The organism is Pantoea sp. C8B4, assembly GCF_051336905.1.
GTDB classification, from domain to species: Bacteria; Pseudomonadota; Gammaproteobacteria; order Enterobacterales; family Enterobacteriaceae; genus Pantoea; species Pantoea rwandensis_B.
This window is the reverse complement of the sequence record NZ_JBGMNK010000008.1, coordinates 56187-223445: the sequence shown is the minus strand read 5'-3', so window position 1 is coordinate 223445 and position 167259 is coordinate 56187. Positions and strand designations below refer to the sequence as shown.

144 protein-coding genes (1 of these 144 cut by a window edge) are annotated in these 167259 nt (G+C 54.1%); 81 read left to right on the top strand and 63 right to left on the bottom strand.

The window, feature by feature from the left end; all coding sequences use genetic code 11:
* Positions 1-168 precede the first annotated feature (168 nt).
* Both hutU and hutH read right to left on the bottom strand, forming a co-directional pair.
* Positions 169-1854 carry a urocanate hydratase gene (gene hutU, locus ACCW76_RS12575; RefSeq protein WP_436338688.1) on the bottom strand — a complete coding sequence of 562 codons (1686 nt, stop codon included), beginning with the start codon at positions 1852-1854 and terminating at the stop codon, positions 169-171.
* Positions 1855-1864: 10 nt separating this feature from the next.
* Complete coding sequence (gene hutH / locus ACCW76_RS12570; RefSeq protein WP_045816944.1) at positions 1865-3418, bottom strand: histidine ammonia-lyase; 1554 nt, start codon at positions 3416-3418, stop codon at positions 1865-1867.
* 319 nt (positions 3419-3737) lie between these two features.
* Here hutH and hutC point away from each other — a divergent pair, with 319 nt between their 5' ends.
* The gene (hutC, locus tag ACCW76_RS12565) at positions 3738-4493 is read left to right on the top strand and encodes a histidine utilization repressor (RefSeq protein ID WP_034820947.1); all 756 of its coding nucleotides are present in this window, start codon (positions 3738-3740) and stop codon (positions 4491-4493) included.
* Here hutC and ACCW76_RS12560 read toward each other — a convergent pair.
* Both ACCW76_RS12560 and ACCW76_RS12555 read right to left on the bottom strand, forming a co-directional pair.
* Positions 4477-5016 carry a HutD/Ves family protein gene (locus ACCW76_RS12560; protein WP_436338683.1) on the bottom strand — a complete coding sequence of 180 codons (540 nt, stop codon included), beginning with the start codon at positions 5014-5016 and terminating at the stop codon, positions 4477-4479. The two genes, hutC and ACCW76_RS12560, sit on opposite strands and share 17 nt — an antisense overlap.
* Positions 5013-6368 carry a formimidoylglutamate deiminase gene (locus tag ACCW76_RS12555; RefSeq protein WP_436338682.1) on the bottom strand — a complete coding sequence of 452 codons (1356 nt, stop codon included), beginning with the start codon at positions 6366-6368 and terminating at the stop codon, positions 5013-5015. Before ACCW76_RS12555 ends, ACCW76_RS12560 begins: the two co-directional genes overlap by 4 nt.
* A gap of 85 nt (positions 6369-6453) precedes the next feature.
* Here ACCW76_RS12555 and hutI point away from each other — a divergent pair, with 85 nt between their 5' ends.
* Positions 6454-7671: an imidazolonepropionase gene (gene hutI / locus ACCW76_RS12550; protein WP_436338681.1), complete on the top strand. Its 1218-nt coding sequence runs from the start codon at positions 6454-6456 to the stop codon at positions 7669-7671.
* The gene (gene hutG / locus ACCW76_RS12545; RefSeq protein WP_436338680.1) at positions 7668-8459 is read left to right on the top strand and encodes an N-formylglutamate deformylase; all 792 of its coding nucleotides are present in this window, start codon (positions 7668-7670) and stop codon (positions 8457-8459) included. Before hutI ends, hutG begins: the two co-directional genes overlap by 4 nt.
* Here the strand turns inward: hutG and ACCW76_RS12540 are convergent.
* Positions 8456-8584 (bottom strand): hypothetical protein, encoded by a 129-nt coding sequence (locus ACCW76_RS12540; RefSeq protein WP_436338679.1) that lies wholly within the window; start codon positions 8582-8584, stop codon positions 8456-8458. The two genes, hutG and ACCW76_RS12540, sit on opposite strands and share 4 nt — an antisense overlap.
* Before the next feature lie 306 nt (positions 8585-8890).
* On the opposite strand from ACCW76_RS12540, the gene ACCW76_RS12535 reads away from it, so the two are divergent.
* From ACCW76_RS12535 to ACCW76_RS12515, 5 genes are read left to right on the top strand one after another with little or no spacing between them, the layout of a single operon-like run.
* Positions 8891-9742 (top strand): transporter substrate-binding domain-containing protein, encoded by an 852-nt coding sequence (locus ACCW76_RS12535; RefSeq protein ID WP_038647969.1) that lies wholly within the window; start codon positions 8891-8893, stop codon positions 9740-9742.
* Between the two features lie 12 nt (positions 9743-9754).
* Positions 9755-10474: an ABC transporter permease gene (locus ACCW76_RS12530; RefSeq protein ID WP_034820926.1), complete on the top strand. Its 720-nt coding sequence runs from the start codon at positions 9755-9757 to the stop codon at positions 10472-10474.
* 11 nt (positions 10475-10485) lie between these two features.
* Positions 10486-11214 (top strand): ABC transporter permease, encoded by a 729-nt coding sequence (locus ACCW76_RS12525; protein ID WP_436338678.1) that lies wholly within the window; start codon positions 10486-10488, stop codon positions 11212-11214.
* 1 nt (position 11215) lies between these two features.
* On the top strand, positions 11216-12016 hold the full coding sequence (locus ACCW76_RS12520; protein WP_034820922.1) for an ABC transporter ATP-binding protein: 801 nt from the start codon (positions 11216-11218) through the stop codon (positions 12014-12016).
* Positions 12013-13497 (top strand): HAL/PAL/TAL family ammonia-lyase, encoded by a 1485-nt coding sequence (locus ACCW76_RS12515; protein ID WP_436338677.1) that lies wholly within the window; start codon positions 12013-12015, stop codon positions 13495-13497. Before ACCW76_RS12520 ends, ACCW76_RS12515 begins: the two co-directional genes overlap by 4 nt.
* An 843-nt stretch (positions 13498-14340) precedes the next feature.
* Here the strand turns inward: ACCW76_RS12515 and ACCW76_RS12510 are convergent.
* Positions 14341-14970 carry a flavin reductase family protein gene (locus ACCW76_RS12510; protein ID WP_038647961.1) on the bottom strand — a complete coding sequence of 210 codons (630 nt, stop codon included), beginning with the start codon at positions 14968-14970 and terminating at the stop codon, positions 14341-14343.
* 229 nt (positions 14971-15199) lie between these two features.
* Between ACCW76_RS12510 and rlmF the strand changes: the two genes are divergently transcribed.
* Positions 15200-16126, top strand: a complete 927-nt coding sequence (gene rlmF / locus ACCW76_RS12505) for a 23S rRNA (adenine(1618)-N(6))-methyltransferase RlmF (protein ID WP_436338676.1) — start codon at positions 15200-15202, stop codon at positions 16124-16126.
* Between the two features lie 257 nt (positions 16127-16383).
* Here the strand turns inward: rlmF and ybiO are convergent, their stop codons facing one another.
* From ybiO to rhtA, 6 genes are all read right to left on the bottom strand, one after another.
* Positions 16384-18618 carry a mechanosensitive channel protein gene (ybiO, locus tag ACCW76_RS12500; RefSeq protein ID WP_436338687.1) on the bottom strand — a complete coding sequence of 745 codons (2235 nt, stop codon included), beginning with the start codon at positions 18616-18618 and terminating at the stop codon, positions 16384-16386.
* Positions 18619-18780: 162 nt separating this feature from the next.
* On the bottom strand, positions 18781-19503 hold the full coding sequence (gene glnQ / locus ACCW76_RS12495) for a glutamine ABC transporter ATP-binding protein GlnQ (RefSeq protein WP_038647952.1): 723 nt from the start codon (positions 19501-19503) through the stop codon (positions 18781-18783).
* Positions 19500-20159 carry a glutamine ABC transporter permease GlnP gene (gene glnP, locus ACCW76_RS12490; RefSeq protein ID WP_038647949.1) on the bottom strand — a complete coding sequence of 220 codons (660 nt, stop codon included), beginning with the start codon at positions 20157-20159 and terminating at the stop codon, positions 19500-19502. Before glnP ends, glnQ begins: the two co-directional genes overlap by 4 nt.
* Before the next feature lie 86 nt (positions 20160-20245).
* A complete protein-coding gene (gene glnH, locus ACCW76_RS12485; protein ID WP_034820906.1) occupies positions 20246-20992 on the bottom strand; it encodes a glutamine ABC transporter substrate-binding protein GlnH in 747 nt (248 codons plus the stop codon).
* Positions 20993-21312: 320 nt separating this feature from the next.
* Positions 21313-21816 (bottom strand): DNA starvation/stationary phase protection protein Dps, encoded by a 504-nt coding sequence (gene dps, locus ACCW76_RS12480; protein ID WP_436338686.1) that lies wholly within the window; start codon positions 21814-21816, stop codon positions 21313-21315.
* Between the two features lie 294 nt (positions 21817-22110).
* Entirely contained in the window at positions 22111-23019 is a 909-nt protein-coding gene (rhtA, locus tag ACCW76_RS12475) for a threonine/homoserine exporter RhtA (RefSeq protein WP_436338675.1), read from the bottom strand.
* A gap of 379 nt (positions 23020-23398) precedes the next feature.
* Here rhtA and ompX point away from each other — a divergent pair, with 379 nt between their 5' ends.
* Positions 23399-23911 carry an outer membrane protein OmpX gene (gene ompX, locus ACCW76_RS12470; RefSeq protein ID WP_034820897.1) on the top strand — a complete coding sequence of 171 codons (513 nt, stop codon included), beginning with the start codon at positions 23399-23401 and terminating at the stop codon, positions 23909-23911.
* A gap of 59 nt (positions 23912-23970) precedes the next feature.
* On the opposite strand, the gene ACCW76_RS12465 is transcribed toward ompX, so the two are convergent.
* The 4 genes from ACCW76_RS12465 to ACCW76_RS12450 form a co-directional block, all read right to left on the bottom strand.
* Positions 23971-25239 (bottom strand): c-type cytochrome, encoded by a 1269-nt coding sequence (locus ACCW76_RS12465; RefSeq protein WP_436338685.1) that lies wholly within the window; start codon positions 25237-25239, stop codon positions 23971-23973.
* An 11-nt stretch (positions 25240-25250) separates the two neighbouring features.
* Entirely contained in the window at positions 25251-27029 is a 1779-nt protein-coding gene (locus tag ACCW76_RS12460) for a GMC family oxidoreductase (protein WP_436338674.1), read from the bottom strand.
* Entirely contained in the window at positions 27029-27757 is a 729-nt protein-coding gene (locus ACCW76_RS12455) for a gluconate 2-dehydrogenase subunit 3 family protein (protein WP_045834178.1), read from the bottom strand. Before ACCW76_RS12455 ends, ACCW76_RS12460 begins: the two co-directional genes overlap by 1 nt.
* Before the next feature lie 305 nt (positions 27758-28062).
* The gene (locus ACCW76_RS12450; RefSeq protein WP_045814029.1) at positions 28063-28257 is read right to left on the bottom strand and encodes a hypothetical protein; all 195 of its coding nucleotides are present in this window, start codon (positions 28255-28257) and stop codon (positions 28063-28065) included.
* 265 nt (positions 28258-28522) lie between these two features.
* Between ACCW76_RS12450 and mntR the strand changes: the two genes are divergently transcribed.
* The 8 genes from mntR to ACCW76_RS12410 all read left to right on the top strand — a co-directional run bounded on the left by mntR (position 28523) and on the right by ACCW76_RS12410 (position 38875).
* Positions 28523-28981 (top strand): manganese-binding transcriptional regulator MntR, encoded by a 459-nt coding sequence (mntR, locus tag ACCW76_RS12445; protein ID WP_045814028.1) that lies wholly within the window; start codon positions 28523-28525, stop codon positions 28979-28981.
* Between the two features lie 21 nt (positions 28982-29002).
* Positions 29003-30112: an SLC13 family permease gene (locus ACCW76_RS12440; RefSeq protein ID WP_436338673.1), complete on the top strand. Its 1110-nt coding sequence runs from the start codon at positions 29003-29005 to the stop codon at positions 30110-30112.
* 187 nt (positions 30113-30299) lie between these two features.
* Complete coding sequence (locus ACCW76_RS12435) at positions 30300-31430, top strand: HlyD family secretion protein (protein ID WP_436338672.1); 1131 nt, start codon at positions 30300-30302, stop codon at positions 31428-31430.
* Entirely contained in the window at positions 31427-32995 is a 1569-nt protein-coding gene (locus ACCW76_RS12430) for a DHA2 family efflux MFS transporter permease subunit (RefSeq protein ID WP_038647927.1), read from the top strand. Before ACCW76_RS12435 ends, ACCW76_RS12430 begins: the two co-directional genes overlap by 4 nt.
* Position 32996: 1 nt before the next feature.
* Entirely contained in the window at positions 32997-34514 is a 1518-nt protein-coding gene (locus ACCW76_RS12425) for an efflux transporter outer membrane subunit (protein WP_436338671.1), read from the top strand.
* 268 nt (positions 34515-34782) lie between these two features.
* Complete coding sequence (locus ACCW76_RS12420; protein WP_045834175.1) at positions 34783-36264, top strand: sugar porter family MFS transporter; 1482 nt, start codon at positions 34783-34785, stop codon at positions 36262-36264.
* Positions 36265-36695: 431 nt separating this feature from the next.
* Entirely contained in the window at positions 36696-37097 is a 402-nt protein-coding gene (locus tag ACCW76_RS12415; RefSeq protein ID WP_034820857.1) for an H-NS family histone-like protein, read from the top strand.
* A 185-nt stretch (positions 37098-37282) separates the two neighbouring features.
* Complete coding sequence (locus ACCW76_RS12410; protein WP_436338670.1) at positions 37283-38875, top strand: ABC-F family ATPase; 1593 nt, start codon at positions 37283-37285, stop codon at positions 38873-38875.
* A gap of 940 nt (positions 38876-39815) precedes the next feature.
* On the opposite strand, the gene ACCW76_RS12405 is transcribed toward ACCW76_RS12410, so the two are convergent.
* The 4 genes from ACCW76_RS12405 to ACCW76_RS12390 are packed head-to-tail and all read right to left on the bottom strand — an operon-like array spanning position 39816 to position 44192.
* Positions 39816-41255, bottom strand: coding sequence for an NAD-dependent succinate-semialdehyde dehydrogenase (locus ACCW76_RS12405; protein ID WP_436338669.1), 1440 nt, complete (start codon positions 41253-41255; stop codon positions 39816-39818).
* A complete protein-coding gene (locus ACCW76_RS12400) occupies positions 41252-42301 on the bottom strand; it encodes an aldo/keto reductase (protein ID WP_045814021.1) in 1050 nt (349 codons plus the stop codon). The genes ACCW76_RS12405 and ACCW76_RS12400 overlap by 4 nt, the downstream gene beginning before the upstream one ends.
* A 13-nt stretch (positions 42302-42314) precedes the next feature.
* A complete protein-coding gene (fae, locus tag ACCW76_RS12395; protein WP_045814020.1) occupies positions 42315-42815 on the bottom strand; it encodes a formaldehyde-activating enzyme in 501 nt (166 codons plus the stop codon).
* 12 nt (positions 42816-42827) lie between these two features.
* Positions 42828-44192: an MFS transporter gene (locus ACCW76_RS12390; protein WP_436338668.1), complete on the bottom strand. Its 1365-nt coding sequence runs from the start codon at positions 44190-44192 to the stop codon at positions 42828-42830.
* Between the two features lie 221 nt (positions 44193-44413).
* On the opposite strand from ACCW76_RS12390, the gene ACCW76_RS12385 reads away from it, so the two are divergent.
* The gene (locus ACCW76_RS12385; RefSeq protein WP_436338667.1) at positions 44414-45331 is read left to right on the top strand and encodes a LysR substrate-binding domain-containing protein; all 918 of its coding nucleotides are present in this window, start codon (positions 44414-44416) and stop codon (positions 45329-45331) included.
* An 18-nt stretch (positions 45332-45349) separates the two neighbouring features.
* The gene (locus ACCW76_RS12380; RefSeq protein WP_045814037.1) at positions 45350-45922 is read left to right on the top strand and encodes a glycerol-3-phosphate responsive antiterminator; all 573 of its coding nucleotides are present in this window, start codon (positions 45350-45352) and stop codon (positions 45920-45922) included.
* On the opposite strand, the gene ACCW76_RS12375 is transcribed toward ACCW76_RS12380, so the two are convergent.
* Both ACCW76_RS12375 and ACCW76_RS12370 read right to left on the bottom strand, forming a co-directional pair.
* Positions 45919-47364, bottom strand: a complete 1446-nt coding sequence (locus tag ACCW76_RS12375; RefSeq protein WP_436338666.1) for an FGGY-family carbohydrate kinase — start codon at positions 47362-47364, stop codon at positions 45919-45921. The genes ACCW76_RS12380 and ACCW76_RS12375 overlap by 4 nt on opposite strands.
* Before the next feature lies 1 nt (position 47365).
* Positions 47366-48643, bottom strand: a complete 1278-nt coding sequence (locus tag ACCW76_RS12370; protein ID WP_436338665.1) for an MFS transporter — start codon at positions 48641-48643, stop codon at positions 47366-47368.
* 391 nt (positions 48644-49034) lie between these two features.
* Here ACCW76_RS12370 and ACCW76_RS12365 point away from each other — a divergent pair, with 391 nt between their 5' ends.
* A complete protein-coding gene (locus ACCW76_RS12365; protein WP_155287943.1) occupies positions 49035-49820 on the top strand; it encodes an SDR family oxidoreductase in 786 nt (261 codons plus the stop codon).
* Positions 49821-49850: 30 nt separating this feature from the next.
* Positions 49851-51302, top strand: a complete 1452-nt coding sequence (locus ACCW76_RS12360) for an FAD-binding oxidoreductase (protein ID WP_436338664.1) — start codon at positions 49851-49853, stop codon at positions 51300-51302.
* A gap of 32 nt (positions 51303-51334) precedes the next feature.
* Here the strand turns inward: ACCW76_RS12360 and moeB are convergent, their stop codons facing one another.
* Positions 51335-52090 carry a molybdopterin-synthase adenylyltransferase MoeB gene (moeB, locus tag ACCW76_RS12355; protein ID WP_436338663.1) on the bottom strand — a complete coding sequence of 252 codons (756 nt, stop codon included), beginning with the start codon at positions 52088-52090 and terminating at the stop codon, positions 51335-51337.
* Positions 52090-53325 carry a molybdopterin molybdotransferase MoeA gene (gene moeA / locus ACCW76_RS12350; protein ID WP_436338662.1) on the bottom strand — a complete coding sequence of 412 codons (1236 nt, stop codon included), beginning with the start codon at positions 53323-53325 and terminating at the stop codon, positions 52090-52092. Before moeA ends, moeB begins: the two co-directional genes overlap by 1 nt.
* Positions 53326-53553: 228 nt before the next feature.
* Between moeA and ACCW76_RS12345 the strand changes: the two genes are divergently transcribed.
* The 5 genes from ACCW76_RS12345 to gsiD all read left to right on the top strand — a co-directional run bounded on the left by ACCW76_RS12345 (position 53554) and on the right by gsiD (position 59871).
* Positions 53554-54519, top strand: coding sequence for an isoaspartyl peptidase/L-asparaginase family protein (locus tag ACCW76_RS12345; RefSeq protein ID WP_038647915.1), 966 nt, complete (start codon positions 53554-53556; stop codon positions 54517-54519).
* A 9-nt stretch (positions 54520-54528) separates the two neighbouring features.
* Positions 54529-56385: a glutathione ABC transporter ATP-binding protein GsiA gene (gene gsiA / locus ACCW76_RS12340; protein WP_436338661.1), complete on the top strand. Its 1857-nt coding sequence runs from the start codon at positions 54529-54531 to the stop codon at positions 56383-56385.
* Between the two features lie 64 nt (positions 56386-56449).
* Positions 56450-57985 (top strand): glutathione ABC transporter substrate-binding protein GsiB, encoded by a 1536-nt coding sequence (gsiB, locus tag ACCW76_RS12335; RefSeq protein ID WP_436338660.1) that lies wholly within the window; start codon positions 56450-56452, stop codon positions 57983-57985.
* 49 nt (positions 57986-58034) lie between these two features.
* Positions 58035-58955 carry a glutathione ABC transporter permease GsiC gene (gsiC, locus tag ACCW76_RS12330; RefSeq protein WP_436338659.1) on the top strand — a complete coding sequence of 307 codons (921 nt, stop codon included), beginning with the start codon at positions 58035-58037 and terminating at the stop codon, positions 58953-58955.
* A gap of 10 nt (positions 58956-58965) precedes the next feature.
* A complete protein-coding gene (gsiD, locus tag ACCW76_RS12325; protein WP_038647910.1) occupies positions 58966-59871 on the top strand; it encodes a glutathione ABC transporter permease GsiD in 906 nt (301 codons plus the stop codon).
* Between the two features lie 355 nt (positions 59872-60226).
* On the opposite strand, the gene ACCW76_RS12320 is transcribed toward gsiD, so the two are convergent.
* The gene (locus ACCW76_RS12320; protein WP_436338658.1) at positions 60227-61894 is read right to left on the bottom strand and encodes a methyl-accepting chemotaxis protein; all 1668 of its coding nucleotides are present in this window, start codon (positions 61892-61894) and stop codon (positions 60227-60229) included.
* Between the two features lie 114 nt (positions 61895-62008).
* Here ACCW76_RS12320 and ACCW76_RS12315 point away from each other — a divergent pair, with 114 nt between their 5' ends.
* A complete protein-coding gene (locus ACCW76_RS12315) occupies positions 62009-62458 on the top strand; it encodes a DUF4385 domain-containing protein (protein WP_200537181.1) in 450 nt (149 codons plus the stop codon).
* Here the strand turns inward: ACCW76_RS12315 and rimO are convergent.
* Complete coding sequence (gene rimO / locus ACCW76_RS12310; protein ID WP_038647904.1) at positions 62455-63780, bottom strand: 30S ribosomal protein S12 methylthiotransferase RimO; 1326 nt, start codon at positions 63778-63780, stop codon at positions 62455-62457. The genes ACCW76_RS12315 and rimO overlap by 4 nt on opposite strands.
* Before the next feature lie 109 nt (positions 63781-63889).
* On the bottom strand, positions 63890-64312 hold the full coding sequence (locus ACCW76_RS12305; protein WP_436338657.1) for a lysozyme inhibitor LprI family protein: 423 nt from the start codon (positions 64310-64312) through the stop codon (positions 63890-63892).
* Between the two features lie 227 nt (positions 64313-64539).
* Here ACCW76_RS12305 and ACCW76_RS12300 point away from each other — a divergent pair, with 227 nt between their 5' ends.
* The 3 genes from ACCW76_RS12300 to ACCW76_RS12290 all read left to right on the top strand — a co-directional run bounded on the left by ACCW76_RS12300 (position 64540) and on the right by ACCW76_RS12290 (position 67189).
* Positions 64540-65175 (top strand): carbonic anhydrase, encoded by a 636-nt coding sequence (locus ACCW76_RS12300; protein ID WP_034820773.1) that lies wholly within the window; start codon positions 64540-64542, stop codon positions 65173-65175.
* A gap of 118 nt (positions 65176-65293) precedes the next feature.
* A complete protein-coding gene (locus ACCW76_RS12295; protein ID WP_436338656.1) occupies positions 65294-65950 on the top strand; it encodes a DUF3313 domain-containing protein in 657 nt (218 codons plus the stop codon).
* A 105-nt stretch (positions 65951-66055) separates the two neighbouring features.
* A complete protein-coding gene (locus tag ACCW76_RS12290) occupies positions 66056-67189 on the top strand; it encodes a PQQ-dependent sugar dehydrogenase (protein ID WP_436338655.1) in 1134 nt (377 codons plus the stop codon).
* 1 nt (position 67190) lies between these two features.
* On the opposite strand, the gene ACCW76_RS12285 is transcribed toward ACCW76_RS12290, so the two are convergent.
* Positions 67191-67847, bottom strand: coding sequence for an HAD family hydrolase (locus tag ACCW76_RS12285; RefSeq protein ID WP_436338654.1), 657 nt, complete (start codon positions 67845-67847; stop codon positions 67191-67193).
* Between the two features lie 276 nt (positions 67848-68123).
* On the opposite strand from ACCW76_RS12285, the gene ACCW76_RS12280 reads away from it, so the two are divergent.
* Positions 68124-69329 (top strand): serine hydrolase, encoded by a 1206-nt coding sequence (locus ACCW76_RS12280; protein WP_436338653.1) that lies wholly within the window; start codon positions 68124-68126, stop codon positions 69327-69329.
* A 37-nt stretch (positions 69330-69366) separates the two neighbouring features.
* Here ACCW76_RS12280 and ybjG read toward each other — a convergent pair whose 3' ends face one another.
* The 3 genes from ybjG to ACCW76_RS12265 form a co-directional block, all read right to left on the bottom strand.
* Positions 69367-69972, bottom strand: coding sequence for an undecaprenyl-diphosphate phosphatase (gene ybjG / locus ACCW76_RS12275; protein WP_160868976.1), 606 nt, complete (start codon positions 69970-69972; stop codon positions 69367-69369).
* Positions 69953-70714, bottom strand: coding sequence for a phosphatase PAP2 family protein (locus ACCW76_RS12270; RefSeq protein ID WP_436338652.1), 762 nt, complete (start codon positions 70712-70714; stop codon positions 69953-69955). Before ACCW76_RS12270 ends, ybjG begins: the two co-directional genes overlap by 20 nt.
* Before the next feature lie 202 nt (positions 70715-70916).
* Positions 70917-72605: an aspartate:alanine antiporter gene (locus tag ACCW76_RS12265; RefSeq protein ID WP_038647892.1), complete on the bottom strand. Its 1689-nt coding sequence runs from the start codon at positions 72603-72605 to the stop codon at positions 70917-70919.
* Between the two features lie 255 nt (positions 72606-72860).
* On the opposite strand from ACCW76_RS12265, the gene ybjM reads away from it, so the two are divergent.
* Positions 72861-73232, top strand: a complete 372-nt coding sequence (ybjM, locus tag ACCW76_RS12260; protein WP_045814001.1) for an inner membrane protein YbjM — start codon at positions 72861-72863, stop codon at positions 73230-73232.
* A gap of 33 nt (positions 73233-73265) precedes the next feature.
* Here ybjM and ACCW76_RS12255 read toward each other — a convergent pair whose 3' ends face one another.
* Positions 73266-73529: a GrxA family glutaredoxin gene (locus ACCW76_RS12255; protein WP_034820748.1), complete on the bottom strand. Its 264-nt coding sequence runs from the start codon at positions 73527-73529 to the stop codon at positions 73266-73268.
* Between the two features lie 261 nt (positions 73530-73790).
* Between ACCW76_RS12255 and ACCW76_RS12250 the strand changes: the two genes are divergently transcribed.
* The 10 genes from ACCW76_RS12250 to rlmC all read left to right on the top strand — a co-directional run bounded on the left by ACCW76_RS12250 (position 73791) and on the right by rlmC (position 82655).
* On the top strand, positions 73791-74042 hold the full coding sequence (locus ACCW76_RS12250; protein ID WP_436338651.1) for a DUF1418 family protein: 252 nt from the start codon (positions 73791-73793) through the stop codon (positions 74040-74042).
* Positions 74043-74054: 12 nt separating this feature from the next.
* Complete coding sequence (nfsA, locus tag ACCW76_RS12245; protein ID WP_038647886.1) at positions 74055-74777, top strand: oxygen-insensitive NADPH nitroreductase; 723 nt, start codon at positions 74055-74057, stop codon at positions 74775-74777.
* Positions 74778-74794: 17 nt separating this feature from the next.
* The gene (rimK, locus tag ACCW76_RS12240; RefSeq protein WP_038647884.1) at positions 74795-75697 is read left to right on the top strand and encodes a 30S ribosomal protein S6--L-glutamate ligase; all 903 of its coding nucleotides are present in this window, start codon (positions 74795-74797) and stop codon (positions 75695-75697) included.
* 86 nt (positions 75698-75783) lie between these two features.
* Positions 75784-76263 (top strand): YbjN domain-containing protein, encoded by a 480-nt coding sequence (locus ACCW76_RS12235; protein ID WP_038647881.1) that lies wholly within the window; start codon positions 75784-75786, stop codon positions 76261-76263.
* A 373-nt stretch (positions 76264-76636) separates the two neighbouring features.
* On the top strand, positions 76637-77746 hold the full coding sequence (gene potF, locus ACCW76_RS12230; protein WP_436338650.1) for a spermidine/putrescine ABC transporter substrate-binding protein PotF: 1110 nt from the start codon (positions 76637-76639) through the stop codon (positions 77744-77746).
* A 119-nt stretch (positions 77747-77865) separates the two neighbouring features.
* A complete protein-coding gene (gene potG, locus ACCW76_RS12225; RefSeq protein ID WP_156102820.1) occupies positions 77866-78999 on the top strand; it encodes a putrescine ABC transporter ATP-binding subunit PotG in 1134 nt (377 codons plus the stop codon).
* A 9-nt stretch (positions 79000-79008) separates the two neighbouring features.
* Positions 79009-79965, top strand: a complete 957-nt coding sequence (gene potH / locus ACCW76_RS12220) for a putrescine ABC transporter permease PotH (protein ID WP_034820712.1) — start codon at positions 79009-79011, stop codon at positions 79963-79965.
* On the top strand, positions 79962-80807 hold the full coding sequence (gene potI, locus ACCW76_RS12215) for a putrescine ABC transporter permease PotI (RefSeq protein ID WP_038647875.1): 846 nt from the start codon (positions 79962-79964) through the stop codon (positions 80805-80807). The genes potH and potI overlap by 4 nt, the downstream gene beginning before the upstream one ends.
* A gap of 198 nt (positions 80808-81005) precedes the next feature.
* The gene (locus ACCW76_RS12210) at positions 81006-81470 is read left to right on the top strand and encodes a YbjO family protein (protein WP_038647873.1); all 465 of its coding nucleotides are present in this window, start codon (positions 81006-81008) and stop codon (positions 81468-81470) included.
* Between the two features lie 48 nt (positions 81471-81518).
* Positions 81519-82655 carry a 23S rRNA (uracil(747)-C(5))-methyltransferase RlmC gene (gene rlmC, locus ACCW76_RS12205; protein ID WP_436338649.1) on the top strand — a complete coding sequence of 379 codons (1137 nt, stop codon included), beginning with the start codon at positions 81519-81521 and terminating at the stop codon, positions 82653-82655.
* A 63-nt stretch (positions 82656-82718) separates the two neighbouring features.
* On the opposite strand, the gene artJ (ACCW76_RS12200) is transcribed toward rlmC, so the two are convergent.
* The 6 genes from artJ (ACCW76_RS12200) to ACCW76_RS12175 form a co-directional block, all read right to left on the bottom strand.
* Positions 82719-83450 (bottom strand): arginine ABC transporter substrate-binding protein, encoded by a 732-nt coding sequence (artJ, locus tag ACCW76_RS12200; RefSeq protein WP_436338648.1) that lies wholly within the window; start codon positions 83448-83450, stop codon positions 82719-82721.
* 188 nt (positions 83451-83638) lie between these two features.
* On the bottom strand, positions 83639-84307 hold the full coding sequence (gene artM / locus ACCW76_RS12195) for an arginine ABC transporter permease ArtM (RefSeq protein ID WP_038647867.1): 669 nt from the start codon (positions 84305-84307) through the stop codon (positions 83639-83641).
* Between the two features lie 3 nt (positions 84308-84310).
* Complete coding sequence (gene artQ / locus ACCW76_RS12190) at positions 84311-85024, bottom strand: arginine ABC transporter permease ArtQ (RefSeq protein ID WP_038647865.1); 714 nt, start codon at positions 85022-85024, stop codon at positions 84311-84313.
* Between the two features lie 6 nt (positions 85025-85030).
* A complete protein-coding gene (artJ, locus tag ACCW76_RS12185; protein ID WP_034820697.1) occupies positions 85031-85762 on the bottom strand; it encodes an arginine ABC transporter substrate-binding protein in 732 nt (243 codons plus the stop codon).
* 15 nt (positions 85763-85777) lie between these two features.
* Positions 85778-86506, bottom strand: coding sequence for an arginine ABC transporter ATP-binding protein ArtP (gene artP / locus ACCW76_RS12180; RefSeq protein WP_045834084.1), 729 nt, complete (start codon positions 86504-86506; stop codon positions 85778-85780).
* Between the two features lie 239 nt (positions 86507-86745).
* Complete coding sequence (locus ACCW76_RS12175) at positions 86746-87285, bottom strand: lipoprotein (protein WP_200537190.1); 540 nt, start codon at positions 87283-87285, stop codon at positions 86746-86748.
* A 97-nt stretch (positions 87286-87382) separates the two neighbouring features.
* On the opposite strand from ACCW76_RS12175, the gene ACCW76_RS12170 reads away from it, so the two are divergent.
* Both ACCW76_RS12170 and ACCW76_RS12165 read left to right on the top strand, forming a co-directional pair.
* Positions 87383-87703: a heavy metal-binding domain-containing protein gene (locus ACCW76_RS12170; protein ID WP_038647859.1), complete on the top strand. Its 321-nt coding sequence runs from the start codon at positions 87383-87385 to the stop codon at positions 87701-87703.
* Positions 87703-88527: an N-acetylmuramoyl-L-alanine amidase gene (locus tag ACCW76_RS12165; RefSeq protein WP_436338647.1), complete on the top strand. Its 825-nt coding sequence runs from the start codon at positions 87703-87705 to the stop codon at positions 88525-88527. Before ACCW76_RS12170 ends, ACCW76_RS12165 begins: the two co-directional genes overlap by 1 nt.
* 163 nt (positions 88528-88690) lie before the next feature.
* Here the strand turns inward: ACCW76_RS12165 and ltaE are convergent, their stop codons facing one another.
* The 3 genes from ltaE to ACCW76_RS12150 form a co-directional block, all read right to left on the bottom strand.
* On the bottom strand, positions 88691-89689 hold the full coding sequence (gene ltaE / locus ACCW76_RS12160; protein ID WP_038647855.1) for a low-specificity L-threonine aldolase: 999 nt from the start codon (positions 89687-89689) through the stop codon (positions 88691-88693).
* A gap of 69 nt (positions 89690-89758) precedes the next feature.
* Complete coding sequence (gene poxB / locus ACCW76_RS12155; RefSeq protein ID WP_436338646.1) at positions 89759-91480, bottom strand: ubiquinone-dependent pyruvate dehydrogenase; 1722 nt, start codon at positions 91478-91480, stop codon at positions 89759-89761.
* A gap of 110 nt (positions 91481-91590) precedes the next feature.
* The gene (locus ACCW76_RS12150; protein WP_436338645.1) at positions 91591-92487 is read right to left on the bottom strand and encodes a lysine exporter LysO family protein; all 897 of its coding nucleotides are present in this window, start codon (positions 92485-92487) and stop codon (positions 91591-91593) included.
* A gap of 135 nt (positions 92488-92622) precedes the next feature.
* On the opposite strand from ACCW76_RS12150, the gene ACCW76_RS12145 reads away from it, so the two are divergent.
* The gene (locus ACCW76_RS12145; RefSeq protein WP_045816283.1) at positions 92623-94263 is read left to right on the top strand and encodes an ATP-dependent nuclease; all 1641 of its coding nucleotides are present in this window, start codon (positions 92623-92625) and stop codon (positions 94261-94263) included.
* Between the two features lie 89 nt (positions 94264-94352).
* Here ACCW76_RS12145 and cspD read toward each other — a convergent pair whose 3' ends face one another.
* Positions 94353-94574, bottom strand: coding sequence for a cold shock-like protein CspD (gene cspD / locus ACCW76_RS12140; RefSeq protein ID WP_038647847.1), 222 nt, complete (start codon positions 94572-94574; stop codon positions 94353-94355).
* Between the two features lie 322 nt (positions 94575-94896).
* On the opposite strand from cspD, the gene clpS reads away from it, so the two are divergent.
* Positions 94897-95217, top strand: coding sequence for an ATP-dependent Clp protease adapter ClpS (gene clpS, locus ACCW76_RS12135; protein ID WP_034820663.1), 321 nt, complete (start codon positions 94897-94899; stop codon positions 95215-95217).
* Between the two features lie 55 nt (positions 95218-95272).
* A complete protein-coding gene (gene clpA / locus ACCW76_RS12130; protein ID WP_034820660.1) occupies positions 95273-97552 on the top strand; it encodes an ATP-dependent Clp protease ATP-binding subunit ClpA in 2280 nt (759 codons plus the stop codon).
* Between the two features lie 95 nt (positions 97553-97647).
* Here the strand turns inward: clpA and infA are convergent, their stop codons facing one another.
* The 5 genes from infA to trxB form a co-directional block, all read right to left on the bottom strand.
* Positions 97648-97866, bottom strand: a complete 219-nt coding sequence (infA, locus tag ACCW76_RS12125; protein ID WP_002211347.1) for a translation initiation factor IF-1 — start codon at positions 97864-97866, stop codon at positions 97648-97650.
* A gap of 349 nt (positions 97867-98215) precedes the next feature.
* Positions 98216-98908, bottom strand: a complete 693-nt coding sequence (aat, locus tag ACCW76_RS12120; RefSeq protein ID WP_034820657.1) for a leucyl/phenylalanyl-tRNA--protein transferase — start codon at positions 98906-98908, stop codon at positions 98216-98218.
* Between the two features lie 33 nt (positions 98909-98941).
* Complete coding sequence (gene cydC, locus ACCW76_RS12115; RefSeq protein WP_436338644.1) at positions 98942-100672, bottom strand: heme ABC transporter ATP-binding protein/permease CydC; 1731 nt, start codon at positions 100670-100672, stop codon at positions 98942-98944.
* On the bottom strand, positions 100672-102441 hold the full coding sequence (cydD, locus tag ACCW76_RS12110) for a heme ABC transporter permease/ATP-binding protein CydD (protein WP_436338643.1): 1770 nt from the start codon (positions 102439-102441) through the stop codon (positions 100672-100674). Before cydD ends, cydC begins: the two co-directional genes overlap by 1 nt.
* A gap of 146 nt (positions 102442-102587) precedes the next feature.
* On the bottom strand, positions 102588-103553 hold the full coding sequence (gene trxB, locus ACCW76_RS12105) for a thioredoxin-disulfide reductase (RefSeq protein WP_045834092.1): 966 nt from the start codon (positions 103551-103553) through the stop codon (positions 102588-102590).
* Between the two features lie 521 nt (positions 103554-104074).
* On the opposite strand from trxB, the gene lrp reads away from it, so the two are divergent.
* The 5 genes from lrp to serS all read left to right on the top strand — a co-directional run bounded on the left by lrp (position 104075) and on the right by serS (position 111644).
* Positions 104075-104569, top strand: coding sequence for a leucine-responsive transcriptional regulator Lrp (gene lrp, locus ACCW76_RS12100; RefSeq protein WP_006118610.1), 495 nt, complete (start codon positions 104075-104077; stop codon positions 104567-104569).
* Positions 104570-104688: 119 nt separating this feature from the next.
* On the top strand, positions 104689-108114 hold the full coding sequence (locus ACCW76_RS12095) for a DNA translocase FtsK 4TM domain-containing protein (RefSeq protein ID WP_436338642.1): 3426 nt from the start codon (positions 104689-104691) through the stop codon (positions 108112-108114).
* 175 nt (positions 108115-108289) lie between these two features.
* Positions 108290-108901: an outer membrane lipoprotein chaperone LolA gene (gene lolA, locus ACCW76_RS12090; protein WP_034820613.1), complete on the top strand. Its 612-nt coding sequence runs from the start codon at positions 108290-108292 to the stop codon at positions 108899-108901.
* Positions 108902-108908: 7 nt separating this feature from the next.
* Positions 108909-110255 (top strand): replication-associated recombination protein A, encoded by a 1347-nt coding sequence (locus ACCW76_RS12085; RefSeq protein ID WP_436338641.1) that lies wholly within the window; start codon positions 108909-108911, stop codon positions 110253-110255.
* Positions 110256-110351: 96 nt separating this feature from the next.
* Entirely contained in the window at positions 110352-111644 is a 1293-nt protein-coding gene (gene serS / locus ACCW76_RS12080; protein WP_034820608.1) for a serine--tRNA ligase, read from the top strand.
* 137 nt (positions 111645-111781) lie between these two features.
* Here the strand turns inward: serS and ACCW76_RS12075 are convergent, their stop codons facing one another.
* Positions 111782-112009, bottom strand: a complete 228-nt coding sequence (locus tag ACCW76_RS12075; protein ID WP_436338689.1) for a hypothetical protein — start codon at positions 112007-112009, stop codon at positions 111782-111784.
* On the opposite strand from ACCW76_RS12075, the gene ACCW76_RS12070 reads away from it, so the two are divergent.
* Positions 111957-113108, top strand: coding sequence for an MFS transporter (locus tag ACCW76_RS12070; protein WP_436338640.1), 1152 nt, complete (start codon positions 111957-111959; stop codon positions 113106-113108). The two genes, ACCW76_RS12075 and ACCW76_RS12070, sit on opposite strands and share 53 nt — an antisense overlap.
* 48 nt (positions 113109-113156) lie before the next feature.
* Here the strand turns inward: ACCW76_RS12070 and pflA are convergent, their stop codons facing one another.
* From pflA to ycaO, 4 genes are all read right to left on the bottom strand, one after another.
* Positions 113157-113897, bottom strand: coding sequence for a pyruvate formate lyase 1-activating protein (gene pflA, locus ACCW76_RS12065; protein ID WP_038647833.1), 741 nt, complete (start codon positions 113895-113897; stop codon positions 113157-113159).
* A 159-nt stretch (positions 113898-114056) separates the two neighbouring features.
* Entirely contained in the window at positions 114057-116339 is a 2283-nt protein-coding gene (gene pflB / locus ACCW76_RS12060) for a formate C-acetyltransferase (protein ID WP_038647831.1), read from the bottom strand.
* A 67-nt stretch (positions 116340-116406) separates the two neighbouring features.
* Positions 116407-117267, bottom strand: coding sequence for a formate transporter FocA (gene focA, locus ACCW76_RS12055; RefSeq protein WP_038647829.1), 861 nt, complete (start codon positions 117265-117267; stop codon positions 116407-116409).
* Positions 117268-117622: 355 nt separating this feature from the next.
* Positions 117623-119383 (bottom strand): 30S ribosomal protein S12 methylthiotransferase accessory factor YcaO, encoded by a 1761-nt coding sequence (gene ycaO / locus ACCW76_RS12050; protein ID WP_200680488.1) that lies wholly within the window; start codon positions 119381-119383, stop codon positions 117623-117625.
* Positions 119384-119696: 313 nt separating this feature from the next.
* Here ycaO and serC point away from each other — a divergent pair, with 313 nt between their 5' ends.
* The 12 genes from serC (at position 119697) to ACCW76_RS11990 (ending at position 133704) form a co-directional block, all read left to right on the top strand.
* Positions 119697-120782 carry a 3-phosphoserine/phosphohydroxythreonine transaminase gene (gene serC, locus ACCW76_RS12045; RefSeq protein ID WP_045816273.1) on the top strand — a complete coding sequence of 362 codons (1086 nt, stop codon included), beginning with the start codon at positions 119697-119699 and terminating at the stop codon, positions 120780-120782.
* A gap of 81 nt (positions 120783-120863) precedes the next feature.
* Positions 120864-122150: a 3-phosphoshikimate 1-carboxyvinyltransferase gene (gene aroA, locus ACCW76_RS12040; RefSeq protein ID WP_045816272.1), complete on the top strand. Its 1287-nt coding sequence runs from the start codon at positions 120864-120866 to the stop codon at positions 122148-122150.
* A 197-nt stretch (positions 122151-122347) separates the two neighbouring features.
* Complete coding sequence (cmk, locus tag ACCW76_RS12035) at positions 122348-123028, top strand: (d)CMP kinase (protein ID WP_436338639.1); 681 nt, start codon at positions 122348-122350, stop codon at positions 123026-123028.
* A 122-nt stretch (positions 123029-123150) separates the two neighbouring features.
* Positions 123151-124824: a 30S ribosomal protein S1 gene (rpsA, locus tag ACCW76_RS12030; RefSeq protein ID WP_034820570.1), complete on the top strand. Its 1674-nt coding sequence runs from the start codon at positions 123151-123153 to the stop codon at positions 124822-124824.
* An 86-nt stretch (positions 124825-124910) separates the two neighbouring features.
* Positions 124911-125195 carry an integration host factor subunit beta gene (gene ihfB / locus ACCW76_RS12025; RefSeq protein ID WP_003849360.1) on the top strand — a complete coding sequence of 95 codons (285 nt, stop codon included), beginning with the start codon at positions 124911-124913 and terminating at the stop codon, positions 125193-125195.
* Between the two features lie 201 nt (positions 125196-125396).
* Positions 125397-127655 carry a DNA internalization-related competence protein ComEC/Rec2 gene (locus ACCW76_RS12020; RefSeq protein WP_436338638.1) on the top strand — a complete coding sequence of 753 codons (2259 nt, stop codon included), beginning with the start codon at positions 125397-125399 and terminating at the stop codon, positions 127653-127655.
* 34 nt (positions 127656-127689) lie between these two features.
* Positions 127690-129438: a lipid A ABC transporter ATP-binding protein/permease MsbA gene (gene msbA / locus ACCW76_RS12015; RefSeq protein WP_045816269.1), complete on the top strand. Its 1749-nt coding sequence runs from the start codon at positions 127690-127692 to the stop codon at positions 129436-129438.
* Positions 129435-130436 carry a tetraacyldisaccharide 4'-kinase gene (lpxK, locus tag ACCW76_RS12010; RefSeq protein ID WP_436338637.1) on the top strand — a complete coding sequence of 334 codons (1002 nt, stop codon included), beginning with the start codon at positions 129435-129437 and terminating at the stop codon, positions 130434-130436. Before msbA ends, lpxK begins: the two co-directional genes overlap by 4 nt.
* 23 nt (positions 130437-130459) lie before the next feature.
* A complete protein-coding gene (locus tag ACCW76_RS12005) occupies positions 130460-131677 on the top strand; it encodes a winged helix-turn-helix domain-containing protein (RefSeq protein WP_436338636.1) in 1218 nt (405 codons plus the stop codon).
* A 94-nt stretch (positions 131678-131771) separates the two neighbouring features.
* A complete protein-coding gene (locus ACCW76_RS12000; protein ID WP_436338635.1) occupies positions 131772-131954 on the top strand; it encodes a Trm112 family protein in 183 nt (60 codons plus the stop codon).
* Complete coding sequence (gene kdsB, locus ACCW76_RS11995) at positions 131951-132700, top strand: 3-deoxy-manno-octulosonate cytidylyltransferase (RefSeq protein WP_038647807.1); 750 nt, start codon at positions 131951-131953, stop codon at positions 132698-132700. Before ACCW76_RS12000 ends, kdsB begins: the two co-directional genes overlap by 4 nt.
* A gap of 110 nt (positions 132701-132810) precedes the next feature.
* Positions 132811-133704, top strand: a complete 894-nt coding sequence (locus tag ACCW76_RS11990) for a YcbJ family phosphotransferase (RefSeq protein WP_038647805.1) — start codon at positions 132811-132813, stop codon at positions 133702-133704.
* Here ACCW76_RS11990 and elyC read toward each other — a convergent pair.
* Positions 133684-134469 carry an envelope biogenesis factor ElyC gene (gene elyC, locus ACCW76_RS11985; protein WP_436338634.1) on the bottom strand — a complete coding sequence of 262 codons (786 nt, stop codon included), beginning with the start codon at positions 134467-134469 and terminating at the stop codon, positions 133684-133686. The genes ACCW76_RS11990 and elyC overlap by 21 nt on opposite strands.
* Positions 134470-134593: 124 nt before the next feature.
* On the opposite strand from elyC, the gene cmoM reads away from it, so the two are divergent.
* The 7 genes from cmoM (at position 134594) to ACCW76_RS11950 (ending at position 145256) form a co-directional block, all read left to right on the top strand.
* The gene (gene cmoM / locus ACCW76_RS11980; protein ID WP_436338633.1) at positions 134594-135367 is read left to right on the top strand and encodes a tRNA uridine 5-oxyacetic acid(34) methyltransferase CmoM; all 774 of its coding nucleotides are present in this window, start codon (positions 134594-134596) and stop codon (positions 135365-135367) included.
* An 11-nt stretch (positions 135368-135378) separates the two neighbouring features.
* Positions 135379-136701, top strand: coding sequence for a chromosome partition protein MukF (gene mukF / locus ACCW76_RS11975; RefSeq protein WP_034820534.1), 1323 nt, complete (start codon positions 135379-135381; stop codon positions 136699-136701).
* Positions 136682-137416, top strand: a complete 735-nt coding sequence (mukE, locus tag ACCW76_RS11970; protein ID WP_034820531.1) for a chromosome partition protein MukE — start codon at positions 136682-136684, stop codon at positions 137414-137416. The genes mukF and mukE overlap by 20 nt, the downstream gene beginning before the upstream one ends.
* The gene (mukB, locus tag ACCW76_RS11965) at positions 137413-141879 is read left to right on the top strand and encodes a chromosome partition protein MukB (protein WP_436338632.1); all 4467 of its coding nucleotides are present in this window, start codon (positions 137413-137415) and stop codon (positions 141877-141879) included. The genes mukE and mukB overlap by 4 nt, the downstream gene beginning before the upstream one ends.
* Positions 141880-142059: 180 nt before the next feature.
* Positions 142060-143850 carry a L,D-transpeptidase gene (ldtD, locus tag ACCW76_RS11960; protein ID WP_436338631.1) on the top strand — a complete coding sequence of 597 codons (1791 nt, stop codon included), beginning with the start codon at positions 142060-142062 and terminating at the stop codon, positions 143848-143850.
* A gap of 188 nt (positions 143851-144038) precedes the next feature.
* Entirely contained in the window at positions 144039-144590 is a 552-nt protein-coding gene (locus ACCW76_RS11955) for a YcbK family protein (protein ID WP_039328994.1), read from the top strand.
* Positions 144591-144626: 36 nt separating this feature from the next.
* A complete protein-coding gene (locus tag ACCW76_RS11950; RefSeq protein ID WP_038647793.1) occupies positions 144627-145256 on the top strand; it encodes an MBL fold metallo-hydrolase in 630 nt (209 codons plus the stop codon).
* A gap of 42 nt (positions 145257-145298) precedes the next feature.
* On the opposite strand, the gene ACCW76_RS11945 is transcribed toward ACCW76_RS11950, so the two are convergent.
* The 4 genes from ACCW76_RS11945 to pncB form a co-directional block, all read right to left on the bottom strand.
* Entirely contained in the window at positions 145299-146489 is a 1191-nt protein-coding gene (locus ACCW76_RS11945) for an amino acid aminotransferase (RefSeq protein WP_034820516.1), read from the bottom strand.
* Positions 146490-146687: 198 nt separating this feature from the next.
* Positions 146688-147797, bottom strand: a complete 1110-nt coding sequence (ompC, locus tag ACCW76_RS11940; protein WP_436338630.1) for a porin OmpC — start codon at positions 147795-147797, stop codon at positions 146688-146690.
* A gap of 300 nt (positions 147798-148097) precedes the next feature.
* Positions 148098-149498 (bottom strand): asparagine--tRNA ligase, encoded by a 1401-nt coding sequence (asnS, locus tag ACCW76_RS11935; protein WP_038647788.1) that lies wholly within the window; start codon positions 149496-149498, stop codon positions 148098-148100.
* Positions 149499-149647: 149 nt separating this feature from the next.
* A complete protein-coding gene (gene pncB / locus ACCW76_RS11930; RefSeq protein ID WP_045816299.1) occupies positions 149648-150853 on the bottom strand; it encodes a nicotinate phosphoribosyltransferase in 1206 nt (401 codons plus the stop codon).
* A gap of 244 nt (positions 150854-151097) precedes the next feature.
* Here pncB and pepN point away from each other — a divergent pair, with 244 nt between their 5' ends.
* Both pepN and ACCW76_RS11920 read left to right on the top strand, forming a co-directional pair.
* Complete coding sequence (gene pepN, locus ACCW76_RS11925) at positions 151098-153713, top strand: aminopeptidase N (protein ID WP_436338629.1); 2616 nt, start codon at positions 151098-151100, stop codon at positions 153711-153713.
* Between the two features lie 24 nt (positions 153714-153737).
* On the top strand, positions 153738-153878 hold the full coding sequence (locus tag ACCW76_RS11920; protein ID WP_436338628.1) for a hypothetical protein: 141 nt from the start codon (positions 153738-153740) through the stop codon (positions 153876-153878).
* A 2-nt stretch (positions 153879-153880) separates the two neighbouring features.
* On the opposite strand, the gene ssuB is transcribed toward ACCW76_RS11920, so the two are convergent.
* Genes ssuB through ssuE form a run of 5 tightly spaced genes read right to left on the bottom strand, consistent with a single transcriptional unit; the run spans position 153881 to position 158140 of the window.
* On the bottom strand, positions 153881-154666 hold the full coding sequence (ssuB, locus tag ACCW76_RS11915) for an aliphatic sulfonates ABC transporter ATP-binding protein (protein WP_436338627.1): 786 nt from the start codon (positions 154664-154666) through the stop codon (positions 153881-153883).
* Positions 154663-155451, bottom strand: coding sequence for an aliphatic sulfonate ABC transporter permease SsuC (gene ssuC / locus ACCW76_RS11910; protein WP_034820490.1), 789 nt, complete (start codon positions 155449-155451; stop codon positions 154663-154665). The genes ssuB and ssuC overlap by 4 nt, the downstream gene beginning before the upstream one ends.
* 10 nt (positions 155452-155461) lie before the next feature.
* Complete coding sequence (ssuD, locus tag ACCW76_RS11905) at positions 155462-156607, bottom strand: FMNH2-dependent alkanesulfonate monooxygenase (protein WP_436338626.1); 1146 nt, start codon at positions 156605-156607, stop codon at positions 155462-155464.
* An 11-nt stretch (positions 156608-156618) separates the two neighbouring features.
* Complete coding sequence (locus ACCW76_RS11900) at positions 156619-157578, bottom strand: sulfonate ABC transporter substrate-binding protein (RefSeq protein WP_436338625.1); 960 nt, start codon at positions 157576-157578, stop codon at positions 156619-156621.
* A gap of 10 nt (positions 157579-157588) precedes the next feature.
* Positions 157589-158140: an NADPH-dependent FMN reductase gene (gene ssuE / locus ACCW76_RS11895; RefSeq protein WP_045816257.1), complete on the bottom strand. Its 552-nt coding sequence runs from the start codon at positions 158138-158140 to the stop codon at positions 157589-157591.
* Positions 158141-158884: 744 nt separating this feature from the next.
* On the opposite strand from ssuE, the gene ACCW76_RS11890 reads away from it, so the two are divergent.
* From ACCW76_RS11890 to ACCW76_RS11870, 5 genes are all read left to right on the top strand, one after another.
* Positions 158885-159691, top strand: coding sequence for a hypothetical protein (locus ACCW76_RS11890; RefSeq protein WP_436338624.1), 807 nt, complete (start codon positions 158885-158887; stop codon positions 159689-159691).
* Positions 159692-159786: 95 nt separating this feature from the next.
* Positions 159787-161304 carry a lipopolysaccharide biosynthesis protein gene (locus ACCW76_RS11885; protein WP_436338623.1) on the top strand — a complete coding sequence of 506 codons (1518 nt, stop codon included), beginning with the start codon at positions 159787-159789 and terminating at the stop codon, positions 161302-161304.
* Between the two features lie 2 nt (positions 161305-161306).
* Positions 161307-162308 carry a glycosyltransferase family 2 protein gene (locus ACCW76_RS11880; RefSeq protein ID WP_436338622.1) on the top strand — a complete coding sequence of 334 codons (1002 nt, stop codon included), beginning with the start codon at positions 161307-161309 and terminating at the stop codon, positions 162306-162308.
* A gap of 117 nt (positions 162309-162425) precedes the next feature.
* The gene (gene pyrD / locus ACCW76_RS11875) at positions 162426-163436 is read left to right on the top strand and encodes a quinone-dependent dihydroorotate dehydrogenase (protein WP_436338621.1); all 1011 of its coding nucleotides are present in this window, start codon (positions 162426-162428) and stop codon (positions 163434-163436) included.
* Positions 163437-163707: 271 nt separating this feature from the next.
* On the top strand, positions 163708-164250 hold the full coding sequence (locus ACCW76_RS11870) for a cell division protein ZapC (protein WP_436338620.1): 543 nt from the start codon (positions 163708-163710) through the stop codon (positions 164248-164250).
* Between the two features lie 4 nt (positions 164251-164254).
* On the opposite strand, the gene ACCW76_RS11865 is transcribed toward ACCW76_RS11870, so the two are convergent.
* The gene (locus ACCW76_RS11865) at positions 164255-165364 is read right to left on the bottom strand and encodes a YcbX family protein (RefSeq protein ID WP_436338619.1); all 1110 of its coding nucleotides are present in this window, start codon (positions 165362-165364) and stop codon (positions 164255-164257) included.
* Positions 165365-165461: 97 nt separating this feature from the next.
* Between ACCW76_RS11865 and rlmKL the strand changes: the two genes are divergently transcribed.
* Positions 165462-167259, top strand: the 5' portion of a protein-coding gene (rlmKL, locus tag ACCW76_RS11860; protein WP_436338618.1) for a bifunctional 23S rRNA (guanine(2069)-N(7))-methyltransferase RlmK/23S rRNA (guanine(2445)-N(2))-methyltransferase RlmL. It continues 320 nt past the right edge of the window; only the first 1798 of its 2118 coding nucleotides appear in the window; it begins with the start codon at positions 165462-165464; its stop codon lies beyond the right edge, outside the window.

Here is a 167259-nt window from a genome sequence, read left to right as displayed (position 1 = left end):
AGAGTAGAGAGTAGAGAGTAGAGAGTAGAGAGTAGAGAGTAGAGAGTAGAGAGTAGAGAGTAGAGAGTAGAGAGTAGAGAGTAGCGAGTAGCGAGAAAGTTTGGCGGCTGAACTAAAAGGAAAGAAAAAAGCCGCCCGGTGAAGGGCGACTTCAGTTATCACGACAAATTACTTCTGCATCGGCAGATTCAAGCCATGCTCTTTCGCGCAGCTCTGCGCCAGTTCATAGCCCGCGTCCGCGTGACGCATCACGCCCGTCGCCGGATCGTTCCACAGCACGCGGCCGAGACGCGCATCCGCTTCGGCGGTGCCGTCGCAGACAATCACCACGCCGGAGTGCTGGGAGAAGCCCATGCCAACGCCGCCACCGTGATGCAGGCTCACCCAGGTCGCGCCGCCTGCGGTGTTCAGCAGGGCATTCAGCAGCGGCCAGTCAGATACCGCATCCGAACCGTCTTTCATCGCTTCGGTTTCACGGTTGGGTGACGCCACGGAACCACAGTCGAGGTGGTCACGGCCGATGACGATAGGCGCTTTCAGCTCACCGTTGCGCACCATTTCGTTGAATGCCAGCGCGGCTTTATGGCGCTCGCCCAGACCCAACCAGCAGATGCGCGCTGGTAGCCCCTGGAAGGCAATACGTTCCTGCGCCATGTCGAGCCAGCGATGCAGGTTCTTGTGCTCCGGGAACAGCTCTTTCAGCTTGGCGTCAGTTTTGTAGATGTCTTCCGGATCGCCTGACAGCGCCACCCAGCGGAAGGGACCTTTGCCTTCACAGAACAGTGGGCGAATATAGGCGGGCACGAAGCCTGGGAAATCAAAGGCGTTTTTCACCCCTTCATCCAGCGCCACCTGACGAATGTTGTTACCGTAATCCACGGTCGGCACGCCCATATGATGGAAGTCGAGCATCGCCTGCACATGCACCGCCATCGACGCACGTGCCGCTTTCTCAACAGCTTTAGGATTGCTGACGCGCTCGGCCTGCCAGCGATCCAGATCCCAACCCACTGGCAGATAGCCATTGATTGGATCGTGTGCGGAAGTCTGATCGGTGACGATATCCGGTTTCATGCCGCCCGCTTTGGCACGCTTCACCAACTCCGGCACGATTTCGGCGGCGTTGCCCAGCAGACCAACAGAAATCGCCTGTTTAGCTTTGGTGGCTTTCTCAATCAGATCCAGTGCTTCGTCTAAGGTATAAGCTTTGTGGTCGACGTAACGGGTGCGCAGACGGAAATCGATACGTGATTCCTGGCACTCAATGGCTAACACGCTGGCACCGGCCAGTACGCCAGCCAGCGGTTGCGCGCCGCCCATGCCGCCCAGGCCTGCTGTCAGGATCCAGCGGCCGCTCAAATCGCTGTCATAATGCTGGCGACCCGCTTCGGCGAAGGTTTCAAAGGTGCCCTGCACGATGCCTTGCGCACCAATGTAGATCCAGGAACCGGCGGTCATCTGGCCGTACATCATCAGGCCAGCTTTATCCAGTTCGTGGAAATGATCCCAGTTAGCCCAGTGCGGCACCAGGTTGGAGTTAGCCAGCAAGACGCGTGGTGCATCGGCATGGGTACGGAACACACCCACCGGTTTGCCTGACTGGATCAGCAAGGTTTCTTCGGGCTGTAACGCACGCAGTGAACGCAGAATCTGCTCAAAGCACTCCCAGTTGCGTGCCGCTTTACCGATACCGCCGTATACCACCAGATCTTCCGGGCGCTCAGCCACATCAGGATCGAGGTTGTTCTGGATCATGCGGTAAGCCGCTTCAATCAACCAGTTCGCACAATGCAGTTCATTACCGCGCGGCGCACGGATTTCGCGGGCAATAGCCTGAGATAAAGTTTCGCTCATCATCAATTCCTTAAAGGGAAGGTGAACGCTGGCTTGGCAGCAGCGCAGTAAGGGATTCAGGCCAGGCGTGACGGCTGGCCCACAGGCGCATGGATTCAATATCCGGCGCCATTAAACGGTCTTGATCGAGGAAGGCGACGTGTTCGCGGATGCGCCCTATCTCTTGTTCCAGTGCAGTCGAGCTTTGCAATGGGCGGTGGAAGTCGATGCCCTGTGCCGCAGCCATGGCTTCAATGCCGACCACGGCAGCGGTGTTGAAACACATATCACCGAGGCGACGCGCGGCGTAGGTGGCCATCGATACGTGATCTTCCTGGTTAGCAGAAGTCGGCAGGCTATCTACACTGCCCGGATGCGCCAGCGATTTGTTTTCAGAAGCCAGTGCGGCAGCGGTGACCTGAGCAATCATAAAGCCAGAGTTCACTCCACCATCGCGCACCAGGAATGGCGGCAGGCCAGAGAGACCGGTATCCAGCAACAGTGCCATACGGCGCTCGGAAATCGCTCCAATTTCGGCAATCGCCAGCGCGATAATATCGGCGGCAAACGCCACCGGTTCAGCGTGGAAGTTACCGCCTGAAATCACATCACCACTTTCACTGAACACCAGCGGATTATCGGAGGCCGCATTGGCTTCAATTTGCAGTACGCGCGACGCATGGCTGAGATTGTCTAAGCACGCGCCCATGACCTGCGGTACGCAGCGAATTGAGTAGGGATCCTGCACGCGACCACAATTCGTATGTGAACTGAGGATTTCACTGCCTTCCAATAAGGAAGAAACCGCAGCGGCCACCGCGATTTGCCCGTGCTGACCACGCGCCTGATGAATACGCGCATCGAAAGGTTTTACTGAGCCTTTGATCGCTTCCAGCGACAATGCACCCGCCATCAGGCCTGCGGCAAACAGGTTTTCGGCTTCAAACAAGCCGCGCAGTGCCAGCGCGTTAGAGACCTGAGTGCCATTCAGCAAAGCCAAACCTTCTTTCGGTCCCAGCACAATCGGCTGCAGGCCAACGCGTGCCAGCCCTTCCGTAGCAGGAATCAGTTCTCCGTCGACGCGCACCTGGCCTTCGCCCAGCAACATCAAAGACAGATGGGCCAGCGGGGCCAAATCGCCCGATGCACCTACCGAACCTTTTTCCGGGATACACGGCATGACACCGGCATTAAACAGCGCCAGCAGGGCTTCAATTAACTGGATACGCACGCCGGAGTGACCGCGTGCCAGGCTGATGATTTTGGTGGCGACCACTAAGCGCGTAACGTTATCGGGCAGTAAGTTACCCAACCCCACGCTGTGCGACAGCACCAGATTGCGCTGCAACTCTGCCAGACGTTCAGAAGGAATCTGTGTCTGGGCCAGTTTGCCGAAGCCGGTATTGATGCCGTACACCACTTTGCCTGATGCCACGATGGCATCGACGGTTTCATTCGCGCGATCGATGGCCGCACGGGCGTCATCCGCTAACGTGAGCGTCACCTTGCTTTGATAAATCGCCCGCAAGGTCGCGAGGTCCACTTCACCGGGAACGAGGCGAATTTCCTGAACCGAACCTGACATAGTCTACTCCTGTCTATACAAGTGATCGGGTGCTACCTGCACGCCCTGAGTTGACGATCTGGCAAGGGGTAGCACCATTGAATGAGCTGAGTGAAGCATAAGTGTCTAATCTTGTCTATACAAGTAGCAAGGGCTGTGCCAGATTGATTGGATTCTGTGAAATGCGCCGCAATGCGGAATGTGTCATTCAGCCGCAGTGGCATTGCACCGAAACAGGGAGAACGCTGCACTGTTGACGCGCTGTCTGCACAATTGGATGTATATACATTTACGTGCTGAGACAGTAAACTTTGGGCATTATTCGGAAAAGGAACAGGATATGGCGGAGCAAACGGCAATAGCGCAGCTGGCCGCAGCGATGGGCGATGAGCCAGCACCGATTTATCAGCGCGTGAAACAGGCGATCGTCAGCCAGATCCGTGAAGGTCACTGGAAAGCGAATCAGCGCGTACCGTCCGAAAGTGAGCTGGTTAACGAACTGGGCGTGAGCCGCATGACCATTAACCGTGCGCTGCGTGAACTCACCAGCGAAGGTTTTTTGGTGCGCATGCAAGGCGTCGGCACCTTTGTCGCGGAGATGAAGGGCTACACCGCGATGCTGGAAGTGCATAACATCGCCGATGAGATTGCTCAGCGCGGTCATCGCCACAGCTGCAAAATTTTGTCGATTGGGCAGATGAAGGCCGATCCAGAACAAGCCGCTGTGTTGGGCTTGTCCACCGGACAGACGCTGTATCATTCGTTGATTGTGCATTACGAAAACGATATGCCGGTGCAACTGGAAGATCGTCTGGTTAACCCGCTGGTGGCGCCGGATTACCTCAGTCAGGATTATCATCAACTGACGCCGTACACCTATTTGATGCGCGTGGCGCCGCTGACTGCCGGTGAACATATTGTGGAAGCGGTCCTGCCCGATCTGCGCCAGCGTAAACATCTGGCGCTGGATGAGCATGAGCCTTGCTTGCTGATTCGTCGTCAGACCTGGAGCGACAACAAGATTGTGACTTACGCGCGCCTGCTCTATCCAGGCTCGCGCTATAAGTTACTGGGTCGTTTCAGAGGACACGGCTAAGCGCCACAAACAGCAGGCTGGCATCCGAGGTTCGCGGTGCCAGCTGCGTCTCTTCATCCAGCCACCACATCCCCTGATTAACCGTGACGCTTTCGCCGTCCGCACTCTGCCATTCACCCGATAGCACCCACGCGACACCGTGTTCGCTGGCAACAGCGTGTTGCACAACTTCCACCTGAGCCTGCCAACTGTCACGGCGGGTCATGATATTGAAATCCTGACAGCTGCCACTGATCTGCGCGTCGATCGACCATTCACCGGGAAATGCCCACGGCTGATGCGGCAACAACGCGTGCTCGACGCTATCACTGCGAAGTACCACGCTGTCGCCATTCAGCAGCGTAATCACGCGATCGATACCGGGGAACGGCGAGAAAGGTCCGTCGGCATCGATGGTGGCAATACTGGCGCGCCAGCCAAACTCTGCCTCACCGGGTGGAAAGCTGACGATTTCACGTGTTTCGCCGCCGCCGTTGCGCCAGCGGCTCACGGACAACTGGCTGTAGTCAAAGCGTGTTCTCATTGCAGCGCCCTCATCGCCTCGGCAAAGCGTGCAGCAGCAGCTTCTTCTGCCTGATGATGGCCCTCGCTGATGACCTGATTACCGGCGACAAACACATCGCGGATCTGGCTTTGGCTACCGCCAAACAGCCAGCGGTTAAGAAGTGACGCTGAACTCACGCTGCCCAGGAAGGCATCGTTTTCCAGCACCAGCCAGTCGGCGCGTTTACCCACGGCCAGTTCACCTGTGTTGATCGCGCACGCTTGCGCACCGCCTTGTGCCGCCTGCTGCCACAGCAGATCGCCCACAGAAGGCTGGTGGGGCAGGGTGATACGATTGCGACGGCGATCGCGCAGGCGCTGACCGTACTCCAGCCAGCGCAGTTCTTCCAGCGCACTGAGCGACACATGGCTGTCCGAGCCAATGCCCCAGCGCCCACGGCGTGCGATGTATTCCACCGCCGGGAAGATGCCGTCGCCAAGATTGGCTTCGGTGGTCGGACAGAGACCGGCAATCGCACCGCTGGCGGCCATGCGTTGGATTTCGCTGTCGTCCAGATGGGTGGCATGAATCAGGCACCAGCGCTGATCCACCTCGAAGCGATTGTAGAGCCAGGCCACTGGACGTTCACCGCTCCACGCCAGACTGTCATTCACCTCTTTTTCCTGCTCCGCCACATGGATATGCACCGGCACATCAGCAGCGCTGGCGGCCAGCACTTCACGCATCTGGGTTTCATTTACCGCGCGCAGCGAGTGGAAACAGATGCCATGATTAAGCAGCGGTTTATTGGCGCTCCATTGCGCTGCGCGTTGCTGTTGTTGCAGATAAGCATCGGTCTGCTGGATGAAACGGCGCTGGCCATCGCTGGCGGGTTGCGATCCAAATCCGCTGTAGCTGTAAAGCACCGGCAGCAACGTCTGACCAATGCCAGCGGTCTCGGCGGCGGCCATCAGGTTGAGCAGCATCGCGTCATCGGCATAGGGTTTGCCCTGCGCATCGTGATGCAAGTAGTGGAATTCCGCCACCTGGCTGTAGCCGCCTTTTAGCATGTCGATGTAGAGATGGGTGGCGATATCGCCGACCTGCTCCGGCGACAGGCGCTGCACCATGCGATACATCAGATCGCGCCACGTCCAGAAACTGTCCTGCGGATCGCCTGCCACTTCTGCCAGCCCGGCCATGGCACGCTGGAAGGCGTGTGAGTGCAGGTTGGCGATGGCAGGAATAACCGGGCCAGCAAGGCGAGTGGCGCTGCCTGGCGTGCTGCTGGGGGTGAGTGAAGCGATCTGTCCGGATGCGTCAGTGGTAATCAATACGTCTTCATGCCAGCCGTCGGCCAGCAGCGCGCGTGGGGCAAAAAAAACGGCCATGGTTGATCCTTAAGGGCGGAAAGTTGTATATACATATACATACTTTGAGACGCACTGTAAATCGTCAGACGTGAAGGGGAGTGGGATGGCAGAAGCGAAGCAGATCGACAGCCTGTGGCTGGGGGCCGATATCGTCACCATGCGAGACGGGCACTATAACCTGATTGCCGACGGTGCGCTGGCGGTGGATAACGGTGAGCTGATTTGGGTAGGGCCGCGCAGCGAACTGCCAAATTTTGCTCCGCGTTCGCAGCAGCAATTTGACGGTGGCATCATCACGCCGGGTCTGGTCGATTGCCATACGCATCTGGTGTTTGGCGGCGACCGTAGCCAGGAGTTTGAGCAACGTCTGAACGGCGTCAGCTATGCTGAGATTGCGGCGCAGGGCGGTGGTATTCTCTCCACGGTGCGTGCTACGCGCGCGGCATCGCAGCAGGAGTTGGTGGCAAGCGCGCGCTGGCGTCTGGATCGATTGCTGGCAGAAGGCGTCACTACAGTGGAGATTAAATCGGGTTATGGCCTCGATGAAACCAGCGAGCTGACCATGCTGCGCGCCATCCGCGAGCTGGCAGAAACAGTCCCCGCCGATGTGCTGGCGACCTGTCTGGCCGCGCACGGTTTCCCACCGGAATTTAAGGAAAATCCACAGGGCTGGATCGATATCATCTGTAATCGCTTGCTACCGCAGGTGAAGGCGGAAGGTCTGGCGGATGCGGTCGATGCCTTCTGCGAACATCTGGCCTTCTCCCCTGAGCAGGTCAGCGCGGTGTTTGATAAAGCCAAAGCGCTGGGGATGCCGGTTAAATTGCACGCCGAGCAGCTTTCTGCGCTGGGCGGCGCCACGCTGGCGGCTGAATACGGCGCCTTGTCAGCCGATCATCTCGAATACGCCACCGAAGCCGATGCGCAAGCGATGGCGCAAAACGGCACCGTTGCGGTGTTGCTGCCGGGCGCGTTCTATCTGCTGCGCGAGACGCAACGCCCGCCGGTGGATCTGTTCCGCAAACACGGCGTGCCAATGGCGCTGGCCAGCGATGCCAATCCCGGTACTTCCCCGGCGTTGTCGCTGCGTCTGATGCTCAATATGGGCTGCACGCTATTTGGGATGACGCCGGAAGAAGCGCTGGCGGGTGTGACCCTGTGGGGGGCGAAAGCGCTGGGATTACAGCATTCGCACGGTTCGCTGGAGGTCGGCAAGGTGGCGAACTTTGTACACTGGCCGCTGGCGCGTCCGGCAGAACTGGTTTACTGGTTGGGCGGCGAGTTGCCGTGCCAGGTTATCTATCGTGGAGAAGCGCAATGACACCTTTTCATTTCACCGCCGGTAAGCTGCCGCTGCTGGTCAGTATCCCGCATGCGGGTACTCAGTTAACGCCTGAAGTGGACGCCGGATTAAGCGACGCGGCACGCGGCCTGCCGGATACCGACTGGCACATTCCGCTGCTGTACGATTTTGTGCGTGATCTGGGGGCCAGCCTGCTGATTGGCCATTACTCCCGTTTTGTCATCGACCTGAATCGTCCGGCGGATAATCAGCCGCTGTATACCACCGCGACGACAGGGCTGTACCCAGAGACGTTATTTGATGGTACGCCGACCTTCGCCGAGGGGAAAACGCCCAGTGCCGCCGCGCGTCAGGGTTATCTCGATAATATCTGGCAGCCGTATCATCAGCAGATCCAGCAAGAGCTGGCGCGACTGAAAGCGGAACACGGTTATGCGCTGCTGTTTGACGCCCACTCCATTGCCTCAGTGATTCCGCGCTTGTTTGATGGTCAGTTGCCGGATATCAATATTGGCACCAACAGCGGTGAGAGTTGCTCTGGCGCGGTGATCGAAGCGATCAAGGATGTCTGTGCCGCGCAAAGCGATTACAGCTGGGTCGTCAACGGACGTTTCAAAGGCGGCTATATCACGCGTGCCTACGGTCAGCCGCAGCAGGGCGTACAGGCCGTACAGCTCGAACTGGCGCAGCTGAATTATATGGATGAAACCCCGCCGTTTGCCTGGCAGCAGGATCGTGCCGCGCAGCTGCAGAAAGTGTTAAAACCAATGATGCAGGCGTTTTTACAGGCCGGAAAGCCGCGTTAATCGCCTGAGTGGTATGGCAAGACGTCATGCTTGCCAGGGCTAAATTGCATCAGGCTGCCACCTTTGAAAGGTGGCAGTTTTTGATGGGTGTTGAAGTGCAAACTCATGCCACGCGCCATACCCATCTCACTTCCATTTAAACCCTGACATCCCCATAACAGTGCAATCGCGCCCCAAAAATGTGCACCTATACGTCCACACCGTGACCATTCCCTGATTCCATCGCTTCTGCCGATCTGGCACACCGCTTGCTAGGTTGTATGTACAAGTAAAGACCACGTGGTAATTATCACTTTTTATTCTGGCTGGCTCACAAAAAGCTTATGCCGACAATGATCTGCCGCAAGCTAACTTGTATATACATGAAATGTCATCTGCGCTGTATCAGCCAACAGAGACAGCCAATTCGATTAATGACCAGGAGAAGCCGCATGACGCACCGCGCCCCGATTCGCCGTTTTTGCCTCACGACCCTGTTTGCCAGCCTGATGATCAGCGGGATGGCTGTGCAGGCGAAAGAGTGGAAATCGATCACCATCGCTACCGAAGGCAGTTATGAACCCTGGAACCTGACGCTGCCGGGCGGCAAGTTAGGTGGCTTTGAACCTGAACTGATGGAAGACCTGTGTAAGCGCATGGGCATCCAGTGCAAGCTGGTGGTGCAAAACTGGGATGGCATGATCGCCGGACTGAATGCTGGCAAATATGACGTGATCATGGATGCGATTGTCATTACGCCGGACCGCAAAAAAGTGGTCAATTTCACCGTGCCTTACGCGTCCACGCCGGCCACCTTTATCACCACCAAAGACAGCCCGCTGATGCCTGCCGATCACAACATCATCAAGCTGCATGATGATGAGAAGGAGATCAATACGGCGATTGCCCCTCTGAAAGCTGCGTTAAAAGGCAAAACCATTGGCATCGCGTCCGGCACGGTTTACACGCCATTTATTGATAAGTACTTCAAAGATGTCGCCGACGTGCGTGAATACACTTCCTCAGCAGATGCGATTCTCGATCTTCAGGCGGGGCGTATTGATGCGGTATTCGACGATGTGACCTTCGCCCAATCGATGCTGGCGCGCAAAGAGAACAGCAACCTGACCTTCAGTGGCCCGCAGTTGGGTGGCCCGATCTGGGGTGAGGGCGAGGCGATGGGCGTGCGCATGGCTGACAACGATCTGAAGGCCAAACTCGACGAGGCCATTAAAGGCGCACTGGCCGATGGCACCGTGAAAAAGCTAAGTGAGAAGTGGTTTAAAACTGACGTAACCCCGTAAGTGAGGTGAAAGATGATGAGCCTGCTGAGTTTTGGTGCTGATGGCTGGGGCCGCCTGATTTTGGGGGCTGCCTTCACCACGCTGCTGTTGTCGCTGGCGGCGCTGATGATTGGCGCAGTGGTCGGTTCTGGCGTGGCGGCAGCGAAACTGTCGCCACAGCGCTGGGTTCGCTGGTTGGGTGAAGCCTATTCCACGGTGTTTCGCGGCATCCCGGAACTGCTGGTGATCTACCTGTTCTATTTTGGCGGATCGGGCCTGATTACCCTCGTTGGGCAGATGTTCGGTGCGGATGGCTTTATCGAAGCGCCACCGTTCCTTATTGGTGCACTGGCAATCGGGCTCATCTCGGGATCCTATCAAGGTGAAGTGTATCGTGCGGCACGTCTGGCACTGGCCAAAGGCGAAGTGGAAGCCGCGGTGGCGATTGGCATGCCGCGCTGGCGCATCGCACAGCGCATTTTGCTGCCGCAGATTGTGCGCTATGCGCTGCCGGGCATGTCGAATGTCTGGCAGATGAGCCTGAAAGATTCGGCGCTGGTGTCGGTGACAGGCATCGTTGAGCTGATGCGTGCCAGCCAGGTGGCGGCGGGATCCACGCGCGATTACTTCACTTTCTATCTGATTGGCGGTGGCTGCTATCTGGTGCTGACGCTGCTGTCTAATCATGCATTCCGTCGGGCAGAATCCCGCCTCGGACGCGCATGGCAAAGTCGCACTGCGGCACAGCACTAAGGAGCAGCAGTATGATTGACTTCGCCTTTCTGACTGACACTTTCCTCAAGCTAAGCGCAGCGTTGCCGGTAACGCTGGGGCTGTTTATCAGTGCATTTCTCTGTGGTGGCATTCTCGCCATCGGGATTCTGTCACTGCGCATGAGTCGCTGGCGGGTGCTGAGCGGCTTTGCGCGCGGCTACATTCTGGTGTTTCGCGGCTCACCGCTGCTGATTCAACTGTTCTTGATCTATTACGGATTGGGCCAGTTTGGGGTGATCCGCCATAGCTTTGTCTGGCCATTCCTGCGCGAGCCGTTTACCTGCGCCGTGCTGGCACTGTCGCTGTGTACGGCGGCTTATACTGCGGAGATCTTACGTGGTGCTTTGCTGGCGGTGCCGCCCGGCCAGGCTGAAGCCGGGCTGGCCTGCGGCATGTCGCGCTGGCTGCTACTGCGTCGTATCATCGCGCCCATCATGCTGCGTTATGCTCTGCCGGCTTATTCCACCGAAGCGATTTTGCTGGTGAAGTCCACGGCGCTGGCCAGTCTGGTCACCGTATGGGATGTCACTGGTGTGGCGCAGCAGATCATTCAGCGTACCTATCGCACCATGGAAGTGTTTATCTGCGCCGCCGCCATTTATCTGATCCTGAACTTCATTATCGTCCAGCTTTACGCGTTGTTAGAACGCCGTTTAACCCCGGTGCATCGCGTTGAAAAAAAGCCGTTACCCGTCGTTAAACCGCTTGCCGGAGAGTGATATGCAATCCACGTCCCCCGTAACCTTAAGCGCCACCGATATTCATAAATCCTTTGGCGCGATGGAAGTACTGAAAGGCATTTCGCTGCAGGCGCACCAAGGCGATGTCATCTCGATTCTCGGTGCCAGCGGCTCGGGTAAAAGTACCTTATTGCGCTGCATCAATCTGCTGGAAACGCCGGATGCTGGCGTGGTGAGCGTCGGTGGTGAAACGATTGAGATGAAGCGCCATGCGCGTGGCCATCAGCTGGCGGCCAACCCAAAACAGATTGAGCGTTTGCGCTCGCGTCTGGGCATGGTGTTCCAGAGTTTTAACCTGTGGTCGCATATGACGGTGCTACAAAACGTGATTGAAGGGCCGCACTATGTTCTGAAGCGCGATAAGAAAAGCTGCATTGCCCAGGCGGAGCAGTTGCTGGATCGCGTTGGCCTGTTGAATCGCAAAGATTTCTACCCGGCGCAGCTTTCCGGCGGCCAGCAGCAGCGAGTGGCGATTGCCCGTGCACTGGCGATGGATCCGGAAGTGATGCTGTTTGATGAGCCAACTTCGGCGCTCGATCCGGAGTTGGTGGGCGAAGTATTGAAAGTGATGCGCAGCCTGGCAGAAGAGGGGCGCACCATGCTGGTGGTGACCCACGAAATGGGCTTTGCGCGTAACGTTTCCAACCGCGTGGTGTTTATGCATCAGGGGACCATTGATTGTCAGGGGACGCCGGAAGAGATGTTTGGCGCACAGGGCTCGCAGCGCTTTAAGCAGTTTATCTCCAGCCATCAGAGCCATCACACGGAGCAACCAGCATGACGTTAGTGTGGGGCGATGAAACGCTGTCCTGGCAGGATGTGGTGCAGGTGGCGCGGCACAATGCCGAACTGACGTTAAGCGCCAGTGCCTGGCAGCGTATTGCTCAGGGGCGTGAGATCGTCGAGCAGATTGTGGCCAGCGGTCATATCGCTTATGGCATCAATACCGGGTTGGGTGCGCTGTGCAATATCACTTTGCCGGAGGAACAACTGAGCCAGCTGTCGCGCAATACGCTGTTGAGTCACGCTTGTGGCGTGGGCCCACTGCTGGCGCGCGAACAGGTGCGCGCCATCCTGTGTGCGGCGATTGCGAACTACAGCCACGGTAAATCGGGCGTGTCGGTGGCGCTGGTGCAGCATTTGCTGGCGCTGCTGAATCATCAGATTACGCCGCAGGTGCCGTCGCAAGGTTCTGTGGGTTACCTCAGCCATATGGCGCATATTGGGCTCGCGCTGATTGGCGTGGGCGATGTTGAGTATCAGCAACAGATCGTGCCTGCCGGGCAAGCGCTGACGCAGGCCGGGTTAACACCTTATCGACCCGGTGCCAAAGAGGGGTTGAGCCTGGTGAACGGTACGCCGTGCATGACCGGTTTGTCTTGCCTGGCACTGGATGATGCGGCGCGGCTGTTGGATTGGGCTGACGTGACCGGCGCGATGAGTTTTGAGGCGCTGCGTGGCCAGTTAGTGGCATTTGATGCAGAAGTGATTGCGCTGAAAGCCAGTCCTGGCATGCAGGTGAGTGGCCTGCGTTTGCGTCAGTTGCTGAGCGACAGCCCGCTGCTGGCAAAAAGCGTGGGCGTGCGCACGCAGGATGCGTTGAGTTTACGCTCGATGCCGCAAGTGCACGGTGCCAGCCGCGATCAGTTTGATCACGCCGCGCGACAGGTGAATACCGAGTTGAATGCCTGTACCGATAATCCTTTGGTATTGGGTACCGTGGATAATTGGCGTGTGGTGTCGCAGGCCAATCCGCATGGTGAATCGGTGGCGATGGCGGCTGATGTGTTGGCCATTGCCATGGCGGAGGTTGGCAGTATTGCTGAGCGGCGCCTGGATCGTTTAGTGAATCCGCTGGTCAGTGGTTTACCGGCGTTTCTGGTGGCGCAGCCGGGCGTGAATTCCGGCATGATGATTGCCCAGTATGTGGCGGCATCGTTGTGCGCGGAGAACCGCCAGCTGGCGCAACCGGCGGTGCTGGATAATTACGTGACCTCGGGTTTGCAGGAGGATCATCTTAGCCTGGGTACCGGGGCCGCGCTTAAGTTGCTGAAGCTGGTAGGGAACGTATGGCAGATTCTGGCGATTGAGTATTTGCTGGCAGCGCAGGCGCTGGATTTTCATGGCGAGGCGGAGTTGGCGGAAGGTACGAAACAGGCGTTGCGCCGTTTGCGGGCAGTGGTGGCGAACTGGCAGGAAGACCGCTGGCTGGCACCGGAAATTGCCCGGGCGGTTGAGGTGATGAAGAACGGTGTGGGCTGAGTGTTCTTAAGCGATGCTTAACTGCTTAACTGCTTAACTGCTGAACTGCTGAACTGCTGGGTGCGTGTGGGGGCGGGCCGCAGCATCTCTGCTGCCGCCGGGCAGTCCTCGCGCCGCTGACGCGGTGCCCTCGGCTTCCACGTCGTGCCGACGGACCGTTCGGGGATCGACCATCCCTGGTCGGCCCCGAACTGATCCACGCATCCCTGCGTGGATCTCCTGGCCCAACGTAAAAGCCTCAGCGCTGCGGATAGCCCTTGCAGCATCGAAGGTGCTACGGCCACTAACACTTATGCTGTTTTAACAACGCGTATTGAAGTTTATGAGCTGGCTTGTGAGCCGATGTGAGTTCTTATCGGCTGAAGTTTATGAGTCGGCTGATGCTCTTATTAGCATCACAAATTCAAGTTTATGAACAGAAATACGCCTGATGACAAAACGCACTGAAGCTTATGGGAAGGGAAGTGTCTTTAAACAAAAACGCACTGAAATTCATGGAAATGAGAGTGCCTTTAAACAAAACGCACGAAAGTTTATGAGCTGGCTGGGGGCGCAAGGGGGCAGGCAATCCGCAGCGCCGAGCAGAGTGATTCTGCCAGGATAGCCCGCAGGACGCGGGCGAAAGGCGGGGCGGCACAGGGATGTGCCATCCCCCGCCGTTCCGTGAGGCAGAAGAACGAAGTGAGGGCACCGCGTCAGCGGCGCGAGGACGCCAGCCCCCTTGCGCCCCCAGCCAGCGTTAACTCGGTTGTAAGCCAACCCGCATTTCAGCCTGCAATCCAAACCTGTGTTTCAAACTGCTTTTAAATCATTAGTCCAACCGTAACCGGCAACCCACAAAATTTACCCCCGACGCGCATCCGGGCGCACCAAATCAAACCGCAAATCCTCGCTGATGCCGTAATACGCCGATGGGCCACCGGCTCGCAGAATAGGTTGCGCCTTTGCGGTCTGGTAGATGCCATCTTCCAGCAGCGTCTCATCAATATGGATCGCCACCACTTCACCCAACACCAGCCAACTCTCCAGTTCAGTGCCTTGCACATCCTGCAGACGAATCAGCTGGGTCAGGCGGCACTCAAAATTAACCGGGCTCTCTGCCACCATGCTGACGTTGACGTGCGAGGCAGCGATTGGTGTCAATCCTGCGAGTGCGAACTCATCTTGTTCAGGCGGTACTGAAGCAGAGCTTTCATTCATCGCTTCGGCGAGCGGACGAGTGGCCAGATTCCAGACAAACTCTTTGCTCTCACTGATATTGCGTACGCTGTCTTTCCAGCCGCTGCTGGCAAAACCGATGATGGGGGGATGATAGTTAAAACAGTTGAAGAAACTGTAGGGTGCCAGGTTGCGCTGGCCACTGGCGCTCAGCGAACTCACCCAGCCGATGGGGCGGGGACCAACAATAGCGTTCAGCGGATCGTGTGGTAAACCATGCCCGCTTCGTGGCTGATAAGTGTAACGTTGTCGCATTAGCGCTCCTGGCTTGTCTGATAAACTTCGCACCACAACGGTATCATGGCATCCCAATCACGGTTATCGGGAAAGGGATGACTTTAATGCCCGTCTGGTGGTAGCACGAATTATTTGGGACTCAATTTGGGGATATTAGGTTTAAATGCAATACAGATAATCGTGTAAGCGGATTGTGCGATGCCGCCATCCAGCGTATCTTACGCCCGCGCTACTTTCCGGAGAATCTATGAACAAGCCAACCGCCACCTCGCCATTCCATCCCCGTAATCGCCATCAGGGCCGTTATGATTTTGCTGCTCTGACCGCCGCCCATCCGCCGCTGGCGGTGAAAGTGCGTCCAAATGGCTACGGCGAGCTGTCGGTAGATTTTGCCGATCCCGCAGCGGTGATGCTGCTCAATCAGGCGCTGATCAAACTGTTTTATAACCTGAACTGGCAGTTACCGGAAGGCTACCTGACACCCCCCGTACCAGGTCGTGCTGACTATGTGCATGCGCTGGCTGATTTGCTGGCCAGTGACAACGGCGGCATAGTGCCACGCGATGTCGATATTATGGATATCGGTTGCGGTGCCAACCTCATCTATCCGTTAATCGGACACGCGGAATACGGTTGGCGTTTCACCGGTACGGATATCACGGCTGAAGCAATTACCGCTGCTAACCAGATTGTCGCCAGCAATCCCGGCTTACAACGCGGTGTGCGCCTGCGTCGTCAGAAAGACGATTCCGCCATTTTCGCCGGTGTGGTGCACAAAAATGAGCGCTACCATGCGGTGCTGTGTAACCCACCGTTCCATGCGTCGGCACAGGAAGCGGCGATGGTGGGTCAGCGTAAAACGCGTAATCTGGGCTTAGGTAAAAATGCACCGCTCAACTTTGGTGGTCAGCACAAGGAACTGTGGTGCGAGGGCGGAGAACGTCAGTTCGTGGGTAAGATGATCGACGAGAGTGTGGCTTACGCGGATCGTATTGTCTGGTTTACCTCACTGGTTTCGCGCAAAGAGAACCTGCCTGCGCTGCGCGATCAGTTGCGCGATCTCGATGTTGAGGAAGTGCGAATCATTGAGATGGCACAGGGGCAGAAACAGAGCCGCTTTATCGCCTGGACTTTCCTGCCGCCCGCTGCGCGCACTAAACGCCTCGTGCGCTGATTCAACGGGCGCGGAGGCCGTATTTCTCTGGGTGTAAAACATGGAGGCGGGTTCTGGCCCGCCCATTTGATCACTTGCGCTAAGCCGTACCGCCTTGTGTTTGCAGTCCACATTGAAATGAGCCCTGGTAATGTCCCACTTCAGTTCTCGCGCTGAATTTAGCGATCGCCATCGGCACCGGTTAGACGGCAGGTGCGAGTTCCGGCCCCGTCATGCAGACGCGGAATCTGACAACCAGGTGCCGTCCCTGTGTGATGCTACGATGGATTGGGCGGCGGCAGTGCTGCCAGCGTAGCCGCCGAAGCCACGTCGTTACCCGTCTGCATCACTTCCACCGTCTGATGCGGCGTTCTAATCCCTGCGGCATCAAAATGCTTCTTCACCTTATCATCCAGCGCAAAACGCACTGTCCACTGCTTCAGCGGTTGGGTGGTGAATGAGACGCGCACGGTAAAGGATTGATTGGTCAAGCCTACCAGCCCGGAAAAACTCGGTTCGCCAATCACCATGCCGCGAATATCCGGATTCTCCAGCAACGCTTTCACCGCGGCCTGCAAGGTCGCATTCACGCGCTCGGTGTCTTCACTGCGGTCTACATCATAGTTGGCGACAAACGAGCCAATACCGCGCACAAAGTTGGCGAAAGTGGTAATCGAAGACCAGGGAATGATGTGATAGGCACCGGTATCCTGACGCACGCCGACGGAACGAATCGACATGCGCTCCACCGTGCCGGTAATTGGGCCAATGGTCACCAGATCGCCGGTATTCATGCCATTCTCAAACTGAATAAAGATACCGGTGATAATATCCTTCACCAGCGTTTGCGAACCGAATGACACTGCCAGCCCCAGCGCACCGGCACCCGCCAGCAGCGGGGCGATGTTAACGCCCACTTCTGACAGCAGAATCATAATGGTGATGGTGCTGATCACCACCGCCAGCGCGTTACGGAATAGCGTCAGTAAGGTGCGCGTACGTGCGCTGGGCATCGGCCTTCCGTGTGAATCCGAAGCCAGACGGCTTTCGATCAGGCTAGCCAGCAGTGTCCAGCCGATGGCGGAAAGCAGTAAAATCATCACGATACGAATCAGCACATCCACCATTTTCTGCCCGGCTCCCAGCGTGAGCCAGTGCCAGAGATCAAACAGATTCCAGGCATTAAGCAGCAGCAATAGCGTGGCGAACACGGTGATCACGCGCGCCAGTTTCAGCAGTGCTTTCACCCAGTCATTGACGCGTTTCTGCAGCTCAGGATAGTTGCGACGCAAATCCGGCGACAGCGTCAGCGTTTTGCCAATCCAGCGCGTCAGCATGCCAGAAACCAGTGCAGCGATAACAATAATCGCCATGCTGCGCACCGTGGCCGACATCATAAACTTCAGGCTGTCACCCGGATTGAAGATCGAGAACAGGAACAGCGCGATAAAGTAGGCGCTCGCCAGCCAATGCCACACCATGCCGAAGGCGCGGATAAACAAGGCAAAGAAGCTCATACTGCGATCGGCCAAACGCGATAATTCATCGTGGATGTTGCGTCGATTGCGGAAAATCAGCCACAGCGCCCAGCCGGTCATAATGCACATGATCAGCACATTCACCAATGCAGCGATTTGCATATTGACCTGATTGCCGACAATCGGCACCACCACCAGCAAGCCATAACCGATGATGCCGCTGAGCCAACTGAGACGCGTATTCCAGTAAGCGGCACGCACATCGGAAAGATGAAAGAAGCGCAGCGTGGGGAAGCGTGGGCAGAATATTAATCGCAACACCGCTTTGAAAAACTCAATCAACGCGAAGGCATTGAGGAATAGCCCCTGCTGATAGGCAATGGTGCGGTTGTTGTTGTGGTAGTTATCACTGATGATTTGACCCACAAACAGCGTCAGCGCCAGGAGCACTAAGTCGAGCAGAAAGGCGACGACGATGGTGGCAGGAAGATGCAGCCACTTGGTACGCTCCAGATTATGATTGCGCCCCCAGCGGCCCATGCGCTGCCACACGGGATACATCAACAGCCGCGTGAACCAGTAAAAAGCAAAAACGGCAGCGGCGAGCCCGGCGAAATATTTGAGTGCATTGAAGAAGGTTTGCTGATTAAAGGATTTGTGCGGCGCGTTAACGATGTTGTCGTGCAAACGGACAAACTGCGAGGCGACGGCGCCCCCGTATTCGCGTGTGACGTTGGTGACGCTCTCCAGCACCGTGGGATCTTCCTGCTCAGCCTGCGGTGGTGCCAGGACGGGTTGTTCATTGTTGGCTTTACTGGTGGCGGCCTGACGCAGCTGATCGATCAATTCCTGACGCGAATCGTTATTCTCCAGAATATTCGCCAGCGCGGCATAAGCGGCTTTTTTATCTTCCAGCGTTGGCTCTGCTTCAGCGGTGGTGTTGGCAGCGGGCGTTGACGTTTGTTGAGCGGCGACGGCGGCCTGCGGCAGATTGACCGCGTTTGCGGTGGGAACGAGGAACAGACAGAGCAGCATCCATATGGTAAGGCACCATGATGGGCGGGCAAACGACATGACCTTCTCCTTGAGCAACGCGCAACGGCACAAGAGAAAAAGTATAGTCAGTGATGGAAGGTGAAGATTCTGAAAGGAAAATTCTTTACGGAAGAAGAGGCGGCTTTACAGCCGCCTCGTCATTTATGATACGTGCTGCAGGAACTCACGCAGACGATCGCTCGGTGGGTTGGTGATCAACTCATCCGGATTGCCATCTTCAGCGATGGTGCCTTTATCAATGAAGATCAGACGCGAAGCCACTTTCTGAGCGAAGCCCACTTCGTGCGTCACAATCACCATCGTCATGCCTTCTTCAGCCAGATCCTGCATCACCTTGAGCACTTCATGGCGCAGTTCTGGATCGAGTGCAGAGGTTGGCTCATCAAACAGCATCATTTTCGGCTTCACCGCCAGTGCACGGGCGATGGCGACACGCTGCTGCTGACCACCAGACAGTTCAGCTGGGAAGTGGTGCGCACGCTCGGCGAGGCCCACTTTACCTAACAGTTCACGTGCCAGTTTCTGTGCGTCGTCCTTCTTCGCACCGCGCACACGAATTGGGCCGAAAGCCACGTTGTCCAGCGCACTCATCTGTGGGAACAGATGGAACTGCTGGAACACCATACCGGCTTCCTGGCGAATCAGACGCTCATCGACTTTAGGATCGTTAACTTTCATGCCATCAACAATCAGGTCACCGGTAGTGATCTCTTCAAGCTTGTTGATGCAGCGCAGCAGGGTCGATTTACCTGAGCCAGATGGCCCGATAATCACCACCACTTCACCCTGATTGATCTTCAGGTTAATGTCGTGCAGGACTTTGGTCTGGCCGAAGTTTTTAGAGACGTTTTTAAATTCAATCACAGGATTTTCACCTTCTTCTCAATACGGCGCAGTACAAAGCTCAACACCAACGTAATAACCAGATAGATAATCGCAACGGCACTCCAGATCTCCAGCGCGCGGAAGTTTCCGGCGATGATTTCCTGACCCTGACGGGTCAGTTCCGCCACGCCGATCACGATAAACAGCGAGGTATCTTTGATACTCACGATCCACTGGTTACCGAGCGGTGGCAGCATACGACGCAGTGCCAGCGGCATGATGACGTAACGCAGGGTTTCACGGCGGGAAAGACCCAGCGCCAGACCTGCTTCACGGAAGCCTTTGTTGATCGACAGCACGGCACCACGCGTGATTTCCGCGATATAGGCACCGGAGTTAATCATGATGGTGACCACGGCAGCGGTAAACGGATCGATACGCAGGTCCGGGAAGGCCATCGGCAAGGCGAAGTAAATAAACATTACCTGCACCACGATTGGCGTACCGCGAATCAGCTCGATGAACACCAGCGCGATGTTATTGGCGATCCATCCACCGTACGCGCGTGCGAAGCCGGCGACTAAACCAATGATTAACCCGCCAATTAAGCCGAGAACGGAAATTATCAGGGTCATTTTGGCGCCTTCGATCAAAATCGGCAGGGCTGGCCAAATGACGCTCCAGTCAAACTCCATGGTGTAACTCCAAAATCTGTTGCAATGGAAATGTAAAAAGCAGGGAGACGAAGCTCCCTGCTGGAAAAAATCGGCTTAAGCCGGAATTATTTTGGCTCGCTGCCGAACCATTTTTTATAAATTGTATTGTACGTGCCGTTGTCGCGCAGGGTTTTCAGCGCGCCATTAATCTGATTACGCAGCTCATCACTGCCTTTTGGCAGGGCGATGCCATACTGCTGAGCTTCGATAGACTCGCCAACCGCTTTGAAGCGACCTTTACCGGCGGTGTGGATGAAGTACAGGATGTTTGGCGTGTCGTGCAGCACGGCGTCAGCACGGTTGGTGCCCAACTCCATGTAAGCGTTATCGATGTTCGGGAACTGACGCAGATCTTTAGACTTGATGTGCGCTTTTGCGTAATCAACAGAACCGGTACCGCTCTTCACCGCAACCACTTTGCCGTTCAGATCGTCGATGCCTTTGATGTTGTTTTCGTTCTCACGCACCATCACCAACAGACCACTTTTGTAGTAGCCGTCAGAGAAGTCGATGGCTTTTTTGCGCTCGTCGGTAATGGTGATACCGGCCAGAGCCACGTCAACGTTTTTGGTTTGCAGTGCTGGGATGATACCGCTGAAATCCATTGGCTTCAGGGTGTAATCCAGCTTCAGTTCTTTGGCGATAGCGGCCCACAGGTCGATATCGAAACCAACATAGTCGTTGCCCTGTTTGAATTCAAAAGGAACGAATGCGGTGTCGGTCGCAACGACCAGTTTCTTATCTGCTGCAGTGGAAGAAAGCGAGAAGGCCAGCGCCAGCGCGGCCACGGAGACTTTAATCAAAGACTTCATCATTATTTTCCTTATTACCCTTCAGACCTGATGGCCTGATGTACGGCTATTCATATGAAAAAATTATGCCAACTTTTCATTTTGGTCGAAATCAGCAGGATGCAGGGCCTGGCTGAAGCGATTTTGCTGTAGTCGAAAAGTCTGCACCAATATGGCTCACCAAAATAGTGCATCGTGCTGTTGTGGTGCAGGCACAGTGTGCACCAAGGGCTTAGCAAGGGAAAGGCAGGATTAAGATTTTGTTAACGACGTCAAAAAAAGCACCAAAATGTTACAGATATAAAAAAAGGCGGGATAACCCGCCTTCGCTGTAACATGCATTACTCGATGTTCGATTCGATAAACCACAGGAATTTATCCAAATCACGCGATGCCGCCGTGAAAATATCAGCGCTATCTTCATCACTCACTTCGCTGATGGCCTTACGGGTGTCGTTCGCGACAATAGCGTAACGATCGGCCAGCGCCTTCAGGTGATCCTGAACGGTATGAATGTTGAGCGGATAGCTCTTCAAAGGCGTCTTATCGTTAACGATCTGGGTGGTCCCCAGAGCTACGCCGCCGAGCTGTACAACACGCTCTGCAATGGTGTCCTGATGATCGGTAATGGCAGTACGGAAGCCATCTAACATTTCGTGTACTGCAATAAAATTGGCGCCACGCATGTTCCAGTGCGCCTGTTTGGTGATCAGTGACAGGTCAATGTATTCCACTACCAGACGGTTGAGCACCTCGATGGTCGCTTTCTTATCGCTATCAGCAACATCGTTACGGGTGTAAATGAGATCAGACGATTTAGTTTTAACCAGTTTTGCGGTACTCATCATTATTGTCCTCTAATTGATGGTTGTCCTAATCAAGCACGGGAATAAGTATAGCAGCAGTTTTCAGCTGTGCCGGATTGTTTAAACCGATGACAGGAATAGATAAACCTTTATGTTGCGCGGGATTTAAGCGGTTTATTTATTTGTCTTTTATAACAGTGAGTTATCTGATGTGTTAATTATTTTTCAACGATGTTGCAAAATAATAACAAAGTTTGAGGCAGAGAAGAAAAAAAGAGAATGAGAATGCTTATATATTCAGCCTGCAGTTTTACAGGCTGAATAGGGCGTTATTTATTGCGGGTTATTAATATCCACTTCGTTTATTTTGGCTCTCTTTTGTTTCATGGTGAGTGTCGAACCCGCCGAAGCGGCAATAATGGCCAGCAGCGCAATCCACTGTTTCAGTGACAGCAATTCACCGAGGAACAACATCCCTGAAAGTGCGGCCATCGCGGGTTCCAGGCTCATCAGCGTGCCAAAGATGCGAGCCGGCAAGCGGGTTAAGGCCATCATCTCCAGCGAATAAGGAATGGCACTGGAGAGCAGGGCGATAATCAGCGCCAGTGGCAGTATTTCCCAGTGCCAGATGCCGGGCGCAGCAAAAGTTAACCCGAGGGGGACGAAGATCACTGAGGCGATCAACGATCCCATGGCAACCGTCGCTGGACCATGTTCCTCACCGGCGCGTTGCCCCGCCAGAATATAGACCGCCCAACAGGCACCAGCTCCCACGGCTAATAGCGCACCCAGCGGATCGATATGGCTGATGCCATCACCAATCGGCAGTAGAAACCACAAACCGGTAACCGCCAGCAGTACCCACAGGAAATCGAGGGGACGTCGCGCACCGGCCAGCGCCAGGGTTAAGGGACCCAGAAATTCCAGGCCAACCGCCACGCCAAGCGGCACGGTGCGGATCGATAGATAGAAGAGATAGTTCATACAACCTAGCGCCAGACCGTACATCAAGAGCGGTTTACGCTGTGCGCGGGTAAAACGTAAACGCCACGGCTTAAAGATGACGCACAAAATCAGGGTGCCCAACCCGAGACGCAATGCGGTGATGCCCGGAGCCCCTACGGTAGGAAACAGTGATTTTGCCAGGGAAGCACCGCCCTGAAGCGAGAGCATGGCAATCAGTAGCACGGCAATCGGAAACAAAACCGGGGCCATTTTGGCGTTCGTCTGAGGCGTAGACATCCTGTAATTCAATCCTGTAGTGATTAACAACACAGCAACAAAACGCCAGTGTAAAGGAATCTTAAGGAAATAAGGAGGTGTGTAAGAGGGAAAATAAATGCTGCGACAGCCTGGGAAATAACCGTTTTCCGGGCCATTTAAGTAAAGAAATGTCAGGTTAGTTTAGGAATATCCTTAAAGGCATTATTTGCAGCCCGAAATATTATTGCAGGAAGATGACGCTTTTTATAAGTAAAATGAATGACATAGGAAACTTCATTAACTTTCTGTTACACCAAACAATCTGTTAGACAACAAATAGCGGGCAGAGTTTCTTGCTAATTTTTGTTATATTTTCAGCGTTGTCAGGAGAGAAGTATATTCACATTTGAGGTGGTTTATGAAAAAAATTGCATGTCTTTCAGCACTGGCTTGTGTACTGGCAGTTTCAGCAGGTTCAGCCATGGCGCAGAGCACCGTTTCTGCTGGTTACGCGCAGAGCGATTATCAGGGCGTTGCTAACAAAGCAAACGGCTTCAACCTGAAATACCGTTACGAAGATGGTACTAACCCACTGGGTTGGATCGGTTCTTTCACCTACACCGAGAAAGACCGCACTGACGCTGGCGTTTACAACAAAGGCCAGTACTACGGCATCACCGGTGGTCCTGCTTACCGTCTGAACGACTGGGCAAGCATCTACGGCGTGGTCGGTATCGGTTACGGTAAATACCAGGCAAATGACGCTGCTGCACAGTCTAAATCTGACACCAGCGATTACGGTTTCTCCTACGGCGCAGGCATGCAGTTCAACCCAATCCAGAACGTTGCTGTTGACGTGGGTTACGAGCAGAGCCGTATCCGTAGCGTAGACGTAGGCACCTGGATTGCTGGCGTAGGCTACAGCTTCTAAGTTTTTGCTTAGACCAGAGTTGCACAAGAAACGGCCCATTATGGGCCGTTTTTTTATGCCTATTTTTGCGGGGCAGGAGGCAGGGTCGCGCGGATCTTTTTCACCTGATCGGCCGTTACCGGTGCCGCTTTATTACCCCATCCATTGCGAATGAAGTTAGCGACATCAGCGACCTGCTGATCATCCAGGCGCCAGGCGAAATCTGGCATGGTGAAACCGGTCGGTGCCTGTTGCGTAATCGCACGCTGACCGCCTTTCAGAATGACACTGATCACTGATGACGGGTCTTCACTCAACAAGGCCGGATTGTGCGCCAGCGCCGGGAAGGTACTGGCATAGCCTTTACCGTCCGTACGATGGCAGGCAGCGCAGTTATCCACGTAAACCTGCGCGCCTGGCTGGCTGACATCCCCTTTGAACAGCGCTTGCGACGTCGCATCGCTGGCCTGTGGTGCAACGGTGTTATCCGCAGCCGGTAAAGACTTCAGATAGACGGCAATCGCATTCAGATCTTCATCACTGAGGTACTGAGTACTGTGTGCAATCACATCCGTCATCGAACCAAAGGCAGCGCCTTGCTTATTCGCGCCGGTTTTCAGGAAGAGGGCGATATCTTGTTCGGACCAGCTGCCTAAACCCGCTGCCGGGCTGGCGGTAAGGTCTGGCGCATGCCAGCCTTCCAGTGTGCCGCCGGTCAGATAGCCTTTGCTGTTCTGATCCATGGCTTTCTCCTGGAAGCCGATGCCACGAGGAGTGTGGCATGAGCCACAGTGGCCGAGCCCCTGCACCAGATAAGCACCGCGTTGCCACTGTGCCGATTGACCGGCAACCGGAGCGTAAGTGCTGTCATCGGCAAAGGTCCAGCGCCAGAACGCCAGCGGCCAACGCATGCTGAGCGGCCACGGGATATCACTTTTGTGATTCTCCTGGCTCACCGGCTTCACACCCTGCATAAAGTAGTCATACAACGCGTGCATATCACTGTCGCTGATTTTGGCATATGACGGGTATGGCATAGCCGGATAGAGCGAACTGCCATCTTTGGCGACACCCCCGCGTACCGCTTTGACGAAGTCGTCGTAGCTGTAGTCACCAATACCGTGTGTTTTATCTGGCGTAATGTTGGTGGAATAAATGGCGCCGATCGGCGTGCTCATTTTGAGCCCACCGGCGAAAGGTTTCCCACCTGCTGCGGTATGGCATGCGGCGCAATCGCCCGCTTTGGCCAGATACTCGCCTTGCTTAACCGATGCATCAGTCGCGGCCGATGCGGCGTGGCTGATCAGCGCGCCGCTGAGAGCGAAAAAGAGTGCGGAAAATTTCACTATAACGCTCCTTATCAGGCCTGAACCAGCGGACCAGGGTTAGCAAGATAGCGGTTGCGAATCTCATCCGCCGCGAATAATGCGGTGGCACAGACAATCCCGGTGGGGTTGTACGCCAGGTTTTGCGGGAAGCAGCATGCGCCCGTCACGAACACGTTCGGTACATCCCAGCTTTGCAGGAACTTGTTCACCACGCTGGTACGCGGATCGTCGCCCATCACAGCACCACCTGTGGTGTGCGTTGATTGGTAAGGGCGGACATCGTAATGGCTGTTGAGCGTTTTGAAGCCCACTTCATAGTGCTTAGGATTCATCACCTTGACGATCTCCTCGGCCTTATCTTTGATGAAGTTGGTCATCTTCAGCTCGTTCTGCTGCCAGTCGAACGTCATACGCAGCAGTGGTTGGCCGTAGATATCACGGTACGTGGGATCAAGGTCGAGATAGCACTGCTTATACGGCATCACGGAACCGGACGAGCCGACGTTCATGTTGTGCAGATAATTATCTTTGATGGCCTGTTTCCAGCCGGAGCCCCAGCGCGGCGCATCTTTAGGGATACCCATCTGCTGGATGGGACGTCCACCGGAGAAGGCTGCCGAAATGGTGGCACCGCCAACAAAGCCGACTTTGCTGTGATCGAAGTTTTCTGCATTGAAATCATCGATAACGGTAGAGGTTGCACCGGTTGCCGCAAACGGATTGAACCAGTTGTCGTTGTCATAAAACAGCTTGATGCCGCCGGTCATCTGGTAGGCATAGTTTCTGCCCACCACGCCGTCGCCGGTTTGAGGATCATATGGCTTACCGATTTTTGATAGCAGCAGTAAGCGCACATTGTGCAGCTGGAAGGCGCTGAGGATGACCAGGTCAGCCGGTTGCTCGACTTCGTTACCTTGCGCATCGATATAGGTTACGCCGGTGGCTTTTTTGCCGCTGCTGTCGGTATTAACGCGAATCACGTGTGCCTGAGTGCGTAACTCAAAGTTACTAAACGGTTTCAGAGCAGGGATAACACAGCTTTGCGGTGAACCTTTGGAATAGTTGAAGCAACCGAAGCGTTCGCAATAACCACAGTAGTTACACACGCCAAGTTGCACGTTGTAAGGGTTGGTCCAGGGTTCGGTGGTGTTGGCTGCAGGGCACTCAAAGGGGTGATAGCCCAGTTGTTTTGCGGCCTTAGAGAATAACTCGCCGGCATACAGCGTTTTTAACGGTTTGGTGGGATAGCCATTTTTACGTGGAGACTCGAACGGGTTACCCCCTTCGATTTTCTCACCGTTGAGATTACCGACCTGACCCGCTGCACCGCAAATTTTCTCAAACTTATCGAAGTAGGGTTCCATCTCGTCATAAGTGAATGGGTAATCCTGCACCGTCATGTCTTTCGGGATGAAATCAGCCCCGTATTTTTCGATGACCGTGCTGCGCATTTTCAAGTCAGCTTCCAGCGGACGCCACAGCTGACCGTTCCAGTGCGTACCGGCACCACCCACGCCATCACCGGGCAGGAAGGAACCGAAGCGACGATATGGCAGCGCGGTTTCCTGCGTGGTATGGCGAACCGTCACAGTCTCTTTCGAGGCGTTTTGGAACAGTTTTAAACGAATGCCGTAAGTCAGTTCATCGGCAATACGTGGATAAGAGAAGTCGGGGTAGGTATCGCGATTTTCGCCGCGCTCCAGTGCCACTATATTCAAACCAGAACTGGCCAGTTCCATCGCCATGAGCGAACCGGTCCAGCCGAACCCAACGATGACCACATCGACGGGCGCTTTTTTTACTGCCGCCATTACACGCTCCTTTTACTGGAAATGCTGACTGGGCCAAGAGGGTAGGGTTTATTAGGCTGCTGTACGGTATCGACGAAATCCGCACGTGCACCGGGAAAACCAATCATTTTCCACGAGGCCAGCGTTTGGTTGCCGCCGTGAATCGGATCGGCGAGATAACCCTCTTTGGCGTTCTCCAGCAGTTGCTCGAAAAACAGCTTGCCGTGAATGGCATCGTTATGCAGTTTGTCGGCTTCCAGCGCGTGCAAAACCTCTTCCTGTTGCGCCGTTTCCAGTTGATAAAAATCTTTTTGGTACTGCTGCTGACAATGCTGGTCAGCTAAGGCGATGCCTAATCGATAAGTATCGCGTGGCACCAGATGGGATTGGTAACCCATTTCCGGAATCGAATCGGCGAACGGACCTTGCATGTACCACAAGCGACCATAGCCGTAGGGCAATTCCATCTGCTTATCGATAAACACCTGTACACCTTCACTGACGGCGCCAGGGCCGTTGGCATCGGCAGGGATCAGGCGATCCAGCGCGGCGAGCAGAAATTTCCACTCTTTATCGTTGAAGTAAGCGGGAACATAGTCGGATAACACGCCTTGCGGCTTGTCGGCAGCGGGGGAGGAGAGTGACACCACACCGGTACTGGCTGCGGCGGCGAGGGGAATGAGCGAGAGCGATTTTTGTAAAAATCGTCTCCTGCCCGATGGTTGCTCTTCAGGCTTTTTAAGTGACATTGCTAATCTTCCTTACGAAAAACCCACCCTGGGTTGATTTTGTTATAAGTATGTAATTTTTTGTTATTAGAAGATTAATCAGACGTCACAACAGGTTGCAAGCTAAATGTTAGCAGCCTAATCGTTTAGATGTCGTTGAAGGTAAAGTTATGTCAGTGCCTGAAGCGATTCAGCCACAGTGAGCGCAGGGATCGGGAATTCGTTCAATAACAATAGAAAGAGTGGGACTAAAAAGGTAACAAAATGTGAGATCGTGCAAAGGATCCGTCAGAGAAACGGATCCTGTGAAGGAATTTATGGATGAATCAGCCGCGCCAGATGAGATTAGGGCAAGGGCGCTCGGTCAACTGTTTGCCGGTCAGCTTTTCAATCAGCATCAGACGCAGGGCAAAGGGCGAGCGTTTAAACAGGCACAGCAGCGATTTCAGCTCAAAAGCCGGTTTGCTCTGCTCAACCTGGAAGCATTTGCCACAGTCGAGGCAGTTTTTCATGGTGGTCATGTTCACCTCCCGAATGAATAACGACGTAACAGTAAGCATAAACCTGCGATAAACAGCAGGAAAAGGAGTAGCAGCAGATAGGGTGCGTTCATCATTGCCTCCTAAATAAGCTATTCGCTTACATTACGAACAAAGATAGCACTGGCTATACTCTTTAGCCAACACTATTTAGGAAAAATTTGTGCTTATTTGTGCCTGGTTTACAATGAGCGCAGTCAGGCCCGCACCGCAGGTAAAGTGCGGCAGATAATAAAGAGGAAGCTGAATGAGTCGTCGTGCAAAGAGCGCCACCAATACGCCCCAGGGGCCGCTTAAAGATATAGAGGAGCATGTCGAAGGATTTCGCCAGGTGCGCGAAGCGCATCGACGTGAACTTATTGATGACTACGTAGAGTTAATCTCTGATTTGATTCGTGAATTTGGTGAAGCCCGCCAGGTCGATATGGCCGCGCGCCTCGGCGTTTCACAACCCACCGTGGCAAAGATGTTGAAGCGTTTAGGCACAACTGGTCTGGTGGAACAGGTTCCCTATCGCGGCGTTTTTCTGACGGCTGAAGGTGAAAAGCTGGCTGAAGCGAGCCGTGTGCGCCACCACATTGTGGAAACCTTCTTGCTGGCTTTAGGTATTAGCCCGGAAACTGCCCGCCGGGATTCTGAAGGTCTGGAACATCACGTCAGTGATGAAACCCTCGCCGTCTTCCAGAAGTTTTACGAGAGCCGCTAACCTACAAGGCCTTCCGCCATCATGCCCATCGTGCTGCGTTCCTTAATGCGTGATCGTATTTTGCATTTGCTGTTGCTGTTGGGTGTGATTTTATTGCCGCTGGCGGAGTATCGTTGGTCGCAATTGCCTGCCGCCGTTGACTGGCACACTATCATGACGCTCACCGGGCTATTGATGTTGACCAAAGGGCTGGAAAACAGCGGCTATTTTGATGTGCTCGGCGCACGTCTGGTACAGCGCTTTCAACATGAGCGCACGCTGGCGCTGTTTATGGTCTGTGCCGCAGCGCTGCTTTCCACCTTTCTCACCAACGATGTGGCACTTTTTATTCTGGTGCCGCTGACGCTGACGTTGCGCAAATTCTCACGTCTGCCGATTTCCCGACTGATCATTTTTGAAGCGCTGGCGGTGAATGCCGGATCGCTGTTGACGCCGGTGGGCAATCCGCAAAATATTCTGTTATGGAGCCACGGTACGCTCAGCGTGCCGGGATTTATCCTGCAGATGTCACCGCTGGCTGCGGTATTAATGATCAGCCTGATGGCGCTCACCTGGTGGAGTTTTCCCAAACGAACCATCCAGAAGCATGCGCAAAGCGAAGCGCATCAATGGCAAAAACCGTTGTTTATCATCAGCGTGCTGCTCTATCTGGTGTTTATTGTCGCTTTAGAGCTGAAAATGACCGGATGGGCACTGTTATTGGTGGCAGGCTGCTTCCTGATCATGGCGCGCAGCGTATTGATCAGTATTGACTGGAGCTTGTTACTGGTATTTGTCGCGATGTTCATCGATGTGTTTTTACTGATGCATCTTCCCCTGCTGCAACCGTATTTCGCCGCGATAGGTCATTTAAGCGAAGGGGGGTTATATTTGCTGGCGATCGGTCTTTCACAGGTCATCAGTAATGTGCCGGCAACCATTCTTTTGCTGCAAAAAGTGCCGCCCACCGAGGCGCTCGCCTGGGCCGTCAACATTGGCGGGTTTGGCTTGCTGCCGGGTTCATTGGCTAACCTGATTGCGCTGCGTATGGCGCAGGACAGCAAAGTCTGGTGGCGTTTTCACCTGTTTTCTCTGCCCATGCTGGCGTGGTCGATGCTGTGTGGCTGGTTCCTGTTACGCTGGCTACATTAAGCCTGCCATTTTGTTCTGCGCGATGAGCTGACGCGCTGATTATTCAGCGCGTTATCGCACTCAGTGGCAGAAAATGCGTTGATTGTTGGCTTGTGTAAAGTTGTACTGGCATTTGTCAATTTTCGATCTAAGGTTAAGTTGACCGTTTTTGCCCGTGGATCGGGATCACAGCCAGCGATGATAACCTATGAGTGATAACCAAAATCAGCCGCCCGCTCGCGAGCAGCAGGATGCACAGCACGCTTCAGACTCCAGTCTAGAAAACAACGAACCGCAACGTAAACGCCCCGGCAAAAAGCCCCTGATCATTCTTGCCATCGTGGTCGTGATCATGCTGCTGGTGGGACTGTGGTTCTGGTTTACCACGCGCAATATTGAAACCACGGATGATGCCTTTACCGAAGGCGATGCGGTGACTATTGCGCCGAAAGCAGCGGGTTATGTGGTGAAGCTGCTGGTGAGAGACAACCAGCGGGTGAAGCAGGGCGATTTGCTGGTGGAGATCGATCCGCGCGATACCAGTGCCCAACGCGATCAGGCCAAAGCCCAACTCGGTCTGGCGAAGGCGCAACTGCATCAGGCACAGGCGCAATTAGCGCTGTCTCGCGTGCAGTATCCTGCGCAGCGCGATCAGGCGTTAGCCGATCAAGCAAAAGCTCAGGCCAATCTTTTGAATGCGCAGGCGGATTATCGTCGTCAGCGCGGCGTAGATCCTCGCGCGACTTCCCAACGTAACATCGATACTGCGGCCGCGCAGTTGCGCTCCGCTGAAGCACAAATGCAAAGTGCTAAAGCACAGGTCGAAGTGGCTTCACAGGTGCAATTGCAGATTCGTCAGCAGGAAACCAATGTGGAGGCGCGCCAGCAGCAGGTTGAGCAGGCGCAGGCACAGCTCAACACCGCCGAACTGAATCTCTCTTATACCCAAGTGCGCGCCCCCTACGATGGCTTTGTCACCAAGCGTAACGTGCAGGTCGGCACACTGGTACAGGCCGGCACGGCGCTGTTTTCACTGGTGTCGCCGGATATCTGGATCAATGCCAACTTCAAAGAGTCACAGCTGGCACGAATGAATCCCGGTGACAAAGTGGATATCAGTATCGATGCCTGGCCTGATATGAAGCTGGAAGGGCACGTTGATAGCGTGCAGATGGGCTCCGGCTCGCGCTTCTCCACCTTCCCGGCCGAAAATGCCACCGGTAACTATGTGAAAATTGTTCAGCGCGTGCCGGTGAAAATCGTTATCGATAAAGGGTTGGATCCGAATCATCCGCTGCCGCTGGGCCTGTCGGTTGAGCCGAAGGTCACTGTCGAATGAGTGCGAGCGAAAGCTGGCGTCCGGCCAGCAATCCCTGGCTGGTCGCCATCACGGTGACGCTGGCGGTGTTTATGGAAATCCTCGACACCACCATCGTTAACGTGGCGCTGCCGCACATTGCCGGCTCACTCTCTTCCAGTTACGACGAATCCACCTGGGTGCTGACTTCCTATTTGGTAGCCAACGGCATTGTGTTGCCCATTTCCGCCTTCTTTAGCCGCTTGTTTGGGCGTAAACAGTTCTTCCTGATCTGTATTGTCATGTTCACCATCTGCTCGTTCCTGTGCGGTATCGCCACCGAGCTATGGCAAATCATTCTGTTCCGCGTGTTGCAGGGCTTTTTCGGCGGCGGTTTGCAGCCGGTGCAGCAATCGGTGCTCCTCGATTACTTTAAAGCGGAAGATCGTGGCAAAGCTTTTGGTCTCTCGTCGATTGCGATTATCGTTGCGCCAGTGATCGGCCCCACACTCGGCGGCTGGATCACCGATAACTACAGCTGGCGCTGGGTGTTCTTCATTAACATCCCGGTCGGAATTTTAACGGTGCTGGCGATCTATCAGCTGCTGGAAGATCCGCCGTGGGAGCGTAAATGGGCGAAGGGCAAGCTGAAGATCGATTACATCGGCATCAGCTTGATCACCCTTGGACTCGGCTGTTTGCAGGTGTTCCTCGACCGTGGCGAAGATGAAGACTGGTTTGCCTCGCACTTTATTCGCCTGTTTTGCATGCTGGCGGTGATCGGCATTGTCGGCGCTGTCTATTGGTTGCTGTATGCACGTAAACCAGTGGTAGATATCACGGTCATGAAAGATCGTAACTTCTGGGTGGCCGGTTTGCTGATGGCAGGCATGGCGATGATTCTGTATGGCAGTTCGGTGGTACTTCCACAGCTGGCGCAGCAGGATCTGGGCTATACCGCGACCTGGTCTGGGCTGGTACTCTCGCCTGGTGCGATATTGATCGTCCTGACTATTCCGCTGGTGCTGAAGCTGATGCCGATTGTGCAAACACGCTACATCATTGCTTTCGGCTTTACCTGTCTCGCCAGCGCCTTCTTTTATTCCACGACCTTAACGCCGAACGTTGATTTTACCACCCTGGTATTAATGCGCAGTGCGCAATCGATAGGGCTGGGTTTTCTGTTTGTGCCGCTGACTACCATTGCTTTTATTACGGTGCCGCAACGGCTCAATGCGGATGCATCGGCATTGTTTACCATGTTCCGTAATGTGGCGGGATCGATCGGGATTTCACTGGCAACGGCAGGGATTACCGAACGTATGCAGACGCGCTCAGCGAATATGGTGCATAACATGACGCCGCTTAATGAGCCGTTCAACCTGACTTTGCAGCATTGGGCGCAGGCGATTCGCGACTTTACCAGCGCCGTCGGTGATCCACTGACGCTGGCGACCGGTCAGCTGTACAAAGAGATGATTGCGCAGGCGCGTATCCTTGCGTATATCGACGTATTTATGGGTCTGAGTATTGTGGCCTTGCTGTTGATTCCATTTTGTTGGTTGCTTTCGCCGATCAAGAGCGAAGGCAGTGCAGGAGCACACTAAAATGATCACCTCTTCGCGCTTGAGTTTGCTGGCGCTCTCTCTGCTTCTGGCGGGTTGCGCTGTGGGTCCTGATTATCAGCCTCCCCATGCACAGGCACCGGGCAGCTATCGCGATTTACCGTCGCAGGAAGCCTCAAAGCCGCAATCGGCGGCCACCAACCCGCTATGGTGGAAAAGCTTCAATGACCCACAGCTGGATAGCCTGATCGAACGCGCCATCGCAGGTAACTTAACTTTGCAGCAATCGGTGCTGCGCATTGCCGGTGCACGTGAGCAACTGGCACAGGCGCGCGGAGGGCTTTTTCCGTCACTCAATGGTTCAGCCAAAGTGACTCGTCAGCAGTTGGGTTTAAAAGGCTTACTTAAGTCCAACGGGGTTTACGATCAGGTGGACAGTGACGTTGCCAGCCAGCTGAATGGCCTCGATCACTCTGTCACGCTGTACCAGGGTAGCTTTGACGCCAGCTGGGAGCTGGATCTGTGGGGCAAAGTGCGGCGTCAGATGGAAGCCGCAGATGCGCAGCAGCAGGCCGCCATCGAACAGCGCAATGATGCGCTCGTGTCGCTCGAAGCGGAAGTGGCGCGCGCCTATCTGCAACTGCGCGGCGCGCAAGCGGTGCTCAACACGCTGCAGCAGCAAATCGATGTGGCGCAGCAAACCTGGGAACTGACGCAAAGCCAGCAGCGTAACGGCATGGCACCGCTCACCGATGTGGAAAACGCGCGTGCACAGCTGGCCTCGTTGAATGCGCAATTGCCAGGTTATCAATCGCAGGAGCGGCAGGCCATGAATGGCTTAGCGGTTTTGCTGGGCAAAACGCCGGGCGCACTGGATAACGAGTTGATGAGCAGTAAAGCGTTACCCGCGCTGCCGAAAATGGTGGCGGTGGGGATCCCATCCACGCTGGCGCGACGACGTCCGGATATTCGGCAAGCGGAAGCCAATCTGCATGCGCAGACCGCCAACATCGGCGTGTCGGTGGCGGATCTGTTCCCAAGCCTGTCACTGACGGGTCAACTCGGGGTTCGCAACACCGATGCCAGCTATCTGGATGACTGGAGCAGCCATTTCTACAGCATTGGACCCTCGCTCTCCATTCCGATTTTCCAGGGCGGGCGTTTGGTCTCCAGTGTGAAACTGGCGCGCGCGCAGCAGGCCAATGCGGCGCTGGAATATCGCCAGACGGTGCTGACCGCCTTGCAGGATGTCGAGAATGCCCTGGTCAGCTATCGCGCCGATCAGCAGCAGGTGACAGCTTTGGATGAAACCACTGGCGCATTGCAGAGAGCATTTGATCTCGCCAGTGATAGCTACAAGCAGGGGATTTCCACCTTCCTGGATGTGTTGGACGCACAGCGCCAGTTAGCGCAGGCAGAAGCACAATCGACACAGGCACGAATGCAAAGTGCACTGGATTTAGTCGCGTTGTACAAAGCGCTGGGCGGCGGCTGGGAACCTTATCAGAACGTTAATCTGCCTGAATATTCTGTGTTTGGCCCTGCCACCACGGTGCCTTAATCGTAAAAAGGGGCAGTCTGTGGGTTGCCCCAGCATCAGGCATCCCACTCCGCCCATTTTGGAACGAAAATTTTCGTTTTGGATTAAATGCAAATTTCCCTCTGATCACTCTTCACTGATTTACACGCAGCAAAGCCCCTTTTTGTGATCTGCTCCGCATGTAAATGCGGTGTTTATGATCTGTCGCGCAAAATTTAAATTTCATAATTATTCCTGTTGGTTGAAATAAACTATTTTTAAATCTTCTCTCACTGTTAAGGAGTGGATTATGCCGCGGGAAAACTACCTTACCCCCAACAAAGCATCAGGGCCGAACAGCAGCACGCGCACTGAACCCTTTGTGAAGGTGATAGCAATGATTGCCACCTTAGGGGGGTTGCTGTTCGGCTATGACACCGGTGTGATTTCTGGCGCACTGTTATTTATGGGTAACGATCTCCATCTGACACCCTTTACCACGGGGTTGGTCACCAGCAGCCTGCTGTTTGGCGCGGCTTTTGGTGCCCTGGCGTCAGGCCACTTTGCCGCCGCGGCCGGGCGGAGAAAAATCATTCTGGTGCTGGCGGTGATTTTCGCCATTGGCGCAATCGGCACCGCGTTAGCACCTGACGTTGAATGGATGATTTTCTTCCGCCTGGTATTGGGTGTAGCGGTGGGAGGTGCGTCAGCAACGGTTCCGGTGTACATCGCGGAGATGGCGCCCGCCAACAAACGTGGCCAGTTAGTGACCATGCAAGAACTGATGATCGTCTCCGGGCAGATGTTGGCTTACATCTCCAACGCCGGATTTAACGCGGTATGGGGCGGTGATACCACCTGGCGCTGGATGCTGGCGGTCGCGACGGTGCCTGCCGTGCTGCTGTGGTTTGGCATGCTGTTTATGCCCGACTCACCGCGTTGGTATGCGATGAAAGGGCGGTTGGCGGAAGCGCGTCAGGTGCTGGAACGCACGCGAGCTAAACAAGATGTTGAGTGGGAACTCACGGAAATAGAAGAGACCTTAGCTGAAGAGCAACATGAAACGCGCCCACGCCTGCGTGAACTTCGCCAACCCTGGCTGTTTAAATTATTTTTGATTGGCGTGGGGATTGCGGTCATACAGCAGTTAACCGGGGTGAATACCATCATGTATTACGCTCCGACCATGTTAAAAGCCGTGGGCATGAGCGATAACGCAGCATTAATTGCCACCATCGCCAATGGCGTTATTTCGGTATTAATGACTTTCGTTGGTATCTGGCTGCTGGGGCGCATTGGGCGTCGTACCATGACGATGTTGGGACAGTTTGGCTGTACCGCCTGTCTGGTGTTTATTGGTGCCGTCAGTTATTTCATGCCGGAGACGGTAAATGGTCAACCTGATGTACTGCGCAGTTATATGGTGCTGCTGGGAATGCTGATGTTTTTGAGCTTCCAGCAAGGAGCACTCTCACCCGTGACCTGGTTGCTATTGTCTGAAATTTTCCCTACACGTCTGCGTGGGATATTTATGGGCGGCGCCGTGTTTGCTATGTGGATCGCTAATTTCCTTATCTCGCTGATGTTCCCGATCCTGTTGGCATCGGTGGGTTTATCGGGAGCGTTCTTTATTTTTGCGCTAGTCGGAATAGGGGGAGCCATTTTTGTGGTTCGCTATGTACCAGAAACACGAAATCGTTCGCTGGAACAGATCGAGCATTATTTGCACGACTGGCTGTCAAATGAAGAACCGCAACCGCAGTTGACGCACGCTGTGAAGAAAAGCTCGTAACCTGAGGTGACGTTTTATGAGGGTAAAAGCCGGTGCATGCGCTGGCTTTTTATCGTAAAGGGGGATAAAAATGCGATTGTGCTCTCAACTGTAAAAATATAATAATCACCTGTGAAAATAGATTTTTGTCCATAACATTAATCTTCATTAATCTGCTAACACACTTCAGCCAGGCAAGGCATTAGCCGCTAAATGCTTGTTTATCAGCCGGGAATAACCTCTGAAATCGGTACCAGTTCCAGTCGGTGGTACTAAAATGCTGTTGTTAATTCACCGTTAATTAAAGCTTCTCGCTGGGGGGATCGCTCAAATTGTGAATACGTTAATCAGTTAGGAATTATCCGTCCGCATAAATTAATTTATTTTTTTATTTGAATTGGGTAATCTTGCCACTACAGTTTATTTAAACCCCCTTAAGCAAGGACCTTGTGATGAGTGACGCATTTAAAGTTCTGAACAACATTCGCACATTACGTGCGCAGGCTCGTGAACTGCCATTGACCGATCTGGAAGAGATTCTGGAGAAATTAACCGTGGTGGTGACTGAGCGCCGCGACGAAGTTCATGCAGAAGAAGCGCAGAATCGCGAGAAAGAAGAAAAGCTGTCTAAATACCGCGAAATGCTGCTGGCTGACGGTATTGACCCGAACGAATTACTGGGTGCGCTGGAAACCGGTAAAAAACGCGCGAAGCGTGCACCGCGTCCGGCTAAATATTCTTACACCGATGAGAACGGTGAAGAGAAATCATGGACCGGCCAGGGCCGTACCCCAGCAGCGATTAAGAAAGCGCTGGACTCTGGTAAAAGCCTGGACAGCTTCCTGATCAAATAATCTACACAATCCTTGTAAGCGGGAGCCGAAGACCACGTTGTCTTCGGCTTTTTTATTTCTCTATTTGCAACAACGCGTTCAACGCCTTCGCTCGCTGCCCGCAGGCGCAGAGGTGGCGTCCCGGTGCTGCTTTCTGGCATAATGCCCGCTGTTTTTTCCTCCACTGCGTAACAAAGGTCAATGCCGTGTTAGTTTCCAGCAATATTACTATGCAGTTCGGCAGTAAGCCGCTGTTTGAGAATATCTCCGTTAAGTTTGGCGGCGGTAATCGTTACGGTTTAATCGGTGCGAACGGCAGCGGTAAATCGACCTTCATGAAAATACTGGGCGGCGACCTGGTACCGACCAACGGTAATGTTTCACTCGACCCTAACGAGCGTATCGGTAAGTTACGCCAGGACCAATTTGCTTTTGAGCAATTTAGCGTGCTGGATACGGTGATTATGGGGCACGCCGAATTATGGGCGGTGAAGGAAGAGCGCGACCGTATTTATGCTTTGCCAGAAATGAGCGAAGAGGAAGGCTATAAAGTTGCCGACCTGGAAGTCGAATACGGTGAAATGGATGGTTACAGCGCGGAATCTCGTGCCGGTGAATTATTACTGGGCGTGGGTATTCCGGTGGAACAGCATTACGGTCCGATGAGCGAAATCGCACCAGGTTGGAAACTGCGTGTGCTGTTGGCGCAGGCATTATTCTCAAACCCGGATATTTTGCTGCTCGACGAACCGACGAACAACCTGGATATTGATACCATTCGTTGGCTGGAGCAGGTGCTAAACGAACGTAACAGTACCATGATTATCATTTCGCATGACCGTCACTTCCTGAATATGGTGTGTACGCACATGGCGGATCTGGATTACGGCGAGCTGCGCGTGTATCCAGGAAATTATGACGAATATATGACCGCGGCGACGCAAGCGCGTGAACGTTTAATTTCTGATAACGCGAAGAAGAAAGCGCAAATTGCTGACCTGCAATCGTTCGTTAGCCGTTTTAGTGCCAACGCCTCTAAATCGCGTCAGGCTACTTCGCGTGCCAAGCAGATTGATAAAATTAAACTGGATGAAGTTAAGGCGTCCAGCCGTCAGAACCCTTATATCCGTTTTGACCAGGATAAGAAGCTGTTCCGTAATGCGCTGGAAGTTGAGGCACTGACGAAAGGATTCGATAACGGTCCGCTGTTCAGCAAGCTTAATCTGATGGTTGAAGTTGGCGAGAAAGTGGCTATTTTGGGCGCCAACGGTATCGGTAAAACCACGTTGCTGAAAACATTGGTCGGTGAGCTAACGCCTGACAACGGCACCGTGAAATGGTCCGAGAATGCGCTCATTGGTTATTACGCGCAGGATCACGCAGATGATTTCGCCGATGACCTGAGTGTGTTCGACTGGATGAGCCAGTGGAAGCAGGAAGGTGATGACGAGCAAGCGGTGCGCAGTATTCTGGGCCGTCTGCTGTTTGGTCATGATGAAATCAAGAAGCCTGCTAAAGTGCTGTCCGGTGGTGAGAAAGGCCGCATGCTGTTTGGCAAGCTGATGATGCAGAAGCCGAACATCTTGATCATGGATGAACCGACCAACCACCTCGATATGGAATCGATTGAATCGCTTAACCTGGCACTTGAAGGTTACGAAGGCACCCTGATTTTCGTTTCGCATGACCGTGAGTTTGTCAGTTCACTGGCAACCCGCGTGATGGAGATGAAGGGCGATCGCATTATCGACTTCACCGGCAACTACGAAGATTATCTGCGCAGTCAGGGTATCGTTTAAGATCGTTACACCCCTATAGCCTCGTCCGCCGCATCCCAGTGGCGGGCGCTTTACTGTGGCTTGCTATTGCGCCTGTCAGTGTTGCACCTTCAGGCATAAATGGTGGGCCGCTCCGTAAAGACGGCGTGAATACATCCCTGTAGCCTCGACCGCCGCATCCCTGCGGCGAACGCTTTACTCCGGACCCACCATTCCTGCCTTTATCAACATTTGTGCTCTCTTTGGTTAAGGCACTCTGCACGGCTCATCCTGGCACCATAGGTGGTTTAAACAGCAGCACCCCAGGTTATAGGGAAGATAAGGTTCGCCCGAAGAGCAAAGCGTCTGGGCCAGGGATGGCCCAGCCGATCGGCATGGATGCCGGTTTCCTTTGCGATCGGGCGGACCTTATCTGACCCTGCGCCCGACCTTCAGCGAAAAAAAAACCAAACAAACGTACATCTAACCATGTAGATGTGACCGCCGCATCCCAGTGGCGGGCGCTTTACCCTGGTTTGCTATTTAGCCTGTAAGTGTTGCACCTTCAGGCATAAATGGTGGGTCGCTCCGTAAAGACGGCGTGAATACATCCCTGTAGCCTCGACCGCCGCATCCCTGCGGCGAACGCTTTACTCCGGACCCACCATTCCTGCCTTTATCAACATTTGTACTCTCTGTTGGTTAATTCAACTAGCATGGCCTATCCGGTTAAAACAGCAGCACCCCAGGTTATAGGGAAGATAAGGTTCGCCCGAAGAGCAAAGCGTCTGGGCCATGGATGGCCCAGCCGATCGGCATGGATGCCGGTTTCCTTTGCGATCGGGCGGACCTTATCTGACCCTGCACCTGACCTTCAGCGAAACCCGCGAAACTCCCCAAACCAGCCAAACCAGCCAAACCAGCCAAACCAGCCAAACCAGCCAAATCGGCTAAACCAGCCAAATCGGCTAAACCAGCCAAACTACCCAATCTGCCCAATATTCACATACTGGGTTTCCAGGTACTCCTCCAGCCCAACATCCGCGCCCTCGCGCCCTAATCCTGAGGCTTTCACGCCACCAAACGGCGCCACTTCTGTGGAGATAATCCCTTCGTTAACGCCGACCATGCCGCTCTCTAGTTGCGGAGTGACGCGCAGCGCCCGCGCCAGATCACGGGTAAACAGATAGGCGGCAAGGCCATAAGGCGTATTATTGGCGCGCTCAATCACTTCCTGTTCCGTACGGAATCGGAAGCAGGCGGCAACCGGGCCGAAAGTCTCTTCGTGCGCCAGACGCATCTGTTCATTGGCATCGGCCAGCACCGTGGGCTGATAAAAGCTGCCACCCAATGCATGACGCTCCCCGCCGCAAACCAAACGCGCACCGTGCTGCAAGGCATCCTGCACATGCGCTTCGACCTTCTCCATGGCTCGCTGATGAATCAGTGGCCCCTGCTGTGCGCCTGGTGTCAGGCCCGGTGCGACTTTCAACGCGTTAGCCGCCGCAGCCAGTTTGGTGACGAATTGATCATACACGCCATCCTGCACGTAAAAGCGGTTCACGCAGATGCAGGTCTGTCCGCTGTTGCGGAATTTGGCGGCCATGGCGCTTTCGATTGCGGCATCAATATCGGCATCATCGAACACGATAAACGGTGCATTACCGCCCAGCTCCAGCGACAACTTCTTCACTGAACTCGCGGCATCACGCATCAGCAACTGGCCAACGGCCGTAGAGCCGGTGAAGGAAATTTTCCGTACCGTATCGTGGTGCGTCAGCGTGTGGCCAATCTCCACCGTTTCCCCGCTCACCGCATTCAGCACGCCAGACGGAACGCCAGCCTGTTCCGCCAGCACCAACAGGGCAAAGGCTGACAGCGGTGTCTCATTCGCCGGCTTCACAATCGCGGTACAACCGGCGGCTAGCGCCGGGCCCAGCTTGCGCGTCAACATCGCCAGCGGGAAATTCCATGGCGTTATCGCGGCGACCACGCCCACGGGCTGTTTCAGCGTCAGGATCAGATTTCCGGCCTTGGTTGAAGGGATCGTCTTGCCGTTGGCACGCTTGCCTTCCTCGGCAAACCATTCAATAAAACTGGCGGCGTAAAGCACTTCGCCACGCGCTTCTGCCAGCACTTTTCCTTGTTCCTGTACCACCAACTGCGCCAGCGCTTCCTGATTCTCGAGAATCAATTGATACCAGCGCTGTAAGATCGCTGCACGCGCTTTGGCGGTTAAGGCACGCCAGGCGGGTAGGGCGGCGGCGGCGGCATCAATCGCGCGGGTGGTTTCCGCCGCGCCAACGTTGGCCACCTGCGCCACCACGCTGTTGTCAGCGGGATTGATCACATCATAAGTGCGATCGCTTTCCAGCCATTGTCCATTGCAATACCAGCCGGTACGCAGCAGTGAAGATGTCATGCGATATTCCTTGCAGATTGAAGTGAGTTATCCGTAAACACCGTGCGCGCAGCACGACTATGACGGGCGATACGTTTACCTGCGGTGTAATCGTTGATCACGTCGCACGGCGTATAGTTGCGTTCCAGTTCGAAGCGCTCCTCGCTATCCAGCGGGGTATGCAGTGCAGCAATCGCGCTATCCAGTTGGGCAACGCTGTCTGCGCCTACCAGCATCGAATCCACACCCGGATGGGACAACACCCAGGCCTGAGCAATCTGCGCACTGGTCAACCCGCGCGCGGCGGCAACACGGCCAACGGATTCCGCAATCTGGATCGAGGCTTCATCGGCATACATTTCACGCGTGAAAAAATCAGTTTGATTGCGGATGGATTGCGCATCGCCACTCAACAGCCCGCGCGCCAGTGGGCTAAACACGGAAACGCCCAGCCCCTGATCACGGCAGAACGGCATCATTTCGCGTTCCTCCTCGCGGTAAGCGCAGTTCAGCTGCAGTTGCATATTGATCGGTTTCACAAACCCGTTGCGTTCGCAGCACCACAAAATCTTCGCCAGTTGCCAGCAATACATGGTGGAAACGCCGACGTAGCGTGCTTTGCCGCTACGCACGATGCTGTTCATCGCTTCCCACGTCTCTTCGATTGGCGTGTTCACGTCGAAGTAGTGCAGCATGTAGATATCAACATAGTCGGTGCCAAGACGGCGCAGACTGCCATCAATACTGTCGAGAATGTGCTTACGCGAGTGGCCCTGATTGTTCTGACCTCCGCCAAGGGGATAACCGACTTTGGTGGTCAGCACCAGTTCATCACGCTGGGCGATACGTTTTAAAACGCGGCCTACCACTTCTTCACCGGCACCGCTGGAGTAGAAATCGGCCAGATCGATAAAGTTAATCCCGCTCTCCAGCGCGTGACGAATAATCGGCTCGCTTTGTGCCTCGTCAAAAATCCACGGTTTCCAGCTCTTGCTGCCCATATTCATGGTGCCGAGGCAAAGACGCGACACCTGTAAACCACTGTGGCCCAGTTTGATGTATTCCATGCTGCAACTCCTGCTACTTCGGGGAATAAAAGGGATTGCCCAACTCGGGCAGGGCATTGATTAACTGCTGACGTCCTGGCAGCTTCTCCATGGCCGCTTCTATCGCCACCTTGCAGGCGCGATAGTTATTAGCAAACACTTCATCGAGATCGGTACAGCCCGGATTCACCCAGTTAGCAGTGACAATGCACCACTCATCTTCGGCTTCCGGTGGCAACGTGCCTTGCAACTGCGCCTCGGTTACGGCTTTGGCAATCGCTGCCTGTGAAGCACCCCAGGTGGCGTTGCCGTGCAGATCGCTACTGATAGCGGCTTTGTTGACATACAGCGTCATCGGTTTGGCTGGCACGTTAGGCTTGATCACCACCATAAATGGGCAGTGGCCCTGGGAAGGCGTCGCCAGGCTGGTGGAGAAGGCCTGACCTACCACGCCGCTGCGCGGTCCAATCATGATATTGATATGCGAAGCGTTAACGCCGTCGCCTGCAAAGCCTTCACCGATATACATTTCCATCATTGCCTCCAGTTACAGATGTTGTGTTGAAGTTGAAGCGTTAGGGCTGAGCGCTTTATCTACCGTCGGGGTCTCTTGAGAAGCGTCAGTGAGCGTCAGACCTTTGGTTTCGGGTGCCCAGGCGATGGACACCAGCGCGCCGAGCACCAGAATGGCCGCCAGCAAACCCATGGTGCCGGCGATGCCGTAATTGACGATGGCGAGTGGCAGCAGCAGCGTACCCACCGCCGAGCCCAGTCGGCTCATCGAGGTGGCGAAACCTACGCCGCGAGATCGCACATCGGTAGGGAAGCTCTCCGCCGGGAACACGCCCACCAGGTTGCTCACTGCCGACATAATCAGCGTGAAAGCGGCAAACAGCAGAATCAGCCAGATACCGGGACTGGTGTGCAGCAGGCTCAGCAGCAGCAAACTGGCCGCAAGGAAAATAAAGGAACCGATCAGGAAGCCTCGGCGCGAGCACATCGCCGTGAGCACGATGCCCAGCACGGCACCTACCAGCAGCAGACCGCTTAGCAGCAGGTCGGTGGCAAAGCCTTGATCAAGACCCATCTCGCGCAGGATGGCGGGCAGGAAGGTGTAGATGGCGAAATAAGGGATCACCAGACAGACAAAGAACAGGCAGTTAAAGGCGGTACGGCGACGATAGCGCGGGCGGAAAAGTGCGCTCAGGCTGCCATCCTGCTCCTGCTGTTTCTCTTCCTGTAATGTGACGTGTGAGCCAAACAAACGATGAACGATGGCCATGGCTTCCTCTCGACGGCCACGACGTAATAGCCAGCGCGGGGATTCCGGCGTACCAATACGCAACAGCAAGATCGCCAAAGCCGGTAGAGCAGAGGACGCGAGTAACCAGCGCCAGCCATCAACGTGTGCCTGCAGTGCCAGATGTCCAGCAAAGCTGGCGGCGACATAGCCGACAGTCCACAGCACGCTGAAGGCCCCTAACAGTACGCCGCGATGTTTGCGCGGGGCAAACTCCGCCAGAATGGTATGACCGACCGAGAAGTCACCGCCTAAGCCGAAGCCAATCAGCACGCGCAGCAGGAACAGTTGCTCTGCTGACTGGGCAAAAAACTGCATACCAGATGCGAGGGTAATCAGGATAAAGCTAAAGCAGAAAATCTTTTGGCGGCCGACGCTGTCGGCGATCCAACCGAGAATCAGGCTACCGAGAAATAACCCGATCAACGCCGAGCTGCCAATCATGCCTTGCCAGAAAGGCGTGAGTGACATTTGCGGCGTCATCTGTGTCAGCGCAAAGCCAACGGAACCGAGAATGTAGCCATCGGTGAGATGCGCACCGAAGGTGAGCCCGGTGATTTTGAGGTGAAAGCGATTTAAGGGTACATCATCCATCAGAGTCGTTTGCGTCATGTTCCTTCCTCCTTCGGGGAGAGATGGTTGTTATTTTATTGTTATCTGGATGAGAAATTACTGTGGCATTGGAGCCGGGGGCAGGCCAGTGCGAAAAAGTCATACCCCTATTCCGCAATTTCCTGTGATTGCACTCAAAAATTTAGGTTTACGTTCTCCGTTACCGTCTGGGTTGTGGTTAGATTGGCGCGATGTTTTACCGCCTGGCTGCTGGAGTCAGAATGAGAAAGTTGCCTTCACTCAGTATGTTACGGCTGTTCGAAGAGACCTGTCGTACGCTGAGCTTCAGTAAAGCCGCCGATGCCTTGTTCATGACGCAGAGCGCCGCCAGCCGCCAGATGCGCCAGCTGGAAACCTTCCTTGGGAAAGATCTGTTCGTTCGTAGCCACAGCGGATTGATGCTGACGCCGGAAGCCATCCAGCTTTTGCCAGTGGTTCGTCAGTCGCTGGATCTGCTGGAAGAGGGCGTACGCAGCGTGCAGCAACACAACCCCCGTCAACACCTGCGTTTACAGGTCGCCCCTACGTTTGCCACGCGCTGGTTAGCGCCGCGTCTGGTGTCATTGCGTCAACAGCATCGTCAGTTGCAAATCATGCTGATCAGTGAAGCGCGGCAGAAATACAGCGACTTCGATTGCGCGATTCGTTTTGGCTCGCAGCAGGATGCGCAAGAGGCAGGCGCGGAAGGAGAATGGCTGTGTCATGAAACGCTGGTGCTGGTGGGCAGTCCGCTGCTGATGCTGGATGGCATCTGGCCAGATATCAGCCTGATGCCGCAGTTGCACGTGTTGAATGGCGACAGTCGGCTGGATAATTGGTCGCGCTGGTATCAGGCCTGCGGTGAAACTGCACCACTGGAAGATAACGGATTAGCGTTCAGTACGCAGGATCAGGTGATTAATGCCTGTGTCACTGGCGCAGGTTTTGCCGTGCTGGATCGTGCCATGGTGCGTAACGAACTGAACAGCGGCGTGTTGGTTCAAATCTCGCCGCAATTGCTTTCCAGCGCCAATGGCTACTGGCTGGAGGTGCCATTCGGCAAACAGATGTTGCCACGCGTGGCGGTATTTCGGGATTGGCTGCTGGCGGAGATGCAACGTTTCAACGCTGCCACGCCTGCAGCCAGCGTTATCCTTTAGTGAACAGGTGGGTATGTGGTGGATTTAGTTGAATTGTTAAAGAGCTCGCCGGTGGTTGCCGCTGTCAAAGATGCCCAAAGCCTGCAACAGGCGATTGACTCACCTTGCCAGGTGGTGTCGGTGTTGTATGGCAACATATGCAATATCGGGCGCATTGTCGGACAGATAAAACAGGCCGGGAAAATTGCCTTTGTACACGTCGATTTGCTGGAAGGCAGTTCACGCCAGGAAGTGGTGATCCAGTTCCTGAAAATCGTGACGCAGGCTGATGGCATCATCAGTACCAAACCCGCGATGCTGAAAGCCGCACGGCAGCATGGTTTCTGGGCAATCCATCGCCTGTTCGTGCTGGATTCCATCTCCTTCAACAACATTGATAAACAAGTGGCGCAGTCGCAGCCCGACATTGTGGAGATCCTGCCAGGCTGTATGCCGAAGGTGCTGGGCTGGATCACCGAGCGCATCAGTCAACCGATCATTGCCGGCGGACTGGTATGCGACGAAGAGGATGCACAGCGGGCATTAGCGGCGGGTGCGCTGGCCGTCTCCACCACCAACGCTGGCGTCTGGCCATTGGCGCAGCGACGCTAAGCCTCCGCGAGTGGGCTAAGGCGCTTTAGCAGGGGATCGAGCGCGCGATGAAGTTGCTGGTAAACCTGCTGATTCAGTTGCTGATACAGCGCATGATGGCGAGCATTCGGCAGGAATGTCTCGCCGGTTTTCACCAGCGCGGCCACGCCTTCCTGATAACTTTGCCACACACCCAATGCCATGCCCGCATTGAGGGCACAGCCAATAGCGGCGGAGCTACGCATCGCATTGCGGCGGGCAGGCACACCAAAGATATCGGCGAACAGTTGCATAAACAGATCGCTGTTGGCACCGCCGCCGGAAATCACTAACTGTGTCAGCGGGCGATCCAGCGCCTGCATCATCGGGTCCAGATGGTTTTTCATGGTGAACACGATGCCTTCCAGCAGAGAACGGAACAGGTGCGCGCGGGTGTGGCGACCATCAAAACCGATGATCGCCCCTTTGCGCCACGGTGCTTCGGCCGGTGCGGACCAATCGTGCAGCGTGATGAGTCCATCGCTGCCGGCCGGAACCACACTGGCTTCAGCGCCGAGCAGGGTTTCAATATCCACACCGGTGTCCTGTGCATCCTGCAGTGCCGCCGCGCCAAACTGATCGCGGAACCAACTCACCGTCCACATCCCTCGCCGAACGCCCATGCACTCGTAGAGAAAATGGCCCGGCAACGCAGCCTGGAACGGCCAGAAGTGTTCGCTGGCGTGCGGTTGCGCGTCACCATGCACCATCGCCCCAATGTAGGTGCCCAGTGAAATCAGCGCTTCGCCCTGAGCCAGTGCGCCAGCACCTAAGGCTTCCACCGCTTTGTCATGGGCGGTTGCGATAATCGGTAAGCCCAGCGGTAAACCGCTCGCCCGCGCGGCGGTTGAGGTGACCTCGCCCAGCATTTCGCCGGGGCGCACCACATCAAATAGCTGCTCCCGGCGCACATGGCAGCTCGTCATTTTGTTGTCGTCCCACGTCTGGCGTGCATCATCCATCGGCCAGCAGCCAATGTAGTTGGCGCTAGTATCGCGCGCCTGGCCTGTCAGGCGATGGGTGATATAGCCTGACGTGGTGGTGACCCAGCGCACTTCACCGTATTCTGGCTCGGGTTGATAAGGCTGATTGAGCCGTACATCCATCCAGTTGATCACCGGCCAGGCCAGTTCACCATCCTGACGCATCAGCACCCGGCAGCAGCGGATCACGCACAGTCCAGCAGCCAGCAGCTGATGATCCTGACCACCGAACTGATGGAAACGCGTCATCGCCGCACGGCAGGCTTGTTGGACCGAGTACCAAAGATCGTCATCAGGATGCTCAGCACGATTTGGCTGAGGGATCTCCAGCGCACGTAGCGGCTGCTGTGCACTGCACATCACCTCTCCGTCGGTACGGAAAATCACCACTTTGGCACTCTGTGTGCCGACATCAATTCCCATCAAATAACGCGCAGACATATCAGACTCCTTTTAATGGCGCGGCGTGACCAGCAGGTGAGCCCCGCTTGATCTGGCTAATCAGTAACGCGGTAAACAACAGCACCAGCAGGCTGGCGCAGCCCCCCATGACCCACATGTTGCGATAGGCAAGCGCAGGCGGCAGCGTATCCTGCCAGTAACCCACCAATGGATAGACGAACACATCGGGTAAGAAGCCAATGACTGAGCAAATACCAATGGTGGTGCCGAGGATCTGCTTCGGGGTATTCACTTCGCCGATGCAGGCAAAATAGAGGCCGCGTGAGGCGTAACAGGTGAATCCCATCAATAAGATCAGGCCAATCGCCAGTGCCAGGCTGAGCGGGGATTGTGTGACGACATACAGCAAGGCAATCACGCACAGGCAGAGCCCAGACAGGAACTGGATCACACGCGTTGGCGAACGCCAGCGGCTGTAACTGGTGACCATGCCGCCCAGCGGACCGCAGATGGCGCGGAACACTTTGTTGATGATGATGCCCATGTAGCTGGCAGCCACTAATGACATGCCATAGATTTCGGACAGATAGTTGGTGGAGTAGCTGAGGATGGCGTAAATGGTGTAAACGCCAAAAATGATCATGCTGCAGTACCAGGTGGTGGGCATTTTCAGCACGCGAAGTGCATGCTGCAGACTAAAGGCTGATGATTGCTCCTCATCCTGCTGGGCAAAACCGTCGCTCACCAAAAACCAGCAGGCAATGCCGAGCGCCACATAGGTCCCACTGTAAATCAGGATCACCGCTTTCAGGCTATTAGGATCGTCAGGATGGAATTGAGCAAATACCCAGACGGTAAACAGCGCCAAACCCATCACGCCGACGCCGCGCAGGCCCTCCATCCAACCCATAATTTTGCCTTGCTCTTCACGTGTGCCCAGCAGTGAAGCCGCTTTGATCGATACTGCCCACAACAGCAGAATGGTGGTGATGGCGAAGGCGACCTGAATCAGCAGCATCGCCCACAACGGCGGGTAAGTGGCCATAATGGCACCCAAAATACCGGTGGCAATCATGGCGCAGGACATCACTTTACGATGGGAGAATTTGTCGGAAATTAAGCCGCCGGGGGCATAAAGTAAAATAGCGGTAATACCAAAGGTGCTCATAATAACGCCGATTTCGGTATTCGAAAATCCCATGAATTTCGCCATCGGGATTTGATAGATATAACGTAAATACGCCAAATCAAAACTAATGCCACCGCTGATGCTAATAACCGCTAATGTTAACCAACGGATTGAGTTTTTGGTTTGCATCTTCGCCCCCAAATTAGAAACAAAAAAAAGAGAAAAGCGTCCTTTCCGCAATTGCAGAAAGTTACTTTTCTCTTGGTCTCAGACAGTAACGGGGAGCATTTTTAGCATGACAACTTGCCATAACGTTGTGAAGGAAGTCACAGAATGGCGTTATTAAACTGACTCGGTTTATTCTTATATATTTTTTGCCTGGATATTTAATCTGCTGCTTATTCCAGCACCTTAGTGTGAACGGATTTTTTTGTGATTGCGATCGCTTTTTATTTCGAAATACCCATGCTAGCGTAATACCCAGTTACTCGAGATCTGGAGAAAAGTAACTCCTTCGCTTTACTGCGAAGGAGCTTGCTTTTCTCCTTTTTTTTGCCCGTTATTCAGACCAGGAGATGGAATCATGACGGAATCGCTGGATACATTTTCACTCGATTTCTTTTCGCTGCGAGGGCAGTGCGCCATTGTCACTGGCGGTAACACGGGTTTGGGCCAGGCCTTTGCCGTCGCGCTGGCGAAAGCGGGTGCCAATGTCTTTATTCCCGACCTGGCGCCTGCCAATCCAGAGACAAAGCAACTGATTGAAAAACAGGGTGTTCGTGCAGAGTTTATGCAAGCGGATATCACCCAGGCCGGCGAACCGGCGCGCATTGTCGCGGAGTGTCTGGAGCGCTTTGGTCGACTGGATATTTTGGTCAACAATGCCGGCATCTGTAAGCTCAACAAGGTGCTGGATTTCGGTCGTGAAGATTGGGATCCCATGATCTCGGTGAATCTCACCGCTGCCTTTGAGATGAGTCATCAGGCGGCAAAAATCATGGTGCCGCAGCAGAGCGGTAAAATTATTAATATTTGTTCGCTCTTTTCCTGGCTGGGTGGTCAATGGTCACCGGCTTATTCCGCCACCAAACATGCACTGGCCGGTTTAACCAAATCTTATTGTGATGAACTGGGGCAATACAATATTCAGGTCAACGGTATCGCGCCTGGCTATTACGCAACGGCCATCACGACTGCGACTCGCAGTAATCCCGAAACGAATCAACGGGTGCTGGATCATATTCCGGCGAATCGTTGGGGAGATACGCAAGATTTAATGGGTGCGATGGTGTATTTAGCCAGCCGTGCTTCGAATTACGTCAACGGCCATTTATTGGTTGTCGATGGTGGATATCGGGTTCGTTAATTAATCATATTTGTTGAGAGGAAGAATATTATGACGCTTTCACGTGAAGCCATTGTCGAGCAGTTAAAAGAGATCGTTGGCCCACAACAGGTCGTGACCGACGAAGCTGAATTAAAGCGCAGCAGTCATGACCGTTTTCGTAAATATGCCGATATTCACGGTGTTTACACCTTGCCGATCCCGGCTGCGGTGGTAAAACTGCAAAGTACACAGCAGGTTTCGGATGTCTTAGCTTTTATGAATCGCCACCACATCAATGGCGTACCACGAACCGGTGCATCGGCTACGGAAGGGGGGCTGGAAACCGCCGCGCCAAACTCGGTGGTGCTGGATGGATCCAGTATGAATCAGGTCATTAAGATCGATATCGAAAACATGCAGGTCACTGCACAGTGCGGCGTCACGCTGGAAGTGCTGGAAAACCAACTGCGGGCACAGGGTTACACCACGGGTCACTCGCCGCAGTCGAAACCGCTGGCGCAAATGGGCGGTCTGGTGGCGACGCGCAGTATTGGTCAATTCTCGACGCTGTATGGCGCGATTGAAGATATGGTGGTGGGGCTGGAAGCCGTATTTCCGAATGGCGACATCACTCGCATCAAAAACGTGCCGCGTCGTGCAGCGGGGCCGGATATTCGCCATGTGATTATCGGCAATGAAGGTGCGCTGTGTTACATCACGGAAGTCACGGTAAAAATATTCAAATATCAGCCGGAAAATAATCGCTTCTACGGCTATCTGCTGGACTCAATGCAGACCGGTTTCGCCATCCTGCGTGAAGTGATGGTAGACGGCTATCGTCCTTCAATTGCTCGTCTTTACGATCCGGAAGATGCGAAGCAGCACTTCAGCCATTTCTCGAAAGACAAGTGTGTGCTGATCTTTATGGCAGAAGGCTCGGCGGGCATTAGCGAAGCCACAGGTAATGGCATTGCAGCGATCGTGGCCAAACATCGCGAGTGCCAGCAGGTGGACAGCCAGTTGATCCAGACCTGGTTTGAGCACCTCAACTGGGGCCCGGAGAAGGTACAGGCGGAGCGTGATTTCATCCAGCGTACCGGCAACATGGGCTTTACCACGGAAGTGTCCGGTGACTGGTCAACGATTAACGCTATCTATGAAAATGTCCTGAAGCGTATTCGCACTGAATTCCCACATGCCAAAGACATCACCATGCTGGGCGGTCACTCCTCGCACAGTTACATCAACGGCACCAATATGTACTTCGTTTACGATTACAACGTGGTGGATTGCCGTCCTGAAGAGGAGATGGCGAAATATCACGTACCGCTGAATGGCATGATCGTGGAGGAGACGTTGAAGCTTGGCGGTTCCATGGTGCATCACCACGGTATCGGTAAGCATCGTGTGCAGTGGGCGAAGCAAGAACATGGCAGCGCATGGCCCATCTTGCAGGCGTTGAAAACCGCGTTTGACCCGAACGGGATCATGAATAAAGGCACCATCTTCCCGCAGGAGTAAAACCACAAGGTGCGCAGCCATGCGCACCTTGATTATTTCTGGCCGCACACCTCGCAATGCCTGTCCTGCATCACCTTCATGCTACGGAATTCTGCACTCATCGCGTCATAGATCAACAAGCGTGAACGGGCAGGTTGCCCTAGCGCGGTCAGCACTTTTATGGCCTCTAAAGCTTGCATCGCACCAATGACACCGACCAACGGCGCCAGCACGCCGGCTTCCACGCAGCTTAATGTCTGATCGCCAAACATGCGGCTAATACAGCGATAACACGGCTCGTCCTGCTGCCAGGTAAACACGCTGAGTTGACCTTCCATACGAATGGCCGCACCGGAAATCAGCGGCACCTTGTGCTGGAAACACAGACGATTGATCTGTTCACGCGCACTGACGTTATCAGTACAGTCCAGCACCGCATCATGGCGCGCGATCAGGGCGCTGAGTTGGGCATCATCCAGCTGTGCATCAATCGCTTCAAGCTGGCAATAAGGATTCATCGCCGACAGTTGCTGACGCGCAGACTCCACCTTGGGCAGACCGAGGGTGGCATCACTGTGCAGAATCTGGCGCTGCAGGTTACTCAGGCTTACGGTGTCGAAATCCAGCAAGGTAAGATGGCCCACGCCAGCCGAAGCAAGATAGGGTGCAGCAGCACAGCCGAGTCCGCCGAGTCCGACGAGCAAAACGCGCGAGGCTTTAAGCTTCTCCTGACCGTCAAAATCAAAATCCCGCAGTATGATCTGACGGTTGTAACGCAGCATCTCCTCATGGCTCAGTTCGACGCTCATTAGCCCTCCAGCAGGCTATTGAAAACTTCAACCTCAACCCATTCGCCGGGCTCCACATCCGCACGATCGCGGTCGAGCACAATAAAGCAGTCGGCCAGGGCGAAAGAGCTAAACACGTGCGAACCCTGGGCGCCGGTGCTGCGGACTTCCAGTACGCCGTCTTCACCACGACTGAGAATGCCGCGCTGAAAATCGAGGCGGCCAGGCGATTTTTTCAAACGCTGAATGGCGCGAGCGCGTTGGCGCAGCGGCATAATGCGCGTGGTCTGGCCGGTGAGGGTCGCCAGAAGCGGTTGCACCAGCTGATAGAAGGTCACGGCGGCTGAAACGGGATTGCCAGGCAGGCCGCAGAACCAGCTGTTCGCTAAACGGCCAAAAGCGAACGGTTTGCCCGGCTTCATCGCCAGTTTCCAGAAGGTAATCACGCCTAACTCTTCCAGCATCGCTTTGGTGAAATCCGCCTCGCCGACGGACACGCCGCCGGTACTGATCACCACATCCGCCTGACGATCGGCCTCGCTGAACGCCTGGCGCAGCGCCTCGGGATCGTCCGCAATCACGCCCAAATCGATCACTTCGCAGCCCAGTTTGTTGAGCATCAACGAAACGGTAAAGCGGTTGGTGTCGTAGATTTGCCCGTCAGCCAAAGGCTGGCCCACCGCCTGCAATTCATCGCCGGTGGAGAAAATCGCCACGCGCAGTTTGCGCAGCACGCTCACTTCGGCAATCCCCAGTGAAGCCAGCAGCGGCAACTCGGCGGCACCGAGGCGAACCCCCGCCTCCAGCACCTGTTTGCCAGCCTGAATGTCTTCACCAATACGGCGGATATTTTGCCCGGGTGTCACGGCGGCGGTGAGGGCGATGCCACCCGCACGCTGTTCGGTTTGCTCCTGCATCACCACCGCATCGCAACCAGCCGGAATCGGCGCACCGGTCATAATACGAATCACGCTGCCAGCGGGCCATTCGCCGTTGAACGGTGCACCGGCAAAAGCTTTGCCCGCAACGGGAAACACATGTTCTGGCGAGATATCGCTGAGACGTAGGGCATAACCGTCCATTGCGGAATTATCGAACGGTGGCACATCCAGCGGGGAAGTGACCGGTTTTGCCGTGATGCGTCCTGCCGCTTCAAACAGCGAGACGCTGAGGCAATCGCTGATGGGGGTAAGCTGTTGCAGCATTTTTTGCTGCGCGTCTTCGAGGGAGATTAATCCTGCGGTGAAAGGTTCCATGTCTGTCTCTGCGTGATGAATTTCAGATGCTGCCTATTATGGTGGCATTTGTCTGCCGAGTCACATGCGACTAAAAAAGCATAATCCACATTAAAAGGTTATGACCGGAGATACACTTTCTGCTTTACAAGCCGGGAGTGCCTTTCTATAGTCGAAAATTGCCAAAAAAAGATGAAAACCATTCTAAATCAGTGTTTTTGGCTCTGATTTCCTGACAGGGTACCGGTTATGGCTAAAGCAGTTATCGCAATTCACGGCGGTGCGGGCGCAATCACGCGTGCCGCCATGAGCGCCGAAAAAGAGCAGCACTATCGTCAGCAACTGAACGCAATCGTTACCGCAGGCCAGCAGATTTTGGCTGCAGGCGGCAGTGCGCTGGATGCGGTGACCGAGGCGGTACGGTTGCTAGAGGAGTGCCCACTGTTCAACGCAGGCAAAGGCGCGGTGTTTACCCATCAGGGCACCCACGAACTCGATGCCAGCATTATGGATGGTCGTACCCTTGATGTCGGTGCGGTGGCGGGCGTGAATCACATTCGTAACCCGATTCTGGCGGCGCGTAAAGTGATGGAAAATAGCCCTCACGTGCTGTTTATCGGTGCGGGGGCAGAAGCCTTTGCCGCAGAACAGGGGCTGGAACAGGTTGCACCGGATTTCTTCTCCACGCCTGAACGCTGGGAGCAATTACAGCGTGCGCTGAGCAGCCAGCAGATGGTGCTCGATCATGATGGCGCCGCGCAAAGTCACAGCGACGATCCGCTCGACCCCGATCGCAAATTCGGCACCGTGGGTGCCGTGGCGCTCGATCTTCAGGGTAATCTGGCCGCGGCGACCTCAACCGGCGGTATGACCAACAAGCAGGTCGGGCGCGTGGGTGATTCCCCGCTCGTCGGTGCGGGCTGCTACGCTAATAATGAAACTGTGGCGGTCTCTTGTACCGGCACCGGTGAAGTGTTTATTCGTACTCTGGCAGCGTATGACGTTTCTGCACAGATGGAGTACGGTGGCCGTAGCCTGCAGCAAGCCACCGCCAACGTGATTCATGACAAAGTGCAGGAGCTGGAAGGCAGCGGCGGGCTGATTGCCGTCGACAGCCACGGCAATGTGGCGCTGCCCTTCAACAGCGAAGGGATGTATCGGGGATTCGCCTATGTCGGTGGCGAAGTCGAGGTAGCGATTTACCGCGATAGCTAAGGAGCAGGCATGACGCAGCAGCATCAGCAGTTTGCACCCGAGCAGGTTTTGGCGGTGCGTGACCTCAACGTACGGTTTGAGCATGAAGGGCGAATCACCGAAGCGGTTCGTCACCTGTCGCTGGATTTGCATCGTGGGGAAACGCTGGCACTGGTTGGCGAATCCGGTTCGGGCAAATCGGTCACGTCGCTGGCGCTGATGCGCTTGATTCAGCAGGCGGGCGGCGATGTCAGTGGTGATATCCGCCTGCGTCGACGTAACGGCGAGGTGCTGGATGTGATGCACGCCACCGCCAGCCAGATGCGCAAAGTGCGCGGTGCCGATATGGCGATGATTTTCCAGGAGCCAATGACCTCACTCAACCCGGTTTTCACCGTGGGTGAGCAGATCGCCGAATCCATCCGTTTACATCAGGGCAAAAGCCACCAGCAAGCGCAGGCCGAAGCACGGCGTATGCTGGATCTGGTGCGCATCCCTGAAGCCCATAATGTGTTATCGCGTTTTCCGCATCAACTCTCTGGCGGCATGCGTCAACGCGTGATGATTGCCATGGCGCTGTCGTGCAAACCGGCGCTGCTCATTGCCGATGAACCCACCACCGCGCTGGACGTGACCATCCAGGCGCAAATTCTGCAGCTGATTCGCGTGCTGCAAAAAGAGATGCAGATGGGGGTGATTTTTATCACTCACGACATGGGCGTGGTGGCGGAGATGGCCGATCGCGTGCAGGTGATGTATCGCGGCGATGTGGTTGAGCGTGCGCCGGTGCAGCAGCTGTTTGATGCGCCGCAACAGCCTTACACCCGCGCCTTGCTGGCGGCAGTACCGAAGTTGGGGGCGATGAGCGGCCAGCCGTTGCCGGCCAAATTCCCGTTGCTGCACACTAATGGTCGTGAAGAGGTGGCGACACCGCAGGATACGGTGCGCAGCAATGAACCGCCGATTTTGCAGGTGCGCGACCTGGTGACGCGCTTTGATATTCGTGGTGGTTTACTGAATCGCGTTAAGCGCCGTGTGCATGCGGTGGAGAAGGTCAGCTTTGATCTGCATGCTGGCGAGACGCTGGCGCTGGTCGGTGAATCCGGCTGCGGAAAATCCACTACCGGTCGATCGCTGCTGCGCTTAGTCGCCAGCCAGGGTGGCACGATTACTTTCAATGGTCAGCGCATTGATGCGCTACAAGGCAACGCGCTGGCTTCGCTGCGGCGCGATATTCAGTTCATTTTTCAGGATCCTTACGCTTCGCTCGATCCGCGCCTGACGGTGGGTTTCTCGATTATGGAACCGCTGCTGGTGCACAAAACCATGAATCGGCAACAGGCGGAGAAGCGCGTAGCCTGGCTGCTGGAGCGCGTTGGCTTGCTGCCGGAGCATGCGCAGCGCTATCCACACGAGTTCTCCGGCGGCCAGCGTCAGCGTATCTGCATCGCCCGTGCGTTAGCGTTGAATCCTAAAGTGGTGATTGCCGATGAGTCGGTCTCGGCGCTGGATGTCTCGATACAGGCGCAAATTATCAATTTAATGCTCGACTTGCAGCGCGAGTTTGGTATCGCCTTCTTATTTATTTCTCACGATATGGCGGTGGTAGAACGCATCAGCCATCGCGTGGCCGTCATGTATCTCGGACAGATTGTGGAAATGGGGCCGCGCCAGGCGGTGTTTGAGCAGCCGCGCCATCCCTATACCAAAAAACTGATGGCCGCGGTGCCGGTCGCCGATCCGGCGCACCGTCATCGTGAGCGGGCATTAATGGTGGATGAGATCCCCAGCCCGATTCGCCCCTTGGGTGATGAGCCAGAAGTGGCACCGTTACTGGAAGTGGCACCGGGGCATTTTGTTGCCCGCCACGCCATTAGCGGCGCCTGAGCAGCAAGCAACCGCGTCATCCACGGATGTCGCGCATGACAGGGATTACAGGAGAACGATAACAATGCACCACATTATGCGAAAAGGGGTTATCACTGCCGGGTTGTTGAGTTCAGCGTTGGCAATGCCAGCGTGGGCAGCGAAGGACGCGGTAATTGCTGTGGCGTCAACCTTTACCACTATGGATCCGTACGACGCCAATGACACATTGTCGCAGTCAGTGGCCAAGGCGTTCTATCAGGGACTGTTCGGCTTTGATAAGGACATGAAGCTGCAAAACGTGCTGGCGGAAAGCTATCAGGCGAGCAGTGATGGCTTAACTTACACCATCAAACTGCGCTCGGGCGTCAAGTTTCAGGATGGCACCGATTTCAATGCCGAAGCGGTGAAGGCCAACATCGACCGTGCCAGCAACCCGGATAATCATCTCAAGCGTTATAACCTGTTTAAGTATGTCGCCAGCACCGAGGCGGTGGATCCGACCACGGTGAAAATTACGCTGAAGCAGCCGTTCTCGGCCTTCATCAACAATCTGGCACACCCGGCGGCAGTGATGATTTCGCCCACCGCCCTGAAGAAATACGGTAAGGACATTGGCTTCCATCCGGTGGGGACCGGTCCGTATGAGTTCGTCACCTGGAATCAGACCGACTTCGTCAAAGTGAAGAGGTGGGATGGCTACTGGAAGAAAGGCTATCCGAAGCTGGACAGCATCACTTTCCGCCCGGTGGTAGACAACAATACCCGTGCGGCGATGTTGCAGACCGGCGAAGCGACCTTTGCATTCCCGGTACCGTTTGAGCAGGCGAAATTGCTGCAGGGCAACAGCAAACTCGACGTCGTCACCACGCCATCAATTATGCAGCGTTACATCAGCCTCAACGTGACGCAGAAGCCGTTTGATAACCCGAAAGTGCGTGAAGCGCTGGAGTACGCCATTAACCGTGAGGCGCTGGTCAAAGTGGCGTTTGCGGGTTATGCCACACCGGCTACCGGCATCGTGCCGCCGGCGATTGATTTTGCGCAGACCTATCCGGCAATCAAATATGATCCGGCCAAAGCGCGTGAGCTGTTGAAGGAAGCCGGGTTCCCGAACGGTTTCGAGACCACACTGTGGTCCTCTCACAACCACAGCACGGCGCAGAAAGTGTTGCAGTTCACTCAGCAGCAGCTGGCGCAGGTCGGCGTGAAGGTTAAAGTCACCGCGATGGATGCTGGCCAACGTGCCGCAGAAGTCGAGAGTAAAGGGCAGAAGGAGAGCGGTGTCCGCATGTTCTACACGGGCTGGTCGGCTTCGACCGGTGAAGCAGATTGGGCACTGACGCCGCTGTTTGCCACCACCTCCTGGCCACCAGCCATCTTTAACACGGCGTTCTACAGCAATCCGCAGGTGGATAAAGATCTGAGTGATGCATTGAAAACCACCGATCGCGAGCAGAAAGCCAAACTGTACAAAGACGCTCAGGATCGTATCTGGAACGACCATCCGTGGATTCCGCTGGTGGTTGAGCAGTTGCTCTCCGCGAACAATAAAAACCTCACCGGTTTTTATGTCATGCCCGATACCTCATTCAATTTTGATGAGGCGGATCTGAAGTAACTGGCAAGGCCAGCCTTGCGAGGCTGGCCGTTGCTGCGCAGGATTTTGCATGCTCAACTATTTTCTCAAACGACTACTGGGGTTGATCCCCACGCTGCTGATTGTTGCGGTGCTGGTGTTCTTGTTTGTCCACCTGCTGCCGGGCGATCCGGCGCGCCTGATTGCGGGTCCGGAAGCGGATGCCTCGGTGGTGGCACTGGTGCGCCAGGAGCTGGGCCTCGACCAACCGCTGATCCAGCAGTTCTGGCACTTTATTCTCAATGCCTTGCAGGGGGATTTCGGCCAGTCGATGGTATCGAAACGTCCGGTCTCGGAAGAGATTGCTGCACGCTTCTTCCCGACGCTGTGGCTGACGCTGACCAGCATGGTATGGGCGGTGGTTTTCGGTATGACCATCGGCATTACATCGGCCGTCTGGCGCAACCGCTGGCCCGATCGCATCGGTATGACGCTGGCTGTGTCCGGTATCTCTTTTCCCGCTTTCGCCTTAGGCATGCTGCTGATGCAGGTGTTCTCTGTTGAGCTGGGTTGGCTGCCAACGGTCGGTGCCGACAGCTGGAAACACTACATTCTGCCGTCGATAACCCTGGGTGCAGCCGTGGCGGCGGTGATGGCACGCTTTACCCGCGCCTCGTTTGTCGAGGTGATGCAGGAAGATTACATGCGTACCGCGCGCGCCAAAGGGGTACGTGAGTCGCTGGTGGTGGTCAAACACGGTCTGCGCAATGCGATGATCCCGGTGGTGACCATGATGGGCCTGCAGTTTGGTTTCCTGCTGGGTGGCTCAATTGTGGTGGAGGTGGTGTTCAACTGGCCCGGTTTAGGCCGCCTGTTGGTGGATTCTGTTGAGATGCGCGATTACCCGGTCATTCAAGCCGAGGTGCTGCTGTTCTCGCTGGAGTTCATTTTGATCAATTTGATTGTCGATATGCTGTATGCGGCGATCAACCCGGCCATCCGTTACAGGTAAGGAGTCGCACTTGAAAAACTGGCGACGCGCAGCGGCATTGAAAACCATGCCGATGATGACGGAAACTCGGGTACGTACGCCGTGGCGTGAATTCTGGCGCCGCTTTCGTCATCAACATGTGGCGATGGTGGCGGGCTTATTTGTGCTGCTGTTGATTGTGGTGGCGTTTATCGCTCCGTTTATTGCCCCGTTTGATGCAGAAAACTACTTTGACTACGACCGGCTGAATGATGGGCCATCGATGATGCACTGGTTTGGTGTGGATTCGCTGGGCCGTGACATATTTAGCCGCGTACTGGTCGGTACGCGGATTTCACTGATTGCCGGTTTTTTCTCGGTGGCGATCGGTGCGCTGATAGGTACGTTACTGGGCTTGCTGGCCGGTTATTACGAGGGCTGGTGGGATCGCATTACCATGCGTATCTGTGACGTGCTGTTTGCTTTCCCTGGCATTCTGCTGGCGATTGCGGTGGTGGCGATCATGGGCAGCGGCATGAGCAATGTGATTGTGGCGGTGGCGATTTTCAGTATTCCAGCCTTTGCTCGTCTGGTGCGTGGCAATACGCTGGTGTTGAAACACCAAACTTTTATTGAATCAGCCCGCAGCATCGGCGCATCAGACTGGACGATCATTATGCGTCACATTCTGCCCGGTACCGTGTCGTCAATTGTGGTCTATTTCACCATGCGTATCGGCACGTCGATCATCACGGCGGCGAGTTTGTCGTTCCTCGGACTGGGCGCACAGCCGCCCACGCCGGAATGGGGCGCGATGCTGAATGAAGCGCGGGCCGATATGGTGATTGCGCCGCATGTGGCGATCTTCCCCAGTCTGGCGATTTTCCTGACGGTGTTGGCGTTTAATCTGTTGGGGGATGGACTGCGAGATGCGTTGGATCCGAAGTTAAAGACCTGATCCCGTTTGCACGCCTTAGGGTGCAGAGTTCGTCAGCTGAGGTCATTTTCGCAAAGGCTGTCACGGTTAAAAGTGGCAGCTTTTTTCGTTTGGCTGAGAATGTAGAGGTGCGGGCCAGCGCACCACAGCTGCTGCCGGGCCGTCCTCGCGCCGCTGACGCGGTGCCTTCGGCTTCCACGTTGTGCCGGGCTCCTGGCCCAACGTAAAAGCCTCAGCGCTGCGGATAGCCCTTGCAGCAGCAGAGGCGCTCTGGCCTCCACTATCGTGCGCTTTTTAACAATGAGCAATGCGTCATCATCCATTGCTAAACAGACGAGCAGGTCGCCATTTTTGGCTCCCCTGTTTTTCAGTTACCTCAGAAGGTTTCCCAGTTGTCGTTGCTGTGTGCACCGGCAGCGGGTAAAGCGCGTGGTGTGGCTGCGACAGGGGCTTTCACGGTTTTTGTTACCGGTGTAATCACAGCCCGCGTCCCGGTTTTAAAGCGCGCCACCGCTGAGGACAAGCTGCTGGCCTGCTGCTCCAGCGAAGCCGAGGCGTTAGCCGATTCCTGCACCAGCGTGGCATTCTGTTGCGTCACGCGATCCATCTCGTTCACCGCCACACCAATCTGGTCGATACCGCGACTCTGCTCGTCTGAAGCTGATGCAATTTCGCCCATGATGTCAGTCACGCGCGTTACCGCACTGACGATCTCCTGCATGGTATCGCCGGCGCTGCTTACCTGTTGTGAGCCTAAATTGACGCGCTGCACGGAGCCCTCAATCAGCAGCTTAATCTCTTTCGCTGCCTGTGCACTGCGCTGCGCCAGGCTTCGGACTTCACCCGCTACCACCGCAAAGCCACGCCCCTGCTCACCTGCGCGCGCTGCCTCAACGGCAGCATTCAGCGCCAGAATATTGGTCTGGAAAGCAATGCCGTCGATCACGCTGGTAATGTCGGCGATTTTTTTCGAGCTGTCGGCGATGTCACGCATGGTTTTTACGACGCCATCCACCACGTTGCCGCCTCGGTCAGCCGTTTCCGATGCGGTTTTCGCCAACTGCGTCGCCTGACGTGCGTTATCGGCATTCTGTTTAACGGTGGCGGTCAGCTCTTCCATGCTGGCGGCGGTCTCTTCCAGCGAGGCGGCCTGTTGTTCAGTGCGGGAGGAGAGATCGTTGTTACCATTAGCAATCGCGCTGGCACTGCCGAAAATGGCATCGGCACTGTCGCGAACATTGTTAATAGTGCCCAACAGTGCTTGCTGCATATGGTTGAGGCTCGCGGCAATGGCGGCCATTTCACTGTGTCCTTCAATCGTCAAACTGGCGGAAAGATCGCCCTCGGCGAAGCGCTCCATCTGCTGCTGCACTTGCTTCATCGGCGCTAACAGAATGCGGCGAACTAGCAGCCATACGACCAGCAATAACAGCACCACAATCACTGCCATCACGGCGACCATCACCAGCATATGCTGATAAGTGCTATCGTTATCCGCAGTGCGCGCATTGATCAACTGTACGTTGTCGCCACGCCATTGCTTGTAGGCCGCTTCCAAATCATCCTGCGCCTGCTGTGCATCCAACTCACCATAGGCGGCGTAGTTGTTGGCTTTCAGGAATGCGGCGGATTGGTTTAAAAGCTGATAATAAGCCGTGAACTTGCTCTCAATGAGCTGGGCGGACTCTGCACTTTGCCCCGCAATCCGTGGGACACTTTTGTAGCGGTCAAAGTGCTGCTTAGCTTCATCAAGCGATGCGCCCGCGGAAACCAGCAGCTTGTCAATGGCAGCGCGTGAAGCATCATCAGTCTGATTTTTCAGGATACGAATCGCGACGCGGTTGATAATGACGCGCGTTTTCACCAGCGTTTGCCAACTGTCGGAGAATTCACGCTGTTGATGCGACAGCTGGTTACTGGCAGTGAAGTTATGCTGGCCAGCGATCAGGGAAGATAAAAACAGCGAGCCGGAGATGGCCTGCATAGCGGTGAATACCAACAGCATCAATATGATGGCAGTCACAATTTTCATTTTCGTCAACATGATTTTCTCAGAGCAAAGTAGGCTAGTAGTGAAGTTATCGGTGTAAAAGCGCATTGCTTAAGTGCCGAAGAAAAATAATTGCAGCATGTGATAATGTCGTGCAGGAGAAATGCAGTGAAACCCTTTGATTACGAACAAGACTTCAAGAATATCGATTTCCGACAGCGGCCAGACCTTTATCAGGTTGGGCGCGGTGAGCAGGGGGTGTTAATGGTGGAGCCTTACAAGAGCGAAATTCTGCCGTTCTGGCGCTTCCGTACCGTGGAATTGGCTCAGGAATCTTCCGTTCAGATTATGCAATTGTTTGAGGAGTATCGTGCACAGGACGACTTTGTCGGCATGGATATGGCGCGAAAATTTATTCAAATGGGCTATACCCGCGCGCGTCGCTACAGTAATCACAAAGGCGGGCGAAAATATGATGCGGATGGCAATGAGCTGCCGCGCACCACAGAAAAAGAAAAGGCCGCTGCAGCGGCCATATTTAAATCATGCTGGGATCGGCTGAGAGCGGATACCGATTATCTGGCGCGCAAACGTGCGCACCAGCAGAAGCACGGTTAAACGCGCGTACCCCATAAATCGTACTCATCGGCGTGTTCAACTTTGACACGCACCACATCACCGACTTTCACCTGACGATCGCCATTCAGATACACCGCACCGTCGATCTCAGGTGCATCGGCCATGCTGCGACCCACAGCGCCTTCTTCATCCACTTCATCGATGATCACCAACACTTCACGGCCGATTTTCTCCTGCAAACGTTCGCTGGAGATTTTCTGCTGCAGTTGCATGAAGCGATCGAAACGTTCCTGCTTCACGTCGTCTGGCACCTGATCCGGCAGCTGGTTGGCCGTCGCGCCTTCAACCGGGCTGTACTGGAAGCAGCCAACGCGATCCAGACGCGCTTCCTTCAGGAAGTCGAGTAGCATCTGGAAATCTTCTTCGGTTTCGCCGGGGAAGCCGACGATAAAGGTCGAACGCAGCGTCAGTTCCGGGCAAATTTCGCGCCAGCGTTTGATGCGCTCCAGCGTGCGTTCAACCGCGCCTGGACGCTTCATCAACTTCAGGATGCGTGGGCTGGCGTGCTGCAGCGGAATATCAAGATAAGGCAGAATTTTCCCTTCGGCCATTAACGGAATCACGTCATCCACATGCGGGTAAGGGTAGACATAGTGCAGACGCACCCACACGCCGAGTTTCGCCAGCTGTTCGCACAGGCTCACCATGCTGGTTTTCACCGGGGATCCATTCCAGAAACCGGTGCGGTGTTTCACGTCAACGCCATAAGCCGAGGTATCCTGTGAGATCACCAGCAGTTCTTTGACGCCGGCTTCCACCAGACGCTTGGCTTCGTCGAGAACCGAACCAATCGGGCGGCTGTCGAGATCGCCACGCATAGAAGGGATGATGCAGAAAGTGCAACGGTGGTTACAGCCTTCGGAAATTTTCAGGTAAGCGTAGTGGCGCGGCGTCAACTTCACGCCTTGCTCTGGCACTAAGCTCAGGAACGGGTTGTGTTCCGGCTTTGGCACGTAAGTGTGAACGTGCGACAGCACTTGCTCGTAGCTGTGCGGGCCGGTGATTTCCAGTACCTTAGGATGCACTTCGCGGATCTGATCCACTTTGGCACCCAGGCAACCGGTGACGATCACTTTGCCATTCTCGTTCAGCGCTTCACCGATCGCTTCCAGTGATTCCTGTACGGCGCTATCAATAAATCCACAGGTGTTAACGATGACGATCTCCGCATCATCGTAGCGTGGCACCACATCGTAGCCTTCAGTACGCAGTTCCGTCAGGATGCGTTCTGAGTCGACGAGGTTTTTTGGGCAGCCGAGTGAGACGAAGCCTACGCGCGGCGGATTTTTGACATGGCTCATAAGGATAATAATTCATCATAATTAGTGTGGATAGGCGGGGGATTGTACAGAGGTTGCGAGGGAAAATGTATAGGGAAGATGCATTGCGGGGAGCAATCCCCGCAAGAAATTATCCTTCCATGTTGGTGCTATTGCGTAATCGATATAAATCCAACGCTTTATCACGAATCACGTTTAATTTAGATTCAGCAGCAACGAGTCCCCATATAGTCCCTTCCTGTTGCTGGTAGAACGTTTCCATAGCTGAAAAGTAATCGTCTTTATATTTTATCCAACTACGCTGAGAAATTTTCATTTGTTGTTTGAATGCTTCATTTTGGCCGCTCAACAGTGCTTTGTATTGCACATTGAGCTCCTTATCCCAGGCTTGAGTGGCCTTTTGATAGCAATCAGCGGTTTCAAGGGTATTGTTAGCATTCATTTTGCAATTTTGCAGGCGATCATCGAGCGGTTTGGCAATGTTAGTAGGGGCAGCAGCAGCCGATCCACAAGCCATCAGCAAAGAAATAATCAACATTTTTTTCATACTCATCGCTATCCTTATCTAAGAGGTTAAATGTTTTTAACGACGATAATATCGTCAATTTTGAACTTATCTTTAATATGGCAAAGCGTGATCCGAGTTGTGTAATCCAGCCTGTTTTGCTTAAATGTTCGGTTGGTGATTGTAAGTTATTCACCACACTGAAGAATTTGAACGCGTGCTGACGGTGCCGATCGTATCGCCAGCGCAGATGCGGATAAAGTGAGAGCAGACAAATGCAAGAGATCGTTAAAGGTTTTCTGAATTTCCAACAGAATGTGTTCCCTGAAAGGAAGGATCTTTTCAAAAGTCTGGCGTCAAACCAGAATCCCAAAGCCCTGTTTATCTCCTGCTCAGACAGCCGTCTGGTGCCTGAACTGGTCACCCAATCCGAGCCAGGCCAACTGTTCGTGATCCGTAACGCCGGTAATATTGTGCCGCCGTTTGGTCCCGAACCGGGTGGTGTGTCCGCCACGATTGAGTACGCGGTAGTTGCGCTGGGCGTGACTGAAATCATCATTTGCGGTCACTCCAACTGTGGCGCCATGAACGCCATCGCATCCAATGCGGATTTGGAAAGCATGCCCGCAGTTGATCACTGGTTGCACTACGCCAATGCAGCGAAAGCTGTGGTGGAAGAGCGTAACTATGAAGCGGTGGAAACCCGTCTCAATGAAATGGTCAAAGAGAACGTGATTGCTCAGCTGAACAATATCAAAACACACCCTTCGGTAGCGGTGGCGCTGCGTAAAGGCAAAGTGCGTCTGCATGGGTGGGTTTATGATATTGAGAGCGGCGGCATTATTGCCCTGACCAAAGGCGGCGAAAGTTTCATTTCGTTGTCAGAGAATCCAGAAACCTGCTTCGAGTAATTCCTCTAACCACCTGCAATGCGGGTGGTTTCTTCTCTCAATCTGTGAAAATTTCCCGCTAAAGCGCAGCGTGCGCTCTACACTTGAGAAGCGATTTACCTCTTATAAGGGCTTTCTCATGCGATTTCGTCTTTATATTCCTGCTTTAACGCTGGCTATGCTGGCGGTGGGTTGTACCTCTCATGTTGCGGATAAACAGCAGTTTTCTGGCTTTCTCGGCGATTACAGCCAGCTGAAATCTGAGCAATCTCCCAGCGGAAAACCGACATTGCGCTGGATCTCGCCGGATTATCACAGCGCGGATTACACCAACGTGGTGTTCGAACCCGTGGTTTACTATCCCGCCGCGCGACCGACTGAACGCATCAGCCAGCAAACATTGGATCAAATCCGTCAGTACACCGATAGCCAGTTAAAACGCGCGGTCGCAGAACGTAAACCGGTGGTGGGCAAGCCTGGTGCACATACGCTTAGGGTGAAAAGCGCCATCACCGCCGTAACGGCAGAAAACGAAGGAGTGCAGTTCTACGAAGTGGTGCCGATTGCGGCAGTTGTAGCAAGCACCATGGCGGCCACCGGCCACCGTACTCAGAACAGTGCGCTGTTCCTCGAAGTGGAAGCGGTCGATGCGCAGACCGGCAAGCCAATGATCAAAGTCGTGCGCAAAGCCTTTGGTAAATCCCTGCCGAACAACAGTACGCCAATTACGCTCAACGATCTTCGTCCGGGCATCGACGAAATGATTCGTGATGTTGTGGCCTTCTCCGCGCCTTAATCCCGTCGCCCGGCGCTATGTCGGGCTTAATGTTTTGTAAATCCTGCACATCCTTTCTTACGGGCTGACTACCCTTAACGGCAGACCGTGATAAAGGAGAATCCCATGCGTTTACTGCCTGTCGCGCTGTTGCTTGGCGCAATGAGCTATGCCCACTCGACTCTGGCTGCTGATGTCCAGGTTCAGGTATTGCAGGATAAACTCGACCATCCGTGGTCGGTGGCTTTCCTGCCCGACAATCAAACGCTGCTGATCACCGAACGCGGCGGTCAACTGCGCAGTTGGCAGCCGGGAAAAGGACTGTCGCAGCCCATCAGCGGTGTGCCAAACGTGTGGGCAAACCGCCAGGGCGGCTTACTGGATGTGGTATTGGCACCGGATTTCGCCCAGAGTCGCCGCGTGTGGCTCAGTTACACCACGGCTGATGCGCAGGGGCGAGCGGGCGGTGTCGTCGGCTATGGCCGTCTCAGTGAAGATAATCGTCAGTTGAGTGACTTTAAGGTGGTGCTGGAACAGACACCGAAACTCTCCAGCGGCGCGAATATGGGAACCCGGCTGGCGTTTGATGAGCAGGGATTTCTCTTTATCGCGTTTGGCGACAATTTTTCCAGCCTGAGCGCGCAACAGCTCGACAAGCTCTCAGGTAAAATCGTGCGCCTGACGCAGAACGGTGATGTCCCAGCAGATAATCCCTTTGTGCAACGTAAAGACGCGCGTGCAGAAATCTGGTCCTACGGCATGCGTAATCCGCAGGGGTTAGCTTTCAATCCGTGGACGCAGCAAATGTGGGAAAGTGAACACGGCCCACGTGGCGGCGATGAAGTGAATATCCCGCAGAAAGGCAAAAATTACGGCTGGCCATTGGCCACTTACGGTATCGATTACAGCGGGCAGAAAGTGCCGGAAGCGCAGGGCACGCATGTTGCGGGAACAGAACAACCGCAGTTCTGGTGGAAAGTGTCACCGGCCATCAGCGGGATGGCGTTTTACAACAGCGCACGTTTCCCGCAGTGGAAAAATTCGCTGTTCATCGGCGCACTGAAGGAAAAAAGTCTGATTCGCTTACGGGTGAACGGTGAGAAAGTGGTGGAAGAGCAGCGATTGCTGGGGGATCGCGGTGAGCGTATTCGCGATGTGCGCCAGGGACCGGATGGTTATCTCTATGTGCTCACCGATGAAGCCAACGGCAAGCTGCTAAAAGTCGGGCTGGCGGAACCCGCCAGCGCCTCGCGCGGATAACTTAACGCACCCAGTTACAGACTTCCCAACCGCGCTGCTGTGCTTGCTCCAGCAGCAGCGCATTAGGGTTGACCACCCAGGCGTGATCGGCGTGATTGAGCAGGGGTAAATCGTTCATGGAGTCGCTGTAAGCCCAGGTTTTTTCAAAGCGCTGATCCTGCTGCAAAGCCTTCCAGTCACTCAGACGGGTCACTTTCCCTTCTCGATAGGTGGCGGTGCCGTAAATCTGGCCGCTGTAGCGCTCGTCCACCACTTCCACGCCAATCGCCAGCGCGCCATGCACGCCCAGACGTTGCGCAATCGGTACCGCCAGATGATCGCCGCTGGCGGTGATGATCATCACGGTATCGCCGCGCTGCTGATGCCAGTTAATGCGTTCCCGTGCGGCAGGGAAGACGCGTGGCAGAATATCGCGATGGATAAAACGCCGCACCCAACCCTCAACCGTCAGGGTCGCCATACCGGCGAGCGGGGAAAGCGTCGTGCTCATGTACTCTTCAATTGACAGGGTGCCGGCATGGTATTTCTCCATCAAGGCTTGTTCCTGAGAGATGAGTGCTGCGGGGGCAAATCCCTGTGAGACCAGCCAGCGCAGCCACAGGCTGGTACTGTCTTCACAAATCAGGGTTTCGTCCAGATCGAAAACGGCTAAGTCCATCGTGGTTCTCCTCGGGCTGATTGGCATCAGGTTAGCGGAATTTTGTGACTGGCTTAACCGTTCTGCGAAAAATCGGAATTTCTCTCACTTTTTCCACTACGGCCGAAGCGTAAAAGTGGCAGCGCAGCAGGGTTGATGCCAGGGTTACTCTAATAAACTCTATAAAACTTTACGGTTGGACGGTTTTGTTCGCAGGTGGTAAGCGTGTAGCTTTTATTAAGACATGTCTTACCTGCTAGAAAACCATGATTTAACAAGGACAATCTGGTCACGCTCATGAGAAAAAACTCCGTCATTTCTGCTTTGCGGCCGCTGGCTGCCACTTCATTATTAGTGCTTTTCCTTCCCGTCACCACTCAGGCTGAACAGGCGCCTGCAGCCCCTCAAATTGAGGCTAAAGCCTGGATTCTGATGGACTACAACAGCGGCAAGGTACTGGCTGAGTCCAATGCCGACCAGCGGTTGGATCCCGCCAGCCTGACCAAAATGATGACCAGCTATGTGGTCGGCCAGGCGCTGAAAGCCGGTAAGATCCATAACGATGACCTGGTGACTATCGGTCAGGATGCATGGGCAACCGGCAATCCAAAACTGCGCGGCTCCTCGCTAATGTTCCTCAAACCCGGTGACCGTATTCCGGTTTCTGAGCTCAATAAAGGTGTGGTGATTCAGTCAGGCAATGATGCCTGCATCGCGCTGGCCGATTATGTCGCCGGTAGCCAGGACTCGTTTATCGGCCTGATGAACAACTACGTTAAAGCGTTTGGACTACAAAATACCCACTTTATGACGGTGCACGGGCTGGATGCCGATGGGCAATACAGCACCGCGCGCGATATGGCGATCATCGGGCAGCGTCTGATTAGCGATGTGCCTGAAGAGTACGCGTTAAACAGCGAGAAAGAGTTCACTTTTAATCACATCAAGCAGATGAACCGTAACCGCCTGTTGTGGAGCAGTAACCTGAAAGTGGATGGGATTAAAACCGGACATACCTCGGGCGCGGGGAATAACCTGGTCGCGTCTGCGGTCGACGGGGATATGCGTTTAATTTCGGTGGTGCTGGGTACCCAAAGTGATGCGATTCGCTTCCGTGAAAGTGAGAAGTTGCTCACCTGGGGTTTCCGTTTCTACGAAACCGTGACGCCGATAAAAAGCGACAAGCCTTTTGCCCAGCAGCGTGTGTGGTTTGGTGAACAGAGCCAGGTCAATCTCGGCGTGGCGAAAGATGCGGCGATCACCGTCCCGAAAGGTCAGATGAAAAACCTTAAGGCGAGTTTCACCCTGAATTCACCGCAGCTGGAGGCGCCGCTGGAGAAGAACCAGGTGGTGGGGACCATTGATTTCCAACTGGATGGCAAAACCGTGGATCAGCGCCCGCTGGTGGTGATGGAAGCGGTGCCGGAGGGCGGGTTTATTGGTCGTATCTGGGATTTCATTATGATGAAATTTAACGGCTTGTTTGGGAAGTGGTTTAGCTAGTCCCCTATCGGGCGGCCCGAGTGAGCCGCCCTTTACCTTATCCGCGTACCCACCCTTTTTTGATCGGCATAGCGAACAGAGCGCGATACAGCTGGTGGGTGAATGCCAGCATGCGTTCGCCGTACAACTGCCACGCCATATGCGAGGCCAGACACGCCAGTAAGCCCACCAAAAATCCGCCCAGCATATCCATAGGCCAATGTACGCCAAGATAAACGCGTGACCAGGCAATCGCACTGCCCACGGCCAGCAGAATGACGCCAGACCACAGGCGATGCCAGAAGATGAACGCCAGTGCAAAAGTGAAGATGGTGGTGCCATGATCGCTGGGGTAAGAGTCATCGGCGGCGTGAGCGAGGAATTGGTGCCCTAAGCCAATGGCAAATGGACGCGGATGCGGCAACAGTTGGCCCACGCACCATGAAATGCTCAATGCATAAATCAGCGCCATACCGGTTTTCAGTACCAGCGCGCGTTGAGATTGCACTTGATCGCGCGGCCCCCAAAACCATAAGGCCACAATCAGCAGCGGGACAATGGCAATCACATCTTTGGCGATAAAAGTCGCCAGGTTAATCAACCATGGCGGTGAATCCGTCGTGGCGTTGATCCATAGAAACAGGCTATGGTTGAGCGCTTCCATCACGTTTGCTTTTCCTCATCTTGTCTACCCAAAAAGAAACACCAGCAAAAATCAGCACCTGGCTCAGCCACACCCACCAGCCTGCCCACAAGTTGTGAGAGAAGAAGTGGGCACCGCGCATCACCTGTCCGTATCCCATCAGTAAGCCCACGGTGATACCGAACAACAGCGCCAGCACGGCGCGGCGCGGACGCTCTGGCCACCACAGGAAGAACAGCGCCATCAGGGCAAAGCCGCTGGAAGCGTGACCGCCTGGGAAGCATTGCCCGGGACCGCTGTTGGCCGGAGTAGGGTCCAGCAGCACAAAACTGGCCGCTTTACCGCCAAACATCGCCAAATCCCATGGGCAGGAGTGCGCGCTGTGCGCCTTCAGGATGCCCACCACTAGCGGCCCCATGCCAAACAGCAGGGCCACCAGCACGCGGCGACCATCACGCTTCTGCACACCTCGTAACAACATCAATACCGCACCGGCGATGATCACATCCTTGAACAAGCGATGATTGATCAGGTCCAGCCAGCGGTTGTGTTGCCACGGAAACGTCTGCGTCTGTGGGTCAAACCACAGCTGACTGATGGCGATATCCAGGCTCTCGTGGCGCGACCACCACATAAACACCAGTGCCGAAATTGCCAGTAAAATAAAGTTGATAGCGTAAAAGCGACCAGACAAACAATAAATAGTCGGGCTCTTAATCTTATCGTGGGTTGTTGGAGTGTTTAACTTTGATGAAAGTTGCATGAATATTTAAAAATAGCGAAACCAGAGTGGCAGGGTCGCAATTTACGCTTAGGAGAACCTTAAGCGGCAGGAATTGCAGGCATAAAAAAACCCGCAAGTCAGTGACCGGCGGGCTCCACAATTTGGGGATTTCAAAGAAAAGCAGTGGCACTTATTCAGACTGCGCCCCAAATAGAAAGTTCTGAACGCGGTAAAAATATTTTTAAAAAGGCAAAAGCGGCCAAATTATCACAATAAGCGTGCCGGCCAGCGTCAGCAAAACGTTAGCAATCGCATAAGTTCCTGCATAGCCCAGTGCCGGAATGCTACTGCGCGCGGTATCGCTGATGATCTCCATCGCCGGGGCGCAGGTGCGCGCGCCCATGATGGCGCCAAACAGCAGCGCGCGGTTCATGCGTAACACGTAGGCACCAAACAGATAGCAAATCACCACTGGGATCAAACTCACCAGCAGGCCGCTGAGCAACATCAAAGCGCCTGCGCTGCCCAGGCCATGTTGCAGGCCGCTACCGGCGCTCAAACCGACACCTGCCATAAACACCATCAAACCGAACTCCTTCACCATGGTCAGCGCACCCTGCGGAATGTAGCCGAAGGTCGGATGGTTCGCGCGCAGGAAGCCGAGCATGATACCCGCGAACAGCAAACCGGCGGCGTTGCCGATGCCGAAGCTAAAGTTGCTGAACTGGAAGGTGATCATGCCGATCATCAACCCAATGATAAAGAAGGCGCAGAAGGCCAGCAGATCGGTCATTTGACTGTGAATGGCAATAAAGCCGATGCGATCTGCCAGGCTTTTCACTCGGCGCGCTTCACCACTGACCTGCAACACATCGCCCTTGTTGAGCATGATGCTGTCATCAATTGGCATCTCAATCTGGCTGCGAATCACCCGATTGAGGAAGCATCCATGATCGGTGAGTTTCAGATGGCTCAAACGTTTGTTCACCGCATTGTGGTTTTTCACCACAATCTCTTCGGTGACGATACGCATGTCGAGTAAATCGCGGTCGAACACTTCTTTGCCGTTACGGAAGCTGGCGTCAAGGCGTGCGTGTGCATCGGGGTAGCCCACCAGCGAAATTTCATCACCGAGTTGCAGCATCGCATCCCCATCCGGGCTGGCGAGAATACCGTTACGGCGCAGACGTTCAATGTAGCAGCCGGTCTGACGATGAATGCCTAACTCGCGCAGGTTTTTGCCGCCGCTCCATTCCACCAGTTCCGGGCCAACGCGATAGGCGCGGATGACCGGTAAGAACACTTTACGCTGGCTGTCGGCATCCAGTCCGCGCTCTCGCGCAATCTGCTGCGCACAAGTCGGTAAGTCCTGATGTTGCAGACGGGGCAGATAGCGTGCACCAAAGATCAGGCTGACCAGACCGATTAAATAGGTGAGGGCGTAACCGAGGCTGAGGTTATCCTGCATCATGTTGAGCTGATGGCTGTCACTGATGCTTTGCCGCAGCGTGTCACCCGCGCCCACCAGCACCGGCGTGGAAGTCATGGAACCGGCCAGCATGCCCGCCGTCAGGCCGATATCCCAGCCGAACACTTTACCCAGCCCAAGAGCAATGAGCAGCGCACTGACCACCATCACAATGGCGAGGAAGAAGTAATTTTTACCGTCGCGGAAAAAGATCGAAAAAAAGTTAGGTCCGGCTTCAACACCGACACAAAAAATAAACAACATAAAGCCGAGGCTGAGTGCGTCGGTATTTATCGCAAAGTGCTGCTGGCCTAAAATCAATGAAACAACGAGGACACCAATGGAATTTCCTAGCTGTACCGAGCCCAGGCGTAATTTACCTAAGCACAGCCCCAGGGCTAAGACGACAAATAATAACAGAACGTCATTTCCGCTTAACAATTCTGCGACGTTAATGTTCACGGTTTAACTTCTTCTTTACCTGTAACAAGTTGATGAGAAGGCCTTTTTTCGCTATCTTGTGGCAGCCGTTAGCGTCCTTGCCGCCAGCAAGGTGCAGACCATTATTTAAAACGGCGTCATTCTAATCATAAATAACTTCCTCAGCTATCAGCAGTTTTTAATCCTTCTGCCAGCGGCTGTTTCTTTTTATTTCCACTTGTGCGCATCAGGGCAGTAAACGTTTCAATATTGTTAACAACAAAGTTGAGGATGGTTATGTTGCAGCGCAATAATCGCTGGCCAGCATCAGTTCTGGGTATGATGCTTTATACGCTGGTGTTTATTTTTGCACACCATTTTTGGGCCCTTGCCGCGGAACAAACTATGCGCGGACAGCCTGAATTATTGCTGTTTTTATTGCCGGGCATGTTAATGGCGGTGTTGCAGCCAGATAGCCCCCTGGTCAGTACACTGTGGGTCGCCGTGGTGGGCACGCTATTGGGTATGGCCTGGATGTGGCTCACCGTCACGCAGATGCACAGTTGGCTGCTGATTGTTGCATGGAGTTTAAGTGCGCTGTTTTGGGCTGGATGCGGGGCGTTACTGATCCGCCTGATGCGGATTATGCTGGCGATGCGTGCCGAATAGCAGGATCAAAAACGGGCCCGCAGGCCCGCTTGATTAGGCTTCAACACCCAGATTTTCTTTGGTCCAGGCCGCAAATTCGGTGTAACCACCGATGTGCTGGTCATCAAGGAAAATCTGCGGCACGGTGGTCACCGGTTTGCCGGCACGTGCTTCCAGGTCGGCCTTGGTGATGCCGGTCGCCTGAATATCGACGTATTGATAGTTGAAATCATCGCGCTCGCTGGTCAGCTTGGTGGCTAACTCTTTCGCACGTACGCAGTATGGGCAGCTTGAACGGCCAAAAATCACTGCAATCATTGCTTCTCTCCTTCCGCTGCTGTTTTGTGACCAGTTTCACATTACAGCGTGAATAATGGCTAACATCATGCCCGCCCATCCTGCTTAAGCAAAGAAGAAAATGCCTGTTACTCTAATGACCGCAATCTATGTCCATCATACTTCACTCTGCAGATGTGTTTGGCTCCAGTTAAGCGGCTGGTGATAGCCACACCTTGCTGCAGAGCGAATTATTCGGGTCTAAAATGCGACTGACCTATTGAGCAACTGAGGAAATCACCCATGCGTAATCTGGCCACGTTGCCTAAACCGGTTTTGTTGCTGGAAGTGCTTGGCGTACTTGCGGTGACGGGGGCGCTGTTGCTGGTCAACGACTGGATTAGCGCGCCGGATTTTGTGGCAAAAAAGTCGCTGGCCACGCTGCTGTTTTTCCTTGGCATTGCGCTGATGTTGCCAGCCGCCTGGCTGATGATGTGGCGTACCGCGCAAGCGATGGCACCGCAGTTGTTCAATCACAACCACAAGAAGAAGTAACCGGAGAGGATTATGACGCCGACCATCGATTTACTGTGCAGCCACCGTTCCATTCGCGCCTTTACTGAGCAGGGCATTGATGATGCCCAGCGCAGCGCGATCATTGCTGCAGCACAAGCGGCCTCGACCTCCAGCTTTTTGCAGTGCTCCTCAATTATTCGCATTACCGACCAGGAAAAGCGTCAACAGCTGGTGCAACTCACCGGCGGGCAACCGTGGGTGAGTGCCGCCGCTGAATTTTGGGTGTTTTGTGCCGACTTTAATCGTCATCAGCAGATCTGCCCGGATGCCCATCTTGGGCGTGCCGAACAGTTGCTGCTGGGCTGTGTGGATACGGCATTGATGGCACAAAACGCCATGGTCGCAGCGGAATCGCTGGGATTGGGTGGGGTGTTTATTGGTGGCATCCGTAATAGCATCGCGCAAGTCACAGATTTGCTGGAACTGCCGAAATTCGTGCTGCCACTGTTTGGTTTCTGCATCGGTCATCCCGCTTCTGCCCCAGACGTGAAACCCCGCATGCCAGCGGCGATGCTGGTGCATGAAAATCGCTATCAACCTGTCGATAAAAGCGTGCTGGCCCAGTACGATAACCAAATCACGGCTTATTACCAGCAGCGTGACAGCAACCAGCGTTCGGAAACCTGGAGCGAACTGATTCAACGCCTGATCATCAAAGAAACGCGTCCGTTTATGCTGGATTATCTGCATCAACAGGGCTGGGCAACGCGCTAAGCACAAGGAACTCTGCAATGAAGATGGCCATTCTCACGCGTGATGGAACGCTGTATTCGTGTAAGCGCCTGCGCGACGCCGCGGAAGAGCGTGGTCATCAGGTGCAGATGATCGATCCACTCTCCTGCTACATGAACATCAATTCCGATTCTCCCGCGGTGCATTATCGTGGCGAACCGCTGGGCCACTTTGATGCCGTTATCCCGCGCATTGGCACGGCGACCACCTTTTACGGCACGGCGGTGCTGCGCCAGTTCGAGATGTTGGGCAGCTATCCGCTGAATGAATCGGTGGCCATCACCCGGGCGCGTGACAAATTGCGATCGTTGCAGCTGCTGGCGCGTGAAGGCATTGATATGCCGATCACCGGGTTCGCCTCTTCGCCTGACGATACTCAGGATGTGATCGCCATGGTGGGTGGTGCGCCGCTGGTGGTGAAATTAGTGGAGGGCACGCAGGGGATTGGCGTGGTGCTGGCTGAAACGCGGCAGGCGGCAGAGAGCGTGATTGATGCATTTCGTGGCCTTAACGCCCACATTCTGGTGCAAGAGTTTATCAAAGAGGCACAGGGGCGAGATATTCGCTGCCTGGTGATCGGCAATGAAGTGGTGGCGTCGATTGAGCGCGAAGCGAAAGAGGGGGATTTCCGCTCGAATCTTCATCGTGGTGGTAAAGCGCACGCGGTGACCATCACCGAAAAAGAGCGCGAAATCGCGGTGAAAGCCGCATCCACGCTCGGGCTGGAAATCGCAGGGGTGGATATTTTACGCGCCAATCGCGGCCCGCTGGTGATGGAGGTGAATGCCTCGCCAGGGCTTGAGGGCATTGAAGGCACCACCGGCCTCGACATCGCTTCAATGATGATTCACTGGGTAGAAGCACATGCCTGCCCCGGCTATCGTCTTAAAACCGGGGGCTAGGCGCGCTTTTACGTGGTTTTCGTGGCATCAGAGGGACTTTTTCCGTAAGCTAAGGCGCTTATTTCTTCACCCCACAGGACATAACGATGGATTCACTGGTCGTTCCTGACATCGACATCCTGCGTCGCTGGCTGGATCAACAAAATATCACCTGGTTCGAATGCGATGCCTGCCAGGCACTGCACCTGCCGCACATGCAGAATTTTGACGGGGTGTTTGATGCAAAAATCGACCTGGTGGACAACGTCATCCTTTTCTCGGCCCTCGCGGAAGTGAAACCCACAGCACTTATTCCTTTGGTCGGCGATTTATCGCAGATCAATGCCAGTTCGCTTACGGTGAAGGCCTTTATCGATATTCAGGATGACAATCTGCCCAAGCTGATTGTCTGCCAGTCGATCAGTACCACTGCCGGATTAACCTTTGGTCAGTTCTCGCACTTTATGAAGCAAAGTGAAGAGGGCGTTTCCATGGTGATCATGGAAGCCTTTGCTAATAATTTGCTGATGATGGGCGAAGAAGAGGAGCGCCAACCCAGCTCCAGCAGCCACGCGATGCTGCACTGAGTTCCCCGCCTCGCTAACTGCCGCTTTTTGCGGCAGTTTTCATTTTAGCCCTACCACTTTTTATTCTGCATTTTGCCCTTTATTGCCAGATATTAGTCGTGCTTTATGCCGCTAGTGCCAAACCCCATAGCAGAAACATGCATAAAATATCGCAAAAAGGCGTTTTTTACGCTGAGATCTGGCACGCGTGAAGCAGGGGGGCTATTCTTGCGGGGCTGCTTGAGACATGCAACCTCAGCACAACTATAGGTTTTTGCTATTAAACTCCCGCTGAATATTGATTCATTGTGTGTCTGTGATTAAACAGAAAAAACGCAACGTCAGGATCGCGTGTATGCAGCGTTGTGATGACCCCCTCAGGAGGAAGTAAAACATGATCAACCAACGTAAAAAATGGTTGCCAGGTGTGGTTGCAGGTGTGCTGATGGCGGCGGCCGTTAGTGCTCAGGCAGAGGATAAAACGCTGCACGTCTATAACTGGTCCGATTATATTTCGGCCGACACCGTGCCGAATTTTGAAAAGCAGACCGGCATCAAAGTGGTCTACGACGTCTTCGATTCCAACGAAGTGCTGGAAGGTAAACTGATGGCCGGTTCAACCGGTTACGACGTCGTCGTGCCTTCTTCCAGCTTCCTCGCACGTCAGCTGCAATCCGGTGTGTTCCAGGAGCTGGATAAGAGCAAACTGCCAAACTACAAAAACCTCGATCCTGATTTGATGGCGAAAGTCGCGCAGCACGATCCGGGCAACAAATATGCGATTCCGTATCTGTGGGGTACCACCGGTATTGGCTACAACGTCGATAAAGTGAAAGCCGCGCTGGGCACTGATGCGCCCGTCAACAGCTGGGATTTGGTGCTGAAGCCAGAAAACCTGGAAAAACTGAAAAGCTGTGGTGTTTCCTTCCTCGACGCACCGGAAGAGATTTTCGCCACCGTACTGAATTATCTCGGCAAAGATCCGAACAGCTCTGACGCCAAAGATTACACCGGCGCCGCCACTGACCTGTTGCTGAAGCTGCGTCCTAATATCCGTTACTTCCATTCGTCTCAGTACATTAACGACCTGGCCAATGGCAACATCTGCGTGGCGATCGGCTGGTCGGGCGATATCCTGCAAGCGAAGGATCGTGCCGCTAAAGCCAACAACGGCGTGCATCTGGGTTACAGCGTGCCGAAAGAGGGCGCTCTGGCCTTCTTCGACATGATGGCGATTCCGAAAGACGCGAAAAACCTCGATGCAGCCTATCAGTGGCTGAACTACATCATGGATCCAAAAGTGATCGCGGATGTCTCTAACAAGATGAACTACGCCAACGGCAACAAGGCGTCACTGCCATTGATCAATGCGGATGTGCGCAACAATCCGGGCATCTTCCCAACGCCGGATGCGATGGCCAAGCTGTTTGTGCTCAAAGTCCAGGATCCGAAACTGGATCGTGCGCGCACCCGTGCATGGACTAAAGTAAAAAGTGGTAAGTAATTCGTTCTAAACGGATTCATTACCTGTAGACGACAACAGAGGCGCGGTGATGGCCTCTGTTGTGCCATTTTAGCGGCTGGCTGTGCCGCGCTACACCGCTTAGCGCCGGAGAAATGTTAGTGAACGACGCGATTCCCCGCCCCCCAAATAAAACGGCTAAGGCGTTAACGCCGCTGCTGGAAATTCGCAACCTGACCAAATCTTTTGACGGCCAGCACGCCGTGGATGATGTCAGCCTGACCATTTATAAAGGCGAGATTTTTGCCCTGCTGGGTGCTTCCGGCTGTGGTAAATCGACCTTGCTGCGCATGCTGGCAGGCTTTGAGCCACCGACCAGCGGGCAGATTGTGCTGGATGGGCAAGACCTGTCGCACGTTCCGCCTTATCAGCGCCCGATCAACATGATGTTCCAGTCTTACGCACTGTTCCCGCACATGACGGTGGAACAGAACATCGCCTTTGGACTGAAGCAGGATAAATTGCCGAAAGGCGAAATCAGCAGCCGCGTAGCAGAAATGCTGACGCTGGTGCACATGCAGGAATTTGCTAAGCGCAAACCGCATCAACTTTCGGGCGGTCAGCGTCAGCGTGTGGCATTGGCGCGTAGTCTGGCGAAACGGCCCAAACTGCTGCTGCTGGATGAACCGATGGGTGCGCTGGATAAGAAACTGCGCGACCGTATGCAGCATGAAGTGGTGGATATCCTGGAGCGCGTTGGCGCGACCTGCGTAATGGTCACGCACGACCAGGAAGAAGCGATGACTATGGCGGGTCGTATCGCGATCATGAACCGTGGCAAATTTGTGCAGATTGGTGAGCCGGAAGAGATCTACGAGCATCCTACCAGCCGTTACAGCGCCGAATTTATCGGTTCAGTTAACGTGTTTGATGGCCTGCTGCGTGAGCGCACGGAAGAGGGCGTGGTGATCGATGCGCCGGGCCTGGTGCATCCGCTTAAAGTGCAGACCGATGTCTCCATCATCGATAACGTGCCCGTGCATGTCGCTTTACGTCCGGAAAAAGTGATGCTGTGCGAAGAAGTGCCGGCAGATGGCTGCAACTTTGCCGTGGGTGAAGTGGTGCATATCGCTTATCTCGGCGACCTGTCGATTTATCACGTTCGCCTGCGTAGCGGTCAGATGATCAGCGCGCAGCTGCAGAATGCACATCGCTACCGCAAAGGTGCGCCAACATGGGGTGATGAAGTTCGCCTGTGCTGGGACGCCGACAGCTGTGTGGTTCTGACGGTTTAAGGAGGCGTAATGAGCCAGATTTCTCAACGCAGCGAGCCGGAAGTGGTGGGCACTCCACTGCAGCGCTGGGGCACGCGCATCAAAATGCTGCATGGCCGCAAGCTGGTGATCGCACTGCCTTACCTGTGGCTGATCCTGCTGTTTCTGCTGCCGTTCCTGATCGTGCTGAAGATCAGTTTCGCCGATATTGCGCGTGCCATTCCTCCTTACACCGATCTGGTGACCTGGGCCGATGACCAGCTCAATCTGGTGCTGAATCTCGGTAACTACATCACACTGACGGATGATCCGCTATATGCCGAAGCCTATCTGACTTCACTCAAGGTGGCGGCGATTTCTACCGTGATCTGTCTGCTGATCGGATACCCGCTGGCGTGGGCGGTGGCGCACAGTAAGCCTTCAATGCGCACTATTCTGCTGTTGCTGGTGATCTTGCCCTCCTGGACTTCGTTCCTGGTGCGCGTATACGCGTGGATGGGCTTACTGAACAACAACGGTATTCTTAACCGCTTCCTGATGTGGTTGGGGGTTATCGATCATCCGCTGGTGATTCTTTACACCAATACCGCGGTGTATATCGGTATCGTTTACTGCTATCTGCCGTTTATGGTGTTGCCGATCTATACCGCGCTGACACGCATCGACTACTCGCTGGTGGAAGCCTCGCTGGACCTGGGCGCGCGTCCGCTGAAAACTTTCTTCAGCGTGATCGTGCCACTGACCAAAGGCGGCATTATCGCCGGTTCGATGCTGGTGTTTATCCCGGCGGTGGGTGAGTACGTGATCCCGGAACTGCTGGGAGGGCCAGACAGCATCATGATCGGCCGCATCCTGTGGCAGGAGTTCTTTAACAACCGCGACTGGCCGGTGGCTTCGGCGCTGGCGGTGATCATTCTGTTGATTCTGATTCTGCCAATCATCTGGTTCCACAAGCATCAAAATCGTGAGTTAGGAGAGAAGGAATGAATCAGTTACCAACCATTCGCTCTCCATGGCGTACGGCGATTTTGGCCGCATGCTTCCTGTTCCTGTACGCGCCGATGCTGCTGCTGGTGGTTTACTCCTTCAACAGCTCGCAGCTGGTGACTGTGTGGGAGAGCTTCTCGTTCCACTGGTACAAAGTGCTGTTCCAGGACGATGCGATGCTGGATGCCGTTGGCCTCAGCCTGACCATTGCGGCGCTCTCCGCTACCATGGCGGTGGTGTTGGGCACCATGGCTGCGGTAATCATCGTGCGTTTCGGCCGTTTCCGTGGGCATAGCGGTTTTGCATTTATGCTCACCGCGCCGCTGGTGATGCCAGATGTGATCACCGGGTTGTCACTGCTGCTGCTGTTTGTGGCGATGGGCAACACCTTCGGCTGGCCGAGCGATCGTGGCATGCTCACCATCTGGCTGGCGCACGTCACCTTCTGTACTGCTTACGTGGCGGTGGTGATCAACTCCCGTCTGCGCGAGCTGGATCGTTCCATCGAAGAAGCGGCAATGGATCTCGGGGCGACGCCGCTGAAAGTGTTCTTCGTGATAACCGTGCCAATGATTGCTCCTGCAATTGTCACCGGTTGGCTGCTGGCCTTTACGCTGTCGCTGGATGATCTGGTGATTGCCAGCTTCGTCACCGGGCCGGGAGCCACGACGCTGCCGATGGCGATCTTTGCTACTGTGCGACGCGGCGTCAATCCAGAGATCAATGCGTTAGCCTCATTGATTCTGTTTGTCGTCGGCCTGGTCGGTTTCATCGCCTGGCGCTTTATGGCGCACGAAGAAAAGCAACGTTTACGCGATATTCAGAAAGCCAGACGTGGCTGAAACCCGTAACATTTGCCAATATAATAACGGGCCGGTTTACCCTTCATACTTCACGTTGTAGGGGCGTTGGCTAAGTGTGTTCACCCCAGTCTCTTACTTAGGTAAGCTCCTGAGGATTCGCACACTTGCCGCCTTGCTAAAACGTGAATTATTTTGAGGTAAGACTTGCCCGTTTTTTTATGGTTACGGAGTCAAACCATGTCGGAAACCCTCAAAAACGCGATGGCCAATTCAACGCCTGCACCAGTGATGGTCGCGGGGATCGCCATCATTGCCACACGCTGTCTCAGCGTGCTGATGCTGGCCAATGAGCTGGGTTACGACGAAATAGCCAACTTTGTCCACCGCAGTGCGCAGGCGTGGGATTCCACGCTGATTTTTATCGCCAGTCAGCTGATCTTTCTGTTTGAACTGCGCTGTGCTTTTACCCTGCTGCGTGGCAGCAATCGCGGACGCTGGGGTTATGTGGTGGCGCAAATAATTGTACTCGGTTATATGCTCATGGCATCAGTCGGCTGGATCTACCCGGAAATTTTCAGTATTCCTGGTGAAACCAATGCGCAGATCATTCATCACACGTTGATGCAGAAAGTACCGGATGCGCTGGTGTTGCTGCTACTGTTTGTGCCGGCCAGCAGCCGCGCTTTTTTCCGCGCCCGGTGATACAATCTGCCCCCGTTTTTCTCCCGACTTTGATATACAGGCCTTTCCATGTATTGCGCGCTTTATGATGCCGGTCGCTGTCGTTCATGCCAGTGGCTGGAGAAACCCTATCCGCAGCAGCTCAGCGAAAAACAGTCGCTGCTCGAGCAGTTGCTGTCGCAGACCGCGGTGGCAGAATATTTACCGCCGGTGACCTCGCCGCTGCAGGGTTTTCGTAATAAAGCCAAAATGGTGGTGAGTGGCAGCGTCGAACGGCCGATTTTCGGCATGATGGCGCGTGATGGCGAAGCGGTGGATCTGTGTGATTGCCCACTCTATCCCGCCAGCTTTGCACCCGTGTTTGATGTGCTAAAACCCTTTATTGCCCGCGCTGGATTGACACCCTACAACGTGGCGCGTCAACGCGGCGAACTGAAATTCCTGCTGCTTACCGAGAGTTCGCAAGGTGGGATGATGCTGCGGTTTGTGCTGCGATCCACCCGCAAGCTGGAGCAGTTGCGCGCGGCTTTACCCTGGTTGCAGCAGCAGTTGCCGCAGTTGAAAGTGATCTCCGCCAATATCCAGCCAGTACATATGGCGATTTTGGAAGGGGAAGAAGAGATTGCTTTGACGCCCGATCAGGCACTGGCAGAATGTTTCAATCAGGTCCCGCTGTATATTCGTCCGCAGAGTTTCTTTCAGACCAATCCGCAGGTCGCAGCAGATCTGTATGCTACGGCGCGTGATTGGGTAGCAGAGTTGCCGGTGACCAGTATGTGGGATCTGTTCTGCGGCGTGGGCGGTTTCGGTTTGCACTGTGCCACGCCCGAGATGCAGCTGACCGGTATTGAAATCAATGCGGAAGCCATTGCCTGTGCGCAGCAATCGGCTGAACAGTTGGGTCTCGATAAAGTGAGTTTCGCCGCGCTGGATTCCACCCGGTTCGCGACATCGCATGAACAGGTGCCACAGCTGGTGCTGGTTAATCCGCCGCGTCGCGGTATTGGGGCTGAACTGTGTGCTTATCTCAGTGAAATGGCGCCAGACTACATTCTCTATTCAAGCTGCAATCCCACTACGATGGCGCAGGATATTGCGCGCCTGGCAGATTACGCGGTGAGCCGCGTCCAGCTGTTTGATATGTTTCCACACACGGCACACTTTGAAGTGCTAACGCTGCTGATTAAGAAGGGTGGAGCCACGTAGCCACCGCCTGAACGGAGGACGTGCAGAACCTGTCAGGTGGCACGCCACGCGGCTCCATAATGCTTATTCCGGGAACCACTTCTGGTTGATTTGCTGCCAGGTGCCATCGGCTTTCAGCGCCACCAGTGCGTCATTCATCTCTTTCAACAACGCTGCATTGCCTTTACGCACCGCAATGCCTAAGCCAGTGCCAAAGTATTCAGCATCAGTGATATGTTCACCCACCGGGCTGAGATCGTCGTTGGCTTTCAGCCACTGATTGACCACCGCGCTATCACCAAACACGCCGTTCAGACGACCATTTTTCAGGTCGAGAATCGCGTTCTGATAACTGTCGTAAGACACGGCGATCACTTCTGGATGTTTCTCCAGCAGGTATTTCTGGTGCGTGGTGCCGTTTTCTACCCCTACACGCTTACCTTTCAACTGGCTAAAGTCGGTGAACTGTCCCTTTTGGGCAATCACAATCGCGGAGTTGGCGTAGTAAGGCTGAGTGAAATCGACCTGTTTGCTGCGCTCTGCCGTGATGTCCATGCCTGAGATGACCGCATCATAACGACGGAATTTCAGCGAAGGGATCAAACTGTCAAACGCGTTATTGGTAAAGGTGCAATCCGCTTTCATTTGCTGACATAAGGCTTTTGCCAGATCGATATCGAAGCCGACAATTTGGTTGTCGTGATCGAGGGATTCAAACGGGGGATAGGTCGCAGAAGAGGCGAAACGAATTTTTTCCGCCGCATAAGCATTCATTGCCAGTGTTGCCAGCGCCGCAGCAACAATCCATTTTTTCATTATGTGACTCCTGTAAACCATGCCAGAGATAGAACGGATTACACGATGCCAGTAAATGAATTTATATGCAAATAATATGATTAAAAAATTACATGTGTTGTTGGGGGGTGTAGCTGCGCGAGATATGACGCGTTTGTCCGCAACACTTTCATCTCAGACAAACGCGATAAATCGCGCCACGACAGTAATCAATTGCGGTGTTCGAATGCCAGTGCGCGCTTTTCGATTAAACGCATCATCAGCGTGAGCAAACCGTTGACCACCAGATAGATCAGCCCGGCAGCGGCATACACCGTGATGTCATAGGTGCGCCCATACAGCAACTGACCGTGTCCCATCACTTCCATCAACGTAATGGTGTACGCCAGTGAGGTACTTTTAAACACCAGCACCACTTCATTTGAGTAAGAAGATAGAGCACGTTTAAACGCATACGGCAGTAGGATACGCAACGTGTCTTTGCGATTCATACCCAGCGCAGCGCAGGATTGCCACTGCCCGGAGGGGATAGCGCGAACTGCACCGTAGAACAGTTGAGTGGTATAGGCTGCACTGTTGAGCGACAGCGCAATCAGCGCGCAAAGCCAGGGCTGTGATAGCAGATGCCATAACCACGGCACATTTTGAATGCTGGGAAACTGGCCTGGGCCGTAATAAATCAGGAAGATTTGCACCAGCAGCGGGGTGCCGGTAAACACCGTGATGTAGCCTTTCACCAGCCAGTTCAGCACCGGGACTTTCAGTGAGAGCACGATGGTGCACAGCAGCGACAGCAGCAGCGCGGCAATCAGTGATGCCACCGTCAGGGTCAGACTGGTATGCAACCCTTTCAGGAGCTCGGGTAAGTAATCCAGCATGCGTCAGGCTCCCCGTTCAAAACGCGTGGTGCGCGATTCAATACGGCGCAGTATCGCCTGACTGAACAGCGTAATAATCAGGTAGACGGCCGCAGCCACCAGATACCAGGTAAAGGGTTCTTGTGTGCGCGTGGCAATGCTTTTGGTTTGCAGCATGATGTCATTCACGCTAATCAGCGACACCAACGCAGTATCTTTCAGTAACACCAACCACTGATTGCCAAGACCCGGCAGCGCATGACGCCACATTTGCGGCATGATCAGGCGGAAAAAAATCGCCGACTTCTTCATACCCAACGCCTGGCCGGATTCCCATTGGCCCACAGGCACGGCTTTCAGTGCGCCGCGCAACGTTTGGGAGGCATAGGCAGAATAAAGCATCGCGAGGGCAATCACACCGCACAGGAAGGGGCTGACGTCGAAGTTTTCAATCTGTACCTGCACGGGAATGCTGAACAAGCCCAGATTGATATGGAAGCCATCGGATAAGGTCAGTAGCAGCTGTGAGGCACCAAAGTAGACAAACAGCACCACCAGAATTTCCGGCAGACCACGGATCAGCGTCACCAGCGCGGTACCGATCCACGCCAGCGGTTTCCAGCGGACGGTTTCCCAGCCAGCAAAAATCATCGCCAGCACAAGGCCGGCGATCAGTGCACAAACAGCAAGGCCGACAGTCATGCCGGCGGCGCTTGCGAGTGGAATCATTTCATTCATCAGGGATTACTGCTGGAACCATTTGTTGTAGATGGTTTTGTAGGTGCCGTCAGCTTTGATCTTTTCCAGGGCGGTGTTGAATTTGCCCTGCAGCTCGGTGTTGCCCTGACGGACGGCGATACCCAGACCGGTACCGAAGTAATCTTTATCGGTCACTTTCTCACCCAATGGTGCGAGGTTGGCATTTTGTTTCAGCCATTCGTTCACCACGGCGGTGTCACCAAATACCGCATCAATACGACCATTTTTCAGGTCCAGAACCGCGTTCTGGTAGCTATCGTAAGGCACAACGGTGATGTCGTTGTGTTTATCAGACAGATATTTCTGGTGCGTGGTGCCGTTCTGAACGCCAACGCGTTTACCTTTCAGCGCATCAACGTTCGCCAGCTTGCCTTTCTGGGCAATAAAGATCGCGGAATTATCGTAGTAAGGCTTGGAGAACAGCACCTGCTTTTCACGCTCTGGGGTGATATCCATACCCGCCATTACGGCGTCAAAACGACGGAATTTCAGGCTTGGGATCAGGCTGTCAAACGCCTGATTAGTGAAAGTACAGGTCGCATCAATCTCTTTACACAGCGCATTGGCCAGATCGACATCGAAACCCTGAATCTTGTTGTCAGAGTCGACAAATTCAAACGGAGGATATGAAGCTTCGGTGGCAAAACGCAGGGTTTGCGCAGCAGAAGCGCTGAGGCTCAGACCGGCAAGCAGTGCAGCAAGTACGACTTTTTTCATTAGATGCATCCTGACTTAGTGCGAAAGATAATGTGCAAACGCTTCGGTTTGCGGCTGTGTAAAGTGGCTGGCATCGCCTTGCTCAACGATATGGCCGTTCTCCATGTACACCACGCGGCTGGCGGTTTTACGCGCCACTTCCACTTCGTGGGTCACAATCACCTGAGTAATCTGCGTCTGTGCCAGCTCACGAATGATGCTGACGATCTGCGCGGTGATTTCAGGGTCGAGGGCTGCGGTGGGTTCGTCAAACAACAGCACCTGCGGCTCCATCATCAACGCTCGGGCAATCGCCACACGCTGTTGCTGGCCACCGGAAAGATGCAAGGGAAAACGATCGGCAAAAGGGGTCAGACGCAGACGTTCCAGCAGTTTATCAGCGCGCGCGCGTGCGGCTTCTTTGCTGAGACCGAGCACGCGACACGGTGCTTCAATCAGATTCTGCACCACGCTGAGGTGCGGCCACAGATTGTATTGCTGGAACACCATGCCCACGTTTTGGCGCAGTTCACGAATAGCGCTGTCTGACGGCGCTTTGCTGAAGTCGAAATGATTCCCGGCAATCTGCAGGCTGCCGGAACGCGGCTGCTCCAGCAGATTGAGGACGCGCAGGAGCGAACTTTTACCCGCGCCACTCGGCCCGAGCAACACCAGCGTCTCTCCCTGCGGGCAAGCCAGGTTGATATCGAACAGTGCCTGATGGGCACCGTAAAAACAGTTTATGGCGTTTAGTTGAATACTCATGCGCAAAAAATGAATAGTAATTAGTGCCGCGGATCTTAACGTCACCAGAATAGTTATGCAATTGTGGTGGGTTAAAATTTATTAAACAGCAGTGAAGTCCCCAAAGCGTAGCACAATATCGCGCAGGTCAACGCCGGGAAGGGCTCGCTGGCTGCAATTTATTGATGAAAAATTAACAAAAAACGCCGCAAAGATGCGGCGCGCTTATGTTTAGAACTGAGTGCGGTAAAATTGAACAGCTATTTCTTCTCTTCCAGCAGCTGGCTGAGCGACCCGCCACCTGCGTGCGGCCAGTCACCGACGTAGCGTATATCATCCACAGCCCAGCAGGTGCCTTCATGAATCATTAATACCTCGTCATGCCAGCTTTTGCCCTCGCGACTCAAATCGACGCGCAGTGGAATATTACGTGCATCGCGATTAGGAATGGTTGAGGCGCTGGCAACTTCCGCCGATGTTGGACCCTGCGCGAGGCTGGAGAACAAATCGCCCTGGCTCCACGAGGCAGGTTTGCTGCTCTGCGTGCTGGCGCTCAGCAGTTTTTGATACAGGTGATCGCTCAGGTAAGGGCGATATTTTGCCAGCGTGGTGCTATCGGGCAGACCCTGGCCGGGCTGGCTGATGCGTAAATCGTAAAACTGCTGCGCGACGCTATCTGGGCCACCGTCGACACAGCTGGCAGTGCGCGGTCCGTTATCTTTGATCACCGGTTCGACGGTGGTACAGGCACTGAGCAGTAACGCAGCGGGAACAAGCAGCGCAAAGGCATTGTTTCTCATCTCGATTTCCTTATTGTTCACTGGCAAAGCGTCATTTTTAGCATAGAGTATAGTCTCGCTTTTACGCCGTACGAGCTGTTCACCTCAGGAGAGAAAAATGAAATTTTCCACCACGCCCACATTAGAAGGGCACAGCATCAGTGAATATTGCGGTGTGGTTACCGGTGAAGCGATTCTCGGGGCCAATATTTTTCGCGACTTCTTTGCCGGGATTCGCGATATCGTCGGTGGTCGTTCCGGAGCTTATGAAAAAGAGCTGCGCAAAGCGCGGCAGATTGCATTTGAAGAGCTGGAAGAGCAAGCAAAGGCGCTGGGTGCGAATGCGGTCGTGGGCATTGATATCGATTATGAAACTGTGGGTAAAGACAGTAGCATGCTGATGGTCAGCGTGACCGGAACGGCTGTGATCATTCGCTGATGCGGGTCGTTGTCGCTTTGATGATGGCGCTGCTGCTCAGTGCCTGCCACTCCTCGCTGGAATCAAGACAGGGTTATTGGGTCGATACCGCGCATCCGGCACAGGGCGCGCGGCCTCGTATCAAAGTGGTGGTGATCCACTATACCGCCGAAGATCTGCCTTCCTCACTGGCCACGCTGACCGATCGTGAAGTCAGCGCACACTATCTCATTCCACAGCAGCCCGCGCAGAAACGGGGTAAGGGTGTGATCTGGCAACTGGTGCCGGAGCCTGAGCTGGCGTGGCATGCCGGGCCGAGTTTCTGGCGCGGTGCGACCCGCATCAATGACACGTCGATTGGTATCGAGATAGTCAATCGTGGTTATACGCGGACATTAACTGGCGTGGAGTGGCAGCCGTTTACGCCAGCGCAAATCAGCGTGCTGGTGGCGCTGGTGAAAGATATCACGCAGCGCTATGCCATTACGCCAGAGAATCTGGTGGGGCACAGCGATATCGCGCCGCAGCGGAAGCAGGATCCTGGCCCGCTGTTCCCCTGGCAGCAGTTGGCGGAACAGGGGCTGGGCGCATGGCCCGATCGCGACACGGTACAGCGTTATTTGAACGGGCACGTGGCGGGTGCGCCCATCGATCAGGCCGAGCTGCTGGATGCGCTGCAGCGCTATGGTTATGACGTCAATTCAGCGAATACCCCGCAAATGCAGCGTAAGCTGATCGCGGCGTTTCAGATGCACTTCCGTGCGCGGGATTATCGAGGCATCGCCGATGCAGAAACGCTGGCGATAGCCCGAGCGTTACTGGTGAAATACGGCGCAGCGCAGTGATGAAACGGTGTATGGCATCGCCGATGCAGAAACGCTGGCGATAGCACAGGCGTTTCTGGCGAAGTACGGTACGGCGCGGTGATGTAAAGCTGAAGTAGGGTGCTCGCCAGGGTGAGCTTGTGGACGGCCCGAAGACCGTCTCTGTAAGGCAACCTGAGCTCTGTCACGCTAAAAACGCCTGCCAGTGTGCAACCAGACGTTGTAAATCCTGACGGCTGACATCGAGGTGGGTGGCAATACGTGTGACCGGGCCTACGCTCATCAACACATCGCCCGAGTGCATCCAGCTTTTAAGCGCGTCAACCTGATCCGCCGGTACTTTCACAAACAGCATGTTGGTGTGCTGATTCAGTACCTCTACGCCAATCGCGCTAAGCTGCTCCGCCAGCCAGGCGGCATTGTCATGATCTTCTTTCAGGCGCGCCACATTGTGCTTCAGTGCGTACAGACCCGCCGCGGCCAGGATGCCTGCCTGACGCATGCCGCCACCGGTCATTTTACGCCAGCGACGTGCCTGCTCAATGTAGGCTTCATCGCCGCACAGCAGTGAACCGACCGGCGTGCCCAGCCCTTTGGACAGGCAGATGGTCAGCGTATCGCAATAGCGAGCGATATCCTTCAGCTCAACATTTTGCGCCACCACGGCATTGAAAATGCGGGCGCCATCAATGTGCAGCGCCAGTTTGTGCTCACGCGTCAGCTTCCACGCTTGCTCCAGATAGCTCTGCGACAGCACTTTGCCGTGATGGGTGTTTTCCAGACTTAGCAGGCGCGTGCGCGCAAAATGGATGTCATCCGGTTTGATGGCGGCAACAATATCCGCCAGCGGCAGCGATCCATCTTCGGCATGAGAAATAGGTTGAGGCTGAATGCTGCCCAGCACCGCCGCGCCACCCGCTTCGTATTTGTAGTTATGTGCCTGCTGGCCGACGATATATTCATCGCCGCGCTGGCAGTGACACAGCAGTGCCACCAGGTTGGCCTGGGTCCCGGTAGGGAAGAACAGAGCAGCGGCTTTGCCACTCAGGCGTGCGGCCTCGCGTTCCAGCGCATTGACGGTGGGATCATCGCGATAGACATCATCGCCAGTTTCGGCGGCCATCATCGCATCCAGCATGGCGGCACTTGGGCGGGTTACGGTATCACTGCGTAAATCGATCACATCGCTCTCCTGAAACAAAAAAGCGGGCTGAGCGCCCGCGTTGTGAGTTATCTGGCCTGGTTATCCGTTTTACCTCAGCCAGTTAGTTTTCGCCAGTTCAACGATCTCATCGCCACGTCCATTCAGAATCGCGCGCAGCATATACAGGCTGAACCCTTTGGCCTGCTCGGCTTTGATCTGCGGTGGCATCGAAAGCTCTTCTTTAGCGGTAATCGCATCGATTAGCACCGGACCGTCATGCGCAAATGCCTGTTCCAGCGCGCTGTTAAGTTCAGAGGCTTTCTCGACGCGAAGGCCTTTAATGCCACAGGCGGTGGCAATCGCGGCAAAATCGGGGTTTTCCAGATCGGTGCCATCGGTGAGGTAGCCGCCCGCTTTCATTTCCATTGCCACAAAGCCCAGCACGCTGTTGTTGAAAATCACCAGCTTTACCGGCAGCTTTAACTGGGCGACGGAAATAAAATCGCCCATCAGCATACTGAATCCACCATCCCCACACAGCGCCACGACCTGCCGTTGCTTATCGATGGCCTGAGCGCCGAGCGCCTGTGGCATCGCGTTGGCCATCGAACCGTGGTTGAACGATCCCAGCAGGCGGCGCTTGCCGTTCATTTTCAGATAGCGCGCAGCCCACACCGTAGGCGTGCCCACATCACAAGTGAAAATCGCATCCTCGGCCGCGTAATGGCTGATTTGCTGTGCCAGATATTGCGGATGAATCGCTTGTTTATCATTGGCGGTGGCCAGGTCGTCCAGGCCTTTTCGCGCCTCTGCATAGTGTTCCAGCGCGCTGTCGAGATGGTGCCGATCGCTTTTGCTGGCGAGCTGAGGTTGCAGCGCCTGCAGTGTGGCTTTGATATCGCCAATCAGCGCCATGTTGACATGGCTATGCGCACCGAGGCTGGCGGGATTGATATCAATCTGGATGATATGGGCATCAGCCGGATAAAACGGCCGATAAGGGAACTGTGTACCCAGTAGCACCAGCGTGTCGGCGTTCATCATGGCGTGATAACCGGATGAAAAGCCGATCAAGCCGGTCATGCCGACATCGTAAGGATTATCGTACTCGATGTGCTCTTTGCCGCGCATGGCGTGCACCACGGGCGCTTTCAGTGTTTCTGCCAGTTGCACCACTTCAGCGTGCGCGCCAGCACAGCCGCTGCCGCACATCAGCGTAATATTTTTGGCATGGTTGAGCGTGTCGGCCAGCCGGGCGATTTCACTGGCGTTAGGCACAACATGGGGTAATTGTGGCGGATACCACTCGCTACGCGCCCCTTCCGGCGCCGGTTTCAGGGCAATGTCGCCCGGAAGCACGATGACCGATACACCACGATTGAGAATCGCTTTGCGCATGGCGATGCCGAGAACCTGCGGCAGTTGCTCAGGGTTGGACACCAGTTCGCAATAGTGACTGCATTCGCGGAAAAGCTCTTCCGGATGCGTTTCCTGGAAGTAACCGCTGCCGATTTCGCTCGAGGGGATATGAGCCGCAATCGCCAGCACTGGCACATGGTTGCGGTGGCAGTCAAACAGGCCGTTAATCAGATGCAGGTTGCCTGGGCCGCAGGAACCGGCGCATACCGCTAGTTCACCGCTGATTTGCGCTTCAGCGCCTGCCGCAAAGGCCGCCACCTCTTCATGGCGAGTGGGCATCCATTCAATGGTGCCCATGCGATTCAGGCTGTCATTGAGTCCATTAAGAGAATCACCCGTGACACCCCAAATGCGTTTCACACCGGCGCTTTCCAGGGTTTTGGCCAGCAGTGCCGCCACAGTTTGCTTCATCGTTCGCTCCTTTCTGGTGTTTTGCCATCCGTCCCGATGGCGGAAACGTGTCAGTCAGAAAGCGTAGACGAAGGAAGGCGCGCGCAGCCGTGAAAAAATGCGCTCGGTGCTCAGGTGGAAAACAGCGCGATAAGAATCGGGGCCAGTAAACTCATGATAAAACCGTGCACGATCGCGGCCGGGACAATTTCCATGCCGCCGGTGCGTTGCAGAATCGGCAGGGTGAAATCCATTGAGGTGGCGCCACTCAAACCCAGTGTCATACTGCGCTGACGGCTGATCAACAGCGGGATCAGCATAATGGTGATCAGTTCACGCAGCAGATCGTTAAAGAAAGCGGCACTGCCAATCACCGGCCCAAACGATTCCGTCATGAGAATGCCGGAAAGCGAGTACCAGCCGAAGCCGCTGGCAAGCGCCAGGCCGGTTTTGATTGGCAAATCGAGCCATAATGCGGCCAGCATCCCACCAATTAAGGCGCTGCACAGCGACACCGCCGCCACCAGCATGCCGCGACGATTGAGCGTGATTTGACGCAAGGTCATGCCGCTGCTGCGCAGTTGAATGCCGACCAGGAACAACATCAGCATCAGGGCATATTCACTGATGGTTGATGCGTGGCGCAGAATTGACCACTGGCTTAATCCCAACAGGAATCCGCCCAGTACCGAGCCACACAGCTTGAGGGATTCCAGCGCCATGTGCAGACGGGAAGGCAGGGCTTGCTGCTTGTGCGGGTGATGCCACGGCACGCGCTTCTCCAATAGCCAGAAAGCCATCAGGGAACAAGCGAGAATGCACAGCATACTGATCAACGCGGTATGAAAAATGGTGAGCAGATTACTGCTGAGGTTATCAAGGAAAGCGAGGCTGGTGCCCATAAAAAACAGGATGATGTACACCAGAGCGCTCAACAGGCGGGCGACGCCACGCAGCAGATTGGCACGGGTCACATGCAGTAAATAGCCAGCAATCAGTGGCAACAGAATGATGATTAAGCCATACATAGAGCGTTTCCATCCGTGGGAGAGGGCCGCAAGCTATCGGAAAAGAGTTGAAGTGTAAACCTTTTACCCATGCATTAACTTGACCAACTTAACGAGGCGAACCATGCTCAGGCAAAGCACTCAAGGGATGGCATGATGTTTCTGGAACATATCGATATTCGCGGTTTTCGTGGCATCAATCGGCTGTCGTTGCCACTCACTGATACCAATCTGCTGATTGGTGAAAATGCCTGGGGTAAATCCAGCCTGCTGGATGCGCTGACACTATTACTGGCGCCTGCGGCTGAACCTTATCAATTTACCGAACATGATTTTCACTTCCCACCGGGCGATCTGGAAGCCCGTCTGCGTCAGCTGCAACTGGTGTTTCGCTTTCGTGCACAAGCGGGCGATGACGAAGCGGTGTTCCAGCCTTTCTGGCAGCGTGATGAAAACGGGCGCTTTATCCGCTTCAGCACCCGTGCGCGCCGCAATGAACATGGCGTGAAAACCACCTGGCGCTTCATCGACCAAAATGGCGATGTGCTGGCGATGGAAGGCACTGAGGCGGCGCTGGCGCATCTGCGTGCCTTCTATCCAGTGCTCAGACTGCGCGATGCGCGCTTTGGCCGCCGTGGACGACACAGCAGCACCGATGCGGATCGCCGGGCCACGACGCTGAGTGAATTGTCACAGGAAGTCGAGAAATTAACCCGGGATTTGGTCGTGCAGCCACAGAATTTAAGTGACGATTTACTGCGTCAGGGCTTGCACACCATGCAGCAATTGCTGGAGCACTACTTCCTTGTGCAGCAACCGGGGGTCAGCGCGGCGCGTGTCGCACCTGAATTGCGCGACGGTTCGCAAGGCTGGCGCTCACTCGACAAGCTTAACCACCTGATTGCCGGAACGGAATCACGCAGTCGCCAGGTCATTTTATTGCGCATGTTCTCTTTACTGATTCAGGCGCACGGCAATGAAGCGCTGCCGCCGGGCGCTCACCCATTGCTGCTGGTGGAGGATCCGGAAACGCGACTGCATCCGATTATGCTGTCAGTGGCGTGGAACCTGCTGGATTTAATGCCGCTGCAAAAAATCACCACCACCAATTCGGGGGAGCTGTTATCTCAGGTGCCGTTGGAGAATATTTGTCGCCTGGTGCGTGAACCTACACGCGTTGCGGCATGGCGGATTGGTCCTGAAGGATTGAGCGCAGAGGAGAGCCGCCGTATTGGATTTCATATCCGCGTGAATCGCCCCTCGGCACTCTTTGCCCGCTGCTGGTTACTGGTGGAGGGAGAAACGGAAGTGTGGATCATCAATGAACTGGCACGGCAGCGCGGCTACCATTTTGCGGCCGAAGGGGTCAAAGTCATCGAATTTGCGCAGTCTGGTCTAAAGCCGCTGTTGAAGTTTGCCAGACGCATGGGCATCGCCTGGCATGTGTTAACGGATGGCGATGAAGCGGGCAATAAGTATGCAGCCAGCGCCCGGAGCCAACTGCAGGAGCATGAACGGCAAGACGATCATCTGACGCAGTTCCCGGCCCCGGATATAGAACACTTTCTCTATAAGCAGGGGTTCAGCGATGTTTATCACGACATGGCGCACCTGCCGTTAAACGTGCCGATGAATGCGCGGCGTATTATTACCAAAGCGATTCATCACAGCTCGAAACCCGAGCTGGCGATTGCGGTAGCCATGGCGGCGGCAGAGCGTGGGCCGCAGGCGATTCCCGCCTTGCTGGATCAGTTGTTTGCTCGCGTGATGTGGTTAGCACGCGGACGGGCGGATTGAAGTGCGGGAAAATTCGCAAAAGAAAAATGCCAGCGTCTGCGGCTGGCATTTTTTTTCGGGAGTGGTCAGAATGAATGAAGAGGCGCGCGTCAGGCGACTTGCGTGACTTCACAGGGCACAATCAAGCTGGCGTGATTGCCTTTTGGCCCTTCATGGACATCGAACTGAACCTGCTGGCCGGCCTTCAGCGTTCTGTATCCCTCCATCTGAATCGTGGAGTAGTGTGCGAAGATATCGTCGCCGCCGCCAATCGGACAGATAAAGCCGAAGCCCTTGGCGTTGTTGAACCATTTAACAGTACCCGTCTCCATGCTTTTACTTCCCTCGCAAGACATTTTGAACAGTAGGTGAGGTCATTGAAGCTGTGAGTCGAGTTTGTTTAAAACTCAATCAGCTTGTGTAAGTAGAATGTAGAGAAACGGTCCTTATCGTCAAGCAAACGGCCCTGGCGCACGGGGAGAAATTCATCAAAATTTGAGGCAGTTAACGCTATTGCAAATTTTGTGATACAGGTCGCGCATGGGCTTTTAGGACCGTTTTTTCTTAAGGGAAAGGTGGCTTGACAGACATGTTAAACTTAGGAATGGGCGCAGAAATGCGCGCAATCGTAACGCAGAATTTCGACGGAACATTATGGCAAACACAAACGACTGGCTTAATTTTGAACATTTAGCCGAAGATAAAGTACGCGAAGGGTTAAAGCCGCCTTCGATGTATAAAGTCATTCTGAATAATGACGATTATACACCTATGGAATTTGTTATTGACGTTCTGCAAAAGTTCTTTTCTTATGATGTTGAACGTGCAACGCAACTGATGTTGAAAGTTCACTACCACGGAAAGGCGATTTGTGGTGTATTCACTGCAGAAGTGGCGGAAACCAAAGTCGCCCAGGTGAACAATTACGCACGAGAGAATGAACATCCGTTGCTGTGTACGCTGGAAAAAGCCTGAGCCCGTCTCCATATAGGGGAAAGGTCGTCAGAGCGATAATTGGGGGAGGTGCCAAATGCTCAATCAAGAACTGGAACTCAGTTTAAACATGGCTTTCGCCAGAGCGCGCGAGCACCGTCATGAATTTATGACCGTCGAGCATCTGTTGCTGGCATTGCTCAGTAACCCGTCGGCCAGAGAGGCACTGGAAGCCTGTACGGTGGATATCGTGGCTCTGCGACAGGAACTCGAAGCCTTCATCGAACAAACCACACCGGTGCTGCCAGCCAGTGAAGAGGAGCGCGATACACAACCGACGCTCAGCTTCCAGCGCGTGTTGCAACGTGCGGTATTCCATGTCCAGTCATCCGGTCGCAGCGAAGTTGCAGGCGCGAACGTGCTGGTCGCCATTTTCAGCGAGCAGGAGTCACAAGCGGCTTACCTGCTGCGCAAACACGAAGTCAGCCGCCTCGATGTGGTGAACTTCATCTCCCATGGTACGCGTAAAGATGAGCCGGGCCAGCCGCAAAACAATGCGGAGAATCCGGTTAACGAAGAGCAAGCAGGCGGGGAGGAACGTATGGAAAACTTCACCACCAATCTTAATCAGCTTGCTCGTGTCGGCGGAATCGATCCGCTGATCGGCCGCGATAAAGAGCTGGAGCGTGCCATTCAGGTATTGTGCCGTCGACGTAAGAATAACCCGCTGCTGGTGGGTGAATCTGGCGTGGGTAAAACCGCCATTGCGGAAGGGCTGGCCTGGCGCATTGTGCAGGGCGATGTTCCGGAAGTGATGAAAGATTGCACCATCTACTCGCTGGATATCGGTTCGCTGCTTGCGGGTACCAAGTACCGTGGTGATTTTGAAAAACGTTTCAAAGCGCTGCTAAAACAGCTGGAACAAGACACCAGTAGCATCCTGTTTATTGATGAAATTCACACCATTATCGGTGCGGGTGCCGCTTCCGGTGGCCAGGTGGATGCCGCTAACCTGATCAAACCGTTGCTCTCCAGCGGGAAAATCCGCGTGATGGGTTCAACCACCTATCAGGAGTTCAGCAACATCTTTGAGAAGGACCGTGCGCTGGCGCGTCGTTTCCAGAAGATCGACATTACTGAACCTTCTGTCGAAGAAACCGTGCAGATTCTTAACGGCCTGAAACCGAAGTATGAAGCTCACCATGATGTGCGTTATACCGCGAAGGCGGTGCGTGCAGCCGTGGAACTGGCGGTGAAATACATCAACGATCGTCATCTGCCGGATAAGGCGATTGACGTGATCGATGAAGCCGGTGCGCGTGCGCGCCTGGTGCCGGTGAGTAAGCGTAAGAAAACGGTCAATGTGTCTGATATAGAATCTGTGGTGGCACGTATTGCGCGTATCCCAGAGCAAAGTGTGTCAGCCACCGATCGCGACACGCTGAAAAATCTCGGCGATCGTCTGAAAATGCTGGTGTTTGGCCAGGATAACGCGATTGAAGCACTGACTGAAGCCATCAAGATGAGCCGTGCTGGTCTCGGTCAGGATCGTAAACCGGTGGGGTCATTCCTGTTTGCTGGTCCAACCGGCGTCGGTAAAACCGAGGTGACGGTTCAGCTGGCGAAAGCCCTTGGGATTGAGCTGCTGCGTTTCGATATGTCTGAGTATATGGAGCGCCACACCGTGAGCCGTTTGATCGGTGCACCTCCGGGATATGTTGGTTTCGATCAGGGTGGTTTGCTCACCGATGCGGTGATTAAGCATCCACATGCGGTGGTGCTGCTGGATGAAATCGAGAAAGCGCACCCGGATGTCTTTAACCTGCTGCTGCAGGTGATGGATAACGGCATGCTGACCGATAACAACGGCCGCAAAGCGGACTTCCGCAATGTGGTGCTGGTGATGACCACCAACGCCGGTGTTCGCGAAACTGAACGTAAGTCGATTGGCTTGATTCAGCAGGACAACAGTACCGACGCGATGGAAGAGATCAAAAAGATCTTTACGCCAGAGTTCCGCAACCGTCTGGATAACATTATCTGGTTCCGTCATCTGGATACCGCGGTGATCCATCAGGTAGTGGATAAGTTCATCGTCGAGTTGCAAGCGCAACTGGATGCAAAAGGCGTCTCGCTGGAAGTCAGTGATGATGCTCGTGACTGGCTGGCGGATAAGGGTTATGACAAAGCGATGGGTGCCCGTCCAATGGCACGTGCGGTGCAGGAGAATCTGAAGAAACCACTGGCTAACGAACTGCTGTTTGGTTCATTAGTGGATGGCGGTTCAGTCTCGGTGGCGCTGGATAAAGAAAAAAACCAGTTGACCTACCATTTCCTGAGTGCGGAAAAACGCAAAACCGAAGGGACTGTGCACTGATGTGCTGAGTCGCAGATAAGAAAAGGCCGGATGAAAATCCGGCCTTTTTTTTCGCGCTCAGTTAATTGCCACAAACGCGAGATGTGGACAACAACTTAGCGACTACGGAAGACAATGCGGCCTTTGCTCAGGTCGTACGGGGTCAACTCGACAGTCACTTTGTCGCCCGTCAGGATGCGGATGTAGTTTTTGCGCATTTTACCGGAGATATGAGCGGTAACCACGTGCCCGTTTTCAAGTTCTACGCGGAACATGGTGTTAGGTAACGTATCCAGTACGGTACCCTGCATTTCAATATTGTCTTCTTTGGCCATCGAATCCTCTGGGGTGAACTACCAAACTGTTGAACCGGCAAGATAATGCCGAATTCCATGATTTATGTAAAGAACCGTTGGCGATTTTGCCAACGCTTCGCCGTGCGTCGCGCCATTGCGCGTGCATTACGGAAAAATTCGGGTGTTTTTATTGACGTCTGCGGGGGATTAGCGGGCTAAGAAGTTGTCGCAATCAGCATCAAGTGCACAACAGCAACAGCTTCGGGAAATGGATGAGATTCCCAACCTGGCAATTCCGGCTCGCCACAGCGAAGCGCGGACGACATACCAAACTCGCTTATTGTATCACTTTTGTCGGGAATTGTGTGCAAAACATCTGCGAGCTGGGTCAAAAAAGGGTTTGTGTTTGCCAGCAACCGCTTAAAACAGGCTGCCACGCCAGTGTTTGCACGTACTGTAAATAATCGACACGCGGGATTTCAACGGCGCCCAACGAAGCCGTATGCGGGTTAAGCACCTGGCAATCAATCAAGCGTCCCTGATGAGCGAGGAAATGCTGAGAGAAAACCCATAGCGCGGTTTTTGAGGCATTTTCCTGGCGGCTGAACATCGACTCACCACAAAATATCTGCCCAAGTGCCAGGCCATACATGCCGCCCACCAGTCGATTATCACTCCAGACTTCAATCGAATGCGCGTGACCCAGTTCATACAAGCGTAGCCACGCACGTTTCACTTCAAAGGTGATCCAGGTGCCTTCTTGTCTGCCGCTGGCACAGCCTTCCAGTACCTGCGGGAAGGCATGATTCATGGTGACGCGAAAAGGTGAACGGCGGTGAAAACGCGCCATGCTGCGGCTGAGATGAAAAGATTCCGGAAGCATCACGGCACGCGGATCGGGCGACCACCATAGAATCGGATCGCCGGGTGAAAACCAGGGGAAAATGCCGCGCTGATAGGCGTTCATCAGTCGGGCAGGGGAGAGGTCGCCGCCCATCGCCAATAATCCATTCGGCTCGCGCAGCGCCATCTCCGGCGGAGGAAAATTTAATGAATCCCGTGAAAGTTGTACCAGTCTCATTGCGTCAATTACCCTTCGGGCTGCTCGCTAAGACTATAGCGCAAAGCGCTGGTGGAAACGCCAATAGCGTCCTGCTTTTGAGATTAATTCGTCATGCGTGCCCGACTCAATAATCTGCCCCTGATCCATCACACAGATACGATCCATTGTTGCCAGGCCACTGAGGCGATGGGTCACCATGATCACCGTCTTACCCTGACTGACCTGACGCAACAGCGTCAGTATCTGCTGTTCGGTGGTGGCATCCAGGCCTTCGGTGGATTCATCAAGCAACCACAGATCGCCGTTGTGCAACAGGGCGCGCGCAATGGCCAGGCGACGCAGTTCGCCTCCCGACAGCGGGCGGCCACCTTCGCCCATCCACGCGTTGAGCCCTTCATCATGTTCCGCCAAATGGGTGAGTCCAACCTGATGCAGTACTGCATTGAGTTGTGCATCACTGGCGGCAGGGTGTGCCAGCAGCAAATTATCGCGTAACGTCTGACTAAACAGATGTACGCGTTGCGTGATCACGCTGATACGTTGACGCAGACTTTTTTCGTCCCACTCGGCAAGAGGAATATTATTCAGTCGAATGTCGCCCTGCTGCGCCTGCCAGCCACGCGTGATCAGTGCCAGCAAACTGGATTTGCCGCAGCCGGTGGGGCCGAGCAGTGCCAGATGCTCACCGGTTCTTAGTGAAAGCGAGAAGTGCCTGAGTACCGGCTCCGGTCGCTGCGGATAGCTGAAAGTGATCTTTTCCAGCGTCAGGCTGATACCCGAATCAGAGGACACGGTCGAGGAGGGAAAACGAATCAGAGGCGTTTGCTCAATGATTTCCTGTACGCGCTGTGCCGCGCCACTGACCTGCGAAAGCGGCAAAAATGCGCCTGCTACCGGTGCCAGCGCTTCAAATGCCGCCAGGCCGCAGAACACGAAAAGCGCGATGAATGCGCCAGGTGCGCTATCGCCGCCTACGCCCGCTGCGGAGATCCACAGCAGCAAGACGACGGTCGAGCCGCTGATTAACAATAACAGGCTTTGCGCCAGCGCTTGCAGGCGATGCTGATGCTGCTGAGCCTGCTGCCAGCGCATCTCTTCGGCATCCAGTTTTTTACGCCATAAGACCGCAGCACCATAAATTTGCAGTTCAGCCAGTCCGGTTACCCACTGCGTCAGTTGCAAACGCCAACTGGCTTGGTGCTGGGCGATGCGATGCCCGGCTGAGGTGCCTAATCGCCAGAACAGCGGCGGCATGAGCAAAAGCGTCAGCAGCATCATTCCGCCCAACAGCAGCGCCAGTGGCACATCCAATATCGCCAGACCGCAAGTGACCACCACTATCACTACCGCCGCGCCGACCAGCGGTGAAATGACGCGCAGATAGAGATGGTCTAACGTATCGACATCACTGACAAAGCGGTTAAGCAGTTCGCCCTGTCTGAAACAGGCCAGTTGTTCGGGGGCCAGCGCGATCAGTTTGCTAAAGGTGAACACACGCAAATGCTGCAACACTCTGAAAGTGGCATCGTGACTGACTAAACGCTCGAAGTAACGCGACGCAGTGCGAGTGATTGCCGCTCCACGCACCCCTGCTGCGGGCAACATATAGTTGAAACTGTACAGGCCAGCCACGCCAGCCAGCGATGAGGCGGCGAGGAACCAACCAGATAGGGTGAGCAAGCCGATACTGGCGAGCAAAGTCGCAATAGCTAAGATGATACCCAGACTTAAACGCCACGGATGACGACGAAACAGGCGCAGAAACGGCAATAGTGGATTCATCAGACAATCTCCTGCTGGCGATGCTGCACCATGGCACGCAACGGCCCGTCCTGAGCAATCAGTTGTTGCCACTGCCCCTGCTGCACCAGTTGCCCGGATTGCATCACCCAAACTTCATCCCAACTGGCAAGATCGTGAAGTTGGTGGGTGATCATGAGGGTGGTTTGCTGTGTGGCTGCCTGGTTTAATGCGCGCAACACATGCTGTTCACTTTGGCTATCAAGGCCTGAACCAGGCTCGTCCAGCAGCAGGAGTTGTGCCGGTTTCAACAGTGCACGCGCAACGGCGACGCGTTGCGCCTGGCCAACAGAAAGGCCCATTCCGCCATCGCCAATGGGTGTGTCGAGGCCTTGCGGCAAACGGGACAGAAACTCATCTACGCCCGCCTGTTGTAAAACGCTGCGCAGCGTTGCTTCATCCATGCTGCTGTTGAGAGACAGGTTTTCGCGCAGCGTGGTCGCGGGCAAATGTGGATTTTGCCCCACCCAAGCCAGATGCTGCTGCCAGCTATCACGGCTAATATCCCGCAGTTCATGCCCATTGACGCACAGCGATCCTTGATAGGGTAGAAAGCCGAGCAACACATTCATCAGTGCTGATTTTCCTGCGCCACTTTGACCCACCAGCGCCACGCGTTTATTCGCCTCAAGCGTAAAATTCAGCGGCTGTGATAGCGCTTCACCTTTGGCTGTCATCACCACCAAATTCTGTGCTTCAAGGCTTAAAGGGGTATCGAAAGCGACTGACAGGCTGGAGGCTGATGCTGGGATTTCCGGACTTTCGCTAAGAAAACGATCCAGTGCATCGGCGCCCCCAACGGCTTGCGCTTTAGCGTGGTAGAAAGTACCCAGATCGCGCAGCGGCTGGAAAAACTCAGGCGCCAATATCAGTGCCAGGAATCCGGCAAACAAGGTCACGCCAGTACCATAATGGCCAAAATTAAGTTCGCCAAGATAGGAGAAGCCGAAATAAACCGCGACCACGGCAATCGCCAGTGAGGCAAAGAATTCCAGCACCGCGGAAGAGAGAAAAGCAAGGCGCAGCACTTCCATGGTGCGCTGACGAAAATCCGTGGTGCTTTCAGCAATCGCCTGCTGCTCAGCGGCAGCCCTGTGGAACAGGCGCAACGTTTCACGCCCGCGCAGGCGGTCATAAAAATCGCCGCTCAGACGCGCTAGCGCGAGGAAGTTTCGACGGTTTGCATCGGCGGCACCCATGCCAACCATCGCCATGAAAATCGGAATCAGCGGTGCGGTCGCGAGCAGGATCAATCCGGCCGCCCAGTTAATCGGGAAGATGGCTATCAGGATGGCGAAGGGAATAAAAACGGCCAGAGACATCTGTGGCAGATATCGCGCGTAATATTCTTGCATCTCTTCAATTTGCTCAAGCAGCAGTGTTGCCCAGCTTCCCGCCGGTTTGCCCTGAACCCAGGCAGGACCTAAATCATTTAGCTTATCCAGTACCTGCTTGCGCAGAGCGCGACGGATGGCAACGCCAGCACGGTAACCGGCCATTTCCCGTGCATAGTGCAGACCCGCGCGAAGAGCAAAGCAGAACAGCAGCAGGATGAAATCAGTCAGCAGGGCACCGCGCGGTTGTTGGGCGACGATAAGATTCTGCAGCAGCGAGGCCAGCAACCAGGCTTGAGCAATAATCACCAGTGCACCGGCAAAACCGAATAGCGATGCGGCACGTAAACTGCTTGCGCCGTGGAGACGTTGCTGACGGAGCCAGCGAAGAAGATGTTGCTGCCGTGATTTTTCCATGCGAAGCCGTTTGATCACTGATGGAGAGAGGCAAAACCGGATAAAGTATCCGGAAATATTAAGCGCATGAACTTTAGCATGCAGGCAATAAAAAAGGCGACCAAAACAGGTCGCCTCTTTGCAATTATGATCAGCTTATTAACAAGTTACAGATCGGTTTTAACAAGCCCATCAAGGTAGCGTTCTGCATCCAGCGCAGCCATACAGCCGGTACCGGCAGAGGTGATCGCCTGGCGATAAATATGGTCCATCACATCACCCGCTGCAAAGACGCCAGGAATGCTGGTCTGGGTCGCATTGCCCTGCAGACCGGACTGCACTTTGATATAGCCGTTTTCCAGCGCCAGCTGGCCGTCGAAAATGGCGGTATTCGGGCTATGGCCAATCGCCACAAACAGCCCGGCAACATCCAGCGTTTCTGGCTCTTCACCTTTGGTGGAAAGCAGTTTCACACCGGTGACACCCATCTGATCGCCGACCACTTCTTCCAGTGTGCGATCGGTGTGCAGTACGATGTTGCCGTTGCGTACTTTATCCATCAGACGATCGATCAGGATTTTTTCGGCACGGAAGCTATCACGACGGTGAATCAAATGGACTTTCGCCGCGATATTTGCCAGGTAAAGGGCCTCTTCCACCGCGGTATTACCGCCACCAATCACCGCGACTTCTTGATTACGATAAAAGAAACCGTCGCAGGTCGCACAGGCGGAAACACCTTTGCCTTTGAACGCCTCCTCCGAAGGTAGACCCAGATAACGTGCGGATGCACCGGTCGCGATGATCAGCGCGTCAGCGGTGTACTCACCGCTGTCACCCGTTAAACGGAAGGGGCGGTTTTGCAAATCAACCGTGTGAATATGGTCGAAAATAATTTCGGTGTTGAATTTTTCGGCATGCTCTTGCATACGTTCCATCAACGCCGGGCCGGTCAGATCGTTCGGATCGCCTGGCCAGTTCTCAACTTCAGTGGTCGTGGTGAGCTGACCGCCTTTTTCCAGCCCGGTAATCAATACCGGATTCAGGTTAGCGCGCGCGGCATAGACTGCAGCGGTATATCCGGCAGGACCGGAGCCTAAAATGAGCAGCTTACTGTGTTTGGCCGTACTCATGCGTTCCTCAGTTTTTTTGCGACAACATAGTTTTTGATTGTAGGGAAATTAGCGCAGCAAAAAAAGGTTTCAGCAATTTTGATAACAATCGCTGCAAGCGGCGTAGTCGATGAATGCAAATTCTGCACGTCGATTGCGCCAAAAGGGGGCAATGCTCGGCAAATTCTGGTGCAGCAGCATAAAAATTCTCATTTAAAAACAGCAACCCAGAACTCTATCTGGCATCTTGTACTGAATTTGGATGTTTTACTTTGACAATCGCCTGCTGTTTTGCGAAAACATTATCAGAAGCGGAGAATATTTAGCGGTTCAAAACAGAATTTCATTTCTGTTTTGCACGTTTTTGCCGGATAAACTCAGTCTGACATTGGTAATGACGCATGATGTGGACAGACAACATACGTCATACGGATGGAAGCGTTACTGCACAGACTTATCGTCTTCACTTCAGTAAGGCCCTGAACAATGAGCGTTTTCAGGGTGTGGCAGGTAAAGGGAAGGAATTAAGAGAGACAATAATAATGGTAGACAATAAGAAACGCCCCGGAAAAGATCTGGACCGTATCGACAGAAACATTCTGAATGAATTGCAGAAAGACGGCCGTATTTCTAATGTTGAGCTTTCAAAACGTGTTGGCTTATCACCTACGCCGTGTCTTGAGCGTGTGCGTCGCCTGGAACGTCAGGGCTTCATTTTGGGTTACACCGCACAACTGAACCCACATTATCTGGATGCTTCACTGCTGGTATTTGTTGAGATTACTCTGAATCGTGGTGCGCCAGATGTGTTTGAACAATTTAACGCCGCTGTGCAAAAACTTGAGGAAACTCAAGAGTGTCACCTCGTTTCCGGTGACTTTGACTACCTGTTGAAAACCCGTGTACCGGACATGTCCGCCTACCGTAAGCTTTTGGGTGAAACCTTGCTGCGCCTGCCGGGCGTAAACGACACCCGTACTTACGTGGTGATGGAAGAGGTCAAACAGAGCAATCGTCTGGTGATCAAAACCCGGTAATGCAGGGCAGGTGCAAAACTTGCAGGAATTCGGTACACTCCTGTGAATTCATACAGGACCAGCGTCGGGCTTGCCCGGCGCTGTTGCCTTCTTAATTTACAGGCACCTGGAGAGTTCTCTTGAGCCAGGAATATACAGAAGATAAAGACGTTTCGTTACAACCGCTGAGCAGTGGACGCAGGCTGCTGGAAGCGTTGCTCATCCTTGTGGCCCTGTTCGCCATCTATTTGATGGTGTCGCTGGTTAGCTTCAATCCTTCCGATCCAAGCTGGTCGCAGACCGCCTGGCATGAACCGATCCATAATTTGGGCGGTAGTGTCGGCGCATGGCTGGCGGATACTCTCTTATTCATTTTCGGCGTGATGGCGTATGCCATTCCTCCGGTCATCATTGGTTTGTGCTGGATTACATTCCGTCAGCGCGATCGCCAGGATTACATCGATTACTTTGCGGTGGGCTTACGCCTGATTGGCGTGCTGGCGCTGGTGGTGACCACTTGTGGTTTAGCCGCGCTGAACGTTGATGACATCTGGTACTTTGCTTCGGGCGGTGTAATTGGCAGCCTCGTCAGTAATGCGATGGCGCCCTGGTTTAGTTCTGCCGGCGGTACTTTGACGCTGATCTGCGTCTGGGCGGCAGGCATAACCTTGTACACGGGCTGGTCGTGGCTGACGATCGCCGAAAAAATCGGGAGCGTGGTGATGGGCGTACTGACCTTCGCCAGCAACCGCTCTCGCCATGACGAACCCTGGCAGGAAGAAGAGGAGTACGAAGAAGAGGAAGAGCATGCCGAACATGCTGCGCCTCCACTGCGTGCTGCGCAATCGCATGATGACGATGATGACGTTCTGCTGGCTAAACCGCGTAAGGTGGCTGAGCCTATCGCCGAACAGTTGCCGGATGATCCTCTGCTAGCCAAAGCCAGTGCCGCGACCGCCGCGGCCATTGCCGTGACCGCCGAAGCTGCACACCAGGCGCCCGTTGTGCCGTCACCCGTGGTCAATGCACCCGCCGAAGCGGCACCTGTTGTTCATACCCCTGTGGTGCCAGCGGCAGTAGCACCTGTTGCGGTACCGCCTGCGCCTGAACCGGTTATTCAACCCGCACCGCCGCTGTATCGCTTTGAAGTTCCGGGCGAACCTGCACCCTCAGCGTTTTCACCCGTTGATGACGATGAAGGGCCACGCATGGGGAACTGGCAGGATGCCGCTCAATCATCTGCTTCTCTGAACACTGCGGCAGCCGCAGCAGTGGGAGCAGCTGCTGCGAAAACGGCTTCTGCGTATACACCAGCCTTCGATGTGGTGCCGGAGCGTGATTACAATCCGCAGGTGAAGCAGGGTATTGGCCCTGAATTGCCGCGTCCGAACAAAGTTAAACTGCCAACACGTCGTGAACTGGCTTCTTACGGCATTAAGTTGCCGTCACAGCGTATGGCAGAAGACAAAGCGCGCGAAGAAGCCGAACAGCCGTTGCCTGAAATGACAGCGACCTATCATGAGCCCTCACAGGATCATGAAGAGGATACCGCCTTGCAGGAAGCACACCTGCGCGAAGCGTTTGCATCTCAGCAACAGCAGCGTTATGCAGAAAGCGGACAGCATCAAGTCGAAGAAGATGAAGAGGCTTTACATCAGGCGCAGTTGGCCAATCAGTTTGCAGCTCAGCAGCAACAACGCTATCAGCAATCTGAAACCAATGAAGGCCCGGTATTTAACCTTGATACTTCATCAGCCTTTGATTTTTCGCCAATGAAAGATTTGGTCGATGACGGCCCAAGCGAGCCATTGTTTACCATCGCTGCAACGCCTGAGCCGGAAGCGCCTGCGCAGTGGCAACAACCTGCCGCACCACAATCCGAAGCGCCTGCGCAGTGGCAGCAACCTGCGGCAGCGCAGCCAGAAGCCATGCCATCGCTGAATGAGCACAATAGCCCATGGTCGTCATCCGAGACCGAAAGCTATGCTGCGCCAGCAGAAGCGCCTCAACCGGTCGCCCCTGCGCAAGATAGCCTGTTCCATCCGTTCCTGGTTCGTCATGAACGTCCGCTGGAAAAGCCTTCTACGCCGCTGCCGACGCTTGATTTGCTGACCTCTCCGCCTTCGGAAGAAGAGCCGGTGGATATGTTCGCGCTTGAGCAGACAGCACGATTGGTTGAAGCGCGTCTGGCCGATTATCGTGTGAAAGCCGAAGTCGTCGGTATTTCACCAGGTCCGGTGATCACCCGCTTTGAGCTGGATCTTGCTCCTGGCGTGAAAGCTGCGCGTATTTCTAACCTGTCGCGCGATTTGGCTCGTTCGCTTTCAGCTGTCGCGGTGCGTGTGGTTGAAGTGATTCCGGGCAAACCTTACGTTGGCCTGGAATTACCGAACAAACATCGCCAAACCGTCTATCTGCGCGAAGTGCTGGATTGTGACAAGTTCCGCGATAACCCGTCACCGCTGTCGGTGGTGCTGGGTAAAGATATCTCGGGTCAACCGGTGGTGGCCGATCTGGCGAAGATGCCGCACCTGCTGGTTGCCGGTACGACCGGTTCCGGTAAGTCGGTTGGTGTGAACACCATGATCATCAGCATGCTGTATAAAGCCACACCAGAAGAAGTGCGCTTTATCATGATCGACCCGAAAATGCTGGAGCTCTCCGTCTACGAAGGCATTCCGCATTTGCTGACTGAGGTGGTCACCGACATGAAAGATGCGGCGAACGCGCTGCGCTGGAGTGTGGGTGAGATGGAACGCCGCTACAAGCTGATGTCTGCGCTGGGCGTGCGTAACCTTGCCGGTTACAACGAGAAAATTGAGCAGGCTGCTGCCATGGGGCGCCCAATTCCAGATCCGTTCTGGAAGCCGGGTGACAGTATGGAGACCACGCCGCCTGTGCTGGAAAAACTGCCGTATATCGTGGTGTTGGTGGATGAATTCGCTGACCTGATGATGGCGGTGGGCAAGAAAGTTGAAGAGTTGATTGCTCGCCTGGCACAGAAAGCGCGTGCGGCGGGTATTCACCTGGTGTTGGCAACGCAGCGTCCGTCGGTAGATGTAATTACCGGCTTGATCAAAGCCAACATCCCAACGCGCATTGCCTTTACGGTATCCAGTAAAATTGACTCACGTACCATTCTTGATCAAGGCGGCGCGGAATCATTGCTGGGGATGGGTGACATGCTTTACATGCCGCCTAACTCCTCAATGCCGGTGCGTGTCCACGGTGCCTTCGTGCGCGATCAGGAAGTGCATGCGGTGGTGCAGGACTGGAAAGCGCGTGGACGTCCGCAATACATCGACAGCATTACCGCGGGTGAAGAGAGCGAGAGTGCAGCGGGCGGTCTTGATGGTGATGAAGAGCTTGATCCGCTGTTCGATCAGGCGGTCTCATTTGTGGTCGAGAAACGTCGCGCCTCTATCTCCGGTGTTCAGCGTCAGTTCCGTATTGGTTACAACCGTGCAGCGCGCATCATTGAACAGATGGAAGCGCAGGGTATTGTCTCTGAACCGGGCCATAATGGTAACCGCGAGGTGCTATCACCGCCGCCGCACGAGATGTAATCTAGCGAACGCCATGACTTACTTCTGGGCCAGTTAACACTGGCCCGTTGTTTATCTGCAGAACGATCCCCATATCGTTGGGAGCTTTCGGCTTTTTCTTCTGTCGAACAGACAGAGCGGCAACTACGTTTAATGCAGTAAGTGTCGGGAAACCATGAATAAGGAATCGAATCAGATGAAATTACGCGTTATTGCCTGCGGCCTGCTGGCCGGTTTTGTTTCTTCGTCGGTATTGGCGGATGCGTCGAGCGATTTGCAGCAGCGTCTGAACAAAGTGAACAGTTTCCATGCCAGCTTTAGCCAGAAAGTGACAGATGGCAGCGGTGCGAATGTGCAGGATGGTGAAGGTGAACTGTGGGTTAAACGCCCAAGTTTATTCAACTGGCATATGACCGCGCCAGACGAAAGCGTGATTATCTCCGATGGCAAAAACCTGTGGTTCTATAATCCGTTTGTTGAGCAAGCCAGCGTTAGCCTGCTGCAGAACGCCACCAGCAATACGCCGTTTATGCTGATTGCCCGTAATCAGCCGAGCGACTGGCAGCAGTACAACATCAAGCAGCAGGGTGATAATTTCGAGCTGACGCCAAAAAGCAGCGATGGCAACCTGAAGCAATTCACTATCAACGTCTCTGCATCCGGAACTATCAACAAATTCAGTGCGATTGAGCAAGATGGTCAACACAGTGATTATCAGCTGAAGAGCCAGAAAAACGGTGCGATTAGCCCAGATAAGTTCACCTTTACACCGCCAAAAGGGGTAACGGTGGACGATCAACGTCAGTGAGGTCGTGGTGAGTAACCTGTCCCTGGATTTCGCCTCTTCAAATGAGTTCCAGCCGCTGGCCGCGCGTATGCGGCCAGCCACATTGCAGCAGTATATCGGGCAACAGCATCTGCTGGCGGCGGGTAAACCGCTGCCGCGCGCGATTGAAGCCGGGCATCTGCACTCAATGATTTTGTGGGGGCCGCCAGGAACAGGGAAAACAACGCTGGCAGAGATTATTGCGCACTATGGCAAGGCGGATGTTGAGCGAATTTCTGCCGTGACATCCGGCGTGAAAGAGATCCGTGAAGCCATCGAGCGCGCCCGGCAGAATCGTCAACTGGGCCGCCGTACCATCCTGTTTGTGGATGAGGTTCATCGTTTCAATAAAAGCCAGCAGGATGCATTCCTGCCCCATATTGAAGATGGCACCATTACCTTTATCGGTGCGACCACCGAGAATCCCTCTTTTGAACTCAACTCGGCACTGCTATCGCGTGCTCGCGTCTATCTGCTGAAATCGCTCACCACTGAAGATATTGAACAGGTGCTCACCCAGGCGATGGAGGACAGTGCGCGAGGGTACGGTAATAGCGACATTCTGCTGCCAGAAAACACCCGGCGCATGATTGCTGAGTTGGTTAACGGCGATGCGCGTCGTGCGCTGAATACGCTGGAAATGATGGCGGATATGGCAGAGAGCAATGCGCAAGGAAAGCGTGAGCTGACGCCACAGTTGCTGAATGAAGTCTCAGGAGAAAGGGCGGCGCGGTTTGATAACAAAGGCGATCGTTTCTATGACCTGATTTCGGCGCTGCATAAATCCGTGCGCGGTTCGGCGCCGGATGCCGCTCTCTACTGGTATGCCCGCATCATCACGGCCGGGGGTGATCCGTTGTACGTTGCACGCCGTTTACTGGCGATAGCTTCGGAAGATGTGGGCAACGCCGATCCACGCGGTATGCAGGTGGCTATTTCGGCATGGGACTGTTTCACCCGCGTCGGGCCTGCTGAAGGCGAGCGTGCCATAGCCCAGGCGATTGTTTATCTGGCCTGCGCACCCAAAAGTAATGCGGTTTATACCGCGTTCAAGGCGGCCATGCGCGATGCGCGAGAATTCCCGGATTACGATGTGCCTGAGCACCTGCGCAATGCACCCACCAAATTAATGAAAGAGATGGGGCTGGGCAAAGAGTATCGTTATGCACATGACGAACCCAATGCTTATGCGGCCGGAGAGGTGTTCTTCCCGCCTGAAATGGCGCAAACGCGCTACTATCAACCGACCAATCGGGGGCTTGAAGGGAAAATCGGCGAAAAACTCGCCTGGTTGGCTGAACAGGATCAAAATAGCCCGATAAAACGCTACCGCTGATAAACGCCTTACGGTAAGGTGAGCAAGTATTTCAATGCATTCCAGTGGGATGCATCCCTTCATTCGTTCAACCAACCTTAATTACACAGGATAAGCATGCTCGATCCCAATCTGCTGCGTAATGAGCCAGACGCAGTCGCTGAAAAACTGGCACGCCGAGGATTCAAACTGGATGTGGAAACGCTGCGCTCGCTCGAAGAGCGTCGTAAAGTACTGCAGGTAGAAACTGAAAATCTGCAGGCAGAGCGTAATTCCCGATCCAAATCCATCGGTCAGGCCAAAGCGCGTGGGGAAGACATCGAGCCACTGCGTCAGGAAGTGAACGTGCTGGGCGAACGCCTGGATGCGGCGAAGGTTGAGCTGGATACACTGCAAAATACCATCCGCGATTTTGCTCTCTCGTTGCCTAACCTGCCGGTCGATGAAGTGCCGCTGGGTAAAGATGATACTGAGAATCAGGAAGTCAGCCGCTGGGGTCAGCCCCGTCAGTTCGATTTCCCGGTAAAAGACCACGTTGAGTTGGGTGAAGCGGTTAAAGGCCTGGATTTCGCTGCCGCAGTGAAACTGACCGGTTCACGCTTTATCGTGATGCAGGGGCAAATCGCTCGCCTGCACCGTGCGCTTAGCCAGTTCATGATTGATCTGCATACTCAGCAGCACGGGTATCTGGAAACCTACGTGCCGTATCTGGTTAACCATGAGACGCTGTTTGGTACGGGTCAATTACCTAAGTTTGGTGAAGACCTGTTCCACACCAAGCCTTTGGGTGAAGAAGCGGGCAGCAGCAATTACGCACTGATCCCGACGGCGGAAGTGCCGCTGACCAACCTGGTGCGTGATGAGATCGTGGAAGAAGAAAATCTGCCGATTAAACTCACTGCGCACACGCCATGCTTCCGTTCTGAAGCGGGTTCTTATGGACGCGACACGCGTGGTCTGATCCGTATGCACCAGTTCGATAAAGTTGAGATGGTGCACATTGTTGCGCCAGAAACGTCAATGGACGCACTGGAAGAGTTGGTTGGCCACGCCGAGAAAGTGCTGCAGTTGCTGAATCTGCCTTACCGTAAAGTACTGCTGTGCACCGGTGATATGGGCTTTGGTTCAGCCAAAACCTATGATCTGGAAGTATGGTTGCCGGCGCAGGATACCTATCGTGAGATCTCATCTTGTTCCAACATGTGGGATTTCCAGGCGCGTCGCATGCAGGCTCGCTGTCGCAGTAAAACCGATAAGAAACCGCGTCTGGTACATACACTGAACGGTTCGGGGCTGGCAGTAGGTCGTACGCTGGTTGCGGTGCTGGAAAACTACCAGCAGGCTGACGGCCGTATCGAAGTACCAGAAGTGCTGCGTCCTTATATGGGCGGACTGGAAATCATTGGTTAACCCCAGCTTTCTGATAGTAAAACCCGGCAATGCCGGGTTTTTTGTTTTTAGCTTCAGCCGATTATTTTTTAGTAAGAATTAATCAGAAATAAACGTTATCGTCAGCAGCCCCCCTCAAAACACTAAAATCTATAAATTCATGCAGATAGCATTGAGTTTTTATGATGATATATCTCCTCTAAGCTGCTGAAGATAAAAATAATAAATTGTTCAGCAGCAAATTGTGCGGCGGTGATTTTTTGCCCGTTGACTTTAAAATAGCGAATGGCAAACTGCGCGCAATTATCTTCATTTCTTTGGTTTTTAATCCCTATGTCTACCTGGTCGCGCCCCGTCGTGTTGCTGCTTTGCGGCTTAATGCTCATGACGGTGTCTATTGCTGTGCTGAATACGCTGGTACCGCTTTGGCTTACCCATGATCAACTGCCGACATGGCAGGTGGGTATGGCCAGTTCAGCCTATTACACCGGTAATCTGCTGGGGACGCTGCTCGCAGGCTGGTTGATCAACCGCTATGGTTTTAATCGCTGTTTTTATCTGGCCAGCGCGCTGTTTGCCGTGGCGACCATGGGAATGGTGCTGTTAGAGGGGTTCTACAGCTGGACTGCGCTGCGTTTTGTTGCGGGTGTCGGTTGTGCGCTGATCTGGGTGGTGGTGGAGAGTGCGTTGCTGTGCAGTGGCACAGTGCGTAATCGCGGTCAGTTGTTGGCTGCCTATATGATTGTCTATTATCTCGGCACGGTGGCGGGCCAGTTGCTGGTGAGCCGCGTTTCGACTGAACTTCTGCATGTCATTCCATGGGTCACCGCGCTGATCGTCTGCGCCGTGCTGCCAGTGGTCTTCCTGCGTGTTAATGCCAGCTCAGCGACTGAAGAGGCTTCTACCGGTCGCATCTGGACCATGTTGCGCCGTCGCAGCTCGCGTCTGGGCATCAACGGCTGCATTATTTCCGGTATCGTACTGGGCTCACTGTATGGTCTGATGCCGTTGTATCTGTCGCATCGGGGAATGAGTGATGCCAACGTCGGTTACTGGATGGCGCTGCTGGTGAGTTCGGGCATTGTCGGTCAGTGGCCGGTGGGACGTCTTGCCGACCGTTTTGGGCGCCTGATGGTGTTGCGCGTTCAGGTGTTTGTGGTGATTCTGGGTGCCATCGCCATGTTGGGCGATACTGCCATGGCGCCTGCACTGTTTGTTTTGGGGCTGGCTGGCTTCACGCTCTATCCAGTGGCGATGTCATGGGCATGCGAAACCGTTGCGCATCATGAGCTGGTTGCCATGAATCAGGCGCTGTTGTTTAGCTACACCATCGGCAGCCTGGTCGGGCCGGGTATGACATCGATGCTGATGCAGAATTACTCTGACCGTTTGCTGTTTGTAATGATTGCCGCTGTGGCACTGGTCTATCTGGTGATGCTGCTGCGTAAAGCTGACCAGCATGCCACGCCAATTGCACATGCTTAATATCTGAATGAACCAATGAAAAAAGGGAGCGGTAAGCTCCCTTTTTTGTCAGTACATCACTTCGTGACCATATCCTGCCAGAATATTTTTGACCCGTTCCATCGTCTCTTTACTGGGTGGTTTTACCCCATCCAGCTTGTACTCTTCGCCCATGGCAATCCATTTGTGCTTGCCCAATTCATGGTAGGGCAGTAGCTCAATCTTCTCGACGTTCTCCATATCCTTGGTGAATGCACCCAGGCGATGGGCAGAGTCATCGTCATCGGAATAGCCGGGCACGACCACAAAGCGAATCCAGGTTCGTTTGCCTTTCTTCTGCAGATAGCGTGCGAAATCGAGAGTACGATGATTGGAGACGCCAACCAGAATCTGGTGCACATCATCATTAATTTGTTTCAGATCGAGCATCACCAGATCGGTGGCATCCAGCAATTCATCGATTACCGGATCATAACGACGTACAAAACCGTTGGTATCCAGACAGGTATGAATGCCTTCCGCTTTGCAGGCACGGAACCAATCGCGCACAAACTCGGCCTGCAAGATCGCTTCCCCACCTGATGCCGTTACTCCTCCGCCAGAGGCATTCATAAAGTGACGATACGACAGTGCATCTTTCATCAGGTCGTCAACCGTGACTTCTTTGCCACCGTGGGTGTCCCAGGTGTCGCGATTATGGCAGTAGAGGCAGCGCATCAGACAGCCCTGGAAGAAGGTGATAAAACGGATGCCGGGACCGTCAACGGTGCCGCAGGATTCGAATGAGTGGATACGACCGATGGTTGACATTGCGATGTATTCTCCGGGTTAGCCTCAACATCAGGCGGCACAATCTGTGTTGTGCTCTTGGATTAAAGTCGATTTTGCGAGGCTGCCAGCGAAAGCAAACTGGCAAAACAGACTTGTGGAGAAAAGGCTCCCGCAGGAGCCTTTACATTTCAGGGAGGATTACAGGGACTGAGTGAACGTACGGGTAATCACATCCTGCTGCTGCTCTTTGGTCAGCGAGTTAAAGCGCACAGCATAACCGGAAACACGAATGGTTAGCTGAGGATATTTCTCCGGATGTTCCATCGCATCCAGCAGCATCTCACGGTTCATCACATTGACGTTAAGATGCTGACCGCCCTCGATATTGGCTTCATGGTGGAAGTAGCCATCCATCAGGCCCGCAAGGTTGGTTTTGCGCACGTTGTCATCTTTACCCAACGCATTTGGCACGATGGAGAAGGTATAAGAAATACCATCTTTCGCATAGGCAAACGGCAGTTTGGCTACCGAAGTCAGAGAAGCCACCGCACCTTTCTGATCGCGACCGTGCATTGGGTTAGCACCTGGACCGAATGGCGCACCTGCACGACGACCGTCAGGGGTGTTACCGGTTTTCTTACCGTATACCACGTTAGAGGTGATGGTGAGCACCGACTGCGTTGGCACCGCATTACGATAGGTTTGCAGTTTCTGAATTTTCTTCATGAAACGTTCAACCAGGTCACACGCCATATCATCGACACGTGAGTCGTTGTTACCAAACTGCGGATACTCGCCTTCAATCTCGAAATCTACGGCCAGACCATCCGCATCACGCACGGTTTTTACTTTGGCATATTTAATGGCAGAGAGGGAATCCGCCGCCACTGACAAGCCTGCGATACCACATGCCATGGTGCGATAGACGTCACGGTCATGCAACGCCATCAGTGAAGCTTCATAGCTGTACTTATCATGCATGTAATGGATGATATTCAATGAGGTGACATACTGTTTAGCCAGCCAATCCATGAAGTGATCCAGACGTGCCATCACAATGTCGAAATCCAGAATTTCATCAGTAATTGGCGCCTCTTTCGGGCCAACCTGCATTTTCAGTTTTTCGTCCACGCCACCGTTGATTGCATACAGCAGTGTTTTAGCCAGGTTGGCGCGGGCGCCGAAGAACTGCATCTGTTTGCCGACAATCATTGGGCTCACACAGCAGGCGATCGCGTAGTCATCGTTATCAAAGTCAGGACGCATCAGATCGTCATTCTCATACTGCAATGAAGACGTATCGATAGAGACTTTGGCTGCATATTTTTTGAAGTTAACCGGCAGTTTTTCTGACCACAGGATTGTCATGTTCGGTTCTGGTGACGGGCCCATGGTGTACAAGGTATTCAGGAAACGGAAGGTACTTTTAGTGACTAAAGTACGGCCATCGACACCCATACCGGCCAGAGACTCGGTTGCCCAGATTGGGTCACCTGAGAACAACTCGTCATATTCTGGGGTACGCAGGAAACGCACCATACGCAGTTTCATCACCAGGTGGTCAATTAACTCCTGCGCGCCTTCTTCAGTCAGTTTGCCCGCTTTAATATCACGGTCGATATAAACATCGAGGAAGGTAGATACGCGACCGAATGACATCGCGGCGCCGTTCTGTGATTTCACAGCGGCCAGATAGCCGAAGTAGGTCCACTGTACAGCCTCTTGCGCTGTGGTCGCGGGCAGAGAAATATCAGAACCGTATTTGGCAGCCATTTCTTTAATCTGACCAAGCGCACGGTGTTGCTCGGAGATTTCTTCACGCAGGCGGATAGTGGCTTCAAGATTGACACCATTTTCCATATCGCTTTGCAGTGAATTGAACTGCGCCACTTTATCTTTCATCAGATAATCGATGCCGTACAGCGCCACGCGGCGATAGTCACCGATGATACGACCACGACCATAAGCATCTGGCAGACCGGTCAATACACCGGATTTACGGCAGCGCAGAATGTCCGGAGTATAGACATCGAACACGCCCTGGTTATGGGTTTTACGATAGTCGGTGAAGACTTTTTTCAGGGCAGGGTCGAGTTCACGGCCATAAACTTTGCAAGAACCTTCGACCATTTTGATGCCGCCAAATGGGATAATGGCGCGTTTCAGCGGTGCTTCAGTCTGCAGACCTACAATGGTCTCCAGCGACTTATTGATATAACCCGCATCATGTGAAGTGATGGTAGAAGCCAGGTCGGTATCGAAATCAACCGGTGCATGGGTGCGGTTCTCAATCTTGATACCTTCCAGCACGCTGTCCCACAGTTTAGTGGTGGCTGGTGTGGCACCCGCGAGGAAAGATTCGTCACCTTCATACGGGGTGTAGTTTTTCTGGATAAAGTCACGGACGTTGACACCGTTCTGCCATTCGCCGGCGCTAAATCCTTCCCAGGCTGACGCCATTTTTTCGTTAAGTTCGGACATGATATACCTGCCTTATTTAGGGAGACTCTGACGATGACGTGCGCTCGGGCACGCCCGTTTTAATTTCTTAATGCACCGGATCATCACCGCGCAGGTAGATGACCCAGTAGGTCAAACCGACTAACAATCCGCCACCAATAATGTTGCCGATTGTCACTGGAATGAGGTTATTAACAATAAAGTCGCCAACGCTGAGAGAGGGGAACTGTGCGGCGCTGGAACCGGCCATTTGCCAGAATTCCGGGCTGGCGAAGTCACGAATGACGATTGCCATTGGAACCAAAAACATGTTGGCGATACTGTGCTCAAAGCCGCTGGCGACGAACATCCCGACGGGCAAAATCATGGCGAACATTTTGTCGAACAGACTGCGGCCGGAGTAACTCATCCACACCGCCAGGCAAACCATCAGGTTAGCGAGTGTGCCGAGGCTGACGGCTTCAATAAACGTGTGATGCATTTTGTGGTCGGCGGTTTGCAGGACATTCAACCCCCACGCGCCATTGGCAACCATATGTTCACCTGCTAACCAAATCAGCGCGACAAAGAACAGCGCACCAAACAGGTTACCGATATAGACATTCAGCCAATGACGACCAAGTTGCATCCAGGTGATGCGCCCGCTGGCTTTCGCCACCACAATCAAAACCGTCGAAGTGAACAGGTCCGCGCCACATACCACAACCAGCATCAAACCCAGAGAGAAGCAGATACCGCCAATCAGTTTCGCAATACCGTAGGGCATGGCGCCACTGCCCGTGGTGGCAGTAATGTAGAAAACAAACGCGATAGAAATAAATACGCCAGCAGTGATGGCTAAGAAGAAGGTGGTTAAAGGATGTTTAGTGGCTTTATAGACGCCGGCATCTTCAGCAACTTTCGCCATGGCCGCGGGTAATAATGCATTAAAAGGGTTGTCAGCTTTCACACTAACGCTCTCCTGAAATTGTCTGTAAAGATACTAACAAAGGAGTATAGGTCAGGAATTGATGTGGATCATAAATGGCAGGGAGGTACGGGGTAAGCGAGGCGTTAAGTTAAAGAATATTCACTTAAATTGTTGAATTATATGAACTAAAAATTTTTTAATTTATGCAAAATAAGTTTAATGATTGGTCTTTGAGAGTGACTCAATGTTAATTCAGTTTAACCAATGAAACTGAATTGTTAATTATCAATATTCAATGTTGAGTATGACAATGTGAAGCAAAAAAAATGGCACCGGGATTAATCAGTGCCATTCTCAACGTTAGCAAAAATATCGCGCTAAGCGTTCGTGAATATTACTTCGACCAGTAGTTGCGCTTTGCTGCCTGCAGTTTTTCATAGGCGGCCAGCAGGGCCTGATGCGCCGGGAAGGCTTTGAGATCGAGGTCCACCGCCTGCAGGCCGTAGAATGGCGCTTCACCGCTGATCGCTGCAGAAGCGGCATCAACAGCGGCTTCGCCATACATCCGCACAAAGGCACGATGATATTGCAGCGGATCGCGTTCTTCTTCCATGGCGAGCAACAGCAGGGTTTGCAGGCAACGGTAATAGTTGGCGCGTTCGGCGCTGAAGATTGACTGGTTGAACTCCATGGTCCACTCCGTCCAGATCAGAGCCTGATCCAAATCTCCGCCCGCCAATGCCAGCATGGCTTTCAACTCGCCAATACGTAGGGTGTACCAGCCATTGTCTTTACCTGACGCCAGACCCAGCAGCTCACGGACGCGAGTGAAGTCGTCATGACCTTCTTCATCCAACTGCTCGATGAGGTTCAGATACGCTTCCGGTTCCCACTCACTGGCTGGCAGCGCCAGCAACGTTTCACGCAGCGGCGCGCCCATGCTGTTGTTGGCCAATAACAGGTCTTCTGCCGGATAAATATCTGACATGCCCGGTACGATGATACGGCAGGCGTAAACGCCCAGATGCTCATAATCCGCGATGTAAACCTCTTGATCTTCCGCTCGGAAGATGGCCATCAGCGTATCAAACTCTTCGTGCGTGCTGCCTGAGAAGCTCCAGTCGACGAAAGGATAATCCGCATCGTCTTTGAACATGTCCCAGGAGATTAAACCACTGGAATCGATAAAGTGGGTTTCCAGGTTGGCGTGTTCAGCCACTTCTTCATCATCGAAGGTTGGTGGGGTGAAGACATCCAGGTCTTTCAGTCCACGGCCCTGGAGCAGTTCAGTAACGGTACGTTCCAGTGCCACACCAAAGTCTGGGTGCGCGCCGAATGAAGCAAAGCAAGTGCCGTTGGCCGGGTTGAACAACACTACGCAGATAACCGGGTATTTGCCGCCCAGTGAAGCATCGTAAGAGAAGATCGGGAAACCTTCGGCTTCCAGGCGTTCAATCGCCTCAATCACGCCGGGGTAGCGCTGCATCACTTCAGCAGGGATTTCTGGCAGGCTAATTGACTCAGCGATAATGCGGTTTTTAATGTGGCGCTCAAAGACTTCAGACAGGCCCTGTACACGCGCTTCGTTCGCGGTGTTACCGGCAGACATGCCGTTAGAAACATACAGGTTGCCGATGATGTTCATCGGGATGTAGACCGTCTGCTGGTCGGATTGACGGGTAAATGGCAGGCCGCAGATACCACGGTCAACATTACCTGACTGCAGGTCAATCAGATCTGAGGCGCTCAGGCTATCTTCAGGATCGTAAAATTTCTGCAGACGCGCATCCAGAATGCCTGCTGGCAAACTGTCATCGTCGGTCAATGGGAACCACTTCTCATTCGGGTAGTGAACGAAATCGCCGTTGGCGATGGACTGACCGAGCCAGAAATCGGCGAAGAAGTAGTTGGTTGAGAGACGCTCAAAATATTCGCCTAACGCCGAAGCCAGTGCCGCTTTCTTACTGGCACCTTTACCATTGGTAAAGCACAGCGGGCAGTCGCGATCGCGGATATGCACAGACCAGACGTGTGGAACCGGGTTCAGCCAGGAGGCTTCTTCAATGTTGAAGCCCAGGTCCTGCAGTTTGTGCTGGAAACGTGCGATGGAGTCTTCCAGTGCGGCGTCTTTTCCTGGAATAAACGTTTGCGTCATGTTGGCGCTCTCTCAAGTCGATGGGGTGGGCGTAAAGCGCGCAATGATACGGGTTTTGCGCCTGCTTCGCTATTCAGTGGTCTAAATTTATCGCGGTATTGTCACGGCTATTTCATCACCTGGCAGCATTCTGATTTTAGTTCGGGAAACTCCCTCACAAAATTCCGTGGCTTATTGCATTTATGACATAAGCTGCGGTGGAGCCCGCCCCGGAATTGTGATCGCTATCAGATTAATGATTGCAGCCATTCGGAGGCAATGATAAAACCGATACGGTATTCATAACCGTTCGATATGACAGTGGTGAGGGGAAATGACGCAGGTTTATAATTTTAGCTCCGGCCCAGCGATGCTGCCGGTAGAAGTGCTCCGTCGTGCAGAACAAGAACTGACAAACTGGCACGGATTAGGCACCTCTGTAATGGAGATCAGCCATCGCAGTAAAGAGTTCATTGCTGTCGCTGAAGCCGCAGAACAGGATTTTCGCGATCTGCTGAAGATCCCATCGAACTACAAAGTTTTATTCTGCCATGGCGGCGCTCGCGCGCAGTTCGCAGCTATCCCCGGTAACCTGTTAGGTGATGCGAAATCCGCTGACTACATTGATGGTGGTTACTGGGCACACAGCGCGATCAAAGAAGCGGAAAAATATTGCTCTCCGAACACCATCGACGTCAAAACCACGCTTGACGGTAAACGTGCTTTGTTACCAATGCGTGAATGGCAGTTGAACGATGATGCCGCCTATGTTCATTTTTGCCCGAATGAAACCATTGATGGTATTGCTATCGATGAAGAGCCTGACTTTGGTGACAAAGTCGTGGTGGCTGATCTTTCTTCAACCATCATGTCTCGTCCTATTGATGTCAGCCGTTACGGTGTGATCTACGCAGGCGCTCAGAAAAACATCGGCCCAGCGGGATTAACGCTGGTGGTGGTGCGTGAGGATCTGCTGGGCAAGGCGCAGCGTTATGTGCCGTCTATCCTTGATTACAAGGTACTGGCTGAAAACGAATCCATGTTCAATACACCGCCGACTTTTGCCTGGTACCTCTCTGGCCTGGTATTTAAATGGCTGAAAGAGAAGGGTGGTGTTGCTGAGATGGATAAGGTTAATCAGGCAAAAGCTGACTTGCTGTATGGCGTCATTGATAACAGCAGCTTCTACCGTAACGATGTTGCTGCTGCGAACCGTTCACGTATGAACGTGCCGTTCCAGCTGGCTGATGCCGCGCTGGATAAGGTGTTCCTTGACGAGTCACTGCAGGCTGGCCTGCATGCACTGAAAGGGCATCGCGTGGTTGGCGGTATGCGTGCATCGATCTACAATGCGATGCCGCTGGAAGGGGTGAAAGCCCTGACTGAGTTCATGATCGACTTTGAACGTCGTCACGGCTAATTAATCAACACAGGCCAGCCTGGCTGGCCACTGGCCCCGTTCTATCACGGGGTTTTGTCTTTTCTGGAGATTTGGTTTCACATGCAGGACTCCCTGACTCTACAACCGATTGCTCGCGTTGACGGCACGGTAAACTTACCGGGTTCAAAAAGCGTTTCTAACCGCGCATTGTTACTGGCTGCGTTGGCAAATGGCACAACTCGCCTGACCAATTTGCTGGATAGCGATGATGTCAAACACATGCTGAATGCGCTGAAGGCGCTGGGCGTTAACTACACGCTCTCTGCTGATCGTACCGTGTGCGAAGTGGTGGGAAATGCAGGTCCGCTGCACAGTGATCAGGCTCTGGAACTCTTTCTGGGCAACGCTGGTACTGCCATGCGTCCGCTGGCTGCCGCACTGTGCCTGGGTCAACAGTCGATTGTACTGACGGGCGAACCACGCATGAAAGAGCGCCCAATTGGTCATTTGGTGGATGCGCTGCGTCAGGGCGGAGCCAATATTGATTACCTGGAGCAGACGGATTATCCGCCGCTGCGTCTGAACGGCGGGTTTGTCGGTGGTGAAGTCAGTGTGGACGGTAGTGTTTCCAGTCAGTTCCTGACAGCGTTGCTGATGACCGCGCCGCTGGCACCGAAAGACACTGTGATTACCATCAAAGGTGATCTGGTTTCTAAGCCGTACATTGATATTACACTGCACCTGATGCGTTGTTTTGGTGTCGAAGTCGATAACCAGAACTACCAGCGCTTTGTGGTGAAAGGCCAGCAACAGTATCAATCTCCGGGCGATTATCTGGTGGAGGGCGATGCCTCATCTGCCTCTTATTTCCTCGCCGCCGCTGCCATTAAAGGTGGAACGGTTCGCGTAACCGGGATTGGCCGTAATAGCGTTCAGGGCGACATCCGTTTTGCCGATGTGCTGGAAAAAATGGGCGCGGTGATTGAATGGGGTGATGACTATATTGCCTGCACACGAGGTTCTCTCTCCGCGATTGATATGGACATGAACCATATTCCTGATGCGGCGATGACCATTGCCACCACGGCGTTGTTCGCGGAAGGCACGACCTTGATGCGTAACATTTACAACTGGCGCGTAAAAGAGACCGACCGTTTAGCGGCGATGGCGACCGAATTGCGCAAAGTGGGGGCGGAAGTTGAAGAAGGTCACGATTTCATTCGCGTCACTCCACCGGCTCAGCTTCAGCATGCGGATATTGGCACTTATAACGATCACCGTATGGCGATGTGCTTTGCTCTCGTGGCGTTATCGGACACGCCTGTCACCATTCTTGATCCAGGCTGCACAGCTAAAACCTTCCCGGATTACTTCCAGCAGTTGGCTAAAATCAGCCAGACTTCTTGATCCCGCTACCCGGTACGCTTGTACCGGGTTTCCTCGCTCTATTGTGGCCTTATTGGGCGGAAATTCTTCTGAATCTGTCGAAAATTCTGGCGCTGTCTACGCTAAAGGGTAACTAACCTGACGCGGGCAGCGTATAATGCCGCGCATTCAAACAGCCAAGAAGGCTGATAATAAGCACGCAGCAACAGGAGAGAACAATGACGGCAATCGCCCCGGTAATTACCATTGATGGCCCAAGTGGCGCAGGTAAAGGGACTTTGTGTAAAGCGATGGCGGAGTCATTGCAGTGGCACTTGCTGGATTCTGGTGCCATTTATCGCGTACTTGCATTGGCTGCACTTCATCATCAGGTGGATATTGAATCCGAAGAAGCATTAGTGCCTATGGCCGCTCACCTTGACGTACGTTTCTTGTCCGTAGAAGGTGAGATGCAGGTCATTTTAGAAGGTGAGGATGTGACCGGTGAAATCCGCACGCAGGAAGTGAGTAATACGGCTTCGCGGGTTGCTGCCTTCCCACGCGTGCGTGAAGCATTGCTGCGTCGTCAGCGAGCATTCCGTGAAGAGCCGGGCTTAATTGCAGATGGCCGTGATATGGGCACAGTCGTGTTCCCCGATGCACCGGTAAAAATCTTCCTTGATGCAAGTTCAGAAGAGCGTGCTCATCGGCGTATGCTACAGTTGCAGGAGAAGGGCTTTAATGTTAACTTTGATCGCCTTTTATCCGAGATAAAGGAACGCGATGACCGCGATCGTAATCGTTCAATCGCGCCTTTAGTGCCTGCCGCTGATGCTCTGGTGCTGGATTCGACCAGTATGTCCATTGAGCAAGTGATTGAAAAGGCACTTGATTATGCCCGCCACAAGCTGGGCATTTAATCTATTCGGTAACTGATTTGCTGTAACCCTGTACCAGGGACCCGGTGCTGGGCATGTGAAACAACCCCATCCGACAATGACGTCAGGTGGACGTTAAATTGAAGAATCCTAAGATTATCAATATGACTGAATCTTTTGCTCAACTATTTGAAGAATCACTGAAAGAAATCGAAACCCGTCCGGGTTCCATCGTTCGTGGCGTTGTTGTCTCTATCGACAAAGACGTAGTCCTGGTTGATGCGGGTCTGAAATCTGAGTCTGCAATTCCTGCAGAGCAGTTCAAGAACGCAGCCGGCGAACTGGAAATCCAGGTTGGCGACGAAGTTGACGTTGCGCTTGACGCAGTTGAAGACGGCTTCGGTGAAACCCTGCTGTCCCGTGAGAAAGCTAAGCGTCACGAAGCTTGGATCACGCTGGAAAAAGCTTACGAAGAAGCTGAAACTGTTACCGGTGTTATCAACGGCAAAGTTAAAGGTGGCTTCACAGTTGAGCTGAACGGTATTCGTGCGTTCCTGCCAGGTTCACTGGTTGACGTTCGTCCGGTTCGCGATACTCTGCACCTGGAAGGCAAAGAGCTTGAGTTCAAAGTGATCAAGCTTGATCAGAAACGTAACAACGTGGTGGTTTCTCGCCGCGCAGTTATCGAATCTGAAAACAGCGCTGAACGCGATCAGCTGCTGGAAAACCTGCAGGAAGGCATGGAAGTTAAAGGTATCGTTAAGAACCTCACTGACTACGGCGCATTCGTGGATCTGGGTGGCGTTGACGGCCTGCTGCACATCACTGACATGGCTTGGAAACGCGTTAAGCATCCGAGCGAAATCGTCAACGTGGGCGACGAAATCACTGTTAAAGTGCTGAAATTCGACCGCGAGCGTACTCGTGTATCCCTCGGCCTGAAACAGCTGGGCGAAGATCCATGGGTTGCTATCGCTAAGCGTTACCCAGAAGGCACCAAGCTGACTGGCCGTGTAACCAACCTGACCGATTACGGCTGCTTCGTTGAAATCGAAGAAGGCGTTGAAGGCCTGGTACACGTTTCTGAAATGGACTGGACCAACAAAAACATTCACCCATCTAAAGTTGTTAACGTGGGCGATGTTGTTGAAGTTATGGTTCTGGACATCGACGAAGAACGTCGTCGTATCTCCCTGGGTCTGAAGCAGTGCAAAAACAACCCATGGCAGCAGTTCGCTGAGACCCACAACAAAGGCGATCGCGTTGAAGGTAAAATCAAGTCAATCACTGACTTCGGTATCTTCATCGGCCTGGACGGTGGCATCGACGGTCTGGTTCACCTGTCAGACATCTCCTGGAACGCGACTGGCGAAGAAGCCGTTCGTGAGTACAAAAAAGGCGACGAAATCGCTGCTGTTGTACTGCAGGTTGATGCAGAGCGCGAGCGCATCTCTCTGGGCGTGAAGCAGTTGGCTGAAGATCCATTCAACAACTACATCACCCTGAACAAGAAAGGCGCTATCGTTAACGGTAAAGTCACAGCAGTAGACGCTAAAGGTGCTACAGTAGAATTGGCTGATGGCGTTGAAGGTTACCTGCGCGCTTCAGAAGCTTCACTGGACCGTATCGAAGATGCAACTCTGGTTCTGAGTGTTGGTGACGACGTTGAAGCTAAATTCACCGGCGTTGACCGTAAGAACCGCGTTGTAAGCCTGTCTGTTCGTGCTAAAGACCAGGCTGATGAGAAAGAAGCTATCAACACTGTTAACACCAAACAGGAAGAAAGCAACTTCTCTAGCGCTATGGCTGAAGCGTTCAAAGCGGCTAAAGGCGAGTAATCGACCCGAGGCACCGGACGATGTCAATCGTCCGGTTTCGGTAAAAGCTGTCATACCTTTCCCATTAAGGATTAACCGGAGGTTACATGACCAAGTCAGAACTTATTGAAAGACTTGCTGGACAGCATACTCATATTCCGGCGAAAGTCGTTGAGGATGCAGTTAAAGAGATGCTCGAGCACATGGCCACTACGTTGGCACAGGGCGAGCGCATTGAAATCCGGGGATTCGGCAGCTTTTCTTTGCACTACCGCGCACCGCGCACTGGTCGTAACCCGAAAACGGGTGACAAAGTGGATCTGGAAGGTAAATACGTTCCCCACTTCAAGCCGGGCAAAGAATTGCGTGACCGTGCAAATATCTACGGCTAAGCCGTTACCGAACGACAAAGCGACACCTCCGGGTGTCGTTTTTTTTTGCTCTAAATTCATTGTTGTGAACATGATTCCTAAACCCACATCAAAAATGAAAACCACTCCGATTCTTTGGCATCCGTAATCCAGCTCTCCCCATTCCTGAAAGCTATTCCTGCCAATTGCACGCAAACTGGTGCCCATTGCGGGAGAAAAGTGATGCGTATAACAGGGATTGCAGTAGCCAGAATCATGATCCTGGCAGCGCTACCATTAGGTTTGCTACCTCAAATACCGACCATGGAAATGATTGCAGTGATGGTGCTATTAGCACTGATTGTGGCATCCCTGCCTTGGGTTGGGCTGCGTCTTATTGGCATGGGTATCCTGCTTCTGGCGTGGGCGCTACTGGAAGCGAGACAGATGCTGAATGTGATTGACCAGCTTTCAATGGCGCCAGCCGAAGTGACGCTGCGTATAGTTGATGTGAAGGAAAATCAACAGCAATTTAAAGCTCAGATTATTCGTGTGGCTGAGAGATATCAGTTCCCGCCGTTGTTTGTCAGTATCAATGCGGAGCCAGGTGAATCGGGGTATTGTGCGGGGCAGCGCTGGAAAATGACCTTACGCTTGCGTTCAGTGCATGGTCGTTTGAATGAAGGCGGGTTTGATGCCCAACGTTTTGCGCTGGCAAACCATACGCCTTTGCAGGGGAGAATCATTAAGCAGCAGGCGGAATCGGTGGGTTGTGATTTGCGAACGCAGGTTATGCGCCATCATCAACATCTTTTTGAACACCTGCAACAACCTGCCATTTTGCAGGCGCTGGCTTTTGGTGAACGTGAGAACATGACCAAAACTCAGCGACAACTATTACGTGAGACCGGAACCGCACACTTAATGGCGATTTCCGGTATGCATATTGCGCTAGCGGCCAGTGTTGGCTGGATGATACTACGTGGCTTACAGTTGCTGCAGCCTGCGCACACCATCGGTTATCTGCTGCCACTGATGGGGAGCATCATTACCGCGACAATCTACTGCTGGCTGTCGGGTAGCCATGCACCAGCACAGCGCGCGCTGGTCGCGCTACTACTGTGGACGACGATAAGAATCGCTGGCTGGCAGTTAACAGGCTGGCAGATTTGGACACTTTGCATGGGGGTACTACTTTGGCTTGATCCCCTCACCGTCTTATCTGAAAGCTTTTGGCTCTCTGCTCTTGCCGTCGCCATGTTAATCATCTGGTTCCAGTGGTTTTCCTTGCCGGATCGATACCGTCAGGCCAGGCGCTGGCTTCCACTGAGATTGCTGCACTTACAGCTTGGCATGATGATACTGATGGCTCCTCTGCAGATTTTTCTATTTCAGGGAATCAGCCTCAGTGCACTGGTCGCTAATCTCATCGCGGTGCCGGTGGTATCGCTTATCACCGTTCCATTGATACTGCTGGCGCTTTTGCTGCCCATACAACCCATCGCTTCAGTACTGTGGCGGCTGGCGGATTTTTCTGTCAATCAGGTTATGCAGGGCCTGGCATACTTGCCAGCAGGATGGTGGCCGTTAAATGATGCCTTACCCGCAGTGGCCCTGCTATGGGGTGGTTTATTTCTGTGGCGCAGTGGTTTGCTGAATAACACGCTGATGCTTTGCTGCGGCTGCGCAATGGCATTTCTGTTATGGCGTCATGAGTCTGAGCAAGATGACTGGCAGATTGATGTGCTGGATGTGGGCCATGGACTGGCCATCGCTATTACACAGGGTAACGAAGTGGTGTTGTACGATGCGGGTCCACGCTGGAATGAAGATGATGCGGGCGCGCGCGTGATACTGCCATGGTTACTGTATAAGGGACGACAGCTAAACACAGTGGTGGTAAGTCATAAGCATCTGGACCATCGGGGTGGGCTGAATTCACTGCATCAGGCCAATCCCAATATGATGATCCGCAGTGCACTGGGTGAAGCGGGGCATTTACCCTGTCAGCGAGGAGAGCAGTGGCAATGGGGCAAACTGACCTTCACGGCACTCTGGCCACCCGCAGGGAATACGCAAGGGCAAAATAATGACTCCTGTGTCGTACGTGTAGACGATGGAGCTGTCAGTCTGCTGCTCACCGGGGATATTGAGTTAGAAGCAGAAAGAAAATTGGTGGCATTAGAGAAAGCTCAGCTCACCAGCACGTTAATGCAGGTCCCACATCATGGTAGCCGAACATCTTCGGGGCCTTTACTGTTACGTAGTGTTGCAGGAAAGGGCGCGGTGGCATCGGTAGCGCGCTATAACGCCTGGCGCATGCCAGCCGCCGCAGTGGTGGAACGCTATCGCCAACAGGGCTATATCTGGTATGACACGGCACAATCCGGGCAAGTCCACATTGGTATTCGGCAGGGTGAATGGCAGATTAAGGGATTGAGGGAGCAAATAAAACCTCGCTGGTATCATCAGTGGTTTGGCGTCAAACGTGAATCCAGGTAGAATGAGCGGCTATTTCAAACAGCGTGAATAAATAATGCATCAAGACAAAGATCTCTCAACGTGGCAAACGTTCCGCCGACTCTGGCCGATGATTGCGCCGCACAAAGCAGGACTGTTTGTGTCTGCGGTGGCGCTGATTCTTAATGCGGCCGGCGATACCTTAATGTTGTCGCTGTTGAAACCTTTACTGGATGATGGCTTCGGTAAGGCCGATCGCTCCGTCATGCTTTGGATGCCTCTGGTGGTGATTGGCCTGATGCTGGTGCGTGGCGTGACCAGCTACATTTCCAGTTATTGCATCTCTTGGGTATCGGGCAACGTGGTCATGAATATGCGTCGCCGCTTGTTTGGCCACATGATGGGCATGCCCGTGGCGTTCTTTGACCAGCAATCAACCGGCACATTGCTGTCACGCATCACTTATGATTCCGAGCAAGTTGCTTCGTCCTCTTCCAGTGCACTGGTGACGGTCGTACGCGAAGGTGCCTCGATCATTGGCCTGTTTATCATGATGTTCTACTACAGCTGGCAGCTGTCGTTGATTCTGATTGTCCTTGCGCCGATTGTTTCCTTTGCGATTCGCACAGTGTCCAAACGCTTCCGCAGCATCAGTAAAAACATGCAGAACACCATGGGACAAGTGACCACCAGCGCGGAACAGATGCTGAAAGGGCATAAAGAGGTGCTGATCTTCGGTGGTCAGGATGTTGAAGCGCAGCGTTTCTCGCTGGTGAGCAACAAAATGCGCCAGCAAGGCATGAAACTGGTTTCGGCCTCTTCCATTTCCGACCCGGTCATTCAGCTGATTGCTTCTCTGGCCCTGGCGTTTGTGCTCTACGCCGCCAGTTTCCCTAGCGTGATGGAAACCCTCACCGCCGGTACCATCACCGTGGTGTTCTCATCAATGATTGCCTTGATGCGCCCATTGAAGTCACTGACTAACGTCAACGCCCAGTTCCAGCGCGGTATGGCGGCATGCCAGACACTGTTCTCTATTCTGGATAGCGAGCAGGAAATCGATAACGGCAAACGTGAAATCACGCGTGCCAAAGGCGATGTGGAATTCCGCAATGTGACTTTCACGTATCCGGGACGTGAAGTGCCTGCGCTGCGTGATATCAATCTGTCGCTGCCAGAGGGCAAGACGGTGGCGCTGGTAGGGCGTTCTGGTTCGGGTAAATCGACCATGGCGAGCCTGCTGACCCGCTTCTACGATATTGATGCCGGCGAAATTCTGCTCGACGGTCACGATCTGCGCGAATATACCTTGCGCTCCCTGCGTAATCAGGTGGCGCTGGTTTCCCAGAATGTCCATCTGTTCAATGACACCATCGCCAATAACATTGCTTATGCACGTAATGGTGAATACACCCGCGAACAGATTGAACAGGCAGCGACTATGGCGCACGCCATGGACTTCATTAAGAAGATGGACAACGGCCTGGATACCGTGATTGGTGAGAACGGCGTGTTGCTGTCTGGTGGCCAGCGCCAACGTATCGCCATCGCGCGCGCATTGCTGCGTGATTGCCCGATTCTGATCCTTGATGAAGCGACCTCAGCACTGGATACCGAATCCGAGCGCGCGATTCAGGCCGCACTGGATGAGCTGCAGAAAAACCGCACTTCGCTGGTTATCGCGCACCGCCTGTCGACCATCGAAAAAGCGGATGAAATCGTGGTCGTCGAAGATGGTCGTATCGTTGAGCGCGGTACGCACAGCGTGCTGCTGGCCGAGAAGGGTGCCTATGCTCAGCTTCACAAACTGCAGTTTGGTCAATGATTGAACGCATCTGGAGCGGGCGCTCGCCACTGTGGCTACTATTGTGGCCACTGAGTTTGCTGTATGGGGCAATCAGCAGTTTGATACGCCTCAGCTATCAGCGTGGCTGGCGTAAAAGCTGGCGTGCGCCTTGCCCGGTGATTGTGGTGGGTAATCTGACGGCTGGCGGCAACGGTAAAACGCCAGTGGTGATTTGGCTGGTTCAGGCGCTGCAACAGCGTGGCCTGCGCGTTGGCGTTGTCTCACGCGGTTATGGTGGAAAGGCTGAGCGTTATCCCCTGCTGGTGACGGCCGATACCCCGACATCACAAGCCGGCGACGAGCCGGTGTTAATCGCGCAGCGTACTCAGGTGCCGGTTGCAGTCGCGCCTCAACGCCGTATGGCGGTAGAAGGACTGCTGGCCGCACAGGAACTGGATGTGATTATTACCGACGACGGGCTGCAACATTACGCGTTGCAGCGCGATCGTGAAATCGTGGTGGTGGATGGAGTCCGTCGCTTCGGTAATGGCTGGTGGCTGCCCGCAGGTCCGATGCGTGAGCGCGCATCCCGGCTGCAGAGCGTCAATGCCATCATCGTCAATGGTGGAGAGGCGCAAGCCGGTGAGATCGCCATGACGTTGCGTCCCGGTAAGGCGATCAATCTGGTGAACGGTGAGACAGCGAACCTCGATCAATTGCCAGAAATGGTGGCGATGGCCGGTATTGGTCATCCGCCGCGGTTCTTTAATACGTTGCAGCAGCACGGCATCCAGCCGGTGGCAGAGATCGCGTTTGCCGATCACCATGCTTATAGCGAAGAGGAGTTGCAGCGTTTGACGCAAACTCATCAATGCCTGCTGATGACCGAAAAAGACGCAGTGAAATGCCGTAGTTTTGCACGTGACAACTGGTGGTATCTACCGGTTGATGCCGATCTGTCGGGGGCATCCCTTGAGGCTTTACTCGCCGATGTGACCCAACTCTGCACGACTGCGCGCGACTCCCGTTCGCGCTAAACCTGCTCAAAGGGAATCGAGTCATGACCACAACATCGTCCCTTTCATTACAAACTGCTCGTCATTTACACCTGGCTGCTCAGGGGTTGTTACGCCCACCGAGCCGCCGCGCCCGCCTGGCCGATATCCATGCCTGCGTGCGGCAGATGTCACTGCTGCAAATCGACACCATCAATGTCGTCGCCCGCAGCCCTTATCTGGTGCTGTTCAGCCGCCTTGGCGCTTATCCCACACAGTGGCTGGAAGATACATTGGCCTCCGGTGCGCTGTTTGAGTATTGGGCGCACGAAGCCTGTTTCATCCCCTTCGAAGATTACCCGTTGCTGCGCCATCGCATGCTGGAGCCGCAGCGGCTGGGATGGAAATATAACGAGCAGTGGGTAAACGAACATCAGCAGGAAATCGCTGCCTTACTCAATCACATCGCCGAAAATGGCCCGGTACGCGCGGCTGATTTTGCCAGTGATAAGCACACCAAACCCGGCTGGTGGGCCTGGAAACCCCACAAGCGGCATCTGGAAAACTTGTTCAGCGCGGGTGAGTTAATGGTGGTCGAGCGCCGTAATTTCCAGCGTGTGTACGATCTGCGAACGCGAGTGATGCCTGATTGGGATGACGATCAGCATGCAGTGAGTGAATCTGATGCTGTACAGGCGATGCTGGGGCACAGTGCCCGCAGTCTCGGTATTTTTCGCGCCAGTTGGTTGGCCGATTACTATCGACTGAAGCGTGCCCCCCTGCAATCCTGGATTAAGGATGCCGAAGCACAAGGCGAAATCGTGTGCGTTGAGGTAGAACAGCTCGGTGAGATGTGGCTGCATACGAGCTTGTTACCTCTGCTGGACAAAATGCCCAGCGCCACCCACACGGCCTTGTTGTCACCGTTCGATCCGGTGGTATGGGATCGCCGACGTGCGCTGGAGTTGTTTAATTTCGATTACCGCATTGAGTGCTATACCCCCGCTGAGAAGCGCGTCTATGGTTACTTTGTTCTGCCGGTGTTACACCGAGGTGCACTTAAAGCGCGTATTGATGCAAAGATGGACCGCCAGGCGCAGCAGCTGATTATTCGCGCATTCTGGCTTGAGCCGGGCGTGCGGGTCACCCAGGCCTTTCTGAGTGATGTGCAAAAAGCCATCAGTCGCTTTGCACAATGGCAAGGTGCCGATGAGGTCATCGTTGAAAATGCCCCTGCCGAACTGCTTGCTGTCTGGACGCACCGTTGGGTTATCAACGATTAAGTTCATCGTAATAATGCCGCGCCCGGCGCACTGTGCTTCGGGTGCGCTATGGTATGCTAGGCGCCAGACAAATCGGTGCTGAAAGGAGAAAATTATGGATCACCGTTTACTTGAGATTATTGCCTGTCCGGTTTGCAACGGAAAACTGTATTTCAACAAAGAGCAGCAGGAGTTGATTTGCAAACCAGACGGCCTGGCTTACCCGGTGCGCGATGGCATTCCGGTATTGCTGGAAGTGGAAGCACGTACCCTGTCTGTTGAAGAGATCCATCCATGAGTTTTGTCGCCATTATTCCAGCGCGTTACGCGTCAACGCGCCTGCCCGGCAAACCGCTGGTGGATATTCACGGTAAACCGATGGTCGTACACGTGATGGAGCGCGCACGCGAGTCGGGTGCCGATCGTGTGATTGTGGCGACCGATCATCCCGAAGTGGCTGCTGCGGTCAAGGCCGCCGGTGGAGAAGTGTGCATGACGCGCGCAGATCACCAGTCGGGCACCGAGCGTCTGGCGGAAGTGATTGAGAAATATCAGTTTGCCGATGACACCATTATCGTCAACGTGCAGGGCGACGAGCCGATGATCCCGGCAGAGATCGTGCGCCAGGTCGCCGATAATCTGGCGCAGGCCGATGCGGGGATGGCGACATTAGCCGTGCCGATTACCGATGCAGAAGAGGCCTTTAACCCCAACGCGGTTAAAGTGGTCATGGACGCGAAAGGCTATGCACTTTACTTCTCACGCGCCACCATTCCGTGGGATCGCGAGCGCTATGCGAAATCGCGCGAACAGATTGGCGACACTTTGCTGCGTCACATTGGCATTTACGCCTATCGCGCTGGCTTTATCCGACGTTACATTGCGTGGGAACCTTGCCCGTTAGAGCAGATTGAATTGCTGGAGCAGTTGCGCGTGCTGTGGTACGGCGAGAAGATTCACGTTGCCGTAGCGCAAACCGTGCCAAGTGTTGGCGTGGACACACCAGAGGATCTGGTTCGTGTTCGTGCGGCCATGCAGGGGTAAAGCCCGACCGGCCAGCCGCTCGCGCTGGCCATAAAGTTTGATCTGGCGCTAAGTTTCGCGCCACCATGACCTCCAGGATAGTGAAGTCAATTGACTGCGGAGGATAACGCATGGAACAGCTCCGTTCAGAACTGGCGTTGATACTGGGTGAAGGTATCAGCCGCCTCGAAACCATTAGCGAACAGGCGCAATCGCGGCTGTATGCACTCTATGACAACGACGGTAAACCGATGCCGCTGGTGGCGAAGTATTTTCGTCATCAAGGCCGCGCAGCGCTTGAAGCCAAAAAACTCACTATGTTAGGTCATGATGGCCTGGTGACAGTACCTGCGGTTTTTGGCCTGGTGCTGAGTCAGCAGCCGCCGGTACATGAAATGCTGCTGATGGCGCGTTTCAATGGCGTCTCCGCCGAGGCGCCAGCCCGCACTGCCGTGCGCTGGGAGCAATTGTGTGAGCAGATTGTCGAGGGTGTACTCGGCTGGCACCGCATTGACAGCCATGGATTGGTGGGAAGGGTTGATAGCGTGCAGGAAAACAACTGGCCAGCCTGGTATCGCCAGCGCGTCGAAGTGCTATGGGCCACGCTGGGCTATCTGTCACCGCCATTTTTCACTCTGGAGGATCGGCAAATCCTCTATCGCAGCCGTCAGCAATTAACCAGACTTTTTAACGACTTTGACGATCCCTGCGTGCTGATGCACGGCAACCTGCGCTTATCCAGCATGTTGAAAGATGCGCGCAGTGACCAGTTGGTGGCGATGATGCAACCGGGCAATATTCTTTGGGCTCCGCGTGAATATGAGTTAATTCGTCTGGCGGATAGTGGGGCCGAAGCCTCACTGCTGCAGCACTACCTGCAGCGCGCGCCCGTCTCTGAAGGCTTTATCTGGCGGCGCTGGTTGTATCAGCTATGGGATTGTGTTGATACGTTGGTGAGCAGCGGACAGTTTGATCGTCCGCGCTTTGATCACGCCCGTGAGCAGTTACTTCCCTGGCTCGGATGACAGGAAATCATCGCCGCGCAGCCTTTGCCAGGCCTGGCCCAGGGTTTCGTAAATCGCACGTTCACTGTGACCCAGCCACATCGGAGAAGGCAACATGCGGTCCCAGGCACTGATTGGCGAGGTAATCGCGAGCTGATTGGCCGGTGCGGCGATGGGGTTCATACCTGCGCTCAGGAAGAAATGCATCGCACGTGGCAAGTGGTTCGCCGATGAGACCAGCAGGAAAGGGTGATTGCCGATAGTTTGTTTGACGGCCAGCGCTTCTTCACCCGTATCATGCGGTTGGTCCAGCGTGATAATCGCCGAACCTGGCACTCCCAGACTCTCGGCGACTTCCGCCGCCACGCTGGCATTGCTGCGAGGGTTGTATCCTGCAGCAGCGCCAGTGAAAATCATTTTTGCTTGTGGATTCCGACGCCATTGGCGCACACCTTCTGTTACGCGCGGCAGGCTGTTGTTGAGCAAATTAGAACTCGGTGCCCAATTCGGATTGAAGGTGTAGCCACCGCCCAGCACAACGATATAATCCACCGGTTCGCTACCGTTCCAGGTGGGATAATGCTGTTCGATGGGACGCAACAGACGATCGGCAACGGGTTGCAAGCTGAGCAATAAGAGCAGCAACCAGCTAAAAGAGATCAGAATTTTGCCGCCTTTTTGCCAACGGCTAAACCAGAGAAGTAAAAGTCCTACCGCCATGAGCAACAACAGCAGTGGTAAAGGTAATAACATCGCGCCAATCCATTTCTTTAAGGCAAAAAACATCGAAATTTGCTCCTTTTGTCCGAAAAAACAGCAGCCAGACAGTTACTGTGGCGTGAAAGGTTCATTCTTGTTGAGCCTGTGACAAAATAGCACAAGTTGAATGCAGCACAGTGGAGCCATCATCATGCAGGATCGTAACTTTGACGATCTGGCGGACAAATTTTCGCAGAACATTTATGGCACCCGCAAAGGGCAGGTACGGCAGGCGATCCTGTGGGATGAACTGGATGCGCTGTTACCGACATTGCCTGAAGGCGCACTGTCAGTGCTGGATGCCGGCGGTGGCGTAGGACAAATCTCCAGTGGATTAGCGGCACGCGGCCATCAGGTGCTGTTGTGCGATCTCTCCGCTGAGATGTTAAAGCTGGCTGAAGCGCATGCGCACACCGAGGGTGTGAGCCACAACATGCAATTCAAACAAATTAGCGCGCAGCAGGTGGGCGAACATTTGGATCGGCCGGTTGATCTGGTATTGTTTCACGCTGTGCTGGAGTGGGTGGCAGAACCGGAAGCGGTGCTGCGTGCCTTGTGGCACACGCTGAAGCCCGGTGGTGTGCTGTCGTTGATGTTTTACAATGCGCATGCCCTGACGTTCCGCACCCTGCAACTCGGCAATTTCGGCTATCTGCGTGCCAATATGACTAAACGCAAAAAGCGTACGCTGTCACCGGATTTCCCGCGCGATCCTCAGGACGTTAATCGCTGGTTGAGTGATGCGGGCTTTGAGATTGAACAGCGTGCAGGCATTCGCGTGTTTTGTGATTACATGAAACCGCCACCGCCCGGCGTCATCAAAAGCGTTGAAGAGATTATTGAGATGGAACGGCGCTACTGTCGTCAGGAGCCCTTTTTAAGTTTAGGGCGCTATATCCACGTGACCGCGCGCAAACCCAGGTAGAAGGATCAACTATGAGCGAATTTTCCCAGACGGTCCCCGAATTGGTGGCATGGGCGCGCAAGAATGACTTTTCACTTGCGTTGCCGGTAGAACGTCTGGCCTTTTTGCTGGCTATCGCCACCTTAAACGGTGAGCGCATGGACGGTGAAATGAGTGAAGGTGAACTGATCGATGCGTTTCGTCACGTCAGTAAAGCCTTTGAGCAAACCCATGAGACCGTGCAGGTGCGCGCCAACAACGCCATCAATGACATGGTGCGCCAACGCCTGCTCAATCGCTTTACCAGCGAGCTAACTGAAGGCCACGCGATTTATCGTCTGACGCCGTTGGCCATCGGCATTACCGATTACTACATTCGCCAGCGCGAGTTTTCCACGCTGCGCCTGTCAATGCAGCTGTCGATTGTGGCACAGGAACTGAAACGCGCCGCCGATGCCGCTGAAGAAGACGGTGATGAATTCCACTGGCATCGCAATGTCTTTGCCCCGCTGAAATATTCCGTGGCCGAGATCTTCGACAGCATCGACATGACACAACGTCTGATGGATGAGCAGCAACAAGCGGTGAAAACCGATATCGCTGACCTGCTCAACAAAGACTGGCGTGCCGCGATTTCAAGCTGTGAACTGCTGCTGTCCGAAACCTCCGGCACACTGCGTGAACTGCAGGATACGCTGGAAGCGGCGGGTGACAAATTGCAGGCCAATCTGTTGCGTATTCAGGATGCTACGCTGAGCAGCCCGGATTTGGGCTTTGTCGATAAGCTGGTGTTTGACCTGCAAAATAAGCTGGACCGCATCATCAGTTGGGGTCAGCAGGCCATCGATTTGTGGATTGGCTACGACCGCCACGTGCATAAATTTATTCGTACCGCTATCGATATGGATAAGAACCGCGTCTTTGCGCAGCGTTTACGCCTGTCGGTGCAGAACTACTTCGATCAGCCCTGGGCGCTGACCTACGCGAATGCCGACCGCCTTTACGATATGCGCGATGAAGAGATGACGCTGCGTAATGATGAGGTGATGGGCGAACTGCCGCCAGAGATGGAGTACGAAGAGTTTAACGAGATTCGCGAGCAGCTTGCCGCGATGATCGAAGAAGCATTGCAGATTTACAAGCTGGAGCAAAAGCCGCTCCATCTCGCGACGGTGATGCGCGATTATCTGGCGCAATACCCGCGTGCGCGTCACTTTGATTTGGCGCGTATCGTCATCGATCAGGCAGTACGCCTCGGTGTCGCCGAAGCTGATTTAGCCGGTCTGCCGGCAGAATGGCAGACTATTAATGATTACGGAGCCAAGGTGCAGGCACATGTCATCGACAAATATTGAACAAGTGATGCCAGTTAAACTGGCGTTGGCACTGGCAAACCCGATTTTCCCGGCGCTCGATAGCCAGTTACGCGCGGGACGCCACATTGGTATTGAAGAGCTGGATAATCACGCTTTTCTGATGGATTACCAGGAGTACCTGGAAGAGTTTTATGCGCGCTACAACGTTGAGCTGATGCGCGCGCCGGAAGGTTTCTTCTATTTGCGTCCACGTTCAACCACACTGATTCCGCGCTCGGTGCTGTCCGAGTTGGATATGATGGTCGGTAAAATCCTGTGTTACCTCTATCTCAGCCCGGAGCGTCTGGCTAATGAGGGCATTTTCACCCAGCAGGAATTGTATGACGAACTGCTGTCACTGGCGGATGAGAGCAAACTGCTCAAGCTGGTGAACCAGCGTTCGACCGGCTCTGACCTGGATCGTGCCAAGCTGCAGGAAAAAATGCGTGCTTCGATCAGCCGCCTGCGCCGCTTAGGTATGGTGTGGTACATGGGCAACGACAGCAGCAAGTTCCGCATCATGGAGTCGGTGTTCCGCTTCGGTGCGGATGTGCGCAGCGGTGATGATGCACGTGAAGCACAGCTGCGTCTGATCCGCGATGGCGAAGCCATGACGCTGGAGAACAAAGCCGCGGCCAACGAGAGTGATGATGCAGATAACGACAATGACGTTGAAAGCGATGCGAATGATAACGCGGAGGATGAACAGGAATGATTGAACGCGGTAAGTTTCGTTCGCTAACGCTGATCAACTGGAACGGCTTCTTTGCGCGTACCTTTGATCTCGATGAGCTAGTGACCACACTCTCCGGCGGTAACGGTGCCGGTAAATCAACCACCATGGCGGCTTTTGTCACGGCACTGATCCCCGATCTCACCTTGCTGCACTTCCGTAACACCACCGAAGCGGGCGCGACCTCTGGCTCACGCGATAAAGGTCTGCACGGTAAACTGCGCGCAGGTGTTTGTTATGCGGTGCTGGATGTGGTCAACTCGCGCCATCAGCGCGTGGTGGTCGGCGTGCGTCTGCAACAGGTTGCCGGACGCGATAAGAAAGTCGATATCAAACCGTTCAGTATTCATGGTCTGCCGACCGATTCGCTGCCGACGGATATGCTGACTGAAATCCTTAACAGCCGCCAGGCGCGCGTGTTACCGCTGGCGGAAGTGAAAGAGCGTGTCGAAGCGCAGGAAGGCGTGCAGTTCCGTCAGTACAACTCAGTCACGGATTACCACGCCGTCCTGTTCGAGCTGGGCGTGGTGCCGCGTCGTCTGCGCACCGCCAGCGACCGCAGTAAGTTCTATCGCCTGATTGAAGCCTCGCTGTACGGTGGTATCTCCAGCGCCATCACCCGTTCACTACGTGATTATCTGTTGCCGGAAAATGGCGGCGTGCGCAAAGCGTTCCAGGATATGGAAGCCGCGCTGCGTGAAAACCGCATGACGCTGGAAGCGATTCGCGTCACACAGTCCGATCGCGACCTGTTCAAGCATTTGATCTCTGAAGCCACCAGCTATGTGTCGGCGGATTATATGCGTCACGCCAACGAGCGCCGCATTCACCTCGACGGCGCACTGCAGTTACGTAATGAACTGTTCACCAGCCGTAATCAGCTGGCTTCCGAGCAGTATCGTCACATCGAAATGGCGCGTGAACTTTCTGAGCACAACGGTGCAGAAAGCGATCTGGAAACCGACTATCAAGGCGCCAGCGATCACCTGAATCTGGTCCAGACCGCCATGCGTCAGCAGGAGAAGATCGAGCGCTATGATGCCGATCTCGAAGAGCTGACCTATCGTCTGGAAGAGCAGAACGAAGTGGTGGCGGAAGCTCGTGAAGTGCAGGAAGAGAACGAAGCGCGATCTGAAGCGGCTGAAATTGAAGTTGATGAGCTGAAAAGCCAGTTAGCTGATTTCCAGCAGGCACTCGATGTACAGCAAACCCGTGCCATCCAGTATCAACAGGCATTGCAGGCGCTGGAAAAAGCGCGCGCGCAGTGTCAGTTGCCCGATCTGACCATCGATAATGCGACGGAATGGCAGGAAACCTTCCAGGCACGCGAAGAAGAAGCCACCGAGCAACTTTTACGTCTGGAGCAGAAACTGAGTGTGGCTGAAGCGGCGCACAGTCAATTTGAGCAGGCATTAGCGCTGGTGACCAGTATCGCCGGCGAAGTGAGCCGTCAGGATGCATGGCAAGTGGGGCGCGACTTATTGCGCGATGCCGCGAACCAGCGTCACCATGCCGATCAGCTCTCTTCGCTGCGCCTGCGTCTCAATGAGCTGGAAACGCGCCTGCGCGAGCAGCATGATGCCGAGCGCCTGTTAGCCGATTTCTGCAAGCGTCAGGGGCAACAGTACGATGCCGACGCGCTGGAAGGGCTGCAGCGCGAGCTGGAAGCACAGATTGAACAGTTGAACGAAAGCGTGTCCGATGCCGTTGAACGCCGCATGCTGATGCGCCAGGAACTGGAACAGCTGCGTGAACGCATCACTGCACTGACGGCACGTGCGCCGCATTGGCTGGCCGCGCAGGAAATCCTGACGCAGCTCAGCGAGCAGACCGGGCAAGAGCTGACCAACAGCCAGCAGATTACTGAGTTCATGCAGCAGTTGCTGGAACGTGAGCGCGAAACCACCGTTGAACGTGACAATGTGGCGGCACGCAAACGTGAAGTCGAGCAGCAGATCGAGCGTTTAAGTCAACCTGGCGGTGCGGAAGATGCTCGCCTGACGCAACTGGCGGAACGATTTGGCGGCGTACTGCTGTCGGAAATTTACGATGACGTCACGCTGGATGACGCACCGTACTTCTCGGCGCTGTATGGCCCATCGCGTCATGCGATTGTGGTACCCGATTTATCTCTGGTGCGTGAACTGTTGGATGGCCTGGAGGATTGCCCGGAAGATCTCTATCTGATTGAAGGGGATCCGCAGGCGTTTGATGACAGCGTCTTCAGTGTTGATGAGTTGGAAAACGCCGTGGTTGTGAAGGTGGCTGAGCGTCAGTGGCGCTACTCCCGCTTCCCGAAAGTGCCGCTGTTTGGCCGTGCTGCGCGTGAAAACCAGCTGGAACTGCTGAACAATGAACGCGACCAGCTGGCAGAACGGTTTGCCACTTTGTCCTTTGACGTACAGAAAACGCAGCGTTTGCATCAATCCTTCAGCCGCTTTATCGGTAGCCATTTAGCAGTGGCGTTTGATGAAGATCCTGAAGCGCTGATCCGCCAGCTGAACAGTCGCCGTGGCGAGCTGGAACGGGGTCTGGCACAGCATGAGAATGATAACCAGCAGCAGCGTGCCCAGTTTGAGCAGGCTAAAGAGGGCGTCAGCCAGCTCAACCGCCTGCTGCCACGCGTGAATCTGCTGTTGGATGATTCACTTGGCGATCGCTGCGAAGAGATCCGTGAACGCGTCGAAGAAGCTCAGGAAGCGGCGCGCTTCCTGCATCAGCATGGCGCTAAAATCAGCAAGCTGGAGCCGCTGGTGTCGGTGTTGCAAAGCGATCCGCAGCAGCACGATCAGCTGGAGCGCGATTACCAGCAAGCACAGCAGCAGCAGCGTGATGCGCGTCAGCAGGCCTTTTCCCTGACGGAGGTGGTGCAGCGTCGCGCCCACTTTAGCTATGAAGATTCTGCCGGCATGCTGACCGGCAACAGCGATCTCAATGAAAAACTGCGCCAGCGTCTGGAGCAGGCGGAGGGGGAGCGCAGCCGTGCGCGTGAACGTCTGCGCGAACATCAGGCGCAGCTGACACAATATTCACAAGTGCTGGCATCACTGAAAAGTTCCTATGACGCCAAGCGCGACATGCTGAAAGAGTTGCAGCAGGAGATGCAGGATATCGGCGTGCATGCCGATGCCAGCGCCGAAGAGCGCGCCCGCGCCCGACGTGATGAACTCTATACCGCATTAAGCCATAACCGTGCTCGTCGTAATCAGCTGGAGAAACAGCTCACGTTCTGCGAAGCCGAAATGGACGGCCTGCAGAAGAAACTGCGCAAGCTGGAGCGCGATTATCATCAGATTCGTGAGCAAGTCGTCAGCGCTAAAGCAGGCTGGTGTACGGTGCTGCGTCTGGTGAAAGAGAACGGCATGGAGCGTCGCCTGCATCGTCGTGAGATGGCCTATCTGGGCGGAGATGAACTGCGTTCAATGTCGGATAAGGCATTGGGTGCACTGCGTCTGGCGGTAGCGGATAACGAACATCTGCGTGATGTACTGCGCATGTCGGAAGATCCAAAACGTCCAGAACGTAAAGTGCAGTTCTTTATTGCGGTGTATCAACATCTGCGCGAACGTATTCGTCAGGATATCATTCGCACTGACGATCCGGTTGAAGCCATCGAGCAGATGGAAATTGAGCTGAATCGTCTGACGGAAGAGCTGACAGCACGCGAGCAGACGCTGGCCATCAGTTCACGCAGCGCGGCGAATATCATTCGTAAAACCATTCAGCGTGAGCAGAACCGTATTCGCCAGCTGAACCAGGGCTTGCAGGCCGTGAGTTTTGGTCAGGTGCGCAGTGTGCGTCTGAATGTCAACGTGCGTGAAGCGCACTCCACGCTGCTCGATACCTTGTCTGAAGAGCATGAAGCGCATCAGGATCTGTTTACCAGCAATCGTCTGACCTTCTCCGAAGCGCTGGCAAAACTTTATCAACGTCTGAATCCACAGATTGATATGGGGCAGCGCACACCACAAACCATCGGTGAAGAGCTGCTCGACTACCGCAACTATCTTGAGATGGAAGTGGAAGTGAACCGTGGCTCCGATGGCTGGCTGCGCGCGGAGAGTGGTGCGTTGTCAACCGGTGAAGCGATCGGTACCGGTATGTCAATTCTGGTGATGGTGGTGCAGAGCTGGGAAGAGGAATCACGTCGTCTGCGCGGCAAAGATATTTCGCCATGCCGACTGCTGTTCCTTGATGAAGCGGCACGTCTTGATGCCCGCTCCATCGCCACCCTGTTCGAACTGTGTGAGCGTCTGGAGATGCAGCTGGTAATTGCTGCGCCAGAGAACATCAGCCCGGAGAAAGGCACTACCTACAAGCTGGTGCGTAAAGTGTTTAACAACACTGAACACGTGCATGTGGTGGGGCTGCGTGGATTCTCGGCAGATCCTGTGCCAGCAAAACGCGACACGAGTGATATCGATTTAGAAACAGAAAATACCTGACGCTGAATCTGGTTAAAAAACAGCGCACCGTTTAATCTGTAAGCGGCATCTGCACACTGAGGCAGATGCCGTTTTTTATTTGTATACTCAACAATAAGAGTAAGGCTGTACATAGCGATAACAGGGCGCTGTGTCTTAGGTGAGAAGGGGGCAGGGATGTGGCTGAATAGAAGAAGCAGAATGAATCGTGCGGTACTCGCACTCAGTGTTTCACTGGTATTGTCGCCGCTGGCCACCAGCCATGCCGCGATCATTGCCGCTTTACCCGGAACTTCACATAGCGCCATGTCAGTGGCGGCGAGTCAGCATCAAATTCAGCAGGCTTTTAGCCCCAATCAGCAACCTTTCTATCTGCCGGGATTAGCCGGTATCTACGCCGCGCGTAATATGGCGCCACTCTGGCAGGATCAGCAAGCGGTGCAGGCATTCCAGCAACAGCTGGCGGAATTGGCGCTTTCTGGTGTCCAGCCACAGTTTACCCGTTGGGTTGAATTACTGACGAATCCCACGATTACCGGCATGGCGCGCGACATCGTGCTGAGCGATGCCATGTTGGGCTATTTGCAGTTTGTCGCCAATGTGCCGACGCAGGGTGAAACCTGGTTGTACAGCAATGTCCCTTACAAACTGACGATGCCGGGCGTTGCTGCCATTAACCAGTGGCAGAATGCGGTGAACGGTGGTGGCAGCCGCGCGTTTGTCATCTCGCTGGCACCGCAGCATCCGCAATATGCGCCGATGCACAGTGCGCTCAAAGCGCTGCTGACCGATAACCGCCCATGGCCGCAACTGCGCGACAGCGGGACGCTCCGCCCCGGCCAAATCAGCAACGATGTGCCTGCGCTTAGAGAGATTTTGCAGCGGACCGGCATGCTGACTGCCGCAACGCACAGCAGCACACCGACCCCAGCTGATGATGCCGTGCCGACAGCACCTGTGCCGGTCAGCCAGAGCAATCAGCCGATCGCGGTGAGCCCTTCGGCGGCCAGCGTCAATGATTTGTCTGCGCAGGCACCTGCGGCAACCGGTAACGTCGTGGCGAGTTCGACTCCTGCTGGCGACAATGTGTATGACGCCTCGCTGGTGGAAGGGGTAAAACGCTTCCAGCACTGGCAAGGTCTGGCGGATGATGGGGCGATAGGCCCTCGCACGCGTGAGTGGCTGAATGTGTCACCGCAGATGCGCGCATCGTTGCTGGCACTGAATATCCAGCGCCTGCGTCTGCTGCCGGATGATATGCATAACGGCATTATGGTGAACATCCCCAACTATTCGCTCACCTATTACAACAACGGTGCCACGATTTTGTCATCGCGGGTGATTGTCGGTCGTCCCGATCGTAAAACGCCACTGATGCGCAGTGCGCTGAACAATGTGGTACTCAATCCACCGTGGAATGTGCCTACTACGTTAGTGCGTCAGGATATTGTGCCGAAGGTCAAACAAGATCCCGGATACCTCTACAAGCACGGCTATACCTTACTGTCGGGCTGGAGTGCGGATGCGGAGGTGATCGATCCGTCGATGATTGACTGGCATATGGTTTCTGCAGCCAGTTTCCCGTATCGCATTCGCCAGGCGCCTGGGGCGATGAACTCGCTGGGTCGTTATAAGTTTAATATGCCGAGTTCCGATGCCATCTATTTGCACGACACGCCTAACCACGGGTTGTTCCAGCGCGATATTCGCGCACTAAGCTCCGGTTGTGTGCGCGTGAATAAGGCCTCTGAACTGGCCGATCTGCTGCTGCAGGATGTGGGCTGGAATGACAGCCGCATCACCGACACGCTGAAACAGGGCGACACGCGCTACGTGCCGATTCGCCACCGCATCCCGGTCAATCTCTACTACTTAACCGCGTGGGTCGCAGCGGATGGACAGCCGCAGTATCGTACAGATATTTACAATTATGATAACCCTGCGCGTTCTGGTAGCCAGGTTCTGTCAAAAGCAGGAAAACTTCTCCTCTAGTCATTGATTTGCCAGTTTTCACCTCTCTTCGAAAAAACCAGGACCAGTCGCAAATTTCCCATTTTGCGCTGGTTTTGGTCATTCTGTGACACATTGCGGGTTGACTGACCTCCAGGCTGCGGTTACTGTTCGGCCTTGTGTACTTTTTACACATTTTTTTATCGCTTTAGATTAGGTAACCCCGCTACATGGCTAATTTTGATTCCCAACGTCGTCGATTACTCCTGATTGGAGGCGCAGCGGCAGGTTTGTCACTGCTTCCTGGTTCAGCACTGGCTTCGCTTTCCACGGCCCGTCCCCGAGTATTGACGCTTAATAACCTTCACACCGGTGAAACCCTTAAAACGGAGTTTTTTAACGGCAAGAGTTATGACAAGGATGAGTTAGCCCGCTTAAATCACTTCTTCCGTGATTACCGCGCCAATCAAGTGAAACACATCGATCCGCATCTGTTTGATCAGCTTTATCGTTTACAGATGGTGCTCAACACCCGCAAACCGGTGCAGCTGATCTCAGGCTACCGTACGCTGGCCACCAACAATATGCTGCGCGAATCGGGTCCTGGCGTGGCCAAACACAGCTATCACACCAAAGGGCAGGCGATGGATTTCCACATTGAGGGGATTTCATTAAGCAATGTTCGCAAAGCGGCGTTATCTATGCGCGCCGGTGGTGTAGGATATTACCCGCGCAGCAACTTCGTACACATAGATACCGGGCCTGCAAGGCACTGGTCCTGATACCGGCAGCGCTGCGTGTGTCGGTCATGGAGCGCTATGAATTACCACATTATTCCGGTTACGGCCTTTTCTCAGAACTGCTCGGTCATCTGGGATGACGAAACCCAGCAGGCGGCGCTGGTTGATCCCGGCGGTGATGCAGAGACCCTTATTGCCGTATTGGCTGAACGGGGATTAACGCCTGCACAAATTCTGCTGACACATGGTCATCTTGATCATGTGGGGGCCGCCGCTGAACTCGCCGCACATTATCAAATTCCTATTGTTGGCCCTCACAAGCTGGATGCGTTCTGGCTGGATAATCTGCCAACGCAAAGCCGCATGTTTGGCCTGCCGGAATGTGCGCCACTGGCGCCAGATCGCTGGCTGGAAGAGGGCGAAACGGTGCAGGTTGGGAATGTCACGCTGGAAGTGCTGCTTTGCCCGGGTCATACGCCGGGACACATTGTTTTCTTTGATCGGGCTGGACGCTTGTTGATATCGGGCGATGTGATTTTTAATGGCGGTGTCGGACGCACCGATTTCCCGCAGGGCAGCCACAGCGATTTAATCAATGCGATTAACACTAAGCTGTTACCGCTGGGTGATGATGTGACCTTTGTGCCGGGCCACGGTCCGATCTCCACCTTAGGTCGGGAGCGCATCAGTAATCCGTTCCTGCAATAAAAAATGGGCCATTAAGGCCCATTTCTCATGCTACTGACATGTTTAGAGTACAGCGACAATCGCTTCACACAGCGCAGACATATTGTCTGGCGTCATCCCAGCCACGTTCACACGACCAGAGTTAACGGCATACACGCCGAACTCGTCACGCAGGCGCACAACCTGATCTTTGGTCAGGCCGCTAAACGAGAACATGCCATTCTGCTTAATGATAAAGCTGAAGTCCTGCTTCGCACCTTTCTCTGCCAGGGTATTCACAAACAGCTGACGCATGCGCTGGATGCGCTGACGCATGTCTGTCAGCTCCTGCACCCAGATGGTACGCAACGCGTCGTTACCGAGGATGGTGGCGACCACAGCGGCACCGTGTGACGGTGGGTTAGAGTAGTTAGCACGGATGCTGTATTTCACCTGGCTAAAGGCGGTTTTCGCGACATCGCTGTTGGCTGCAACCAGCGTCAGTGCACCGACACGCTCGTTGTACAGGCCAAAGTTCTTGGAGTAAGAGCTGGCAACGATCAGCTCCTGATGAGACGCGGCGAAAATACGCAGGCCTTCGGCATCTTCATCCAGGCCACGTGCAAAGCCCTGGTAAGCGAAGTCGAACAGTGGCAGCCAACCCTTTTCCTGCGACAGCTTCGCCAGCTGTTGCCATTGGTCCGCAGAAGGATCGACGCCAGTCGGGTTGTGGCAGCAGCCGTGGAACAGCACGACATCACCGGCTTTGGCTTCCTGCAACGAGGCGACCATGCCTGCGAAATCGAGGCTATGGTTGGCTGCATCGTAGTACTGATAATCACAAACTTCCAGACCCGCCGCGTTGAATACGTTTTTGTGGTTCGGCCAGCTAGGATTACTCACCCACACGCGCTTCACATTGGTCTGCGTCGCAAGGAAATCCGCAGCGACGCGCAATGCACCGGTGCCGCCTGGCGTTTGTGCTGTGCACGCGCGGCCCGCTGAAATCAGCGCGCTCTCTTTGCCGAACAGCAGCTCCTGAGTACAGCGAGCAAAATCGGCCAGGCCATCGATGCTCAGGTAATTTTTGGTGGTTTCATTTTCCAGCAGATACTGCTCAGCTTTTTTAACACTGGTGAGTACCGGTGTTTTACCGGTTTCATCTTTATAGACACCAATGCCAAGGTTGATTTTATTCGGGCGGTCGTCGGCGCGAAACAGGTCAGCCAGTCCCAGAATAGGATCGGCGGGTGCGGCAGAGATCGATTCAAACATGAGTCAGTTCCGTTTGGGTGAACTTTAGCGAAATGAGCTATCAGGTTAGCGTCAGATGATACGCTTGCCAACCGCTGACATAAAAAAGAAATAAGCCGCGTGTATAAAGTAGTGGCGCTAATTGAGAAGCTGATCACTGAAAAGCAAAACGGAGCCCGAAGGCTCCGCTTTTAAGCAAAACAAGTCTCTAATCGAAGATTAGAACTGGTATTGCAGGCCAACACCTACTACGTCATCAGTGCTTACGCCCTGAGCACGGGTATAGTTGTTGTCGTCCAGCAGGTTGATTTTGTAGTCAACATAGGTGGACATGTTTTTGTTGAAGTAGTAGTAAGTACCGATTTCGATGTATTTAACCAGATCTGCATCGCCGCCAGCGAAGGTTGCACCGTTAGCAGTGTTACCATTCAGGTCCTTACCTTTAGACTGCAGGTAAGCGATGGATGGGCGCAGACCGAAGTCGAACTGGTACTGTGCAACCACTTCGAAGTTCTGAGTTTTGTTAGCGGTCTGACGAGCAGTGCTACCATAAGCAGTGGTGTTACGTGATTCACCGTAGAAGGCTGCCAGGTAAACGTTGTTCGCGTCATATTTCAGACCGAAAGCGTATGCGTCAGCTTTATCGCCGTTACCATCAGCAACCTGGTCGGTAGTACGGTCAGCTGAGAAGTAAGAACCAACAGCGCTGATACCCATACCGGTGTCATAGGCTACAGAAGTACCCCAGCCATCACCGTTTTGATACAGTGGATCACGGCTGCCTTCGTTTTTGCCCTGGTACTGTACAGCGAAGCTCAGGCCGTTAACCAGACCGAAGAAGTTGCTGTTACGGTAGGTAGCCAGACCGCTAGAACGACCAATCATGAAGTTGTCGTTTTCCTGGTACATGGTATCGTCGCCGAACACTGGCAGTTGGTCAGTGTAAGACATTGCGTCGTAGATAACGCCGTAGTTACGACCGTAGTCGAATGAACCAGCGTCACCGAATTTCAGACCTGCGAAGCCCAGACGGGTTTTGTTACCGTCTTGAACATCGGCACCGCCTTCAGTGTGGTTAGCCTGAATGTTGTATTCCCACTGGCCGTAACCGGTCAGTTGGTCAGTAATCTGAGTTTCACCCTTGAAGCCAAAGCGAACATAAGTGGCGTCGCCGTCGTTGCTAGCGTCGTCAGAGAAAGTGTGACGCGCATCAACTTTACCGTACAGGTCCAGTTTGTTGCCATCTTTGTTATAAATTTCTGCTGCGTTTGCTGCGCCGGCAGCTAACAGAGCAGGGATAACCACTGCAAGAATGTTGCGCTTCATCATTTTTTATTACCCTCATTGGAGTTATTTGGACATCTGCCACTGCCGTCAAGAAACCTTTACGGGAACCTTGAAAGAAGTTTGATGTCTCCTGTGTCTGCACGCATCTTTCCATCACAGGGTTGCTATTTCTAGCCCGAAAATGATTCAAATCTCGCAATTACGTATCAAAAAGCAATTATGTATTACAATTTGTAAAATATCGGGAACTTTGTGAGAGAACTCTAAATTTACAAAAATAAAAAAAGGCCGGCAGTGCCGACCTCGTTATATATATGAATTACTTATATTTAATCGCGAATTTTAGAAATTAGCGTTACGCGGGGTACGTGGGAAGGGGATAACATCCCTTACATTTTGTACGCCGGTGACATAGGCGATTAATCGTTCGAAACCTAATCCGAAGCCAGCATGTGGCACGGTGCCGTAACGGCGCAGGTCACGATACCACCAGTAATCTTCTTTGTTCAGACCCATTTCAGCCAGACGTGCATCCAATACATCCAGACGCTCTTCACGCTGTGAACCACCGATGATTTCACCAATGCCCGGCGCCAGAACATCCATTGCCGCCACGGTTTTACCATCTTCGTTCATACGCATATAGAACGCTTTGATATCTTTTGGATAATTCTTCACCACCACCGGCGCTTTGAAGTGCTTCTCGGCCAGGTAACGTTCGTGTTCGGAGGAAAGATCCACGCCCCAGGACACTGGGTTTTCGAATGTCTGGCCGCTTTTCAGCAGAATGTCGACCGCATCGGTGTAGTCCACCTGCGCGAAATCGGTTGTGACAAAACGTTCTAAGCGCGCAATCGCATCTTTGTCTACGCGTTCTGCGAAGAACGCCATATCGTCAGCACGCTCTTCGAGCACCGCTTTGAACACATACTTCAGCATGGCCTCAGCCAGCGCAGCAGCATCGTCAAGGTTGGCGAAAGCGACTTCCGGTTCCAGCATCCAGAATTCCGCTAAGTGGCGGCTGGTGTTGGAGTTTTCGGCACGGAAAGTTGGGCCAAAGGTATAGACTTTTGACAGCGCACAGGCATAGGTTTCGGCGTTCAACTGACCAGACACGGTCAGGAAGGCTTCTTTACCAAAGAAGTCTTTATCGTAATCGACTTTGCCTTGCGGATCGCGCGGCAGGTTTTCCATGTCCAGCGTAGAAACACGGAACATCTCGCCCGCACCTTCCGTATCGGATGCAGTGATCAGTGGGGTGGACACCCAGAAATAGCCATTTTCGTGGAAGAAGCGATGCAGCGCCTGCGCCAGGGTATGACGTGTACGTGCCACAGCACCGACCAGGTTGGTGCGCGGGCGCAGGTGTGCAACTTCACGCAGATATTCAATACTGTGGCGCTTCGCTGCCATCGGATAAGTGTCCGGGTCATCTACCCAGCCAGTGACTTCCACTTTGGTCGCCTGCAGCTCGAATGCCTGGCCTTCGCCCGGAGATTCCACCACTTTACCGGTGACAATCACTGAACAGCCCGTGGTCAGACGCAGCACTTCATCCTGATAATTATTCAGAGAATTATTGACGACGGCCTGAACGGGATTAAAGCAGGAACCGTCATAAACGGCGATAAAGGAAAGACCGGCTTTGGAATCTCTTCGGGTACGCACCCAACCACGCACGGTGACTTCACTGTCAACCGCGACACGGCCGTGCAGTACATCCGCTACAGGCACTACGCTCATAAATATCTCTCTATATATAGAAGTGGATAAAAGCCCCATTTCGGGGTTTTGCTATGTTACTTGCGAGCCATCAGGAAACAAGCAATTTTGCAGGGGGAAAGGGGAGATTTGTTGTGAAAGCGCAGGGTGCGAACACCCTGCATCAATGATTAGCTGGCTCTTTTCACCAGAGGAAGGTCGAATGCCTTGCGCAGGGCGCGCACGAAGGCTTTGTCCTGGCAGATGGTTTTACCTGGGCTGTCAGACAGTTTCGCCACCGGTTTGCCGTTACAGCTCACCAATTTGATCACGATGTTAAGCGGTGTCACGCCGGGGATATCGCAGGTGAGGCGGGTGCCGATGCCGAATACCACGTTGGCGCGTTGACCAAAGTGGCGATAGAGCGCCAGCGCTTTGTCCAGATTGAGGTTGTCGGAGAACACCAGCGTTTTGCTTTTAGGATCAATATCCAGACGCTGATAGTGCGCAATCGCCTTTTCGCCCCATTCCACCGGATCGCCCGAATCATGGCGCAAGCCCTGATAACGATGTGCAAAACCGGGACCGAAATCACGCAGGAAAGCATCCATGGTGATGCAGTCTGTCAATGCGATACCGAGTTGGTCATCATATTCATCCAGCCAGGATTGCAGCGCCGCACGTTGGCTGTTGGCCAGCACCGGGCTAATTTGTTGATGCGCCTGGAACCATTCATGTGCCTGAGTGCCCACCGGGTTGAGCTGTAAGCGGCGCGCCAGATCATAGTTACTGGTGCCCACCAACCACGGGAATTCGGCTTTCAGGGTCGCGACGATCGTTTCCTGTACATTTTTTGAGTAACGACGGCGTGTGCCGAAATCCATCAGCTGGAAGCGCGACATATCGAGATCGCCAACCTGTTCACGGAACGTCACCAGTTTTTGCTGCAGATGAGCCACCGCGTGCTCTACGCCAATGTCCGGTGTGCGATGGCGATGCACCACTTCACTGATCAGCGCCAGCAGCGGGACTTCCCATAAAATCACTTCGCGCCATGGCCCGCTGATTTGAAGGGCCAAACGGCCATTCTCATTGCGTACGTTGACCTGAGAAGGATCAAAGCGGAATTGGCGCAGCCAGTTGAGGTAATCGGATTCAAAGAAAGGTAAGCCACTGAGGTAGTTATATTCGTCGTCGCTCAGGGCGAGAGAGGGCAGTGTATCGAGTTGCGCGCGAATCTCATCGGCATACTGGCCGAGCAATTCATCGCCGCGACAACGAAATTCTGCCGTTACCGGGACATCGTAGTAACGATGATAAACGGCCTGCTGCATATGAAGTTTATACGCATCGGTATCAAGCAGCGTGGTCAAAATCGGGGAAGCATGTCCAGTCATGGTGCGTTTCAGCATCCTCTTCCGCGGAGCAGAGCCCGGTGTCAACAAAGTCATAAAGACGCAGGAGTATAAAACAGTAATGACCGCGATCACACCATAATTGCGGGTGGCAGGTCGAGGGTCATTTGTGCCATTGTTAATGAATTGTAGCCTTTTCAGCAAAGGCACGCATTGTGCGTGGCAACGAAGGCGCAACCCGCTTAGACTTTGACGGGTAGACATTTCAACGATGCGAGAAGGACTTATGACGCAACAGCCGCAAATTAAATATCGCCACGACTATCGTGCGCCCGATTATACCATCACTGATATTGACCTGACTTTTGACCTCGATGCGGCTTCCACGCGCGTGACCGCCGTCAGTCAGGTGAAGCGTCTCGGTGCTGCGGATGCCGAACTGCGTCTTGATGGCGAAGATCTTACGTTGATCTCGCTGGCAGTGGATGGCACCCCGTGGTCACACTATCGTGAGGAAGAAGGTGCGTTGGTGTTAAGCCAGCTGCCGGAGAACTTTACGCTGACCCTGATTAATGACATCCATCCGGACAAAAACACCGCGCTGGAAGGGCTCTACAAGTCGGGTGATGCGCTCTGTACCCAGTGTGAAGCGGAAGGTTTCCGCCATATTACCTGGTATCTTGATCGCCCGGATGTGCTGGCACGTTTTACCACCACGATTATTGCAGATGCATCGAAATATCCGTTCTTGCTGTCAAACGGCAACAAACTGGAGAGCGGTCGTCACGAGGATGGTCGTCACTGGGTGAAGTGGCAGGATCCGTTCCCGAAACCTTGCTACCTGTTTGCCTTGGTGGCCGGTGACTTTGATGTGCTGCGTGATAGCTTTACCACGCGCTCAGGGCGTGATGTGGCGCTGGAGATCTTTGTCGATCGTGGCAATCTCGATCGCGCCGACTGGGCGATGACCTCATTGAAAGCCAGCATGAAGTGGGATGAAGAGCGCTTCAATCTCGAATATGACCTCGATATCTTCATGATCGTCGCGGTGGATTTCTTCAATATGGGCGCGATGGAGAATAAGGGCCTCAACGTCTTTAACTCCAAATATGTGCTAGCGAAAGCCGAGACCGCGACCGACAAAGATTACCTCGGCATTGAGGCAGTGATTGGTCACGAGTACTTCCATAACTGGACTGGCAACCGCGTCACCTGTCGAGACTGGTTCCAGCTGAGCCTGAAAGAGGGTTTAACCGTGTTCCGTGACCAGGAGTTCAGTTCTGATCTCGGCTCGCGTGCGGTGAACCGCATCGACAACGTACGTGTGATGCGCGGCGCGCAGTTTGCTGAAGACGCCAGCCCAATGGCGCATCCGATCCGCCCGGATCAGGTGATCGAGATGAACAACTTCTATACCTTGACCGTTTACGAGAAAGGCTCTGAAGTGATTCGTATGATGCATACCTTACTCGGTGAAGAGAATTTCCAGAAAGGCATGCAACTTTACTTTGAACGTCATGATGGCAGTGCCGCGACCTGCGACGATTTTGTGCAGGCGATGGAAGATGCCTCCAATGTTGATCTGTCACAGTTCCGTCGCTGGTATAGCCAGGCCGGTACGCCGGTGCTGACGGTGCGTGACGACTACAATCCTGAGCTGGAGCAGTACACGCTGCATGTGACACAACATACGCCACCAACGGCCGAGCAGAAAGAGAAGTTGCCGCTGCATATCCCGTTGGATATCGAACTGTACGATAACGAAGGCAAGGTGATTCCGCTGCAGCATAACGGCCATCCGGTGCATCACGTGCTGAATGTCACGGAAGAGTTCCAGACCTTTATTTTCGATAACGTCCACTTCCAGCCAGTGCCGTCACTGCTGCGCGAATTTTCTGCGCCGGTGAAGCTCGACTATAAATGGAGCGATGCGCAGCTGACGTTCCTGATGCGCCACGCCCGCAATGATTTCTCGCGCTGGGATGCTGCGCAAAGCCTGCTGGCCACCTACATTCGCCTGAATGTGGCACGCCACCAGCAGGGACAGCCGCTATCTTTACCGTTGCACGTGGCGGATGCCTTCCGCGCGGTGTTACTGGAAGAGCAGAGCGATCCGGCGTTAACGGCGCTGATTTTATCGCTGCCCTCCGAGAATGAAATCGCGGAGCTGTTTGAGGTGATCGATCCTCAGGCAATTTCTGCAGTGCGTGCCGCGCTGGTACACGCGCTGGCAACCGAACTGAGCGATGAATTGTTTGCTGTGTATCTGGCAAACCAGAGCCAGGAATACAAGGTTGAGCATACAGAGATTGGCAAGCGCGCACTGAAAAATGTCTGCCTGAGCTATTTGGCGTTCGCCGATGCAGAGCAGGCGGATAAGTTAGTGCAGGCGCAGTATCAGCAGGCGACCAATATGACGGATGCACTGGCCGCGCTCTCAGCAGCAGTGGCAGCGCAGTTGCCGTGTCGTGAAGCCTTGCTGGCCGCGTATGACGAGCGCTGGCATCAGGATGGCCTGGTGATGGACAAATGGTTTGTGCTGCAAGCCACCAGTCCGGCGGATAACGCATTGAGCAAGGTGCGTGAACTGCTCAATCACCGTTCTTTCACCATGGGTAACCCGAACCGCATTCGTTCACTGATTGGGGCTTTTGCGGCTGGCAACCCAGCAGCGTTCCACGCCAAAGACGGCAGTGGTTATCAGTTCCTGGTGGAGATGTTGACCGATCTCAACACGCGTAATCCGCAAGTGGCGGCGCGTATGATCGAGCCATTGATTCGTCTGAAACGTTATGATGCCGATCGTCAGGCATTGATGCGTCAGGCGCTGGAAACGTTAAAAGGGCTGGATAAGCTGTCGGGCGATCTGTACGAGAAGATCACCAAAGCGTTGAACGCCTGATAAGATAAAAGCCGCATCATTGTGATGCGGCTTTTGCTGAACTCACTGCCACTTTCTCTGGTTGCGTGGAGTGACAGTGGCACTATACCGATCGACATCGACATCGACATCGACATCGACATCGACATCGACATCGACATCGACATCGACTTCGACTTCGACTAACGCTACTGGGCGAATTTCAGCGGCTGCTCTGCCGGACTGCGCTTCATCACACGATCCAGCACTTCTGCTTCCAGTTCCGCCAGTCGCGCCGATCCACGTCGACGTGGTCGCGCGAGGTCCACGGTTAAATCCAGCCCAATCTGCCCCTCTTCAATCAGCAATACGCGATCGGCCATCGCCACTGCTTCACTGACATCATGGGTGACCAGCAACACCGTGAAGTTATGTTGTTGCCATAGCGATTCAATCAATCCCTGCATCTCAATACGCGTCAGTGCATCCAGCGCACCCAGGGGTTCATCCAGCAGCAACAAACCCGGTCGATGAATCAACGCGCGAGCCAGCGCCACACGCTGCTTTTGCCCACCCGATAGCGCCGCTGGCCACTCGTTAGCGCGATCGGCTAAACCTACCGCCTCCAGTGCTTCCAGCGCGGCAGCCCGCCATTCACGCCCCTTCAAACCCAGGCCCACATTATCGATAACCTTTTTCCACGGCAGCAGACGTGCATCCTGGAACATGAGGCGCGTGTCTTCGCGTGCTTGCGCTAACGGCGCAGTGCCTGCCAGCAGCTCACCGCGCGAAGTGGATTCCAGTCCCGCCAGCAGGCGCAGCAGGGTACTTTTACCGCATCCGCTGCGGCCCACTACCGCAACAAACTGCCCTGCCGGGATGTGCAGATTGATGTTGTTGAGGATGGTGCGATCACCATATTGCTTGCTGACGCCGTTAACGCCAACCGGGGTGCCGCTGTTCAGACGCGACGGGCTTAACGTTGCGTTGCTCATGCGTTCTCCTTCAATTGATAAGCCGGATGCCAGCGCAACCATACGCGCTCCAGCAGTTGAGCGGCGACATCGGCCAGTTTGCCGAGCAGCGCATAGAGAATGATGGCGACCACCACCACATCGGTTTGCAGAAACTCACGTGCATTCATCGCCAGATAGCCAATGCCAGAATTGGCCGAGATAGTTTCAGCCACAATCAGCGTCAGCCACATCAGGCCGAGGGCAAAGCGCACGCCCACCATGATCGAAGGCAGCGCACCCGGCAGAATCACCTGAATAAACAGACTCCAGCCAGAAAGACCATAACTGCGCGCCATCTCCACCAGACCGCGATCGATATTACGGATACCGTGATAAGTGTTGAGGTAAATCGGGAATAAGGTGCCAAGCGCTACCAGAAAAATCTTGGCTGACTCATCGATGCCAAACCACAGAATCACCAGCGGGATCAATGCCAGATGCGGCACGTTGCGCAGCATCTGCACTGAGGTATCCAGCAAACGTTCACCCACGCGTGAGGTGCCGGTGATCAAGCCAAGCACCAAGCCGATCGAGCCGCCAATGGCAAAGCCAATCGCCGCACGCCAGCCACTGATGGCGAGGTTTTGCCACAATTCACCACTCACCGTCAGCTTCCAGAACGTAATAATGATGTTTTCCGGCGATGGCAGAATGCGTGTTGAGAGCCAGCCCACCTGAGAGGCGAGTTGCCACACCGCAACCAGCAGTACCGGTAAGGCCCAGGGCAGCAGGGCATTACTCAGCTGTTTTTGAAACTTTGCCATCCTGAACTCCTTAGCTCTGAGACACTTTCTGTGGGGTGAAATCGTTGGCAACCGCTTCACCGTGCGCTTGCACCACTCGAGGTTTCGGCACTTCAGGGATAGCCAAATCAAGGTGTGGGAACAGCAGCTCACCGACACGATAGGCCTCTTCAAGATGCGGATAGCCTGAGAGAATAAAGGTCTCGATGCCGAGGTCGCTGTACTCCTGCATACGTGCAGCCACGGTTGGGCCATCGCCCACCAGCGCAGTACCGGCACCGCCACGCACCAAACCCACGCCCGCCCACAGGTTCGGGCTGATCTCCAGCTTGTCACGTCGGCCACCGTGCAGCGCAGCCATGCGCTGCTGTCCGACAGAATCGGTACGGGCAAAGGCCGCTTGCGCTTTGGCAATGGTGGCATCGTCGAGATGAGCAATCAGGCGATCTGCTGCCTGCCAGGCCTCTTGATTGGTTTCGCGCACGATGACGTGCAGACGAATGCCGAAGCGCACTTTACGGCCCTGCGCCGCCGCTTTGGCACGCACTTGATCAATTTTCTCTTTGACTAATGCCGGGGGCTCGCCCCAGGTGAGATAAACATCGACCTGCTCAGCGGCGAGATCCTGCGCGGCATCGGATGAACCGCCAAACCACAGCGGTGGACGTGGCTGTTGTACCGGTTTGAACATCAGGCGTGCACCGCGCACTTTGACGTGTTTACCCTCGTAATCCACGGTTTTGCCTTCTGAAACGCGACGCCATACGCGGGTGAATTCCGCGGATTCTTCATAACGCTCGCGATGATCGAGGAACACGCCGTCACCCGCCAGCTCTTCAGGATCGCCGCCAGTGACCAGGTTAAACAGCGCGCGCCCGTTGGACAGACGATCAAGTGTCGCGGCCTGGCGCGCTGCCTGCGTTGGTGAAATCACGCCCGGACGCAGCGCCACGAGGAAGCGCAAACGTTGCGTCACCGGAATCAGTGACGCGGCCACCAGCCAGGCATCTTCGCAGGAGCGGCCGGTGGGGATCAGCACGCCACCAAAGCCAAGGCGATCGGCGGCCTGAGCAATCTGCTGCAGATAACCGTGATCGACAGGACGCGAACCTTCGGCGGTGCCAAGATAGTGCCCATCACCGTGGGTCGGGAGAAACCAGAATACGGATATGCTCATGATTCAATTCCTTATGGCTGGGCGGACTGTGGATGCCAGATGCGGTCAGTGATGTTCACTTTTACCGGCATCAGATGATTGGCATAAAACAGGTCGGCCGTTTGTTGTTGGGCCTGCGCAGTATGTGCGCTGACCGGCGTAATCGTGGTGGGTGGACGATGGTCGAGATAGCTGGCAATCACCGGCTTGGGTAAGCCCATCGCCTGTGCCAGCAGGTCGATGCTTTGGCCGCGTTGGCTGCGGGTCAGCGCGTCGGCATCACTAAAGGTTTGCAGCACTTGCTGGACAAATGGACCGTTGGCTTCGGCATATTTGCGTGTGGCTAAATAGAAGGAACCGGTCTGGTTGAGCTTGCTGCCATCAGCCAGCACGCGCACGTTGCCTTGCAGTAAGGCGGCAGAGTAGTAGGGATCCCAGATTGCCCAGGCATCAACATCGCCCTGCTGGAAAGCGGCTCGCGCATCGGCGGGGGTCAGATAGGTGGGTTGGATATCTTTAAAGCTCAGGCCGGCCTGCTCCAGCGCACGCAACAATAAGTTGTGTGAACTGGAGCCCTTCTGAAAGGCCACTTTATGGCCTTTCAAATCGGCAACACGCTGAATCGGGCTGTCTTTGGGCACCAGAATCACTTCAGCCTGAGGTTTCGGTGGTTCGGAACCGACATAAAGCAGATCCGCGCCTGCTGCCTGTGCAAAAAGCGGCGGAATATCACCGGTGCTACCTAAATCAATGCTGTCGACATTCAGCGCCTCCAGCATTTGCGGTCCTGCTGGAAATTCAATCCATTTGATCTGTGTGTGGGGGAAACGCTGTTCCAGCATCTGGTGAGATTTTGCTAACACCATGCTCACCGATCCCTTTTGATATCCCACACGCAACTGCGCCGGGGCATCAGCGGCATTAGCGTTGGCACTCAGCGCAATCAGCGCGGCAAAGGCCGGTAGCAGTAAAGCTGTTAACATCCTTTTCATGATTCTTCCTTTATACCGCTTGTGCGTAAGGTTGATGGCGACGATGCAGTGCATGCCAGAATGTATCCAGCGCGTCGTCGATGCGATCGGCCAGCTGTGGATCCAGCTCTGGCTGGCGGTCGTAATTCACTATTTGCGTGTCGGTGGCAAACACGCCATGCAGCACTTCCTGGGCTTTTAGGGCATTCAAGACCGGCTTGAGCGCGTAATCCACGGCCAGCAAATGGGATGCACTGCCGCCGCTGGCCAATGGCAATACCACTTTGTGTTCCAGGGCGCGTTCTGGCAGCAAATCAAGCAGGGTTTTCAGCGCACCCGAAAATGACGCTTTATAAATGGGGGTGGCAACAATCAGTCCGTCTGCTAGCGCCAGGTCGGCTTTCAACGCGTTGAGGGCTGGGGAGTCAAAGCGTGCATAGAGCAGATCGTCCGCCTGGAAGTTGTGAATATTCCAGGGAATGACTTCAACACCGCGTGCTTCCAACGCGTGCTGGCACAGGCTGAGCAGTGCAGTAGAGCGCGATGGGAAGCGAGGGCTGCCCGCCAGCGTAATAACCCGCATGGTCACTCCTTATAACTGAAAGTTATTGATTATTTGATATTGAGAACTGATGTGTTCAATACTGGCAGAGCGCGTGCGCGGGTATAAATGATTTATCTGGCAAACTTAAGCCGAAAAATGGGATTGGCTGGAGGGGGATGTTTTTGAGAAAGGCATGCCGTGTTCTGGACTAAGGATATTCTGAAAACCCAGCGAGATGAATGCTTCTTACTTAAGCACGGGCGTGAGTATCACTCAGGGGAATGATTAATTTGGATGAAGTTTCTTATTAATAGAGTGTTTGAAAGAGAAAATGAAGGATGAATGAACCTTTCAAACGATAAAAGAATATTTTTTCTTTTACGAATGAAAGGGTAGAGGGGGAGTGATCAAACCGAAGTGCCTTTTTTGAGCGGCTAGTCATTTCTGGATGGGGGCGTAACTCTGGTAAATAATGGATTAATCCGTGATTAAGTGTGTCCAAAAGCGTGCAAACATTAAAAACAAGACATGCCTTACTCCTGTTCTGGCTAAAAATTGTTATCTTTATTCTCGATGCTTTAGCCCTAATTCAGAAAGTTTAAACAATTCAGATTAGGGTGACGTCTGGAAGGCCGACAAAAAGTGAATTCTCTGCCTTTAGCCTGTTTATAATCTGTTGAGATTAATTGCGCTAAAAATCTTCATCAGCTTGTCTGTTATTTTTTACTTGAGCATTTCATTGGGAAAGGTTCAGGTTTTCATCTTTTATTGGGGATATAAAATATGGAACGCTTTTCTCAGGATCACTATGTGTCTGGCCCAGCGATGAACACAGGGCAAGAAAATCGACTGCGATCAGATTTAACCTTTCGCTGCTATGAGCTCCAACCGGTTATCACCTCTCAACGCTTTAATTTGGTCAATACAGACCCTGACAGGATTGCAGGGTTGAATGAGGATGACTTCTTGCTGTTTGCACCCGCTGGCTTTACGCCTGCAGATACACTGCTGCTGGAGGTCGCTAAATGCAGCGATCAGCGGCCCGAGCTGAACTGTTTTATCCAGCCTCTGTCTCCTCAGCACACCATGACAACGGGGCTGCAGTCTTCATTACAACTCTTTCAGCAGTTACAGACCGGGCAGTATTGGTGTCAACATTACCTTGTCATCCTTCGTGTTGCGCTTGTCTACGCCGCAACACCTTTAGATCGCATGCAGGATGTGATGCTCGCTGGGTTGATTAATACGGAGTCAGTCTGGGTACTGGATACCTTAAATAGCGCCAGTGACGAAAAAGCGTGTGCCGCGTTAAGCTATCAACAATTTATGCAAGAGTATGAAAAACTAACCCGAATGACCCATTATCTGCCTGAAAGGAATGCTTATCGGCAAAGTTATTTAAGGGGCGGGTTATTGAACCTGATTCAACAGGATTTAAACCAAACAGATAAGCTCTCTGATAATGTGCGGCACGCCATTCACTATTTTTCAGAGCAGTTTCCTGCGCAGGGTGTCATGGAAAAACTCATGTTGAAACAACCGGACATCTATTTCAATCTGATGAAAGTCAGAAAAACCTCTGTTGCATGAGACCAACGTTAGTTTTAAGAATTAGTCCCGTGTGCGCCGGGCTGTTTTTATGCCACGCTAATTCTCCTTGAGAAAAAACTGACACCAAAACACTTATGTCGATTAAACGTAACGCGATTGCCAACTATGTTGGCCAAATCTATCTGACGCTGTCAGGTATTTTGGTGGTACCACTTTATATTCAACATTTAGGAATGGAAGCTTACGGATTGGTCGGCTTCTTTTCTATTTTATTGACGTGGTTACAACTGCTGGATGCGGGAGTTTCTACCACCTTGATGCGTGAAGCTGCGCGCTATCGTGCCAATCAAGCCGAATTTGTCTGGTTCCCGGCGCTGTTTGCCACCTTGACACGATTCTTCCTGATTTCAACACTGATTCTTGTGGTGCTGGGTTGGATTGCCACGCCGTGGATTGCTGCTCATTGGCTCAATGCGCAACATCTGCCAGCCAACGATGTGGTGATTGCGGTTGGCATCATGGTCATTACCGCGGCCATCCGCTGGCGTACCAGCCCGTATCGTAGCGTGATTGTCGGATTTGAACATCAGGTCTGGCTGAATGGCGTTAACCTGATCATCACCACTTTGCGTACTTTTGGTGCCGTGGTGGTGATTCAGTTTTTCCCTAATCCTGTGCTGACCTTCTTTATCTGGCAATTGCTGGTATCGATTGCCGAAGCGGCATGCTGTATCTACAAATCCTGCCAGCTGGTCCCGCGTTCCGCGCGCAAAGAGAAGCGTGATGACCTTAAAGGCGTATTGCGGCCCTTTATTCGTTTTGCGCTCAGCGCGGCCTACTCCAGTGCGGTCTGGACCTTTATTTCACAAATTGACCGACTGGTTCTGTCCAAAACCCTGCCGCTGAGCCAATACGGTTCGTTTACCGTGGTGGCGACTGCGGCAACCGGCATTCTGCTGCTCAGCAGCCCTATTATGCAGGCGATTGTGCCGCGCATGACCGGCATGAAAACCCGTAATGAAGGCGATGCGGAAGCGCTAAAACTCTATCGCTATACCACTCAGGCCGTCGCCATATTTATGGCACCGCTCAGTATTACCATTGCCTGCTATGCCGGACCGCTGCTTTGGGCCTGGACCCAGAAAACCCAGATTGTGGATGAGATGTCATTTGTGCTCAGTCTCTACGCGCTGGGCAGTGGCATTCAGGCCATCTGTGGCCTGCTGTATCACCTGCAATACATCAACGGCAATCTCAAATTGCATATGCAAGGCTTCAGCGTGTTCGCATTGATTTTGGTACCGCTCAACATCTGGTGCGCGATGCATTTTGGCGCACTGGGTACCGGATGGTTGTGGCTGGGGCAAAACATCTTCTATTTAGTGGGTTGGGCATGGCTGGTACACCGCCGTTTCGCGCCCGGTCTGCATTTCACCTGGCTCACGCGTGATGTGATGTTGATTTGGGCGACATCCGCGCTGATTGCCTGGTTAAGCACCTTCCTGCCTATCGACTGGAATCAAAACCGTTGGATCAACCTGCTGTGGTTAGGCCTGATTGGCGCAGTCAATCTTGGTGTGTGCTGTTTGCTGCATAGCCTGGTGCTAAAGCGTCTGCGCTTGCCGTTATTCAATGTTGAGGAGAGAGGATGAGAATGTTGACATCTCGCCGCGTGCCGACCGTTTCAGTCATCGTGCCAAACTGGAACTGTGCCCCGTGGCTGCCAGAAGCGATGGGTTCGCTGTTACGTCAATCATCACCGCCCGATGAGATCATTATCATTGATGACGGTTCCAGTGATAGCAGTGTGGCCTGGCTCACCGCTTTCGCTGCTGCGCATCCGCAGGTCACACTGCTGAGCGGTGAACGCGGCGGCGTCAGCGCGGCGCGCATGAAAGGACTCGCCGCAGCCACCGGTGATTTTGTCTATTTTATGGATGCGGATGATTTCGTTTCGACTGAACTGTTTGCTGATTTTCGACGGGTACAGGCACGGCATCAGGAGATTGATCTGTTCTGTTTTGGCGCGAAGATGTTTCTTGATCTGCCTGTGGCGCAGCGCCAGTATCAACGTATTCATCAACGTCATGTCAGTGGCTTATTGCCCGGGGGCAGGGCAAGTCTGCACATTTTGCTGCAGCACCAGTCGGCACATCGCGTGGTGTGGAGTTCGATCATGTCGCGACGTTTAATCGATCAGCTGGCGTTGCAGTTCCTTCCCATACAGAACCACGAAGATGCGCCCTGGATGTTTGCGCTCTATATGGCCGCCCGTCAAATCTACTGCACCAGCCAAAGCTACTACTACAAGCGCTTCATGCTCAGTTCATTGTCACAGAGCACGCGTGATTTTTCGTGGGTGAAAAATTACTTCATTGCGCGGCAAAGCAGCGAGCAGTTTTTACGCGACCAGCAGCAACCCGTTGATGAGTTGTTGCTGGACGATTACTACCAGACGGTGATGAAGGGCTGCCTCGCGCAAATTCGTAAAAATCACATGACCGTGCCCAATGAATGGCAGGATCCGGTGAATCAGGTGGTACGTAAGATGCTGCAACAGGATTCGCGCCTGAAACTGCTGTGGTATTGCCCGTCGATTTACCTCGGATTGCAAAATGTTCGTGAACAGGTCGGGCGCTATTCTGCACGTCGCTGACCGTGATCAATTCTCCCGCTGCTGATTAAATTTACTTTTGCGCCAGAGGCCTTTACCATTCTGGCGCACAAATTTCCGTGCACCCGACTTCTTCGCTTCCGCCATTCAGGAGAGTGCATGTTATATCCTATCGTCCGGCCGGCGCTGTTTAAGCTCGATCCAGAGCGTGCGCACGAACTCACCTTTCAACAATTACGTTTTATCAGCGGAACGCCGCTGGAAGGACTGATTCGCCAGTCGCTGCCGTCACGCCCGGTGACCTGCATGGGATTGACTTTCCCTAACGCGCTGGGGCTTGCTGCAGGCCTCGATAAAAACGCAGAGTGCATTGATGCCTTTGGTGCGATGGGTTTCGGCTTCGTGGAAGTTGGGACGGTGACGCCACGTCCACAGGCTGGTAATGATAAGCCGCGCATGTTCCGTCTGGTGGAAGCGGAAGGGATTATTAATCGCATGGGCTTTAATAATCACGGCGTCGATCACTTAGTCGAGAACGTTAAAAAAGCACGCTTCAAAGGCATCCTCGGTATCAATATTGGCAAAAATAAAGATACGCCAGTGGAGCAAGGCAAAGACGATTATCTGATCTGTATGGAAAAGGTGTATGCCCATGCCGGTTATATTGCCATCAATATTTCATCGCCAAACACACCTGGATTACGCACGCTGCAATATGGCGAAGCGCTGGACGATCTGCTTTCGGCGATCAAATTAAAACAAAAAGAGCTGCAGGAACGGCACCTTAAATATGTGCCGGTCGCGGTGAAGATCGCGCCGGATCTTTCTGAAGAAGAATTGATCCAGGTTGCCGACAGTTTGGTGCGCCATGAAATTGACGGTGTCATTGCCACGAATACCACGCTTGATCGTGCTTTGGTTGCTGGACTTAAATATGCCGATGAGATGGGGGGATTAAGTGGCCGTCCGGTGCAGTCACGCAGTACTGAAGTGATTCGCCGCTTGTCGCAAGAGTTGCAGGGTCGCTTACCTATTATTGGCGTCGGTGGTATTGATTCACTGGTTTCCGCTCGTGAAAAAATGGCCGCAGGGGCCACATTGGTGCAGATATACTCTGGCTTTATTTATAAAGGCCCAGGTTTAATTAAAGATATCGTGACCCATCTCTAAGACATTTCCCACTTTCCCGCGCCGGGGGGTTTATTTATCCCTTCGGCTCGTTTATATTTTGTCCTGCTGATGTTTTTTTCAGCTTTTCCTTAGGCTGATATTTTTAAATCTAGCGTTCGGCCCCCTAAATAATTCGCTTTGTCGTAAGGCGGCAAGTGGGTGAATCCCCTGGAGCTTACTTAAGTAAGTGACGGGAGTGAGCACACGCAGCCAACGCAATTGCAGAGTGAAGTATGACGGGGATAGCGCAGCGATAACTACAGGGCATATCATGAAGTTTAAACCTGATGATAACTGGCGTTGGTATTTTGACGCAGAGCACGATCGTATGATGCTGGATTTGGCCGATGGCATGCTATTTCGTTCGCGCTTCTCGCGTAAAATGCTGACACCGGATGCCTTTAATGTCAGTGGTTTTTGTGTCGATGACGCTGCACTGTATTTTACGTTTGAAGAGCGTTGCCGACAGAGTGGATTAAAAGGCGATCAGCGCGCTGAATTAGTGTTAAACGCATTAGTCGCGAGTCGTTTTTTAAAACCGCTCATGCCAAAAAGCTGGCATTTCACCAGCCATGCCCAGAGCTGGCAACCCGCATCAGGCGATATGGTGGCCGTGACGCTGGCCGATAGCGGCGAACAGGCGCAATTGCTGGTGGTCGACAGTGGCGAAAATGCGGCGCTGTGCTTGCTGGCGCAAAATACATTATCGGTAGCCGGTAAAGGTATGCAGTTAGGCGATGCGATTAAGATCATGAACGATCGTTTGCGACCGCATCAGCAGGAACAAAACGCCCACTTTGCGCGGGCGGTTTAAGCGTTTAAGCCAGAACAATATCGCCTGCTGGAATACAGCTACAACTGAGAATCGTTCCATCTGCGCGCACTGCGCTCTGTTTCAGCGCCTTCACTTCGCCCGATACCAGCGTCATCTTGCAGCTACCGCATATCCCGGCACGACACGAGTAGGGAATGCGAAAGCCCTGCATCTCCAGTTGTTCCAGTAGCACTTGCTGGTTGTCGCCGGTAAATTCACTGCCCTGATAGCCAATGATCACTTCTGCCTGTTGGCTGGTAACCGGTTTGAGGGTTTCCACCACCGCGCCCGCGCCGTAAGCTCGCGGTGTCTGACGAACCAAAACCGTGAGCTCATCGCCAACGCGGATCACGCCGCTGTTACGGGCGATCAGATTCAGACCGAAATCGATATCTCCGCTACCGTCCTGACCGCTGCGGAAACGTTGTAACGTGGCCAGGGGTTCACCTTCGGGATGTTTGCGTCCGCTTTCGGTGCCAACGGTGGTGAATACACAGCGGCTGCAAGGCTTGGGCATATCAAAAACAACCTCGCCGATTTTAACCTGCTTCCAGCTGTCTTCATCCCATGCCGCTGCGCCGCTGACCACCAGGTTAGGGCGGAATTGCTCAACGCGAACGCTGGCCGGGCAACGCTGCTGCAGATCCTGCAGTGACGACATATTCACCAGCAGGAAGGGAAAACCATCCGCGAAACTCAGCGATACCTCATCAAATTTTTTCACCCGCCGCGTGGGAGCAACACCGGTCCAGCGCAATTGCACGGGACGCGGGAAGAATTCGCTCAGCCAATCATTAATTTCAGCGGGCGCAATATGCGAGGTGAAATGATTCCCCCACACTTCAGTGGGTGACAACTGCGCCGTGAAATCGCTAAAGCGAATTAGCGCCTGGCTGCCATCTGGGGCATTTAAAAATAAGCCATCAGGCAACAGCGCGGGGGTAAAACGCACCATGTCCGGATACTGCCGTGCAGTGATAAAGGTGCCGTCCAGTTCGGTCACCATGAAGATGCGATCAAACGCCAGACCACTCTCCAGCACCTGTGCATGAGACAGTTGCAAACCGCGCATGGATTTGACCGGATGGATATAGAGGCGAGAAAGCGTAATCATCGAGACTCCAACAGGACAAAAAGAAGCTAACTTTATGACATAGGACGCTGATTCGCTATAATGCGCAACAATTTTAGCAAGAGTAAAAAGTGACGATATGAATTCTCTGTTTGCCAGTACGGCGCGTGGGCTCGAAGAGCTGTTAAAAACTGAGCTGTACGCGCTGGGTGCGCAGGATTTGCAGGTGGTGCAGGGCGGCGTCCACTTCCGTGCCGATGACCGTGTGATGTACCAAAGCCTGCTGTGGAGCCGACTGGCTTCGCGTATTTTGCTGCCGCTGGGAGAATTTGGCGTCTGGAGCGATCTCGACCTGTATGTGGGCGCGCAGAGCATTCCCTGGACCGAGATGTTCGAGAGCAGCACCAGCTTTGCGATTCACTTTAGCGGCACCAATGAGGTGATCCGTAACAGCCAGTTCGGCGCGTTGCGTATTAAAGATGCGATCGTTGACAGCTTCACGCGCCAGAACCTGGAGCGTCCAAGTGTGGATCGTGAACAACCGGGCATTCGCATTAATGCGTGGCTGAATAAAGATCGCGTGAGCATCGCACTGGATCTGAGCGGCGATGCGCTCCATCAGCGTGGCTATCGTCAGCAAACCGGCCAGGCCCCGCTGAAAGAAACGCTGGCGGCCGCGATTGTGATGCGTTCTGGCTGGCAGAGCACCACGCCATTGATCGATCCGATGTGCGGTTCCGGTACTTTACTGCTGGAAGCGGCACTGATCGCCACCGATCGCGCACCGGGCCTGCTGCGTAGCCATTGGGGCTTCAACCGCTGGAAAAACCATAATCAGGCGGTCTGGCAAGACGTACTGGCTGAGGCGAAAGAGCGTGCCCGTGTGGGCACCGCAGCCACAACCGCGCGTTTCTTCGGTTACGACAATGACAGCCGCGTGCTGGAATCCGCGCGTGCCAATGCGCGTCGTGCTGGTGTGTTCGAGCTGTTCACCTTTGCTCAGCAGGATGTGATTAAGCTGAAAAACCCGCTGGCGGGCCAGGAGATCACGGGCACCGTGCTGAGCAACCCGCCTTACGGCGAACGTCTGGAAAGCGAACCCGCGTTGATTGCGTTACACAGCCTGCTGGGACGTATCATGAAGCAGCAGTTTGGTGGCTGGAATCTGTCGCTGTTCAGTGCGTCACCGGAACTGCTGAGCTGCCTGCAACTGCGCGCCGACCGCCAATTCAAAGCCAAAAACGGCCCATTGGAATGTGTGCAGAAAAACTACCAGCTGGCTGCGACCAGCGGTGAAGGTAGCGCGCAGATTGCCGAAGACTTTGCCAACCGTCTGCGTAAGAACATCAAGAAGCTAGAAAAGTGGGCGAAGCAGTCCAACATTGAATGCTATCGCTTGTATGATGCCGACTTGCCGGAATACAACGTCGCGGTAGACCGTTACGGCGACTGGGTGGTGATTCAGGAATATGCCCCGCCGAAAACCGTGGATGCTAATAAAGCACGCCAGCGTCTGTTCGATGTGATCAGCGCCACCCTGAGCGTGCTGGAGCTCCCGGCCAATCGACTGGTGATGAAAACCCGTGAGCGTCAGAAGGGTAAAAATCAGTATCAGAAGCTGGGAGAAAAGGGCGACTTCTTCGAAGTCCAGGAGTTTGACGCGCGTCTGCTGGTGAATCTGACCGATTATCTCGACACCGGTTTGTTCCTGGATCACCGTCTGGCGCGTCAGATGCTGGGCAAAATGAGTGCCGGTAAAGACTTCCTGAATCTGTTTGCCTACACCGGCACCGCCAGCGTGCACGCCGGGTTAGGCGGCGCGAAAACCACGACCACCGTGGATATGTCTCGCACTTATCTGGAATGGGCCGAGCGTAACCTGCGTCTTAACGGTTTGACCGGACGCCAGCATCGACTGATGCACGCCGATTGCCTGA

What these genes read in the sequence shown, in the direction of transcription:
- clpS (WP_034820663.1), top strand. Translation starts at nt 94,897, where the DNA reads ATGGCAAACACAAACGACTGGCTTAATTTTGAACATTTAGCCGAAGAT.
- ACCW76_RS12300 (WP_034820773.1), top strand. Translation starts at nt 64,540, where the DNA reads ATGCAAGAGATCGTTAAAGGTTTTCTGAATTTCCAACAGAATGTGTTC.
- ACCW76_RS12250 (WP_436338651.1), top strand. Translation starts at nt 73,791, where the DNA reads ATGCGTAATCTGGCCACGTTGCCTAAACCGGTTTTGTTGCTGGAAGTG.
- ACCW76_RS12345 (WP_038647915.1), top strand. Translation starts at nt 53,554, where the DNA reads ATGGCTAAAGCAGTTATCGCAATTCACGGCGGTGCGGGCGCAATCACG.
- cydD (WP_436338643.1), bottom strand. Translation starts at nt 102,441, where the DNA reads ATGGAAAAATCACGGCAGCAACATCTTCTTCGCTGGCTCCGTCAGCAA.
- ACCW76_RS12415 (WP_034820857.1), top strand. Translation starts at nt 36,696, where the DNA reads ATGAGTGACGCATTTAAAGTTCTGAACAACATTCGCACATTACGTGCG.
- ACCW76_RS12165 (WP_436338647.1), top strand. Translation starts at nt 87,703, where the DNA reads ATGCGGGTCGTTGTCGCTTTGATGATGGCGCTGCTGCTCAGTGCCTGC.
- trxB (WP_045834092.1), bottom strand. Translation starts at nt 103,553, where the DNA reads ATGAGTACGGCCAAACACAGTAAGCTGCTCATTTTAGGCTCCGGTCCT.
- glnH (WP_034820906.1), bottom strand. Translation starts at nt 20,992, where the DNA reads ATGAAGTCTTTGATTAAAGTCTCCGTGGCCGCGCTGGCGCTGGCCTTC.
- ACCW76_RS12285 (WP_436338654.1), bottom strand. Translation starts at nt 67,847, where the DNA reads ATGGACTTAGCCGTTTTCGATCTGGACGAAACCCTGATTTGTGAAGAC.
- lolA (WP_034820613.1), top strand. Translation starts at nt 108,290, where the DNA reads ATGAAATTACGCGTTATTGCCTGCGGCCTGCTGGCCGGTTTTGTTTCT.
- ACCW76_RS12005 (WP_436338636.1), top strand. Translation starts at nt 130,460, where the DNA reads ATGACCACAACATCGTCCCTTTCATTACAAACTGCTCGTCATTTACAC.
- ACCW76_RS12560 (WP_436338683.1), bottom strand. Translation starts at nt 5,016, where the DNA reads ATGAGAACACGCTTTGACTACAGCCAGTTGTCCGTGAGCCGCTGGCGC.
- ACCW76_RS11870 (WP_436338620.1), top strand. Translation starts at nt 163,708, where the DNA reads ATGAAGTTTAAACCTGATGATAACTGGCGTTGGTATTTTGACGCAGAG.
- ACCW76_RS12320 (WP_436338658.1), bottom strand. Translation starts at nt 61,894, where the DNA reads ATGTTGACGAAAATGAAAATTGTGACTGCCATCATATTGATGCTGTTG.
- serC (WP_045816273.1), top strand. Translation starts at nt 119,697, where the DNA reads ATGACGCAGGTTTATAATTTTAGCTCCGGCCCAGCGATGCTGCCGGTA.
- ACCW76_RS11880 (WP_436338622.1), top strand. Translation starts at nt 161,307, where the DNA reads ATGTTGACATCTCGCCGCGTGCCGACCGTTTCAGTCATCGTGCCAAAC.
- elyC (WP_436338634.1), bottom strand. Translation starts at nt 134,469, where the DNA reads ATGTTTTTTGCCTTAAAGAAATGGATTGGCGCGATGTTATTACCTTTA.
- kdsB (WP_038647807.1), top strand. Translation starts at nt 131,951, where the DNA reads ATGAGTTTTGTCGCCATTATTCCAGCGCGTTACGCGTCAACGCGCCTG.
- ACCW76_RS12555 (WP_436338682.1), bottom strand. Translation starts at nt 6,368, where the DNA reads ATGGCCGTTTTTTTTGCCCCACGCGCGCTGCTGGCCGACGGCTGGCAT.
- ACCW76_RS12370 (WP_436338665.1), bottom strand. Translation starts at nt 48,643, where the DNA reads ATGCAAACCAAAAACTCAATCCGTTGGTTAACATTAGCGGTTATTAGC.
- dps (WP_436338686.1), bottom strand. Translation starts at nt 21,816, where the DNA reads ATGAGTACCGCAAAACTGGTTAAAACTAAATCGTCTGATCTCATTTAC.
- ACCW76_RS12460 (WP_436338674.1), bottom strand. Translation starts at nt 27,029, where the DNA reads ATGGCGGCAGTAAAAAAAGCGCCCGTCGATGTGGTCATCGTTGGGTTC.
- ACCW76_RS11990 (WP_038647805.1), top strand. Translation starts at nt 132,811, where the DNA reads ATGGAACAGCTCCGTTCAGAACTGGCGTTGATACTGGGTGAAGGTATC.
- rimK (WP_038647884.1), top strand. Translation starts at nt 74,795, where the DNA reads ATGAAGATGGCCATTCTCACGCGTGATGGAACGCTGTATTCGTGTAAG.
- potF (WP_436338650.1), top strand. Translation starts at nt 76,637, where the DNA reads ATGATCAACCAACGTAAAAAATGGTTGCCAGGTGTGGTTGCAGGTGTG.
- ACCW76_RS11865 (WP_436338619.1), bottom strand. Translation starts at nt 165,364, where the DNA reads ATGATTACGCTTTCTCGCCTCTATATCCATCCGGTCAAATCCATGCGC.
- rimO (WP_038647904.1), bottom strand. Translation starts at nt 63,780, where the DNA reads ATGAGCCATGTCAAAAATCCGCCGCGCGTAGGCTTCGTCTCACTCGGC.
- pflB (WP_038647831.1), bottom strand. Translation starts at nt 116,339, where the DNA reads ATGTCCGAACTTAACGAAAAAATGGCGTCAGCCTGGGAAGGATTTAGC.
- ybjM (WP_045814001.1), top strand. Translation starts at nt 72,861, where the DNA reads ATGTTGCAGCGCAATAATCGCTGGCCAGCATCAGTTCTGGGTATGATG.
- ACCW76_RS12520 (WP_034820922.1), top strand. Translation starts at nt 11,216, where the DNA reads ATGCAATCCACGTCCCCCGTAACCTTAAGCGCCACCGATATTCATAAA.
- ACCW76_RS12290 (WP_436338655.1), top strand. Translation starts at nt 66,056, where the DNA reads ATGCGTTTACTGCCTGTCGCGCTGTTGCTTGGCGCAATGAGCTATGCC.
- potI (WP_038647875.1), top strand. Translation starts at nt 79,962, where the DNA reads ATGAATCAGTTACCAACCATTCGCTCTCCATGGCGTACGGCGATTTTG.
- ihfB (WP_003849360.1), top strand. Translation starts at nt 124,911, where the DNA reads ATGACCAAGTCAGAACTTATTGAAAGACTTGCTGGACAGCATACTCAT.
- artJ (WP_034820697.1), bottom strand. Translation starts at nt 85,762, where the DNA reads ATGAAAAAAGTCGTACTTGCTGCACTGCTTGCCGGTCTGAGCCTCAGC.
- ACCW76_RS12020 (WP_436338638.1), top strand. Translation starts at nt 125,397, where the DNA reads ATGCGTATAACAGGGATTGCAGTAGCCAGAATCATGATCCTGGCAGCG.
- ACCW76_RS12255 (WP_034820748.1), bottom strand. Translation starts at nt 73,529, where the DNA reads ATGATTGCAGTGATTTTTGGCCGTTCAAGCTGCCCATACTGCGTACGT.
- ybjG (WP_160868976.1), bottom strand. Translation starts at nt 69,972, where the DNA reads ATGGAAGCGCTCAACCATAGCCTGTTTCTATGGATCAACGCCACGACG.
- mukE (WP_034820531.1), top strand. Translation starts at nt 136,682, where the DNA reads ATGTCATCGACAAATATTGAACAAGTGATGCCAGTTAAACTGGCGTTG.
- ACCW76_RS12270 (WP_436338652.1), bottom strand. Translation starts at nt 70,714, where the DNA reads ATGCAACTTTCATCAAAGTTAAACACTCCAACAACCCACGATAAGATT.
- mukB (WP_436338632.1), top strand. Translation starts at nt 137,413, where the DNA reads ATGATTGAACGCGGTAAGTTTCGTTCGCTAACGCTGATCAACTGGAAC.
- ACCW76_RS12525 (WP_436338678.1), top strand. Translation starts at nt 10,486, where the DNA reads ATGATTGACTTCGCCTTTCTGACTGACACTTTCCTCAAGCTAAGCGCA.
- ACCW76_RS12235 (WP_038647881.1), top strand. Translation starts at nt 75,784, where the DNA reads ATGGATTCACTGGTCGTTCCTGACATCGACATCCTGCGTCGCTGGCTG.
- ACCW76_RS12175 (WP_200537190.1), bottom strand. Translation starts at nt 87,285, where the DNA reads ATGAGAAACAATGCCTTTGCGCTGCTTGTTCCCGCTGCGTTACTGCTC.
- moeB (WP_436338663.1), bottom strand. Translation starts at nt 52,090, where the DNA reads ATGAGCGTCGAACTGAGCCATGAGGAGATGCTGCGTTACAACCGTCAG.
- lrp (WP_006118610.1), top strand. Translation starts at nt 104,075, where the DNA reads ATGGTAGACAATAAGAAACGCCCCGGAAAAGATCTGGACCGTATCGAC.
- ACCW76_RS12430 (WP_038647927.1), top strand. Translation starts at nt 31,427, where the DNA reads ATGAGTGCGAGCGAAAGCTGGCGTCCGGCCAGCAATCCCTGGCTGGTC.
- ssuC (WP_034820490.1), bottom strand. Translation starts at nt 155,451, where the DNA reads ATGGCAAAGTTTCAAAAACAGCTGAGTAATGCCCTGCTGCCCTGGGCC.
- hutI (WP_436338681.1), top strand. Translation starts at nt 6,454, where the DNA reads ATGGCAGAAGCGAAGCAGATCGACAGCCTGTGGCTGGGGGCCGATATC.
- asnS (WP_038647788.1), bottom strand. Translation starts at nt 149,498, where the DNA reads ATGAGCGTAGTGCCTGTAGCGGATGTACTGCACGGCCGTGTCGCGGTT.
- cmoM (WP_436338633.1), top strand. Translation starts at nt 134,594, where the DNA reads ATGCAGGATCGTAACTTTGACGATCTGGCGGACAAATTTTCGCAGAAC.
- ACCW76_RS11955 (WP_039328994.1), top strand. Translation starts at nt 144,039, where the DNA reads ATGGCTAATTTTGATTCCCAACGTCGTCGATTACTCCTGATTGGAGGC.
- cmk (WP_436338639.1), top strand. Translation starts at nt 122,348, where the DNA reads ATGACGGCAATCGCCCCGGTAATTACCATTGATGGCCCAAGTGGCGCA.
- hutG (WP_436338680.1), top strand. Translation starts at nt 7,668, where the DNA reads ATGACACCTTTTCATTTCACCGCCGGTAAGCTGCCGCTGCTGGTCAGT.
- moeA (WP_436338662.1), bottom strand. Translation starts at nt 53,325, where the DNA reads ATGGAACCTTTCACCGCAGGATTAATCTCCCTCGAAGACGCGCAGCAA.
- ACCW76_RS12170 (WP_038647859.1), top strand. Translation starts at nt 87,383, where the DNA reads ATGAAATTTTCCACCACGCCCACATTAGAAGGGCACAGCATCAGTGAA.
- ACCW76_RS12435 (WP_436338672.1), top strand. Translation starts at nt 30,300, where the DNA reads ATGAGTGATAACCAAAATCAGCCGCCCGCTCGCGAGCAGCAGGATGCA.
- pepN (WP_436338629.1), top strand. Translation starts at nt 151,098, where the DNA reads ATGACGCAACAGCCGCAAATTAAATATCGCCACGACTATCGTGCGCCC.
- gsiB (WP_436338660.1), top strand. Translation starts at nt 56,450, where the DNA reads ATGCACCACATTATGCGAAAAGGGGTTATCACTGCCGGGTTGTTGAGT.
- ACCW76_RS12390 (WP_436338668.1), bottom strand. Translation starts at nt 44,192, where the DNA reads ATGACGCAAACGACTCTGATGGATGATGTACCCTTAAATCGCTTTCAC.
- ycaO (WP_200680488.1), bottom strand. Translation starts at nt 119,383, where the DNA reads ATGACGCAAACGTTTATTCCAGGAAAAGACGCCGCACTGGAAGACTCC.
- poxB (WP_436338646.1), bottom strand. Translation starts at nt 91,480, where the DNA reads ATGAAGCAAACTGTGGCGGCACTGCTGGCCAAAACCCTGGAAAGCGCC.
- ACCW76_RS12000 (WP_436338635.1), top strand. Translation starts at nt 131,772, where the DNA reads ATGGATCACCGTTTACTTGAGATTATTGCCTGTCCGGTTTGCAACGGA.
- artP (WP_045834084.1), bottom strand. Translation starts at nt 86,506, where the DNA reads ATGAGTATTCAACTAAACGCCATAAACTGTTTTTACGGTGCCCATCAG.
- ACCW76_RS11885 (WP_436338623.1), top strand. Translation starts at nt 159,787, where the DNA reads ATGTCGATTAAACGTAACGCGATTGCCAACTATGTTGGCCAAATCTAT.
- mukF (WP_034820534.1), top strand. Translation starts at nt 135,379, where the DNA reads ATGAGCGAATTTTCCCAGACGGTCCCCGAATTGGTGGCATGGGCGCGC.
- ldtD (WP_436338631.1), top strand. Translation starts at nt 142,060, where the DNA reads ATGAATCGTGCGGTACTCGCACTCAGTGTTTCACTGGTATTGTCGCCG.
- ACCW76_RS11950 (WP_038647793.1), top strand. Translation starts at nt 144,627, where the DNA reads ATGAATTACCACATTATTCCGGTTACGGCCTTTTCTCAGAACTGCTCG.
- ACCW76_RS12405 (WP_436338669.1), bottom strand. Translation starts at nt 41,255, where the DNA reads ATGACATCTTCACTGCTGCGTACCGGCTGGTATTGCAATGGACAATGG.
- ybiO (WP_436338687.1), bottom strand. Translation starts at nt 18,618, where the DNA reads ATGCTGCTCTGTCTGTTCCTCGTTCCCACCGCAAACGCGGTCAATCTG.
- gsiC (WP_436338659.1), top strand. Translation starts at nt 58,035, where the DNA reads ATGCTCAACTATTTTCTCAAACGACTACTGGGGTTGATCCCCACGCTG.
- hutH (WP_045816944.1), bottom strand. Translation starts at nt 3,418, where the DNA reads ATGTCAGGTTCGGTTCAGGAAATTCGCCTCGTTCCCGGTGAAGTGGAC.
- ACCW76_RS12530 (WP_034820926.1), top strand. Translation starts at nt 9,755, where the DNA reads ATGATGAGCCTGCTGAGTTTTGGTGCTGATGGCTGGGGCCGCCTGATT.
- pncB (WP_045816299.1), bottom strand. Translation starts at nt 150,853, where the DNA reads ATGACTGGACATGCTTCCCCGATTTTGACCACGCTGCTTGATACCGAT.
- ACCW76_RS12360 (WP_436338664.1), top strand. Translation starts at nt 49,851, where the DNA reads ATGACGCTTTCACGTGAAGCCATTGTCGAGCAGTTAAAAGAGATCGTT.
- rlmF (WP_436338676.1), top strand. Translation starts at nt 15,200, where the DNA reads ATGAACAAGCCAACCGCCACCTCGCCATTCCATCCCCGTAATCGCCAT.
- ACCW76_RS12385 (WP_436338667.1), top strand. Translation starts at nt 44,414, where the DNA reads ATGAGAAAGTTGCCTTCACTCAGTATGTTACGGCTGTTCGAAGAGACC.
- mntR (WP_045814028.1), top strand. Translation starts at nt 28,523, where the DNA reads ATGAGTCGTCGTGCAAAGAGCGCCACCAATACGCCCCAGGGGCCGCTT.
- ACCW76_RS12540 (WP_436338679.1), bottom strand. Translation starts at nt 8,584, where the DNA reads ATGGGTATGGCGCGTGGCATGAGTTTGCACTTCAACACCCATCAAAAA.
- ACCW76_RS11920 (WP_436338628.1), top strand. Translation starts at nt 153,738, where the DNA reads ATGCGGCTTTTGCTGAACTCACTGCCACTTTCTCTGGTTGCGTGGAGT.
- artM (WP_038647867.1), bottom strand. Translation starts at nt 84,307, where the DNA reads ATGCTGGATTACTTACCCGAGCTCCTGAAAGGGTTGCATACCAGTCTG.
- ssuE (WP_045816257.1), bottom strand. Translation starts at nt 158,140, where the DNA reads ATGCGGGTTATTACGCTGGCGGGCAGCCCTCGCTTCCCATCGCGCTCT.
- pyrD (WP_436338621.1), top strand. Translation starts at nt 162,426, where the DNA reads ATGTTATATCCTATCGTCCGGCCGGCGCTGTTTAAGCTCGATCCAGAG.
- artJ (WP_436338648.1), bottom strand. Translation starts at nt 83,450, where the DNA reads ATGAAAAAATGGATTGTTGCTGCGGCGCTGGCAACACTGGCAATGAAT.
- pflA (WP_038647833.1), bottom strand. Translation starts at nt 113,897, where the DNA reads ATGTCAACCATCGGTCGTATCCACTCATTCGAATCCTGCGGCACCGTT.
- ACCW76_RS12450 (WP_045814029.1), bottom strand. Translation starts at nt 28,257, where the DNA reads ATGACCACCATGAAAAACTGCCTCGACTGTGGCAAATGCTTCCAGGTT.
- ACCW76_RS12440 (WP_436338673.1), top strand. Translation starts at nt 29,003, where the DNA reads ATGCCCATCGTGCTGCGTTCCTTAATGCGTGATCGTATTTTGCATTTG.
- ACCW76_RS12280 (WP_436338653.1), top strand. Translation starts at nt 68,124, where the DNA reads ATGAGAAAAAACTCCGTCATTTCTGCTTTGCGGCCGCTGGCTGCCACT.
- clpA (WP_034820660.1), top strand. Translation starts at nt 95,273, where the DNA reads ATGCTCAATCAAGAACTGGAACTCAGTTTAAACATGGCTTTCGCCAGA.
- potH (WP_034820712.1), top strand. Translation starts at nt 79,009, where the DNA reads ATGAGCCAGATTTCTCAACGCAGCGAGCCGGAAGTGGTGGGCACTCCA.
- ACCW76_RS12420 (WP_045834175.1), top strand. Translation starts at nt 34,783, where the DNA reads ATGCCGCGGGAAAACTACCTTACCCCCAACAAAGCATCAGGGCCGAAC.
- ACCW76_RS12070 (WP_436338640.1), top strand. Translation starts at nt 111,957, where the DNA reads ATGTCTACCTGGTCGCGCCCCGTCGTGTTGCTGCTTTGCGGCTTAATG.
- hutU (WP_436338688.1), bottom strand. Translation starts at nt 1,854, where the DNA reads ATGAGCGAAACTTTATCTCAGGCTATTGCCCGCGAAATCCGTGCGCCG.
- ACCW76_RS12535 (WP_038647969.1), top strand. Translation starts at nt 8,891, where the DNA reads ATGACGCACCGCGCCCCGATTCGCCGTTTTTGCCTCACGACCCTGTTT.
- ACCW76_RS12075 (WP_436338689.1), bottom strand. Translation starts at nt 112,009, where the DNA reads ATGAGCATTAAGCCGCAAAGCAGCAACACGACGGGGCGCGACCAGGTA.
- msbA (WP_045816269.1), top strand. Translation starts at nt 127,690, where the DNA reads ATGCATCAAGACAAAGATCTCTCAACGTGGCAAACGTTCCGCCGACTC.
- ACCW76_RS12295 (WP_436338656.1), top strand. Translation starts at nt 65,294, where the DNA reads ATGCGATTTCGTCTTTATATTCCTGCTTTAACGCTGGCTATGCTGGCG.
- ACCW76_RS12305 (WP_436338657.1), bottom strand. Translation starts at nt 64,312, where the DNA reads ATGAGTATGAAAAAAATGTTGATTATTTCTTTGCTGATGGCTTGTGGA.
- infA (WP_002211347.1), bottom strand. Translation starts at nt 97,866, where the DNA reads ATGGCCAAAGAAGACAATATTGAAATGCAGGGTACCGTACTGGATACG.
- fae (WP_045814020.1), bottom strand. Translation starts at nt 42,815, where the DNA reads ATGGAAATGTATATCGGTGAAGGCTTTGCAGGCGACGGCGTTAACGCT.
- ssuD (WP_436338626.1), bottom strand. Translation starts at nt 156,607, where the DNA reads ATGAGCATATCCGTATTCTGGTTTCTCCCGACCCACGGTGATGGGCAC.
- ACCW76_RS12400 (WP_045814021.1), bottom strand. Translation starts at nt 42,301, where the DNA reads ATGGAATACATCAAACTGGGCCACAGTGGTTTACAGGTGTCGCGTCTT.
- ACCW76_RS11900 (WP_436338625.1), bottom strand. Translation starts at nt 157,578, where the DNA reads ATGAAAAGGATGTTAACAGCTTTACTGCTACCGGCCTTTGCCGCGCTG.
- ACCW76_RS12510 (WP_038647961.1), bottom strand. Translation starts at nt 14,970, where the DNA reads ATGCGACAACGTTACACTTATCAGCCACGAAGCGGGCATGGTTTACCA.
- ACCW76_RS12515 (WP_436338677.1), top strand. Translation starts at nt 12,013, where the DNA reads ATGACGTTAGTGTGGGGCGATGAAACGCTGTCCTGGCAGGATGTGGTG.
- artQ (WP_038647865.1), bottom strand. Translation starts at nt 85,024, where the DNA reads ATGAATGAAATGATTCCACTCGCAAGCGCCGCCGGCATGACTGTCGGC.
- cspD (WP_038647847.1), bottom strand. Translation starts at nt 94,574, where the DNA reads ATGGAGACGGGTACTGTTAAATGGTTCAACAACGCCAAGGGCTTCGGC.
- ompC (WP_436338630.1), bottom strand. Translation starts at nt 147,797, where the DNA reads ATGATGAAGCGCAACATTCTTGCAGTGGTTATCCCTGCTCTGTTAGCT.
- lpxK (WP_436338637.1), top strand. Translation starts at nt 129,435, where the DNA reads ATGATTGAACGCATCTGGAGCGGGCGCTCGCCACTGTGGCTACTATTG.
- rlmC (WP_436338649.1), top strand. Translation starts at nt 81,519, where the DNA reads ATGTATTGCGCGCTTTATGATGCCGGTCGCTGTCGTTCATGCCAGTGG.
- nfsA (WP_038647886.1), top strand. Translation starts at nt 74,055, where the DNA reads ATGACGCCGACCATCGATTTACTGTGCAGCCACCGTTCCATTCGCGCC.
- cydC (WP_436338644.1), bottom strand. Translation starts at nt 100,672, where the DNA reads ATGAATCCACTATTGCCGTTTCTGCGCCTGTTTCGTCGTCATCCGTGG.
- ACCW76_RS12425 (WP_436338671.1), top strand. Translation starts at nt 32,997, where the DNA reads ATGATCACCTCTTCGCGCTTGAGTTTGCTGGCGCTCTCTCTGCTTCTG.
- aroA (WP_045816272.1), top strand. Translation starts at nt 120,864, where the DNA reads ATGCAGGACTCCCTGACTCTACAACCGATTGCTCGCGTTGACGGCACG.
- aat (WP_034820657.1), bottom strand. Translation starts at nt 98,908, where the DNA reads ATGAGACTGGTACAACTTTCACGGGATTCATTAAATTTTCCTCCGCCG.
- ssuB (WP_436338627.1), bottom strand. Translation starts at nt 154,666, where the DNA reads ATGAGCAACGCAACGTTAAGCCCGTCGCGTCTGAACAGCGGCACCCCG.
- gsiA (WP_436338661.1), top strand. Translation starts at nt 54,529, where the DNA reads ATGACGCAGCAGCATCAGCAGTTTGCACCCGAGCAGGTTTTGGCGGTG.
- ACCW76_RS12210 (WP_038647873.1), top strand. Translation starts at nt 81,006, where the DNA reads ATGTCGGAAACCCTCAAAAACGCGATGGCCAATTCAACGCCTGCACCA.
- serS (WP_034820608.1), top strand. Translation starts at nt 110,352, where the DNA reads ATGCTCGATCCCAATCTGCTGCGTAATGAGCCAGACGCAGTCGCTGAA.
- ACCW76_RS12455 (WP_045834178.1), bottom strand. Translation starts at nt 27,757, where the DNA reads ATGTCACTTAAAAAGCCTGAAGAGCAACCATCGGGCAGGAGACGATTT.
- ACCW76_RS11945 (WP_034820516.1), bottom strand. Translation starts at nt 146,489, where the DNA reads ATGTTTGAATCGATCTCTGCCGCACCCGCCGATCCTATTCTGGGACTG.
- ACCW76_RS12150 (WP_436338645.1), bottom strand. Translation starts at nt 92,487, where the DNA reads ATGTATGGCTTAATCATCATTCTGTTGCCACTGATTGCTGGCTATTTA.
- ACCW76_RS12375 (WP_436338666.1), bottom strand. Translation starts at nt 47,364, where the DNA reads ATGTCTGCGCGTTATTTGATGGGAATTGATGTCGGCACACAGAGTGCC.
- hutC (WP_034820947.1), top strand. Translation starts at nt 3,738, where the DNA reads ATGGCGGAGCAAACGGCAATAGCGCAGCTGGCCGCAGCGATGGGCGAT.
- rhtA (WP_436338675.1), bottom strand. Translation starts at nt 23,019, where the DNA reads ATGTCTACGCCTCAGACGAACGCCAAAATGGCCCCGGTTTTGTTTCCG.
- ompX (WP_034820897.1), top strand. Translation starts at nt 23,399, where the DNA reads ATGAAAAAAATTGCATGTCTTTCAGCACTGGCTTGTGTACTGGCAGTT.
- rpsA (WP_034820570.1), top strand. Translation starts at nt 123,151, where the DNA reads ATGACTGAATCTTTTGCTCAACTATTTGAAGAATCACTGAAAGAAATC.
- ACCW76_RS12145 (WP_045816283.1), top strand. Translation starts at nt 92,623, where the DNA reads ATGTTTCTGGAACATATCGATATTCGCGGTTTTCGTGGCATCAATCGG.
- glnP (WP_038647949.1), bottom strand. Translation starts at nt 20,159, where the DNA reads ATGGAGTTTGACTGGAGCGTCATTTGGCCAGCCCTGCCGATTTTGATC.
- ACCW76_RS11890 (WP_436338624.1), top strand. Translation starts at nt 158,885, where the DNA reads ATGGAACGCTTTTCTCAGGATCACTATGTGTCTGGCCCAGCGATGAAC.